This window comes from Georgenia soli (assembly GCF_002563695.1).
Lineage (GTDB): Bacteria > Actinomycetota > Actinomycetes > Actinomycetales > Actinomycetaceae > Georgenia > Georgenia soli.
Genome location: NZ_PDJI01000004.1, coordinates 856,579 through 1,087,264, shown reverse-complemented (window position 1 = coordinate 1,087,264; position 230,686 = coordinate 856,579). Strand labels below are relative to the sequence as shown.

191 protein-coding genes, 2 tRNA genes, 1 other RNA gene and 1 pseudogene (2 of these 195 running past the window's edge) are annotated in these 230,686 nt (G+C 72.7%); 129 read left to right on the top strand and 66 right to left on the bottom strand.

Annotation, left to right across the window (positions count from 1 at the left end; genetic code table 11):
• The 3 genes in view from ATJ97_RS06220 to ATJ97_RS06210 are tightly spaced (at most 30 nt apart) and all read left to right on the top strand, a layout consistent with a single transcriptional unit that may run on beyond the window.
• Nucleotides 1-61, top strand: partial view of a carbohydrate ABC transporter permease gene (locus tag ATJ97_RS06220; RefSeq protein ID WP_098482994.1) — the 3' portion only. It extends 902 nt beyond the left edge of the window; 61 of the gene's 963 nt are visible here — the last part of the coding sequence; its start codon lies beyond the left edge, outside the window; its stop codon occupies nucleotides 59-61.
• Between the two features lies 1 nt (nucleotide 62).
• The gene (locus ATJ97_RS06215; RefSeq protein WP_098482993.1) at nucleotides 63-911 is read left to right on the top strand and encodes a carbohydrate ABC transporter permease; all 849 of its coding nucleotides are present in this window, start codon (nucleotides 63-65) and stop codon (nucleotides 909-911) included.
• A 30-nt stretch (nucleotides 912-941) separates the two neighbouring features.
• A complete protein-coding gene (locus ATJ97_RS06210; RefSeq protein WP_098482992.1) occupies nucleotides 942-2,213 on the top strand; it encodes an ABC transporter ATP-binding protein in 1,272 nt (423 codons plus the stop codon).
• A 78-nt stretch (nucleotides 2,214-2,291) separates the two neighbouring features.
• Here the strand turns inward: ATJ97_RS06210 and ATJ97_RS06205 are convergent, their stop codons facing one another.
• From ATJ97_RS06205 to ATJ97_RS06190, 4 genes are all read right to left on the bottom strand, one after another.
• Complete coding sequence (locus tag ATJ97_RS06205; RefSeq protein ID WP_098482991.1) at nucleotides 2,292-3,437, bottom strand: carbohydrate kinase family protein; 1,146 nt, start codon at nucleotides 3,435-3,437, stop codon at nucleotides 2,292-2,294.
• Nucleotides 3,434-3,766, bottom strand: a complete 333-nt coding sequence (locus tag ATJ97_RS06200; protein ID WP_483866843.1) for an exodeoxyribonuclease VII small subunit — start codon at nucleotides 3,764-3,766, stop codon at nucleotides 3,434-3,436. The genes ATJ97_RS06205 and ATJ97_RS06200 overlap by 4 nt, the downstream gene beginning before the upstream one ends.
• A gap of 282 nt (nucleotides 3,767-4,048) precedes the next feature.
• Nucleotides 4,049-5,320, bottom strand: coding sequence for an exodeoxyribonuclease VII large subunit (xseA, locus tag ATJ97_RS06195; protein ID WP_245862821.1), 1,272 nt, complete (start codon nucleotides 5,318-5,320; stop codon nucleotides 4,049-4,051).
• A gap of 14 nt (nucleotides 5,321-5,334) precedes the next feature.
• Nucleotides 5,335-5,754 carry a DUF3151 domain-containing protein gene (locus ATJ97_RS06190; RefSeq protein ID WP_098482988.1) on the bottom strand — a complete coding sequence of 140 codons (420 nt, stop codon included), beginning with the start codon at nucleotides 5,752-5,754 and terminating at the stop codon, nucleotides 5,335-5,337.
• Nucleotides 5,755-5,947: 193 nt separating this feature from the next.
• Between ATJ97_RS06190 and ATJ97_RS06185 the strand changes: the two genes are divergently transcribed.
• A complete protein-coding gene (locus tag ATJ97_RS06185) occupies nucleotides 5,948-6,979 on the top strand; it encodes a 4-hydroxy-3-methylbut-2-enyl diphosphate reductase (protein ID WP_098485272.1) in 1,032 nt (343 codons plus the stop codon).
• 122 nt (nucleotides 6,980-7,101) lie between these two features.
• Here ATJ97_RS06185 and ATJ97_RS06180 read toward each other — a convergent pair whose 3' ends face one another.
• Nucleotides 7,102-8,340: a DNA recombination protein RmuC gene (locus ATJ97_RS06180; protein ID WP_098482987.1), complete on the bottom strand. Its 1,239-nt coding sequence runs from the start codon at nucleotides 8,338-8,340 to the stop codon at nucleotides 7,102-7,104.
• A gap of 114 nt (nucleotides 8,341-8,454) precedes the next feature.
• Between ATJ97_RS06180 and ychF the strand changes: the two genes are divergently transcribed.
• The 3 genes from ychF to ATJ97_RS06165 all read left to right on the top strand — a co-directional run bounded on the left by ychF (nucleotide 8,455) and on the right by ATJ97_RS06165 (nucleotide 11,419).
• Nucleotides 8,455-9,540, top strand: a complete 1,086-nt coding sequence (gene ychF / locus ATJ97_RS06175; protein ID WP_098482986.1) for a redox-regulated ATPase YchF — start codon at nucleotides 8,455-8,457, stop codon at nucleotides 9,538-9,540.
• 87 nt (nucleotides 9,541-9,627) lie between these two features.
• Nucleotides 9,628-10,038 (top strand): VOC family protein, encoded by a 411-nt coding sequence (locus tag ATJ97_RS06170; RefSeq protein WP_098482985.1) that lies wholly within the window; start codon nucleotides 9,628-9,630, stop codon nucleotides 10,036-10,038.
• Nucleotides 10,039-10,285: 247 nt separating this feature from the next.
• Nucleotides 10,286-11,419, top strand: coding sequence for an LLM class flavin-dependent oxidoreductase (locus ATJ97_RS06165; protein WP_098482984.1), 1,134 nt, complete (start codon nucleotides 10,286-10,288; stop codon nucleotides 11,417-11,419).
• Between the two features lie 26 nt (nucleotides 11,420-11,445).
• On the opposite strand, the gene yidD is transcribed toward ATJ97_RS06165, so the two are convergent.
• Nucleotides 11,446-11,724 carry a membrane protein insertion efficiency factor YidD gene (gene yidD, locus ATJ97_RS06160; RefSeq protein ID WP_098482983.1) on the bottom strand — a complete coding sequence of 93 codons (279 nt, stop codon included), beginning with the start codon at nucleotides 11,722-11,724 and terminating at the stop codon, nucleotides 11,446-11,448.
• Between the two features lie 64 nt (nucleotides 11,725-11,788).
• Here yidD and ATJ97_RS06155 point away from each other — a divergent pair, with 64 nt between their 5' ends.
• Nucleotides 11,789-12,577 (top strand): carbon-nitrogen hydrolase family protein, encoded by a 789-nt coding sequence (locus ATJ97_RS06155; RefSeq protein ID WP_098482982.1) that lies wholly within the window; start codon nucleotides 11,789-11,791, stop codon nucleotides 12,575-12,577.
• Nucleotides 12,578-12,797: 220 nt separating this feature from the next.
• Here ATJ97_RS06155 and ATJ97_RS06150 read toward each other — a convergent pair whose 3' ends face one another.
• Nucleotides 12,798-13,085, bottom strand: coding sequence for a hypothetical protein (locus tag ATJ97_RS06150; protein ID WP_098482981.1), 288 nt, complete (start codon nucleotides 13,083-13,085; stop codon nucleotides 12,798-12,800).
• Nucleotides 13,086-13,387: 302 nt separating this feature from the next.
• On the opposite strand from ATJ97_RS06150, the gene ATJ97_RS06145 reads away from it, so the two are divergent.
• From ATJ97_RS06145 to ATJ97_RS06105, 9 genes are all read left to right on the top strand, one after another.
• Nucleotides 13,388-13,846: a hypothetical protein gene (locus ATJ97_RS06145; RefSeq protein WP_143426885.1), complete on the top strand. Its 459-nt coding sequence runs from the start codon at nucleotides 13,388-13,390 to the stop codon at nucleotides 13,844-13,846.
• 207 nt (nucleotides 13,847-14,053) lie between these two features.
• Entirely contained in the window at nucleotides 14,054-15,676 is a 1,623-nt protein-coding gene (locus ATJ97_RS06140; protein WP_098485271.1) for a peptide ABC transporter substrate-binding protein, read from the top strand.
• Nucleotides 15,677-15,864: 188 nt separating this feature from the next.
• Complete coding sequence (locus ATJ97_RS06135) at nucleotides 15,865-16,791, top strand: ABC transporter permease (RefSeq protein WP_098482979.1); 927 nt, start codon at nucleotides 15,865-15,867, stop codon at nucleotides 16,789-16,791.
• The gene (locus ATJ97_RS06130) at nucleotides 16,784-17,770 is read left to right on the top strand and encodes an ABC transporter permease (protein ID WP_098482978.1); all 987 of its coding nucleotides are present in this window, start codon (nucleotides 16,784-16,786) and stop codon (nucleotides 17,768-17,770) included. Before ATJ97_RS06135 ends, ATJ97_RS06130 begins: the two co-directional genes overlap by 8 nt.
• A complete protein-coding gene (locus ATJ97_RS06125) occupies nucleotides 17,767-19,518 on the top strand; it encodes a dipeptide ABC transporter ATP-binding protein (protein WP_098482977.1) in 1,752 nt (583 codons plus the stop codon). The genes ATJ97_RS06130 and ATJ97_RS06125 overlap by 4 nt, the downstream gene beginning before the upstream one ends.
• 260 nt (nucleotides 19,519-19,778) lie before the next feature.
• Nucleotides 19,779-20,762 (top strand): ABC transporter permease, encoded by a 984-nt coding sequence (locus tag ATJ97_RS06120; RefSeq protein WP_098482976.1) that lies wholly within the window; start codon nucleotides 19,779-19,781, stop codon nucleotides 20,760-20,762.
• 1 nt (nucleotide 20,763) lies between these two features.
• Entirely contained in the window at nucleotides 20,764-21,759 is a 996-nt protein-coding gene (locus ATJ97_RS06115) for an ABC transporter permease (RefSeq protein ID WP_098482975.1), read from the top strand.
• 2 nt (nucleotides 21,760-21,761) lie between these two features.
• Entirely contained in the window at nucleotides 21,762-23,900 is a 2,139-nt protein-coding gene (locus ATJ97_RS06110) for an ABC transporter ATP-binding protein (RefSeq protein ID WP_098485270.1), read from the top strand.
• Between the two features lie 236 nt (nucleotides 23,901-24,136).
• Nucleotides 24,137-25,867 (top strand): ABC transporter family substrate-binding protein, encoded by a 1,731-nt coding sequence (locus ATJ97_RS06105; RefSeq protein ID WP_170037153.1) that lies wholly within the window; start codon nucleotides 24,137-24,139, stop codon nucleotides 25,865-25,867.
• Between the two features lie 90 nt (nucleotides 25,868-25,957).
• On the opposite strand, the gene ATJ97_RS06100 is transcribed toward ATJ97_RS06105, so the two are convergent.
• Complete coding sequence (locus ATJ97_RS06100; protein WP_170037151.1) at nucleotides 25,958-26,548, bottom strand: PH domain-containing protein; 591 nt, start codon at nucleotides 26,546-26,548, stop codon at nucleotides 25,958-25,960.
• A gap of 220 nt (nucleotides 26,549-26,768) precedes the next feature.
• Between ATJ97_RS06100 and typA the strand changes: the two genes are divergently transcribed.
• From typA to ATJ97_RS06075, 5 genes are all read left to right on the top strand, one after another.
• Entirely contained in the window at nucleotides 26,769-28,685 is a 1,917-nt protein-coding gene (typA, locus tag ATJ97_RS06095) for a translational GTPase TypA (protein WP_098482972.1), read from the top strand.
• 106 nt (nucleotides 28,686-28,791) lie between these two features.
• Nucleotides 28,792-29,901: a PIG-L family deacetylase gene (locus ATJ97_RS06090; protein ID WP_245862203.1), complete on the top strand. Its 1,110-nt coding sequence runs from the start codon at nucleotides 28,792-28,794 to the stop codon at nucleotides 29,899-29,901.
• On the top strand, nucleotides 29,898-30,389 hold the full coding sequence (locus ATJ97_RS06085) for a DUF6113 family protein (protein ID WP_098482971.1): 492 nt from the start codon (nucleotides 29,898-29,900) through the stop codon (nucleotides 30,387-30,389). The genes ATJ97_RS06090 and ATJ97_RS06085 overlap by 4 nt, the downstream gene beginning before the upstream one ends.
• The gene (locus tag ATJ97_RS06080) at nucleotides 30,386-30,898 is read left to right on the top strand and encodes a flavin reductase family protein (RefSeq protein WP_245862199.1); all 513 of its coding nucleotides are present in this window, start codon (nucleotides 30,386-30,388) and stop codon (nucleotides 30,896-30,898) included. The genes ATJ97_RS06085 and ATJ97_RS06080 overlap by 4 nt, the downstream gene beginning before the upstream one ends.
• Before the next feature lie 149 nt (nucleotides 30,899-31,047).
• Complete coding sequence (locus tag ATJ97_RS06075) at nucleotides 31,048-33,111, top strand: VanW family protein (protein ID WP_143426884.1); 2,064 nt, start codon at nucleotides 31,048-31,050, stop codon at nucleotides 33,109-33,111.
• A gap of 87 nt (nucleotides 33,112-33,198) precedes the next feature.
• Here ATJ97_RS06075 and ATJ97_RS06070 read toward each other — a convergent pair whose 3' ends face one another.
• Nucleotides 33,199-33,417, bottom strand: coding sequence for a putative acetyltransferase (locus ATJ97_RS06070; protein ID WP_098482969.1), 219 nt, complete (start codon nucleotides 33,415-33,417; stop codon nucleotides 33,199-33,201).
• Between the two features lie 132 nt (nucleotides 33,418-33,549).
• Here ATJ97_RS06070 and fdxA point away from each other — a divergent pair, with 132 nt between their 5' ends.
• From fdxA to ATJ97_RS06055, 3 genes are all read left to right on the top strand, one after another.
• Nucleotides 33,550-33,867: a ferredoxin gene (gene fdxA / locus ATJ97_RS06065; protein ID WP_043502049.1), complete on the top strand. Its 318-nt coding sequence runs from the start codon at nucleotides 33,550-33,552 to the stop codon at nucleotides 33,865-33,867.
• A 1-nt stretch (nucleotide 33,868) separates the two neighbouring features.
• The gene (gene dapC, locus ATJ97_RS06060) at nucleotides 33,869-35,005 is read left to right on the top strand and encodes a succinyldiaminopimelate transaminase (RefSeq protein WP_098482968.1); all 1,137 of its coding nucleotides are present in this window, start codon (nucleotides 33,869-33,871) and stop codon (nucleotides 35,003-35,005) included.
• A 248-nt stretch (nucleotides 35,006-35,253) separates the two neighbouring features.
• On the top strand, nucleotides 35,254-36,552 hold the full coding sequence (locus ATJ97_RS06055; RefSeq protein ID WP_098482967.1) for a citrate synthase: 1,299 nt from the start codon (nucleotides 35,254-35,256) through the stop codon (nucleotides 36,550-36,552).
• Between the two features lie 120 nt (nucleotides 36,553-36,672).
• Here the strand turns inward: ATJ97_RS06055 and ATJ97_RS06050 are convergent, their stop codons facing one another.
• The 3 genes from ATJ97_RS06050 to ATJ97_RS06040 form a co-directional block, all read right to left on the bottom strand.
• Nucleotides 36,673-37,725 carry a hypothetical protein gene (locus ATJ97_RS06050; protein ID WP_098482966.1) on the bottom strand — a complete coding sequence of 351 codons (1,053 nt, stop codon included), beginning with the start codon at nucleotides 37,723-37,725 and terminating at the stop codon, nucleotides 36,673-36,675.
• Nucleotides 37,718-38,683 carry a 2,3,4,5-tetrahydropyridine-2,6-dicarboxylate N-succinyltransferase gene (dapD, locus tag ATJ97_RS06045; RefSeq protein ID WP_098482965.1) on the bottom strand — a complete coding sequence of 322 codons (966 nt, stop codon included), beginning with the start codon at nucleotides 38,681-38,683 and terminating at the stop codon, nucleotides 37,718-37,720. Before dapD ends, ATJ97_RS06050 begins: the two co-directional genes overlap by 8 nt.
• Nucleotides 38,684-38,824: 141 nt before the next feature.
• On the bottom strand, nucleotides 38,825-39,718 hold the full coding sequence (locus tag ATJ97_RS06040; RefSeq protein WP_098482964.1) for an NUDIX domain-containing protein: 894 nt from the start codon (nucleotides 39,716-39,718) through the stop codon (nucleotides 38,825-38,827).
• Nucleotides 39,719-40,086: 368 nt separating this feature from the next.
• Between ATJ97_RS06040 and betT the strand changes: the two genes are divergently transcribed.
• The 3 genes from betT to ATJ97_RS06025 are packed head-to-tail and all read left to right on the top strand — an operon-like array spanning nucleotide 40,087 to nucleotide 45,346.
• Nucleotides 40,087-42,264 (top strand): choline BCCT transporter BetT, encoded by a 2,178-nt coding sequence (gene betT, locus ATJ97_RS06035; RefSeq protein ID WP_098482963.1) that lies wholly within the window; start codon nucleotides 40,087-40,089, stop codon nucleotides 42,262-42,264.
• Nucleotides 42,264-43,739, top strand: a complete 1,476-nt coding sequence (locus ATJ97_RS06030; protein WP_098482962.1) for an aldehyde dehydrogenase family protein — start codon at nucleotides 42,264-42,266, stop codon at nucleotides 43,737-43,739. Before betT ends, ATJ97_RS06030 begins: the two co-directional genes overlap by 1 nt.
• 14 nt (nucleotides 43,740-43,753) lie before the next feature.
• On the top strand, nucleotides 43,754-45,346 hold the full coding sequence (locus ATJ97_RS06025) for a GMC family oxidoreductase (RefSeq protein WP_211287064.1): 1,593 nt from the start codon (nucleotides 43,754-43,756) through the stop codon (nucleotides 45,344-45,346).
• A 445-nt stretch (nucleotides 45,347-45,791) separates the two neighbouring features.
• Here the strand turns inward: ATJ97_RS06025 and ATJ97_RS06020 are convergent, their stop codons facing one another.
• Nucleotides 45,792-47,636: an acetyl/propionyl/methylcrotonyl-CoA carboxylase subunit alpha gene (locus ATJ97_RS06020; protein ID WP_098482960.1), complete on the bottom strand. Its 1,845-nt coding sequence runs from the start codon at nucleotides 47,634-47,636 to the stop codon at nucleotides 45,792-45,794.
• A gap of 228 nt (nucleotides 47,637-47,864) precedes the next feature.
• On the opposite strand from ATJ97_RS06020, the gene ATJ97_RS06015 reads away from it, so the two are divergent.
• The 3 genes from ATJ97_RS06015 (at nucleotide 47,865) to ATJ97_RS20270 (ending at nucleotide 49,217) form a co-directional block, all read left to right on the top strand.
• Nucleotides 47,865-48,710: a uracil-DNA glycosylase gene (locus tag ATJ97_RS06015; protein WP_098482959.1), complete on the top strand. Its 846-nt coding sequence runs from the start codon at nucleotides 47,865-47,867 to the stop codon at nucleotides 48,708-48,710.
• 82 nt (nucleotides 48,711-48,792) lie between these two features.
• Complete coding sequence (locus ATJ97_RS20275; RefSeq protein WP_245862196.1) at nucleotides 48,793-48,939, top strand: DUF6157 family protein; 147 nt, start codon at nucleotides 48,793-48,795, stop codon at nucleotides 48,937-48,939.
• Nucleotides 48,940-48,950: 11 nt separating this feature from the next.
• Nucleotides 48,951-49,217 (top strand): DUF6157 family protein, encoded by a 267-nt coding sequence (locus ATJ97_RS20270; protein WP_245862193.1) that lies wholly within the window; start codon nucleotides 48,951-48,953, stop codon nucleotides 49,215-49,217.
• A gap of 1 nt (nucleotide 49,218) precedes the next feature.
• Here ATJ97_RS20270 and ATJ97_RS06005 read toward each other — a convergent pair whose 3' ends face one another.
• Complete coding sequence (locus ATJ97_RS06005) at nucleotides 49,219-49,878, bottom strand: Maf family protein (protein ID WP_098482958.1); 660 nt, start codon at nucleotides 49,876-49,878, stop codon at nucleotides 49,219-49,221.
• A gap of 206 nt (nucleotides 49,879-50,084) precedes the next feature.
• Between ATJ97_RS06005 and ATJ97_RS06000 the strand changes: the two genes are divergently transcribed.
• The 5 genes from ATJ97_RS06000 to ATJ97_RS05980 all read left to right on the top strand — a co-directional run bounded on the left by ATJ97_RS06000 (nucleotide 50,085) and on the right by ATJ97_RS05980 (nucleotide 59,381).
• Complete coding sequence (locus ATJ97_RS06000) at nucleotides 50,085-52,151, top strand: Hsp70 family protein (protein WP_098482957.1); 2,067 nt, start codon at nucleotides 50,085-50,087, stop codon at nucleotides 52,149-52,151.
• Nucleotides 52,148-54,667, top strand: coding sequence for a LuxR C-terminal-related transcriptional regulator (locus ATJ97_RS05995; protein WP_098482956.1), 2,520 nt, complete (start codon nucleotides 52,148-52,150; stop codon nucleotides 54,665-54,667). The genes ATJ97_RS06000 and ATJ97_RS05995 overlap by 4 nt, the downstream gene beginning before the upstream one ends.
• Before the next feature lie 164 nt (nucleotides 54,668-54,831).
• Entirely contained in the window at nucleotides 54,832-55,917 is a 1,086-nt protein-coding gene (locus tag ATJ97_RS05990) for an IniB N-terminal domain-containing protein (RefSeq protein ID WP_098482955.1), read from the top strand.
• A gap of 90 nt (nucleotides 55,918-56,007) precedes the next feature.
• The gene (locus ATJ97_RS05985; RefSeq protein ID WP_245862190.1) at nucleotides 56,008-57,849 is read left to right on the top strand and encodes a dynamin family protein; all 1,842 of its coding nucleotides are present in this window, start codon (nucleotides 56,008-56,010) and stop codon (nucleotides 57,847-57,849) included.
• Entirely contained in the window at nucleotides 57,846-59,381 is a 1,536-nt protein-coding gene (locus ATJ97_RS05980; protein ID WP_098482954.1) for a dynamin family protein, read from the top strand. Before ATJ97_RS05985 ends, ATJ97_RS05980 begins: the two co-directional genes overlap by 4 nt.
• Here the strand turns inward: ATJ97_RS05980 and ATJ97_RS05975 are convergent.
• The 4 genes from ATJ97_RS05975 to ATJ97_RS05960 are packed head-to-tail and all read right to left on the bottom strand — an operon-like array spanning nucleotide 59,316 to nucleotide 63,584.
• Nucleotides 59,316-59,879: a hypothetical protein gene (locus ATJ97_RS05975; protein WP_143426883.1), complete on the bottom strand. Its 564-nt coding sequence runs from the start codon at nucleotides 59,877-59,879 to the stop codon at nucleotides 59,316-59,318. The genes ATJ97_RS05980 and ATJ97_RS05975 overlap by 66 nt on opposite strands.
• A 32-nt stretch (nucleotides 59,880-59,911) precedes the next feature.
• Nucleotides 59,912-61,642 carry a DUF885 domain-containing protein gene (locus tag ATJ97_RS05970; RefSeq protein ID WP_098482952.1) on the bottom strand — a complete coding sequence of 577 codons (1,731 nt, stop codon included), beginning with the start codon at nucleotides 61,640-61,642 and terminating at the stop codon, nucleotides 59,912-59,914.
• Nucleotides 61,643-61,677: 35 nt separating this feature from the next.
• Nucleotides 61,678-62,031 carry an acyl-CoA carboxylase subunit epsilon gene (locus ATJ97_RS20265; RefSeq protein WP_098482951.1) on the bottom strand — a complete coding sequence of 118 codons (354 nt, stop codon included), beginning with the start codon at nucleotides 62,029-62,031 and terminating at the stop codon, nucleotides 61,678-61,680.
• On the bottom strand, nucleotides 62,028-63,584 hold the full coding sequence (locus ATJ97_RS05960; RefSeq protein WP_098485266.1) for an acyl-CoA carboxylase subunit beta: 1,557 nt from the start codon (nucleotides 63,582-63,584) through the stop codon (nucleotides 62,028-62,030). The genes ATJ97_RS20265 and ATJ97_RS05960 overlap by 4 nt, the downstream gene beginning before the upstream one ends.
• Before the next feature lie 591 nt (nucleotides 63,585-64,175).
• On the opposite strand from ATJ97_RS05960, the gene ATJ97_RS05955 reads away from it, so the two are divergent.
• The 4 genes from ATJ97_RS05955 to ATJ97_RS05940 all read left to right on the top strand — a co-directional run bounded on the left by ATJ97_RS05955 (nucleotide 64,176) and on the right by ATJ97_RS05940 (nucleotide 68,433).
• The gene (locus ATJ97_RS05955) at nucleotides 64,176-65,027 is read left to right on the top strand and encodes a biotin--[acetyl-CoA-carboxylase] ligase (RefSeq protein ID WP_098482950.1); all 852 of its coding nucleotides are present in this window, start codon (nucleotides 64,176-64,178) and stop codon (nucleotides 65,025-65,027) included.
• 9 nt (nucleotides 65,028-65,036) lie between these two features.
• Nucleotides 65,037-66,167, top strand: coding sequence for an adenylate/guanylate cyclase domain-containing protein (locus ATJ97_RS05950; protein ID WP_098482949.1), 1,131 nt, complete (start codon nucleotides 65,037-65,039; stop codon nucleotides 66,165-66,167).
• A 247-nt stretch (nucleotides 66,168-66,414) separates the two neighbouring features.
• The gene (locus ATJ97_RS05945) at nucleotides 66,415-67,101 is read left to right on the top strand and encodes a response regulator transcription factor (RefSeq protein WP_098482948.1); all 687 of its coding nucleotides are present in this window, start codon (nucleotides 66,415-66,417) and stop codon (nucleotides 67,099-67,101) included.
• A 6-nt stretch (nucleotides 67,102-67,107) separates the two neighbouring features.
• Entirely contained in the window at nucleotides 67,108-68,433 is a 1,326-nt protein-coding gene (locus ATJ97_RS05940) for an ATP-binding protein (RefSeq protein ID WP_098482947.1), read from the top strand.
• Between the two features lie 29 nt (nucleotides 68,434-68,462).
• On the opposite strand, the gene ATJ97_RS05935 is transcribed toward ATJ97_RS05940, so the two are convergent.
• Nucleotides 68,463-68,999: a GtrA family protein gene (locus ATJ97_RS05935; RefSeq protein WP_342746866.1), complete on the bottom strand. Its 537-nt coding sequence runs from the start codon at nucleotides 68,997-68,999 to the stop codon at nucleotides 68,463-68,465.
• 34 nt (nucleotides 69,000-69,033) lie between these two features.
• Between ATJ97_RS05935 and ATJ97_RS05930 the strand changes: the two genes are divergently transcribed.
• The 5 genes from ATJ97_RS05930 to ATJ97_RS05910 all read left to right on the top strand — a co-directional run bounded on the left by ATJ97_RS05930 (nucleotide 69,034) and on the right by ATJ97_RS05910 (nucleotide 73,778).
• Nucleotides 69,034-70,251, top strand: coding sequence for a 5-(carboxyamino)imidazole ribonucleotide synthase (locus ATJ97_RS05930; protein ID WP_098482945.1), 1,218 nt, complete (start codon nucleotides 69,034-69,036; stop codon nucleotides 70,249-70,251).
• A 79-nt stretch (nucleotides 70,252-70,330) separates the two neighbouring features.
• The gene (purE, locus tag ATJ97_RS05925) at nucleotides 70,331-70,858 is read left to right on the top strand and encodes a 5-(carboxyamino)imidazole ribonucleotide mutase (protein ID WP_098482944.1); all 528 of its coding nucleotides are present in this window, start codon (nucleotides 70,331-70,333) and stop codon (nucleotides 70,856-70,858) included.
• Nucleotides 70,859-70,880: 22 nt separating this feature from the next.
• Entirely contained in the window at nucleotides 70,881-71,864 is a 984-nt protein-coding gene (gene galE / locus ATJ97_RS05920; protein ID WP_098482943.1) for a UDP-glucose 4-epimerase GalE, read from the top strand.
• Nucleotides 71,865-72,088: 224 nt separating this feature from the next.
• Nucleotides 72,089-72,439, top strand: coding sequence for a WhiB family transcriptional regulator (locus ATJ97_RS05915; RefSeq protein ID WP_245862187.1), 351 nt, complete (start codon nucleotides 72,089-72,091; stop codon nucleotides 72,437-72,439).
• Between the two features lie 175 nt (nucleotides 72,440-72,614).
• Nucleotides 72,615-73,778 (top strand): acyltransferase family protein, encoded by a 1,164-nt coding sequence (locus ATJ97_RS05910; protein ID WP_098482942.1) that lies wholly within the window; start codon nucleotides 72,615-72,617, stop codon nucleotides 73,776-73,778.
• 30 nt (nucleotides 73,779-73,808) lie between these two features.
• Here the strand turns inward: ATJ97_RS05910 and ATJ97_RS05905 are convergent, their stop codons facing one another.
• Complete coding sequence (locus ATJ97_RS05905) at nucleotides 73,809-74,228, bottom strand: CoA-binding protein (protein ID WP_098482941.1); 420 nt, start codon at nucleotides 74,226-74,228, stop codon at nucleotides 73,809-73,811.
• Between the two features lie 197 nt (nucleotides 74,229-74,425).
• Here ATJ97_RS05905 and ATJ97_RS05900 point away from each other — a divergent pair, with 197 nt between their 5' ends.
• Both ATJ97_RS05900 and ATJ97_RS05895 read left to right on the top strand, forming a co-directional pair.
• Entirely contained in the window at nucleotides 74,426-76,420 is a 1,995-nt protein-coding gene (locus ATJ97_RS05900) for a DUF6541 family protein (RefSeq protein WP_098482940.1), read from the top strand.
• A gap of 97 nt (nucleotides 76,421-76,517) precedes the next feature.
• Nucleotides 76,518-77,306 carry a CAP domain-containing protein gene (locus ATJ97_RS05895; RefSeq protein WP_098482939.1) on the top strand — a complete coding sequence of 263 codons (789 nt, stop codon included), beginning with the start codon at nucleotides 76,518-76,520 and terminating at the stop codon, nucleotides 77,304-77,306.
• 7 nt (nucleotides 77,307-77,313) lie between these two features.
• Here ATJ97_RS05895 and ATJ97_RS05890 read toward each other — a convergent pair whose 3' ends face one another.
• The 7 genes from ATJ97_RS05890 to ATJ97_RS05860 form a co-directional block, all read right to left on the bottom strand.
• Complete coding sequence (locus tag ATJ97_RS05890) at nucleotides 77,314-77,883, bottom strand: hypothetical protein (protein ID WP_098482938.1); 570 nt, start codon at nucleotides 77,881-77,883, stop codon at nucleotides 77,314-77,316.
• Complete coding sequence (locus ATJ97_RS05885; protein ID WP_143426882.1) at nucleotides 77,868-78,629, bottom strand: hypothetical protein; 762 nt, start codon at nucleotides 78,627-78,629, stop codon at nucleotides 77,868-77,870. The genes ATJ97_RS05890 and ATJ97_RS05885 overlap by 16 nt, the downstream gene beginning before the upstream one ends.
• Before the next feature lie 22 nt (nucleotides 78,630-78,651).
• Entirely contained in the window at nucleotides 78,652-80,040 is a 1,389-nt protein-coding gene (locus ATJ97_RS05880; RefSeq protein WP_098482936.1) for an FG-GAP-like repeat-containing protein, read from the bottom strand.
• Nucleotides 80,041-80,113: 73 nt separating this feature from the next.
• Nucleotides 80,114-81,016 (bottom strand): LCP family protein, encoded by a 903-nt coding sequence (locus tag ATJ97_RS05875; protein WP_245862184.1) that lies wholly within the window; start codon nucleotides 81,014-81,016, stop codon nucleotides 80,114-80,116.
• 499 nt (nucleotides 81,017-81,515) lie between these two features.
• A complete protein-coding gene (locus ATJ97_RS05870) occupies nucleotides 81,516-82,709 on the bottom strand; it encodes an LCP family protein (RefSeq protein WP_098482934.1) in 1,194 nt (397 codons plus the stop codon).
• 127 nt (nucleotides 82,710-82,836) lie between these two features.
• The gene (locus tag ATJ97_RS05865; RefSeq protein WP_098482933.1) at nucleotides 82,837-83,367 is read right to left on the bottom strand and encodes a DUF2304 domain-containing protein; all 531 of its coding nucleotides are present in this window, start codon (nucleotides 83,365-83,367) and stop codon (nucleotides 82,837-82,839) included.
• Nucleotides 83,368-83,378: 11 nt separating this feature from the next.
• On the bottom strand, nucleotides 83,379-84,062 hold the full coding sequence (locus ATJ97_RS05860) for a glycosyltransferase family 2 protein (protein ID WP_425432732.1): 684 nt from the start codon (nucleotides 84,060-84,062) through the stop codon (nucleotides 83,379-83,381).
• Between the two features lie 111 nt (nucleotides 84,063-84,173).
• Between ATJ97_RS05860 and ATJ97_RS05855 the strand changes: the two genes are divergently transcribed.
• From ATJ97_RS05855 to ATJ97_RS05845, 3 genes are read left to right on the top strand one after another with little or no spacing between them, the layout of a single operon-like run.
• Complete coding sequence (locus ATJ97_RS05855; protein ID WP_098482931.1) at nucleotides 84,174-84,770, top strand: acyltransferase; 597 nt, start codon at nucleotides 84,174-84,176, stop codon at nucleotides 84,768-84,770.
• On the top strand, nucleotides 84,770-85,885 hold the full coding sequence (locus ATJ97_RS05850) for a DegT/DnrJ/EryC1/StrS family aminotransferase (protein WP_098482930.1): 1,116 nt from the start codon (nucleotides 84,770-84,772) through the stop codon (nucleotides 85,883-85,885). The genes ATJ97_RS05855 and ATJ97_RS05850 overlap by 1 nt, the downstream gene beginning before the upstream one ends.
• Nucleotide 85,886: 1 nt before the next feature.
• On the top strand, nucleotides 85,887-86,909 hold the full coding sequence (locus tag ATJ97_RS05845) for a Gfo/Idh/MocA family protein (protein ID WP_098482929.1): 1,023 nt from the start codon (nucleotides 85,887-85,889) through the stop codon (nucleotides 86,907-86,909).
• 54 nt (nucleotides 86,910-86,963) lie between these two features.
• On the opposite strand, the gene ATJ97_RS05840 is transcribed toward ATJ97_RS05845, so the two are convergent.
• Entirely contained in the window at nucleotides 86,964-89,207 is a 2,244-nt protein-coding gene (locus ATJ97_RS05840; RefSeq protein WP_098482928.1) for a cell wall-binding repeat-containing protein, read from the bottom strand.
• A gap of 188 nt (nucleotides 89,208-89,395) precedes the next feature.
• On the opposite strand from ATJ97_RS05840, the gene ATJ97_RS05835 reads away from it, so the two are divergent.
• The 5 genes from ATJ97_RS05835 to ATJ97_RS19675 all read left to right on the top strand — a co-directional run bounded on the left by ATJ97_RS05835 (nucleotide 89,396) and on the right by ATJ97_RS19675 (nucleotide 97,283).
• Nucleotides 89,396-91,543: a cell wall-binding repeat-containing protein gene (locus ATJ97_RS05835; RefSeq protein ID WP_098482927.1), complete on the top strand. Its 2,148-nt coding sequence runs from the start codon at nucleotides 89,396-89,398 to the stop codon at nucleotides 91,541-91,543.
• The gene (locus ATJ97_RS05830) at nucleotides 91,543-92,700 is read left to right on the top strand and encodes a glycosyltransferase family 4 protein (protein WP_098482926.1); all 1,158 of its coding nucleotides are present in this window, start codon (nucleotides 91,543-91,545) and stop codon (nucleotides 92,698-92,700) included. Before ATJ97_RS05835 ends, ATJ97_RS05830 begins: the two co-directional genes overlap by 1 nt.
• 82 nt (nucleotides 92,701-92,782) lie before the next feature.
• On the top strand, nucleotides 92,783-94,441 hold the full coding sequence (locus tag ATJ97_RS05825; RefSeq protein ID WP_098482925.1) for a glycosyltransferase: 1,659 nt from the start codon (nucleotides 92,783-92,785) through the stop codon (nucleotides 94,439-94,441).
• Nucleotides 94,438-96,216 (top strand): ABC transporter ATP-binding protein, encoded by a 1,779-nt coding sequence (locus ATJ97_RS05820; RefSeq protein ID WP_098482924.1) that lies wholly within the window; start codon nucleotides 94,438-94,440, stop codon nucleotides 96,214-96,216. Before ATJ97_RS05825 ends, ATJ97_RS05820 begins: the two co-directional genes overlap by 4 nt.
• On the top strand, nucleotides 96,213-97,283 hold the full coding sequence (locus ATJ97_RS19675) for a glycosyltransferase (RefSeq protein WP_170037147.1): 1,071 nt from the start codon (nucleotides 96,213-96,215) through the stop codon (nucleotides 97,281-97,283). The genes ATJ97_RS05820 and ATJ97_RS19675 overlap by 4 nt, the downstream gene beginning before the upstream one ends.
• A 66-nt stretch (nucleotides 97,284-97,349) precedes the next feature.
• Here the strand turns inward: ATJ97_RS19675 and ATJ97_RS05810 are convergent, their stop codons facing one another.
• Nucleotides 97,350-98,339, bottom strand: a complete 990-nt coding sequence (locus ATJ97_RS05810) for a glycosyltransferase family protein (RefSeq protein WP_098482923.1) — start codon at nucleotides 98,337-98,339, stop codon at nucleotides 97,350-97,352.
• Nucleotides 98,340-98,392: 53 nt separating this feature from the next.
• On the opposite strand from ATJ97_RS05810, the gene ATJ97_RS05805 reads away from it, so the two are divergent.
• The 3 genes from ATJ97_RS05805 to ATJ97_RS05795 all read left to right on the top strand — a co-directional run bounded on the left by ATJ97_RS05805 (nucleotide 98,393) and on the right by ATJ97_RS05795 (nucleotide 103,780).
• Nucleotides 98,393-99,520 carry a glycosyltransferase gene (locus tag ATJ97_RS05805; protein WP_098485263.1) on the top strand — a complete coding sequence of 376 codons (1,128 nt, stop codon included), beginning with the start codon at nucleotides 98,393-98,395 and terminating at the stop codon, nucleotides 99,518-99,520.
• Complete coding sequence (locus ATJ97_RS05800) at nucleotides 99,517-100,653, top strand: glycosyltransferase family protein (RefSeq protein ID WP_098482922.1); 1,137 nt, start codon at nucleotides 99,517-99,519, stop codon at nucleotides 100,651-100,653. The genes ATJ97_RS05805 and ATJ97_RS05800 overlap by 4 nt, the downstream gene beginning before the upstream one ends.
• Before the next feature lie 91 nt (nucleotides 100,654-100,744).
• Nucleotides 100,745-103,780, top strand: a complete 3,036-nt coding sequence (locus ATJ97_RS05795) for a cell wall-binding repeat-containing protein (protein ID WP_143426881.1) — start codon at nucleotides 100,745-100,747, stop codon at nucleotides 103,778-103,780.
• Here the strand turns inward: ATJ97_RS05795 and wecB are convergent.
• Nucleotides 103,761-104,864: a non-hydrolyzing UDP-N-acetylglucosamine 2-epimerase gene (gene wecB, locus ATJ97_RS05790; RefSeq protein ID WP_098482920.1), complete on the bottom strand. Its 1,104-nt coding sequence runs from the start codon at nucleotides 104,862-104,864 to the stop codon at nucleotides 103,761-103,763. The genes ATJ97_RS05795 and wecB overlap by 20 nt on opposite strands.
• A 36-nt stretch (nucleotides 104,865-104,900) precedes the next feature.
• Here wecB and ATJ97_RS05785 point away from each other — a divergent pair, with 36 nt between their 5' ends.
• From ATJ97_RS05785 to ATJ97_RS05765, 5 genes are all read left to right on the top strand, one after another.
• Nucleotides 104,901-106,004 carry a glycosyltransferase gene (locus ATJ97_RS05785; RefSeq protein WP_211287063.1) on the top strand — a complete coding sequence of 368 codons (1,104 nt, stop codon included), beginning with the start codon at nucleotides 104,901-104,903 and terminating at the stop codon, nucleotides 106,002-106,004.
• Nucleotides 106,001-107,071 carry a glycosyltransferase family 2 protein gene (locus tag ATJ97_RS05780; RefSeq protein ID WP_098485262.1) on the top strand — a complete coding sequence of 357 codons (1,071 nt, stop codon included), beginning with the start codon at nucleotides 106,001-106,003 and terminating at the stop codon, nucleotides 107,069-107,071. The genes ATJ97_RS05785 and ATJ97_RS05780 overlap by 4 nt, the downstream gene beginning before the upstream one ends.
• A 95-nt stretch (nucleotides 107,072-107,166) precedes the next feature.
• On the top strand, nucleotides 107,167-108,462 hold the full coding sequence (locus ATJ97_RS05775) for a nucleotide sugar dehydrogenase (RefSeq protein ID WP_098482919.1): 1,296 nt from the start codon (nucleotides 107,167-107,169) through the stop codon (nucleotides 108,460-108,462).
• Nucleotides 108,463-108,478: 16 nt separating this feature from the next.
• Nucleotides 108,479-109,330, top strand: coding sequence for a glycosyltransferase family 2 protein (locus ATJ97_RS05770; RefSeq protein ID WP_211287061.1), 852 nt, complete (start codon nucleotides 108,479-108,481; stop codon nucleotides 109,328-109,330).
• Nucleotides 109,331-109,355: 25 nt separating this feature from the next.
• Nucleotides 109,356-110,936, top strand: coding sequence for a DUF2142 domain-containing protein (locus ATJ97_RS05765; RefSeq protein ID WP_170037145.1), 1,581 nt, complete (start codon nucleotides 109,356-109,358; stop codon nucleotides 110,934-110,936).
• A gap of 64 nt (nucleotides 110,937-111,000) precedes the next feature.
• Here the strand turns inward: ATJ97_RS05765 and rfbB are convergent, their stop codons facing one another.
• Both rfbB and ATJ97_RS05755 read right to left on the bottom strand, forming a co-directional pair.
• Nucleotides 111,001-111,996, bottom strand: a complete 996-nt coding sequence (gene rfbB / locus ATJ97_RS05760; protein ID WP_098482916.1) for a dTDP-glucose 4,6-dehydratase — start codon at nucleotides 111,994-111,996, stop codon at nucleotides 111,001-111,003.
• A gap of 68 nt (nucleotides 111,997-112,064) precedes the next feature.
• The gene (locus ATJ97_RS05755; RefSeq protein ID WP_098482915.1) at nucleotides 112,065-113,387 is read right to left on the bottom strand and encodes a UDP-glucose dehydrogenase family protein; all 1,323 of its coding nucleotides are present in this window, start codon (nucleotides 113,385-113,387) and stop codon (nucleotides 112,065-112,067) included.
• Nucleotides 113,388-113,635: 248 nt separating this feature from the next.
• On the opposite strand from ATJ97_RS05755, the gene ATJ97_RS05750 reads away from it, so the two are divergent.
• The 3 genes from ATJ97_RS05750 to ATJ97_RS05740 are packed head-to-tail and all read left to right on the top strand — an operon-like array spanning nucleotide 113,636 to nucleotide 117,032.
• Complete coding sequence (locus ATJ97_RS05750; RefSeq protein ID WP_098482914.1) at nucleotides 113,636-114,469, top strand: ABC transporter permease; 834 nt, start codon at nucleotides 113,636-113,638, stop codon at nucleotides 114,467-114,469.
• 17 nt (nucleotides 114,470-114,486) lie between these two features.
• Nucleotides 114,487-115,677 (top strand): ABC transporter ATP-binding protein, encoded by a 1,191-nt coding sequence (locus ATJ97_RS05745; RefSeq protein WP_245862182.1) that lies wholly within the window; start codon nucleotides 114,487-114,489, stop codon nucleotides 115,675-115,677.
• A gap of 32 nt (nucleotides 115,678-115,709) precedes the next feature.
• Nucleotides 115,710-117,032 (top strand): glycosyltransferase family 4 protein, encoded by a 1,323-nt coding sequence (locus ATJ97_RS05740; RefSeq protein WP_245862179.1) that lies wholly within the window; start codon nucleotides 115,710-115,712, stop codon nucleotides 117,030-117,032.
• 29 nt (nucleotides 117,033-117,061) lie between these two features.
• Here the strand turns inward: ATJ97_RS05740 and ATJ97_RS05735 are convergent, their stop codons facing one another.
• Together ATJ97_RS05735 and ATJ97_RS19405 are read right to left on the bottom strand one after the other, a co-directional pair.
• Nucleotides 117,062-118,531 carry a glycosyltransferase family 2 protein gene (locus tag ATJ97_RS05735; protein WP_143426880.1) on the bottom strand — a complete coding sequence of 490 codons (1,470 nt, stop codon included), beginning with the start codon at nucleotides 118,529-118,531 and terminating at the stop codon, nucleotides 117,062-117,064.
• A complete protein-coding gene (locus ATJ97_RS19405; RefSeq protein ID WP_143426879.1) occupies nucleotides 118,531-118,926 on the bottom strand; it encodes a hypothetical protein in 396 nt (131 codons plus the stop codon). The genes ATJ97_RS05735 and ATJ97_RS19405 overlap by 1 nt, the downstream gene beginning before the upstream one ends.
• 215 nt (nucleotides 118,927-119,141) lie before the next feature.
• On the opposite strand from ATJ97_RS19405, the gene ATJ97_RS05730 reads away from it, so the two are divergent.
• The 5 genes from ATJ97_RS05730 (at nucleotide 119,142) to ATJ97_RS05710 (ending at nucleotide 126,882) form a co-directional block, all read left to right on the top strand.
• The gene (locus ATJ97_RS05730; protein WP_098482911.1) at nucleotides 119,142-121,709 is read left to right on the top strand and encodes a glycosyltransferase; all 2,568 of its coding nucleotides are present in this window, start codon (nucleotides 119,142-119,144) and stop codon (nucleotides 121,707-121,709) included.
• Nucleotides 121,710-121,945: 236 nt separating this feature from the next.
• Entirely contained in the window at nucleotides 121,946-123,466 is a 1,521-nt protein-coding gene (locus ATJ97_RS05725) for a DUF2142 domain-containing protein (RefSeq protein ID WP_170037143.1), read from the top strand.
• A gap of 253 nt (nucleotides 123,467-123,719) precedes the next feature.
• A complete protein-coding gene (locus ATJ97_RS05720; protein WP_098482909.1) occupies nucleotides 123,720-124,841 on the top strand; it encodes a glycosyltransferase family 2 protein in 1,122 nt (373 codons plus the stop codon).
• Nucleotides 124,838-125,941 (top strand): glycosyltransferase, encoded by a 1,104-nt coding sequence (locus tag ATJ97_RS05715; RefSeq protein WP_245862178.1) that lies wholly within the window; start codon nucleotides 124,838-124,840, stop codon nucleotides 125,939-125,941. The genes ATJ97_RS05720 and ATJ97_RS05715 overlap by 4 nt, the downstream gene beginning before the upstream one ends.
• Nucleotides 125,938-126,882: a lysylphosphatidylglycerol synthase domain-containing protein gene (locus ATJ97_RS05710; RefSeq protein WP_098482907.1), complete on the top strand. Its 945-nt coding sequence runs from the start codon at nucleotides 125,938-125,940 to the stop codon at nucleotides 126,880-126,882. Before ATJ97_RS05715 ends, ATJ97_RS05710 begins: the two co-directional genes overlap by 4 nt.
• Nucleotides 126,883-126,910: 28 nt before the next feature.
• Here the strand turns inward: ATJ97_RS05710 and ATJ97_RS05705 are convergent, their stop codons facing one another.
• Both ATJ97_RS05705 and ATJ97_RS05700 read right to left on the bottom strand, forming a co-directional pair.
• Nucleotides 126,911-127,828 carry a glycosyltransferase family 2 protein gene (locus tag ATJ97_RS05705; protein ID WP_098482906.1) on the bottom strand — a complete coding sequence of 306 codons (918 nt, stop codon included), beginning with the start codon at nucleotides 127,826-127,828 and terminating at the stop codon, nucleotides 126,911-126,913.
• The gene (locus tag ATJ97_RS05700; protein ID WP_098482905.1) at nucleotides 127,828-128,445 is read right to left on the bottom strand and encodes a dTDP-4-dehydrorhamnose 3,5-epimerase family protein; all 618 of its coding nucleotides are present in this window, start codon (nucleotides 128,443-128,445) and stop codon (nucleotides 127,828-127,830) included. Before ATJ97_RS05700 ends, ATJ97_RS05705 begins: the two co-directional genes overlap by 1 nt.
• Before the next feature lie 150 nt (nucleotides 128,446-128,595).
• On the opposite strand from ATJ97_RS05700, the gene rfbD reads away from it, so the two are divergent.
• Complete coding sequence (gene rfbD, locus ATJ97_RS05695; protein WP_098482904.1) at nucleotides 128,596-129,441, top strand: dTDP-4-dehydrorhamnose reductase; 846 nt, start codon at nucleotides 128,596-128,598, stop codon at nucleotides 129,439-129,441.
• 182 nt (nucleotides 129,442-129,623) lie between these two features.
• The gene (locus ATJ97_RS19400) at nucleotides 129,624-131,606 is read left to right on the top strand and encodes a TolB-like translocation protein (protein ID WP_170037141.1); all 1,983 of its coding nucleotides are present in this window, start codon (nucleotides 129,624-129,626) and stop codon (nucleotides 131,604-131,606) included.
• Nucleotides 131,607-131,680: 74 nt separating this feature from the next.
• Here the strand turns inward: ATJ97_RS19400 and rfbA are convergent, their stop codons facing one another.
• Nucleotides 131,681-132,550, bottom strand: coding sequence for a glucose-1-phosphate thymidylyltransferase RfbA (gene rfbA, locus ATJ97_RS05690; protein WP_098482903.1), 870 nt, complete (start codon nucleotides 132,548-132,550; stop codon nucleotides 131,681-131,683).
• A gap of 134 nt (nucleotides 132,551-132,684) precedes the next feature.
• Between rfbA and ATJ97_RS05685 the strand changes: the two genes are divergently transcribed.
• Nucleotides 132,685-134,295 (top strand): FG-GAP-like repeat-containing protein, encoded by a 1,611-nt coding sequence (locus ATJ97_RS05685; protein ID WP_098482902.1) that lies wholly within the window; start codon nucleotides 132,685-132,687, stop codon nucleotides 134,293-134,295.
• Nucleotides 134,296-134,413: 118 nt separating this feature from the next.
• Nucleotides 134,414-136,582: a cell wall-binding repeat-containing protein gene (locus tag ATJ97_RS05680; protein WP_098482901.1), complete on the top strand. Its 2,169-nt coding sequence runs from the start codon at nucleotides 134,414-134,416 to the stop codon at nucleotides 136,580-136,582.
• A gap of 69 nt (nucleotides 136,583-136,651) precedes the next feature.
• On the opposite strand, the gene ATJ97_RS05675 is transcribed toward ATJ97_RS05680, so the two are convergent.
• Entirely contained in the window at nucleotides 136,652-137,647 is a 996-nt protein-coding gene (locus tag ATJ97_RS05675) for a cell wall-binding repeat-containing protein (RefSeq protein ID WP_098482900.1), read from the bottom strand.
• 300 nt (nucleotides 137,648-137,947) lie between these two features.
• Here ATJ97_RS05675 and ATJ97_RS05670 point away from each other — a divergent pair, with 300 nt between their 5' ends.
• Complete coding sequence (locus ATJ97_RS05670) at nucleotides 137,948-140,578, top strand: cell wall-binding repeat-containing protein (protein WP_098482899.1); 2,631 nt, start codon at nucleotides 137,948-137,950, stop codon at nucleotides 140,576-140,578.
• A 235-nt stretch (nucleotides 140,579-140,813) separates the two neighbouring features.
• Here the strand turns inward: ATJ97_RS05670 and ATJ97_RS05665 are convergent, their stop codons facing one another.
• From ATJ97_RS05665 to ATJ97_RS05650, 4 genes are all read right to left on the bottom strand, one after another.
• Entirely contained in the window at nucleotides 140,814-142,208 is a 1,395-nt protein-coding gene (locus ATJ97_RS05665) for a cell wall-binding repeat-containing protein (RefSeq protein ID WP_170037139.1), read from the bottom strand.
• Between the two features lie 248 nt (nucleotides 142,209-142,456).
• Complete coding sequence (locus ATJ97_RS05660) at nucleotides 142,457-143,923, bottom strand: cell wall-binding repeat-containing protein (protein WP_098482897.1); 1,467 nt, start codon at nucleotides 143,921-143,923, stop codon at nucleotides 142,457-142,459.
• Between the two features lie 158 nt (nucleotides 143,924-144,081).
• On the bottom strand, nucleotides 144,082-144,849 hold the full coding sequence (locus ATJ97_RS05655) for a TIGR03089 family protein (RefSeq protein ID WP_098482896.1): 768 nt from the start codon (nucleotides 144,847-144,849) through the stop codon (nucleotides 144,082-144,084).
• Between the two features lie 89 nt (nucleotides 144,850-144,938).
• Nucleotides 144,939-145,763, bottom strand: a complete 825-nt coding sequence (locus ATJ97_RS05650) for an inositol monophosphatase family protein (protein WP_245862815.1) — start codon at nucleotides 145,761-145,763, stop codon at nucleotides 144,939-144,941.
• Between the two features lie 256 nt (nucleotides 145,764-146,019).
• On the opposite strand from ATJ97_RS05650, the gene ATJ97_RS05645 reads away from it, so the two are divergent.
• Genes ATJ97_RS05645 through ATJ97_RS05635 form a run of 3 tightly spaced genes read left to right on the top strand, consistent with a single transcriptional unit; the run spans nucleotide 146,020 to nucleotide 151,746 of the window.
• Complete coding sequence (locus ATJ97_RS05645) at nucleotides 146,020-146,349, top strand: WhiB family transcriptional regulator (protein WP_098482894.1); 330 nt, start codon at nucleotides 146,020-146,022, stop codon at nucleotides 146,347-146,349.
• A 13-nt stretch (nucleotides 146,350-146,362) separates the two neighbouring features.
• Nucleotides 146,363-149,932 (top strand): glycosyltransferase, encoded by a 3,570-nt coding sequence (locus ATJ97_RS05640; protein ID WP_098482893.1) that lies wholly within the window; start codon nucleotides 146,363-146,365, stop codon nucleotides 149,930-149,932.
• The gene (locus ATJ97_RS05635; protein WP_098482892.1) at nucleotides 149,932-151,746 is read left to right on the top strand and encodes a DUF5719 family protein; all 1,815 of its coding nucleotides are present in this window, start codon (nucleotides 149,932-149,934) and stop codon (nucleotides 151,744-151,746) included. The genes ATJ97_RS05640 and ATJ97_RS05635 overlap by 1 nt, the downstream gene beginning before the upstream one ends.
• Before the next feature lie 59 nt (nucleotides 151,747-151,805).
• Here the strand turns inward: ATJ97_RS05635 and ATJ97_RS05630 are convergent, their stop codons facing one another.
• On the bottom strand, nucleotides 151,806-152,267 hold the full coding sequence (locus ATJ97_RS05630) for a metallopeptidase family protein (RefSeq protein WP_098482891.1): 462 nt from the start codon (nucleotides 152,265-152,267) through the stop codon (nucleotides 151,806-151,808).
• A gap of 72 nt (nucleotides 152,268-152,339) precedes the next feature.
• Between ATJ97_RS05630 and ATJ97_RS05625 the strand changes: the two genes are divergently transcribed.
• From ATJ97_RS05625 to ATJ97_RS05615, 3 genes are all read left to right on the top strand, one after another.
• On the top strand, nucleotides 152,340-152,753 hold the full coding sequence (locus ATJ97_RS05625) for a DUF3499 domain-containing protein (RefSeq protein ID WP_098482890.1): 414 nt from the start codon (nucleotides 152,340-152,342) through the stop codon (nucleotides 152,751-152,753).
• A gap of 52 nt (nucleotides 152,754-152,805) precedes the next feature.
• On the top strand, nucleotides 152,806-153,033 hold the full coding sequence (locus ATJ97_RS05620) for a Trm112 family protein (RefSeq protein WP_098482889.1): 228 nt from the start codon (nucleotides 152,806-152,808) through the stop codon (nucleotides 153,031-153,033).
• A 215-nt stretch (nucleotides 153,034-153,248) separates the two neighbouring features.
• Nucleotides 153,249-154,226 carry a cation diffusion facilitator family transporter gene (locus tag ATJ97_RS05615; RefSeq protein WP_098482888.1) on the top strand — a complete coding sequence of 326 codons (978 nt, stop codon included), beginning with the start codon at nucleotides 153,249-153,251 and terminating at the stop codon, nucleotides 154,224-154,226.
• A gap of 121 nt (nucleotides 154,227-154,347) precedes the next feature.
• Here the strand turns inward: ATJ97_RS05615 and ATJ97_RS05610 are convergent, their stop codons facing one another.
• The 3 genes from ATJ97_RS05610 to ATJ97_RS05600 all read right to left on the bottom strand — a co-directional run bounded on the left by ATJ97_RS05610 (nucleotide 154,348) and on the right by ATJ97_RS05600 (nucleotide 157,587).
• Complete coding sequence (locus ATJ97_RS05610; RefSeq protein ID WP_098482887.1) at nucleotides 154,348-155,262, bottom strand: glycine betaine ABC transporter substrate-binding protein; 915 nt, start codon at nucleotides 155,260-155,262, stop codon at nucleotides 154,348-154,350.
• Between the two features lie 97 nt (nucleotides 155,263-155,359).
• Nucleotides 155,360-156,232, bottom strand: coding sequence for an ABC transporter permease (locus ATJ97_RS05605; RefSeq protein WP_098482886.1), 873 nt, complete (start codon nucleotides 156,230-156,232; stop codon nucleotides 155,360-155,362).
• Nucleotides 156,229-157,587 carry a quaternary amine ABC transporter ATP-binding protein gene (locus ATJ97_RS05600; RefSeq protein ID WP_211287059.1) on the bottom strand — a complete coding sequence of 453 codons (1,359 nt, stop codon included), beginning with the start codon at nucleotides 157,585-157,587 and terminating at the stop codon, nucleotides 156,229-156,231. Before ATJ97_RS05600 ends, ATJ97_RS05605 begins: the two co-directional genes overlap by 4 nt.
• 426 nt (nucleotides 157,588-158,013) lie before the next feature.
• Between ATJ97_RS05600 and ATJ97_RS05595 the strand changes: the two genes are divergently transcribed.
• From ATJ97_RS05595 to ATJ97_RS05565, 7 genes are all read left to right on the top strand, one after another.
• Nucleotides 158,014-159,969 (top strand): glycoside hydrolase family 2 protein, encoded by a 1,956-nt coding sequence (locus ATJ97_RS05595; protein ID WP_098482884.1) that lies wholly within the window; start codon nucleotides 158,014-158,016, stop codon nucleotides 159,967-159,969.
• A gap of 129 nt (nucleotides 159,970-160,098) precedes the next feature.
• Nucleotides 160,099-161,427, top strand: coding sequence for an ABC transporter substrate-binding protein (locus ATJ97_RS05590; RefSeq protein WP_098482883.1), 1,329 nt, complete (start codon nucleotides 160,099-160,101; stop codon nucleotides 161,425-161,427).
• Entirely contained in the window at nucleotides 161,424-162,446 is a 1,023-nt protein-coding gene (locus ATJ97_RS05585; protein ID WP_098482882.1) for a carbohydrate ABC transporter permease, read from the top strand. The genes ATJ97_RS05590 and ATJ97_RS05585 overlap by 4 nt, the downstream gene beginning before the upstream one ends.
• On the top strand, nucleotides 162,443-163,387 hold the full coding sequence (locus tag ATJ97_RS05580; protein WP_098482881.1) for a carbohydrate ABC transporter permease: 945 nt from the start codon (nucleotides 162,443-162,445) through the stop codon (nucleotides 163,385-163,387). Before ATJ97_RS05585 ends, ATJ97_RS05580 begins: the two co-directional genes overlap by 4 nt.
• Before the next feature lie 183 nt (nucleotides 163,388-163,570).
• Nucleotides 163,571-164,392, top strand: a complete 822-nt coding sequence (locus tag ATJ97_RS05575) for a helix-turn-helix transcriptional regulator (RefSeq protein ID WP_170037134.1) — start codon at nucleotides 163,571-163,573, stop codon at nucleotides 164,390-164,392.
• Nucleotides 164,393-164,397: 5 nt separating this feature from the next.
• Nucleotides 164,398-165,636 (top strand): hypothetical protein, encoded by a 1,239-nt coding sequence (locus tag ATJ97_RS05570; RefSeq protein WP_245862175.1) that lies wholly within the window; start codon nucleotides 164,398-164,400, stop codon nucleotides 165,634-165,636.
• Nucleotides 165,633-168,500, top strand: coding sequence for a multicopper oxidase domain-containing protein (locus ATJ97_RS05565; RefSeq protein WP_245862172.1), 2,868 nt, complete (start codon nucleotides 165,633-165,635; stop codon nucleotides 168,498-168,500). The genes ATJ97_RS05570 and ATJ97_RS05565 overlap by 4 nt, the downstream gene beginning before the upstream one ends.
• 579 nt (nucleotides 168,501-169,079) lie before the next feature.
• On the opposite strand, the gene ATJ97_RS05560 is transcribed toward ATJ97_RS05565, so the two are convergent.
• Nucleotides 169,080-170,528 carry a helix-turn-helix transcriptional regulator gene (locus tag ATJ97_RS05560; RefSeq protein ID WP_098482879.1) on the bottom strand — a complete coding sequence of 483 codons (1,449 nt, stop codon included), beginning with the start codon at nucleotides 170,526-170,528 and terminating at the stop codon, nucleotides 169,080-169,082.
• A gap of 116 nt (nucleotides 170,529-170,644) precedes the next feature.
• Between ATJ97_RS05560 and aceA the strand changes: the two genes are divergently transcribed.
• From aceA to ATJ97_RS05530, 6 genes and pseudogenes are all read left to right on the top strand, one after another.
• Nucleotides 170,645-171,964, top strand: coding sequence for an isocitrate lyase (gene aceA, locus ATJ97_RS05555; RefSeq protein ID WP_098482878.1), 1,320 nt, complete (start codon nucleotides 170,645-170,647; stop codon nucleotides 171,962-171,964).
• Nucleotides 171,965-172,146: 182 nt separating this feature from the next.
• Nucleotides 172,147-173,749: pseudogene (gene aceB, locus ATJ97_RS05550) on the top strand (malate synthase A).
• Between the two features lie 283 nt (nucleotides 173,750-174,032).
• Nucleotides 174,033-175,421: a sensor histidine kinase gene (locus ATJ97_RS05545; RefSeq protein WP_098482877.1), complete on the top strand. Its 1,389-nt coding sequence runs from the start codon at nucleotides 174,033-174,035 to the stop codon at nucleotides 175,419-175,421.
• Nucleotides 175,422-175,452: 31 nt separating this feature from the next.
• Nucleotides 175,453-176,268 carry a response regulator transcription factor gene (locus tag ATJ97_RS05540; RefSeq protein WP_098482876.1) on the top strand — a complete coding sequence of 272 codons (816 nt, stop codon included), beginning with the start codon at nucleotides 175,453-175,455 and terminating at the stop codon, nucleotides 176,266-176,268.
• Nucleotides 176,269-176,442: 174 nt separating this feature from the next.
• Complete coding sequence (locus ATJ97_RS05535; RefSeq protein ID WP_098482875.1) at nucleotides 176,443-177,339, top strand: ABC transporter ATP-binding protein; 897 nt, start codon at nucleotides 176,443-176,445, stop codon at nucleotides 177,337-177,339.
• The gene (locus ATJ97_RS05530) at nucleotides 177,336-178,562 is read left to right on the top strand and encodes an ABC transporter permease (RefSeq protein ID WP_098482874.1); all 1,227 of its coding nucleotides are present in this window, start codon (nucleotides 177,336-177,338) and stop codon (nucleotides 178,560-178,562) included. The genes ATJ97_RS05535 and ATJ97_RS05530 overlap by 4 nt, the downstream gene beginning before the upstream one ends.
• Here ATJ97_RS05530 and ATJ97_RS05525 read toward each other — a convergent pair.
• Nucleotides 178,559-179,134 carry a CGNR zinc finger domain-containing protein gene (locus ATJ97_RS05525; protein WP_098482873.1) on the bottom strand — a complete coding sequence of 192 codons (576 nt, stop codon included), beginning with the start codon at nucleotides 179,132-179,134 and terminating at the stop codon, nucleotides 178,559-178,561. The two genes, ATJ97_RS05530 and ATJ97_RS05525, sit on opposite strands and share 4 nt — an antisense overlap.
• 120 nt (nucleotides 179,135-179,254) lie before the next feature.
• On the opposite strand from ATJ97_RS05525, the gene ATJ97_RS05520 reads away from it, so the two are divergent.
• Nucleotides 179,255-180,214 carry an EamA family transporter gene (locus ATJ97_RS05520; protein ID WP_098482872.1) on the top strand — a complete coding sequence of 320 codons (960 nt, stop codon included), beginning with the start codon at nucleotides 179,255-179,257 and terminating at the stop codon, nucleotides 180,212-180,214.
• A 79-nt stretch (nucleotides 180,215-180,293) separates the two neighbouring features.
• Here the strand turns inward: ATJ97_RS05520 and ATJ97_RS05515 are convergent, their stop codons facing one another.
• On the bottom strand, nucleotides 180,294-181,133 hold the full coding sequence (locus ATJ97_RS05515) for a carbohydrate deacetylase (protein WP_098482871.1): 840 nt from the start codon (nucleotides 181,131-181,133) through the stop codon (nucleotides 180,294-180,296).
• Nucleotides 181,134-181,227: 94 nt separating this feature from the next.
• Nucleotides 181,228-182,100, bottom strand: coding sequence for an RDD family protein (locus tag ATJ97_RS05510; RefSeq protein ID WP_245862169.1), 873 nt, complete (start codon nucleotides 182,098-182,100; stop codon nucleotides 181,228-181,230).
• 18 nt (nucleotides 182,101-182,118) lie between these two features.
• Here ATJ97_RS05510 and ATJ97_RS05505 point away from each other — a divergent pair, with 18 nt between their 5' ends.
• The 3 genes from ATJ97_RS05505 (at nucleotide 182,119) to ATJ97_RS05495 (ending at nucleotide 184,307) form a co-directional block, all read left to right on the top strand.
• On the top strand, nucleotides 182,119-183,114 hold the full coding sequence (locus ATJ97_RS05505) for a stage II sporulation protein M (RefSeq protein WP_098482870.1): 996 nt from the start codon (nucleotides 182,119-182,121) through the stop codon (nucleotides 183,112-183,114).
• A gap of 147 nt (nucleotides 183,115-183,261) precedes the next feature.
• A complete protein-coding gene (gene smpB / locus ATJ97_RS05500) occupies nucleotides 183,262-183,789 on the top strand; it encodes an SsrA-binding protein SmpB (protein ID WP_098482869.1) in 528 nt (175 codons plus the stop codon).
• An 80-nt stretch (nucleotides 183,790-183,869) separates the two neighbouring features.
• On the top strand, nucleotides 183,870-184,307 hold the full coding sequence (locus tag ATJ97_RS05495; protein ID WP_098485257.1) for a DoxX family membrane protein: 438 nt from the start codon (nucleotides 183,870-183,872) through the stop codon (nucleotides 184,305-184,307).
• A gap of 89 nt (nucleotides 184,308-184,396) precedes the next feature.
• Here ATJ97_RS05495 and ATJ97_RS05490 read toward each other — a convergent pair whose 3' ends face one another.
• Entirely contained in the window at nucleotides 184,397-185,917 is a 1,521-nt protein-coding gene (locus ATJ97_RS05490) for a CYTH and CHAD domain-containing protein (RefSeq protein WP_098482868.1), read from the bottom strand.
• Nucleotides 185,918-186,070: 153 nt separating this feature from the next.
• On the opposite strand from ATJ97_RS05490, the gene ATJ97_RS05485 reads away from it, so the two are divergent.
• The 5 genes from ATJ97_RS05485 to ATJ97_RS05470 all read left to right on the top strand — a co-directional run bounded on the left by ATJ97_RS05485 (nucleotide 186,071) and on the right by ATJ97_RS05470 (nucleotide 190,520).
• Nucleotides 186,071-187,114: an LLM class flavin-dependent oxidoreductase gene (locus ATJ97_RS05485; protein WP_098482867.1), complete on the top strand. Its 1,044-nt coding sequence runs from the start codon at nucleotides 186,071-186,073 to the stop codon at nucleotides 187,112-187,114.
• A gap of 139 nt (nucleotides 187,115-187,253) precedes the next feature.
• Nucleotides 187,254-187,620: a transfer-messenger RNA gene (gene ssrA / locus ATJ97_RS05480) on the top strand.
• Between the two features lie 152 nt (nucleotides 187,621-187,772).
• Complete coding sequence (locus ATJ97_RS05475; protein ID WP_098482866.1) at nucleotides 187,773-188,804, top strand: threonine aldolase family protein; 1,032 nt, start codon at nucleotides 187,773-187,775, stop codon at nucleotides 188,802-188,804.
• A gap of 142 nt (nucleotides 188,805-188,946) precedes the next feature.
• Nucleotides 188,947-189,087 (top strand): hypothetical protein, encoded by a 141-nt coding sequence (locus ATJ97_RS19670; RefSeq protein ID WP_170037130.1) that lies wholly within the window; start codon nucleotides 188,947-188,949, stop codon nucleotides 189,085-189,087.
• A 26-nt stretch (nucleotides 189,088-189,113) separates the two neighbouring features.
• Entirely contained in the window at nucleotides 189,114-190,520 is a 1,407-nt protein-coding gene (locus tag ATJ97_RS05470) for a CoA transferase (protein WP_098482865.1), read from the top strand.
• Between the two features lie 130 nt (nucleotides 190,521-190,650).
• Here ATJ97_RS05470 and ATJ97_RS05465 read toward each other — a convergent pair whose 3' ends face one another.
• The 4 genes from ATJ97_RS05465 to ATJ97_RS05450 all read right to left on the bottom strand — a co-directional run bounded on the left by ATJ97_RS05465 (nucleotide 190,651) and on the right by ATJ97_RS05450 (nucleotide 195,628).
• Nucleotides 190,651-192,594: a discoidin domain-containing protein gene (locus ATJ97_RS05465; protein ID WP_098482864.1), complete on the bottom strand. Its 1,944-nt coding sequence runs from the start codon at nucleotides 192,592-192,594 to the stop codon at nucleotides 190,651-190,653.
• Nucleotides 192,595-192,717: 123 nt separating this feature from the next.
• Complete coding sequence (locus tag ATJ97_RS05460) at nucleotides 192,718-193,803, bottom strand: Gfo/Idh/MocA family protein (RefSeq protein WP_098482863.1); 1,086 nt, start codon at nucleotides 193,801-193,803, stop codon at nucleotides 192,718-192,720.
• Nucleotides 193,800-194,852, bottom strand: a complete 1,053-nt coding sequence (locus ATJ97_RS05455) for a Gfo/Idh/MocA family protein (RefSeq protein ID WP_098482862.1) — start codon at nucleotides 194,850-194,852, stop codon at nucleotides 193,800-193,802. Before ATJ97_RS05455 ends, ATJ97_RS05460 begins: the two co-directional genes overlap by 4 nt.
• The gene (locus ATJ97_RS05450; RefSeq protein WP_098482861.1) at nucleotides 194,849-195,628 is read right to left on the bottom strand and encodes a GntR family transcriptional regulator; all 780 of its coding nucleotides are present in this window, start codon (nucleotides 195,626-195,628) and stop codon (nucleotides 194,849-194,851) included. Before ATJ97_RS05450 ends, ATJ97_RS05455 begins: the two co-directional genes overlap by 4 nt.
• Nucleotides 195,629-195,711: 83 nt before the next feature.
• On the opposite strand from ATJ97_RS05450, the gene ATJ97_RS05445 reads away from it, so the two are divergent.
• The 7 genes from ATJ97_RS05445 to ATJ97_RS05415 all read left to right on the top strand — a co-directional run bounded on the left by ATJ97_RS05445 (nucleotide 195,712) and on the right by ATJ97_RS05415 (nucleotide 203,952).
• Nucleotides 195,712-197,319 (top strand): ABC transporter substrate-binding protein, encoded by a 1,608-nt coding sequence (locus tag ATJ97_RS05445; protein WP_098482860.1) that lies wholly within the window; start codon nucleotides 195,712-195,714, stop codon nucleotides 197,317-197,319.
• 127 nt (nucleotides 197,320-197,446) lie between these two features.
• Complete coding sequence (locus tag ATJ97_RS05440; RefSeq protein ID WP_098482859.1) at nucleotides 197,447-198,403, top strand: ABC transporter permease; 957 nt, start codon at nucleotides 197,447-197,449, stop codon at nucleotides 198,401-198,403.
• Nucleotide 198,404: 1 nt separating this feature from the next.
• Nucleotides 198,405-200,399, top strand: a complete 1,995-nt coding sequence (locus ATJ97_RS05435) for a dipeptide/oligopeptide/nickel ABC transporter permease/ATP-binding protein (RefSeq protein WP_098482858.1) — start codon at nucleotides 198,405-198,407, stop codon at nucleotides 200,397-200,399.
• Nucleotides 200,396-201,238, top strand: coding sequence for an ATP-binding cassette domain-containing protein (locus tag ATJ97_RS05430; protein WP_098482857.1), 843 nt, complete (start codon nucleotides 200,396-200,398; stop codon nucleotides 201,236-201,238). The genes ATJ97_RS05435 and ATJ97_RS05430 overlap by 4 nt, the downstream gene beginning before the upstream one ends.
• 64 nt (nucleotides 201,239-201,302) lie before the next feature.
• Nucleotides 201,303-202,253, top strand: coding sequence for a dihydrodipicolinate synthase family protein (locus ATJ97_RS05425; RefSeq protein WP_098482856.1), 951 nt, complete (start codon nucleotides 201,303-201,305; stop codon nucleotides 202,251-202,253).
• The gene (locus ATJ97_RS05420; RefSeq protein ID WP_098482855.1) at nucleotides 202,250-203,284 is read left to right on the top strand and encodes an ROK family protein; all 1,035 of its coding nucleotides are present in this window, start codon (nucleotides 202,250-202,252) and stop codon (nucleotides 203,282-203,284) included. The genes ATJ97_RS05425 and ATJ97_RS05420 overlap by 4 nt, the downstream gene beginning before the upstream one ends.
• Before the next feature lie 8 nt (nucleotides 203,285-203,292).
• Entirely contained in the window at nucleotides 203,293-203,952 is a 660-nt protein-coding gene (locus tag ATJ97_RS05415; RefSeq protein WP_098485256.1) for an N-acetylmannosamine-6-phosphate 2-epimerase, read from the top strand.
• 33 nt (nucleotides 203,953-203,985) lie between these two features.
• Here the strand turns inward: ATJ97_RS05415 and ATJ97_RS05410 are convergent, their stop codons facing one another.
• Nucleotides 203,986-204,981: an aldo/keto reductase gene (locus tag ATJ97_RS05410; protein ID WP_098482854.1), complete on the bottom strand. Its 996-nt coding sequence runs from the start codon at nucleotides 204,979-204,981 to the stop codon at nucleotides 203,986-203,988.
• 245 nt (nucleotides 204,982-205,226) lie between these two features.
• Here ATJ97_RS05410 and ATJ97_RS05405 point away from each other — a divergent pair, with 245 nt between their 5' ends.
• The 5 genes from ATJ97_RS05405 (at nucleotide 205,227) to ATJ97_RS19665 (ending at nucleotide 208,986) form a co-directional block, all read left to right on the top strand.
• On the top strand, nucleotides 205,227-205,511 hold the full coding sequence (locus ATJ97_RS05405; protein ID WP_043497136.1) for an HU family DNA-binding protein: 285 nt from the start codon (nucleotides 205,227-205,229) through the stop codon (nucleotides 205,509-205,511).
• Nucleotides 205,512-205,679: 168 nt separating this feature from the next.
• Nucleotides 205,680-206,465 carry a glucosamine-6-phosphate deaminase gene (gene nagB / locus ATJ97_RS05400; protein WP_098482853.1) on the top strand — a complete coding sequence of 262 codons (786 nt, stop codon included), beginning with the start codon at nucleotides 205,680-205,682 and terminating at the stop codon, nucleotides 206,463-206,465.
• A gap of 49 nt (nucleotides 206,466-206,514) precedes the next feature.
• Nucleotides 206,515-206,874, top strand: a complete 360-nt coding sequence (locus tag ATJ97_RS05395) for a DUF3039 domain-containing protein (protein ID WP_098482852.1) — start codon at nucleotides 206,515-206,517, stop codon at nucleotides 206,872-206,874.
• Nucleotides 206,871-208,703 (top strand): DEAD/DEAH box helicase, encoded by a 1,833-nt coding sequence (locus ATJ97_RS05390; RefSeq protein ID WP_245862163.1) that lies wholly within the window; start codon nucleotides 206,871-206,873, stop codon nucleotides 208,701-208,703. The genes ATJ97_RS05395 and ATJ97_RS05390 overlap by 4 nt, the downstream gene beginning before the upstream one ends.
• A 127-nt stretch (nucleotides 208,704-208,830) precedes the next feature.
• On the top strand, nucleotides 208,831-208,986 hold the full coding sequence (locus tag ATJ97_RS19665) for a hypothetical protein (protein ID WP_170037128.1): 156 nt from the start codon (nucleotides 208,831-208,833) through the stop codon (nucleotides 208,984-208,986).
• A gap of 216 nt (nucleotides 208,987-209,202) precedes the next feature.
• On the opposite strand, the gene ATJ97_RS05385 is transcribed toward ATJ97_RS19665, so the two are convergent.
• Nucleotides 209,203-210,582 carry a nicotinate phosphoribosyltransferase gene (locus tag ATJ97_RS05385; RefSeq protein ID WP_098482851.1) on the bottom strand — a complete coding sequence of 460 codons (1,380 nt, stop codon included), beginning with the start codon at nucleotides 210,580-210,582 and terminating at the stop codon, nucleotides 209,203-209,205.
• A 92-nt stretch (nucleotides 210,583-210,674) separates the two neighbouring features.
• Here ATJ97_RS05385 and clpS point away from each other — a divergent pair, with 92 nt between their 5' ends.
• From clpS to adhP, 8 genes are all read left to right on the top strand, one after another.
• Nucleotides 210,675-210,983 (top strand): ATP-dependent Clp protease adapter ClpS, encoded by a 309-nt coding sequence (clpS, locus tag ATJ97_RS05380; protein ID WP_425432731.1) that lies wholly within the window; start codon nucleotides 210,675-210,677, stop codon nucleotides 210,981-210,983.
• Entirely contained in the window at nucleotides 210,984-211,631 is a 648-nt protein-coding gene (locus ATJ97_RS05375) for a DUF2017 domain-containing protein (protein WP_098482850.1), read from the top strand.
• Between the two features lie 11 nt (nucleotides 211,632-211,642).
• The gene (gene murI, locus ATJ97_RS05370; protein ID WP_098482849.1) at nucleotides 211,643-212,467 is read left to right on the top strand and encodes a glutamate racemase; all 825 of its coding nucleotides are present in this window, start codon (nucleotides 211,643-211,645) and stop codon (nucleotides 212,465-212,467) included.
• The gene (locus ATJ97_RS05365; RefSeq protein ID WP_098482848.1) at nucleotides 212,464-213,264 is read left to right on the top strand and encodes an MBL fold metallo-hydrolase; all 801 of its coding nucleotides are present in this window, start codon (nucleotides 212,464-212,466) and stop codon (nucleotides 213,262-213,264) included. The genes murI and ATJ97_RS05365 overlap by 4 nt, the downstream gene beginning before the upstream one ends.
• Before the next feature lie 289 nt (nucleotides 213,265-213,553).
• On the top strand, nucleotides 213,554-216,253 hold the full coding sequence (locus ATJ97_RS05360; protein ID WP_098482847.1) for a phosphoenolpyruvate carboxylase: 2,700 nt from the start codon (nucleotides 213,554-213,556) through the stop codon (nucleotides 216,251-216,253).
• A 58-nt stretch (nucleotides 216,254-216,311) separates the two neighbouring features.
• A complete protein-coding gene (gene rph, locus ATJ97_RS05355; RefSeq protein ID WP_098482846.1) occupies nucleotides 216,312-217,085 on the top strand; it encodes a ribonuclease PH in 774 nt (257 codons plus the stop codon).
• Nucleotides 217,082-217,720, top strand: a complete 639-nt coding sequence (rdgB, locus tag ATJ97_RS05350; protein WP_098482845.1) for an RdgB/HAM1 family non-canonical purine NTP pyrophosphatase — start codon at nucleotides 217,082-217,084, stop codon at nucleotides 217,718-217,720. Before rph ends, rdgB begins: the two co-directional genes overlap by 4 nt.
• A 204-nt stretch (nucleotides 217,721-217,924) precedes the next feature.
• The gene (adhP, locus tag ATJ97_RS05345) at nucleotides 217,925-218,992 is read left to right on the top strand and encodes a zinc-dependent alcohol dehydrogenase (RefSeq protein WP_483866833.1); all 1,068 of its coding nucleotides are present in this window, start codon (nucleotides 217,925-217,927) and stop codon (nucleotides 218,990-218,992) included.
• Nucleotides 218,993-219,063: 71 nt separating this feature from the next.
• Here the strand turns inward: adhP and ATJ97_RS05340 are convergent, their stop codons facing one another.
• The 7 genes from ATJ97_RS05340 to ATJ97_RS05310 form a co-directional block, all read right to left on the bottom strand.
• On the bottom strand, nucleotides 219,064-219,468 hold the full coding sequence (locus ATJ97_RS05340; protein WP_098482844.1) for a DUF3054 domain-containing protein: 405 nt from the start codon (nucleotides 219,466-219,468) through the stop codon (nucleotides 219,064-219,066).
• The gene (locus tag ATJ97_RS05335) at nucleotides 219,468-220,004 is read right to left on the bottom strand and encodes an NUDIX hydrolase family protein (protein WP_098482843.1); all 537 of its coding nucleotides are present in this window, start codon (nucleotides 220,002-220,004) and stop codon (nucleotides 219,468-219,470) included. The genes ATJ97_RS05340 and ATJ97_RS05335 overlap by 1 nt, the downstream gene beginning before the upstream one ends.
• Before the next feature lie 139 nt (nucleotides 220,005-220,143).
• Nucleotides 220,144-220,225: transfer RNA gene (locus tag ATJ97_RS05330), tRNA-Leu, on the bottom strand.
• A 175-nt stretch (nucleotides 220,226-220,400) separates the two neighbouring features.
• Nucleotides 220,401-220,877: a thioredoxin-dependent thiol peroxidase gene (bcp, locus tag ATJ97_RS05325; RefSeq protein WP_098482842.1), complete on the bottom strand. Its 477-nt coding sequence runs from the start codon at nucleotides 220,875-220,877 to the stop codon at nucleotides 220,401-220,403.
• Between the two features lie 119 nt (nucleotides 220,878-220,996).
• Nucleotides 220,997-221,449 (bottom strand): DUF6098 family protein, encoded by a 453-nt coding sequence (locus ATJ97_RS05320; RefSeq protein ID WP_098482841.1) that lies wholly within the window; start codon nucleotides 221,447-221,449, stop codon nucleotides 220,997-220,999.
• A gap of 164 nt (nucleotides 221,450-221,613) precedes the next feature.
• Entirely contained in the window at nucleotides 221,614-222,312 is a 699-nt protein-coding gene (locus ATJ97_RS05315) for a GAF and ANTAR domain-containing protein (RefSeq protein WP_170037126.1), read from the bottom strand.
• 92 nt (nucleotides 222,313-222,404) lie between these two features.
• Entirely contained in the window at nucleotides 222,405-223,037 is a 633-nt protein-coding gene (locus tag ATJ97_RS05310) for a hypothetical protein (protein ID WP_098482839.1), read from the bottom strand.
• A 201-nt stretch (nucleotides 223,038-223,238) separates the two neighbouring features.
• Between ATJ97_RS05310 and ATJ97_RS05305 the strand changes: the two genes are divergently transcribed.
• The 5 genes from ATJ97_RS05305 (at nucleotide 223,239) to ATJ97_RS05285 (ending at nucleotide 225,806) form a co-directional block, all read left to right on the top strand.
• Nucleotides 223,239-223,311 (top strand) — tRNA-Lys (locus tag ATJ97_RS05305).
• Between the two features lie 108 nt (nucleotides 223,312-223,419).
• Nucleotides 223,420-223,977 (top strand): hypothetical protein, encoded by a 558-nt coding sequence (locus ATJ97_RS05300; RefSeq protein WP_143426877.1) that lies wholly within the window; start codon nucleotides 223,420-223,422, stop codon nucleotides 223,975-223,977.
• An 8-nt stretch (nucleotides 223,978-223,985) separates the two neighbouring features.
• Nucleotides 223,986-224,474, top strand: coding sequence for an FMN-binding protein (locus ATJ97_RS05295; protein WP_098485252.1), 489 nt, complete (start codon nucleotides 223,986-223,988; stop codon nucleotides 224,472-224,474).
• Nucleotides 224,471-225,292: an FAD:protein FMN transferase gene (locus ATJ97_RS05290; RefSeq protein ID WP_245862160.1), complete on the top strand. Its 822-nt coding sequence runs from the start codon at nucleotides 224,471-224,473 to the stop codon at nucleotides 225,290-225,292. Before ATJ97_RS05295 ends, ATJ97_RS05290 begins: the two co-directional genes overlap by 4 nt.
• Before the next feature lie 31 nt (nucleotides 225,293-225,323).
• Nucleotides 225,324-225,806: a DUF2231 domain-containing protein gene (locus tag ATJ97_RS05285; protein ID WP_098482837.1), complete on the top strand. Its 483-nt coding sequence runs from the start codon at nucleotides 225,324-225,326 to the stop codon at nucleotides 225,804-225,806.
• Nucleotides 225,807-225,867: 61 nt separating this feature from the next.
• Here the strand turns inward: ATJ97_RS05285 and ATJ97_RS05280 are convergent, their stop codons facing one another.
• Together ATJ97_RS05280 and mgtA are read right to left on the bottom strand one after the other, a co-directional pair.
• Nucleotides 225,868-228,270, bottom strand: coding sequence for a lysylphosphatidylglycerol synthase transmembrane domain-containing protein (locus ATJ97_RS05280; protein ID WP_143426876.1), 2,403 nt, complete (start codon nucleotides 228,268-228,270; stop codon nucleotides 225,868-225,870).
• A protein-coding gene (mgtA, locus tag ATJ97_RS05275) for a magnesium-translocating P-type ATPase (protein WP_098482835.1) crosses the window boundary here: on the bottom strand, nucleotides 228,263-230,686 show its 3' portion. Its footprint extends 186 nt past the window's final position; 2,424 of the gene's 2,610 nt are visible here — the last part of the coding sequence; the start codon falls outside the window, past its right edge — the gene reads right to left on this strand; the stop codon is at nucleotides 228,263-228,265. The genes ATJ97_RS05280 and mgtA overlap by 8 nt, the downstream gene beginning before the upstream one ends.

Genomic DNA, 230,686 nt, shown 5'->3' with positions numbered 1-230,686 from the left:
CATCTGCTTCGCGGCGATCAAGCTGTTCAAGGTCGATCTCACGAGCGCGAGGGGGGAGTGACATGGGCCGGCTGACCGGACGTCAGAAGCTGGGCTGGGCGGTTATCGCGGTGCTCGTCTTCGTGTACGCGCTCTTCCCGGTGCTGTCCATCTTCATGACGTCGCTGAAGTCCACGAGCGACATCCGTTCGGGGACGTTCCTGCCTCCCAAGGTCTCCTGGGAGAACTACCAGCAGATCCTCACGGCCGAGGGTGGGGCGCGGGACCTGTTCCTCCCGGCGCTGCGGAACTCGATCGGGATCTCGCTCATCGCGACCGCGATCGCGGTGGTGCTGGCGACGCTGGCCGCCTACGGCATCGCCCGCCTGGACTTCCGGGGCAAGAAGCTCATCCTGACGACGGCGCTGGGCGTGTCGATCTTCCCCGTGATCTCGATCGTGACGCCGCTGTTCAACCTCTGGCGCAACATCGGCCTGTACGACACCTGGCCGGGCCTGATCATCCCGTACCTGTCGCTGACGCTCCCCATCTCCATCTGGACCCTGGCGGCGTTCTTCCGCCAGATCCCGTGGGAGCTCGAGCAGGCGGCGCAGGTGGACGGGGCGACGCCGTGGCAGGCGTTCCGCAAGGCCATCGTGCCGCTCGCCGCACCCGGGGTGTTTACCACCGCGCTGATCGCGTTCTTCATCGCCTGGAACGACTTCGTCTACGGCATCTCGCTCACCTCGACCAGCGCGGCCCGCCCGGTGCCGGCGGCGCTGGCCTTCTTCACCGGCGCCTCGTACTTCGAGCTCCCCGTGGGAGCGATCTCCGCGGCGTCGATCATCGTGACGATCCCGGTGGTCGTGCTCGTCGTGCTGTTCCAGCGCCAGATCGTTTCCGGACTCACCCAGGGAGCGGTGAAGGGCTGACCGGCCCTGCCGCAAGGAGGAGAACCTCAAATGGCATCCATCACGATGGAGAACATCGTCAAGCAGTACGGCGACGGGTTCCCGGCCGTCAACGACGTCTCCCTCGACATCGAGGACGGCGAGTTCGTCATCCTGGTCGGCCCCTCCGGCTGCGGGAAGTCCACCTTGCTGCGGATGATCGTCGGTCTCGAGGACATCACCTCCGGCGAGCTGCGCATCGGGGACGAGGTGGTCAACGACAAGGCGCCGCGCGACCGGGACCTGGCGATGGTGTTCCAGAACTACGCCCTGTACCCGCACCTGACGGTGTACGAGAACATCGCCTTCCCGCTGCGCCTGCAGAAGGGGCAGTTCTCCTCGGAGGAGGTCGACCGGCGGGTGCGGCACGCGTCGAGCCTGCTCGAGCTCGACGAGCACCTCGACCGCAAGCCCGCGAACCTCTCCGGCGGCCAGCGCCAGCGCGTCGCGATGGGGCGGGCGATCGTGCGGGAGGCCCGCGCGTTCCTCTTCGACGAGCCGCTGTCCAACCTCGACGCGAAGCTGCGCGGGCAGATGCGCACCGAGATCGCCCGGCTGCAGCGCAACCTCGGCATCACCACGGTCTACGTCACGCACGACCAGACGGAGGCCATGACGCTCGGCGACCGGGTGGCGGTGCTGCGGCGCGGGATCCTGCAGCAGGTGGCCAGCCCACGCGGGCTGTACGACCAGCCGGTGAACCTCTTCGTGGCCGGCTTCATCGGGTCGCCGCCGATGAACTTCCTGGCCGGCGCGGTCGAGGGCGACGTCCTGCGGCTGCCGATCGCGGACGTGCCGCTGGACGACCGGCTGCGCAAGGCTGTCGGCAACCGCAAGACCGTCATCGTCGGCATCCGCCCCGACGACTTCGAGGACGCCGACCTCATCACCGGCGACCGGCGCGGGGCCGGTGTGGTCTTCGACGCCAACGTCGACGTCACCGAGTGGCTCGGCGAGGTGCTGTACGCCTACATCCCCTACGAGCTGGACGAGAGCGTGCGCAAGCAGCTCGACGAGCTCGACCGTGAGCTCGAGGGCGAGGGGATGCGCTCCCAGCTGGTCGTGGCGCTCGACGCCATGAGCCCCATCCGCGACGGCGACACCGCGCAGCTGTGGATCGACCCCGCGAAGATCCACCTGTTCGACCCCGAGAGCGGCGACAACCTCACCCGCGACGAGGAACGCGCCGCCAAGCTCGAGGAGGACGCCAGGGAGCAGCGCCGGCGTGCCCTCGAGCGGGCCAAGCGCCGGGCGGAGCGGGAGGGGGCTCCCGCCAAGGCGTGACCGGACGAGAGATCCCCCGCCGGGCAACCCGGCGGGGGATCTTCCTGCGCGTCGACCGGCGGGCGGTCCCGCGACGTGTCAGCCGGCCGTGAGCTCCGCGCGGGTGGGCGGGTTCGCGCCCGCCCGGGACACCGTGATCGCGGCGATCCGGGCCGCGTGGTCGAGGACCCGCTGGACCGTCGCGGGGTCGACCGCGCGCAGCGCGCCGCGCCGGTCACCGCCGAGCAGCCCGGCGGCCCACAGGCCGTCGAGCAGGCCCGCGGTGAAGGAGTCACCGGCCCCGACGGTGTCGACGACGTCGGCCGGGTGCGGGGCGGAGACGAGCTCGTCACCCGCGGCGGTGACGGCCCAGGCGCCGTCCGCCCCCCGCGTGACGGCGACGACGGCGGGTCCGCTCGCGAGCCACCGTCGGGCCACGGCGAACGGGTCCTCCTGCGGGTACAGCCAGGCCAGGTCCTCGTCCGACGCCTTGACCACGTCCGACTGGCTCACCAGTTGCTCGACCGCCGCGCGCGTGGCGTCCCGGTCCGGCATGAGATCGGGGCGGATGTTGGGGTCGTAGCTGATGGTCGCCCGCGCGCGGTGGCGGGCGACGGTCTCCGCGACCGTGCGCGCCCCCGGTTCCAGCACGGCGGCGATCGACCCGGTGTGGAGCACGAGCGGCTCGAGGGCCGGGTCCGGCTCCGGCGGTGCCCACTCGAGGTCGAAGACGTACGTGGCGGCGCCCGACCCGTCGAGGCGGGCCCGCGCGGTCGAGGTGCGCGAGGCCCGTGCCGAGGCGGCCGAGAGACGCACCTCCTCGAGCTCGAGGTGCGAACGCAGCAGCGCCCCGTGCGCGTCGGTGCCGAACCAGGAGACGAGCTCCACGTCGCGCCCGAGCCGGGAGAGGCCGACCGCCACGTTGGCGGGGGAGCCACCGGGGTGCGCGGAGGGCTCGTCCCCGGGCCGCTCGACGATGTCCACCAGGGCCTCGCCGACCACGAGGGCGAAGCCGGTCGCGTCGTCGTGCGGCAGGCCGGCCGGTGCACCGGGGCCGTACGCGGCCGTGGTGGGTGCCTTCGGGCCCTGGGAGAGCTCGGGGTCGCCCTCGGGCCGGAACGGGTCGCGCTCCGCCGGTGCCTTGGCCGAGCGCTCCGTCGGGCTGCCGTCGCCACCGGGTGCGTTGCCCGCACGCGCGGGCGGCGTCGCCCCCTCCGGGTCCGGGGTGCTGTGCACGTCGCTCATCGGGTCTCCTCCTCGGGCAGGGCGGCTGCCGCGTCGTCGAGCGCGGCCTCGCGCTCCGGCGCCGGGTCCTTGCTGGGGCTTCCTGCGGGCTGCGGGCGCCCGTCCGACGCGCCGTGGGCGGCGTCCAGGCGTGCGCGGGCGTTGTCGAGCCAGGACTGGCACCGTGCGGCGAGCGCCTCCCCGCGCTCCCACAGCGCGAGAGCGTCCTCCAGGGAGGTCGAGCCCGCCTCGAGACGGCGCACCACCTCGATCAGCTCGTCCCTGGCCTGCTCGTAGCTCAGGGTGGACACGTCGGGCAGCTCGGACACGTTCTGGCTCACGGCCGACAGTCTTTCATCGGCCGCCGACTCCCGCAGACCCGGCCTCGTCCGCCGTCGGCGGACGAGGCCGGGTCGTGTGTCGCCGGACGCGGGATGGTCGTGGGTCGCCGGACGCGGGATGGTCGTGTGTCGCCGGACGCGGGATGGTCGTGGGTCGCCGGACGCGGGATGGTCGTGGGTCGCCGGACGCGGGATGGTCGTGGGTCGCCGGACGCGGGATGGTCGTGGGTCGCCGGACGCGGGATGGTCGTGGGTGGCCGCACGCGCCCCGGACCGCCGCGGGGCTGCGCGCTACTCGTCCGCCTCGTCGCCGTAGCCGACCTCGAGGACGAGCCGGCCACGTGCCAGCAGCGCCTCCAGCTGGTCGCCGGGCTCCACCTGGTCCGGGTCGCGCACGACCTCGCCGTCGTGAGTGCGCAGGACGGCGTACCCACGGGCGAGGGTCGCGGCGGGGGAGAGCGCCCGCAGGCTGCCGACGAGCCCACCGAGCTCCCCGGCCGCCCGGTCGGTGCGCCAGGCGAAGGCCCGGGTGGCGGCGGTGCGGGCGTGGCGGACCTCCTCCTCGCGTCGCTCGACCACGGCGTGCGGGTCCGCCATCACCGGCCGGGAGCGCAGCGCGGCGAGACCCTGCTGCTCCCCGTGCAGCCGGGCGCGGACGGCGTGCCGGATGCGCTGACGGGCGTGCGTGAGCCCGCGCCGCTCCTCGGCGACGTCCGGGACGACGTGCTTGGCGGCGTCGGTGGGGGTGGACGCCCGGTAGTCGGCGACGAGGTCCAGCAGCGGGGCGTCCGTCTCGTGCCCGATCGCGGAGACGAGCGGGGTGCGGCACGCGGCGGCCGCGCGGACGAGGGACTCGTTGGAGAAGGGCAGCAGATCCTCGACGGCGCCACCGCCCCTGGCGACCACGATCACCTCGACGGCCGGGTCGGCGTCGAGCTCGGCGAGCGCCTGGCACACCTCGGCGACGGCCCGGGAGCCCTGGACGGCCACCTCGCGGATCTCGAAACGGACGGACGGCCAGCGGGTCCGTGCGTTGACCACGACGTCATGCTCCGCCTTCGACTCCCGCCCGCAGATGAGCCCCACGGTGGCCGGCAGGAACGGCAGCGGGACCTTGCGATCGGCGTCGAACAGCCCCTCGGCGGCCAGCACGCGCTTGAGGTGCTCGATGCGCGCGAGCAGCTCGCCGACCCCCACCGGGCGCAGCGCGTCGGCCTGGAGCTGCAGGGTGCCCCGCTTGGGCCAGAAGACGGGCTTGGCGTGGACCACCACGTGCGAGCCCTCCTGCAGCGGCGCCTCGACGGCCGCCAGCACGCGTGCGTGCACGCTGACGGGCAGGGACATGTCGGCGTCCGTGTCCCGCAGCGTCAGGAAGGCAAGATTCGCGCCGGGACGCCGGTTGAGCTGAACCACCTGGCCCTCGACCCAGAGCGGCGCCATCTTGCTGACGTACTCGGTGATCTTGGAGGAGAGGAGGCGGACCGGCCACGGGTTCTCCGCCGTCGTCTCCAGCGCCCGCGCGGCGAGACGGCGCGGGGCGGGCGTGTGGTGGTCGGACGTCACGGTGCCCACGGGCGTCACCGTCCCCCGAGCACCTCGACGGCCCGCGGGTCGGAGTCGGCGAGGAGCTGCATGCAGCGGGCGTGCTCCTCCTCCTCGCCGATCGCCGCGGCGGCGTCGGCCAGGGCGAGGACCGAGAGGAGGAACCCCTGGTTGGGCAGGTGCGCGGCGGGAACCGGTCCGGCGCCGCGCCACCCGGCGCGCCGCAGGGCGTCCAGCCCCCGGTGGTACCCGGTGCGGGCGAAGGCGTAGGCCGCGACCGCGTCGCCGGCCTCCAGCGACTGACGGGCCAGCCGCGCCCACGCGAGGCTCGCGGCCGGGTGCCGGGCGGCGACCGCGCGAAGGTCCTCGCCGGCCTCCAGCGCCGCGCGCGCGGCCACGTCGGGGTGGTCCTGAGGGAGCAGGACGGGGTCGGGCTCGAGCAGGTTCCGGTTCATGGGCCCATGGTCGCACCCGCCCGTGACACCGGCCCACCGCCTGTGCTTTCGGACACCACGATGGCCCCGCCCGAGGCTTCCCACGTACCCTGGCCGGGTGACCACGCCCACGACTTCATCCGCGTCCTCCGGATCCGCCCCGAGGGTCAGCTCCCTCGCCGGCGCCTCCGCGTTCCCCGGCACGGTCGAGAGCATCCCGGCGCCCGACGGCAAGCGCATCCTGCTCGCGGCTCCGCGCGGCTACTGCGCCGGCGTCGACCGCGCCGTCGACGCCGTCGAGAAGGCGCTGGAGCTCTACGGTGCGCCGGTCTACGTGCGCAAGGAGATCGTCCACAACAAGTTCGTCGTCGAGACGCTCTCCCAGCGTGGCGCGATCTTCGTCGAGGAGACCGACGAGGTGCCCGAGGGGGCCCGCGTCGTGTTCTCCGCCCACGGCGTCTCGCCGGCCGTGCACGCGCAGGCCGCCGCCCGCAACCTCGCCACCATCGACGCCACCTGCCCGCTGGTGACGAAGGTCCACAAGGAGGCCGTCCGCTTCGCCAACGAGGACCTCGACATCCTCCTCATCGGCCACGAGGGCCACGAGGAGGTCGAGGGCACCCAGGGGGAGGCGCCCGACCACATCCAGGTGGTCAACGGCCCGCACGAGGTCGACCAGGTGCAGGTCCGCGACCCGGAGAAGGTCATCTGGCTCTCCCAGACCACCCTCTCGGTCGACGAGACGATGGAGACCGTGAAGCTGCTCCGCGAGCGCTTCCCCCATCTGCAGGACCCGCCCAGCGACGACATCTGCTACGCCACCCAGAACCGTCAGGTCGCGGTGAAGAAGCTCGCGCCGGACGCCGACGTCGTCATCGTCGTCGGCTCCGCGAACTCCTCCAACTCTGTCCGGCTCGTGGAGGTGGCGCTCGAGGCGGGCGCCGGCTCTGCGTACCGGGTGGACAAGGCCGACGAGATCGACCCGGCCTGGCTGGAGGGCGCCACCACCGTCGGACTGACCTCCGGGGCGTCCGTCCCTGAGATCCTCGTGCGTGACGTGATCGACCGTCTCCGGTCGCTCGGCTACAGCGGGCTGGAAGAGGTCCGCACGGCGACCGAGGACATCATGTTCTCGCTGCCGAAGAACCTGCGCGGTGACCTGAAGGCCGCAGGCGAGCAGCCCGACCGCCCGCACCGCGCCCGTCGCGCGCGCAACGCCGCCGCACCCGCCGCCCCGCGGGCCTGAGTCGCTGTCCCCGCACCGGACCGCGCGGGCACGGCGCGGTCCGGAGCGAGCGTGGGGCTCTCGATAACAGGCAGGCCCCTCCGCCCAGGGACCCGCAGAGCAGCCCGCCGTGGGGTCCGCCCCTACCCGGCGCGGCCGGCGAGCATCGTGCTGCCGGCGTCGTCGTCCGTCACGAGCTCCGGTGCCGTGAACGTGCGCACCTGCGCGTCGTCCGCGGAGATCGGTTCCACATCCAGGTCACGTCCGCCGATCGACTCGAGGTCGCGGGCGGTGACGAGCAGGCGCTGCTCGATCGAGGCCACCGCCTTGTTGTAGTGCTGCACGCTCGAGCGCAGCGAGCGTCCCAGGCCCCCGAGGTGCGACGCGACGACGCCGAGGCGGTCGTACAGGGTGCGGCCCAGCTCCAGCAGCTCCTTGGCCTCGGCGCTCACCTTCTCGGCGGACCACACGGAGGCGACCGTGCGCAGGAGAGCCAGGAGCGAGGAGGGCGACGTGGGGGCGACGCCCTGGCGCAGGGCGTGCTCGAGCAGCGTGGGGTCCGCCTCCAGGGCGGCGGCCAGCAGCCCCTCCGAGGGGACGAACATGACGACGAGCTCGGGCGAGCCCGGCAGGTGCTCGTGGTACGCGCGCTTCACCAGCGCGTCGACGTGCCCGCGCAGCGCGCGGGCGTGGGCGGCGAGCAGGCGCTCGCGTCGTTCCGCGTCCTCCCCCGTCGGGCGCTCGCCGAGCGCGCTCGCCTCGAGGTAGGCGTCCATCGGGACCTTGGCGTCGATCGCCAGGTACTTCTCCCCGGGCAGGTGCACGACGACGTCGGGCCGGCCGCCCCCGCCGCGGGACCTGCCCGGTGACCCGGCCGTGCCCAGCGCGCGCTGCTCGGTGAAGTCGACGTGCCGCAGCATCCCCGACGCCTCCAGGACCCGACGCAGCTCGACCTCCCCCCACTGGCCACGGGCCGAGGTGGACCGGAGCGCCGACTCCAGCTGCGCCGTCGTGCGCTGGAGCTCGGCGTCCGTGCGCCGGGCGTGGTGGAGCTGCTCGGTGAGCACGGTGAACTGCTCGGTGCGTTCGCGCTCGAGCAGCGCGACGTGCTCGCCCACCTGGGCCAGGGCCGACTGCACCGGCGCCAGGGCCCGCAGGACGTCCTGGTCCTGCCGGGCGCGCTCGTGCAGCTGCTCGACCTCCTCCGTGAGCCGGTCGGCGCGCGCCTGGGCGGCCGCCGCCCGGGCCCGGAGCTCTCCGACCTCCGCGGCCGTGGCGCCGTCACCGCGCAGCGCCGCCCCCCGCGCGACGGCCACGGCATAGCCGAGCGCCGCCCCGACGGCGAGAGTCAGCACGAGCAGCACAACGGTGGTCATCTCCATGCCGGGAACGATGCCAGCAGCCACTGACACGGCGTTCCCACGCCGCGCCGTCGTCCCTCGCGCGCGCCCGCCGCCGGGCGCCGGCGGTCGGCGGGGCACGTAGACTCGACCCACGTGGCCCTCACTATCGGTATCGCCGGACTCCCCAATGTCGGCAAGTCGACCCTGTTCAACGCCCTGACGCGGGCGACGGTGCTCGCGGCGAACTACCCGTTCGCGACGATCGAGCCGAACATCGGCGTCGTCCCCCTGCCCGACCCGCGCCTGGGGAAGCTCGCGGAGATCTTCGGCTCCGAGCGGCTCGTCCCCGCCACCGTCTCGTTCGTCGACATCGCCGGCATCGTCAAGGGCGCCTCCGAGGGGGAGGGGCTGGGCAACCAGTTCCTCGCGAACATCCGTGAGGCGGACGCCATCTGCCAGGTCACCCGCGTCTTCCAGGACGGCGACGTCGTCCATGTCGAGGGGAAGGTCGACCCGAAGGACGACATCGAGACCATCTCGACCGAGCTGATCCTCGCCGACCTCCAGACCCTTGAGAAGGCGATCCCGCGGCTGGAGAAGGAGGTTCGCGGGAAGAAGACCGACGCGGAGGTCCTCGAGACCGCGAAGGGCGCGATGGCGCTCCTCGAGGAGGGCACGCTGCTCTCCGCCGGTGCGCAGAAGGCCGGCCTCGACCCCGAGATCCTGGCCACGTTCCAGCTCATGACGGCCAAGCCGTTCATCTACGTCTTCAACACCGACGACGCCGGGCTCGCGGACAAGGCCATGCAGGACGAGCTGCGCGAGCTCGTCGCCCCCGCCGACGCCATCTTCCTCGACGCCAAGTTCGAGTCCGAGCTCGTCGAGCTCGAGCCGGACGAGGCCGCGGAGATGCTCGCGGAGTCCGGGCAGGAGGAGGCCGGGCTGGACCAGCTCGCCCGCGTCGGTTTCCACACCCTCGGGCTGCAGACCTACCTCACCGCCGGTCCGAAGGAGGCCCGCGCGTGGACGATCCACCAGGGCTGGACGGCGCCGCAGGCGGCCGGCGTCATCCACACCGACTTCGAGCGCGGCTTCATCAAGGCGGAGGTCATCTCCTTCGACGACCTCGTCGAGCTCGGCTCGGTGGCCGAGGCTCGCGCGCACGGCAAGGTGCGCATCGAGGGCAAGGACTACGTCATGCGCGACGGCGACGTGGTGGAGTTCCGCTTCAACGTGTGACCCCGGCCCGGTGACCGCCTGCCATCGGGAGCGCGGCCGGCTCGGCCCTGTCGCGCGCACGCCCGGTTGCCCCTAGCGTCGCTCCTCGTGACTGCGCCGACGCCGTACCTGCACCTGCCCGGGACTGCCCGTGAGGTCCTCACGTTCTACGGAGACGTCTTCGGCTGCGGGGTCCAGCTCCATACCCTGGAGGAGTTCAACCGCACCGACGGACCGCCGGACGCCGTCGCGCACGGCTACCTCGTGGACGGCCCGGTCACGCTCTTCGCGTCCGACGCGACCGGTGACGAGCCGTCGTTCCGATGCGAGGGCCTGATGCTCTCGCTGCTGGGTACGTCCACCCCCTCGACGCTGCGCGAGTGGTTCTCCCGCCTCTCCGAGGGCGGCCACGTCGTGGACGCCCTGCAGGCCAGGCCCTGGGGCGCACGGGACGGGCAGGTCGTCGACCGTCACGGCCTGCACTGGCTCATCGGCTTCGAGGACGTCGAGACCGACTGACGCCGCGGCCGTTCGTCGCACGGGTGAGGTCGCCGCGCCCGCCGCGCCTGCGCGCGGACGGCGCCGTCGGCCCCGGCCGGCGGGGACCTAGGTCTCTGGTGCGGCGGCCGCCGTCGGACGACGGTGGACCGTGAGCCGGCGTCGGCGCTGGTGGACCGGGAGGTGGGGTCGTGCCCGAGCGTCTCTCCACGCCAGCAGGTCCCGTCCCCGACTGGCCGGCCATCGCCCTCCGGAGGGAGCGGTTCCGATGAACGGCCGCGTGAAGGTGGGACTCCAGCTGGGCACGCAGCCGCCACTGGGTGCGGTCCGCGCCTACCTGCTGGCCGCCCGTGCGATGCGGCTGGACTCCGTGATGGTGATCGACCACCTCCAGAACGTCTTCCCCTCCGCGCTCTGGGACGCCGACCTCACCTGGCTGGCCAGGCGCAAGCCCACTCCCCACGACCACCTCGACTTCCAGGCCGTCATGGGCTGGGCCGCCACCCGGGTCGGCAGGATGCAGCTCGGTGTCGGTGTCACGGACCCGATCCGCCGGCATCCCGTCGTCATCGCCCAGGCACTGCTGACGGTGGCCCACATGACCCGCAGACCCCCTGTGCTCGGCATCGGCGTGGGGGAGCGGCTCAACATCACCCCGTACGGCCTGGACTACGCGGGGCGCACCAGCCGGCTCGAGGAGGCGCTGCAGATCATCCGGCTCTGCCTGGACGCCGACGCCCCCGGTCCCGTGGACTTCGACGGCCGCTACTTCCGGCTCGACGGCGCACGGGTCGACCTGCGCGCCCCCGCGGGCCGCACACCCTTGATGTGGGTGGCCGCGCACGGTCCCCGGTCCCTCGAGCTGGCCGGACGGTACGGCGACGGCTGGTACCCGACGACGATCACGAGCCCCGGGCAGTACGCGACCGATCTCGCGGTGGTACGTGACGCTGCCGCACGGGCGGGACGGAACCCGTCGTCCGTCACGCCGGCGCTGCACCGGTTCACCGTCATCGGCCGCACCGAGGCCGAGGCGCGGGCCATGCTGGCGACGCGCGCGCTCCGGAGCCTCGCACTGGTCATGTCCGCCGCCGAGTGGCGCGCGGCCGGCGCCCGCCACCCGTTCGGGGACGACTTCACCGGACTCGGCCAGTTTCTGCCCGAGCAGGCGGACCGGGCCACGCTCGAACGAGCCGTCGACCTCGTGCCGCCGGAGCTGCTGCTGCACGGACCGCTCCTGTGGGGGACCGTGGAGCAGGCGGCGGACCGGCTGCGCGAGTACCGGGCGGCAGGCCTCGAGCACGTGATCCTGTCACCCGTCTCCGGGTTGGTGTCGCCCCGTGCGGCCCTGCGGGGTCTGTCCGCGACCGGTGCGATCGCCCGCGAGCTGCGCCGCGGCTGAACGGCGCGCGCCGGCCGTGGGTGCACTCAGAACCGGAACGGGATGGGGATGCCGCCGCAGCAGCAGACGCCCTGCACGTCCGTCCGCGCGAGCAGCGCCGCCGCCTGGTAGCAGGCGAAGAGGCGCACCGCCGTCGGGACCGCACCGCCCAGCACCCCGCGCGCGGCGATGATCCTGCGGACCTCTGCCGAGCAGGACCGCCCGCCGTGCGCGACCAGGTGGGCGCAGTTCCAGCCCTTCCGCGGCGACAGGTACCGCTGGTAGCCGCGGATCGTGGCGTCGGCGACGCGGGTGAGGGGTCCCATGACGACAACGCTAACCAGGCTGGGGTGGACCGCCACCCGAGCCCGTTCCCGCTACCGTCGAGATATGCGTATGGCCATCGCCCAGCTCGCGGCGACGACGGACAAGACGGCGAACCTGCAGGTCGCCTCGGACCTGGTGGCGCGGGCCGCTGCCGACGGCGCCGCGCTCGTCGTGCTGCCCGAGTACACGATGTCCTGGGAGCCCCGCGCGGAGGCCAGTCGCATCCGGGAGGCCGCCGAGCCGCTGGACGGGCCGTTCGTCGCATCGCTCGCCGGCGCTGCCCGCGCCAACGCGGTGACCGTGCTCGCCGGAATGACCGAGGCGACCGCCGACCGTCCCGCCAACACCGTCGTGGCGCTCGCGCCGGACGGCACGCTCGCCGGGGTGTACCGGAAGGTCCACCTCTACGACGCCTTCGGGGACCGGGAGTCCGACCGCCTCGCCGCGGCCGCGCCGGAGCCGCTCGTGCTGCCCGTGGGTGATCTTCGGGTGGGTGTGATGACCTGCTACGACCTGCGCTTCCCCGAGATGGCGAGATTCCTCGTCGACGCCGGAGCGGACGTTCTCGCGGTCCCGTCCACCTGGATGGCCGGCCCGGGCAAGGCCGCTCACTGGGAGGTCCTCGCCCGGGCCCGTGCCATCGAGAACACGTCCTACGTGCTGGCGAGCGGGCAGTGCGGGCGGCACCGGACGGGTCGCTCGCTCGCCGTCGACCCGTCCGGGGACGTGCTCGCAGAGCTGGGCGAGGAGCCGGGCGTCGCGGTCGTGGACGTCTCGGCGGACAAGGTGGCGGCCGTCCGGGAGCGGAACCCCTCCCTGGTGAACCGGCGATTCGCCGTCGTCCCGCGCTGAGTCCTGCGGCCGCGCAACAGCCTGGTCGTGCCGCAACCGCCCGGACGAACCGACGGCCCACCCCGAGGTCATGCCTCGCGGTGGGCCGTCGGTTCTCCGTGAGAAGGCGACTTCTCACGGAGGACTTGACGTTTCACGGAGGACTTGACGTCTCACGGAGAAGTTGACGACTCGCGGAGAAGTTGACGAGTCGTGCAGGAAGTTGCGACTCGCCTGAGGGTCAGGCGTCGGGGCCCTGAGCCTGCAGGCTGAAGCCGATGCCCTCGGGCGTCTGCGCGGCGTCGAGCGTGTGCCCGGACAGGACGGGGGAGGTCTCCTCGGAGACGAAGACCCTTGCGTCGTCCTCACCGACCGCGTGGTCGCTCGGGAGCGGCTCGGCCACGAGGCTCATCTCCAGCTGGGTCTGGTCCTCGGTGAGCGCGATGCGGACACCGCCGCTCTCGAGCAGGCCGGCCTCGGTCGTCAGGCCACGGACGGCGGCCTGGGCGTTCTCGGTGAGGGTGAGCATGGTTCTCCTGTCGTCGGTGCGGGGAGCCGGCCGGTCGGCCGGCGGCGACGCCTACGACCACCTGATGGGGCGGGTCCGCACGCGCCTCGGACCCCTCCACCGTGGCGGCGGGCGGGGCGGCGTGCAAGATCTCCGTCCCCGTGCCCGGGCGGGTCGACGGCCCTGTCCCGCACCGACGTGCGGCTTCGGCCGTCGGAAGGGGCGAGCCGGCCCGGGCGTGTCGCTAGCCTGGGCCCGACCCGGCCGGCGCGTCTTGTCGTCCGCCGCCGCAGTCCCCGCCCCACGTCGACCCGGAGGACATCATGCACGTTCGAGGCAGTGCGCCCGCGGAGCAGATCATGGAGGTCGTCCGGGCGGCCCGGGACATCCTGACGGTGCGCCGCGTGTTCGGCGAGGCCTACGTCAGCGGCGAGACCACGGTCATCCCCGTCGCCAAGGTGACGGGTGGGTCCGGGATGGGGTACGGAGGGTCGCAGCAGGAGGCGGGCGACGACGGCGGCAGCGAAGGTGCCGTGCGCGACGGCGGCAGCGAAGGTGCCGTGCGCCAGGCTGCCGGTTCCGGGTCGGGCGGGGGATTCGAGGGCGAGGGCGGCGGCGGTGGCCTCGGAGTGCGGGTGGAGCCGCTGGGCGTGTACGTCGTGCGTGGCGGCGACGTGCAGTGGCAGCCGGCGCTCGACGTCAACCGGCTCGCGATCGGCGGGCAGATGCTCGTGGCCGTCGCCCTCCTGGCGTGGGCGTTCCACCGTCGCGGGCGGGGGTAAGGCACGGCTCCGTCCCGACGACGGAAGTCTCACCATGCGGTCACGATCGGGTAACGATCCGGCCAGGGATTTCAGTGCGACTCCGGCGCCGACATATCGTTCCCTAATCTCGCCGACGAGGGCCGTCCGGCCTGTGCCTGGACCCGGGCACCATCGGCGGGCGAGCGTTCCGCTCACTCATCAGGAGGAACATTGAAGACCAAGCGCATGGCGGGCGTTGCCGCCTCGATCCTGGCGGGCTCCCTCGTGCTCGCAGCGTGCGGCTCGTCCGGTGACGGCAGTGAGACCGCCACCGGGGGCGCTGCGACCGGTGGCGCTGCCAGCGGCGGCATCATCACCGCGAACTCGAACGAGCCGCAGAACCCGCTGATCCCCACCAACACCAACGAGGTGGGCGGCGGCAAGATCCTCGACCTCGTCTTCGAGGGCCTCGTGTACTACGACGCCGAGGGCGCCGTGCACAACGGGGTCGCCGAGTCGATCGAGACCGACGACAGCCAGACCTACACGATCAAGATCAAGGAGGGCCTGACGTTCACCGACGGGACGCCGGTGACCTCCTCGAGCTTCGTGGACGCGTGGAACCAGGGCGCCCTGCTCAGCAACGGGCACCTGTCGAGCTACTTCTTCGAGCCGATCGAGGGCTTCTCGTACGACGAGGACTCCGAGCTGACCGGTCTCGAGGTCGTCGACGACACCACCTTCACGGTCAAGCTCAAGCAGCCGGAGGCGGACTTCCCGCTGCGGCTGGGCTACTCGGCGTTCTTCCCGCTGCCCGAGGCGGCGTTCGAGGACCCCGACGCCTTCGGTGAGAACCCGATCGGCAACGGCCCCTACAAGCTCGACGGCGAGGGCGCCTGGGAGCACAACGTCGGCATCGACCTCGTGCCCAACGAGGACTACCAGGGTGACCGCACGCCGCAGAACGGCGGGATCTCGCTGAAGTTCTACGAGACGCAGGACGCCGCCTACAGCGACCTGCTCGCCGGCAACCTGGACGTCATCGACGCCATCCCGGACTCCGCCTTCGGCTCGTTCGAGGACGAGCTCGGTGACCGTGCGATCAACCAGCCCTCCGCGGTCTTCCAGTCCTTCACCATCCACACGGAGCTGGAGCACTTCGCGGGCGAGGAGGGGCAGCTGCGCCGCCAGGCCATCTCCCACGCGATCAACCGCGAGGAGATCACGGACGCGATCTTCCAGGGCACCCGCACGCCGGCGCAGGACTTCACCTCACCGGTGATCGACGGCTGGTCGGGTGACATCCCCGGCAACGAGGTCCTCCAGTACGACCCTGAGAAGGCCAAGGAGCTGTGGGCCGAGGCGGACGCCATCTCCCCGTGGGACGGCACCTTCACGCTGGCCTACAACACCGACGGCGGGCACCAGGCCTGGGTCGACGCCACGATGAACTCCATCCGCAACACGCTGGGCATCGAGGCCGAGGGCAACCCCTACGCGCTCTTCGCCGACCTGCGCAAGGACGTCACCGACCGCAAGATGACCGGCGCCTTCCGCACCGGCTGGCAGGCCGACTACCCGGGCCTGGGCAACTTCCTCGGCCCGCTCTACGGCACGGGTGCCGGCTCGAACGACGGCGACTACTCGAACCCCGAGTTCGACGCGCTGCTCGCCGAGGCCGCGACGGCGGACTCCGTCGAGGCGTCGAGTGAGATCTACAACAAGGCGCAGGAGATCCTCTTCAAGGACCTCCCGGCCATCCCGCTGTGGTACTCCAACGTGACCGGCGGCAGCGCCGACACGGTCGACAACGTGGAGTTCGGCTGGAACTCCGTGCCGATCTACCACGAGATCACCAAGGCGGAGTGATTCCCTCCGCCCCGGCGAGCGACAGTTCACCGGGGCGGAGCGACCTCTCCACCAGCACCGCGGGCGCCGGGGGCAGGACCGATCGGTCCCGCCCCCGGCTTCGTGCGTGCGGGGACGACGACGTATCGTCACCCAGGGTCGGGGAGCCCCCGAACCGCAAAACGACTTTTCGCTGAGGAGGCGACCTGATGGTCCGATACATCGGGCGCAGGATCCTGCAGGTGATCCCGGTGTTCCTGGGAGCCACACTGCTCATCTACTTCATGGTCTTCGCGATGCCCGGTGACCCCGTCGCCGCGCTGGGCGGCGAACGAGGGCTCCCGGAGGCGGTCCAGGAGCAGATCCGAGCCCGCTACAACCTGGACCAGCCGTTCATCGTGCAGTACCTGCTCTACCTCCAGGGCATCTTCACGCTGGACTTCGGCATCACCTTCTCGGGCCGCGAGGTCATCGACGTGATCGCCGAGGCCTTCCCCGTCACGCTCAAGCTCGCCGTGATGGCACTCGTCTTCGAGGCCGTCTTCGGCGTCGCCGTCGGGCTGATCGCCGGCCTGCGCCGGGGCGGGCTCTTCGACGCCACCGCCCTGGTGTCGTCGCTGTTCGTCATCGCGGTGCCCACGTTCGTCATCGGCTTCGTGCTGCAGTTCGTCGTGGGGGTCAAGCTCGGCTGGTTGCCCACCACGGCGAGCAGCGAGGGGACGTTCCGGGACCTGCTGATGCCCGCGATCGTCCTCGGGGCGGTGTCCTTCGCGTACGTCCTGCGGCTGACCCGCACCTCCGTCGCCGAGAACCTCACGGCCGACTACGTGCGCACGGCCAGGGCGAAGGGCCTCTCGCGCGGGCGGGTCATCAACGTGCACGTGCTGCGCAACTCGCTCATCCCCGTCGTGACGTTCCTCGGTGCCGACCTGGGCGCGCTCATGGGCGGCGCCATCGTCACCGAGGGCATCTTCAACATCAAGGGCGTCGGCGGGACCCTCTACCGGGCGATCCTCCAGGGGGAGTCGGCCACGGTCGTGTCGCTGACGACCGTGCTCGTCATGGTCTACATCGTCGCCAATCTCGTCGTCGACCTTCTCTACGCCGCCCTGGACCCGAGGATTCGTTATGCCTGACATCTCGCACTCCGGGCTGGGCCACCTGCCCGAGCCTGTGGCCGTCCGCCGTCATCAGGAGCACTTCTTCGCCGAGCTGGACGAGACGGGCCTCGGCGCCGTCGACGCGGTCGACGACTCAGGCGCCCCGTCGAGCCTCTGGTCGGAGGCCTGGAAGAAGCTGCGCCGTCGCCCGATCTTCTGGGCCTCGGCGGTCATCATCGTGCTCGTCTGCGTGGTCGCGGCCTTCCCGACCCTCTTCACCTCCCAGGACCCGCGGTTCTGCGAGCTCGGGAACCAGTACGGGCCGCCCTCGGCGGAGCATCCCTTCGGCTTCGACCGGCAGGGCTGCGACATCTACGCCCGCACCGTCTACGGTGCCCGCGCGTCCGTGACGGTCGGCGTGCTCGCCACGCTCGTGGTCGTCATCATCGGGACCGTCATCGGCGCGATCGCCGGCTTCTTCGGCGGCTGGTTCGACACGATCCTCTCGCGGGTCACCGACATCTTCTTCGCCATCCCGCTGGTCCTCGCGGCGATCGTCGTCATGCAGGTCTTCAGCGACTCCCGCTCGACCATCACCGTGGTCGCCGTCCTCGCGGCCTTCGGCTGGACCCAGATCGCCCGGATCACGCGGGGGTCGGTGATGGCCGTGAAGAACAACGACTACGTCACGGCCGCGAAGTCGCTCGGCGTGAGCCGTCTCGCGGTGCTCGCCCGGCACATCCTGCCCAACGCGGCCGCGCCGATCATCGTCTACGCCACCGTCGCCCTGGGCACCTTCATCGTCGCCGAGGCCACGCTGAGCTTCCTCGGCATCGGCCTGCCGTCGAACATCGTCTCGTGGGGCGGGGACATCTCCGCCGCCCAGGCGTCCCTGCGGTCCAACGCGTCGGTGCTGTTCTACCCCGCAGGCGCCCTGGCCCTCACGGTTCTCGGCTTCATCATGATGGGCGACGCGGTGCGCGACGCCCTGGACCCGAAGGTGCGCACCCGATGACGGACAACCTCACCGCGACGGCGACGATGGTCGCCGAGACCGTGGACCCGAACACCCCGCTGCTCGAGATCCGTGACCTGGAGGTCGCCTTCCAGTCCTCGACGGGCATGGTGCCCGCCGTGCGCGGCGCGAACCTGACCGTGTACCCGGGGCAGGCGGTGGCGATCGTCGGCGAGTCCGGGTCCGGCAAGTCCACCACCGCGCACGCGATCATCGATCTGCTTCCCGGCACCGGCCGCGTGACCGGCGGCTCCATCAAGTTCGCCGGCCGCGAGCTCGTCGGTGCCTCCCGCAGCGAGATCGAGGACCTGCGCGGACGTGAGATCGGGCTGGTCCCGCAGGACCCGATGTCGAACCTGAACCCCGTCTGGAAGATCGGCTTCCAGGTCAAGGAGGCGTTGATCGCCAACGGCGTGGCCAAGGGCAAGGAGGCCGACGCCGAGGTGGAGAAGGTGCTCGCCGCCGCCGGTCTCCCGGACGCCGGGCGCCGGGCCAAGCAGTACCCGCACGAGTTCTCCGGCGGCATGCGCCAGCGCGCGCTCATCGGCATCGGTCTCGCCGGGCAGCCTCGGCTGCTGATCGCGGACGAGCCGACCTCCGCCCTGGACGTCACCGTCCAGCGCCAGATCCTCGACCACCTCGAGCACCTCACGCAGGAGCGGCACGTCGCGGTCCTGTTCATCACCCACGACCTCGGGCTCGCGGCCGAGCGGGCCGAGCACCTCGTGGTCATGCACCGCGGCCGGGTGGTGGAGTCCGGGCCGGCGCGGCAGATCCTCGCCGACCCGCGCCACCCCTACACGCAGCGCCTGGTGTCCTCCGCGCCGTCGCTGGCGTCGCGGCGCATCCAGAGCGCCAAGGAGCAGGGGGTCGAGACCGAGGAGCTCCTCGCCGCCGGCGAGGGCAGCGCGGTGCGGGCGAAGAACATCGTCGAGGTGGAGAACCTGAGCAAGGTGTTCCACCTGCGCGGCGCCGTGCCGGGCGCCGGGCGTGAGTTCAAGGCCGTCGACGACGTCTCCTTCGCCATCCCGCGCGGTTCGACGATGGCGCTGGTGGGGGAGTCCGGTTCCGGGAAGTCCACCGTCGCCAACATCATGCTCAACCTGCTCGAGCCCACCGAGGGGCGGGTGATCTTCGAGGGCACGGAGGTCGGGACCCTCGGCAAGAAGCAGCTCTTCGACTTCCGGCGCCAGGTCCAGCCGATCTTCCAGAACCCCTACGGCTCGCTGGACCCGATGTACTCCATCTTCCGGACCATCGAGGAACCGCTGCGCGTGCACGGCATCGGCGACAAGAAGTCCCGAGCCGCGCGGGTCGCCGAGCTGCTCGAGATGGTCGCGCTGCCGCGGTCGACCATGCGCCGGTACCCGAACGAGCTCTCGGGCGGTCAGCGCCAGCGCGTCGCGATCGCCCGCGCGCTCGCGCTGGAGCCGTCGCTGATCGTCTGCGACGAGGCCGTCTCCGCCCTCGACGTGCTGGTCCAGGCGCAGGTGCTGACCCTGCTCAACGACCTCCAGAAGGAGCTCGGTCTCACCTACCTGTTCATCACGCACGACCTGGCCGTGGTGCGGCAGATCGCCGACCAGGTGGCGGTGATGGAGAAGGGCCGGATCGTCGAGCAGGCGACCACGGACGAGGTGTTCGAGAACCCTCGCCAGCAGTACACCCGCGAGCTGCTCGCGGCGATCCCCGGCGCGAGCCTCGAGCTCGGCCCCGAGGTGCCGGAGGCTCCGCCGCTCGACGCCTGACACCTCTCGGCCGGCCGCCCGCCCTCGTGCCCTGCACGACGGCGGGCGGTCGTCGTCGGGCGGCTCGTTCCGTGGCCGGACCGTGATCTTCCGGCGGCCCGGAGGGGCCGGGCGGTATTGGACGACGATGTACTCTGTCGGAACGCCGCATGAGCCGGATCACATCCGGACGCCTGCGGCGTCGTCCGTCAGGTCAGATCTCGGTGAGTCCCCGACGGGGGCTCGTCACCCCGGTCCGGCCGCGCCCCGAAAGTCAGAGCATGCTTCCGTACCTCTCGCGCAGGTTGCTGAACTACCTGCTCCTGCTCTTCCTCGCCGTGAGCCTGACGTACCTGCTCGCGGCGACCCAGCTCGACCCCCGGTCGCTGTACGAGCTGCGCAACCCGCCGATCGACCCCGCGTCGATCGACGCCTCGCTCACGGCGTACAACCTCAACGACAAGACGCCGGTGCTCGAGCGGTACTGGACCTGGCTGACCGGCGTCGTCACCGCGTGGGACTGGGGTCAGACGCCGTTCGGCAAGAGCGTGAACGACGAGATCGGCACCCGGGTGTGGGTGTCGCTGCGGCTGGTGACGATCGGGTCGGTCCTCGGCATCACGCTCGGCGTGGCGCTCGGCGCCTGGACGGCGACGCGGCAGTACCGCGTCAGCGACCGGGCGATCACGTTGATCTCCCTGATCATCATCTCGACGCCGACGCTGGTGATCGCCGTCGTGCTGCAGATCCTCGCGATCCAGTTCAACCAGGCGACCGGGACGCAGTTCTTCGAGTTCCTCGGCGAGACCGGCCGGCACGGGGACGGGCCGCTCGCGCCGCTGTTCGACCGGCTCCAGCACCTGCTCCTGCCGACGATCACGCTGTCCCTCAGCGGCATCGCGTCCTACAGCCGCATCCAGCGCAACCTCATGCTGGACACCCTGGGCGCCGACTACGTGCGCACCGCACGGGCGAAGGGGCTGCGCAAGGGCCGGGCGCTGCGCCGCCACGCCCTGCGCACCGCGCTGATCCCCACCGGCACCTACTTCGCGTTCACCATCGCCACGCTGGTGCTCGGGGCCACGTTCACGGAGCTGATCTACGGCTGGCACGGCATGGGGATCTACGGCGTGCAGGCGATCACGGCGCAGGACGTCAACGGGTCGGTCGCGGTGGCGGCGTTCGGCGGTGTGTGCGTCCTCGTGGGTGCCATGCTCTCCGACGTCCTCGTCGCCGCCCTCGACCCGCGAGTGAGGGTGAGCTGAGATGACGACGACGAACGGCCGCGCGAGCGGCCCGGCCGGGATCCCGCTCGACTACGAGCCGGGCGACAAGAACGCACCGCTGACGACGGAGCTGCCGGAGGTGGCGACCGGCGGGACGCCCACCCCCACCCGGCGGCTCTCCCGCCGTCGGATCATCCTGCGGCGTTTCCTGCGCAACAAGACCGCCGTCGTGGGGCTGGTCGGCTACCTCCTGCTGGCCGCCTTCGCCCTCGTGGGGCCGTACCTGTCACCGTGGACGTACACCCAGATCGACCAGACGGCGTTCCTCAAGCCGCCGAGCGGGGAGCACTGGCTGGGCACGACGCAGGCGGGCAGGGACGTCTTCGCCCTCACCGCCGAGGGCCTGCGCAAGTCGATGATGATCGGCCTGGGCGTCGCCCTCGTCCAGACCTTCGTCGCGGCGACGATCGGTTCCTTCGCCGCCTACTACGGCCGCTGGTTCGACAAGGTGGCCCTGTGGGTCATCGACCTGCTGCTCGTGGTGCCGAGCTTCTTCATCATCGCGATCATCTCGGTCCAGACCGGCGAGAGTCGCGGCTCCGTCCTCATGCTGATCCTCCTGCTGGCGGGGCTGGGCTGGATGCTCTCCGCCCGCGTCGTGCGCTCCATGACCCTGGGCATCAAGGGCCTGGAGTACGTCACCGCGGCGAAGTACATGTCCGTCTCGACCCCGAAGATCATCTTCCGGCACGTCATCCCGAACATCTCGTCGCTGCTGATCATCGACGCCACGCTCGCCGTCGCCACCGCGGTGCTCGCGGAGACCTCCCTGTCCTTCTTCGGGTTCGGCGTGCAGGCGCCCGAGACGTCGCTGGGCACGCTCATCGCCGAGGGGCAGCGGATGGCGTCCACCTACCCGTGGATCTTCCTCGCCCCGGCGACGGTGCTGACCCTGATGCTCATCTTCATCAACTTCGTCGGCGACGGGCTCCGCGACGCCCTCGACCCCTCGTCCAAGTCCGGAGGACGCGCGTGAACATCCTCAGCCGCAGCAGGAACCGGGGCGGCGCGACCGCGAGCGCGCTCGACGCCCGTGAGCCCGGACGCGTCAGCGGGGCACCGGTGCTCGAGGTGCAGGACCTCACCGTCGACTTCCCCTCGGAGGACGGCGTGGTCCACGCCGTCCGGGGCGTGAGCTTCTCGGTCAAAGCGGGCGAGGTGCTGGGCATCGTCGGCGAGTCCGGCTCGGGCAAGTCGGTCACCTCGATGTCGGTGATGGGGCTGCTGCCCGAGACGGCCCGGGTCGCCGGGTCCGTGCGCCTGCACGGGGAGGAGCTCCTCGGCCGCTCGGACGCCCACATGTCCCGCATCCGCGGCCGGCAGATGGGCATGGTGTTCCAGGACCCGCTGTCCGCCCTCACGCCCGTCTACACGGTCGGCGACCAGATCGTCGAGGCGCTCCAGACCCACCGCGACCTGGACGCCGCCGCGGCGCAGCGGCGTGCCGTGGAGCTTCTGGACCTGGTCGGCATCCCCAACCCGCAGGTCAGGGCGAAGTCGTTCCCGCACGAGTTCTCCGGCGGCATGCGCCAGCGCGCCATGATCGCCATGGCCATCGCGAACGACCCCGACCTGATCATCGCCGACGAGCCGACCACGGCGCTGGACGTGACGATCCAGGCGCAGATCCTCGACGTGCTCAAGACGGCCCAGCGGGAGACCGGGGCCGCCGTCGTCATGATCACCCACGACCTGGGGGTCGTGGCCGGACTGGCCGACAAGGTCGCCGTGATGTACGCGGGCCGCGTCGTCGAGAGCGGCCCGGTGGACGACATCTACTACCGCTCCACGATGCCGTACACGATCGGGCTGCTCGGCTCGCTGCCGCGCCCGGACGAGGGGGAGAAGCGCGCGCTCGCGCCCGTCGAGGGCAACCCGCCCTCCCTGCTCGACCTCCCGACCGGGTGCCCGTTCGCGCCGCGGTGCCCCATGGCGGTCGACGTCTGCCGGGAGGTGGAGCCGGCCCTCGAGCCGACCCGGGGGCTCGGGCACGCCTCCGCATGCCACCGGTCGGGCGAGATCACCGAGCACGACCTCACCTTCAAGGAGATCTACCCCCTGCCACGGCTCGTCGAGCGCCCGCTGGCCGAGGTGCCGCGCCACGAACGTGAGGAGGTGCTGCGCGTCACCGATCTGCAGCGGTACTTCCCCCTCATGAAGGGCTCCGTGTTCAAGCGCCGTGTCGGGACGGTGCACGCGGTCGACGGCGTCAGCTTCGACATCCGTGCGGGCGAGACCCTCGGGCTGGTCGGGGAGTCGGGCTGCGGCAAGACGACCACCCTGCTGGAGATCCTCAACCTCAGAGCGCCCTCCGACGGCACGGTCGTCGTCCTGGGCAACGACGTCTCCACGCTCCGCGGGCGCCAGGCACGCAAGAGCGTGCGGCGCGACCTGCAGGTGGTCTTCCAGGACCCGATGGCCTCCCTGGACCCGCGGCTGCCGGTCTTCGACATCATCGCCGAGCCGCTCGAGGCGAACGGGGTACGCGGCAAGAAGGCCGAGGAGCGGGTGCGCGAGCTCATGCGCCTCGTGGGCCTGGAGCCCTCGCACGCCAACCGCTACCCCCAGCACTTCTCCGGGGGCCAGCGCCAGCGCATCGGCATCGCTCGTGCGCTCGCGCTGGAGCCGAAGCTGCTGGTGCTGGACGAGCCGGTCTCCGCCCTCGACGTGTCGATCCAGGCCGGTGTCATCAACCTGCTCGACGAGCTGCGCGGCAAGCTCGGGCTCAGCTATCTGTTCGTGGCCCACGACCTGTCCGTGGTCCGTCACATCGCCGACCGCGTCGCCGTGATGTACCTCGGAAAGATCGTCGAGGTCGGCGAGGTGGACCGCGTGTTCGAGCGCCCGACGCACCCGTACACCCAGGCGCTGCTCTCGGCGATCCCGGTGCCGGACCCGGAGATCGAGCGCAAGCGGGAGCGGATCATCCTCTCGGGCGACCTGCCGTCGCCGGCGAACCCTCCCTCGGGCTGCCGGTTCCGCACGAGGTGCCAGAAGTTCCTCACCCTCTCCGACGACGAGCGGTCCCGCTGCATCTCCGAGGAGCCGGCGCTGCGGCCGACGGCGGAGGACCAGCGTGCGGCGTGCCACTACGCGGAGGCCGTCGAGGTGTTCTGACACCGCCGTCGCCGCCGACGCCGGGCCCTGCCGGCGTCGGCGGTCGCGCGCGTCAGAGCTGACCGGCATCCGGACGGGTCGGTCTCAATTGGGTCACAACTCCGGCTGTTCTCGTGACGGCGTGCTGAACGTCACAGCGGCCGTGGTTCAGTACTCACCACGAACGTGTCCGCAGACCGATGTCTGTGCCCCGCGGATACCCGCGCGCGTTCGTCGGAAACGATGGAGGTTCAAGAGTGCGCACGAAGAAGGGTGCAGCAGTCCTCGCGACCGGCGCAGCGTTTGCGCTGGTCCTCGGGGCCTGCAGCGGAGGCGGCGAGACTGACGGCGGCTCCGGCAACGAGACCGCGGCCGGCGGCGAGGCAGGCGCCGGCGTCAACACCGACGGCGAGGGCGACCTGTTCCAGGTCAACGCGACCCCGCGCGACCAGCTCGAGAAGGGCGGGACGCTGCGGCGCGCCGTCGCCGAGCTTCCCCCGCAGTGGAACCCGATGCACGTCAACGGGAACAACGCCGACTACACGGACATCCGTGACGCCATCAGCGTGCGGAACTTCGACTACGACGGCGAGGGCCTGCCCCAGCCGAACGAGAACTACCTCGTCGACTTCACCGACGAGATGGAGGGGGAGAAGCAGGTCATCACGCTGACCCTCAACCCCGACGCCAAGTGGAACAGCGGCGAGCCCATCACGTGGGAGGACTACGAGGCGTCCCTCACGGTGTGCGACGCGTCGGACCCCGACGTCCTGTGCGTCCAGACGGAGCCGTACGAGCAGATCGAGTCGGTCGAGCAGGGTGAGGACGAGTTCCAGGTCGTCATCACGTTCAAGGCCACCTACCCCGACTGGAGCTCCATCGTCTCCGAGGTCTACCCGGCCGAGGGCCTGGCGGACGCTGCCACCTTCAACGAGGGCTGGCTGGAGTTCCCGGACGAGTGGTTCACCGGTCCGTACAAGGTCGAGAACATCGACGACGCCCAGCAGGTCCTGACCCTCGTCCCGAACGAGAACTGGTGGGGCCCCGAGGCCATGCTGGACGAGATCCAGTTCCGGGTCGTCGCGTCCGACGCCACGGGGACCGCGTTCCAGAACAACGAGATCGACGTCTTCGACATCGGGCCCGACCCGAACGCCTACCAGCTGGCCCAGACCGTCGCCAACGCGGAGACCCGCCAGGCCAAGGGCCCGAACTGGCGTCACTTCACCTTCAACTCCACCGCCGGGCTGCTCCAGGACCAGGCGATCCGGCAGGCGATCTCCCGCTCCATCGACCGCCAGGCCATCGCCGAGTCCGACCTGGCCGGCATGCCGGAGGACCTCATCGCCCCCCTGGGCAACCACTTCTTCATGGAGGGCCAGGCCGGCTACGAGGACAACGCGGGCGAGTTCGACTACGACCCGGAGCGTGCCGCCAAGGACCTCGAGGAGGCCGGCTGGGTGCTCAACGAGTCCACCGGTATCCGTGAGAAGGACGGCCAGCCGCTGACGGTGAAGTTCTCCGTCCTCACCGGTGTGCCCGTCTCGGAGAACGAGGGCCAGCTCGCACAGGCGCAGCTCAAGGAGGTCGGCATCAACCTCGAGCTCGTGCAGACGCCGGTCGACGAGTTCGGCCCGGCTCTCGAGGCCGGCGACTTCGAGATCATGGCCTTCTCCTGGATCGGCACGCCGTACCCGATGGCCAACATCGGCCAGATCTACGGCGACCCGTCGACCAACACGTCGAACTACGCCAAGCTCAACAACCCCGAGCTGAACGAGCTGATCGACCAGATCGCCGTCGAGACCGACAACGACAAGCGGATCGAGCTGACCAACCAGGCCGACAAGCTGATCTGGGAGTCGGTGCACACCCTCCCGCTGTACCAGCGCCCCGACCTCGTGGCCACGGTCAGCAACCTCGCGAACTTCGGCGCCGAGGGCTTCAGCACCACGCGCCCGGAGAACTGGGGCTTCGTCGCCGGCTGATGCTTCGCTGACGACTCCCGAGCAGGAACGGCACAGGGCCGGTGGGCGACCACCGGCCCTGTGCCGTTGTCCTGCTCGCACGCGCCGGCCTCAGCCGAGCGTCGTGGCGGCCACGACGGCGAGCGAGAGTCCCCCGAGCACGGCCACCACGGCGGGCACGTTCGTCCAGGTCCGCACTCCCGACCAGGCACCGGCGGGGCGGCCGGGGCCGGCGCCGGTCGCCGCCCGGAGCTCGATCACGCGCCCGACGAGAACGGAGTCGCCGCTCGCGCTGAAGGTCCCCGTCCCGTCCGTGTCGAAGAGCTCGGACTGCTCGTCCGGGCGGCGACGTCCGGCGAAGAGGCCGCCCCTCGCGGGGGCGCCCCAGCCCGAGAGCTTGCCGGCCGGCGTCCACAGGCTCAGGCCCCACCTCGTCTCGACGCGCTCGACCGCGTCCCAGCCGACCTCGTGGGTGCGGAACACGTTGGCCAGCGTCACGCCCCGCGGCTCGACCCGCACGAAGGGGTTCCAGAACACCGCCCAGCCCAGCGCGGCGAGCGCCAGGGCGACCGGCCCGTACTGCAGCACCTCGGCCAGCCCGCCGTTGGAGGCGAACGCGAGGAGCATCGCGGCGGCCACCACCCAGCACATCGCCGCGTAGACCCTCGCGGACGTCGGGCGGAAGGTCAGAGTCGGTCCCATGGCGTCATCATCCCTGCTCGGCACCGCGGCCTCTCCCGCACGTGACCGCGCGCACAACGCTCCGGGGTGACGGGATCCACGCCTGCCGACGTAGAATTGGCGGTCGGCACCCGTGACCGGATGCCGCCTGCCCACCGCCGTCGGACGTCCTGCGTACCGCCGGGGCCCCTCAGGGCCGTGCGAAGCGGGCACCACGATGAGATGAAATGAGATTCCGCGTATGCCTTTGCGCTCCGACCTGCGCAACGTCGCGATCGTCGCCCACGTCGACCACGGCAAGACCACGCTCGTCGACGCCATGCTGTGGCAGTCCGGCGCCTTCGGCGAGCACCAGCACGTCGACGAGCGCGCCATGGACTCCGGCGACCTCGAGCGTGAGAAGGGCATCACGATCCTCGCGAAGAACACCGCGGTGCACTACCGCGGCCCGGCGGCGCAGCGCGCCGGCCTCGAGGACGGCCTCACGATCAACGTCATCGACACCCCCGGGCACGCCGACTTCGGTGGCGAGGTGGAGCGGGGCCTGAGCATGGTCGACGGCGTCGTCCTGCTCGTCGACGCCTCCGAGGGCCCGCTGCCGCAGACGCGGTTCGTCCTGCGCAAGGCGCTGGCCGCCAAGCTGCCCGTCGTGCTGGTCGTCAACAAGGTCGACCGCCCGGACTCCCGCATCGCCGAGGTCGTCTCCGAGGCGCAGGACCTCCTTCTCGGGCTCGCCTCCGACCTCGCCGACGAGGTGGAGGACCTCGACCTCGACGCGATCCTCGACGTGCCCGTGGTCTACGCCTCGGCCAAGGCCCGCCGAGCCAGCCTCACCCAGCCCGCCGACGGCACGCTGCCGGACAGCGAGAACCTCGAGCCGCTGTTCGAGACCATCATCGAGAAGATCCCCGCCCCGTCCTACGACGAGGGGGCGCCGCTCCAGGCGCACGTCACCAACCTCGACGCCTCACCGTTCCTGGGCCGCCTGGCGCTCCTGCGCATCCACAACGGCGAGCTGCGCAAGGGGCAGAGCGTCCTGTGGGCGCGGGCGGACGGCACCACCAAGAACGTGCGCATCTCCGAGCTGCTGCGCACCGAGGCGCTGGACCGCGTGCCGGCCGAGTCCGCGTTCGCCGGTGACATCGTCGCCGTGGCGGGCATCGAGGACATCACCATCGGCGAGTCCCTCGTGGACCCCGAGGACCCCCGCCCGTTGCCGCTGATCACGGTCGACGACCCGGCGATCTCCATGACGGTCGGGATCAACACCTCCCCGCTCGCGGGCCGCGTCAAGGGTGCCAAGGTCACGGCGCGCCAGGTCAAGGACCGCCTCGACCGGGAGCTGATCGGCAACGTCTCCCTCAAGGTGCTGCCGACGTCGCGGCCGGACGCCTGGGAGGTCCAGGGCCGCGGCGAGCTGGCCCTGGCGATCCTCGTCGAGCAGATGCGGCGCGAGGGCTTCGAGCTGACCGTCGGCAAGCCGCAGGTGGTGACCAAGGAGATCCACGGCAAGCGCCACGAGCCGATGGAGCGCATGACCATCGACGTCCCCGAGGAGTACCTCGGCACCGTCACCCAGCTGATGGCTGCCCGCAAGGGCCGCATGGAGACGATGTCCAACCACGGCACCGGCTGGGTGCGCATGGAGTTCGTCGTCCCCGCCCGCGGGCTCATCGGCTTCCGCACCCGGTTCCTCACCGAGACCCGCGGCACCGGTATCGCCTCCTCGATCGCCGAGGGGTACGAGCCGTGGCAGGGGCCGATCGAGCTGCGCAGCACCGGTTCGCTCGTCGCCGACCGCGCCGGGTCCGTGACGCCGTTCGCGATGATCAACCTGCAGGAGCGCGGCTCGTTCTTCGTCGAGCCCACCTCGGAGGTGTACGAGGGCCAGGTCGTCGGGGAGAACTCCCGCAACGAGGACATGGACGTCAACATCACCAAGGAGAAGAAGCTCACCAACATGCGCTCCTCCACGGCGGACAACTTCGAGAACCTCGTGCCGCCGCGCCGCCTCACCCTCGAGGAGTCGCTGGAGTTCGCGGCCGAGGACGAGTGCGTCGAGGTCACCCCGGAGGCCGTGCGCATCCGCAAGGTCATCCTCGACTCCCAGGAGCGGTTCCGGACGGCCTCGCGCAACAAGCGGGCCGCCGCGGTCTGACCCCGCGCCCGCCGACGGGCGGCTCTCGACCGGTTTCCGGTCGGAGCCGCCCGCTCTGTCTCCCGTGGCGCCTGCGCCCCGGGGGTGAGGGGGCCATGATGGGGGCATGACGGACCTCCACGCGATCTCCCGGGCACCGATGGTCACCGGCGGCGTCCTCGGGGTGTTCGCCCACCCCGACGACGAGACCCTCGGCGCCGGCGGCCTGCTCGCCAGCGCCGCGTCGGCCGGCGTGGGCGTCGGCGTCGTGACCGCGACCCGCGGCGAGCTCGGCGAGGTCCTGCCGCCCGACATCGCGACCCTCGCCGACGACCGCCCCGCGCTCGCCCACGAGCGCGAGCACGAGCTCTCCCGCGCCCTGGCCGCCCTCGGCGTCCGCGCGCACCGCTTCCTCGACACGGAGCCCGGGCTCGCCGAGCGGCGGCCACCGCGGTTCACCGACTCCGGCATGGGGTGGGTGCGTCCCGGCCTGGCCGGCCCCGGCACGGAGGCCGGCCCCGACGCGCTCGTCGCGGTCCCCGTGGAGGTCGCGGCCCGGCTGCTCGCCGCGGTCGTCCGCCGGGCGCGACCGCAGGTCGTCCTCACCGAGGAGCCCCACGGCAGCTACGGTCACCCCGACCACATCCAGGTGCACCAGATCACCATGCGTGCCGTCGAGCTCGCCGCCGACGCCGCCCCGCGCGACGAGGCAGACGACCCCCTCACCGGCACCGAACCGTGGGACGTCCCCGTCGTCGGCTGGATCGTCGAGCCGGAGGACCGCTTCCGCGCCGCCCTCCGCTGGCTCGAGACCATGGTCGACCGCCGGCCGCAGTTCGGCGTGCGCGGCGACGCCCTCGGCACCATCTCCCCGGACCGCGAGCTGCCCTCCCTGGTGGTGCCGCCCGACCAGGTCGACCTCACCATCGACGTCAAAGCGGTGCTTCCGGCCGTCATCACCGCGATGAAGGCGCACCGCAGCCAGGTCCAGGCCGTGCACCTGCTGGACCTGACGCTGCAGGAGAACCGCGGCCTCCCGGTGTGCGGCTGGTTCGCGGTGAGCAACGGGCTGCTGCAGCCGTTGCTCGGCACGGCCAGCCTGAGGCTCGCCCCGGGCAGGGACCGCGTCGACGAGCTGAGCGACCCCCGCACCGTCGACGGCCTCACCCGCGACAGGCTCGCCGGTACCCGCGGCACCGATCGTCTCGCGGCGTTCCTCGGCGGGACGGTCGCATGAGCGCCCGCACGGAGGCCGAGGGCCGCGAAGCCGGCCGCGGCGCGGGCCGTGGCGACGGCCGGGACGCGGCAGACGGGCGGGACCGCGCAGACCGCCGGGACCGGGGCGACCGGGCCGGCCACGTCGTCGCCGCCGTCGTCGCGGTGGTCGCCGGCGTCGTCGTCGGAGCCGCGGGGACCCTGGTCCACCGCTGGACCGTCGACGGGCTCCCGGTCGGCGTCGTGACCGCCCTCGTCGTCGTGCTCCTCGGCGGCGTCTTCGCGCGTTCCGCGGCCGACGGCGTGGGGGTCTTCCTCCTCGGTCTCGCGGGCGTTCTCACCACGCTGACGATGACGTTCGTCAGCCCGAACGGGGACGTCCTCGTCACCGACCAGCCGCTCAGCTTCGTCTGGCTGCTCGGGATGCCGCTCGTGGCCGGGCTGGCGATGCTGACGCCCCGCGGGTGGTACTCCGACGAGCCGGTGCCGCGCCGGCGGGCGGCACGGTGAGTGCCTCCGCCGCCGACGGCGGGGAGGAGCTGGTCGAGCGGTACCGGGCCACCATGGGGCGCCTTCCCGGTGGGATCACCGTGGTCTCCGTGCGCCACGGCACCCTCGACCTGGCCATGACGGCGACGGCGGTGGCGTCGGTGTCCCTGCGGCCGCCGATGGTCCTGTTCTGCGTCTACAGCGACGCCCGCCTGCGTGAGGTGCTCGATGAGGTCGACACCTGGGCGGTCAGCATCCTCGACGGCACGGCGGCGGTGGCGGCGGAGCGGCTCGCGATGCCGGGCCGCCCCGCGTTCGGGCAGCTGATCGGGGTGGCGCACCATCGTGGGGAGCACTCCGGGGCCGCGCTCGTCGACGCCGCCCAGGGATGGGTGGAGTGTCGCACGGCGTGGATCAGGAACGCCGGCGACCACGACGTGGTCGTGGGGGAGGTGCTCGACGCCCGCACGGGCACAACCGGCGCCGGGGCCCTGGTGCACCACCTCGGCCGGGTGCGCCCCCTGACGTGACCGTGGGGGCCCCGGGCAGGTTGCGCCGCGCAGCTCGTGCGGTCCGTAACGATGTGGTGACGTTGGGCACGCCCCGTCGTCGCAGGTGTGCCCTCGCCTTACCATTCTTGGGGTCGCACGAGCGGCACAGGGGGAAGTAAGGACACTGCGTGACTGACCATCGAGCACCTGGACGGGGAGCCGTCGACCACACCGACGGCGCCGACGCCACCCCGCAGGAGGATACCCCGTCCGGCATGTCGGACCTCAACTCCGTCCTGGCCCGCCGCCAGGGCGAGCCGGACGCGACGGCGGTTCACCCCGCCCGTGCCGGCAGCGCGCCCGAGCCGGACGCGACGGCGGTTCACCCCGCTCGTGCCGGCAGCGCGCCCGACCCGGACGCGACGGCGGTTCACCCCGCCCGTGCCGGCAGCGCGCCCGACCCGGACGCGACGGCGGTCCACCCGGCACCGTCCGCGGCCGCCCCCCAGACGTCCGAGCCCAAGGATCCGCCGATGCCCTCGCCGCTTGACCAGTTCGATGTCGAGGAACCGCGCCGCGGCCGCCGCGGGCTGGTGATCGGCCTCGTCGTCGTCGCCCTGCTCGTCGTCGCCTACGGGCTGGGCGCGTGGTTCCTCGGTGACCGCACCCCCACCGGCACCACGGTCGCCGGCGTCCCGGTCGGCGGGCTGTCGAAGGCCGACGCGCGGGCGCGCCTGGAGAGCGAGCTGTCGACGCTGGCCGCCGAGCAGGTGCCCGTCTCCGTCGGTGAGGCGACGTCCAGCATCGACCCGGCCTCCGTCAAGCTGACCTTCGACGCCGACGCGACCCTCGAGGACCTCACCGGTTTCACCCTCGACCCGCGCGTGCTCTGGGGCCGGATCTTCGGACTCGGCGCCGTCGAGCCCCGTTCCACCGTGGACGAGGACGCCCTGCGCGACGCTCTCGAGACGGCCGCCACCGAGCTCGACGTCGCCCCGGTCGAGGGGGCCATCACCTTCGCCGGCGCCACGCCGGAGGTCACCGAGCCCGCCCCGGGCACCGCCGTCGACATCGACGCCGCCGTGGACGCCGTCACCCGCACCTGGCTCACCGCCGAGCGCCCGCTCGAGCTGCCCACGAAGGAGCTGTCACCGACCGTCGGTGCCGAGGCGGTCGACGAGGCCCTCACCACGCTCGCCCAGCCCCTGGTCTCCGCGCCGCTGACGGTCAACGTGGACGGCGCGCTCGCCGAGCTCAGCCCCGAGCAGCTCGCCGCGAACGCCACCTTCGTCGCCCAGGGCGACGCGCTCGAGCTCGAGCTCGACGGCGAGGGCCTCGCCGACGCCGTCGCCGAGGTCAACCCGGCGATCGAGGTCGCCGGCAAGGACGCCCAGATCGTCCTCCAGGGCGGCCGCCCCACGATCATCCCCTCGACGACCGGCAAGGGCCTCGACCCCGACCAGCTCGCCGAGGCCGTGCGCACGGCCGGCACCTCCACCGACCGCACGGCCGAGGTGGCTCTCGTCGTCGCGGAGCCGGAGTTCACCACGGCGGACGCGGAGGCGCTCGGCGTCAAGGAGGTCATCGCGGACTTCTCCACCCCGATGCCCTACGACCCGGTCCGCACCACCAACCTCAAGGTCGGCGCCCAGAAGGTCACCGGCGTCCTCGTGATGCCGGGCGAGGAGTTCTCCCTCCTCGACACCATCGGGCCCATCTCCGCCGCGAACGGGTACGTCTCCTCCGGCGTCGTGGAGGACGGTTTCGTCTCCACCGCTGTCGGCGGCGGCCTCTCCCAGCTCTCGACCAACATGTTCAACGTCGGCTTCCTGGCCGGCATGGACGACGTCACCCACACCCCGCACAGCCGCTGGTTCGAGCGGTACCCGCCTGGGCGCGAGGCCACCCTCTGGGAGCCGAGCACCGACATGGTCTGGCGCAACAACACCGACTACGGCGTGCTGGTCCAGTCCTGGGTCACCGGCGACCGCGTCCACTCGCGGCTGTGGGGCACGAAGGTGTGGGACGTGAAGACCTCCACGTCCGAGAAGTACAACATCGTCCAGCCGAAGACCGTCTACAACCCCTCGCCCGAGTGCACGCCCGAGAGCGGCGGCAACCCCGGGTTCACCGTGACGGTGGACCGGCAGCGGTACAAGGACGGTGCCCTGCACGACGACGAGAAGTGGACGTGGACCTACACGCCCTGGAACAAGGTCGAGTGCGGGGAGCCGCCCTCGGACGAGGGGTGAGCCCCCGCGTCGCCGACCCGTTCGGCGACGCCGTCACGACCGACCCCGTCGCCCGCGCCGTCACGACCGACCCGGTTGCCCCCGCCGTCACGACGGCGGGGGCGGGACCCTCTTGCCCGTGACCATGGCGGCCGCCGGCACCCGCACGTCACCGCGCCGGGTCCGCACGACGACGGCGTCCCGGCCGACCTCGAGCAGGTCGCCGAGCGCGTCGTGGAGGCCGTCCGCCTCCCGGTAGCGGACGACGACGCGTTCGCCCACGTGCCAGCTCGTCCAGGGCAGCTGGGGCGGGTGCTCGGTGGTCATGCCCCCATCCTGCCCGTCGGCGGCGACCTGCCCACGACCTGGCGCCTGGTCGTGCCCGCGGACCGGCTGGGCAATACTAGGTGGGCGGGCGCCCGACCGGCGTCGCGTCATCTGCGAGGAAAGGAAGCTCTCGTGACCTACGTCATCGCCCAGCCCTGCGTGGACGTCAAGGACCGGGCGTGCGTCGACGAATGTCCGGTCGACTGCATCTACGAGGGCAAGCGGATGCTGTACATCCACCCTGACGAGTGCGTCGACTGCGGCGCCTGCGAGCCGGTGTGCCCCGTGGAGGCGATCTTCTACGAGGACGACACCCCCGCGATCTGGTCCGACTACTACCGCGCGAACGTCGAGTTCTTCAACGACCTGGGTTCGCCCGGCGGTGCCGCGAAGATGGGCGTCATCGACAAGGACGACCCGATGATCGCGGCCCTGCCGCCGCAGGCCTGAGGTGCCGCTGCACGGCAGCGCGCTGCCCGACTTTCCCTGGGACTCGCTCGCGCCGGCCAAGGCCCGCGCCGCCGCGCACCCCCGCGGCATCGTCGACCTCTCCGTCGGCACCCCCGTCGACCCCACCCCGGCCGTCGCCCAGGACGCGCTGCGCGCCGCCGCGGACGCCCCGGGCTACCCGCAGACGGTCGGCACCCTGGACCTCCGCGAGGCGGTCACCGCCTGGTTCGCCCGGCGGCGCGGCGTGCCCGGGCTGGGCACCGACGCGGTGCTCCCCACGATCGGCTCCAAGGAGACCGTCGCCCTGCTGCCCGCCCTCCTCGGGCTGGGCGAGGGCGACGTCGTCCTCCACCCCCGCACCGCCTACCCCACGTACGACGTCGGGGCCCGCCTGGCCGGCGCGACCCCGGTCCCCGTGGACCCCGACCCGGCGTCCTGGCCCGACGCCCGGCTCGTCTGGCTGAACTCGCCTGGCAACCCGGACGGGCACGTCCTGTCCGTCGACGACCTCGCCGCCGTCGTGGCCTGGGCGCGCGAGCGTGGCGCGGTCGTCGCCTCGGACGAGTGCTACGCCGAGCTCGCCTGGACCGGGCCGGCGGCCGCCGACGGCGTGCCCAGCCTCCTCGGCCCGCGCGTGTGCGGCGGGGACCACACGAACCTGCTGGTGCTGTACTCGCTGAGCAAGCAGTCGAACATGGCGGGCTACCGGGCGGCGCTGCTGGCCGGGGACCGGGCGCTGGTCGGCCGGCTCACCGAGATCCGCAAGCACGCCGGGATGATGATGCCCGGGCCGGTCCAGGCGGCGATGGCGGCGGCGCTCGCCGACGACGAGCACGTGGCCGAGCAGCGGGAGCGCTACCGCGCGCGGCGCGACGTCCTGCTCGAGGCGGTGACCGCCGCCGGGCTCGAGCACGACCCGCACTCCGTGGCCGGCCTGTACCTCTGGGTGCGGGCGGCCGGGCGGCCGGCGTCGTCGTGGGAGCTCGTCGACGCGCTCTCGCACCGCGGCATCCTGGTCGCCCCGGGCACGTTCTACGGCCCGCACGGCGACGGCTACGTGCGCATCGCGCTCACCGCGACCGACGAGCGGATCGCCGAGGCGGCCCGCCGCCTGCGTGAGGGCGGCCGGCTGACCTGAGCGGGCGGTCTCCCCGGGCGGGCGCCGTCGGCGGCCGAGGGATCGGGTGGGCCGCCGTCGGGCGAGCGGTTGCTCGGCACGGGGCCACCGCTCGGTCACGTGTTGCCCTCGGTCCCGGGCCCAATTTCCGGGTTCCGGGCGTCGATGGCATATCTTTGTTGACCGGATCACCTTTCCGGGGCCTGCGTCGCCCCGGTTCCACGCAACGAGGCACTCGTCCTGAGAGCCACAACGAGGAGGAACCACAGATGTCGAATGCTGAGCTCAGCCCGGCGACGTTCGAGGTAGACGGGAAGACGCTCCAGTTCGACCGCGTGCCCGCCGTCGAGGGGAACGACGGGGTGAACATCTCCTCGCTGCTCAAGGAGACGGGGCTGGTCACGCTCGACCCCGGGTTCACCAACACCGCGTCGACCACGTCCGCGATCACCTACATCGACGGTGCGGCCGGCATCCTGCGGTACCGCGGGTACCCGATCGACCAGCTGGCCAAGGGGTCCAACTTCCTCGAGGTCGCCTACCTGCTCATCTACGGCGAGCTGCCGGACGCGCAGACGCTCGAGGCGGTGGAGCGCCGCATCAAGCGGCACACCATCCTGCACGAGGACTTCAAGGCGTTCTTCACCGCCTTCCCGCACAACGGGCACCCGATGGCCATCCTGCAGGCCGGCATCGCCGCCCTCGCCACCTACTACCAGCACACGCTGGACCCGCACGACCCCTACCAGCGCGAGCTGTCCACCGTGCTGCTCATGGCCAAGGTGCCGACGATGATCGCCTCGATCGCCAAGCGCGCCAACGGGCTGCCGCTGCTGTACCCGGACGCCTCGAAGGGCTACGTCGAGGACTTCATCCGGATGACGTTCGGCCTGCCCTACCAGCGCCACGACGTCGACCCGGCCATCGTCAAGGCCCTCGACATGCTGCTCATCCTGCACGCGGACCACGAGCAGAACTGCTCCACCTCCACGGTGCGCATGGTGGGCTCCTCGCACGCCAACATCTACGCCTCCGTCGCGGCCGGCGTGGGCGCGCTCTCCGGTCCGCTGCACGGTGGGGCGAACGAGGCGGTGCTGGAGATGCTCACCAAGATCCAGGCCGCCGGCGGCGACGCCACCGACTTCATGAAGAAGGTCAAGAACAAGGAGGACGGCGTCCGCCTGATGGGCTTCGGCCACCGGGTCTACAAGAACTACGACCCGCGCGCCGCCATCGTCAAGGAGGCCGCGCACGACGTGCTGGCCCGCCTCGGCAAGGACGACGAGCTGCTCGACATCGCCATGGGCCTGGAGGAGATCGCCCTCCACGACGACTACTTCATCGAGCGCAAGCTCTACCCGAACGTGGACTTCTACACGGGCCTGATCTACAAGGCGATGGGCTTCCCCACGCAGATGTTCACCCCGCTGTTCGCGCTCGGCCGCCTGCCCGGCTGGATCGCCCAGTACCGCGAGATGATCGCCGACCCGACCACGAAGATCGGCCGCCCGCGCCAGGTGTACACCGGCGAGGCCGAGCGCGACTTCGTGCCCGTCGAGCAGCGCTGACGCACCGCTGTCGACGAACGCCCCGACCACCCGGTCGGGGCGTTCGCCGTTCCCGGTCGCAGTGCCAGTCCCAGTCCCAGCGCCTGTTCCAGGGCCCGGGCGCTCCACATAGCGCCGCCCTCAGCCGATGACGACGGCGCCCGGACCAGCCTCGGCAGCGGTCTCCGCGACGGTGGCGGGCAGGCCGGCGTCGGCGAGCGGCACCCAGGCGGCGTCGTCGCCGTCGGCACGCACCCACGCCATGCCGTCCGTCGCCACCACGCGGGCGTCGGTCGCGCTTGCCGTCGCCACCGCCCACTGCGCCACCGCCCAGCCGCGGCGTGCGGGGGCGGGGTCCAGGCCGGCCGGCAAGGACGCGCCGTCCACGAGGAGGACCCCGCCGGGCGCGACCTCGGTGTCGACCTCGCCGAAGTCCCGCGCGAGCCGGTCCTGCACCGCGGCCAGGCGCTGCGGGGCGGTCGGCGAGGCTGTGGTGCCGGACCCGGCGCCGACGGCGGAGCCGGACTCCGCCGGGACGTCGTCGAGGTGACAGGTCAGCGCCGCGGGGGAGTAGCCGGTCAGCGCGGAGGCGAAGGCACGCCCGCGGCCCTCGTGCTGGGCGTACGCGTCCGGGAAGGCGGAGCGCTGGACGTCCTGGGCCGCCTCGGTCACCGCCTTGGACTCCCAGCCCTGGACGGTGACCAGGACGTCGTAGAACGCGTTCGTCGAGTACACGGGGTCCATGATCTGCTCGACGGTGCCCCAGCCCTGGGAGGGCCGCTGCTGGAAGAGCCCCACCGAGTCGCGGTCCCCGTAGTCGATGTTGCGGAGCTTGGACTCCTGCAGCGCCGTGGCCACCGCGACGGTCACCCCGCGCGCGGGCAGCTCGCGCCGCACCGCGATCGCGGCCATGAGTGCGGCGTTGTCGGCCTGGTCGGCGTCGAGGGCGGCGCGGGTGCCGTCGTCGAGCGTCGCCACGCACGTGCCCGAGGCACCGCCGCCGGTGAAGACGTTGAGCGCCAGCACGACAGCGCCCACGCTCAGCCCGAGGGCCCCGAGCGCCGTCAGGGCGCCGGTGCCGCAGCCGCGTGCCCTGCGGCGCGGACCGGTGGTGCGGACAGGGCCACGACGCCGGCTGGCCGGCGAGCCGCCTCGCGCCGCGGCGGCCCGGGCCCGGTTCGGACCGTCAGGCATGCAGGGCGGCGTTGAGCTCCACGCCGGTCCCGCTGCGGGGCAGCGCCTCGACCGCGCCGGAGAGGGAGTTGCGCCGGAAGAGCAGGTTGTCCCGGCCCGAGAGCGAACGGGCGGCGACCACCGGCGGCTCGGTGAGCTGGCCGCCGTCGGGCCGGGTACCGCCGCCGGCCAGGACGGACACCTTGGTGCCGGCCGTCAGGTAGAGCCCCGCCTCGACGACGCAGTCCGCGCCGAGGGAGATCCCGAGACCGGCGTTGGCGCCGAGCAGCGAGCGCGGCCCCACGGAGATCACGTGCTCACCGCCGCCGGAGAGGGTGCCCATGATCGAGGCGCCGCCGCCGATGTCCGCGCCGTCGTGGACGACGACGCCCTGGGAGACGCGGCCCTCCACCATCGACCGGCCCAGCGTGCCGGCGTTGAAGTTGACGAACCCCTCGTGCATCACGGTGGTGCCCGAGGCGAGGTGAGCCCCGAGCCGGACGCGGTCCGCGTCGGCGATGCGCACGCCCACGGGCACGACGTAGTCCACCATGCGCGGGAACTTGTCGACGCCGTGGACGGTGAAGGGGCCGTGCGTGACACGCAGCCGGGCGCGGGTGATCTCGAAGCCCTCGACGGCACAGGGACCCAGCGACGTCCACACCACGGTCGGCAGCTGGCCGAAGATGCCGTCCAGGTTGAGGGTGTTCGGAGCGACGAGCGTGTGGGAGAGCAGGTGCAGGCGCAGGTAGGCGTCGGCGGTGGAGCTGGGCGCGGCGTCGAGGTCGATCTCGGTCCGGACGATCTCCGTGCGGACCCGGCGGTCGGCGTCGGCGCGTTCGAGAGCGGTGAGGGCCGCGGGGGCGGCGGCGTCGTGAGGAGCGGGCCCCAACGCGGGGGTGGGGTACCAGACGTCCAGGACGTCGCCGGAGTCGGTGCGGGTGGCCAGTCCGAAGGCCCAGGCGCTGCGGTCGCTCATGGTTCCCAGCCTAGGTGCCCGGGCCGACGTCCAGCGTTCGGCTCGCGCGTTCCGGACGGGTGCTGGCACGGTCGGGCGACGGCCCGCTCGGGCGAGGGCGGGGCCACCTTGTCCGGGTTGCCGGCCGGGCGCCGCGGCCGGTCAGTGCCGGACGACCCGAGGGCCGACGGCGCGGGCGCCCAGGTCCTCGACGCGGGCGACGAGTTCCCGGTCCGCCGTCGTGACGACGACGTCGTTCGCCGGGTCACCCATCAGGCGCCGGACCACCGTCACGAGCGCGTCGTCCCCGCTGCCGTCCGCGCTGACGACGCTCACGCCGTCGACGGCCGGGACACCGCGGGCCGCGCCCTCGGTGACGAGGACGACGTCCGGGAGCCAGCTCGTCCCGGGCAGTCCGACGGCGGAGGCGGCGACCCCCTCGCGGGCGAGGTGGGCGAGGTGGTCGCGCAGCCGCGCGGTGGCGCCGCGCCGGTCCCTCCACCAGCCGTCCGGGCGTGACCCGACGACGTTCGCGGCGTCGACGACGAGGACGAGCCGGCGCAGCATGGTGCGCAGCTCGGGGAGGGCGTCCGCGAAGGCGGGCAGCAGTTCCAGGTGGTCGAGCTCCTCCAGCCCGGCCCACCGCACCTCGAGGGACTCCGGGTCGGTGACGGCGGGCTGCACAGGGGCGACGGCCTCGGCGAGCACGGTCGTGTAGCTCCAGTCCGGGTGGACCAGGGTCCGGTCGGCGCGCAGGCGCACGGCGGCCGTCGGGAGCCCCGCCTCCTCCGCGGCCTCACGCACCGCCCCCGCACGCGGGCTCTCGCCGTCGGTGATCGCCCCGCCGGGCAGGCCCCAGGTGCCGCCGTGGTGGGACCACAGCGCGCGGTGCTGCAGCACGATCTCCGTCCCCGCGGGGCCGGACCGCCACAGCAGCAGGCCCGCCGCTCCGTTCAGCCCCCAGTGCCGGTGCCCGCACGCGCACTCCACCCAGCCGTCGCCGGGCTGGCGATGGACGCGGACGTCCGGCGGGGGCCGGTGGGCGGGCGTGGTCATCGAGCCAGCCTCGCACAGAGGCCCGTCAGGCGACGCGCCCCTGACGCCCGCCACCACGGCTGGTCCGCGTGAAGCTTCCGCGCCAGAACCGTGCCGGTTCCCGAACCTGGAGGTGTGACGTGTCACGAAATGTGCGGTTGCCGGTCACGACTCGGTAATGTGGTCGGCCGTGTGCAGGCCCGGGTAGCGAACCGCAACTCGGACGCATGCCGACGACCGGCACGTGCGCCGGCCCCGACGGGCCGCCTCGCGTCGCCGTCTCACGAGGACGGCCACGTCCCCTTGCGACGTCACACCGCAGCTCGACACGACGTCAGCGCGCCCGCACGGAACCGGAACCACACGAAACCAAGGACAACATGACACAGATGAACCAGCCCGCGCACGAGGTGGCGGGCGGCATCGGGGCCGGTGCCGCGGCGAGGGCACCGGAGCCCGTCGCGACCTCCCAGCCGCCGTCGGCCGGGAGCCCGGTCTCCGCCAAGGAGACTCCACGGGTCAACCTGAGGGTCTTCGTCCCGTCTGCCATCGGGATCCTGGCCATCGCGTTCTGGGCCATGCTCGCCCCCGGGCACGCCGAGTCGGTCATCGGTTCGATGGTGTCCTGGGTCTCGAAGAACCTGGGCTGGTACTACATCCTCACCGCGACGATCGTCGTCGTCTTCGTCATCTTCGTCGCGGCCTCGCGGGTGGGGAAGACGAAGCTCGGCCCGGACCACTCCAAGCCGCAGTACTCGATGTTCTCGTGGACCGCGATGCTCTTCGCCGCGGGCATCGGCATCGATCTGATGTTCTTCTCGGTGGCGGAGCCCGTGACCCAGTACTACGGGCCGCCGGCAGGCCAGGGGGAGACCCTCGAGGCCGCCCGCCAGGCGGTCGTGTGGACGCTCTTCCACTACGGCGTCACAGGCTGGGCCATGTACGCGCTCATGGGCATGGCGTTCGGCTACTTCGCCTACCGCTTCAACATGCCGCTGTCCATCCGCTCCGCGCTGTACCCGATCATCGGGAAGCGGGTGCACGGGGTCGCCGGGGACGCCGTCGACACCGCCGCCATGCTGGGCACGATCTTCGGCATCGCCACGTCGCTGGGCATCGGGGTCGTGCAGCTCAACTTCGGTCTGAAGGTGCTCTTCGGTGTCGAGGAGGGGCTGGCCGCCCAGATCGCGCTCATCGTGCTCGCCGTGCTCATGGCGACCGTCTCCGCCGTGGTGGGGATCGACAAGGGCATCCGGCGACTGTCGGAGCTGAACGTCTTCCTGGCTATCGCGCTGATGCTGTACATCACCGTGACCGGTCGGACGGCGTTCCTCCTCGATGCCCTCGTCCTGAACATCGGCGACTACCTCAGCGGGTTCGCCGGCATGACGCTGAACACGTTCGCGTTCGACCGCCCGGACGAGTGGATGAACGGCTGGACCCTGTTCTTCTGGGCCTGGTGGATCGCCTGGGCGCCGTTCGTGGGGCTCTTCCTCGCGCGGATCTCCCGTGGCCGCACGATCCGGCAGTTCGTGGCCGCGACCCTGACCGTGCCGTTCCTCTTCATCCTGGTCTGGCTCGCGATCTTCGGGAACAGCGCCCTCGACGTGGTGCTCGGCGGCAACGACGCGTTCGGCCAGGTGGCGATGAACCAGCCGGAACGTGCCTTCTACTCTCTGCTCGAGCAGTACCCGGGCGCCCCGCTGCTCATGGCCGTGGCCACCTTCACCGGCCTGCTGTTCTACGTCACCAGCGCCGACTCCGGCTCCCTCGTCATGTCGACCTTCACGTCGCGGATCAAGGACCCGAGCAAGGACGGGCCGCACTGGCTGCGCATCTTCTGGTCCGTCGCCACCGGTGCCCTCACGCTCGGGATGCTCATGGTCGGCGGCGTCGCCACGCTCCAGTCGGCGACCATCATCATGGGCCTGCCGTTCTCCGTGGTGATGTACCTGATCATGTTCGGGCTCTACAAGTCCTTGCGGGTGGAAGCGGCGCTGACCGACAGCCTGCGTACCTCGCTCCCGGGCGCTCTCGCGGGCGCCACCGGGCCCCATCGCAGCTGGCGCCAGCGCCTCGCCCGCTCCATGAGCTACCCCGGGGCGCCGCAGGCCCAGCGGTACCTGGACCAGGTCGCGGTACCCGCCGTGGAGGAGGTCGCCGCCGAGCTGCGCGCCCAGGGGGCGGCCGTCGAGCTGAGCACCGGCCCGATCGACGGCGTGGCCTGCAGCCAGGTCACCCTCACGGTCGCGCTGGCCGACGAGCCGGACTTCCGCTACCAGATCTACCCGGTCGAGCACGTCCTGCCCACGTACGCGCCACGCGCCCAGGGCAAGGCCGACAAGTACTACCGGCTCGAGGTCTTCTCCATGACCGGCAGCCACGGGTACGACCTGCTCGGCTACACCAAGGACCAGGTCATCGCAGATGTCCTGGACCAGTACGAGCGCCACCTCGAGTTCCTCCACCTCCAGCGTGACTTCACCGGCGCCTCGGCCATGGCCGAGCAGGCCGACGCGCCCGAGGACTGGAACGTGGACTTCGCAACCAAGGAGAGCAAGAACTGATGTCGAACACCCTGTTCATCGACGGCCGGTGGGTCGCCGCCCGCGGCGGCGAGACCCGCGAGATCCGCAACCCGGCCGACGGCGAGCTCGTCGGCGTCGTCGCCGAGGCCTCCGCGGAGGACACCGAGGCCGCCATCGCGGCCGCCCGGGCCTCCTTCGACGGGGGGGCCTGGCGTGACGTGCCCGCCCCGGAGCGCGGCGGCCTCCTCCTGCGCGTCGCGGACCGTCTCCGCGAGCGGAAGGACGAGTTCGCCCGCGCCGAGTCCCTCGACACCGGCAAGCGCCTGGTCGAGAGCGAGATCGACATGGACGACATCGCCGCCTGCTTCACCTACTACGGCAAGCTGTCCGGCTCGGAGGCCGGCCGCCTCGTCGACGCCGGCGACCCCGACGTCGTCTCCCGGATCGTCTACGAGCCCGTCGGCGTGTGCGGGCTCATCACCCCGTGGAACTACCCGCTGCTCCAGGCGGCCTGGAAGATCGCGCCGGCGCTCGCGGCGGGCAACTCCTTCGTCCTCAAGCCGAGCGAGCTGACCCCGCACACGGCCATCCTCATGATGCAGGTGCTCGACGAGGTCGGGCTGCCCGCCGGCGTCGCCAACCTCGTGCTCGGGGCCGGTGCCACCGCGGGGGCGCCGCTCTCCCAGCACCCCGACGTCGACATGGTCTCCTTCACCGGCGGTCTCGAGACCGGCAAGGTCATCGCCGCCTCCGCGGCGGCGACGGTGAAGAAGGTCGCGCTCGAGCTGGGCGGGAAGAACCCGAACGTCATCTTCGCCGACGCCGACTTCGACGCCGCCGTGGACAACGCCCTCAACGGCGCCTTCGTCCACTCGGGGCAGGTCTGCTCCGCCGGCGCCCGCATCGTCGTGCAGGACACCATCGCCGAGCGGTTCGTCGACGAGCTCGTGCGCCGAGCGCAGGACATCCGCCTCGGCGGCCCGTTCGACGAGGCGGCCGAGTCCGGCCCGCTCATCTCCGCGGAGCACCGGGACAAGGTGACCGCCTACGTCGAGCGGGCGGTCGAGGAGGGCGCGCGCGTGCGCTGCGGCGGCACCTGGGGCGAGGGCGAGCTCGAGAAGGGCTACTACTACCTGCCCACGGTGATCGACAACGTGCGTCGCGGGATGTCCGCCGTGCGCGACGAGGCCTTCGGCCCGGTCGTGACGGTCGAGACGTTCACCGACGAGGACGAGGCCGTCGCCACCGCCAACGACACGCACTACGGGCTCGCGGGCGCCGTCTGGACCCAGGACGCCGGACGCGCGCAGCGCGTCGCCGGGCGCCTGCGCCACGGCACCGTCTGGATCAACGACTTCCACCCCTACCTCCCCCAGGCCGAGTGGGGCGGCTTCGGTCAGTCCGGCGTCGGCCGCGAGCTCGGGCCGACCGGCCTGGCCGAGTACCAGGAGGCCAAGCACATCTACCAGAACACCCGGCCGCAGGTCACCGGCTGGTTCGAGGACCGCAAGTGAAGGGAAACGTCCACGTGAACGAGAAGACGTACGACTACGTGGTGGTCGGCGGGGGCTCCGCCGGCGCCGTCGTCGCCGCCCGCCTGAGCGAGGACCCCGGGGTCCAGGTCGCGCTGCTCGAGGCCGGCCCGACCGACGTCGGTGTCGACGTCGTCCTCCAGCTCGACCGGTGGATGGAGCTGCTCGAGTCCGGCTACGACTGGGACTACCAGATCGAGCCGCAGGAGAACGGCAACTCCTTCATGCGGCACTCCCGCGCGAAGGTCCTCGGCGGCTGCTCCTCGCACAACTCCTGCATCGCCTTCTGGCCCCCGCGCGAGGACCTCGACGAGTGGGAGACCAGGCACGGCGCCACCGGCTGGGGCTCCGAGCACACCCTCCCGCTGGTGACCAAGCTCGAGAACAACGAGGACGACGGCCCCCTCCACGGCCACGACGGTCCCGTCCGCCTCATGAACGTCCCGCCGACCGACCCGTGCGGCGTGGCGCTCCTGGACGCGTGCGAGCAGGCCGGCATCCCCCGCGCGAAGTTCAACACCGGTGAGACCGTGGTCAACGGCGCGAACTTCTTCCAGATCAACCGCCGGCCCGACGGCACTCGCTCCTCCTCGTCGGTGTCCTACATCCACCCGGTCCTGGACCGGGAGAACCTCCACGTCCTGACGGACACCTGGGCCAAGAAGCTCGTGCTCGACGAGAACAACCGGTGCACCGGCGTCGAGGTCACCGACAACGCCTTCGGGCGCACGAAGGTCGTGTCGGCACGCCGCGAGGTGATCGTCTCCACCGGCGCCATCGACACACCCAAGCTCCTCATGCTCTCCGGCATCGGCCCGGCCGAGCACCTGCGCGAGGTCGGCGTCGAGGTCGTCGTGGACGCCCCCGGTGTGGGGGAGAACCTCCAGGACCACCCCGAGGGCGTCATCCAGTGGGAGGCGAAGCAGCCCATGCCGACCACCTCGACCCAGTGGTGGGAGATCGGGGTCTTCGCCCCCACCGAGGAGGGCCTCGACCGCCCGGACCTGATGATGCACTACGGGTCCGTGCCCTTCGACATGCACACCCTGCGCCAGGGCTACCCGACGACGGAGAACGGCTTCTGCCTGACCCCGAACGTCACCCACGCCCGCTCCCGCGGCACCGTCCGGCTGCGCAGCAGGGACTTCCGTGACAAGCCGATGGTGGACCCGCGCTACTTCACCGACCCGCACGACATGCGCGTCATGATCGCCGGCATCCGCAAGGCCCGGGAGATTGTCGCGCAGCCCGCGATGGCCGAGTGGGCGGGGGAGGAGCTCTACCCCGGCAAGGACGTCCAGACCGACGAGCAGATCGCCGACTACATCCGCCGCACGCACAACACCGTCTACCACCCGGTGGGGACGGTTCGCATGGGCGCTCCAGAGGACCCCATGTCCCCGCTCGACCCCGAGCTGCGCGTCAAGGGCGTCACGGGCCTGCGGGTGGCTGACGCCTCGATCATGCCCGAGCACATGACCGTCAACCCGAACATCACCGTGATGATGATCGGCGAGAAGTGCGCGGAGATGGTCAAGGCGGCCGCGCAGGAGCAGGCCGGGGAGCCGGTCAGCGCCGCGGCCCGGTAGACCCGCTGCGCCGTCGTCGGCACCGTCCGACCGGCTCGACAGAACCGCCCGGAGGACCCCAGGGTTCTCCGGGCGGTTCGTGCTGCGTGGGCGGTTCTGTCCTACCGGCGCGCCGCTCCGTCAGTGGGTCTGCGCTGAGTAAGTCCGCCTTGGCGGACTTACTCAGCGCAGGAGCGCTTACGGGCGGCGCAGGCGGACTCGCAGGCGGCGGTACGGGGCGGTCGCACAGGCGGCGGTACGGGGCGGTCGCGCAGGCGCGGGACGGTCGGGCGCGCGGGTGCGGGACGTCGGGCGCGCGGGTGATCGGCACGGGCACGGGTGGTGACGACGCATTCACCAGCTCCGCCGTCTCGCCCGCTCCGCCGTCTCACCGCTCAACGAGACGTCATGAATTCTTGACGTCTCGGCGAGAAGTTGACGAGTCGTGCGCTGGGGTGGGCCAGCCTCAGTTCGCCGAGGCGTCTTCCATGGGGTCGATCTGGCAGATGACCGCACCGGTGGCCACGTTCTGCCCGACGGCGGCCGCCATGCCGTGCACCCGCCCCGCGCGGTGCGCCACCAGCGGCTGCTCCATCTTCATGGCCTCGAGGACGACGACGAGGTCGCCGGCCGCGACGATCTCGCCGTCGGCCACGGCCACCTTCACGATCGTGCCCTGCATGGGGGAGGTCAGCGCCGCGCCGTTGGTGCCGGCGGAGGCCGCCGTGCGCCCGGAAGAGCGGCGCACGGGCCGCCGGGAGGACCCGCGCAGACCGCCGGAGATCCCGAGACCGGCCGGCAGGACGACCTCGAGGCGCTTGCCGCCCACCTCGACGACGACGCGCTCGGTGGGTTCCGGGTCGGTGGGCTCCGGGGTGGGCGGGAGCGCCTCCGGCCGGGAGGAGGGCAGCGCCCGCAGGCGTTCGGCGTAGTCGTTCTCGATCCAGGTGGTGTGCACCCGGAAGGTCTCCGCGCCGCCGTCGGCGACGAAGTCGGGCTCGGTGAGCACCGACCGGTGGAACGGCAGGACGGTGGGCAGCCCGACGATCTCGGTCTCGCGCAGCGCGCGGCGTGCCCGCTCGATCGCCTGGGTGCGCGTGGCGCCGGTGACGATGATCTTGGCGAGCATCGAGTCGAACGCGCCGGAGACGGAGTCGCCGCCGACGACGCCCGAGTCGACGCGCACCCCCGGGCCGGAGGGCCACGTCAGGGAGGTGATGGTCCCGGGCGCCGGCATGAAGCCGGAGGCGGGGTCCTCGCCGTTGATGCGCAGCTCGATGGAGTGCCCGCGTGCCGGGACGGAGTCGTTGCCGAGCTCCTCGCCGGCGGCGAGGCGCAGCTGCTCGCGCACGAGGTCGATGCCGGTGATCTCCTCGCTGACGGGGTGCTCGACCTGGAGGCGCGTGTTGACCTCGAGGAAGGAGATCGTCCCGTCGACGCCGACGAGGAACTCGCACGTGCCGGCGCCGACGTACCCGGCGGCCTTCAGGATCGCCTTCGACGCCTCGACGAGCTGGTGCTCCTGCTCGGCGGAGAGGAAGGGTGCCGGGGCCTCCTCGACCAGCTTCTGGTGCCGGCGCTGCAGCGAGCAGTCACGGGTGGAGACGACGACGACGTTGCCGGCGACGTCGGCCAGGCACTGCGTCTCGACGTGGCGGGGCCGGTCGAGGAACCGCTCGACGAAGCACTCCCCGCGCCCGAACGCCGCGGTGGCCTCCCGGACGGCGGAGTCGAACAGGTCCGGGATCTCCTCCCGGGTGCGCGCGACCTTCAGGCCGCGCCCGCCGCCGCCGTAGGCCGCCTTGATGGCCACCGGCAGGCCGAACTCGTCGGCGAAGGCGAGGACCTCGTCCGCGCCGGCCACGGGGTCGGCGGTCCCGGGCACCAGCGGCGCACCGACCTGCTGGGCGATGTGGCGGGCGGTGACCTTGTCGCCGAGGGCCTCGATGGCCGCCGGGGGCGGACCGATCCACACCAGGCCCGCGTCGATCACCGCGCGCGCGAAGTCGGCGTTCTCGGAGAGGAAGCCGTAGCCGGGGTGGACGGCGTCGGCGCCGGAGCGGCGCGCGACGTCGAGGATCTTGCCGGAGTCGAGGTACGTCTCCGCGGCGCGCATGCCGCCCAGCGCGAACGCCTCGTCGCACAGCTTGACGTGCAGGGCGTCGCGGTCCGGGTCCGCGTACACCCCGACCGTGGCCACGCCGGCGTCGGCGCAGGCCCGGGCCACCCGGACGGCGATCTCGCCGCGGTTGGCGATGAGCACCTTCCGGAGCGGGCGAAGCTGGCCCGGCTGGGTGGAGGTGCTCGGCATGGGCGCTCCCGTGATGAGGGGTGGAGGACTGACCGCACCACGTTAGCCGCGCGCCACCGCTCCATCACACTTCGACCCGACGGCGGCGGGCAAGTCTGTCCATCCCTGCAAGCGCGTCCGACGGCGTTTGTGCGCTTCCCACAATCTGTGCCGGTGTGACGTGGATCATGTCCGGTCCCGTTGTAGCAGGGGTACAAAGACGGGCGTCGCCCGGGCGGTGACGGGAGGATGACGGGCGTGCCCGACCTCGCTGCGCCCCTGCCCCACCCCGTCACCGGCCGGCTCTTCGCCTCGCCCGTGCCCCCGGGGACCGGCTGGCCCGGCGATCCAGCCTCACCGACGACGGCGGTCGCGACCTCCGCGGAGGAGGTCGCCGTGCTCGCCGCGGCCGCGCGGGACGTGGCCGACGTCGACGCGCTCGTCTCCGTCTGCCGGGCGTGCCCGCGGCTCGTCGCCTGGCGCGAGAGCGTCGCGACCACGGGGCGCCGGGCCTCCTTCGCGAACCAGCCCTACTGGGGCCGGCCCGGGCCGGGGTTCGGCGACCGGCGGCCCCGGGTGCTCGTCGTCGGCCTCGCCCCTGCCGCCAACGGCACGAACCGCACGGGCCGGCTGTTCACCGGGGACCGGAGCGGGGACTGGATCTACGCGGCGCTGCACCGCGCCGGTTACGCGAGCCAGGCCACGTCGGTCGCCGCCGGGGACGGCCTGGAGCTGACCGGCCTGCGGATCGTCTCCGCCGTCCGGTGCGCGCCGCCCGCGAACCGGCCCACGCCCGAGGAGCGGCGCACCTGCGGCACCTGGCTCGACCGGGAGCTGGACCTCGTCACGCCCGGCCTGGAGTCGATGCTGGCGCTGGGCGCCATCGGGTGGGACGCCGCACTGGCCGCCGCGAGGCGGCTCGGCTGGGAGGTGCCGCGCCCCAGGCCGCGGTTCGGGCACGGGGCGGAGACGGTCCTGCGCACGCGCGACGGGCGTCCGGTGCGCCTGCTGGGCAGCTACCACGTCAGCCAGCAGAACACCTTCACGGGGAAGCTCACCGAGGAGATGCTGGACGCCGTCATCGCCCGGCTGTGACGGTCTTCGGCCCGGCTCTGACGATCCCGGTCCGGGTGTCGGCGCCGGCCGCTACCGTGCGAGCACACCGGCTGGAGGCGCCATGGGAACGACGAACTACAAGGACACGTTCATCGCCGTCGCGGAGGACAGCACCGCCGTCGCGAGCGAGGAACCACCCGCCCGGGCACGGCCCACCGTCGCGTCGCTCACGTACGAGCTGCTCCGTGGGGCGCCGCCGTACACTTAACCTCCGACGACGTGCTGTTCACCGTGCACGCGCTGCGGGAGGGCATCGCCGAGCCGGAGCGCGTGCGGGCGAGGGAGGAGTTCTTCGCCCGCCCGCAGGCGTGCCTGCGCTCCTCGCCGCTCGGCAAGACCTACGGCTGGGGGACGCACCACGACGCCGAGGGGCGGGTGGCGCTCGTCGGCGTGGAGACCGAGCGCTACCGGCTCCTCGCGGCGGGCCGCGACGAGGCGGACCGTCCCCTCACGGTCGTCAGGGCCATGCGCCGCTCCCGGCGCTGACTCACGCCCGCACGGTGGCGTCCCACAGGTCGGGGACCGTCAGGCCCACGCGGGCGAGCAGGTCCCGCAGCAGCGGCAGGCTCAGGCCCACGACTCCGTGGTGGTCGCCCTCGATGCCGGTGACGAACGGCCCGCCGAGGCCGTCGACGGTGAAGGCGCCGGCGACGCGCAGCGGCTCACCGGTGGCGACGTAGGCGTCGATCTCGGCGTCGGAGAGGTCCGCGAAGTGCACGAGCGTCGTGGAGGTCGCACCCACCTGATGCGCACCGCGCACCAGCCAGTGCCCGGTGTGGAGCCGGCCGGAGCGGCCGCGCATCGAGCGCCACCGGGCCACCGCGTCCGCGGCGTCGACAGGCCTGCCCACCACCTCCACGCCGGCGCCGCCGTCGAGCTCGAGCATGGAGTCGCAGCCCAGCACCAGGTCCGCCTGCGCGGCCGCGGGCGCGGAGGCGACCACGTCCCGTGCCTTCGCCCGCGCCAGCAGCAGCACCTGCTCGGCGGCCGGGAGCGTGCCGAGCCCGGCGGCAGCGGCCTCCTCGGCCGCCCGGGCCAGCACGGCGGGCTCGTCGACGGACGAGACCGCGACCAGCGGCTCGATGCCGGCGGAGCGCAGGGTGGCCAGTCGGGCGGGTGAGGCGGAGGCGAGCAGAAGCGTGGTCACGGCGACCCACAGTAGACACCGGTCCTCGCCCGTGCCCCGGCCCGTGGCCGGGCGCAAGGAGCATGGACGGTGGTCCCGCCGCATATTGGAGCCGAAAAGTCCCTTTCCTGTTTCCCCCTTCAAGGGGTGTGCAGGGGTCGTGGTGGTCTCGTAGCCTGGCTGCATCCGGGGGGCCACATTGATGATGAGTGCCGTCTGGGGAAGACATGCCGTACGTGCTGGGCATCGACATCGGTACGACCTCCACGGTGGCCGCTTCCGCGCGCCCGGACGGCGACCCCTCGCCCCAGCTGCTCTGGCTCGGGACGCGCGGCCCCGCCGTCCCGTCCGTGGTGTACCTCGACGAGGCCGGCCAGGCCCTGGTCGGTGAGGCGGCCGAGCGCCGGACCGTCTCCCACCCGGAGCGCGTGGTCCGCGAGGTGAAGCGGCGGGTCGGGGACACGGTCCCGGTCTCGGTCGGCGACATCGCCGTGACCCCCGAGGACCTCTACGCGGCGCAGGCACGCTGGGTGCTCGACCGCGCCGAGGAGCAGGAGGGGGAGCCGCCCGACGCCGTCGCCGTGGCCGTCCCGGCCACGTGGGGCTCCTACCGTGCCGGCATCGTCCGCGACGCCCTGGCGGACGCCGGCCTGCCGGACGTGACTCTCGTGAGCGAGCCGCGCGCCGCGGCCCGGCACTACCTCGCCCAGCCGCGGGTGGCCGACGGCGCGACCGTCGCGGTCTACGACTTCGGCGGCGGGACCTTCGACGCGGCGGTCGTGCGCCGGTCCGGCCCCGACGGCTGCGAGATCATCGGTCGGCCGGAGGGGCTCGAACGACTGGGGGGCGCCGACCTCGACGAGCTGGTGCTCGCCCACGTGGCGGCCGCCGTCGGCGACGCCCTGACTGACCTCTCCCCGCAGGCGCCGGGCGCGCTCGCGGCCCTGGCCCGGCTCCGCCGCGAGTGCACCGAGGCGAAGGAGGCGCTCTCCGCCGACGCCGAGACCACGGTCCCGGTGCTCCTGCCCGGGCTGCAGACGCAGGTGCGGATCGTGCGGGCCGAGCTCGAGGAGCTGATCGCCCCGGCGGTCGAGCAGACGCTCGACGTGCTCGCGACCGCGCTCCACAGCGCCGAGGTGGCGCCGGAGGACCTGGAGGCGATCCTCCTCGTGGGCGGTTCGTCCCGCATCCCGCTCGTCGCCGAGCTGCTCTCGGCACGGTTCGGCCGCCCCGTCGCCGTCGACACCGACCCGCAGGCCTCCGTCGCGCTCGGGGCCGCCCGGGCGGCGGCCGAGTCGCTCGCGGTCGCGACGGCGGGGTCCGCGGCACCGGCCCTGGCGGCCGTCGGGGCGTTCCCGCGGGGGTGGACCGTCGCGGCCGGCTCCATCTCGGAGCCGACGGCGTTCGAGGACGCGGTGCCGGGCACGACCGCGGAGACCCCCGACGAGGCTCCGGCGCGCCTGGTCGCCGCGGGCGGTTCCTTCGTCCCGAGGCAGGATCCCGCACGCAGGCGGCACGTGACGGGCGTCCGGGTGCTGGCCGTCTCCGCCGCCGTCCTCGGCATCACCGTGGTGACCTCGATGGCGGGGCAGACGCCGGCGGTGATCGAGGCCGGGCGCAGCACGCTCTCCTCCGTCGTCGCCAAGCTGGGCGACTCGGTGCAGCCGGACACGCCGGCCGCCGCCGCGGCCGAGGTGGACGCCCGGGCAGGTGGGGCCGGGGCACCGATGGCCACCGACGCCAGCGTCTTCGCCGGGCGACGGGCGCACGCCCAGGCCATCGCCACCACGACGCCGCAGGAGACCCGACCCGCCCGGTCCACCGACGGCGCGAAGAGCTCCGACCCGCGCACCCCGGCGGTCGTCGAGGGGCCCGGGAAGGGCAGCCCCGCCCCGTCGCCGAGGCCGTCGGGCACCACAGGAGGTGGCACGGGGACGAAGGCGCCGTCGTCGCCGAGCCCGACCTCCCCCGGCACCGCCACGCCCGGCACGGGCACGCCCAGCACCCCCGTGCCGACCACGAACCCGACGACCCCTCCGCCCACGCAGGTGCCGACGACGCCGCCGCCGACGACCCCGCCCGTCACGCCGGAGCCGACCGAGCCGCCCACCACGAACCCGACGACGCCGCCGACGACGCAGGAGCCGACCGAGCCGCCCACCACGGACCCGACGACGCCGCCGACGACGCAGGAGCCGACGACGCCGGCGGCGACACCCACGGCCGCGCCGAGCGAGGCCTCCTTCCCGACGACCGACCCGGCGCCCCCGAGTCCCTCGGCCGGTGGAGGATGACGAGCACCCGGCCGGCCGTCCTCCGGGAGGCCCGCGGCACCGCGGCGGCCGCCCTCTACGAGGAGATCACCACGGGCCCACCGGCCCGCCGGGCGGCCACTCTCGTTGGGGTCGGCGGGTCCGGGAAGTCGGCACTGCTGGCAGACCTCGCCGACGCCTACCGCAGCGCGGGCGTCGAGACCCGGCTCGCGCGCTCAGAGCTCGACCTCAAGGACCTCTCCACCTTCGGGGCGGTCCTCATCGACGACGCCCACAGCCTGCCGGAACCGGCGTTCGAGCATGTGCTGCGCCACTGGGACCAGCACGACGGCGACCTCGTCGTCGCCTACCGGCCCTGGCCGGTCGCGCCGGGCCTGCGGCGGCTCGTCTCCGCCCTCGCCGAGCAGCGCCCCCCGGTCGTGCTGGGGCCGCTCGGCCCGCCGGAGGTGCTCGCCTACGTGGGCCGCAGCCTGCGCGGTCCGGTGCCTCCCGCCGAGGTCGACAGGATCCTCCACGAGACCGGCGGGATGCCGTGGCTGGTCAACCGCATGGTCTCCGCGATGCGCACCACCGGCCTCACCTCCGCCGACGTCGCGGCGTCCGTCGCGCTGCAGGTCGGCCACGAGCTCGAGCACCTCGACGCCGGCCTGCGGGACCTCCTGCTCGCCTCCGCCGTCGGCTTCGACCTCTCCGGCGAGGCCGTCCCGCCGGTGCTGACGCGGTCGCCCGCCGAGGGTGACGCCCTCGTCTCCGAGGCGGTCGCCGCCGGTCTCATGCTGCACGACGGCACGGTGGTGCCGCTGGTGCGCTCCGCGCTGCTCGCGGTCACCCCGGCCTACCGGGTCCGTCCGCTCCAGCGGGCGCTCGTCGACACGCTGCTGGCCGGCGGCCACTCCCTGAACGACGTCGCGCGCGAGCTCGCCCGGACCGGGCTGCGCCACCCCCACGTGGCCCGGGCGCTCGAGTCGACGGCGGACGGCGCGCTGGCGCAGGAGCCGCAGCTCGCCTCAGAGCTGTACGAGGAGGCGACGGCGGCCGGGGCCGACGCCGTGGCGACCGCCGCCCGGCGCGCCCAGTCGGCGGCGCAGGCCGGCGACCTCGACCGGGCGGGAGCGATCGTGGAGGAGCTGCTCGGCCACGACAACCCGCCCGACCTGGCCCGCGCCGTCGACGTGGGGGCCTCCGTGTGGGCGCAGCGCGGGATGCTGGCCCGCGCCGCTGACCTGTACCGCTGGGCGGGGGAGGAGCGGCTGGGCGCCTCGGCCCCCCTCGGCGCGGTCGCCATGCTCGGGACCGGTGACGTCGAGGAAGCCGAGCGCATGCTCGCCGCGGGGGCCAGGCTCGGCTCCCCGACCTCGCTCGCCGTCGCCTCGGCCCTCATGGCGCAGGGCCTGTGGGAGTCGGTCCGGGGCCAGCCGACGCGCTCGCTGTGGATGCTGGTCCGTGCCTCCGACACGCTCACCGCCAACGGCGCCGCCGTCCCGGTGCCGGAGCTGCCCGCCGTCCTCGCCGCCCTCGTGGCCCTGAACACCGGTGAGCTCGGCGTGGCGGAGTCCGTGGCCGAGGACGCGCTGCGCGGCCACCAGGGGGGCCCGGCGTCCGCCCCGCGCCTGCACCTCCTGCGCGGGTGGGTCGCCATGCTGCGCGACCGCCCCGAGGAGGCCCGTGCCGCGCTGCGCGAGGCCGACGGCGACCTCGTGCCGCGGGACGAGATGATCCGCATCGCGCTCGAGGTCGGGCTGGCACGGCGCACCGACGACGCCGCCGGCCTGGTCCGCGGCTGGGCGCGCGCCCGTGAGGCGCTCCTGCACTTCCCCGTCGACCTGTTCAGTCTCCTGCCGCTCGGCGAGCTGCTCCTGGCGGGGGCGCGCCTGCACGAGGAGCAGCGCCTCGAGCCGCACCTCGCCGACGCGTGGCAGCTGCTCCTGCGGCTCGGGGAACCGGCGGTGTGGGCGGCCCCGCTGCACTGGTGCGGGGTCCAGGCGGCCATTCTCACCGGCCAGCCGGACCGGCTCGCCCCGCACGCCCGCGGCCTGGTCACCGCCGCCGCCACCAGCTCCTACGCCGCCGTCCTGGCCACGGCAGGGCGGGCGTGGGTGCGGGTGCTCAGCGGCGACGTCGACGTCACCGCCGTCGAACGGGCCGCCACCGGCCTGGCCGCCGTCGGCCTGGCGTGGGACGGGGCGCGCCTGGCCGGCCACGCCGCCGCGCGGGCCCCCGAGCGGTCGGACATGACGAGGCTGCTCGCCTGCGCGCGGGACCTCCACCCCTCCGCCGCGGACGCGCGTCAGGACGACGGCGCACGCACCACCCCGACGGGGATCCCCGTGGGGGTGGTGGACGAGACCGGGCTCAGCGCCCGCGAGAAGGAGGTCGCCCGCCTGGTGCTGGCGGGCAAGACCTACCGGGAGATCGGCGAGACGATCTTCATCTCCCCGCGCACGGCCGAGCACCACATCGCCCGGATCCGCCGTCGCCTCGGCGTGGACACCCGCGCGGAGATGCTCACCCGGCTGCGGGCGCTGCTGGGGGAGTAGGGCCGGGGTTCCCCCCTCACCCCTGGCGGGAGCCCCCGCCGGATCCCCACCCGGTCACGCACGCGCAGGGGAGCCGCCCCCGATGCTCGCCCCCCACCGCGTTCGTACGTTCGAGACAGCCGGCCGGAGGTGGTCAGGCGGACCATCTCGACGAGGGAGACGCGATGACGACGATTGCCAACATGCTGCTCGAGTTCCTGATGAAGCTCCTGCGCGACCCGGAGGCCGCAGCCGCCTTCCGCAGCGACCCCGACAAGGCCCTCGAGGCGGCCGGCCTCGGCGGAGTCTGCACGGACGACGTCGAGGCCGTGATGCCGGTGATCTTCGACTACGCGCCCGTACGCGTCGACTCCTCCTTCGACCGTGACTACGGCACCGGCGGCAACGACGCGGCGATCGGCGGCAGCTTCCCCCGCCCCGGCCACGACCGCCCCGGCCACGACCGCCCCGACGTCCCGGGACACGACGACGCCGACCACCCCCGCTACGACGACGACCACGCCCACGCCGTGCAGCAGCTGAGCTACGTGGTCAACGACTACTCGTACACCTCGTGGGTCGACGACCGGGACACCGTCACCGACCAGTCCGTGAACCAGAACATCTGGGCGGACGGCGACGTGGTGCAGCTGTTCGACAACGACGCCGTCATCGCGTCCGGCGACCACGCCGTCGCGGCCGGGGACGACGCCCACGTCGACAACTCCCACGACGAGTCCACCAGGACCTGGGTGGACGCCGAGGACGGCGCGACCGTCGTGGTCGGTGACGACAACTTCTCCGACGAGATCGACAACTCCGGCAACTACGCCGACCGCGGCGGGTCCGTCGCCGACGACGACACCGACATCCACAACTCCGGCCAGCTCGCCGACCGGGGCGGCGAGATCCACGACGACGACGTGGACGTCGACCTGCACAACTCCGGCCAGATCGCCGGCGGCGACGCCGTCGACGCCGACCACGGCTCCACGGCGGGCGGAGGCGACGTCAGCGACAGCCACGACGACACGCACGTGGACGTCGATCTGGACAACTCCGGCGTGATCGCCGGCGGTGACGTCGTGCAGCACGAGACCGACGTCGACCTCGACAGCTCCGGCGTGATCGCGGGCGGTGACGTCGTGCAGCACGAGACGGACGTCGACATCGAGGACTCCTTCACCGTCGACGACTCCTTCACCAGCGACGACGACACCCTCGACGTCGACGTCGACCACTCCGTGAACGAAGGCGAGGTGGATCTCTGACCCGAGAACAGCACCGAAACCACAGAAATTGGGCCCGGCGGCTCCACGTCCCCCCGTCCGCCGCCGGGCCCTCTGTGGTGTCATTGAGAGGTGGACGGCAAGGGGGCCGACGTGGAGCTGGTGGAGCTGGTCGACGAGGGCATCGCCCTGACCGGTGAGGGACGCCCCGATCTTCGGCGGCGCCTGGAGCAGACACGCCGCCGGCTGCTCGACCCGGACGTGCGTGTGATGGTCGTCGGGGAGTTCAAGCAGGGCAAGAGCCTGCTGGTCAACGCACTCGTCAACGCACCGGTCTGCCCCGTGGACGACGACGTCGCCACCTCCGTCCCCACGGTGGTGCGTCACGGGGAGAGGCCGTCCGCCGTCGTCGTGGCACCCCCGGAAGGTCGACGGACGGCCGACGACGGACCACCGGCCCGCGTCCCCGTCCCGCTGGAGGAGCTGGCCGCCTACGTCTCCGAGCGGGGCAACCCCGGCAACGAGCGCCGGCTCCTCGCGGCCGAGGTGTCCCTGCCGCGGGCGATCCTGGCCGACGGCCTCACGGTCGTCGACTCCCCGGGGGTGGGCGGGCTGGAGTCCGCCCACTCGCTGACGACGCTGACAGCCCTGCCGAGCGCCGACGTCGTCCTCCTGGTCTCGGACGCCTCCCAGGAGTACACCGAGCCGGAGATGCGGTTCCTGCGCCAGGCGATGCGGGTCTGCCCCAACGTCGCGTGCGTGGTGACCAAGACGGACATCTACCCGGAGTGGCGGCGGATCGTCGACCTGGACCGTGCCCACCTGGCCGCGCTCGCCCCGGGCGTCCCCCTCTTCCCCGTCTCCTCGGTGCTGCGGCTCCACGCCGCCCGGGAGCAGGACCGCGAGCTGAACGAGGAGTCCGGGTTCCCGGCGCTGGTCCGCTTCCTGCGCCAGGACGTCCTCGGCCACGCCGAGCGCCTCACCCGCCGGTCCGTCGGGCACGACCTGGTCTCGACGGCGGACAACCTGCGGCTGTCCGTCGGCTCGGAGCTGCACGCGCTGCAGGACCCGGGGGCGACGGCGCAGCTGATCCTCGACCTGGAGGAGGCCCGGGCGAAGGCCGACGACCAGCGCCGCCGCAGCGCCCGCTGGCAGCTGACGCTCTCCGACGGCATGACGGACCTCATCGCCGACATGGAGCACGACCTGCGCGACCGGATGCGCTCGGTGCTGCGCGAGGCCGAGGAGGCCATCGACCGCGGGGACCCCGGGCCGGTCTGGGACCAGTTCTCGGACTGGTTCGAGCAGCGCACCGCCTCCGCCGTCTCCGACACGTTCGTGTGGACGGACGAGCGCTCGCAGTGGCTCGCACGCCGGGTGGCGGACCACTTCTCGCTCGAGGAGCTGCGTCTGCCCGACCTGCGCGTGGGGGACACCGAGGGGGTGCTCGACCCCGTCGAGCCGGTGCCCTTCCTCGACCCCGGGCACCTGGGCGCGGCCCAGCGGATCCTCGTGGGGATGCGCGGCTCCTACGGCGGCATCCTCATGTTCGGGCTGCTGACCGGGATGCTGGGCATGTCCCTGGTCAACCCGCTGTCCGTGGGCGCCGGGCTGCTCATCGGCACCAAGGCGTACCGCGAGGACCGGGAGACCCGCCTGAGGCGGCGTCAGGCCGAGGCGAAGACCATCGTGCGGCGCGCCACCGACGACGTGATCTTCCAGGTGGGCAAGCAGCTCAAGGACCGGCTCCGGCTGGTGCAGCGCGCCATCCGCGACCACTTCACCGAGCTCGCCGAGGAGCACCACCGCACCCTCACCGACTCCGTCCAGGCCGCCCAGAAGGCGGCGAGCACCTACGCGGCGGAGAGCGAGGCGCGGATCAGGGAGCTGCGCGCCGAGCTCGCGCGGGTGGAGAAGTTCCGCGCCCGGGCGGTGCAGGTGGGGCAGGAGCCGGCACCGGCGGGGCGGGCGTGACCGGCCGGCTCCCCGCCGAGGTGCGGGAGCTGCTCGTCGCCGCCGTCGACCTCTACCGCGACGACCCCGCCGCCGAGACCCTGCGCTCGTACCGACGACGCCTCGACGAACCGCTGCGCGTCGCCGTCGCCGGCATGGTCAAGGCCGGCAAGTCCACGCTGCTCAACGCGATCCTTGGCGAGGAGATCGCCCCCACGGACGCCGGGGAGTGCACCACCGTGGTGACCTGGTACCGGTACGGGACCACGCCCCGCGTGACGCTCCACCCGCTCGAGGGCGCACCCCGCCCGCTCCCGGTCCGCCGCGAGGACGGGCGGCTGCTTCTCACCCTCGACGGCGTCCCGGCCGAGCAGGTGGCACGGCTCGAGGTCGAGTGGCCGGTGCCGAGCCTGCGGCGGCTCACCCTCGTGGACACGCCCGGCATCGCCTCCCTGTCGGGGGACGTCTCGGCCCGCACGACCGACTTCCTCACCCCCCAGGACGCCCCCGCCCAGGCGGACGCCGTCGTGTACCTCATGCGCCACCTGCACGCCTCGGACATCGGCTTCCTCGAGTCCTTCCGGGACACCGAGGCGAGCCGGTCCGGGACCGTCAACGCCGTCGCCGTCCTCTCCCGGGCGGACGAGATCGGGGCCGGCCGCATCGACGCGATGATCTCCGCCGGCGTCGTCGCCGCCCGGTACCGGGAGGACCCGACGCTGCGTCCGCTGGCCCTGGGCGTCGTGCCCGTGGCGGGGCTGGTGGCCCAGAGCGCCCGCACCATGCGGCAGTGGGAGTTCGCGGCACTGTCCGCCCTGGCCGAGCTGGACCGGCCGGTCCGGGAGCGCATGCTCCTCTCCGCCGACCGCTTCGCCGCCCCCTCCGCCCCGGTCGACGTCGCGCCCGAGCGGCGCCGGGCCCTGCTGGAGCGGTTCGGCATCTTCGGGATCCGCCTCGGTGTGGCGCTCGTGCGCGGCGGCACCACCGACCCCACCGACCTGGCCCACGCGATGGTGCGCCGCAGCGGCCTCGACGAGCTCCTCGCCCTCCTGGACGCCCAGTTCCAGGCCCGCGCCGACCACCTCAAGGCCCGCTCGGCCCTCGTCGCCGTCGACCACCTGCTGCGGGAGCGGCCGCGGCCGGGCGCCGACGGCGTCGCCGCGGCCCTGGAGCGGGTGCGCGCCGGGGCGCACGAGCTGACCGAGCTCGGGCTGCTCGCGCAGGCACGCACCACCGGGCTGCCGCTGCGGGACGCGGACGACGCCGCGGAGGCGGAGGTGCTGCTCGGCGGCCGGGGCCCGGGCGCCCGGGAACGCCTCGGCCTGACCGGCCAGGCGTCCGACGCCGAGGTCCGCGCGGCGGCGACCGACCGGCTGCGGCGGTGGCGGACCCTCGCCGAGTCCCCGCTGACGGACCGGGCGGCGGCGCAGGTGTGCCGGGTGGTGGTGCGCAGCTGCGAGGGGGTGCTCGCCGAGATCGCCGCCGCCTCAGCGGGCGCGCAGCCACCGGCCGACGCTCGGCGCGAGGGCGAGCAGGTACGCCAGGGCGGCTAGGCCGACCCACCCCACGAGGACCGCGCGGTCACGCAGCCCGGCCGGGCCGGGGACGGTGAGGTAGGCCTCCGCCACCAGGGCCACGACGGCGTGCACGACGAGCAGCACCGTCAGACCGGCCCGGGCACCGCCCGCGCGCCGCAGCAGCCGACGGACCAGCAGGGCCTCCGCCGCGACGACGAGCACGACCGCGGCGACCGTGCCGGCCAGCACCACCGCCGCGGCGGTGTCGACGGTGCCGGCGGCCCGGCCGGGGGCCAGCTCCCGCACCTGCTCGGCGATGCGGTCCAGGTGCTCGTCGCGGCGGAGGTACGCGAGGACCGCCGCCGTCAGACCCGCGAGGAAGCTGAGCAGCCACAGCGTGCGGGAGCGGCTGAGGGCGCGCGGCGGTGTCGGCTCCTGGGGCACCGGTGCGGGCGTGCGGTCCGACATCGCCGGGCGTGGCGGCGGGGCCGCCCGGTCCGGGGAGCCGCCCGTCGGGCCGGGCTGCCTGGCCATGCGTTCACGGTAGCCGCGTGACCCGAGGGGCGTCAGTGGGTCAGCGCGTCCCGCAGCACGTCGAGCCCGACCGAGCCGATGTCGAGGGCGCGACGGTGGAACGCCCTGAGGTCGAAGTCCTCGCCGCGCTCCTGCGCCGCCCGCCCGGCCGCGACGCGGGTCTCCTCCCACAGCCGCTGACCGATCTTGTAGCTCGGCGCCTGGCCCGGCCACCCGAGGTAGCGGTCCAGCTCGAAGGCGAGGAACTCCTCGGCCATGTTGGCGTTGGCCTTGAGGAACTCCCATGCCTTGGCCGCGTCCCACGTGCCGCCGCCCCACTCCGCCGGGGCCGGCTTGCCCAGGTGCACGCCGATGTCGAGCACCACCCGGGCCGCGCGCAGCCGCTGCCCGTCGAGCATGCCCATGCGGTCGCCCGGGTCGTCGAGGAAGCCGAGGTCCGCCATCAGCCGTTCGGCGTACAGCGCCCAGCCCTCGCCGTGCCCGCTCACCCACGACGCCATCCGGCGCCAGAGGTTGAGCAGCTCGGCCCGGTAGACGGTCTGCCCGATCTGCAGGTGATGGCCGGGGACGCCCTCGTGGTAGACCGTGGTCTTCTCGCGCCACGTGGCGAAGTCCGTGACGCCCTCGGGCACGGACCACCACATGCGCCCCGGACGGGAGAAGTCGGCGCTCGGGCCGGTGTAGTAGATCCCGCCGGTGTGGGTGGGCGCGATGAGGCACTCGAGGCGCTGGACCGGCTCCGGGATGTCGAACTGCGTGCCGCCCAGCGCGGCGACCGCCTCGTCCGAGGTGGCCTGCATCCACGCCCGCAGCGCCTCGGTCCCGTGCAGCATGCGCACCGGGTCCTTGTCCAGCCGCGCCATCGCCTCGGTGATGTCCGTGCCGGGCCCGTAGAGCCGGTCGGCCACCTCCTGCTGCTCGGCGACGATCCGGGCCAGCTCCTCCAGCCCCCACTCGTACGTCTCGTCGAGGTCGACGACGGCACCCAGGAAGTACCGCGACCACAGCGCGTAGCGCTCGCGGCCGACGGCGTCCTCCCGCGGTGCGTCCGGCGCGATCTCCTCGCCGAGCATACGAGCCAGGTCGGCGTAGGCCTGGCGGGCGTCGGCGGCCCCCTTCTCGAGCGCCGCGGCGAGCGCGCCGGTCGGCGCCTCGCCGTCGGGCTGGGCGGAGGCGACGAACGTGGTGAAGAAGGAGGAGTCGGCGTCGGCCAGCTCGTCCGACTGCCGCAGGCAGGCCTCGACCTGCCGCAGCGCCGCGACGTTCCCCGCGGCGAGGGCCGCCCGCAGAGACTCCTGGTAGCCCTCCAGCGCGGCCGGCACGGCCGAGAGGCGGGCGGCGATCGTCTCCCAGTCCTGCGCCGTCGCCGTCGGCATGAGGTCGAAGACCTCGCGGACCGACTGGACGGGGGAGGCGATGACGTTGAGGTCGCGCTCGAGCTCGCCGTCCTCGGCGAGCTCCACCTGCAGGCCGAGGCGCTCGCGCATGGCGGCGTGCGTGACGCGGTCGACCTCGTCCACCGGCTCGACGGCGGCCAGCTCGGCAAGCGTCGCGCGGTCGAGCATCGTGCGCTCGGCGATGCCCGCGGGGGAGAGGTCCGGCATGGCGTGGTCGTGGCCCGGCAGCCCGAGGCTGGTGGCGGTCAGCGGGTCCAGGGCGACGAGGCGGTGGACGTAGGCGTCCGCGATGGCGTCGGTCGGCGTGGCTCGGCGGGCGGGGGCTTCGGTGGGGGCGGCGGGGCCGCCGGCGGTGCTCTCGGTCACACGGGCAGCCTAGACGGCGCGCCCCGGGCCGCCGCTCAGGGGTGCAGCGACCAGCGCCACGCCCCCGCGCCGGGCGTGGGCGCAGCCCCGAGGACGCGCGCGCGGTCCGTCCATCGGGTGCGGACGGTCTCGGCGGCGTCGTCGGGCAGGCCGCCCAGCTCGTCGACCCGGCCCCGGGCGGCGACGATCCCGGCCACCAGCGCGGCCAGCTCGAGGTCGTCCGGGCGGCCGTGGACGACCCGGACGGCCGGGGACGTCATGAGCGGCGGACCGCCGTCCGCCGTCGTCCCGAGGGAGCCGAGCGCGGAGGCGACGACGTAGTCGTTCCCGCCGCCGGACCACTCGGCCGGCGACGGGGCGGAGGCCAGGGAGTCGTCGACCGTGGTCACAGCGGGATGTTCCCGTGCTTCTTGGCCGGCAGCGAGGCGCGCTTGGTGCGCAGCGCCCGCAGCGCCCGCACCACCTGGACCCGTGTCTCGGCCGGGGCGATGACGGCGTCGACGAAGCCTCGCTCGGCGGCCTCCCACGGGTTGACCAGCGCCTCCTCGTACTCGGCGACCAGGCGGGCCCGCTCGGCCTCGACGTCGCCGCCCTCCTCGGCGACCTTCTTCAGCGCCCCGCGCTGGAGGATGTTCACCGCGCCGCCGGAGCCCATCACGGCGATCTGCGCCGTCGGCCAGGCGAGGTTGACGTCCGCGCCGAGCTTCTTCGAGCCCATGACGATGTAGGCGCCGCCGTAGGCCTTGCGGGTGATGAGGGTGACCAGCGGGACGGTCGCCTCCGCGTACGCGTAGATCAGCTTGGCGCCGCGGCGGATGATGCCGTTCCACTCCTGGTCCGTGCCGGGCAGGAAGCCGGGCACGTCCACGAAGGTCAGGACGGGCAGGTTGAACGCGTCGCAGGTGCGCACGAACCGGGCGGCCTTCTCCGAGGCGCTGATGTCCAGGGTGCCGGCCATCTGCAGCGGCTGGTTCGCCACGATGCCGACCGGCCGGCCCTCCACGTGCCCGAACGCCGTGATCATGTTGGGGGCGTACCCGGGCTGGACCTCCAGCAGCTCGCCCTCGTCCACCACGTGCTCGATCACGGTGCGCATGTCGTAGGGCTGGTTGTCGGAGTCGGGCACGAGCGTGTCGAGCTCGAGGTCGGCGTCGGTGACCTCGAGCGCGGCGCTCGCCTCCGCCTCGGAGGTCGGCCACGACGGCGGGTCCGAGAGGTTGTTCGACGGCAGGTAGGACAGCAGGGCGCGGACGTAGTCGATCGCGTCGTCCTCGTCGGCCGCCTGGTAGTGGGCGACGCCGGAGCGCTGGTTGTGCGTGGCCGCGCCGCCGAGCTCCTCGAAGCCGACCTCCTCGCCGGTGACGGCCTTGATGACGTCCGGGCCGGTGATGAACATGTTCGAGGTGCCCTCGGCCATGACGATGAAGTCCGTCAGCGCGGGGGAGTAGACGGCGCCCCCGGCACTGGGGCCGAGGATGAGGGAGATCTGCGGGATCACCCCGGAGGCCGCGACGTTGCGCCGGAAGATCTCCGCGAACTGGGTCAGCGCCGCGACGCCCTCCTGGATGCGGGCGCCGCCGCCGTCGGAGATGCCGATGAGCGGCACGCCGGTGCGCAGCGCCAGGTCCATGACCTTGGTGATCTTCTGGCCGTGCATCTCGCCGAGCGAGCCGCCGAAGACGGTGAAGTCCTGGGAGTACACGCACACCTGGCGCCCGTCCACGGTGCCGAACCCGGTGACGACCCCGTCGCCCGGGATGCGCTTCTTCTCCAGACCGAAGTTGGTGGAGCGGTGGGTGGCGAAGGCGTCCAGCTCGGTGAACGAGCCCGGGTCGAGGAGGGCCTCGAGCCGCTCGCGGGCCGACTTCTTCCCGCGCTTCCCCTGCTTCTCGACGGCGGCCGCGGCAGGTGCGGTGATGCCGCGCTCCGTCCGGGCCGCCAGGTCGGCGAGCTTCTCCGCGGTGGTCGACGTCGGGGCCGGGCCCGCGGCGGGCCTCGGCGCCTCCGTGCTCGTCGACCCGGCGGGGGTGGCCGTCGGGGTCGCTGCCGGCGCAGAGGCCGCGGCCGCCGGCGAGAGCGTCGCCGGGGACGCCTGCGCGGACGTGGTCTCGGTGGGGGCCGGCGCCGCGGAGTCTTCGGGGGCCGTCGGCTGGTCGGGGCGCACGCGGGATTCGGTCACGTCGGCCAGAGTAGTTGTCGCATCCCCACCGCTCGCTGCGGGAGTGATGCGTGTTCGACGGGGTGGCCTTGTCGGAACTCCACAACTGGGTCGGGCTGCGGCGCACGCGATCCGCCGTCGGCGCCCGTTCCGTCAGTGGTTCTGCGCTCCGTCAGTGGTTCTGCGCTCCGTCAGTGGTTCTGCGCAGATGAAGTGTGCGTGGGACGACTGAACGTCCGCAGAAGCACTTACAGGTGCAAGGCGGGCGGGCGCGTCGGTTGCCGGGGCGGGCTGCGCGCGCCGCGCAGTCTGCAGGAGCGGGCATCCCGCCGGGCGGTGGGCGGGCGGCCGGGTGAACGGTGGTTGGCTTGTCCCGTGACCGACAGCCCCACCTTCACCCGCGTCGTCCGTGTGCCCCGCACCGGCTCGACGAACGCCGACCTGCGGGACGCTGCCGCGGCGGACCCCGACGCCTGGCCGCACCTGTCGGTCCTCGTGGCCGACCACCAGGACGCGGGACGCGGGCGCGCCGGCCGCTCGTGGGAGACGCCGCCCGGTCAGGCGCTGACCGCTTCCGTGCTGCTGCGCACAGCGGTCCCGGCCGACCGGCTCGGCTGGGTCCCGCTGCTCGCCGGTCTCGCCGTGCAGCGCGCGTGCGGGCGCCTGCTGCCTGCGGGGGTCCGCACGGGCGTGAAGTGGCCGAACGACGTCCTCGCCGTCGACGCCGGGGCGGCCGACGTCGAGGGGTGGGGGCGTGATCGCAAGGTCGCCGGGATCCTCGCCGAGGTGGTGCCCGGCGGCAGCTGGCCGAGCGCCGCGGGGGACGCGTCCGGCCACGCGGCGACCGCCGTGGTCCTCGGCATCGGGCTCAACGTCGCCCAGCGCGAGCTGCCCGTGCCCTGGGCGGCGTCGCTGCGCCTGCTCGGGGCCGACGTGGACCCGGCGACGGCGCTCGACCTCGTCGGTGAGGAGCTGGTCCCGCTCGTGCACGCGTGGGAGGCGGCGGGCGGGGACGCGGACGCCGCGGGGCTGCGGGACCAGGTCCGCGCGGTGTGCGCGACCCTCGGGCTGCCGGTGCGGGCGGAGCTCCCGGGCGGCGCCGAGCGGCACGGACGCGCCGTCGACCTCGACGCCGACGGCCGCCTCCTGATCGACACCGGCGTCGGCGTCGAGGCCGTCGCCGCGGGGGACGTCCGGCACATCCGGACCCCGCCGACGGCCCGTTAGGCTCGGGGGGTGAGCGAGGACACACGCGGTGCCGCCCCCCAGGCCAAGGGGATCGACGCGCTCCGCACCGACCCGATCGGCCTGCCGGACGGGCCACGTGCTGACGACATCGGCGAGGCGTCGGGCGGCGAGGTCTACTCCTCCACGGTCCGCGCGTCGGTCGAGCAGCTCCTCGGCGGGTCGGAGCGGTACACGGTCCGCGAGCTGGCCGAGCTGGCCGGGGTGAGCGTCGACTTCGCCCGCACGTTCTGGAAGGCGATGGGCTTCCCCAACGTCACCGACGACGCGGTGCTGTTCGGCGACAGCGACGTCAACGCGCTGCGCGTCATGGGTCAGCTCATCGACGCCGGCCGCATCGACACCAACACGGCCATCTCGCTGCTGCGGGCCCAGTCCCACACCACGGACCGCCTCGTGCTCTGGCAGACGGAGGCGCTCGCCGAGGGGGCGGCCCGCAACATGGCGCTGGACGACGTCTCCGCGCGGCTGGTGGTGCTCGACAAGCTGCCCGGCATCGTCGACGTCCTGCAGGCCCAGCTCGACTACTCGTGGCGCCGGCAGCTCGCCGCGCTCATGGTGCGCACCGAGGCGGAGGTGGCCGACAGCCGCCGCCCGGACGTGGACCCGTTCCGCATGCCGCTGCAGCGCGCGGTGGGGTTCATCGACATGGTCGCCTACACCCGCCGCTCCACCGAGCTGGGCTCGCGTGCGCTGGCCGAGCTGGTGCAGACGTTCGAGTACACCTCACGCGACGTCATCACCAGCCACGGCGCCCGCGTGGTCAAGACGATCGGCGACGCCATCCTGTACGTCGCGGACGACCTGCCGACGGGTGCGGAGGTCACCGTCCGCCTCCTCGCCGAGCTCCAGGCGCGGGAGAACATGCTGCCCGTGCGGGCCTCGGTCGTCTGGGGCGGGGTGATCTCGCGCAACGGGGACATCTTCGGCCCGACGGTGAACCTCGCGTCGCGCCTGGTCGACGTCGCACCCGCCGGCACCATCCTCCTGGACCGCTCGACGGCGGACACCTTCGCGACCCTCCCGGCGGCGGCGATGTACACGATGGTGCCGCGCGCCGTCGCCGAGCTGCAGGGACTGGGCGAGGTGACGCCGATCGAGCTCCGGCGTCGGCCCGGCTGAGGGCCGCGGGAGGCGCCCGCGGGAGGCGCCCGCGGGACCGGACCTGCAGCCCGGCCGAGTGGACGCGGACGCCTGACGGGAGCGTGCCGGCAGCCCGTCCGAGCAGCGGGGGCCCGGCCGCCGAACGGGACGAAAGGCCCGCCGGTCCGGCCGCAGGGCGTGCGCCGTCGACCCCTTGACCTGCGACGTCGTTCACAGGTGAGGGTTACTTGACCAGTTCTTGGCAATCTGCCCTACGATGACGAGCGTGACCAACGTACTGCTCGTCGAGGACGACCCCGCCATCGCTGAACCGCTCGCCCGCGCCCTCGGGCGTGAGGGCTACGAGGTCCGTCCGCACGGGACAGGACAGGCCGCGATCGACGACCTCGCGAACGGCGTGGACCTCGTCGTTCTCGACCTCGGCCTGCCCGACATGGACGGTCTGGACGTCGCGCGGCACATCCGCAACCAGGGGCTGACCCTCCCGATCCTGGTGCTCACGGCGCGCGCGGACGAGGTCGATCTGGTCGTCGGCCTCGACGCGGGCGCGGACGACTACGTCACCAAGCCGTTCCGCCTCGCCGAGCTGCTCGCGCGTGTCCGTGCGCTGCTGCGCCGGGCCGGCGGGGACATCACCGAGGAGGACGAGCTCGTCGCGCAGGACGTGCGCGTCGACGTCGCCGCGCACCGCGCGTTCCGCGGCACCCGCGAGATGCACCTGACGGCGAAGGAGTTCGAGCTCCTCCGGGTCCTGGTGCGGGAGGCGGGCTCCGTCGTCGGGCGCGAGACCCTCATGCGCGAGGTGTGGGGGACCGACCCCACCGGGTCCACGAAGACGCTCGACATGCACGTGTCCTGGCTGCGCCGCAAGCTCGGCGACGACGCCAACGACCCGAAGTACATCACCACCGTGCGGGGCATGGGCTTCCGCTTCGAGACCGCCGGGAACTAGGTTTCAGTGCGCCGTCGCGCCATCCAGATGATCGTCGTCGCCGTGACGGTGGCGGTGCTCATCCTCGGTGTCCCGATGGCCGTCTTCGGCGGGATCTTCGTCTGGGAGGCCGAGCGGGCGACCCTGGACCTGCGGGTCTCCTCGCTCGGGCGGTCCGTCGAGCGGCGGATCAACCTCGGGGAGAAGCTCGACGACTCGATGCTCGAGCCGTGGGTGGGCGGCAACGTCCAGCACGAGGCCTCGATCCTGGTGCGCGGGCCCGACGGCGGGGAGTACCGCGCCGGGCCCCCCATGGAGGGGCGCGTGCTGCAGTCGCTCCAGATCACCCCGTCCGGGGCGACGATCCGCATGTACGTCGACGCCGCCGACGTGCAGTGGCAGGTGGCCCGGGTGGTGGTGCTCATCGTCGCCGGCGCGCTGGCCGCCGAGGCCGTCGGGGTGATCGTCGCCCGGAGACAGGCGCGGAAGCTCTCCGCGCCGCTCATCTACCTCGCCGCGTCCGCCGAGCAGCTCGGCTCCGGCCAGGTGCGCCCGCGCATGAAGCCCTCGGGGGTCGAGGAGATCGACCTCGTCGCCGCCGAGCTCGCGCGCTCCTCGGACCGGATGGCCGGCCGGCTCGCCGCCGAGCGCCAGTTCGCCGCGGACGCCTCCCACCAGCTGCGCACCCCGCTGACCGCGCTGTCGATGCGGCTGGAGGAGATCCTCGCCGTCTCCGAGCAGGAGGAGGTCCGCGAGGAGGCACGTGTCTCGCTCGAGCAGCTGGAGCGCCTCACCGGCGTGGTGGAGGACCTGCTCAAGACCTCCCGGTCCTCCTCCGGCGGCACCACCGAGGCCCTCCACCTGGACGAGGTGTTCGCCCAGCAGCAGGAGGAGTGGGGTCCCAGCTTCGAGCAGGCGGGTCGCGAGCTCCTCTTCGACGACGAAGCCGGGGTCGCGGTCCTCGCCTCGCCCGGGTCCCTGGCCCAGGTGCTCGCCACGCTGATCGAGAACTCGCTGAAGTACGGCGCGGGGACGACGACGGTGCGCACGCGCGCCGCCTCCGGCACGGGCAAGGGCGTGTTCATCGACGTCGCGGACGAGGGCCCGGGCGTCAGCGACGAGCTCGCCCCGGACATCTTCACCAAGCACGTCTCCGGCGGTTCCGGCACCGGGCTCGGCCTGGCGCTCGCCAAGGACCTCGTCGCGGCCGACGGCGGTCGCCTCGAGCTGCGGCAGCGTCGCCCTCCGATCTTCACCGTCTTCCTGAACTCCCTGCCCGCGGCCCTGGACCCGGACGTGGTCCTGCCCCAGGGGGCGCTCGTCACCGTGGGGCGGCGGCGCCGGCGCAGGTAGGCAGGCAACCAGCCGCCGGCGGGCCGGGGTCAGTGCCGGTCGGCCGGCTCCGGGCGCTCCGCCGTGAAGACGAGGTACCGGTAGCAGACGTACCGGAACGCCGTGCCGAGGACGAGGCCGACCCCGTTGGCGGCGATGTTGTCCGCGAGCGGTGACGTGAACCCGAGCACGTAGTGGCTGACCGCCAGGCACCCGACCGCGATGGCCATGCCGCCGAGGTTGACCAGCACGAACATCGTCAGCTCGCGGCGCCGGGACTCTCGCCGCGTCGCCGAGAAGGTCCAGTACCGGTTGCCCAGCCAGGCCACCAGCACCGAGACAGTCACCGAGACGACCTTGGCCGTCAGCGGCTTCTCGCCCAGAACCTCACCGGGCCCGAACCGCAGGAGGTTGAACAGGCCGACGTCGACGACGAAGGCGAGGCCACCGACGGCGCAGAAGCGGACCACCTCGAGCAGCCAGGCGCCGAGGCTCTGCCCCTTGAGGAACCGCCTCACGAGGCCCGGCGCAAGGTCGGCGCCCGGGGTGTCGTGCTCCGTGGCGTTCTCGATGCCGGACCTGGTCACCGTCCCAGCGTATCCGCGGCTAGGCTCGACGATCGTGGATGCACCGGTCGTGGCAGTCGTGGGCGGGGGCCAGCTGGCCCGGATGATGCAGCAGCAGGCCATCGCGCTGGGCGTGCACCTGCGGGTGCTGGTGGAGTCACCGACGGTCGCCACCGCCCAGGTGGTCCCGGACGCCCCGGTGGGGGCCGCCTCGGACGCCTCGGCCGTGCGTGCGCTCGTCGACGGCGCGCAGGTGCTCACGTTCGAGCACGAGCACGTCCCGAACGACCTCCTGCGCGAGCTCGAGGCCGACGGCGTCCCCGTCCGCCCGGGCCCCGACGCCCTGGTCCACGCCCAGGACAAGATCGTCATGCGCACCCGGCTCACCGAGGTCGGCGCCCCCTGCCCCGCGTGGGCCGCCGTCCGCACCGAGGCCGGGCTGGCCGCCTTCGGTGACGCCACCGGCTGGCCCGTCGTCGTCAAGACGGCCCGGGGCGGCTACGACGGCAAGGGGGTGCGGGTCGTGCGCTCCGCCGTCGAGGCGGCGGACTGGCTCGAGGCGCTGGCGCCCGGCGACGCGCTGCTCGCGGAGGAGAAGGTGCCGTTCACCCGGGAGCTCGCGGTGCTCGTGGCACGCCGGCCCACGGGCGGTCCCGACGGTGCGGGCGAGGTGCGGTCCTGGCCGGTCGTCCAGACCGTGCAGCAGGACGGCGTCTGCTTCGAGGTGCTCGCCCCCGCTCCTGACCTCGACGAGGCGACGGCCGCCCGGGCCCGGGAGGTCGGCGAGCGGATCGCCGTCGGGCTCGGGGTCACCGGGGTCCTCGCCGTCGAGATGTTCGAGGTGCACCACGACGACGGCAGCTCGCGCCTCGTGGTCAACGAGCTCGCCATGCGGCCTCACAACTCGGGGCACTGGACCATCGACGGGGCCGTGACGAGCCAGTTCGAGCAGCACCTGCGCGCCGTCCTGGACTGGCCGCTCGGCGGGACCGGGGCGAGCGCGGAGCACTCCGTCATGGTGAACCTGCTCGGCTCCGCCCTGCAGGACCCGCGCACGGCCTACCCGGAGCTCATGGCCCGCTACCCCGAGGCGAAGGTGCACCTGTACGGCAAGGAGGTGCGTCCCGGCCGCAAGCTCGGGCACGTGACCGTGACAGGGCCGGACCTGGCCGAGGCACGCCGGGTTGCCCACGGTGCGGTGGCGCTGCTGCGTGGCGACGGCCTCGAGGTCGAGAGCATCACCGAGGACGACTCCGACCACGTGGACCGCTGAGGCGGTACGCACGGCGGCGCCGGTGGGAGACTGACGGCCGGGAGCCGGCGCAGGCCGGTCACGACTACAGGAGGCAGCGATGGGTGCAGCGGTCGGGATCGTCATGGGTTCGGACTCCGACTGGCCGGTCATGAAGGACGCCGCCGACGTCCTCGGCGAGTTCGACGTGGAGGTCGAGGTCGACGTCGTCTCGGCGCACCGCATGCCCACCGAGATGATCGACTACGGCCGCGAGGCGGCCGGGCGCGGGCTGCGCGTCATCGTCGCCGGCGCCGGGGGAGCGGCGCACCTGCCGGGCATGCTCGCCGCCGTCACCCCGCTGCCGGTGATCGGCGTCCCCGTCCCACTGCAGCACCTCGACGGGATGGACTCGCTCCTCTCGATCGTCCAGATGCCCGCCGGCGTGCCCGTCGCGACGGTCTCGATCGGCGGCGCCCGTAACGCCGGCCTGCTCGCCGCCCGCATCCTCGCCTCCGGCACGGACGACGACGCCGCCCGCCTGCGCGAGCAGATGGTCACCTTCCAGGAGGGGCTGCGCCAGGTCGCGAGGGAGAAGGGCGCTCGCCTGCGGGCGCAGCGTTCGAGCCGGGTGGGGTTCGGCGCCTGAGCAGCCCGTTAGGGTTGCGGCCATGAGCACCCTCGTCATCGGCGGCGCCGGCTACATCGGCGCGCACGTGGTCCGACTCCTGCTCCACCGCGGCGAGGACGTCGTCGTCGTCGACGACCTGTCCACGGGTGCGGCGGACCGGGTGGGGGAGGCCACGCTGGTCGAGCTCGACGTGGCCGCGCCGGACGCCCAGGAGAGCCTGGAGCTGGTGATGCGCGAGCGCGCGGTCACCTCGGTGATCCACTTCGCCGCCAAGAAGCAGGTGGGGGAGTCGGTGGCGCGGCCCACCTGGTACTACCGGCAGAACGTCGGTGGTCTCGCCAACGTGCTCGGCGCCATGGAGGGCACCGGGGTGGCGAACATGATCTTCTCCTCCTCCGCGGCCGTGTACGGCATGCCGCCCGTCGAGGTGGTCACGGAGACGACGGAGTGCCGCCCGATCAACCCCTACGGCGAGACCAAGCTCGTCGGCGAGTGGATGCTCGCCGACTGCGAGCGGGCCTGGGGTCTGCGCTGGGCCGGGCTGCGGTACTTCAACGTCGCAGGGGCCGGCTGGCCCGAGCTCGGCGACCCCGCCGTGCTCAACCTCGTACCCATGGTGCTCGACCGCCTCGCGAAGGGGGAGCGGCCCAAGATCTTCGGCGACGACTACCCGACGCCGGACGGTACGTGCATCCGCGACTACATCCACGTCCTCGACCTCGCCCACGCCCACCTGGCGGCCATGGACCACCTGACCTCCGACGTCCCGCTGAACGACCGCGTCCTCAACGTCGGCACCGGGACCGGGGCGTCCGTCCGTCAGGTCGTCGAGGAGATCGGCGCCGTCTCGGGCCTGGACGTCACGGCCGACGTCGAGCCACGGCGCCCGGGTGACCCGCCGCAGCTCATCGCCTCGCCGGACCTCATCCGCGACGTGCTGTCCTGGAAGGCCGAGCACGGTCTCACGGACATCATCCGCAGCGCCTGGGAGGCCTGGCAGGCGGGTCCCCGGCGCATCGGCTGACCGGACGCTCCGGAGCTGTAACCCCTCGGAACCCCGCCTCACCCTCAGGGTGGGGCGTCCGATTTCACCCGCGCCTCGCCCAGCCGACCGGGTTACGGGCGTCCGGTTTTCCGTGTGTGCTTGAGCCATGCCGTTCGGCCCGTCGTGGCAACGACGCTGACGAGCCGGCGCACCAGCTCACGGTTCGGCCGCTGACCCGGCCGGCGTGCACGAGGAGGACCAGCGTGATCGATGACCGGACGTGGGCGGGTTCCGCTGCCTGTGCGCAGACCTCACCCGACACCCTGTTCGTGCGTGGTGCCGCGCAGCGCACCGCGCGGGAGCTCTGCTTCTCCTGCCCGGTGCGCATGGCGTGCCTGGTCGAGGCACTCTCCAGCGCCACCGAGTTCGGCGTGTGGGGCGGGATGACAGAGCGGGAACGGCGCGCCCTGCTCAAGCGGTATCCCGAGGTGACCGACTGGGCCAGCTGGCTCGCCGAGCACGGGCACGAGGTCGAGACACCCTCGATGGCGGCCTCCCGTCGGCGCGTCGCGGCCATGGGCGCGCGCCGGACGGCCGAGGTACGCGCGAGCTGACGTCCAGCCGGAGCGGACGTCGGGGCGTCGACCGGTCGCAGTGTGCGCAACACCACCTCGGCACTCGCGGACCGGCCGGAGGGCGCGGGAAGGAACGGCGCGGCCGCTCCGTCGTCGTGACCAGATCGTGACCTCGGGGATGCGGAGGCACTAGGTCGCTCCTACGGTGGGGGCGATGGTCGCCACGTCAACGCCTGCCGCCCCGGCCGGGCGGAGGTCCCCGGAATCCCTCGCGCCCGAGGGTGGCACGGCACGGCCGCGCCTGTACGCCATCGACGGTCTGCGGTTCCTCGCGGCGCTCGCCGTCGTCGTGTACCACTTCGCCGCCCGGTGGTCGCAGGTGTGGGGCGCCGAGCCGGGCGAGGTCTTCCCCGAGATCGGTCCGGTCATCATCTACGGCGTGCTCGGCCCCGAGCTGTTCTTCGTCATCTCGGGGTTCGCGATCCTCATGACCGCCTGGGGGCGGGACGTCCCGCACGTCATCGCCTCCCGCGTGGCGCGCCTGTACCCGTCGTACTGGATCGCGGTCATCGCGACCTCGGTGCTGCTGCTGTGGATCTGGCCGGCCGGCAAGGACATCAGCGTGGGGGAGGCGCTGGTGAACCTCACCATGTTCCAGGAGGCCTTCGGCGTCCGGCACGTCGACGGCGTCTACTGGACGCTGTGGACCGAGCTGCGGTTCTACGGGCTCATGGTGCTGTTCGTCGCCTGGGGCATCACCCGACGGCGCCTGCTCTGGGCGTGCGCGCTCTGGCCGCTCGCCGCGCACGTGGTGTTCGAGCTGCAGGTGCCCTGGCTGCGGGTGGCGCTCATCGAGCAGTACGCCCCGTTCTTCGCGGGCGGGATGCTGATCTACCTCATGCACCGCCAGGGGCAGTCGCTGGTTCCCTGGCTCCTGGTGGCCATGAACGCCGGGCTCGCCGTGCGCAACACCGTGCCGTGGCAGATGCACTCGGTGAGCACGAACACCGTCTTCACCCCGAACCCGTGGGTGCTCGGCGTGCTGACCGTCGGCTGCTTCGCCGTCGTGGCGGTCCTGACCCTCACCCGGGTTCAACGCCTGCCGTGGGCCTGGCTCCTGCCGGTCGGCGCCCTGACCTACCCGCTCTACCTCATCCACGAGTTCTGGGGCTGGTGGGTGATCGACAACCTTGCCGGGCACGCGAACCGGTGGGTCGTCCTCGGGGCCGCCGTCGCGGTCTCGATGGTCCTCGCCTGGCTCGTCCACCAGGTGGAGAAGCGCACCGGGCCGCCGTTCCGCCGCTGGATCGACCGGACGCTGCGGCGTCGTCCCGCCCCCGTCGCCGTGGCACGCCGGAGGGCGCCGGCGACGGCCTGACCGGCCGGGCTGCGCTCCGCCGCCGTCGCGTCAGCCGATGCCCAGCGCAGGAGCCTCCATGGCGGGGCAGGTGTCCATGACGACGTCGAGGCCGGCGGTGCGGGCCCGTTCCGCCGCGGCCTCGTCCACGACCCCGAGCTGCAGCCACACCGCTCCGGCGCCGACGGCGATGGCCTCGTCGACGACGGCTCCGGCCAGCTCGGACCGCACGAAGACGTCGACGACGTCGATGCGGCCGGGCACCTCGGCCAGGGTGGCGTAGCCGGTCGCGCCGTGGACGGTCTCCGCCTTCGGGTGGACCGGCACGATCTCCATGCCGAGGTCGTCCTGGAGATACCTCGCGATGCTGTAGGCGGTACGGGCGCGGTTCTCGGACAGGCCGACGACGGCCCATCGTCCGGGCGTGGTCAGCAGGCGGCGGATGACGTCGGGCTCGTTCACGTGGGCCATGCCCTCCAGCGAACCATGCCGGGTGACGCCGCGCCGGGCCCCGCGCCAGGGCGCGCGTGGCGCGCCTGCGAGCGGAACGCCGTCTCCCGGTGCCCGCGCTGATACGTTCCATCCGTGCAGCAGACGGCTGGGACGGGAGCCGCGCCCGGACCTGCCGTTGATCGTCGGCCCCTGCCGCGGGGCGACCGGAGGTCGGCATGACCTGGGCCGGCGTGGCGCCGCCGGGCCTGCTGCTGTGGGCGGGTCTGCTCCTTCCCGGGTGGGCGTTCCTGCGTCCGCTCGGCGTCAGAGGCCTCGTGGCCCTGGGGGCCGCACCGGCGGTGAGCACGGCGCTCGCAGGCGTCCTGGGGCTGGTCTACCCGCTGGTCGGGGTCCGCTGGAACCTTCTCACGGCGGCGGCGGGCGTGTGCGGCGGGATCCTGCTCGCCGTCGCTGCGGGTCTGGTCCTCGGCACGGCGCAGCGCCGGAGCACCGACGAGCGTCACGCCCTGTGGCTCCCGCCTCCGCTGCCCTACCGCTCGGCGTGGCCGCTCCTCGGGTCGACGCTCGTCGCGTGCGTCCTGGTCGGCGGGCCGATGGCAGCGGCCATGACCACGCCGGAGTCCCCGGCACAGGCCTGGGACGCGGTGTTCCACCTCAACGCGATCGCGTCGATCCAGGACACCGGCAACGCCTCGGTCCTCGGCGGGCTCGCCCCGCTCTACGGCGGCAGGCCCACCTACTACCCGTCGGTCTGGCACGCGCTGGTCGCGGTGGCCCCCGGGTTCACATCGGTCGTCCCCGCGGCCAACACGGCGGCGCTCGTGGTGGGAGCACCGGTCTGGCTGGTCGGGATGGCCGCGTTCACCCGCGTCATGGTGCACCAGCGCGATCTTCCCGTCCTCGTGGCGCCGGTGCTGGCGGCGACCTTCGTCGCCTTTCCGGTGGTCGTGCTGACGGTCCTGGCGCAGGAGCCCATGGGGCTGAGCATGGCGCTGCTGCCGGGCGCGCTCACGGTCCTCGTCGTCGCCCTCCGCACCCGCTGGTTCTGGCCGGCGAAGGCCTCCGCGGCGCTCGCCCTGCTCGCCGCCGGTGCGGGCGTGGCACTGGCTCACGGATCCGGAGCCTTCTCGATGCTCGCCCTCGGCGGGCTTCCCGTCGCGGTGGTCCTCGCCCGGCAGGCCCGTCAGGGATGGGCTGCCGGACGCCCCCTGGCGGTGGTCGCCGGGATCACGGCGGCGGCAGGTGTCCTCGCGACCGTCGTCGTGCTGCTCGCCGCGTTCCCGGCCTTCCTCGCCACCCTGTCCTACGAGCGCGCCGGGTCGTCCAGCTACCTGCCCATCCTTGCCAAGCTCATCACGGACACCCCGCAGGTCTACTGGTACGGGATGGGGTTCGGCAACGTCGTCGTCATGGCACTGGCCCTCGCCGGGGCCGTGCTCGCCTTCCGCCACCGCCGGGGCCGCCGCCTCGTCGCCGTGCTCCTCGTCGCCGTCGCCCTGGTGCTGCTCGCGGCGGGCCCCCCGGAGAACCCGCTGCGCACGGTCACCGGGGTCTGGTACACGCAGGCCGCACGCATCGCGCCCCTCGCGGTCGTCCCCGCCGTGGTCCTCGCGTCCGGGGCGTTCGGGATGGTCGCGGACCGGCTCACCCGGCAGGTGCCGGGACGGTACCGCAAACCCGCGGCGAGGGCGGTGCCTGTTGCGCTGCTGGTGCTGGTCGTCGTCCTCACCGGTGGGGCGCGATGGGACCTGAAGTCCCGGATCACGGCGTCGGTCCACGAGCCCGGCGCGATCGCATGGGGAACGATGCTCACCAGAGGGGAGCTCGCGATGATCGAACGGCTCCCTGACCGGCTGCCCCCGGACGCCGTCGTCCTGGGCGATCCGTTCAACGGGTCCGCGTACCTGCCGGCTCTGGCGGGCGTCGACGTCGTCCTCCCGCAGCTCGGACCCGTCCCGGGTGCGGAGAGGCGACTCCTGGAGGCCTCCTTCCGGGACCTCCACGACGACCCCGCCGTGTGCGGGGCCGCTCGGGCGCTGGGTGTCACCCACGTCTACACGGACACGGCCGACGCGGAGTCCGGTGCGAAGGTCTCCGACCGGACCGCCGGGCTCCGGGACATCGACACCTCGAGCGGCTTCACCCTCGTCGACAGCGGGGGCACCGCCGCGGTCTGGCAGCTGACGGCCTGCTCCGTTACCGGACTGTGACCTTCGCCTCGCTCGGCCTGAGCGGCTTTATCGGACGGCTCGAGGCTCTCTAGCCTCGGCTGTGGTCCGATACACCGACGCGAGGAGCAGCGGACAGATGATCAAGCGAGCGGCCCTGGCCGCAGCTGGGCTGGCCGTCGGGGTCGGCGTGGCGGCCGGCGTCTCCGAGGCGGCGATCGGTCCGGTCTCGCAGATGAGCACCGCTCACGTGGTGAAGGCGGAGCCGGTGCCGACCCCGACCGAGAACCTCGCGACGGCGACCCCCGCGCCGGGGCGGGCCGGCCCGGCCCCGGCCCCGACGCCGGACGAGGTCCCGACCGCTGAGGCCACTCCCGGGCCGGCGCCCACCGCGGCGGCGGAGCCCTCCCCGGAGCCCGCCGCGGCTCCGTCCCCCGAGGCGACGACGGCGGAGCCCTCGGACGAGACCCCGGCACCTGCTCCCGCCGCACCGCCCGCCGAGGAGGAGGCGGGCAGCACGGGCGGTCTGTCCGCCGGCGCCCAGGACTCCTTCGACCAGCAGATGGTGGCGCTCATCAACGCCGAGCGCCAGGCGGCCGGCGTGGCACCGCTCCAGCTGTGGGGCGGCCTGCGTGCGGGTGCCCTCCAGCACTCCGTGTGGATGGACGGCAACGACTTCCAGCACGCTGCGGACGCCACCCTCGACGCCGACACGGCCGCCGCCGGGTGCTCCGGTGGCTGGGCCGAGAACATCTACTGGTCGTCCGACGCGGCCAGCTCGCCGGAGGCTGCGATGCGCTCGTACATGAGCTCGCCCGGGCACCGGGAGAACATCCTGAGCCCGGACGTGAGGTTCGTCGCCACCGGCACGGTCGTCACCGACGGCGGTCTGTTCAACACGCAGCGGTTCAGCGTCAGCTGCGGCTGAGGTCGGGTCAGTACGCCCAGACCAGGGTCTCCTCGCCGGCCGGGTAGCGGACCTGGCCGTGCGGGGAGGCCGCGTCCAGGACGACCTTCCCCGTCACTGTCTGGCCGGCCGGCACGAACGCCGGCAGGAGCTCCGCGTCCTCGAAGCACGACCACGACGCGTCCGTGGTCGAGACCCGCTGGAGCGCTCCGCTGGTGTCGGCGAGGTGGAACGCTCCCGGGGGAAGGTGGACCGGTTCCTCCGTGCCGTCCGAGCTGACCGTGACGTCCAGGACGACGAAGTGCCCCAGCTCCGGCTCCGCGGTGGGAACTCCCCGTCCCGGGCAGCTCTCGACAACGTCGATGTCCTGAACCGTCAGCGTGAGGGTGCCCTCCGTCCCGGACGGCAGCGAGGCGGACTCGCCCGTAGCGAGCGGCCGCTCACCCAGAGGGGCCGAAGGCGTCGGGACCGGGCCCGGAGAGCCTGATCCGGTGGGCGTGGGCGCGGGCGCGGGGCCGGCGGAGCAGCCGGCCACGAGCGCGGCGACCGTGGCGACGGCCGCGACGGTCCCGCGGACCGTCGTCAGCCGAACGGCCATTCCCAGCCGCCCGTCCCGTCCGGGTCGTAGACGACCGTGCCGCTGGCGGTGCGTGAGTCGAGCACGACCTTCCCGGCCACCGACTCGCCCGGTTCCACGAACGGTGGTGCCAGTGCGTCGTCGTCGAAGCACGCCCATGCCGAGCCGGAGACGACCGTGTCCTGCACCGTGCCGTCGGGGCCGACGATCTGGAACGCCTCCGGCATGAGCGGCAGGAAGGTGTCGGTGCCGGGAGGGACCTCGTGGGCCATCTGTGCGGCCATGTGCGCGCGGAGGTCGACCGTCACGAAGTGGCCGTGCTCCGGCACAGGGGTCACGCCGCGACCAGGGCACGTGCGTGAGACGTCCACGTCGAGCACGGTGAGCTCGAACAGCGTGGCCGCCGACCCTGCGGCGCTCAGCTCAGCCCCGTCACCGATCTCCTTGACCACGTGCCCTCGCTCGGAGAGCTCCTCCGGGGCGCCGGAAGCCGCCGTTGCGGGTGCCGGGGGCGCCGGCGAGGTCGCCGCTGCCGTCGGAGCGGCGTCGTCGCCCGGGCTCGTCGCCAGATCGGGCGACGGTGCGGTGGCGTCCGGCGTCGGAGCCGCGGTCTCCGGCGTGGTGGCGCCGGACGCCGTGGTCGCCGCCGGGTCCACGACCGCGTCGCCGGCGCCGTCGCGTACGGTTTGCGCGCTCGCGAGAGTGCCGGCTCCCGCGCCGAGCGCGACCAACGTCGCGGCGGTGAGGGCAGCTGCCCTGGTGCGCATCATCTCTCCTTCTCCGCTGGGATCATCGCCGGAGGAAGTCGCCGGAGGAGATGATCGTCCCGTTCGACCGCAGGTAGCTCGACATCCTGGGCGACGTCACGTAGACCCACGACGACACGCCGTCGCGGTCTGTCATGAGGGTCCGGACGTACGTCTGCGAGTCCGCAGGCTGTGCCGGGTCGTAGCGCTCGTACCTGTCGAGGCGCGCGATGGTGTCGTTGTAGAGGTCCGCACGCAGGTGCATGCGTTCACCCAGGATGCCGGTCGCGTTCGCCGCGTTCGGTACCGCGTACGGGTAGGAGGTCCCGCGGACCATGTACAGGTCGAGCCGAGGGGTGCGGGTGTACGCCTCGGCGACCGTTCGGCCCGTGAGGAGGTAGTGCCCGGACTGCCCGCTGCGCAGCGTCCCGTAGACGAACACCGACGGTTTCGTGACGGGCACGGACGACCCCGGCGAGGACGAGGCCCGACCGCCCGGCAGCCCGACGATGGTGTCGACGGCGCCCCAGTTCCACCCGATCTGGGTCGAGCCGCTGTGGAAGCCGCCGCGGCCGTTGCCGCGGTAGAGGTAGAGGGTGTTGGTGGCGGCGTGGCGGGCGATGAGGTCGGGGACGCCGTCGCCGGTGAAGTCGCCGGGGGAGATGATGGTGTCGACGGCGCCCCAGTTCCACCCGATCTGGGTGGAGCTGGTCTGGAAGCCGCCGCGGCCGTTGCCGCGGTAGAGGTAGAGGGTGTTGGTGGCGGCGTGGCGGGCGATGAGGTCGGGGACGCCGTCGCCGGTGAAGTCGCCGGGGGAGATGATGGTGTCGACGGCGCCCCAGTTCCACCCGATCTGGGTGGAGCTGGTCTGGAAGCCGCCGCGGCCGTTGCCGCGGTAGAGGTAGAGGGTGTTGGTGGCGGCGTGGCGGGCGATGAGGTCGGGGACGCCGTCGCCGGTGAAGTCGCCGGGGGAGATGATGGTGTCGACGGCGCCCCAGTTCCACCCGATCTGGGTGGAGCTGGTCTGGAAGCCGCCGCGGCCGTTGCCCCGGTAGAGGTAGAGGGTCTTGCTCGTGCCGTGGCGGGCGATGAGGTCGGGGACGCCGTCGCCGCTGAAGTCACCGGGGGAGACGATGGTGTCGACGGCGCCCCAGTTCCACCCGATCTGGGTGGAGCCGGTCTGGAAGCCGCCGCGGCCGTTGCCCCGGTAGAGGTAGAGGGACTTGCTCGTGCCGTGGCGGGCGACGACGTCCGGCAGACCGTCGCCGGAGAAGTCCTGCGACGTGCTCACCGCCCCTGCGCGGACCGACGTCGACGGCAGCGGACCGGGGCCGGACGGTGCGGCGGCGCCCGGGGCTGCGGTCAGCGCCGACAGCGCCGTCGCCAGGGCGGCGGCCAGGGCCCACCGTCGGGCCTGCGGTCTGGCTGACACGGCGAAAACATCCCGCGCCGGGCCGAAAAGGTCAACGACCCGACCCGGCGTGGCGTGCCCGGGGACCGGGGACCTAACGCGGTGCAGTCTCCACGTCCGACGGCGTCAGCTCGCCGTCCCGCAGCTTCTGGAAGAACTGGGGGGCCCGCTGCTCGTCGAGCAGGACGGTCGAGCCGATGCCGCCGGGCCGGTAGTCGTAGTCGGCGACCGGCGGCGCGCCCATCACACCGTCCGGGCCTGTGGCACTGCGGAAGGCGAGTGCGAGCCGGGCCAGGTCGACGATCCCGGTGTCCGTGTCGGTGACCAGAGCACCCGTCCCCGCCTCGACGAGCTGGACGTGGTCGACCGGGTTGAGGACGGTGCCAGGCGTGGCGATCTCCTTCATCACCGCACCGATCACCTGCCGCTGCCGCTCCGCGCGCCCGAGGTCGCCGTTGGGGTCCGAGTAGCGCATCCGGGCGAAGGCCAGGGCGGTAGGGCCGTCGGCCGTGTGGCACCCGGCGGTCCAGCGCAGCCCGCTGAACTGGTCGTCCACGTCGTAGTCGAGGCACAGCTCCACCCCGCCCACCGCGTCGACGACGTTCTGCACACCGCCCATCCCGATCTCGACGTAGTGGTCGACCGTCAGGCCGGTGAGCTGCTCGACCGTCTCGGTGAGCAGGGTCGGACCGCCGATGGAGTAGGAGGCGTTGAGCTTGTCCATGCCGTGACCGGGGATGTCCACAAGGGTGTCGCGCGGCAGGGACACCAGTGCGGCGGGACCTGAGCTGGGTACCTGCAGCACCATGATCGTGTCCGAGCGCTGGCCCTCGGTCGCGTCTGCGACGGTGCCGTCTGCCCGCGAGTCCGAGCCCGCGAGGAGGTAGGTCGTTCCCGGGGTGTTCGGTGCGCCCGTCAGCGCCTCGGTGTGCTGGATCTTCGTGTCCGCCCAGATCAGCAGGCCGATGGGCCACGCGAGGAGCAGAACCGCCAGCACGGCCACCGCGGTCAGGCCGGGGCGGCGCCGCCGCCGGCGGGCGACCGGGGCGGTGGGGGCAGCGCGTCGCGGAGCAGGAGCGGTCCGCGGGCCCGGCGGTCTCGCAGGGCCGCCCGCAGTGGCTGGACGCCGCTGCTCGGGCCCTCCGCCGGGCGGGTACGACGGCGGGGCCGACCCGGGCGGCGGCGCGGCGGCGGACGACGGCTGCGGGCGCACCGATCTGCGCCGCACCGGTTCTGGAGCCGGGGCGGGCCGGTCGCGCTGCGGCCGGACGCTGCGTCGGGGATGGACCGGTTCGGACGCCGACTGGCCAGCACCGACCGGGCGTGCGCTGCGCGGGTCGGGCCGCCGGCCGCCGGAGACCGGACGGAAGCTGGGTGGCGGCTTCCTCGGCTCGTCCTCGCTCATGCCTCTCCGTGCTCCGCTCGTCCGGTCGCGGCGATCCGCTGTCACCCGCGCGGACGCCAGCGTAGCCCTGGACGTCGAGCGCGGGGTGCCGTCACTTGGTGCACACCGGAACGGTGGGTTCGGGGGAGGGTGCCGCCGTGACCACGCCGTCGTCGGTGGCGTCCTCGCTCGGCGTGGGCGTGGGCGTGGGCGTGGACGTCGGCCCGTCCGAGGGCTTCGCCGTGGGCGCCTCACCCGTTCCGGTCAGCGTGGCGTCGATGGGCCGGTCAGCCTTGAGGTTCTCCCACATCTTCTCGGCGGCCGGCGAGGGGACGACGCGGGCGCCGGCCGGCTCGAACGGCATGGTCGCGAAGCTGATCGCTCCCGGTTCGAGGCCGCGCAAGGAGTTCGCGAGCCCCGCCATGGTGGGCAGGCCTCCGATGTAGGGGCCGGTGGTGAGGGTCGACGTGGCGGCGTCGAGGAACCGGTAGAGCGCGGGCAGGTCCGTGAGGAGGTTCTTGCTCAGCGCCTCACGGGCGATGGCGGCCACTAGCTGCTGCTGCCGGCCGATGCGCGAGATGTCCGAGCCGTCGTCGACCGTCTTGCGCGCCCGGGCGTACCCGAGGGCCTCCTGACCGTCGAGGACCTGGCAGCCCGCGGCGAGCTTGAGCTGGGCGTACGGGTCGTCGATCTGCTTGTCGATGTAGAGCGGTACGCCGTCGAGCGCCTGGACGACGTTCTTGAAGCCCGCGAAGTCCACGACGACGAAGTCGTCGATGTAGACGCCGGTCAGGTCCTCGACGGTCCGGATGGTGCAGGCCGCCGCAGCACCCACGTCGCCGGTCTGGCCGCCGGTCTGGAACGCCGAGTTGAACATGACGTCGTTCTGGGGCGACGTCGTCCTGCCGTCGGGAAGCTTGCACGCCGGTACGTCGACCAGGGTGTCCCGCGGGATCGAGACCACCTCGACCCGGGACCGGTCGGCGGAGACGTGGGCGATCATCGTGGTGTCCGAACGCATGCCGGCCACCTCGCCGGCCGCCCCCGCGCCGTCCACGTCGCTCTCTCCCTCCCGGATGTCGGACCCCATCACGAGGAGGTTGATCGGCTGTCCGGCCTTGGAGTCGATGGGCTCGGGCGATGCGACGGTGGAGGGGCGGTCGTCGCCGAGAAGGTTGTCGATGTCGTGCCGGCCGATGTTCCCCTGGAGCTCGCTGTACGCGAACGTGACGCCGGAGCCGAGGAAGAGCATGGCCGCCAGGGCTCCCGCACCGGCACGGCGGCGCACGCGGTGGCTGTCCAGCACCCTGGCGTGCCGAGGCGACCTGAGCGGTTCCTCCGTCACGGCCCGCGTCAGGGACGCCCGTGGCCCGCGCGTGTTGGCATGTCTCGGCACGATCACCGATCCTACGGGGCGACCGGCATTGTCCGCGTCAGGGCGCCACGGTGCCAGACGAGCCGGTCGTGGCGTTCCGGCCGGTGCCCAGCTCGCGGCGAGTCTGACGGTCCGGGGCAGGGCCGGCCTCGCGGGCGCTGCCGGCGTCGGGCCGGGGCGCGGCACCGTCGGCGGCGGGCGCCGGGCGGGCTGCCGCGGGCGCCGAGGGGTCGTCGAGCGTCGAGGTGCGGTCCTCCTGGACGGCCAGGGCCGCCTCCGCGAGGGCCACCTTGCGGGCGAGCACGGTGATCCGCCGGTTGAGCAGCGACGTCGTCCGGTACGTCGTCGCGAGGGAGCTGAGGAAGGCGATGACGAGCGCGTAGAGCAGCAGGTCTGCGCCGCGGCCGACGCCGAGGAGCCTGGCCAGCCACGTCAGCCAGCTCGGGAAGAGCACGGACAGCGCTGCGAGGACCACGAAGCCCACGAGGAGCAGGCGACGGACCGCCTGGTGACGTGCACCCGCGGTGGAGCGCGTCAGGAGCACGGTGATGACCGCGATCGCCACCAGCAGGATGATCTGGATCAGCACGATGCCCCCATCTAGTTGAACACCAGGTCCACGAGGATGTTCACGGAGTTCAGCAGCGACTGCCCCTTGCCCCGGGAGTAGTCCGTGTACAGCACGTGCACGGGGTACTCCGCCCACGGCAGACCCGTACGGCCGAGGTTCAGGACGATCTCGGTGGCGTGCGCCATCCGGTTCTGCTGCAGGTCGAGCTTCGACGCGGCGTCCCGGCGGATCACCCGCAGACCGTTGTGCGCGTCGGTCAGCCGTAGTCCGGTGGACTGGTTGGTGACCCACACCGCCGTCCTCAGCACCAGCCGCTTGAGCAGCCCGGGGCGGGTGCGCTCGTCGAGGAAGCGTGAGCCGAAGACGATGGCGAGGTCGTCCCGTCGAGCGACCTCGACCATCGCCGCGGCGTCCTCGACCTGGTGCTGGCCGTCGGCGTCGAAGGTCACGAGGTACTCGGCGTCCGTCTGCTCCAGCACGTAACGCATGCCGGTCTGGAGCGCGGCGCCCTGCCCCAGGTTGAACGGGTGGTGGACGACGACGGCGCCCGCGGCGGCCGCGGCTGCCGCCGAGCCGTCGGTCGAGCCGTCGTCGACGCAGACGACGTGCGGGAACCGGGTGCGGGCGGCGGCCACGACGTCGCCGATCACAGCGGCCTCGTTGTACAGGGGGACGACGAGCCACGCGTCGGTCACGGGGGACTCGGTGGTCATGGGCGTCATTCTCTCAGCCGTTCGTCCCGGGCTCGTCCGGCACGCCTGGGATACCGTTCCCCCGACCCGCCGCGGTACCGACGCGGCCCGAGAAAGAAGAAGGATGCCTTCATGGCAGCACGCATCGTGGAGAGTGCGGACGTCTCGCCGGACGCCGAGATCGGTGAGGGTTCGTCGGTGTGGCACCTGGCGCAGGTGCGCGAGGGCGCGGTCCTGGGTGAGGGCTGCGTCGTCGGCCGGGGGGCGTACATCGGCACGGGCGTGCGGATGGGACGGCACTGCAAGGTGCAGAACTATGCGTTGGTGTACGAGCCGGCCGTGCTCGGTGACGGGGTGTTCATCGGTCCGGCGGTGGTGCTGACCAACGACACTTTCCCGCGGGCGGTGAACCCGGACGGGTCGCTGAAGTCCGCGCAGGACTGGGAGCCGGTCGGCGTGACGGTCGAGGAGGGGGCGTCGATCGGGGCGCGGGCGGTCTGCGTCGCGCCGGTGACGATCGGGGCCTGGGCCACGGTCGCGGCCGGCGCCGTGGTGACCCGGGACGTCCCGGCGCACGCGCTGGTGGCCGGGGTGCCGGCCCGCCGGATCGGCTGGGTCGGTTCGGCCGGCGTGCCGCTGGTGCGCGAGGATGAGAAGTGGCGGTGCCCGGCCACGGGGGCCGTGTACGAGGAGTTCGAGGACACGATCAGAGAGGTACGGGGCGCCTGATGAGCCTGGAGATGATTCCCGCGGCGAGGCCGATCATCGGCGAGGACGAGCGGGTCGCGGTGGACCGGGTGCTCGCCTCCGGGATGGTGGCCCAGGGGCCGGAGGTGAAGGCCTTCGAGGCCGAGTTCGCCCAGCACCTGGTCCAGGGCCGGGAGTGCGTGGCGGTGAACTCGGGCACCTCGGGGCTGCACCTGGGGCTGCTCGCGGCCGGGATCGGCCCGGGCGACGAGGTCATCGTCCCCTCGTTCACGTTCGCCGCGACCGGGAACTCGGTGGCCCTGACGGGGGCCACGCCGGTGTTCGCGGACATCGAGCCGGACTTCTTCTGCCTGGACCCGGCCTCGGTGCGCGCGTCGGTGACCGAACGCACCAGGGCGATCATGCCGGTGCACCTGTACGGCCACCCGGCGAACATGCCCGCCCTGCAGGAGATCGCCGACGAGCACGATCTGATGGTCTTCGAGGACGCGGCCCAGGCCCACGGCGCCTCCCTGGGGGGTCAGATGGTGGGTTCGTTCGGCACGTTCGGGATGTTCTCGCTGTACCCGACGAAGAACATGACCTCCGGGGAGGGCGGGATGGTCTCCTGCGCCGACGGGGAGATCGCCCGGCGGGTGCGGCTGCTGCGCAACCAGGGCATGGAGCGCCAGTACGCGAATGAGCTGGTGGGGCTGAACAACCGGATGACGGACATCCACGCCGCGATCGGCCGGGTCCAGCTGACCAAGGTCGACGCCTGGACCAGGCAGCGGCAGGACAACGCCGCCTTCCTGAACGCCCACCTCGAGGGGGTCACGACGCCGCCGGTCGCCGAGGGCGCGGTGCACGTGTACCACCAGTACACGATCCGCATCCCCGGCGCGGCCGGGGCGGAGCGGGACCGGGTCGTCACGGCGCTGCGCGAGGAGCACGGCGTGGGGTCCGGGGTGTACTACCCGATCCCGAACCACCGCCTGGAGTCCCTGGCCCCCTACGCCCCGGGGCTGGAGCTGCCCGAGACGGAGCGGGCGGCCGCGGAGGTCATCTCCCTGCCCGTCCACCCCTCCCTCACCCCCGAGCACCTCGAGCGCATCGTCACCGCGGTCAACACCGTCGTGGTGAAGGCAGGAGCCTGACATGACCCAGAGCGAGAGCACGCCGCAGCGCCCGGCGCTGCGGATGGGGCTGATCGGGCTGGGGTCGATGGGCCGCCACCACGCCCGGGTGATCCGCGAGACCCCCGGCATGGACCTCGTCGCGGTCGCCGACCCGGGCGGGGACAAGTTCGGCGTGGCCCGTGACCTGCCCGTCCTGCCCGACGTGCACGCCCTCATCGACGCCGGCCTGGACGCGGCGATGGTCGCGGTGCCGACGATCTACCACGAGGACGTCGCCCTGGCCCTCGCAGAGGCGGGGGTGCACACCATGGTGGAGAAGCCCATCGCCCACACCGCCGAGGCCGGGCAGCGGGTCGCCGACGCCTTCGCGGCCGCCGGCCTGGTCGGCGCCGTCGGCTACGTCGAGCGGTGCAACCCGGCCCTGCTGGAGATGCGCCGCCGGATCGCCGACGGCGAGCTCGGCGAGGTCTACCAGATCGCCACCTCCCGCCAGGGCCCCTTCCCCGGCCGCATCAGCGACGTCGGAGTCGTCAAGGACCTCGCCACCCACGACGTGGACCTGACCGCCTGGCTCGCCCAGTCCCCCTACGAGTCCGTCTCCGCGCAGGTCACCCACCGCTCCGGGCGCGAGCACGAGGACATGGTCGTCGCCGTGGGCCGCCTGGCGAACGGGATCATCGTCAACCACATGGTCAACTGGCTCTCCCCCCGCAAGGAGCGCCAGACCGTCGTCACCGGCGAGAAGGGCGCCCTCGTCGCGGACACCGTCGCCGGGGACCTGACCTTCTACGCCAACGGCACCGTGGCGACCCAGTGGGACGCCGTCGCCACCTTCCGCGGCGTCTCCGAGGGCGACTCGATCCGCTACGCCATCAACAAGCGCGAACCCCTGCGCGTGGAGCAGGAGAACTTCCGCGACACCATCCACGGCACCAACACCCCCACCACCACCGCCGTGTCCATGGCCGAGGGCGTCCACACCCTCACCGTCGTCGAAGCCCTCCTCGACTCCGCGCGCGAGGCCAACGCCGTCCGGGTGTGACGTCGTCGGGCCCCAGCTGACGGCGCCGGTCCTCGGTGTGGCGTCCGGCGCAGGTCAGCCGGCGTAGCGGTCGAGCTGGTCGGCCACCCGCTCGCTCACCACGCCGGTCCCGCCGAGGACCACCACTCGCCCGGGGCTGAGGCGCCGCAGCTCCTGCGCGACGGCCGCTGGGATCGTGTCGCGGGTCACCAGCAGCACGGGAACCTCGTGCATGCCGGCCACCGGCGCGCCGGAGAGGGCGTCGGCGAAGGCCGTGCCGTTCGCGACATAGACCGCCGGGACGTCCGGCCGGTAGGACGCTGCGGAGATCCTGGCCGCGGTGGCGTAACGGTCGGCGCCGGCCAGGCGGCTCACCGAGGCGCCGGTGATCCTGCCGAGCTCGGACGCGGTGCGGGAGCTGACCACGCCCGTCCCGCCGAGGACGACCACGCGTTCGGGGCTGAGCCGGCGAAGCTCCTGCGCGATGACGGCCGGTACGTGGTCACGACCGACGAGCAGCATCGGGCCGCCGCTCGGGGACCCGGCCACGGGCGCTCCGGCGAGGGCGTCTGCGGTACCGGTCCCGGCGGCGACGTACGCCACGTCGACGTCCCGCCCGTAGGACGCGGCGGAGACTCTCGCCGAGGTGGCGTACCGGTCCTCGCCGGCGAGGCGGCTCACGGAGGCGCCGGTGATCCTGCCGAGCTCGGACGCCGTGCGGGAGCTGACCACGCCGGTGCCTCCGAGCACCACGACTCTCCCCGGTCGGAGACTGCGCAGCTCGCTGGCGACCGGGGCGGGCACGCTGTCCGGACGGACGAGCAGCAGCGGGGCGCCGGCGCGGGCGGCCACCGGCGCTCCGGACAGCGAGTCCGCGAAGGCCGTCCCGCTCGCCACGTAGACCACGGGCGCCGGGCGGGCGTACGACGCGGCGGAGACGGCTGCCGAGGTGCCGTAGCGGTCGGCGCCGGCCAGACGCTCACCGTCGGTGGGAAGCAGCACCTCGGGCTCCTCCGCGGGAGGCGGGTCCGTGTCGTCCGCTGCGTACAGGAGCGCGTCGGGGGATCCCGCCGGGGCGAAGTCGACTGTCGTGACGGAGCCGGAGACTGCCGCGGCCACGTCCTCCGGCGTGCTCCTCGGTGCCGACTCCAGGATCCGGGCGGCCACCCCGGCGACGTGCGGCGCAGCCATCGACGTACCGCTCGCATAGGCCCCCACGGTGTCGGACGTGTGGAAGGCGGAGAGGATGCCCTCGCCGGGTGCGTACAGATCCAGGCAGCTCCCGTAGTTGGAGAAGTCGGCGGCGGTGTCGGTCTGCGTCGAGGCGCCGACGGTGATCACCTCGTCCACGCGGGCGGGACTCGTGGTGCACGCGTCCTGGGAGTCGTTGCCCGCCGCGGCGACCACGGTGACGCCGTCCTCGACCAGCGCGCGGACCGCGGTGTCGAGCGCCTCGCTCGCCGGGCCGCCGACGCTGAGGTTCACCACGGCCGGGTCGCCCGCCTGGTGGTGAGTGACGATCCAGCTGAGGCCCTCCACCACCGCGGACGTGGCCCCGGCGCCGTCGCAGCCCAGCACCCTCACCGGGACGAGACGGACGGTCTTGGCGGCACCCGAGAAGGCGCCGCCGACGGTGCCGGCCACGTGTGTGCCGTGCCCGTTGCAGTCCTCGGTGCCGTACCCGTCCGCGACGGCCGAGAACCCCCCGGTCACGCGCCGCTCGAAGTCCTTGTGACTGGCGCGAACACCCGTGTCGACGACGTAGACGTCGACGCCCGCGCCGGTGGTGCCGTAGCGGTACTGCTCGTCCAGCCCCGTGCGCTGGTCGATGCGGTCCAGTCCCCACGGCGGGGCGTACTGCACGGCGGCGGCCGCGACGTCCCCGTCGCCCCTGCCGGCCAGCTCGCCCGCGGCGGCGACAGCAGGGTCGGGGACGGAGACGGGGTGGTCCGGCTCCGCCCACCGCACCAGCGGGGAGGATGCCAACCGGTCCGCGATGTCCTGGGCCTCGGCTGCGCTCACCGGCTCGTCGAGCACAAGGGTGCGCAGACCGAGACCTGGGGAGCCCGCGTCCTCCAGCGCGACGTCGGGCACCTGCGACGCGGCGGTGACCTGTCCGTGGGACCGCGTCGCAGCCACTCCGGGCTCGTACGAGACGATCAGGCCACGGACCTGCCCCGGCGGGGCGGCCTGCGCCGCCGGTCCCGGGAGCGCGACGGCGGTGGAGGCGACGGCGATCGAGGCAGCGAACGCGGCGGCGCCGCGGCCTCTCCACCTCGCCCCTCGGCTGGTGCGCGTACGGCTGCGCTGATCTCTCATCGCCGGTCCTTCCCCGACGGACGTTCCTGGCGCGGACCGTCCCATACACGAATGATTCTCCCCGGACGAGCGGCGCGGCAACCGGTGGCGGAGGACACACCGGAATGCGGACGGTGGGTGCTTGGCCGGTTCCGGACGCTGTGCGACGCTGAGGAGGCGTTCACAGCCCCAAGCGCAAAGGCACCACCGTGAAGATCTCGTCCCGTTCTCTGCGCGTCTCGCTCGGCGCCGTTCTGGCGTTGCCGGGGCTGGTGCTCGTCCCGCCCGCGGCGGCCACGGCCGCGCGGGGGGAGGACCCGGGCGCCACGTCGGCCGACGCCGGGGCGCCCGCTCCGGACGTCCGCCCGGGCGCGGTTGTCCCGGCGAGCGAGAACCCCACCGTCGAGGGCGCCGTGCCGGTGAAGGCCGAGACCGAGGTCGTCGAGATGGACGAGCCGGTTGCCGCGGGTGCGGGTGCCGAGGAGGTCGTCGTGACGGCCGAGGGGGGAGACCTCCGCGTCGTGGGCGTCACCTGGGCAGAGCTGGACGCGGGAGACGACCTGTCGGTGCGCCTCCGCAGCCACGACGGTCAGGCATGGTCCGACTGGTCGGACATGGAGATAACCCGGGCCGTCACGGCCGCCGAGGCGCCCGAGGGCAGCCGCGGAGGGACCGAGCCGATCGTCGTCACGGACGCCGAGACGATCGAGGTGTCGCTGTCGGCGCCGGCGGGTGAGCTGCCCACCGACCCCCAGCTCGACGTCATCGATCCCGGGCAGAGCCCTGCCGACGGCGCCGCACCCGTCGGGCAGGACGTGGTCGGGGACGGCGCCGGCGCCGGCCAGTTCGCCGTCCCGGCCGCCGTCGTCCCCGGAACCCCCTCGATCTACTCCCGGGCCGACTGGGGTGCCGACGAGACGGTCCGGCAGTGGAAGCCCCAGCTCGGTGAGGTGACCGGCGTGGTGGTCCACCACAGCGCCAGCAGCAACAGCTACTCCGCCGGACAGGTTCCCGGGATCATCCGTGGCTTCTACCAGTACCACGCCGTCACCCGCGGCTGGGGCGACATCGGCTACAACGTCATCGTGGACAAGTTCGGACGCGCCTGGGAGGGACGCTACGGCGGCCTCGCCAACCCGATCATCGGCGCCCACGCCTCAGGCGTGAACGACACCACCTTCGGGATCTCGGTGATCGGGAACTACGACCAGGTCCAGGTCCCGAAGGCCGCGTTCGACAAGGTCGCCCAGGTCACCGCGTGGAAGTTCGCCATCAGCGGCATCACGACGTCCGGCACCGCCAAAGGCATCGGCAACGCGCCGATGAAGCGTGTCGTCGGCCACCGGGACGTGGGCCAGACGGCGTGCCCGGGCCGGTACTTCTACAGCCGGCTGGGCGAGCTGACGAACCTGATCGCCGGCAAGCAGTCCGGGATGACGACGGTGAGGTACCCCGGATACGACAGCGTGCGTCTCTCCGGCTCGAACCGGTACGCCACGAGCGTGGCGGCGTCCAGCTGGTCCAACAGCTGGTCGGACACGGTCTTCGTCGCCACAGGGCAGGACTACGCCGACGCCCTCGCCGGCGGCCCAGCTGCCACCGTGGCCGACGGTCCGGTCCTGCTCACCCAGCCCGGTGGTCTCCCGAGCTCGGTGGCCGTCGAGCTCAAGCGGTTGACGCCGAAGAAGATCTACGTCCTCGGCGGGCGGGGCGCGATCAGCGACACGGTGGTCCGTCAGCTCGGGGCGCACGCCCCCGTCGAGCGGCTGCAGGGCTCCGACCGGTACGAGACGGCCGCCTCGGTCGGCCGGAAGATGTGGACCGACCCGAGCAAGGTCTCGACCGTCTACCTCGCCTCCGGCCAGGTCTTCGCCGACGCCCTGTCCGGGGGCGCCGCGGCAGCGAAGCAGCGCGCGCCGATGTACCTCACCCAGCCCGGCGGCCTGCCGACCGCGACTCGCCTGGAGCTCCAGCGGCTGAACCCGGCCAAGGTGGTCGTCCTAGGAGGCACCGGCGCCGTCGGCTCGAAGGTTGTCGACGAGGTGAGGCGCGCCCTGCCGGCCGTCCAGGTCCAGCGACTCGCGGGGAAGGACCGGTACGCCACGTCGGCGGCGATCGCCGACGCGGTGTGGCCGGACGGCGCCTCGGACGCGTACTTCGCCACCGGCGCGGCCTACGCCGACGCGCTGAGCGGCGTACCGTCCGCGGGTGACGACAGCGCTCCGATGCTGCTCGTGCGACGAACCTGCACCGACGAGGTCGTGCGCGGCACGATCGGTCGCCTCGGTGCGGACGCCCGCGTCACCCTCGGGGGGACGGGCGCTATCGCCGACGGCGCGGTGGGCCGGCGCTGCTGATGGCTGACGGACGTCGCGGCCGCCCGCGCGTGGTGCTGGCCACCCGGATCTTCGCGCCGGAGGTGGCGGCGGCCTCCTTCCGCCTGCGGGCGCTGTGCGAGGCGCTCGCCCGCGGCGGTGCCGACGTCACCGTCCTCACCGTCCGCGCTCCCGGACCGGACGCCGGGCCCCCTGGAGTACGGGTGAGGCGCTGGCCCGTCCTGCGCGACCGGTCCGGCTACGTGCGCGGGTACCTGCAGTACCTCAGCTTCGACGTGCCGCTGCTGCTCCGCCTGCTGCTGGCGCCCCGGCCCGACGTCGTGGTGTGCGAGCCGCCCCCGACCACCGGTGCCGTCGTGCGTGCCGTCTGCGCGCTGCGGCGGGTGCCCTACGTCTACTACGCAGCGGACCTGTGGGCCGACGCCGCCGAGGCGGCCCGGATGCCGGCCCCCGCGGTGCGGGTGCTGCGGGTGGTCGAGCAGCTCGCCCTGCACGGTGCCCGTCGTGTCATCGCCGTCTCCGACGGCGTCCGGGAACGGCTCGCCGCCCTGGGCGTGCACAACGCCACCACGGTGCGCAACGGGGTCGACACCTCGGTGTTCACGCCCGAGGGCCCGTCGGCCGCGGAGACGGAGCAGCCGACCATCGTCTACGCCGGCACCACCTCCGAGTGGCAGGGCGCCGACGTCTTCGTCCGGGCCATGCCCGCCGTCCTGGAACAGGTCCCGGACGCCCGGCTCGTCTTCCTCGGCCAGGGCAGCGCCTGGCCGGCGATCGCCGACCTCGCCGCGGCGCTCCCGCGCGGGGCGGTCGAGATGCGCGGGCTCGTCCCGCCGGCGGAGGCGGCACGCTGGCAGCGGGGGGCGGCGGCCGCAGCCGTGAGCATCGTGCCCGGCCAGGGCTACGACTTCGCCTACCCGACCAAGATCTACGCCGCGCTGGCGTGCGGGACCCCTGTGATCTTCGCCGGCACCGGACCCGCCGCCGACGACATCAGGGCCCACGACCTCGGCTGGGCCGTCGACCACGACGTCGAGGCCGTGGCAGCGGCCATGGTCTCCGCCCTGCGCGCCGAGCCGGCCGACGCCGGGCGGCTCGCCGCGTGGGTCGAGGAGCACGCCTCGGCCGCCGCCGCGGGACGTGCGGCGGCCGACGTCGTTCTCGCGGCGTCCGACTGAGCGCCGCGCATCGCCCGAGGGGAGGGGGCCCCGGCGACGGCCACGGCGGGGAACCGGGCGCACGGGCGGCATAATGACGACGATGAGCCTGACCGGAAAGACCCTCGATGCCGTCGTCGGCAACCCCGTGGGCCGGCGGCTCCTGACGACCGCCGTGCGCACCAGCATGCGGCTGCCGGCGCCCGACGGTTCCGCCGCGGCACGCGCCCGGTGGACGGGCCACCTGCTCCTCGGCCGGGGCCGGCCGGGGGAGGCGGCCGCCGTGCTCGCCACGGCCGAGCGCGCCGAGCGTGCGCCTGCCAGGCGGGCGGAGCTGGCGGCCGCCCGGGCGCTCGCCGAGCTCGCCGCGGGGCACGAGCCTGCCGACCTCGACGACTGCATCCGCGGTGCCCTCGCTCTCGCCGACGACGCGCTGGGCGCCGACGCGCTGGACGCCGACGCTCTCCGCGACAGTGGTCAGGCGGAGCACGCCGACCTCGACCGGGCGGCTCTCCGGCTCTTCGAGGCGCTCTCCCTGGCGTTCCACCCCTCCCGGCACTTCGGTGCCCGGCGATCCCCGCTGCTCGCCGCCCCGGACGACTTCATGGCGCCGTTCCGCGCGTCGCGGGCGTTCGCCCGGCTCGGCGCCAGCCCCGCGCCCAGGGCGCGGCGGCCCCGCACCCGGACACGCCGGCTGCTCGTCGTCGCCGCGGGCAACTTCACGTTCGTCCGCGACATCGTCGCCGACTACCGGGGCACGGACGGCCTCGAGGTGCGCACCCTGGACCTGGACGACGTCCGCGGGCTGGGGAACCAGCTCGACGTCAAGGAGCTGACGCGCGCCCGGCTCCGCCGGGGGACCACGGGGGAGCGGCTCCCCGTGCCGGAAAGCGTCGCAGAGACGCTCGACTGGGCGGACACGATCCTCGTGGAGTGGGGCCACCGCGCCCTCGCCTGGGTGTCGCTGCTGGAGGGCCTGGACGCCCGGATTGTCGCGCGGGTCCACCGCTACGAGGCGCTCACACCGCTGCCGATGCTCACCGACTGGTCCGCCGTCGACGACGCCGTCTTCATCTCCCCGGCCTTCCGTGACGTCGTCCGGCGGACGGCTCCCGCCGTCGAGGGAACCCGTCTCGCGGTGGTCCCGAACCGCGCGGACCTCGCCGCCTGCCGCCGGGAGAAGACGCCGGACGCCGCACGCACCGTCGCGCTCGTCGGCTGGGACCGCATGGTCAAGGACCCCGCCTGGGCCCTGGACGTGCTCGACCGGCTGCGCGCCCGTGACGAGAGGTGGCGGCTGCTGCTCATCGGCTCCGACACCCCGTCGGAGCCGTGGCCCGAGGCCCGCGAGTACTTCGCCCGCGTGCAGGAACGGATCGACGCCGCCGGCGGGGCCGTCGAGGTCCGTGGTCACACGGACGACGTGCCCGGCGCCCTGCGCGAGGTCGGTGTCATCCTCAGCACGAGCCTGCAGGAGTCCGCGCACGTGTCCCTCCTCCAGGGCGTCGCGAGCGGTGCGCTGCCCGTGGTCCGCGACTGGCCGGACCTCGCCGGCTGGGGAGGCCCCGCCGAGCTCTACCCGAGGGACTGGGTCGTCACGACACCGGACGAGGCTGCGGCCCGCGTGATCGCCGCGGGGGCCGAGCCGCACGCCGGCGACGCCGCGCGGACCGCGCAGGCCTGGGCCGTCGACAACCGCGACTGGGCCGCCGTGCGGCCCCGGTTCGACGCCGTCGTCCTCGGGGCGGAGGAAACGCCGTGAAACAGCTGTGGGCCACCCTGCGCCAGCTCATGCCGCTGCTGCCCCCGGGCGCCCAGCGGTTCCTCACCGTGTACACGGTGGCGAGCTCCGCGCTCGCGCTCCTGGACATCGCCGCGCTGGGCCTGATCGCCCTCACCCTCGCGCCGATGATCCAGCAGCGGCCGCTCACGCTGCCGCTCGTGGGCACGGTCGCCGACGACGCGTACGTCGCCGTGCTGCTGCTCGTGTGCGGCCTCATCGTCCTCAAGGGCGTGTTCGCGCTCGCGCTGCAGTGGGCGGCCACCCGCCGGTTCGCCGCGTACGAGCTCGTCATCGGCGACCGCCTCTTCGAGGCCTACATCGGCGCACCCTGGACGGAGCGGCTGCGGCGCAACTCCGCCGAGCTGGTCCGGCTGGCCGACGTCGGCATCGCCAACACGATCTCCGGCGTGCTGCTGCCGGCCGCCCAGCTGCCCGCCCAGGCCGCCACGTTCGTCGCCGTGCTCGTGGTGCTGGTCGTCGCCCAGCCGGTGACGGCGGGCGTGACCCTCGCCTACCTCGGTCTCGTGGCGGCGGTGCTCTACTTCGGGATCTCCCGGCAGGCGGTCACCGCCGGCAAGGTGAACCTGCGCTACTCGTTCCGCGTCGCGACGCTGATGACCGAGATGGTCTCGGCGCTGAAGGAGATCACGCTGCGCAACAAGCTCGGCGAGGTCGCCGGCGTCGTCCACGACGCCCGGGAACGGTCGACCCGGGCGCGCAGCAACATCAGGTTCCTCAACGCCGTGCCCAAGTACGTCGTCGAGGCCGCCCTCATCGGCGGGTTCGTCCTCGTGGGCGGGGTCGCCTACGTCGGCGGCGGGATGGAGGAGGCCCTCGGTGCGGTCGCCCTGTTCGGCATCGCCGGCTTCCGCATGATCCCGTCGGTCACGACGTTCCAGAACATCATGACCCAGACGTCCTCGAACATCCCGCACGTCGAGGCCGTCATCCGGGACATCGCCGCGGCCGAGCGCTACACCGCCTCGGCGGAGCACGTCGGCAAGGACCCGATCGTGGGCCACCCCCGCATGCTGACGCTGCGGGACGTGAGCTTCACCTACCCCAGCTCTGCGGAGCCCGCCCTGCGCGGCATCGACCTCGACGTGCCGCTGGGCAGCTCGCTCGCCTTCGTCGGCTCCTCCGGCGCGGGGAAGTCCACCCTCGTCGACATCCTCCTCGGGCTCCTCGTGCCCTCAGGCGGCAGCATCGAGCTGGACGGGGTCCCGCTCGAGTCCGTCCTCGGCGCCTGGCGCTCGAGGGTGGGGTACGTGCCGCAGGACGTCTCCCTCTTCGACGCCTCCATCGCCCAGAACGTCGCGCTGACCTGGGGCGAGGAGATCGACGAGGAGCGGGTGCGCACGGCCCTCGAGCGGGCGCAGCTCCTCGACGTCGTCGCCGGTCGCGCGGGCGGCATCCACGCGAGGATCGGCGAGCGCGGCATCGCGCTCTCCGGCGGGCAGCGGCAGCGGCTCGGCATCGCACGCGCGCTGTACGTCGACCCGCTGGTGCTCGTCATGGACGAGGCCACGAGCGCGCTCGACACCGCCACGGAGGAGGCCGTCACGACGGCGATCCGCGGCCTGCACGGCGACGTCACCGTCATCTCGGTGGCCCACCGGCTCTCGACCATCCGGCACAGCGACCAGGTCTGCTTCATGCGCGACGCCACCATCGTCAACCGGGGCACCTTCGACGAGCTCGTGGCCGCGGAGCCCGAGTTCGCCCTCCAGGCCCGGCTGGCGGGCCTGTCGTGACCGCGCCCGACGTCGATCTCGTCATCGCCGTCCACGACCCCAGCCGGCCGGTGGCACGCGCGGCCGCCTCCGCCCTCGCCGGTGACACCGACGCCGTACGGGTCACGATCGCCTGCCACGGGATCCCTGCGGCCGACGTCGCGGCGAGCCTGCCCGACGACGTCCGCGGCCGGGTCCGGATGCTCGAGGTGCGCGACGGCCTCGGCAGCCCGTCGGGGCCCTTCAACGCCGGTCTCGACGCGGCGACCGCCCGGTACGTGGCCATCATGGGTTCCGACGACTACGTCGAGCCTGGCGCCCTGCGAGCCTGGGCCGACGCCGCGGACGCCGCCCGCGCCGACGTCATGCTGGCACCCATGCGTCACCAGAGCGGAGAGCGGATCCCTACCCCGCGGGTGCGCCCGGGCCGGCACCGGCGCCTCGACCGCGTCAAGGACCGCCTGGCGTACCGCACCGCACCGCTGGGGCTGATGCGCCGCGAGGTGCTCGAGCGGCACGGCCTCCGTCTCACGCCCGGCATGCGCTCGGGGGGCGACGTCGCGTTCACCGTGCGGCTCTGGTCCCTGCCTGTGCGGGTCGATCTCGCGGCCCGCGCACCCCGGTACGTCGTGGGTGCCGACGCCGTCAGCCGGGTCACGACGGCGGTGCGGCCTGTGACCCAGGAGCTGGAGGCGTGGGAGCACCTGCTCGCGCAGGACTGGTTCACGAAGCTGGACCCCGCCTGGCGGCGGGCGGTCGCCGTCAAGGCAGTGCGCATCCACCTCCTCGGGGCCGTCCGGCGCCGCCCCCGCGCGGAGTTGTGGCACGCCGGCGAGGCCGCGTGGCTGGGGGAGCTCACCCGCGGCTGGGTGGGCGCCGCACCGCTGGTGGCGCGGCCCCAGGCCCGGGCCGACCGGGACCTGATCGACGTCATGCTCGCGCCGACGACGGAGGAGGCACTGGCGGCCGCCTCGGCCCGCCGCGCGGTGGCCGGCCGGTGGGACCAGGCACTGACCCGTGAGCTCGTCGCCAACCTGGAGCGCGAGTCGGTGCTGCGCCACTACGTCGGTCTGCGCCTGCGTCACTGACGCCGGGCCCGGCCCCGTCGTGACCCGGCGGCACCCCAACCCGGTCGCTGCGGCGCCTCGCCGCGGTCAGACGGCCGCGGCGTAGCGTCGTTGGAGCTCGTCGACGTAGCGTTCCGCGACGAAGTTCGCCCGGGCCCAGTCCCGGCCGCCCAGCCTCACGGCGGCGGCCACCGGATCGGCGAGGACCCCGCGGGCCTGCTCGGCCACCTCGGCGGGGCTGCCCGCGACGACCGGTGGTGCGGCACCGTCGGGATAGCGCCACGGGGTCCCCGGCATGGCCAACGGCGCCCCGATCGCCAGCGCCTCCAGCTCGCTGACCCCGAGCAGACCCGTCGCCTGGCCCACCACGAGGTCGGCACCCGCGAGCAGCTCGAGGTAGCCGTCGTGGGGGAGGGGGCCCACCAGCTCGACGCCGGCCGCGCGCGCCTGCGCCGCCAGCGGTCCCCAGTCGAGCCCGACGAGCCGGACGGCGGGGACGGCCGCGCGCAGCGCACCCGCGACGTCGATCATGCGCTCGGCTCCCTTCTCCGGGCCCCACCGGGAGGCGAAGACCACCGTGGGCGCGGCCCTCGTGCCCGGCCGCCACGCCGGCAGGTTCGCGACGTCGACGAAGGCGGGCATGAACTCGGCGTCCGCGCGTGCGGCCGTGGCGTTCTCCGCGGTGTCGAGGTTCGTGTAATAGACGCCCATGGCGCCGTCGACGGCCCGTCGCACGAGGTCGCGGGTCGCCGGCGCGGACCACTGCTCGCGGATGTCCGTGCCGTGCAGGTGCAGGAAGTACGGCCGGCGGGGCATCGACCCGGCCGTGACCAGGGGCACCGACGTGGCGTAGTGCACGTGCGCCACCTGGGCGCGTGTCAGCTCGGCCCGGCGGCGCAGGACGTACGGCAGCCACCGCACGCGGCCGATCCCGGACGGGGTCGGGCCGGACGGGCGGACCGCGGCAGGGGGCAGGTGCCGCCACCGGTACCCCCGGGAACGGGCGGCCGTCACGAGGTTGTGCGCCACGCGGGCGCAGTCGTTGACGTGCAGCACCCTGGGCCCGGGGTCGGTCATGGGCCGAGGGTACCTGCGCAGTCCGGACGGGCGCCGATGGCATGATGGCGACCATGCCCCGGCCCCGGATGCTCGTCCTCTCGTTCTCCCCGATCGCCGCGGACGCCCGGGTTCTCAAGCAGGTCAGGTACTTCGTCGAGCACTACGACGTCGTCACCTGCGGCTACGGGCCGGCGCCCGAGGGGGTGGTGCGCCACCTGCAGCTGCCGGACGGGGTGCCGAACAAGCTCGACGGCCGGCTGATCACGGCTCGCGCCTACCGGGCGGTGTACTGGCGTCAGGCTGCGGTGAGCGCCGCACGGGAGCTGCTCCGGGGTGTCGAGGCAGACGTCGTGCTCGCCAACGACCTCGACGCGCTGCCGCTGGCGCTGGCGCTGCGCCCGCGCCTCGGTGTCCATTCCGACCTCCACGAGTACTTCCCCCGCCTGCACGAGGAGAACGAGAAGTGGCGGCGCCGTATCGGCCCGTACATGGCGTGGCTCTGCCGCCGGTACCTGCCGCGCGCCGCGTCGGTCAGCACGGTCAGCGGGGGCCTCGCCCGCGAGTACGAGCACCAGTTCGGCGTGCCCGTGCAGGTGGTGACGAACGCCGCCCCGTACGCCGATCTCGAGCCCACCCCGGTGGCCGACCCGGTGCGGCTGGTGCACTCGGGCGCGTGCCTGCGCAGCCGGAACATCCACCTCATGGTCGAGGCGATGGCGCCTCTCGCCGGGAGGTACGCCCTCGACCTGTACCTCACGCCGAACCACCCCGACTATCTCGCCGAGCTGCGCTCCCGCGCGGCCGAGCTGCCCAACGTCGTGGTCCACGACCCGGTGCCCTACAGCCGGCTCATCCGCACGCTCAACGACTACGACCTCGGGGTCTTCGTCCTCCCGCCCGTGTCCTTCAGCTACGCCCACGCCCTGCCCAACAAGGTCTACGACTTCGCCCAGGCCCGGCTCGGGATCGTCGTCGGGCCCTCGCCGGAGATGGTGGACCTCGTGGAGACCGCCCGGAACGGGGTCGTCACCGCCGGCTTCACCGCCGAGGACCTGGTTGCGGCGCTGGAGGCCCTCACCCCTGCGCACGTCGCGGACCTGAAACGGGCCTCGCACACGCGCGCCCACGAGCTGTCCGCCGAGGCCGAGGTGGAGAAGTGGGGCCGCGCCGTCGCCCGCATCCTGGAGCCGGTCGCGTGAGCGCCCGGCCTCGCCTGCTGATCCTGTCCTTCTCCGACATCCGGTCCGACGCCCGGGTGCTCCGGCAGGTGCGCCTGTTGCGTGACGACTACGAGCTGACGACGTGCGGGTACGGGGAGGCCCCGGAGGGCGTCGCCGCCCACGTGCGGATCCCCGACGAGCTGGTCCACTGGCACAAGGACCGCCTGTTGCTGCTCCAGCGCCGCTACGCCGCGGTGTACCGGAGCAACGCGGTCGTCGCCCACCTGGGCGAGCGGCTGCCGCGGGACCACTTCGACATCGTCCTCGCCGACGACGCCGACACCGTGCCGCTCGCGCTCTCGCTCCGCCCGCGCCTGGGGGTGCACGCGGACCTCCACGAGTACGCGCCGCGCCAGAACGAGGAGTCCCGGCGCTGGCGGTGGTTCGTCGCCCCGTACTACCGGTGGCTCGTCCGGACCTTCGTCACCCGGGCGGCGTCGGTGAGCACGGTGGGCGCTGGCCTGGCGGCGGAGTACCGCCGCGAGTTCGGGGTCGAGGCGCGTGTGGTGGTCAACGCCGCCCCGTTCCGGGACGCGGAGCCGGGTGCCGTGGCCGACCCCGTGCGGCTGGTCCACAGCGGCCTTGCCCGCCGCAACCGCCAGCTCGAGGTGATGACCGAGGCGGTCGAGCGCACGACGGCGGACGTCACGCTCGACCTCTACCTCATGCCCAACGACCCCGCCTACCTCGACGAGCTGAAGGAACGGACCGCGGGAAGCGCCCGCGTCACTGTCCGGGACCCCGTGCCCCACGACGAGCTCGCGACGACGCTCGCCGCCTACGACGTCGGCGTCTTCGTGCTCCCGCCGCTGACCTTCAACTACCGGTGGACCCTGCCGAACAAGTTCTTCGACTTCGTCCAGGCGCGGCTGGGCATCCTCGTCGGCCCGTCGCCGGAGATGGCCGGCCTCGTGCGGGAGCACGGGCTCGGTGCCGTCACCGACGGTTTCGCGACGGAGGACCTGGTCCGCGCGCTCGACCGTCTCGACCGCGAGGAGGTGGCCGCGTGGAAGAGGGCGAGCCACGCCGTCGCGAGCGAGCTCTCCGCCGAGGAGCAGGTGCAGGGCTGGGCGCGGGCGCTCGAGGAGATCGCCGCACGGCGCCAGGACTGACCGGCGGCTCTGCGCGCGGGCGCGGCGGCGTGCTCGGCATCACCCGTCCGAAAGAGCCCGCACCCCCGGAGCGTGGTGCGACCATGTCCGGGTGATTCCTCCCGCTCGCGTCGTATTCTCCCGTCACGGACTGACGGCGGTGCTGGCGGCGCTGCTCGGCGGGATCCTCGTGCTGGGCGCCCCGGCACAGTTCGCAGCCGCCGCCCCGGCACCGCAGGACGACCCGGCCGGCGGGCCCGTCGACCCGGGGGACGTCGCCGAGACCGTGCCCGGTCTGCCGGTCGAGCCGCCGCCGTCGTCGTCGCTGAGCGGGGGTCTCGGCACGGCCTGGAACCTCGGGCTGGCGGCGGAGTCGGCGGCGATCACCGGGGCCGCGTTCGACGACGCCGGAGCCTGGGCCGTCACCCGCTCGAAGGTTCCCGCCGCGCTCTATCGCTGGGACGACGAGACCGGGGACGTCGTCACCGTCCGCGACCTGCCGATCGGTGCCGGCTCCTGGGCCATCCTCGCCCTGGGTGACGACGCCCTCACCGGTGACCTGCTCGTGGGCACCTACGCCCCGGCTGCGCTGGTGACCTACTCCCCGGCGGACGGGACGTTCGGCCGGGTGGTCCGGCTCGGCGCGGACGAGACCGTCATGGCGATGGCCCTGCGCGCCGACGGCACCGTCGCCGTGGGCACCTACAACCCCGACGGCGCCCGCCTGCTCTCCTACGACCCGGCCACCGGCGCCGTCACGACGCTCGCACGCTGGCCGGAGTCCCGGTACGTCCGCTCGTTGGCGGTGGTCGGTGACGCGGTCTATGCCGGGCTCGGCACCCCGGCCGCGCTCTGGCGCTGGCAGGGCGGCAGCACCACCCGGATCCAGACGCCGGGCCTGGAGAGCGAGTCGATGGTCTACGCGCTCACGACCGACGGGAGCAGCGTCTACGGCGGAACGGAGCCCGGCGGGCAGGTCTTCACCGTCGACGCCGGCACCGGGTTCCGCCTGCTGGCGGACACCGCTGCCCGCACGGTCGACGCGCTGGCGGTGGACGACGGCGACCTGTACTACACCGTCCGGCCCACCGGTGCGCTGCACCGGATTCACGTCGGTGCTCCCGGCACGCCCCAGAGCCCGGCGGACCTCGGGGGCCAGGGCGCGGGCACGACGGCGGAGCCGGACGGGACGCCGGTCGAGCTCGCCACCCCTGCGCCCGGGTCGGAGACCCGGCAGCTCTTTCCCACCGCCGACGGCGTGCTCGGGATGAGCGGGACCGCCGACCTGTGGCGGGTGGGGGACACCGTCGAGGTCACCGCGCTGACCCAGCACGGGGCGCCGACCGGGCCGGAGGGCTCCCCGCAGGGCGTGGACCTTCTCGGCACGGACATCGTGGTCGGCGGCCACTGGCGCTTCCACCAGCACTCCCCCGACGGCGCCATGGACAAGGTCGTACCGGTCTCGGGCGAGCCGAAGGCCACCGTGGCCCACGGCGGCGAGCTGTACGCCGCGACCTACCCGGGCGCGGAGATCCACCGCCTCACCAAGGACGGGACGGGCAACGAGCTCGTCGCGAAGATCCCCGGCGAGCAGATGCGGCCGCGCGCCATGATTTGGTACGGGCGGACCGGCCAGCTGCTCGTCTCGACCAGGCCCGCCTACGGACGCTTCGGCGGCGACCTCACGATGGTCGACCCCGGCACCGGCCGGCTGACCAGCTACGTCCGCCCCTTCGGCGACCACACCGTCACGGCGATGCAGGACTGGGGCGGCGACGTCGTCGTCGGGACCGAGACGTACGGTGAGGCCGAGGGGACCGCCCCGGGGGCCGGGGCGGCGTACGTGGCCCGGTGGAACCCGAACGGTGCGGTGCGCTGGAAGCGGTCCGTCGACAACGCGCCCATGGTCGCCTCGGTCACCCAGGTGCGGATCGGCGTGACGCCGTACGTGCTCGCCAGCACCAACCTCGGCACCGTCGCGCTGCTCGACGCCGGCACGGGGAAGATCCTGTGGCGCACGGACATCGGCAACATCGTCGACCAGCTCACCACGGTCGGGGACCGAACCGTCGGGCGGGTGGACGGGCGCCTGCACGAGTTCCACGTCACGCTCCAGGGCCTGCGGACCGTGCGGCTGATGAACGACGCCGTCCGGTGGGTCGCCCTCGACCCGGACGACAAGAACGGGTTCGTCGCCGTCGCCCCCACCGCCGACGGCTCCCCGGTCCTCTGGCGGGCCCGTCTCAAGGCCGCTCCACGGCCGGAACGGATCGGCGGCGCGAACCGGTTCGAGACAGCCGCGCAGATGTCGCGGGCGAGGTTCGGCAGCGCCGGGACGGTGGTCCTCGTGCGCTACGACGACTTCGCGGACACCCTGGCCGCGGCCCCGCTCGCCAGTCGGCTGGACGCACCGATCCTGTACACGACGCCGTCGGCGCTGCCGTCCCAGACGGAAGCCGAGATCAAGCGCCTCGGCGCACGCAAGGTCGTGATCGTGGGGGGAACAGGCGCCGTCTCCTCCGGGGTCGAGAGTGCGCTGCGCTCGCGCGGCCTCGGCGTCTCGCGACTCGGCGGCGCGGACCGCTACGCGACGGCGGCCGCGGTGGCCACCCGCGTCGCCTCGGTCGACGGGAGGAACGGCCAGCCGGTCTTCCTGGTGACGGGGCTCGACTTCCCCGACGGCCTCAGCGCCGCGCCACCCGCCACGTTCACCGGCGGTGTCGTCCTGCTCACCCAGGGGACGGGCATGCCCGCCGCCACCCGGCAGCAGATCTCGCGGACCCGTCCCTCGGCCGTCTACACGGTCGGCGGCCCGGCTCAGAAGGCGGCCACGGCGGCCGGCGTGCGCCCGCGTGCGGCGTTCACCGGGGACGACAGGTACGAGACGGCCGTGCTCGTCGCCGACCGGTGGTTCGGCTCGCCCGAGAACGCCTACCTCGCCAACGGGCTGACCTTCGCGGACGCCCTCGTCGCCGCCCCGGCGGCCGGGCGGGAGCGGGCGCCGATCGTCCTGACGCGCACGGACCCGCTGGACCCCACCACCCACGGCTACCTGCGCCGCGCGCGGCCCGGCTCGGTGCAGCTCGCCGGCGGCCCCGGGGTGGTCAGCGACCGGGTGTGGGACCAGCTCAGGAGGACCTACTACTGACCACGCCGTCCGTGCGGGGGACGGCGCCGGAGGCCAGCGCGTCCAGCACCCGGGCCGCCGCCGCGCCGTCCCCGTACGGCGCTGCGTCCGTGTCCGCCGGTCGCGGCCGCCGGGCCGCCGCGACGAGGTCCGGGCCGGGCTCCGCGAGAACGTTCCACCCGAGCTCGACCGTCTCCACCCACTCGGTCTCGGTGCGCACCGTGGTGCACGGTGTGCGCAGCAGGAACGCCTCCTTCTGCAGACCGCCCGAGTCGGTCACCACCCCGCGCGCCTCGAGCACCGCCGCGACGAGCTCGGGGTAGGGGAGCGGTGCGTGCGGGCGCAGCGTGCCCTGCTCGAGCGAGATCCCGGCGTCGCGCGCCTTGGCCACCAGCCGCGGGTGGGCGAGGAGCACCGTGGGCGCGTCGAGCCGGGCGAGCGACTCCACGACGGCCGCCAGGCGGTGAGGGTCGTCGGTGGTCTCCGCGCGGTGGATCGTGGCCAGGTAGTAGCCGCCGGGTTCGAGGGACTCCTCGGCCAGCAGCGGCGAGACCGTGCCGGCCACCTGGTCACGGACCTGGAGCAGCACGTCCGTCATCACGTCGCCCACCAGCACCGAGCGGGCGGCCAGGCCCTCGGCGGCGAGGTGCTCCATCGCGCCCTGCGTGGGCGCCAGGAGAAGGTCCGCGGCATGGTCGGTGAGGACGCGGTTGTGCTCCTCCGGCATGCGGCGGTTGAACGAGCGCAGACCCGCCTCGAGGTGCGCGACGGGCACGTGCTGCTTCACCGCGGCCAGCGCCGCGGCGAGGGTGGAGTTGGTGTCCCCGTAGACGAGGACCCAGTCGGGCACGTGGCTCTCCAGCACGTCGTCGAGGGCGGCGAGCATCTGGCCGGTCTGGCGCCCGTGCGTCCCCGAGCCGACCCCGAGGTGCACCGCGGGTGCCGGGATCTGCAGGTCCTGGAAGAAGACGTCGGAGAGCATCGGGTCGTAGTGCTGGCCGGTGTGCACGATCGTGTGGTCCACACCGCGGCGCGCCGCCTCGTGCGCGATCGGGGCGAGCTTGACGAACTGGGGACGGGCGCCGACGACGGAGAGGACCTTCACGCGGGGGAGTCTACGGGCGCTGGTAGTTTCGCCGGTGTGCGCATTCTTGCTGTGACGACCTGGTTCCCGACCGCTGTCGCCCCCAGCAGCGGCGCCTTCGTCGTCCGGGACGTCCACGCGATCGCCTCCCGCGGGCACGACGTCGACGTGGTGCACCTCGTCCCGCCCCACCAGGACGACGGCACGCGGCGCACGGTGCACGAGGGGATCCGCGTGGTCCGCGTCCCCATGAGCACGACGCGTCCGGACCAGATCGCCGCCGCGGCACGGGCCCTGGCGCCGCTGCTGGAGGGCGCCGACGTCGTGCACTCCATGGCGTTCTCCTCCCTCCTGCCGCTGTCGCTGCGCCGTCCCCGCGCGCCGTGGGTGCACACCGAGCACTGGTCCGGGCTGACCTCCCCGGAGAACCTGCCGCGGAGCTGGCGGGTCCTGCTGCCGGTGCTGCGCCGGCTGCTGGCCCGGCCCGACGTCGCCACCGCGGTCTGCGAGTTCCTCGCCACCCCGCTGCGCGAGGTCCGCGCCACGCGCGAGACCGTCGTCGTCCCCTGCATCGTGCCGGTCCCCGAACCCGTGCCGGCCCGGCCGGAGCGCGGGCCGCGGCTCCGGCTGGTCGACGTCGGCGGGCTGATCGACCGCAAGGACCCGCTGCTCGCCGTGGAGACGGTGGCCGAGCTCGACCGGCGCGGCGTGCCCGCCGAGCTGGCCCTGGTGGGGGAGGGCGAGCTCCGTGACCAGGTGACGGCGCGGGTCGCCGAGCTGGGGCTCACGAACCGCGTCCGGCTCACCGGTTCGCTCCACGCTGCCGGCGTGCTCGACGAGCTCGCCCGGGCCGACCTGTTCCTCGGCCCCACCCGCGGCGACAACTTCTTCGTGTCCGCCGCCGAGGCGCTGGTCGCCGGGCGCCCCGTGGTCGTCGGTGCCACCGGGGGACAGGGCGAGTACATCCGTCCCGAGGTCGGGGAACTGGTCGACGTCCAGGACGCCGGTGCCTACGCCGACGCCGTCCTCCGGGTCGACGCCGCGACCGCCGGCCTGAGCGCCCAGGAGATCAGCGACACGGTCGGGCAGCGTTTCTCCGTCGCCGCCGTCGCCGCCGGCTACGACGACGCCTACGACCGCGCCCGGCGGGTCCGCCGGTGAGCGCCCCGGTCGACGTCGTCATCGCCGTCCACACCCCCACCCGTCCGGTGGGCCGGGCCGTCGCCTCGGTGCTGGAGGGCAACGCCGAGCACACCCGTACCACCGTCGTGTGCCACAACGTGCCCGCCGAGGAGATCGCCGCGGTCCTCGCGCCCGAGCACCGGGACCGGGTGCACTACCTCGAGCACCAGGACCCCCGGCCGTCCGCCTCCGGTCCCTTCAACGCGGGGATGGCCGCCGCAGAGGGGGAGTTCGTCTCCATCATGGGCTCCGACGACCGCCTGGAGCCCGGTGCTGTCTCCTCGTGGCTGGACCTGGCCCGCACCACCGGCGCCGAAACCGTCATGACGCGCCTCGCCCTCGGGCGGCCGGGCCGGGCCGTGCACACCCCGCCCGCCCGGCCGTGGCTGCGCGGCGTTGCCGACCCGGTACGTGACCGGCTCAGCTACCGCAGCGCCCCTCTCGGGCTGGTGTCCCGGGCGGCGCGAGCCCGCCTCGGAGCCGATCTGGTCGAGGGCATGGTCGTCGGTGGTGACGTGCCGTACGTCACCCGGCTCTGGTTCGAGACCCGCGTGGCGGTCGACCGGCGCGGACCCGCGTACGTCATCGGCGAGGACGCCACCGACCGGGTCACGTACGTGCCGCGCCCGATCGAGCAGGAGCTGGCCTTCCTCGCCCACCTCCTCCGGCAGGACTGGTTCCGCGGGTACTCCGCCGACGCGCGCCGCGCGATCGTGACCAAGCTGACCCGCATCCACCTCTTCGGCGCCGTGCACAACCGCCCCGACCCGTTGTGGTGGACGGACGAGGAGCGGGCCGCGCTCGCCGGGGTGGCCCGCGCCCTGCTCGACGCCGCGCCCGGCTTCGAGGAGGTCCTCTCCCTGTCGGACCGCGATCTCCTCGACGCGATCCGGCTGCGCCGGGCCACCGCGGAGCAGATGATCGCGGCGGCGCAGGCGCGTCGCCGGCACGGCCGGCCACGCACGGTTCTCACCCGCAACCCCCTGCGTGTCCTCGCCCGGGAGGCTCCGGGGCGGCTCATGGCGGCGTCGCTGCTCACCCGGTGAGCCCGTCCAGGGACCTCCGCTGCGCGACGGCCGGTCCCGGCTCGATATCGTGACCCCTGGCGTGGCGGCACGCGCGCGCCGGAACGAGGAGTGACATGCGTATCGCTGTGGTTGCCCTGGGGAAGATCGGTCTTCCGCTCGCCGTGCAGTTCGCCGACGCCGGCCACGAGGTGGTCGGTGTGGACGTGCAGAGATCAGTTGTCGATCTGGTGAACGCGGCCACGGAGCCGTTCCCGGGGGAGGCGCACCTGCAGGACAAGCTGTCCGAGCTGGTGCCGGCGGGTCGGCTGCGGGCGACCACCGAGTACGCCGACGCGATCCCCAGCGCCGACGCGGTGGTCGTGGTGGTGCCGCTGTTCGTCGACGACGAGACCTGGGCCCCGGACTTTGCGTGGATGGACGCCGCGACCCGGTCGCTGGCCGAGCACCTCACCGCCGGCACGCTGGTCTCCTACGAGACCACCCTGCCGGTGGGGACCACGCGGGGCCGGTGGAAGCCGCTGATCGAGGAGCTCTCCGGGCTGAGGGAGGGGGAGGACTTCCACCTGGTGTTCTCCCCGGAGCGGGTGCTGACCGGCCGGGTGTTCGAGGACCTGCGCCGCTACCCCAAGCTCGTCGGTGGCCTCACTGCCGAGGGCACGGCGCGGGCGGTGGAGTTCTACGAGGCGGTGCTCTCCTTCGACGAGCGCCCGGACCTGGCCCGCCCGAACGGGGTGTGGGACATGGGCACCGCGGAGGCCGCGGAGATGGCCAAGCTCGCCGAGACCACCTACCGCGACGTCAACATCGGGCTGGCGAACCAGTTCGCGCTGTTCGCGGACAAGGCCGGGATCGACGTGTACAAGGTCATCGAGGCGTGCAACTCCCAGCCGTACTCCCACATCCACCGCCCGGGGATCGCGGTGGGCGGGCACTGCATCCCGGTCTACCCGCGCCTGTACCTGTCCACCGACCCGGACGCGTCCATCGTGCGCACCGCGCGGCAGTCCAACGCCGCGATGCCCGAGCACGTGGTCGCCCGGGCCGCGGAGGTTCTCGGTGACCTGTCCGGGCTGCGCGCCGTGGTGCTGGGCGCCTCCTACCGGGGGAAGGTCAAAGAGACGGCGTTCTCCGGGGTCTTCGCCACCGTCGACGCCCTGCGCGAGCGGGGGGCGCGGGTGGCGGTGCACGACCCGATGTACACCGACGACGAGCTGGCCGGGTTCGGGTGGGAGCCGTACCACCTCGGTGAGGAGGTCGACCTGGCGATCGTCCAGGCCGACCACCCCGAGTACGCCGACCTGGCCCCTGCCGACCTGCCCGGACTGCGCCTCCTCTTCGACGGCCGCCGCGTCACCGACCCCGCCGCCTGGAACGGCACCCCCCGTCTGGTGATCGGCGGCGGCGCATGAGCGCGGGCGTCCGCCCGTGAGCCAACCGCCCCGGGTGCGGGTGGTCACCGTCGCCTTCAACCCCGGCGACGAGCTCGAGCACTTCGCCGAGTCCCTCCGGTCGGCGTCGTCCGCGCCGGTGACGCTGGTGATCGTCGACAACGGCACCGAGACCGCCGTCGTCGACGACGTCGCCGCCCGCCACGGCGCCGAGGTGGTGCGGCCGGGGACGAACCTCGGCTACGGGGCCGCCGCGAACATCGGGGCGAGGCGTGGCGAGGAGCCGTGGGTCGTCGTCGCCAACCCGGACATCGTCTGGCACCCCGGCTCCCTGGACGAGCTGCTTGCGGCGGGCGACCGGAACCCGCGGGCGGGCTCGCTCGGACCCAGGATCCTCAACACGGACGGCACCGTCTATCCCTCCGCCCGCGCCGTGCCGTCGCTGACGCAGGGGGCGGGGCACGCCCTCTTCGTCAAGATCTGGCCGGGCAACCCGTGGACGAGGGCGTACCGCCAGGGGCAGGAGGAGATGCTTCTCACCGAGCACGCGGTGGGGTGGCTCTCCGGCGCGTGCCTGCTGCTCCGCCGGGAGGCGCTCGCGCCGCTCGGCGGGTTCGACGAGCGGTACTTCATGTTCTTCGAGGACGTCGACCTCGGCGACCGCCTCGGCCGGGCGGGCTGGCGCAACGTGTACGTCCCGACGGCCCAGGTGGTGCACGACCAGGGGGCGAGCTGGCGGCACCGGCCCGCGCCGATGGTCCGGGCGCACCACCAGAGCGCGGAGACGTACCTCCTCCGGCGCTACAGCGCGTGGTACCTCGCGCCGCTGAGGTGGCTGATCTCTCTCGGACTGCGGGCGCGGGCGTGGGTGGAGATCCGCAGGGGCTGAGACGCGCCACGTTAGGGTGGCGGGCGTGCCCCGCTGGAAACGACTGCTCAACCCCGCACGCCGGTACTCCATCTTCCTGGCACCCGTGCTGCTCCTCGTCACGCTCCTGGCCTGGAGCGTCGCCTCCCCGGTGGGCTCCAGCCCGGACGAGGACTTCCACCTCGCCAGCATCTGGTGCGGCCAGGGCGAGCGCGAAGGGGTCTGCGAGCCAGGAGCCACCGCCGTCGAGCAGTCGGTGCCGGCGCCCGTGGCCGGCGGCATCTGCTACGCGCTGGAGTCATCGCTCAGCGCCGAGTGCTACGAGGAGCGGATGGACGCGCCCGTGGAACAGATGGTCTCCACCGGGCGCGGAAACTTCACGAGCATCTACCCGGCAGGCTTCTACTGGGTCAACAGCCTGCTCGTCGGGGAGAACGTCGAGACGTCGGTGCTCGCCATGCGCGCGCTCAACGCGATCCTCGTCGTCGGGGTGCTGACCGCCCTCTACGCGCTGCTGCCCCGCAGCCGCCGCAACGCAGTCGCACTCGCCGTCACGATCACGCTCATCCCGCTGGGTGCGTTCCTCGTCGCGTCGATCAACCCGAGCGGCTGGGCGATCTTCGCGGCGCTGGCGGTCTTCGTCGGACTCTCCGGCTTCTTCGAGAGCGAGGGACGACGGCGATATGCGCTGGGCGGGGTCACCCTGGTTGCCGCCTTCATGGGGACCGGTTCACGAGCCGACTCAGCGGCCTACGTCGTCGTGGCGGCCTTCTCCGCGATCTTCCTCCACTGGTGGCGGCCTGGGACGGCCAGCTGGTGGCGCCCCGTACGACTGCGGTGGAGCGATCTCGTCGCGCCGGCGCTCGTCCTCACCATGGCTGCCGCCTTCTTCTTCGCGTCACGGCAGTCCCGCGCCCTCAGCTCGGGCAACACCATCAGCGCCGCCATGGAGGACCCGACGGCCGACACGCCCGGGAAGCTGGGCATGGGGCAGCTGCTGTGGGACAACGGCATGAACGTCCCGAGCCTCTGGGCCGGCGTGTTCGGGTCCTGGGACCTCGGTTGGCTCGACACCGAGATGCCCGCCTTCGTCGCTGTGGGGGGTCTCGTCGTCTTCGGTGCGATCGTCTTCACGGCGCTGCCGCACGTGACCCGCCGGGACGGCCTCGTGCTTGCGGGGATACTCGGGTTGCTGTGGCTGCTGCCGATGGTCCTCATGTTCCGTGCCAACGCCCCGGTCGGCGGCGCCGTGCAGCCGCGGTACATCATGCCGCTGATGGTGCTGCTCGCCGGGGTTGCGCTGTGGCGCTCCGCCGTCGGTGGGCGGCTCTCCCGAGGGCAGCTCGGACTGATGGTGGCCACGCTGGCTCTGGCGAACTCCTTCGCGATGCACAACAACATCCGGCGGTACGTGACCGGTGACGACGTCACGGGCTTCAACCTCAACGCTCTGCCGGAGTGGTGGTGGGACAGCGCCGTCTCGCCGATGGTCGTGTGGCTCGTGGGTTCGGCGGCGTTCGCCGGGTTCCTTCTTGCGATCGTCAGCCGGATGGGTGCCTGGGATAGGACGCCTGGTGCCGGGACGCGTGCGGCTGTGCCAGGGGACGAGCCTCTGACCGTCTCCTGAGCGTGGACGGGAGCGGCCCGGCCGAGACCAAGTCTCGACCGGGCCGCGCCGCTGGGTGCAGGAGCTACTGCCCCTGGGCGGCGTACTTCGCCTCCACGGCGGCCTTCTGCGGCCGCCACCAGTCCTCGTTGTCGCGGTACCAGGCGATGGTGTCCTCGAGACCGGAGCGGAAGTCCTTGAACTCCGGATCCCAGCCGAGCTCCTCACGCAAGCGCGTGTTGTCGATGGCGTAGCGCAGGTCGTGGCCGGGCCGATCAGCGACGTGCTCGTAGTCCTGCGGGTCGCGGCCCATGAGCTCGAGGATGAGCTCGACGACGTCCTTGTTGTTCTTCTCGCCGTCGGCGCCGATGAGGTACGTCTCGCCGATCTTGCCCTGCTCGATGATGCGCCAGACCGCGGTGTTGTGGTCGCGCACGTGGATCCAGTCACGGACGTTCTGGCCAGCGCCGTAGAGCTTGGGCCTCACACCGTCGATGAGGTTGGTGATCTGGCGGGGGATGAACTTCTCGATGTGCTGGTACGGCCCGTAGTTGTTCGAGCAGTTCGAGAGGGTCGCCGCGACGCCGAACGAGCGGACCCACGCGCGCACGAGCAGGTCAGAGCCGGCCTTCGTGGAGGAGTACGGGGAGGAGGGGTTGTACGGGGTGTGCTCGGTGAACTTCGCCGGGTCGTCCAGCTCGAGGTCGCCGTACACCTCGTCGGTGGAGATGTGGTGGAAGCGCACGCCGTGCCGGCGGACCGCCTCGAGCAGGGTGAAGGTGCCGATGAGGTTCGTCGTGACGAAGGGCGACGGGTCGTTGAGGGAGTTGTCGTTGTGGGACTCCGCAGCGAAGTGGACCACCAGGTCGGCGTCCTTGACCAACGCGTCCACGACCTCGGCGTCGGCGACGTCGCCCTCGACCACGGTGATCCGGTCCGACACGCCCGCCAGCGAGGCGGGGTTGCCCGCGTAGGTGAGCTTGTCGAGGACGGTCACCTGGGCGTCGGGGTAGTCCTCGACGGTCTGGTGGACGAAGTTGGCGCCGATGAAGCCGGCACCTCCGGTGATGAGCACGCGCAAAGGGGGCCTCCTCGGCCTGGGTCGGGTCTGCTGGTCGCCAGTATGAAGGATCGCCGGTGCGGGATCGACTACGGGCGGCCGATGCCGTTGTAGGTCCAGCCGGCCTCGCGCCAGGTGGTGGGGTCGAGGGCGTTGCGGCCGTCGATGATCCAGGGGTTGCGCACGACGTCCTTGAGGCGTGCCGGGTCGAGGTCCTTGAACTGCTTCCACTCGGTGAGGAGCAGGACGACGTCGGCGCCGGTGGCGGCGGCGTAGGCGTCCTCGGCCACGTTCATGTCGGGGCGGCGGCGGGCGAGCACGGGGCCGGCGGCGGGGTCGGTGACGGTGACGGTGGCGCCCTCGCCGGCGATGCTGTTGGCGATGTCGAGGGCGGGGGAGTTGCGCATGTCGTCGCTGTCGGGCTTGAACGCCGCTCCGAGGACGGCGACGCGCCGGCCGGTGAAGGTGCCGCCGACGGCGACGCGGGCGAGGTTGATGGCGTGCTCACGGCGGCGGTCGTTGATGGAGTCGACCTCGCGCAGGAAGGTCAGGGCCTGGTCGACGCCGAGCTCGCCGGCCCTTGCCATGAAGGCGCGGATGTCCTTGGGCAGGCAGCCGCCGCCGAAGCCGATGCCGGCGCGCAGGAACTTCTTCCCGATGCGGTCGTCGTGGCCGATGGCCTCGGCGAGCTGGGTGACGTCGGCGCCGGTGGCCTCGCACAGCTCGGCCATGGCGTTGATGAAGGAGATCTTGGTGGCGAGGAAGGAGTTGGCGGCGACCTTGACGAGCTCGGCGGTGGCGTAGTCGGTGGTCAGACGGGGGATGTCGGCGGCGATGAGCTGCTTGTAGACGTCGTCGAGGACGCTCTTCGCGGACTCGGCCTGGTCCGCGTCCCGGGGCAGGCCGTAGACGATGCGGTCGGGGGAGATGGTGTCCTGGACGGCGAAGCCCTCGCGCAGGAACTCGGGGTTCCACACCAGCAGCGCCCCGGTGGGGGCGAGCTTGTCGGCGATCTCGGCGGCGGTGCCGACCGGGACGGTGGACTTGCCCACCACCAGGGTGGGCCCGTTCGTGTGGTGGTTCAGGTGGGGGAGGAGGGACTCCACGGCGGCGTTGAGGTAGGTCAGGTCGGCGGCGTAGCCGCCCTGGACCTGAGGGGTGCCGACGCCGATGAAGTGGACCTGGGCCTCGGCCAGGTCGGCGAAGTCGGTGGAGAAGCGCAGCCGGCCCGAGTCGACGTTCCGCTTGAGGAGCTCGTCGAAGCCCGGCTCGTGGAACGGCGCCACCCCCTTCGACAGGGACTCCACCTTGGCGGCGTCGACGTCGATGCCCACCACGTCGTGGCCCAGCTCCGCCATGCACGCCGCGTGCACCGCACCCAGATACCCGCAACCAATCACCGAAATCTGCATGGGAGCACGGTACCCGCGTGCGTGATACACGGGCGAAATCTAAGGTCCTGGTGCGTGGCCAGCGAGCCAGACGATGCGCAGTTGACATCGGCATGCTTCACAGGTCTGGGCGTCCCGGCGTACCGCGAAACGGCGCCTCCGCCAGAGCGACAAATGCACGAGGCGGAGGGAACCTCTGTCGCCGCGTACAGTGTCGGTGCCCCGGCGGAGCACCGCTGCGCGGCGGGAGTACCACGAGGGGAGACCAGGTGAGCATCGTCGAGGACCTTCGCGGCTCTCGTGAACTCCTGCTCAATCTCACGCGGCGGGAGATCAAAGGCAAGTACAAGAGGACCGCACTGGGCCAGTTGTGGTCCCTTGCGAACCCTCTTGCAGCGATGGCGATCTACACCGTCGTCTTTGCGCTCATCATTCGGGTCGAGCCAGAGCCGGGTGATCCTAGCGGTCTAGATATCTTCGCGCTCTGGCTGCTGTGCGGGCTGCTGCCCTGGAGCTTCTTCACGAACGTCGTCAACGGGGGCATGGGGGCTCTTGTTGGCAACGAGAACCTCATCAAGAAGGTGCATTTTCCGCGGATCGCGCTGCTGGTCGCCAACTCGTTCTCATGGATCTTCAGCTGGTCCATCGAGATGGTGGTCCTCCTGGTGGCGCTGTTGCTCGTCGGGGCGAATGCGCTGCCGTGGGTGCCGTTGGTTGTGCTATTCATGGCGCTGATGTCCCTCTTCGCCACCGGCGTTGCTCTCATGCTCTCGGTGGCGAACGTCTATTTCAGGGACACCCAGCATTTCGTAGGAATCCTTTTCCAGGTATGGTTCTACCTCACTCCGATCCTGTACCCGGTCTCGCTCGTAGCGGGCCTATCGGATGACGTGGGTCCACTGATCGGATCTGTCACTCTTCTCGACCTCTACATGCTCAACCCTGTGGGGGAGTTCGTCGAGGCGTTCCGAAACCTTATGTATGACAACCGATGGCCCGAGCTGTCCACCACGTTGAGCTGCGTGGCGTGGGCGGTGGCTGTCTTCTTCGTCGGGTACTCGATCTTCAAGCGCCACGAGAAGGGACTGGCTGAAGCCCTGTGACAACGACAGCCGTAGCGGTGGAGCACGTCTCCAAGAAGTTCCGCGTCTATCACGAAAGAAACCAGACGCTTAAGAGCGCCATCATGCGACGACGACGATCCGTGCATGAGGATTTCTGGGCGCTCGACGACGTCACTTTCGATATACCCGAAGGATCCACCTTTGCGCTGGTGGGAGATAACGGCTCTGGCAAGTCCACACTTTTGAAGTGCATGGCAAAAATTCTCTACCCGAACAAGGGGTCCATCGCCGCCAATGGCAAGGTTGCGGCGCTCCTCGAGGTTGGCTCAGGGTTCCACCCGGAGTTGTCGGGGCGTGACAACGTCTATCTCAACGGTTCGATTCTGGGCATGACTAGACCTGAGATCGACCGGAAGTTCGATGAGATCGTCGACTTCTCCGGCGTCGAGGAGTTCATCGATCAGCCTGTGAAGAACTACTCCTCCGGGATGTACGTGCGCCTCGGCTTCTCCGTAGCTATCAACGTCGATCCGGAGATACTCCTGGTCGACGAGGTGCTCGCGGTGGGAGATGCCGCTTTCCAGGACAAGTGTGCCGAGAAGTTCGCACAGTTCCGCCGCGAGGGCCGGACCGTTGTTGTGGTCTCGCACTCGATGCCCCAGCTTCGAGCGATGGCCGACCAGGCGGCGTGGCTGCAGCACGGGAAGCTTATGGAGGTAGGCGAGGCTGGCGGTGTCCTGGAACGCTACCTCGACTCAACCCGTGGTAGCACGCGTCTAGACGAGCAGGGACGATCACACTGGGGCTCGGCAGAAATGGTTGTCGAAGACGTCGAGGTCATGAGCTCCGAGGGCCCCACGCGGCCTATTCGATCGGGAGAGGACTTGACCATACGCGTGCATTACAGGGTCGAGAAGCCGGTTACGGATCCCGTCATCGGTGTCGGGATCGAGAGCACAGACGGCACATACTTGTGGGCGTCCAACACATTCGATCACGGCCCAAAACTCGGGACTGTACGGGGTAGGGGCTACGTAGACTGCCACGCTCCTGAGGTCGCGTTCGCACCCGGGAACTACGTCGTGATCACCACACTGACCGACAGCACCACGCAGCACGTCTACGACCAGGTCCGGGACAGCGCCCGGTTCGCCGTCGAGAGCGGAAAGCAGCGTTGGTGGGGCGGGTACATCCACACCGAGTCGAGGTGGCAGGCGCCCCGCCATGTTGAAGTGGGGCCAGCCTGATGGCGCGCGTGCTTGTCGTCACTCTCGACACCTTGGCCGAGCGCATGGCTGGACCGGCGATCAGGGCGTGGGAGATATCGTCAGCGTTGTCGGACGAGCATCAAGTCCGTCTCGTGACGTTCGGAACTTGTGATCGCGTTGGCGAAGGTTTCACCACGCGCCATGTCACGGTGTCCGACTTCCGTGGCGAGGTAGACCGTTCCGACATCGTGATCATTCAAGGTTTCGTCATGCAGACGTTCCCATGGCTGCAGCAGGCTGAGCAGGTAATAGTCCTGGACCTCTACGACCCGTTCCATCTGGAGTCGCTTGAGGTGGAACGATACAAGCCCACTGAGCAGCGGCACGCCTCGCTCGCCAACGCGCTGCGTGAGCTCAGTGCCCAGACTGCGCGAGGCGACTTCTTCCTATGTGCCTCAGAGAAGCAACGAGACCTTTGGCTCGGTCACCTGGCGGCCTCCGGCCGAGTCAACCCGGAGACCTACGACGCCGACCCGTCGATGCGCACTCTCATCACAGTCGTGCCTTTCGGTACGGCTTCCTCGGCCCCGCAACGGAGAGCGCCGGCAATCAAGGGTGTTGTGCCGGGCATCAGCGCGGAGGACAGAGTCGTGCTTTGGGGGGGCGGCGTTTACAACTGGTTCGACCCGGTGACGGTGGTGAAGGCCATCAACCAGGTCCGCCAGAGCGTTCCTGAGGTGCGTCTCTATTTCATGGGTATGAAACACCCCAATCCGGACGTGCCTGAGATGGCCATGGCGACAAGGACACGCCACCTCTCCGACAAGCTTGGCCTCACCGGGACACACGTCTTCTTCAATGAAGACTGGGTTCCTTACGCACGCAGAGCCGACTATCTACTTGACGCGGATGTAGGCGTTAGTGCTCACTTCGAGCACATCGAGACGGCGTTCAGCTTTCGCACTCGCATTCTCGACTACCTCTGGGCGAACCTGCCGATCGTCACCAGTGCGGGCGACACCTTCGGTGATCTTGTCGCTGCAGAGAGCCTGGGCGCAACGGTGCCGCCGGCTGACGTCGACGCTATGGCGCAAGCCCTCACGCACTTGCTGACGAACGACTCTGCGCGGGAGGCGGCACGTGTAAACGTAGCGAGGGTCGCGGAGCAGTACACCTGGCCCGTAGTGCTCGAGCCGCTGCTGAAGTTCTGCCGAGACCCGCAGCGCGCGAAGGACTCCCAACGCCTGGGCGGAACAGCCGTCGACTTCATGTCCTTGCCGCTGACGACTCGAGTCCGACTGGACGCCACGGCAACGTGGCGTTATCTCCGGAGCTCAGGCCCTCGCGCGGTGATCGACAAGATCCATTGGCGCCTGGCGAAGCGTCGTGTCTGACTAGTCGCGTCGGCCCCCGCACGTTGACGTCATGTCAGTCCCCGCACGTTGACGTATGGATCCAGCATCTTGCGTGGGTTCCACCACGCAAGAGCAGAACGCTCGTAGTCCTCGATCCGAGCCACTCGGCTGCTTGACTCGAAATGGTGCAGCCGTGCAAAGGGGGTGCAGACGACCCGGCGCCCCGTGGCCCCCACCTTCAGGCAGAAATCAACGTCGTTGTAGTTCAATGGCAAAGATTCGTTGAATCCGCCTACCTCGGCGAAAACGTCACGAGCCACCAACATGCAGGCCCCGGTGACCGCGAGGAAATCGAGGTCCACCACCTTCGAGCCGAAGTAGCCCGCATCGTCTTGTTCGAAGATGTGCAGGTGCATCGCCTCGCCGTCGTTCCCGAAGGTGACACCCGTGTGCTGGATGGTGCCGTCGTCGAAAAGCAACTTGGCGCCCACGACGCCCACGCCATTCTCGCTTGCTACGGCGATCATTCGGTCAAGCCAGCGTGGCTCCAGCACCTCGGTATCATCATTGAGGAGTACCACGAACTCACCAGCGGCCGCGCCGACGCCCACGTTGACGGAGCGCGAGAAATTAAACGTCCCGCGTACCGAAGCAATTCGTAGGCGGTCACCGAGAAGGCTGGCGCACTCATCGAGCACCTCCTTCGGTGTGTGCTCGCTCGGGACCAGGACGACTTCCCACTTCGGATAAGCCGTTCGATCGAGAATCGACTGCAGTGCGTTGGTGACGAGCAGCGTCTCTGAGCCTCGGAGTTCACGCCGGCTACCTGCCGTGGGCACCACGATCGAGACGAGCGGAATGTCGCTGGGTTGACGCCAAACGCGCACAAACCCAGGCTCGGCGCTGTCTCCGTGCCCTGTGGACTCCACCACGACTGGGACCCCGAGCCTCTGGTAGCGGGCGCTCACCGCACGGCGCCCCGCTTCCACCGCGACCTCGTCCATGATTGGGGCCGTCGCACGTGTGAGTCCCACCACAGGGACGTGGCGCACCTCATGGGCGACTTCAGTCGCCCGGAGGGCGAGATCCCACTCGCGCACGGGTGCGAAATCCTCGCGTAGTCCGCCTATGCGGTCCCAGACGTCGCGGCGCACCAGGCAGAGGCGCCCGAGATAGGGGTACGCGTCGAGGTACCGGGGTACCCAGCGCGGCTTCGCGAATACGCCCGCGCCTTCGTCCGCGGCCCACTGTTCATCTGTGTAGACAACGTCGGGCTCGTCGTCCGGTGCCAACACGCTGACGACCGCCTCTAGCGCTCCGGGCTCGAGCCGGTCACCGGCGGCTATGACGGCCACATATCTGCCCGTTGTCCGCCCGACAGCGACATCAACCGACTGCGAAACGGTCGTCCCTTCTGGTGCGACGACCAACTCCCACGGGCCTGCACCCTGCGCAGCGAAGGACTGTTCCGTGGCCGACCTCGCGGTCACGTCGTGTTGCTCGTCGATGACTACGAGACTGAGGAGCGGCTTGATCATCACTGCATGCGCCGGGTAAGAACTCGTCGACCGCCTGCTGCGACGTTCGCGGGCAGATTCCACAAGCGCCACCGCCGCGACGTGACCACCGCTTCGTATGCTTCTTCTGCTGCTCCGGCTCGCTCAGCTGCCGCCGCAGCCGCAGCTCGGGCCACACTGAGCGCCTCCTCCTTCTCCGAGAGCGCCGCAGCTTGATCCTTTAGCAGTTCGTGGCGCACGACGATCGCAGCCCGTGCTTGGGTAAGGGCCGCGGTCAACTCGGCACAGTGCGTACGGAGACCTTCGAGCTCAAGTTGCAGCGTCCGGTCTGCCTCACCGAGATGGGTCGCCCGGTCACGCTCGACCAGCATGCTTCGCCAGTATGCCTCGAACTCGTTGTCTGGGCTGTAGGGCATGGGCATACGTTAGGGGACGTCCCACTGCGCCGGCGCCCCGCCGCGTAGTTCACCCGCGGCTAGGCTGTCTTGGGATGCTCAGTGCGCGTGAAGGAGCAGCGGTGGCTCGTAACTACGGGACGGCTGCGACCGTGCTAGGCATCGTGACCCAAGATGAGTGACGGGAAGGGAGAGGGGCGCAGGTTGCCTGCCGAACCTGCGAACCGAGTCTGTTTATGCGCGTCGTCCAAGTCTCTGCCCACTTCCCTCCCAACTTCGTAAGTGGCGGCACACTTGTGCCGCACCGAATCGCCGACGCTGTAGCGAAGGCGGGTCACGAAAGTTATGTCTACGCTGGTCACTTGGATGACTCTCGAACTCCGCTCGAGACCTGGACCGACGTCTTGGAGTCAGGTGTCACAGTCCGCTGGATCGTCACCACGCCTTGGACCGCGTGGAGCGACCCTCGTAACAGTCTCAATCCCGACGTTGAGGCGGACTTCCGGAACTGGCTTGCTGATACCCGACCGGATGTGGTTCACCTCCATTCGTTGCAGACGCTCGGCGGCTCACTTGTCCGTGCGGCGAAGGAGTCCGGTGCTCAGGTAGTTGTCACCATGCACGATTTCTGGTGGTTCTGCGCCAGACAATTTCTAGCTACCTCGGACTATCGGCCATGTTCGCTGGTCGTGGACTGCGGAACGTGCGCCTGTGCGGTCGACCACAGTTGGCTGCGTGCCCGCAACGACAACCTCATGCCGTTCCTTCAGTACGCCGACGCCATACTCGCGCCATCCGCTAGTGCGGCCAGAGTCTTCATCGCCAATGGCGTCCCCGCGGAGAAGGTGAGAGTCGACGAGAACGGACTCCCGGACGAAGTGGCCCGGAGGGCTGACCCGGCCGGCGTCCCCGAGGCGGCTGACGGTCCGCTGAGACTGATGTTCGCGGGCGGAGCGGACCCGATGAAGGGGTTCGACGTCCTCGCGGAGGCCGTCGGCGATCTCACAGGCATACCGGGATGGCGTCTTGACGTTTACGGGGTAGACCGCCGTCCTCCCGGGCTGCCGCCGCAGGTGAGGCTGCAACCGGCCTACCGCCCTGAGGAACTGAGCGACGTGCTCTCGGAGCACGAAATTCTCGTCCTGCCGTCGATCATGCGAGAGTCGCACTCCATTCTGACTCGGGAGGCGCTCGACGCTGGCCTGGCGGTCGTCTGCTCCGACACGCTAGGACCTGAGGAGGCCGTCGACCACGGACGCAACGGACTGGTGGTGCCGGCAGGCGACGCCGAAGCGCTGGCCGCGGCGCTACGGCTGCTCGTATCCGAGCCGACGGCTGCGCGCATGCTCACGAATCAGGGATCCGCGACCCCCATCCGCCCCTTCGCGGACCAAGCAAGAGGACTGGTCGACCTCTACGCTGAGCTTGCCCTGCCGGCAGGAGACGTCGAGCCCGAGGCCGACGACTCGCTGCTCCGGTCGGCCGAGCTGCAAATCATGCGCCGGGTTGTGTTTGTCGTCGGGATCCAGGGAGCCCCTCTGCGGTACCGCGCGCATCTGCCCGCCGAGGCCCTGCGGATGCTTGGTCTCGAAGTCGAGGTGCGCCACTACCGCGACCCTGAGCTCGTTACGCTCGTGCAGCGTGCGGACGCCGTGGTGTTCTACCGCGTGCCCGCGACGTTCCAGGTGCTCGACCTCATCGACGCCATCCGACGGCGCGAGCGCCGGATACCCGTGCTCTATGACGTCGATGACCTGATCTTCGACCCGAACCTCAAGAACGAGGTCCATGGGCTCGCATCGCTCCCGCAGGCTGAGGTGGATCTGTGGTGGCACGGCGTGGCGCGCTACCGCACCACCATGGAGGCCACGGACATGTTCATCGGCTCCACGGCGGAGCTGTGCCGCCACGCGACCGCAACCACGGGGTTGCCCGCCCGTCGTTTCAACAACGGCGTCGGCACACTCCTCGCCCAGGCGAGCGACGACGCGCTGCGGCGGACGCGGGCGGAGGGTCCGTTGCGTATCGGATACTTCTCCGGCACGACGACGCACGACGCGGACTGGGCAGCAGTGGAACCGTCGGTCCTGCGCGTCATGCGCGAAAGACCGGACATCGAACTGTGGCTCGGTGGCCATCTCCAGCCCACGCCGGCTCTTGAACTGGTGGCTGACCGCGTCAAACGGCTCCCGTTCACGCCTTGGCTCGAGCTGCCGGGTCTTCTCCGCGACGTCGACGTGTGCCTGGCACCGCTGACTCAGGACAGCCGGTTCAACGAGGCGAAGTCCGCGATCAAGTGGCTGGAGGCAGCCCTCGTCGAGACCCCGGTCGTTGCGTCTTCGACTGAACCGTTCCGCGAGGCTATCGATTCTGGTCGGACGGGCATTCTGGCGAAGACTGGCGACGACTGGGCGGCGGCTCTTTTCGCGCTGCTCGACGATGCTGCGCTCCGTCGTCGCATGGGCACCCAGGCGCGGCGCGAGGCACTCCTGCGCTGGTCCCCGCACGTGCAGGGCCCGGTCTACCTGGCGAACCTTCTCGCAGCTGCGGAGCACGTGCGCCTGCACGGCTCCCGGCGGAGGTCCACTGAGTGGACGGAGGTGGCGGACGACGAGCCGCTGTCCGCCGCGGAGGCGTTTGTTGAGCCGTACGCTGTCCCGGGGGCAACATCGCGCCTGCCAGGCTCGTTGCTTCGCCACCCCTTAATGGTGAAGGCCGCGACGGCGCACCGCGTTTACCGAGCGGGGGGAACTCGCGCGGTTCTAGACAAGACCGTGAAGACGGTGCGAAAGCGGTTCGGCTGAGCCGAAGTGCTGCCTCCTGGCGTGCGGGTTTCTCCCGTAGGTGGCGTGCCCACCTAATGGGTTCTTCACCGCGCATGCAGGTAGCGAGGTAGTCGGCGGGCACGGCACGGGATGTAGACTCCACGGCGTCGATGACTGCTGTGTGTTCTGTTCCCGCGTAACCGGGACGCTTCCTGCGACCGTTTGGTCGACAATCAAAATTTCTAAAAAGGGTTGTATAGCGGATGAAAGCTTCAGTGATCGCACTACTCGGTGCTCTGGGTGTCGCGTTCGCGTGGGCTACCGCCTCTCCGGTCGGGGCCAGCCCTGATGAATCGGCGCACATTGTGTACGCGTGGGGCACGGCCACGGGGCAGACGCTCCCCGGACGTGAGTCGACCATCGTTGATGATAACGGAGTCACACTTGTCAAAGTAACCGTGCCAGCTGATCTCTATCATTATCCGAAAGAAGACTGCTACGCGAGAAACCTAAGTGCGACGCCGACTTGTGGGATGGTGATCGAGCCTAGTGCGGACGCTTCTTCTGTTGACGACGTCAGTTACATGACTCGCTACCCCCCGCTGTACTATGCCGCCGTTGGTGGCGTCATGCGGACCGCTCTGTCTCTCGATCTGTCGGGCTTCTCGGCCTTATATCTTGCTCGTATCTTCTCGGGGTTCGCCTCTATGGCAATGGTTGTTGGTGCTTTCGCACTGCTAAGGCGATCGTTCGGTATTGGCGCCGCTATCTTGCCCCTGGTGGCGGCTGCAACGCCTACCGCACTCTCACTCTTCTCAGCGGTTAATCCGAACGGGTTTGAGATCGCTGGATCGATACTGGCTGCTGCTGCATGCGCAACTGTGGGTGACCACGTTCGACGGGGCGTTCGTGTTCCTGCGTACATCCAGGGCGTGCTCATTGTGTCGATGGTGGCCCTCACATGGACAAGGCCGCTGAGCGTCGCTTGGGCAGGGCTCCTCTCGATGGTTCTGCTGGTGCCGGTCGGAGCGCGGGCAATACCATTCCGCGCTCTCAGCGGACTCACGCAAGCAGTGCTCGTCCTAAATTTAGTCGCCGCACTAGGTTGGCTTTACTACTCGCTTCAGACTCGGCGGATCGGTGAAGAGGATCCCAACGTTGACTGGGGGTCCCTGCCGCTACTCGTCAAAGTTGTCCTCATCGTGATGAAATTCGGGCCTCTGCTCACCCAGATGGTGGGTTGGATGGGGTGGGACGTCACGCTCCCGCCTTTGCTGACCGCTATCTGGATCTCGACAGTGGCTGCTCTGGTAATTCTCGCAATTGCAGTCAGGGAAAAACGGCGAGGCGTTTGGGTGGCTCCAGCGCTCCTCTGTGGTTCAGTGTTGGTTGTGGGCGCCTACAGCATGCTGACTGGTTTCGGATGGCAGGGACGATATTGGCTCCCAGCGGTTGCTATGTTCATCGTTCTTCTGACGCCGTACTTCCAGTTTGACAATCTGCCGGACGCGTCGAGGCGGCGACTTGTGCGCGTGTCGGTAATCGTGTTCGGCGCGGTGAATACCGTCTCGCTCACCTGGTATATGTGGCGATACGTCTACGGTGCGGAAGCGTGGTTTGCTCGTTTCGACCGAGCGCCGCTTCCCTTCGATGGGGTTGAGTGGATCCCGGTGCCGTTTGGAGATGGCTTTGTCGTGCTTAGCTGGCTGGTGTCCGTCGTCCTTCTCGGGGTCGCTGTCGTCTTCACCAAACCAACCGCGGGGGCGAGATATGGCCAGCCTCTATTGAGGGATTAGATCTCCGAGAGTATGATCGAGGAGGCAAGTCGATCGGAATTTCCATCGCTCCGTTGTTCCATCCGCAGCACGAGCCAGGCCGCGGTTTGGTGGAATTCTTGAGTGAGTGAGCCACGTCTCGAAGCAGCTCTCAACGGTGACTTCGCTGGCAAGGCGGGGTAGTCTCGCTTGCTTGGGTGAGCAAGTCGCGTTCCCGCCACACGTGGACGGTCTTGGTCCACGGGAACTGAAGGCCCCACTCCTAAGGAAAGCAATGAAGTTGTTCGTTCAGGTCCCTTGCCTCAACGAGGAAGAGACGCTGCCTCTCGTTCTTCGCTCCATCCCGCGCGAGATCCCCGGGGTTGACTCGGTGGAGATCCTCGTCGTTGACGACGGTTCGACCGATCGGACGATCGAGGTGGCACGTGAGCACGGAGTGACCCACTTCGTGCGGCACGCGCGCAACATGGGCCTCGCCCGGTCGTTCCGCGACGGCGTCGACTACGCGCTAGCGCACGGCGCGGACATCGTGGTGAACACCGACGGGGATAACCAGTACCCGCAGGCGAGGATCACGGATCTTGTTCAGCCCATCGTCCGCGGCGAGGCAGACGTCGTCATCGCAGACAGGCAGACGTCGAAGATCGAGCACTTCTCTCCGTTCAAGAAGGCGATGCAGAAGGTTGGGTCCGAGGTCGTCAACGTCGCGGCGGGGACAGACCTCCCTGACGCCGCGAGCGGCTTCCGCGCCTACTCCAAGGCGGCGCTAATCCGGCTGAATGTCGTCACGCAGTTCAGTTACTGCATGGAGACGATCATCCAGGCCGGCAACAAGCGCCTGCGCATCGAGTCGCTCCCGATCACCACCAACGCGAAGACCCGTGAATCGCGTCTGTTCAAGAACATCTGGCAGCACATGTTCAAGTCCGGCACGGCGATCACCCGGTCCTACCTCATGTTCAAGCCGCACATCGTGCTCGGCGGACTGGGGACGATCATGCTCGTCGCCGCCCTGATCCCGTTCGTACGCTTCCTGGTGTTCTGGCTCATGGGCACCGCGAGTGGCCACGTGCAGTCGCTGATCTTCGGCACCGCGATGCTGGTCGGTGCGCTGCTGAGCTTCGCGCTCCTCGTCATCGCCGACCTGCTGCGCACGAACCGGGTCCTCCTCGAGGAGTCGCTGGAGCGGCTCAAGGAGATGCAGTACCGGCCGCCTACGGAGGTCGCCCGCTTCCCGGCCGGTGACGGGCAGGCACGCGAGCCGTACCTCCTCCCCGACAGGCCCGGGGCGCGGCTCTTTGCCCCGGCGGACGCGGTCCCCGGCGCTCGCCCGGCGACGACGGCGACCGGCGAGACCGTCGTGCCCCTGGACGGCGAGACGGTCCCGCAGCGGTGAGGGTGCTGGCCTTCGGGACGTACGACGTCAAGGCGCACCCCAGGGTCCAGGTACTGATCGACGGCCTGCGTGAGCACGGACTGCCGGTCAGCGAGATCGTCGAGCCGCTGGGACTGTCGACGGCGCAGCGGGTCTCGTTCCTGCAGAACCCCGCGTCGCTGCCCCGGTTCGTCGGCAGGCTTCTGCGTCGGTGGAGCGTGCTGGCGCTCCGGGCGGTCAGGCTTCGCGGCGCACAGCGCCCCACGCACGTTCTCGTCGGATACCTCGGGCACTTCGACGTGCTCCTGGCGCGGCTGCTTTTCCCCCGGGCGCAGATCGTGCTGGACCACCTGATCTTCGCGGCCGGCACGGCACGCGACCGCGGTGCCGGCGACGGTCTCCGTACCCGTCTGCTTGGCCTGCTGGACAGCCTGGCGCTCGGCGCGGCCGACGTGATCGTCGTCGACACCCCGGAGCATCGCGAGCTGGTGCCCGCGCGCCGGCGGGACTCCACGGTCGTCGTGCCGGTCGGCGCCACTAGCAGTTGGTTCGAGGCCCCTGGGGCGCCCGAGCGGGAAGGCGTGAACCCGCTCTCCGTGGTCTTCTTCGGCCTGTTCACCCCTCTCCAGGGAACCCGGGTCGTCGGCGAGGCGCTGCGCATTCTCCATGACCGCGGGGTCCACGTCCGCGCCACCCTCGTAGGCGCCGGGCAGGACTCCGACGCCGTGCACGCCCAGGTCGACGGGCTGCCCAGCGTCACCTGGCAGGGCTGGGTCGACGGCGCTGAGCTGCCCGCCCTCGTGGCGTCCCACGACGTGTGCCTCGGCATTTTCGGCACTACCGCCAAGGCGCTCAATGTGGTGCCCAACAAGGTCTACCAAGGGGCCGCGGCGGGGTGCGTCGTGGTCACGAGCGACACGGAGCCGCAGCGACGCGCCCTCGGGGACGACGCTGTGCTCGTCCCGCCGGGCGACGCCGAGGCGCTCGCGAACGCGCTCGCGGCTCTCGCCGGTGACCCGGCGACGCTCGCCGACGTGCGCCGGGCTGGCGCCCGCCGCGCGCGGGAGCGCTTCACCGCGCGGGCAGTGACCGAGCCGCTGGTCGAGGTGCTCACCCGATGAGCCGGGTCCTTCAGTTGCTGCGGTCCCCGTGGGTTCGCAAGGGCTTCGTCGCCGTCGCGCTGGGCGCGGCGGTTTGGGCTGTGGTCGGCCAGTGGGAGCAGGTCAGCGCGGCGCTGGCATCCATCCCGCCGACGACGGTCGCTTTCAGCCTCGCCGTCGGCGTCGGCTACGTCTTCGTCACCATGATGTCCTGGCGCGCAGTCCTGCACGACATGGGCTCGGCGCTCACCGTCCGCGAGGCCTCCGGGCTGTTCTTCGTCTCGCAGCTGGGGAAGTACCTTCCCGGCGGCGTGTGGAACTTCCTGGCCGCGGCCGAGATGGGCACGGACCTGCGGATCCCGCGGAGACGGTCGATCTCGGTCATGATGGTTGCCATCCTCGTCTCCATCGTGACGGCGATGATACTGGCGGCCGCTGCCCTCGCCGTCGGACCGGCCGAGCTCGCCGGCGAGTACGGCTGGGTCGCGTGGTTCCTCCCTGTTCTCGTGCTGCTGCTCGTGCCGCCGGTGCTGAATAGGCTGCTGTCGGTCGCGCTGCGGCTGACGCGCCGTCCGCCGCTCGAGAAGCCGGTGAGCGTCCGGGGTGTCGCCGCTTCCGCGCTCTGGGCCCTGCTCGGGTGGGTGCTCGCGGGCGTGCAGGTGTGGCTCGTGATCTCGGCGCTGGGTGCCCCGAGGTCGCTCGAGACCTTCGCCCTGGCCGCGGGCGGCTACGCGCTGGCCTGGACCATCGGCTTTGTCGTCGTGGTCGTCCCCGCGGGCGTCGGGGTGCGGGAGGCCGTTCTCGCCGTCGCGCTCGCCGGGCACCTCGGCGCAGGCTCCGTCGTCGTCACCGTCCTGCTCTCCCGCGTCCTTCTGACCGCGGCCGACTTTCTGCTCGGCCTTGTCGCCTCCGCCGACGTGCGGCACCGCTCGCGGCGGCTCGGACGGGCCACCGCCTCCTGAGGGCGACCCCTAACCGGCTGACCGCTCCCTATCTGAGGGGGCCGGTGCGGCCGAGTAGACCGTCGCGCAGGCCACGGGTCATGAGAGTCGCCCGCCGCACGCGCTCCGCGGGGACGACGACGTTGAACGCGACGTATTTCATGAGCCACACGACGTAGCCCACGCTCCAGCGCCAGCCCATCAGGCCGGACCGGACGAGGAGCACCGTGTTTCGGGAGATGAAGTACGTCCGGACGGGAGAGTGGACGTGCACCTCCTGGGCCCGGCCCGGGATCTTCGCGAGCCGGTCGCCGAGCTCGTGGTCGAGCCGGGCGCCGGTGACCGCGAACAGCGCGTAGCCCGCCCGACGGGCGCGAAGGCCCCACTCGAGGTCGACATGGTCGATGAACCACTCCTCGTTCATCGGGCCGACGTCCCGCAGCGCCGCCGTCGTGACCAGGCAGCCGGAGGCGATGAGGAAGGCCGCCTCGACGAGCCCGTCCCGGCTCTCCTCCGGCCGCGCCCGCCGCGGGCCCCACGTGCGGGAGACATAGACCATCTGCTCCGTCGCCGAGCGGGTGTCGGTGGACACCGGGCCGACGGCGGCCACCGCACGTCCGCGCGCCGTCGCCCTGTCGAGGCCGTCCAGGAGCCGCTCCACCATGTCCGTGGCCGGCAGCGAGTCCTGGTCCGAGAGCAGCACCGCGTCAGCGCCGCCGTCGAGCGCGCGGGCGATCCCAATGTTCTGGGCCCGGGCGATGCCCTCGTTGCGACCCAGCTCGACCAGCTCGGCGCCGGCGGCCGCGCACGCCGCCCGCAGCCGCTCCCCGCGGCTCGGCTCCGAGCCGTTGTCCACGACGAGGACATCGGCGCACTGGTCGGCCAGGGCGAGCAGCAACGGCGCGGTCAGCGTGACGTCCGGCTGGTACGTCACGACGACGGCGACGACTCGGGGCGTCCCGGGCATCAGCGGCGCAGCGTGGCGATGTACTCCTGGACGGCGTCATAGCGGGGCAGCAACCCCTGCTCCTCGGCCTCCCTGAGCCCCGGTGCGGCGCTGTCCTTGTCCGACAGCAGCAGCTCCAGCGGTCGGCCGGCCCGGTCCTCGGACGGCCACGCGATGCCGACCGCCTCGTCGAGCGGGTCGATGCCATGCTCGCGGCCGGGGGCGTAGGGCGCCGAGCACAGGTAGACGACGGTCGAGTCGTCCTCCAGGGCGCAGAAGGCGTGGCCGAGGCCCTCGGAGATGTAGATGGCGCGGCGGTCGGTGTCGTCGAGCAGGACCGTGTCCCACTGCCCGAAGGTCGGGGAGCCGACCCGGATGTCGACGACCACGTCGAGGACGGCGCCGCGCGGGCACATGACGTACTTGGCCTGCGAGGGCGGCACGTCGGCGAAGTGGATGCCGCGCACCACGCCTGCGGCGGAGACCGACGAGTTCGCCTGCCGAAGGTCAAGCGCGTGGCCGACCGACTCGACGAAGGGGCCCTCCTTGAAGGCTTCCAGGAAAACCCCGCGGGAGTCGCCGAACTGTTTCGGCGTGATCTCCCACGCGCCAGGGACCTTCAGCTCTCGGAACTCCACGGAGCAACTCCTTCTTCGCGTTCGGATGTGCTCGGCAACCCTAGCCGGGCCCACCGCGCGGCGCCGAGGGCGACCACGACGCCCGGTGCGGGGTCCGTCGGGCCCGGCGCTAGGCTCGCGGGAGCGAACGGGAACGACGGAGGTAGACGCATGAGGTGGATCGTCACAGGAGCGGCGGGGATGCTCGGCACGGACCTGGTGAAACGGCTGGCGGGGGATGGGCAGCAGGTGCGGGCGCTCGGGCGCTCCGACCTGGACGTCACGGACGCCGGCGCGGTGGCCCGGGAAGTGCGGGACGTGGACGTGGTCGTCAACTGCGCGGCCTGGACCGCCGTGGACGACGCCGAGGCGCAGGAGGCCGCCGCCTTCGACCTCAACGCCGTGGCGCCGCAGCTGCTCGCCCGGGCCGCCCGGGAGGCGGGGGCGCGCATGGTCCAGATCTCGACCGACTACGTGTTCGACGGGCAGGCCGACGAGCCGTACGCCGAGGACGCGGCGCTAGCGCCGCGCTCCGCGTACGGCCGCACCAAGGTGGCCGGGGAATGGGCCGTGCGCGCCGAGAACCCTGACCATCTCGTCGTTCGCACCGCATGGCTGTACGGCGCCCACGGCGGGTGCTTCCCCAAGACGATGGCACGGCTGGCGGGCGAGCGGCCCGAGCTCCAGGTCGTCTCCGACCAGTTGGGGCAGCCCACCTGGACCGCGGACGTCGCCGACCTCGTTGTCCGCCTGGTCGACGCGCAGGTGCCGGCCGGGACGTACCACGCCACGTCGTCGGGGCAGGTCTCCTGGCACGGTTTCACCCGGGCGATCGTCGAGGCGCTTGGGAAGGACCCTGAGATGGTGAGGGAGACGACGTCTCACGCCTTCGTTCGACCGGCCCCCCGGCCTAGTTACTCCGTGCTCGGACATGCAGCCCTCGATCGGGCTGGGATCAAGCCGATTGGGCACTGGGCTCAGCGCTGGCACGCTGCTGCTCCGGCGGTTCTCGGATAGGCAGCACTCCATACCTGGAAGACAGATACGGTCGAATTCCGCTCTCAAAGGGTTCCAGTTGGTTCTAACCTGAGGCGTTATCTGAAAGCTCGACGGGAAGATCCACCATGCTTCGTGCGCTCTCGCCGTATCGACTCAAACCTGCGGTCATGGCGGCGGTTGGTATGGCCACGCTTAGTGTCTTGATTGCGACCGTCGGAACGACCTCCGTACATGGGGCTGAGGCCACGACGCGCGTCGGGCTACGATCATTGGGCGCAACAGCGTCGACGTCAGAGCTCGAGTCTGTCGTTTATCTCGCCGACCAACTTGGTGGCCCGGCCGCTCTCACGTATAGGTACGCGACCCCAACCGATCATATCTTCGCGGGGGTGTGGAAGCGGAGTGCGTCTGGGATGCCATCACGGGACACGTTGGCGCTCCGCAGGGGAAGCAACATCGCCCTCAGTTATCGCCACGCCGGAACTCAGGACTTCTCCTTCACTTTCGGCCGAGCTGGCGATGTTGTTCTCAGCGGCGACTGGGACGGGGACGGCGTTGACACATTTGCCGTACGCAGGGGGAACGCGTACCACCTCCGGAACACCAACACGTCGGGGCCCGCTGACAAGATCATCATCTATGGCAAGGCGAACGACGAGGTGTTCGTGGGGGACTGGGACGGGAATGGCACCGATACCCTGGCGGTCCGCCGTGGGAGTGTCTTCTACGTTCGGAATTCCATCTCATCAGGAATTGCCGATCGGGTCTTCGTGTACGGCCGATCGAGCGACGAAGTGCTCGTCGGTTCGTGGCGATCCGGAGGACGTGACAGCTTCGCCGTCCGCCGCGGCAACGTTTACCACGTCAAGTACGAGATCGGTTCTGGTTCGGCGGACCGCGTCTTCTCCTTTGGCAGAGCGACTGATCAGGCACTCGTCGGCAACTGGGACGGGCAAGGCGGACAGACTATCGGTGTTCGCCGTATTCAAGGCACTGCGCCGCCTCCGAGGGTTGGGACGGGCAGGGTCGATCGCGTATCGCTGAAAGTCGACGGTGGGCAGGCCGCGTGGGATTCCCAACGGCCGGTGATCGCTGGGGACGGCAGACATGTCGCCTTCTACTCCTATGCCTCAGGCCTGGCAGATGGTGTGACTGCTTTGGGCTACCCATTCGCATACGTTCGCGACCTGCAGACGGGGCACACCCAATGTCTGAGGGAAGATGCGCGATGCCTCGACCTCACCTACGCCGGTCCCATATCGCTCTCAGACGATGGTTCGCGCCTTGCTGTGGAGAAGCAGGGCACGGTGATTCTATGGAACGACACGGACCCGGACCAGGTCCGGCGGCTGGAGGGAAGTCAGCCCTCACTGTCCCCAGACGGACGGTGGCTCGTCTATCGCGCCTCGAGGGAGAGTGGTCCCGGGGCGCCGCCCTCCAGTCTTGTGGTCCGCGACCTCGTCACCGAAGAGGAGGAGTTCCTGGCCGAGCCGGTCGCTGCGGATGGACCGGCAGCGGCACGCCATTCGCCTCTGTTGTCGGCCGACGGGGGATACGTCGCGTTTGTCTCTACAGCACCGGAGATCCCGGGGGACACCAACGAGGCTCCCGACATTTTCGTTCTCGATCGGGGAACAGGTGCCGTCAAGCGGGCTACCGTCGCGCACGACGGAACTCAGATTTCGGGGCAAGCGGATCATTTGAGTCTGGCGGGTATTAGCGCTGACGGTCGGTTCGTCCTCTTCGTGTCCACTCTCCAACTCGATCCGATGGATACGAACGGTTACGAGGATGCTTACCTTTTCGACGCTCGTTCAGGAAGGAGCGCTCGGGTCTCCGTCGGTCCTGCCGGACAACAGTCCGTGAATCCGGCGCGGGAAGCCGATCTCTCTGCTGACGGCCGGTTCGTTGTTTTCACCAACCAGGGGCATGCTTACTTCCCACAGGAGTCATCCGCCATGAAGGACGTCTTTGTGCGAGACACCGTCGCGGGCCGGACCACTCGTGCTTCTGCGGCGCTGGACGGGACACCTGGGAACGGCTACTCGAGTTCGCCGACGATCTCGAACGACGGTCGTCTCGTGGCCTTCTCGTCCGTGGCAGATAACTTGGTGCCGGCCGACACAAACAACGTGGCGGACATCTTTATCAAAGATCTCGGCTCCTGGCCCAGTGCGGGCTGACGCCCTGCGGAGCTCAGGCTGATCAGCGAGAGATGTACCGGGCCAGGACGGCCCGGCACATCCATGACGAACCGCTACAGACGGTCCACGAGGAGGTTGATGAGGTACTCGCCGTAGCCGGACTTGCGCAGCGGCTCGGCGCGCTCGACCAGCTCGTCGTCGGACAGCCAGCCCTTGCGCCAGGCAACTTCCTCCGGGCAGCCGATCTTCAGGCCCTGCCGGGCCTCAACGGTCCGGACGAAAGCGGTCGCGTCGGCGAGGGAGTCGAACGTGCCGGTGTCGAGCCACGCGGTGCCCCGGGGGAGGACCTCGACCTTGAGACGGCCCTGCTCGAGGTACGCCTTGTTGACATCGGTGATCTCGTACTCGCCCCGCGCCGAGGGCTCGAGGTTCTTGGCGATCTCCACGACGTCGTTGTCGTAGAAGTACAGGCCGGGCACGGCGTAGGAGCTCTTGGGCTCGGCCGGCTTCTCCTCCAGGGACAGCGCCCTGAAGTCCTTGTCGAACTCGACCACGCCGTAGGCCGTCGGGTCCGAGACGTGGTAGGCGAAGACGGCTCCGCCGTCGATGTCCTCGAACCGGGAGAGCGTCTTGCCCATGCCGGGGCCGGAGAAGATGTTGTCGCCCAGCACGAGCGCGGCAGAGTCGTCACCGACGAACTCCTCGCCCAGCACAAAGGCCTGCGCCAGCCCGTTGGGCACCTCCTGCACGGTGTAGGAGATCGAGATGCCGAACTGAGAGCCGTCACCGAGCAGGCGGCGGAAGGACTCCGCGTCGTGCGGGGTGGTGATCACCAGGACGTCACGGATACCCGCGAGCATGAGCGTGGTCAGCGGGTAGTAGACCATCGGCTTGTCGTACACGGGAACGAGCTGCTTGCTGACGCCCTGCGTGATCGGGTGCAGACGGGTGCCGGACCCGCCGGCCAGAATGATTCCTCGCATCGGGCCATTCTTACGCATCCGTAGGCGGCCGGTAACTCGGAGTGTCCGTCCCGTCGAATCTGCCGCCCCCAGCCGTTCCCCAGGAGGACACTGGACATGTCCGGTGGGAGCGACAGCCGGTGACGCTAAGGGGAATGACGATGCTGCAGCGTTGCGGTGTCTCTGTCGGTCGGCGTGCGACTGGGTGGCTCGCCGCAGTCGCACTGGCTCTCCTCGGCCTGACCCCGTTGCTGCCGGCGGCGCCCGCGGCGGCGGCCACCCAGTACGGCCACGACATCTCCTGGCCGCAGTGTCCCGCCCCCGACGGCTTCGGGCTCCCGATGCCGCCGGCGTCCAGCCAGTTCGTCGTCGTCGGCCTGACCAAGGGCCTGGCCTTCACCGAGAACCTCTGCCTCGCGGACCAGGTGGCGTGGGTACGGTCCAACGGCAAACCCGCCCACGCGTACGCCATGTCCACGTTCCCGACGACGGCGCAGCTCGCCACCTACCGCAACGCCGGACCGTGGCGCGGAACCACCCGGGCGGCTCAGCTGAGCAACGTCGGCTACGCGGAGGCGACGGCAGCCGTCGCCTCGCTGAACGGCGTCGGCTGGCGCCCGCCGGTGGTGTGGATCGACGTCGAGCCGCGTCCGGCGCAGCCCTGGCCGACCGCGACGGCGCAGCAGCGGCTCGAGAACAGGTACGTCGTCGAGGGGCTCATGCGCGGGCTGCGCGAAGCCGGCTTCTCCTACGGGGTGTACTCCTACACCTCCGGGTGGCAGGACATCACGGGTGGCTGGCGGCTCCCCGCGGTTCCCGTCTGGGCGACGGCCGGCCGCCTGGACTACCCGACAGAGGCCGCGGACCGCTGCACACAGCCAAGCTTCTCCGGCGGACGCGTCTACCTCTCGCAGTGGTACGACGACACACGGGACTACGACCGGACCTGCGGCGCCTACGCCTTCACGCCGCTGGCTGTCCCGCCGTCGTCGATGACGGGATCGTCGAGCGACCTCGACGGCGACTGGCGCAACGACGTCCTCGCCCGCTCCGGAGACGGCAGGCTCTGGCTCTACCGCGGCAACGGCAGCAGCGGCTGGCTCCCGCGCGTGCAGATTGGCAGCGGCTGGAACGGGATGGACGTCATCGACAGGGTCGGCGACTTCGACGGCGACGGTCGCCCGGACGTCCTCGCGCGGGAGAAGGCGACCGGCTATCTGTGGCTCTATCGCGGCAACGGCACTGGAGGCTGGCTGCCGCGCGCGCGGGTGGGCAGCGGCTGGAACGGCATGAACGCGGTCTTCTCACCGGGCGACTTCAACGGTGACGGCCGCGTGGACGTCCTGGCCCGTGAACGGACCACCGGGTACCTGTGGCTCTATCCCGGCAACGGGCGTGGCGGCTGGTTGCCGCGGGTGCGCGTGGGCACCGGCTGGAACGGGTTCAACGCCCTCGTCGGCCCGGGTGACCTCACCGGCGATGGCGCCACGGACGTCCTCGCCCGCGAGGCCGGCACCGGTCGTCTTGTGCTCTACCCGGGGAACGGCCGTGGAGGCTGGAAGCCGCGGGTCGCGTACGGCACCGGCTGGAACGCCATGAACGCCTTCGTGGGCCCGGGCGACTTCACCGGAGACCGCGTGCCGGACCTTCTGGCCCGCGAGGCGGCGACCGGCTACCTGTGGCTCTACCCCGGGAACGGCACCGGCGGGTGGCAGCCGCGCGTGCGGGTGGGCTCCGGGTGGCAGTCGATGACCGCGCTGAGCTGACCGGCCTGCAGGCAAGTTCACAGGTCAAACTGGTCGACACCTGCTCCGCGGGCCTGGAAACTGGACGCCAGAGGTCCGTACGACTGCCGTCCGGCCAGTCGCTTCTCGGGGGAGAGCCATGTCTTTGCGAAACGTCGCCGTGCGGCTGTTCAGCGTGCTGAGCCTCATGGCTCTCGGTCTGGTGGCGGTGCCGGGAGCGGCACAGGCCGCCGAGGAGCGCTATCCCGCCCCGGCGGACGGCGCGTGGGAGGTGGACGGTCGCGGCTGGGGCCACGGCATCGGCATGTCGCAGTGGGGCGCGCAGGGTGCTGCTCTGAAAGGGCTCACGGCCGGCCAGATCCTCGGCTTCTACTACCCGGGCACCACGAGCGGCACGGTTGGCAACGGCACCGTGGAAGTTGCGCTGTCGGCGCTCGCCCTGGTGCCCACCAGCACCGTGACGCTGTGGGCGCCGGCCGGGCAGAGCGGCTTCACCGTCTCGGTGGTCGGCGGCGGGACCCGCTCGGTCTCCGGTGGCCGGCTGACCGTCACGCGGTCCGGCGACAAGTACGCCTTCGAGCGGCGCACCTCACGAACCGGGGACGTCGTGGAACGCTTCTCCATGACTGGCACGCAGGTCCGGGTCGTGACCGGCGACGGCGTCGTCGTCGCAAGGAGCAGCTCCGCCACCACCGGGACGTGGTACCGCGGTAGCATCCGCCTGGCCCCGAGCTCGGCGGCCACGGCCTTCGACGTCGTCAACGACGTCAAGCTCGAGGACTACCTGCGCGGCGTCGTACCGCGCGAGGTGCCTCCTTCGTGGCACATGCAGGCCCTGCGGGCCCAGGCCGTCGCCGCACGCAGCTACGTACTGGCCGAGGGACGGAAGTCCACCTACTTCGAGACATGCGACACGGTGCAGTGCCAGGTCTATGGCGGCCGCGCCACGGTCGATGCTGCGGGCAACGTCACGGCGCCCAAGGAGCACTCGCGCACCGAGGAAGCCGTCTCCTCCACCGCGGGGATCGTCCGGATGGCGGGTTCGTCTCCCGCCTTCACCCAGTTCTCCTCGACCAACGGCGGCCACAGCCGCGCGACCAGCAACCTGGCACGGCACCCGTACCTCGTGGCCCAGCCCGACCCGTACACGGGCACCGCACCGGGGGACAGCCGGACGAGGTGGACCAGCAGCCTTCCCGTGTCGACAGTCGCGAAGCAGTGCCCGGACGGCGGCAAGCTCAACGCGATGGTGGTGGTTGAGCGTGACGGCAACGGCGAGCTCGGCGGACGCATCACCCGGCTCCGTCTTGAGTGCACGACGAAGGACATCGAGCTGACGAGCACCAGCGCCATCGCGTTCGGTATGTACTCCCACTGGTGGAAGCCCAGACCCGAGCCGGTCACCACGCCGGTCGAGCGCATCTCCGGCTCCGACCGGTACGAGGTCTCCGCCGCCACCTCACGAGCACACTTCGAGCCCGAGGTGCGGGTCGCCTACATCGCCAACGGACTGACCTCGGTCGACGCGCTCTCCGGCGCACCGGTCGCCGGCATGAACGACGCCCCGGTGCTCCTCACGCAGGCCGGCGCCCTGCCGACCAGCGTCGCGACGGAGCTGGCCCGGCTGAAGCCTGAGCGCATCGTGATTCTCGGCGGTACAGGGGCAGTGAGCGGCGCGGTGCAGCGACAGCTCAGCACCTACACGTCCGGCCCGGTCGAGCGGTTGTCCGGCTCCGACCGCTACGCCGTCTCCGCCGCGGTGTCCCGGGCAAGCTTCGACAGCGGTGTCGACGTCGCCTACGTCGCCAACGGGCTCACGTCCGTCGACGCGCTCTCGGCGGCCCCAGTGGCCGGTAAGAACAACGCACCGGTGCTCCTGACGCAGACCGGCGCCCTGCCCTCGACCGTGGCCGCCGAGCTCGACCGCCTGAACCCGAAGAAGATCGTGATCCTGGGCGGGACGGGAGCGGTCAGCTCTGCCGTGCAGAATCAGCTCGGCCGGTACACGACGTCGGTGGAACGCTGGTCCGGCGCCGACCGGTACGCCGTCTCGGCCACCGTCTCCCGCGCCACCTTCGGGGCCGGCGCCCCGGTGGTCTACATCGCCAACGGGCTCACGTCGGTCGACGCGCTGTCGGGCGCTCCGGTGGCCGGTATGCAGGGGGCCCCGGTCCTGCTCACGCAGGCTGGCGCGCTACCGACGTCCGTCGTCACCGAGCTGAGGCGGCTCGATCCCGGCAAGGTCGTCATCCTCGGCGGTGGTGGTGCCGTGAGCGCCGCGGTGCAGGACCAGCTCTCGCGGCTCTGACCCGCAGCACGGGCCAGACACGAAGCGGCGGGCGCGTTCCCGCGCCCGCCGCTCGACCAGGTGTGTGTGCTAGCAGGCCCTCAGCTTCGCAGCGTTGTTGCTGACCACGCCGGTGCCGCCGAGCACCACGACATTGGTGGCGCCGAGGCGGGTGATCTCCGCCTTGGTCGCCGCCGGCACGCACTCCTTGCGGGTGAGGAGGAGCGGCGCGCCCTCGAGTGCGGCCACGGGGGCACCGGCGAGCGCGTCGGGGTAGTCGGCGCCGGAGGCGAGGTACACGGTGTCAGCACCCTGCGGGTACGTCTTGCGTGAGATCGCCGCCGTCGTCTCGTAACGGTCGCTGCCCGCCCACCGCTCAACCTTGGCGCCCGGCACGATGCGCTGGATCTCGCGGACGACGGATGTGTCGACCACGCCCGTACCGCCCAGGACGACCACCTTCGCCGGCTGCCCGTACTCGAGCAGCAACGCCGTGTCTGCGGGCAGGGCGGTGCGCCGCGTGAGCATCAGGCTGCCGCCCAGCCGGCCGGCTGCTGCCGAGCCGCCGAGGGCGTCCGGGAACGATGAGCCGGTGGCGATGAAGACCGTGGTGTCGAAAGCTCCCGTCTCGACCGCAAGATCGACAGCGGTCTCGTACCGGTCCTTTCCGTACAGGCGGTAGACCTCTTCGTAGTCCTTCAGCTGGCTCTCCATGAGGCTGCTGACCGCTCCGGCGCCACCGGCGATGTTGATCCACAGCGGCCCCAGACGGGAGAGTTCGCCTCTCACCGTCGACGGCAGCGCGCCATCCCTGGGCACGAGGAGCAACGGCCCTCCTTCGGCCGCAGCCAGGGGACCCGCCGCGAGCGCGTCAGGGAAGTCGGCGCCAGACGCCACGGTGACGGGGTAGTCGTCGCCCGGGAACTGGGGCACGAAGGCGTACTTCGAGATCGCGACGGCGGTCTCGTACCGGTTCGCCCCGGCCAGCCGGATGTGGGTGGTGTCGCCGTCGGCGGCCGCGGCCGGCGCGGCGAGACCGAACGTTGCGGCCAGGCCGCAGATCGCAGCAACGATCTTGATGCGCATCTAGTGCTCCTGATGACAGGTGAGGGGGGCGCCGTCGGCACCGACGGCGACGACGCTGCGGTCGTGCCCCTATTCAAGCGGTGGACGGCCGATTTCAATGCCGGAATCGGGACGCGATCTGTACGGATCATTGCGGACGCCCCGTCACCCCGCATTCACCCCAGGAGTAGACCCCCTTCACCCGGCACAGCCCCGTACGGGATACCTCTAGGTGAGGAAACTCGACACGGTTAGCGGCCGTCGGCCGCACATTACCGGGGCCGCAACGTTGCGGTCGGGGCGAGCGGGAGGAACGGGGCGATGGAGCACAGAGGACTGCTGAAGGGGCAAGGCATCGTCGCAAGAGGCTGGCGGGTCGGTGTGGTGACGGCCGCGGCCGTCACCCTCGCGCTCGGGCCGGCCGGTGCGGCGTCCGGCCTGCCGCCGACGGCGAACGAGCCCCCCAGTCCGGCAGCGCCTGTGCCCGGCGCGGACGTCAGTGACGCGCTGACGGTGGAGGGAGCCTCCGGCGCCGTGGTGGAGCCCAACTTCTCCGCCACAGACGGTCCGGAGGCACCCGAAGAGGTCGCGCCGACCCTGTGGTGGCGCTGGACGGCACCGTCCAGCGGGACGTACGACTTCCACACCCACGGCAGCGAGGTCGACACGGTCCTCACCGTCAGCCAGGAAGCCACGAACGGGCTGACGGCAGTCGCCTCGAACGACAACGCCGGAAGTGTCGTCACGTCCGAGGTCAGCTTCCAGGCGGAGGCGGGCGCGTCGTACGTCATGGAGGTCGAGGCCAAGGACGGTGACGCGGGGCTCGTCACGCTGGGCTGGACCGGCGACGAGGCAGCTCTCTCCTCGACCCAGGCGGAAGCTCCTGCCTCAGCCCAGCTCGTGGCACCCAGCAGCATCCCCGTCACGATGAACACCGGGGAGAAGCCTCAGTCGAAGCTCTGGAGCTACGACGGGCGGTGGTGGGCGGTCCTTCCCTCGACCGCTGACTCTCAGCCCGGCACCTGGTTGTGGCGCTACGACGCGACGGCGAAGGCGTGGACGAACGTCCTTCGCCTGGCTGAGACGACGACTGCTCAGGCGGACACCAAGCGTGTCGGCGCCGTCACGCACGTCCTCCTGCACGGGACCTCTCCGGTGCTGATCTCCCTCGAGTACGACTCCGTCAAGAAGACGTACAAGCCGTGGTCCGGCCGTCCGAACCCCACCTCGATCAACCTGCCGGCCAGCGAGACCGCGACCATCGACATCGACTCCACCGGCCGCATGTGGGTCGCCTACGACAACGGGACCAACGTCGAGGTGCGAAGCGCACCGAAGCCCTATTCGACCTTCTCCGGGCCCGAGGTCCTCGCCAGGGACATCGACCCGGACGACATCGCCGTCGTCACCGCCATGCCGAAGCTCAACCGCATCGGGGTCTTCTGGTCGAACCAGGCGACAAAGCGGTTCGTGTTCCGCACCCACGCCGACGGCGCCGCCGCCGGCACGTGGACGGCGGCTGAGTATCCCGGGAGCGCGGCGGCCAAGGACACGGTCGGCCACGGGCTGGCCGACGATCACCTCAACGTGGCCGTGGCGAGCAACGGGACCCTGTACGCCGCCGTCAAGACGGGTTACGACACCGTGGGCGAGCCGGTGATCGGTCTGTTCGTGAGGCGTCCGACCGGCTCGTGGGACAACCTTCGCCAGGTCGACGGCATCGGGACCCGAGGCATCGTCCAGCTCGACGAGACTGCCGGGAAGGTTCGCGTCATCTACACGGCAGCGAACGACGGCGCGGACATCCTCTACAAGGAGGCCAGCACGAGCGATCTGTCGTTCGCCGGTTCCGCACGAACCTTGATCGCCGGCAACTACAACAACGCGACCAGCACCAAGGAGAACGTCAACGGTGCGCTGATGGTCATGGCGGCCTCCGGCACCGGGGTCTCGCCGATGGTGGCCCGGTGGGGATCCATCGGCACGGTGCTCGCGCCCCAGCCGGACCCACAGCCGCAGCCGGAGCCGCAGACGAAGACGGTTGACCGGTGGGCGGGTGCTGATCGGTACGCGGTGTCGGCGAACGTCTCGGCGCGCAACTTCAAACCCGGCGTGGCGGTGGCCTACGTCGCGAACGGGCTGACCTCTGCCGACGCCCTGTCCGGGGCCCCGGTGGCGGGCGCTGACAAGGCGCCGGTACTGCTGACGCGTGCCGGGTCGCTGCCCGCCGAGGTGGCTGCCGAGCTCGGTCGTCTGAAGCCGCAGCGGATCGTCATCCTCGGCGGTCCCGGCGCGGTCAGCTCGGGCGTCGCGCAGCAGCTCGACCGCTACACCACCGGCGCGGTGCAGCGCTGGGCCGGCAGCGACCGGTTCGAGACCTCCGCCGCCATCGCGCGAGCCAACTACAAGGAGCCCGGGATCGACGTCGCCTACGTGGCGAACGGGCTCACCTCGGTCGACGCCCTGTCGGCCGCACCCGTGGCGGGCATGAAGGACGCACCGGTGCTCCTGACACGCTCGGACACCCTCCCGCGCGCCGTCGCCGCGGAGCTCGACCGGCTCAACCCGAAGAAGATCGTCATCCTGGGAGGGACCGGCGCCGTCAGCTCCAGCGTCCAGCGTCAGCTGGACGGGTACACCGGCCCGGTGGAGCGCTGGTCCGGGGCCGACCGGTACGCGGTCTCGGTCTCCGTCTCCAGGACGAACTTCCCGAACGGCTCACCCGTCGTCTACGTCGCCAACGGACTGACCTCGGTCGACGCCCTGTCGGCCGCACCGGTGGCCGGCATGAAGAAGGGCCCCGTCCTGCTCACCCAGGCCGGTGCCCTGCCCACCGCCGTGCAGGCCGAGCTCAAACGGCTCAACCCCAGCCAGGTGGTCATCCTCGGCGGCACCGGAGCCGTCAGCACGACTGTCCAGAATCAGATCAGAACCACGATCGGTGCGCGATAGCCGCACGCCACCGCACGGCGGAACAGCCGTGACACAGCAGATGCCCTTCGTCCGGGCCCGAGACCTGCAGGTCGGTCTCCCCGGGCGGAGGGCATCCGCGTGTCTGCGTCGTGGCCGACCCTTCCGTCCGCGGTCACCCGGGGGCGTGGCGATCTTCTCGGGAACCGTCGACGTCGGCTGACCGCTGTGCAGACACCGCGCCGGAGGAGGAGGAATGAGAGCGGGGCCCTGGCCGTCAACGCGTGATGCTGGCGACCTGGTTCTGCACGGTTGCGCTGACGGCGCCCGTGCCACCGAGGACGACGACGCGGTCGGGGTCGAGGCGCTTCAGCTCTGCCTGCACGGCGGCGGGCATGGAGCCCGCCTGGGTGAGCAGGACCGGTGCGCGGTTCTTGCCGGCCACAGGCGCCGCGGAGAGGGCGTCGGCGGACGTGAGGCCGTTGGCCACGTACACCACGCCGGCCCCGTTCGGGAAGGCCGCCCTGGAGACCGTGACCGAGACGGCGTAGCGGTCGGTACCGGACCAGCGGGTTGTCGAGGCGGTGTACCTGTCCAGCTGGCGCTGCACGCCGGGGCTGACCGCACCGGTCCCCCCGAGGATGACGATCTTCTTCGGGTCGAGCCGGTCGAGCTCCGCGGCGACCGCGCCGGGCAGGGAGTCCGGCCGGGTCAGCAGCACAGGGGCGTCCTGCATGCCGGCGACGGGGGCGGCGGAGAGGGCGTCGACCGAGGTGAGTCCGTTCGCCACGTAGGCGACGTCGACACCCGGCTTCGGGTAGTTCGCCCGGGAGATGACGGCGGAGGTCTCGAAGCGGTCCCCGCCGGCCCATCGCTCCACGGGGCCGGACGTGTACGCGCCCAGCTTGTTCTGCACGGCGGAGCTGACGGAGCCGGTGCCACCGAGAATGACGATCTTCGCTGGTCGGAGACGCGCGAGCTCGTTCGCCACCTCGCCCGGCAGGGAGCCCACGTGCGTCAGCAGCACCGGGGCCTTGTCCGCGGCCGCCACTGGGGCCCCCGAGAGGGCATCGGCCGAGGTCAGGCCGTTCGCGATGTAGGCCACGCCGACACCGGGGGCGAAGTTTCGCTCCGAGACCTCCGCCGAGACGGCGTACCGATCCGCACCGGACCACCGGTCAACCGTGCTGCTGGCCACGGACGGCGACGTGGGCGTCAGGACCGTCGACGAGGGGTACTGCGCGAAGTTCTGGGTCGCGAAGGTGAGGCCGTTCCTCGTGGCGACGCCGATGCCCACGTGGGTGAGGCCGGGCCGCAGCATGTTCTCCCGGTGTCCCTGCGAGTTCATCCACATGCTGTTGAACTTGTCGCCCGTGGCGATGGACTGGGACGCGTAGGCGACGTTCTCCGCCGCGAGCCGCCAGCCCGCTGGGTACTGCCTCGAGTAGTCGGGGTTGTGGGACATCCGCCCGACGCGGGCCTGGTTCTCGCTCCACGCCTGGGCGACCGAGTCCAGCTCGACGACCCGCTGCAGGGGCGCTAGCCCGGCCTTCGCCCGCTCCTGGTTCAGCAGCGTGAAGATCCGGTCCGCGACGGACGCGTCCGACGCGCTCGCCGGCGCGGCAGCACCCGTGACGGACAACGTCACCGCCATGACGGCGGTGAGCAGCACGGTCAGCAGTCGAGCCGTGGTCGGCGGCAGGCTTCCCGAGCTTCTGTCCGTCGGTGCGGTCGCACTGCCGTGCGCAGGCGTGCCGGAAGTTGGCTGGTCCATGGCAAGTTCCCCCAGTCTTGCGACCGCCGCGTCCTCTCGTTCCTGACCGAGACATCACGGCGTTAACGGTCCGTGAAAAAGCGTAACTCCCGACGGTTTCCGCGGCCTGCGATTCGGCTACGACGTCGGAGCGTGACTCCCGGCCGTCACATCACTCGTCCGCCGAACGGCAGCAGGTTGCCGTTCCAGATCGCTACCTCCTCGACGAACTTGCCGGTCGAGGGGGCGTGGAGTCGCATGCCGTTGCCGGTGAAGATCGCGACGTGGTAGATCCCCGTCGGCTGGCCGTTGTTGGACCAGAACAGGAGATCGCCGGGGCGCAGGTCGTCGAGCGAGACGCGGGTGGTGGCGTTCCACTGGTCGCGGGTGACCCGGGGGAGCTGCCGTCCTGCCTTCTCGAACGCGCGCATGACCAGGCCGGAGCAGTCGTAGCTGTCCGGTCCGGCGCCGCCCCAGGCGTAGTCCTTGCCGAGCTGGGTGCGCGCCCAGGTGATCGCGGTCGTGCCGGTCCTGCTGGTGCCCGGTGTGCGGTAGGCCGCGGCGATCTTCGCCATCTCGTCCGTGTAGACGGGCGTCGTGGTCACCGGCTTGTCGTCCAGCACCGGGTCCTCGACCCGGCCGGCCGCCTGGTTGAGCACCGCGTCGCTGACGACGCCCGGGCCTCCGAGGGCGACCACACGGCTCGCGCCGAGCCGTGCGAGCTCGAGAGCCACGGTCGGGTCGATGCTGCCCGGGCGGACGAGGAGCACGGGACCGCGCTCGCGGCCGGCGAGCGGCGCCGCGGAGAGGGCGTCGGGGAAGTCGTAGCCGTTGGCCAGGTACACCACGTCCGAGCCGTCGGGGTAGACGGCGGCGGAGATGGCGGCGGAGGTCGAGAACCGGTCGTTGCCGCCGAGGCGGGTGACGGAGCCGGACGTGTAGGTACGGAGCTCGGCGGCGATCGACTCGCTCACGGCACCTGCGCCGCCGAGGATGACGATCCGCTGCGGCCGGAGGGTCCGCAGGGCGCCGGCCACCGAGGTGTCCAGCCGGTCGCCGCGGACGAGCAGCACGGGGTCCTTGCCGGAACCGGCCACCGGGGCCCCGGCGAGGGCGTCGGGGTACGTCAGCCCGGAGGCGACATAGGCGACGCCGACCCCGCTGCCGAAGGTCGCCGCGACCGCCGCCGCCGTCGCGTACCGGTCCGCGCCCGAGAGCCGGGTGACCGACCCGCCGGTGTAGGCCCGCAGCTGTGTGGCGACGGCGTCGCTCACCACGCCGGGCCCGCCGAGGATGACGATCCGGCCCGGCCGCAGCCTGTTCAGCTCCGTCTTCACCACGGCCGGGAGCGCGGTCTGCTGGACCAGCAGGATGGGGGAGCCGTCCGCCGCTGCGCGCGGGGCGCCCGCCAGCGCGTCCGGGTAGTCGAGCCCGTTGGCGACGTAGACCGACGCGACACCCGCGGCGAAGTTGTCGCGCGAGACGGCGGCCGCGGTGGCGTACCGGTCGTCGCCGGACAGCCGGTCGACCGTCGCAGGCGCGGCGAGCGCGGGCGGTGCGAGCAGGGCGAGGAGCACTGCGAGGGCGGCAGCCAGCAGCACGCTGACGCTTCGGGTGGCGGCGGAGGCGGTCACGAATGCTCATTTCCAACGGCGGACAACTTGACCCGCCGCTGGATGAGACGTGCGACACGCCGCTACCAATACGGACGCTGGGTCCTCACCGATGGTAACGGAGTGATCAGTGTGCCGGGTGTGACTTGCACCCGGATTCTGCCGCTGCTCGCGACGCGCTACCAGCGCAGATCCACCCGCTCCTCCGCGGCGATCCGCTCCAGCGTCTGCGCGTCCGTCCCGGGCTCCGCGAGCACGAGCGAACCGCCCGCCCGCCACACGGCGAGCGCCTGCTCCAGGAGCCCGGCCAGGTCGCGGGGCGAGACGAGCGCCCGCACCGGCTTGGGGTCGTCCTCCTCGGCCTCGCCGTGGTTGGGGCGGCCCAGCTCGAGGGTCCCGCGGGCCCAGTCGGCGAGCTCGCCGAACGTGGCCTCCAGCCCCGCGCCGACGAGCGCGACGTCGTCGTCCTCCGGCTCCGAGACGTAGCCGAGCTGGTCGCCGTAGCTCATCAGCTCGGCCGCGGCGTCGACGACCTCGCCCGGCAGCTCCGGGCCGTCCCAGGACATCGCCAGCGCCGGCAGGGCGACGGCGAGCACGAGATCCGCGTCGTCCGCCCCCGGCGCATTCTCCGGGTCGGTGGTCACGACGACGTCGACGTCCTCCACCTCCTCCTCGGGCAGCACGACGCGCGCTCCCGTGGTCCAGGAGGCCAGGGCCCACACCAGGGTCCGCCAGTGGACGGGCAGGTCCAGCACCACGGTGGTGCCCGGCTCGGCGTCGGCCTCCTCGACGAGGAGGTTCGCGGCCTTGGTCACCCAGTTCGCGAGCACGCGCCCGGAGAGCTCGGTGCGTTCGCCGTCGGATCCGTACCAGGTCAGCCTCGGCGAGGCGCCGTCGTGACCGAACGCGTCGAGGAGGCGGCCGGGGAGAGTGTCGGGATGCGTCATGGTGCTGAGACTACGGGCGCCCCCAGGGTCCGTCGCCTCGCTCCTGGGGGTCGCGCTCGCGTCAGGGAGCGGCTGCTCGCGCGTGCGGACTACTCGATCGGGTGGTCGTGGTCGCGCACGATCTCGGTGATCTGCGGGTACTCGGCGTCCCCCGCGAAGGCGGCGTAGTGCGGGGCCTCCCACACCGAGGTCGTCAGCTCCGCGCCGTCGCGGTAGCCGTGGAACGACCCGCCCGCCTGTCGCACGAGCAGGGCGCCGGCGGCGATGTCCCACGGGTGGGTGGAGGTGCCGAAGGTGCAGTCGACCCAGCCGGCCGCCACGTGCGCCAGCCCCAGCGCGCCGGAGCCGCCGCGGCGGACGGAGCGGAACTCGTCCACCAGCATCGCGAAGCGCTCGCCCGCCGCGGGGCCGGCGGCGACGTCACGGGCCGCGGGGTAGTCGGTCAGCACGGTGGCCGCCGACGCCTCGGCGGCGCCCGCGCAGCGCAGCGGCCGACCGTCGAGCCACGCGCCGGTCAGGTCCGCGGTGAAGAGGTTCTCGGCCATGGGGTCGTAGATGACGCCGGCCGTCAGCTCGCCGTCGACGGCCGCCGCGATCGAGACGCAGAACTGGGCGATGCCGCGAGCGAAGTTGGACGTGCCGTCGATGGGGTCCACGAGCCACAGCACGGCTCCGTCGCCGACCGTGCCGCCCTCCTCGCCGAGGATCCGCGAGTCGGGGTGGGCACGCAGGATCGAGGCGCGGATCGACTCCTCGCTGGCGGTGTCGTACTCGGTGACCAGGTCGTGGTGGTCGCGCTTGAACGCCACCTCCACCTCCGCCCGGAACGCGTCGCGAAGCATCGGGCCGACGGCGGTCGCGGCCTCGACGGCGACCTCGCGCAGGCTGGTGGAGAGGGCGGTGAGGTCGGTCACGGGCAAGGGAAGCCTCCGTCGTCGGTACCAGGCCATCCTGCCAGCAGGCGACGCGCGGGCATCCCGGCCGAGGATCGCGCGGTTTACGACGACGAGGCCCGCTAACCCACGGGAGCGCCGACACGCCGCACGACACGCCGGAACGAACCACACTCGTGAGATTTTCCGGGCCGATATAGCACCGTTCCGCTTGACGAACGAGGATGACACGCGTGTAATTCAGGGGTCTGGTCCGCTGAAGGAAAGGGGAAGTGCCGTGTGGAACATTCTCGGTGATGGTCCGCTGACCTTCAGCATGCCGTCGGCGACGCCGCAGGGTGGCGCCGACGTCCTGCACCTGGTGGGCACGGACGGCCCCGACGAGGGGGCCCTCGCCTGGCAGGACCGGGCACTGTGCGCGCAGACCGACCCCGAGGCGTTCTTCCCCGAAAAGGGCGGTTCCACCCGCGAGGCCAAGCGGGTCTGCACCTCCTGCGAGGTGCGCTCCGAGTGCCTCGAGTACGCGCTGGAGAACGACGAGCGGTTCGGCATCTGGGGCGGCCTGTCCGAGCGCGAGCGTCGCAAGCTCAAGCGCCGCGCCGTCTGACGCTGCCGCTTGGATGGCGGCCACGACCCCCACCCCCGTCAGACCCTCCACGCTCGCCGTGGTGGTCAGCGCCGGCGTCTCCGTCTACCTCCCGCGGACGCTCGCCGCGCTCGCCGCCCAGACGCACCTGCCCGACGTGGTGGTCGTCGTCGACGTCGGAGCGCCCGGCAGGGACCTCGGCACCGGCGTGCCCGTCCACGACGCCGTCGCCGGGGCGGGCCTCGACGAGGTCACCCGGGTCCGCGTCGTCCGCGCCCCGGAGGCCACCACCTTCGGCGAGGCCGTGCGCCAGGGCCTGACCGAGTACCGCGCGCTGGTCGAGCGCGCCGCCGAGCGGGCCCGCAAGCGTGAACGGGCCACCGGTTCGCTGAGCGGGTCGTGGTCGCGGGTCACGGGTGAGCTCACCCCGGTGACCACGGGGGAGTTCCGCGCCGTCGGCGTCCTGGGCCGGGCCCCGGACGCAGGCGCCCAGCCGGACTGGCTCTGGCTCCTCCACGACGACTCCGCCCCCGCGCCCGCCGCCCTGGACCAGCTCCTCCACGCCGCGGAGTCCGGGCGCTCGGTCGCGATCCTGGGCGCCAAACAACGCGACTGGACCGAGCCGGACCGGCTCCTCGAGGTGGGCGTGCGCGCCACCCGCACCGGCCGCCGCGTCTCCGACATCGAGCCCGGCGAGATCGACCAGGGCCAGCACGACCACCGCGAGGACGTCCTCGCCGTCGGCACGGCCGGCGCCCTCGTGCGCGCGAGCGTGTGGGAGGAGCTCGGGGGCACGGACCCCGCTCTCGGTCCCTTCGGTGACGGCCTCGAGCTCTCGCGCCGCGCCCGCCTCGCCGGCCACCGCGTGGTGGTCGTGCCGACCGCCGTCGTCCACCACGCCCGCGCGTCCCTCCTCGGGCTGCGGGCCGGGCCGACGACACACACCCAGGACCCGGCCGCCGCGGTGCCGGACGCCCGCCGCTCCTTCCTCGCGCGTCGCCGGGCGCAGCTCTACAACGCGTTCGTCGCCGCGCCAGCGGCGCTCGTCCCGCTGCTGACCGTCGGGTTCGTCCTCCTCGCGCCGCTGCGCGCACTGTGGCGCGTGGCCACCAAGGAGATCGGCCTGGCCGGCGCCGAGATCGCCGCCGTGCTGGCCGTGCTCGCCCAGCCCGGCGCCGTGTGGCGCGCCCGACGTCGCACCGGCAGCGTCCGCCGCATCCCCGCCCGGGCCCTGGTGCCGCTGCAGGCCACCGGCACCGAGATCCGCCGCGCCAAGCGGGACGTCCGGCGCACGGCGGCCGCCGCGCGCCGCGCCGCCCAGGCGCCCAGCGAGCTCGAGATCGCCGAGCGCGCGGCGCTGGCGAGACGACGGCGCACGGCCGCCACGCTGACGGCGCTCGCCCTGACCGCCGTCGCCCTCGCGGCGTTCGCGCCGCTCGTCCTGGCGGGCCCCCTCACCGGTGGCGCCCTCCTGCCGGCCGACGCCACCCTCGCCGAGCTGTGGCGCGCCGCCCGCTCCGGCTGGGTCGCGGCCGGCGACGGCCACCCCGGCCCGGCGGACCCGTTCCTGCAGGCGCTCGCGGTGCCGATGCTCCTCCTCGCGCCGTTCGGGGCCTCCACCAACGTGCTGGTCACCGCACTCGTGGTCCTGGCGGTCCCGCTGGCCGGGATCGGGGCTTGGTTCGCCGCCGGCGCCGCCACCCGGTCGGTGTGGCTGCGCGCCTGGGCGGCGGTGGTGTGGGCCCTCGCCCCGAGCCTGCTGCTCGCGACCGGCCAGGGCCGGCTCGGCGCCCTCCTCGCCCACCTGCTGCTGCCGTGGGTGGCGCTCGGGGTCGCGCGCGCCGTGGCCGTGGACCGGCGTGATGTGGTGCTCTCCGGCATGGTGGGCGCGCGACGCACGGCCCGTGCCCGCACCCTCGAGGCTCTCCGGGGGCCGACCGGGCCGGAGGGTGCGCACGACCTGGAGGCCACCTCCGCACCAGGGGGCACCGTCGCCACCCGGCGCACGCGCGCCGGCTCGATCGCCGCCGGCGCGGGCGCCGCTCTGGCCCTGGCCGGTGCGGCCGCGGGAGCCCCCGTGCTGCTGCCCGCCTCCGTCGTGGCCGTCCTGCTGCTCACCCTGGCGGTACCCCGACGGCGGCGCGTGCTGCTCGTCGTCCCGGTGCCCGCGCTCGTGCTGCTCGGCCCGCTCGTCGTCGCCGCTCTGGGCGACCTCGAGGCGGGGAGCTGGCGGCTTCTCCTCGCCGACCCGGGGGTGGCCTACGCCTCCGACGCCGGCCCCTCGTGGCTGGCGGCGCTCGGCTGGCCCGTGGAACCTCCGGCTCTCCCCGGCCTCGACGGCGAGGGCGCGGCCACCCTCGTCGCCCGCTGGGGCATGGTGCTGGGCGGTGCGACGCTCGCGCTCGGTGCCGTGCTCGCCCTGCTGCGCGGCACCGGCCGGGCACGGGCCGTTCGCGGGGGCTGGCTCCTCGCGCTCGTCGGCCTGGTGACCGCGCTCCTGGCGGCCCGGACGGACGTCGCCGTCGGCACCGGTCTGGACGGCGCGAGCCAGGTGGTGCGCGGCTGGGCCGGGGCCGGCACCTCGCTCGTGGTGCTGGGACTGCTGATCGCCGTCGTCTCCGCGGGCGACGGGTTGCGCGACGCGCTGGGCACGCGCAGCTTCGGCGTCGGCCAGATCGTCGTCGCGGTGCTCACCCCGCTGCTCGTGCTCGGGCCGCTGGTCACGGCGGCCGGCTGGCTGGTCTCGGTGCACCAGGCCGGCGACGACGCCCCCACCGAGCTTCTCGCCGTCCACGGCCGCGACACCGCACCCGTGCCCGCCGTCGCCGCCGAGATGCAGTCCTCCGGCAGCCGCTCGCGCGTCCTCGCCCTCACCCCGGCCGACGGCACCGTGCGCGCCGAGATCTGGCGGGACGCCGGACCGCAGCTCACCGAGACCTCCGCCGCCGAGTCCGCACGTGAGCTCGTCGGGGCGGGCCCGGACGCCGCGGAGGCCGAGGTCGCCGAGGTGGTCGCCGCGATGGCCGTCGGTGCGGCCGACGACGTCGGCGCCGTCCTCGGACGGCACGCCGTCGGGATCGTGCTCGTCCGGCCGGAGCCCAGCTACGTGCCCGCCGGCACCGAACCCACCACCGCCGAGCGTGCCGCCCTGGTCGAGCAGCTCGACGCCACCGCCGGGCTGGAGCGCGTGACCGAGAACGAGTCCGGTGCGATCTGGCGCGTCTCCCGGGAGGCGGGTCAGCCGGGCACGGCGGACTCCGTGGCCCGCGCCCGGGTGGTGGACGCCGACGGTGCCTGGGTCCAGGACGTCGACGCGGGCCAGATCCGGATCGGCACGGAGCTGCCGTCGGGGCCGGAGGGACGCACCCTGGTGCTCGCCGAGCGGGCGGACACCGGCTGGCGCGCCTGGTACGACGGTCGCCCGCTGCGTGCGACCACCGACGGCTGGCGCCAGGCCTTCGAGCTGCCCGCCCACACCGGGACCCTCACCGTCGGCCACGAGGCGCCCGGCGGTACCGCCTGGGCCTGGGCGCAGGGCGTCGTCATCGGCCTGACGGTCCTGCTGGCCCTGCCGATCCGCCGACGCCGGACGGAGGTGGAGTGATGAGCGAGAACAAGACCCCGCAGGACGTCCCCGACGAGACCCCGCAGGACGCGGACGAAGCGCGCGCGCCGGAGGAGGCACGCGCGCCGGAGGAGGCACGCGCCCCGGGGGAGCGGCCAGCGACGGACGACGCGGCCCACAAGACGGACGAGACCGGCGCCGAGCCGGACGACGCCGCCTCCGAGGTGGGCGACGCAGCCTCCGCGCCGAGCGACGATCCCGGCCGCCCCGACGGGGACGGCACGGCCGACGTCGCCGAGTCACCTGCACCGCGTCCGTCCCGCGGGCGCTCGGTGGCCCGTGGCATCGGGCTGACCGTCTCCGGCCTCGCGCTGCTCGCCGCGGCCGGCGGCGCCGTCGTCGCGGCGGCGGCCTGGCCTGCCGGGACCGCCGAACGGGTCGCCCCCGATGCCGTGGAGGTCCCCGCCGGTCCGGTCACCACGGTGTGCGCCGGGCCGCCCGCTCTCGCCACCGGTGAGGGCATGTCCGTCGACCCCGAGCTCGACGCGGCGGACGTCACGCCGTCCTCGCTCACCCAGCTGCTCACGCTGCCGCGCGAGAACGGGGGAGCGGCGGAGGCCACCTACACGCCGATCGAGGGCGACGCCCAGGACCTCGCCCGCACCGGCCAGGTCCGCGCCCTCCAGGTCGTCCCCGACAGCACCGGCATCCTCCGGGCGGAACCGGCCGGGGACGTCGCCGCCCTCCCCGCCGGGGCGACGCTCACCCGCACCGACGCCGGCGACCTGCGCGGGCTCGCCGCCGCTCCCTGCCTGGCTCCGCAGAGCACCTCGTGGCTGGTCGGCGGCGGGACGGACCTGGGCCAGAGCGCCCAGCTCGTGCTCACCAACACCGGCGACACCCCGGCCACCGTCACCGCGACCATGTGGACCACCATCGGTGTGGCCGACGCGGCGCGGCTGGCGGAGATCGTCGTCGCGCCGCGCAGCGAGACCGCGGTGCTGCTCGAGGGCGTCGCCACCGGTGACCCGGCCCTCGCCCTGCGGGTGGACGCCAGCGGCGGGCAGGTGGCCGCGCGCGTCCAGGACACCCAGCTCGACGGGCTCGTCCCGGCGGGCGTCGACGTCGTCACCCCCGCCGCCCCGCCCGCGCTGACGGTCACCGTGCCGGGGGTCGTGCTCGCGGAGTCCAGCATGGACGACCCGGCCTCCTCCGCCGTCCGGCTCGTCAACCCCGGTGAGGAGACGGCCACGGCCACCGTGAGGCTCCTGGGGCCCGACGGCGAGGTCGACGTGCCCGGCGCCGAGGACGTCGTGCTCGATCCCGGAGCCGTCCTCGACCTCACGCTCGCGGGCGTCGAACCGGGTGCGTACGCCGTCGAGATCACCGCGGACCGGCCGGTCACCGGTGCGGTGGTGCTGGCCCGGGTCGGCGAACCGGGCGAGATCGACCCCGACGTGGCGCCGGTCGAGCGGGCGTGGACGCCGTCGGCCGCGCCGGCCACCTCCGGGGTGCTGGTCACCCCGGGCCTCGGGGAGCTCGTCGACACCGCCACCCTCACCCTGACCAACCCGGGCGAGGAGGACGCCGCGGCCGAGCTCGTCCCCGTCGGCGACGGCGGAGCGCTCGGGGAGCCGGTCACCGTCACCGTGCCCGGCCGCAGCACCGTCACCTCTGACGCGGCGAAGCTGGCCGCGGGCGCCGTCGCCGTCCAGGCGAGCACCGAGGCCCCGGCCGGGCTCCTGGCCGCGACCGTGCTCACCGCGAAGGCCGCCGACGGCGAGCTGGTCAGCGTGCTCCCGCTCTCGCCCGACCCGCACACCGCGCGGTCGGTGCGCGTCGACGTGCGCTGACGCTCGCTGCGCGCGACGTGAGTCGCCCAGCGCTGCGGGTCGACGGGCGCCGCGGGACCTCAGTCACCCAGGTACTCCGGGTCGATGTCCTCGGGCGAGCGCCCGAGCATCCCGGCGACCTGCTCGACCAGGACGATGCGCACCAGCATCTCGGTCTCCTCCGCGTCCTCGACCCGCGCGAGCACCGGGCGGCGGTAGACGACGATGCGGTGCGTCAGTCCGGCGGGCGGGTCGGCGGGGAAGTAGCGCCCCAGCGCCACGGTGCGGTGCTCCCAGGGCGCCGGGTCCGACGGCGGCACCTCCTCGACGGCGAACTCCACGCCGGCGAGCTCCTTCGGCCAGCGCTTCTCGAGGCGCCGCACGCAGCGCAGGACCGTGTCGTCGAACTTGTCGGCGCGGGTGCGCCAGGCGGGCAGCGTCGGCGGGACGAGCGGGCCGCGAAGGCCACGCCCCCGACGGTCCCGGCGCCGGGCCCCCCTGCGTCGGGGGAGCGCCGGGACCGGCAGCTCGGACTCGCTCATGGCTTCGAGGGTAACGGGGACCACGGCGTGGAAGCGCCGCCGTGTCGGCGGGAGGGGGTAGCGTCAGTCGGCGTGAGAGCCGTCCGTCAGTGCACCAGGTCCGCCTGCGACCGCGCAGCCGTCGCCACGCTCACGTACGTGTACGCGGACTCCACCGCCGTGCTCGGGCCGCTGTCCTCCAGCGCCGAGCCGCACGCCTACGACCTGTGCGACGTCCACGCGGAGCGCCTCACCGTGCCCCGCGGCTGGGACGTGGTCCGCCTGGCGACGGAGTTCGTCCCGGCCGCCCCGTCCGACGACGACCTCGTCGCGCTCGCCAACGCGGTCCGCGAGGCGTCGCGGGCGACGCCGCGGACCGCCGTGCCCGCCCAGCGTCCGGGTTCCGCCGTGCCCGCTCCCGTCACGCACCGGCTTCCCGAGCCCGCCGCCGACGGCGAGATCACCCGGCGAGGTCATCTCCGGGTCCTGCAGGGCGACGCCGACTGAACCGCCCGATCTGCCGACCGACGAGTCGGCAGACCTACCGAGGAGCACTTTCATGAGCCAGCACCCGCAGCCGCCGCGATCCGCCCAGATCGTGGGGATCGACCCCTGGGTCCGGCACGTGCTGCGCTGCCCCGTCACCGGCGCCGACCTCGTGGACGGGACGGGGCCCGACGGTCAGCCGGAGCTCGTCTCGACGAGCGAGGTCAACAAGCTCGCCTATCCCGTGCGTGACGGCGTGCCGATCCTCCTCGAGTCGGAGGCCCGGCGCCTGGACGCCTGACTCCCGCTCGGGCGTCGAACCGGTCGCCCGGACGCCGGCTCCTGAGCTGGGAGCCCGTCGCCCGGCTCCTGAGCTGGGAGCCCGTCGCCCGGACGCCTGACGGCGCGGCGGCACGCCTGCCTGTCCGGCAGCGGTCCTCCCGCGAGGCGGGCCCGCGGGGCATGGCCTAGTGTTTCCCCGCCGGACGAGCCGGCGCCGTCGGGAGGGATGAAGTCATGGCATCGGGTGGGGGCACCAAGGCGGTCATCACCGCGCTGGCCGCGAACATCGGGATCGCGGTCGCGAAGTTCATCGGCTACCTGCTCACGGGGTCCAGCTCCATGCTGGCGGAGTCGGTCCACTCGGTCGCGGACTCCTCCAACCAGTTCCTCCTGCTGATCGCGGGCAAGCGCTCGAAGCGGAAAGCCTCCGAGATCCACCAGTTCGGCTACGGGCGGGTGCGGTACGTCGCGGCGTTCGTCGTCTCCATCGTCCTGTTCACCCTCGGTGGCCTGTTCGCGCTCTACGAGGCCTGGCACAAGTTCAGCGACCCGCACCCCATCGACTCGTGGCAGTGGGTCCCGGTGGCGGTGCTCCTCGCCGCGATGGCGATGGAGGGCTTCGCGCTGCGCACGGCGCTGAAGGAGGCTGAGCACGCCCGGGGCAAGATGTCGCTGATGCAGTACATCAAGGCGTCCCGCTCTCCCGAGATCCCCACCATCGTGCTCGAGGACACCGGCGCTCTGCTCGGTCTGGTCTTCGGTCTGTTCGGCGTCGGCATGACCCTCGCCACCGGTGACGGGCGCTGGGACGCCGTCGGCTCCGCCGCCATCGGCGTGCTCCTCGTGATCATCGCGATCTTCCTCGCCCGCGAGGTGACGTCGATGCTCATCGGCGAGTCGGCGATGCCGCAGCACCACGACGCGATCGAGCGCGCGATCCCCGGCGCCGGCGTGGAGCGGGTCATCCACATGCGCACCATGCACCTGGGGCCGGACGAGGTCCTCGTGGCGGCCAAGATCGGCGTCTCGGCGGGCAGCACCGCCGGCCAGGTGGCCGACGCCATCGACGCGGCCGAGCAGCGCATCCGTGCGGCGGTGCCGCTCCGGACCCAGATCTATCTCGAGCCTGACCTGTACGAGGTCGCGCGCCACGAGGCCCGGACGGTCCCCGCGGGCGACGACGTCGCCGGCACGGAGGGCGCGCACCAGTAGCCGACGCAAGCGGCCGGGGCGAGACCGCGGAGAAAAGTCAGGCCGGGTGGTCCGTACGTGATGTACGGACCACCCGGCCTCGGGCCGGCCGCCCGTCAGCTCGTCGAGCCGACCGCCGGTCTCACTCGATGCCGATGCCGCTCAGGAAGTCGGGGTTCTCCTCGAGCCAGGCGTCGACCGACGCGGCCGGGTCGTCGCCGCCGTCCTGGTTGAACATGAGGTTCTCCAGCGAGTGCAGGTCGTCGCTGGACATCGCGAAGCCCTTGATCATCTCGGCGACCTCGGGGTAGGCGCCGGAGAAGTCCTTGTGGGCGTAGGTGTGGATGGACTCCGCGTCACCGAGGCTGCCCTCGGGGTCCTCGAGGTCCTTGATGGGGTACTCGTCGTAGGCCCAGTGCGGGCGCCACAGCGTCACGGCGATGTTCTCGCCGGCCGACGTCGCGGCGTCCAGCTCGGCGAGCATGGCCGGCGTGGAGGAGATGAGGTAGTCCATGCCCTCCAGGCCGTACGTCGGGATGACCGCCTCCTGGGTGGTCTTCGTCAGGCCGGCGCCCGACTCGATGCCCACCAGGCGGTTGCCGAAGAGGTCGGCGTTCTCGGCCAGCTCCTCGAGCGAGTCGACGGGCGCGTCCTCGTTCACCGCGATGGTGAGGGCGGCCTCCTCGTTCCAGGTGCCGAGGTCCTCGAGGTCGTCGCCGTACTTCTCCATGTACGAGGCGTGCGTCAGCGGCAGCCAGGTGTCGAAGTTGAGGTGGTAGTCGCCCTCGGCGAGGGCGGTGAAGACGACGCCGGCGTCGGCGGTCTCCATGTTCACCTCGTACCCGGCCTCGGTGAGGATGTGCTCCCACAGGTACGAGACCGCGATGCCCTCGTCCCACCCGGAGTGGATGCCGATGTTGATCGGCCCGGCGTCGCCGGAGCCGCCGGCCGTGCCGCCGTCGGTGGTCTCGCCGTCGGCGGAGCCGCACGCGGCGAGCGTCAGCGCGAGGGCCGTGGTGGTCGCGAGGACGGCCCCGCGACGCTTCAGATTCTGCATTCCGTTTTCCTTCCGTGAGCGCAGGCGCGCTCTGGTTGTTGGCCGGTTCGGCAGGTTCGTGCCGGGCCCGCCCCCGGCGGGCCCGTGGTCGGGCAGGTCAGGCGTCGGCGGCCCGCAGCTTCAGCGCGCGGGAGACGGGGGAGCGGTCGCCGAGCGCGGCGGTGACCCGGTCGAGGTACATCGCGAGGATGACGACGGCGAGCCCCGCCTCGACGCCCAGGCCGATGTTCACGCTCTGCAACGCCTGCACCACGGGCTGCCCCAGCCCCGGCGCGCCGACCATGCCGGAGATGACCACCATGGAGAGCGCGAGCATGATGACCTGGTTGATCCCCGCCATGATCGTGGGCATCGCCAGCGGCAGCTGGATCTGGCGCAGGATCCGTCCGGGGGTGGCGCCGAACGCGTGCCCCGCCTCGACGACCTCCTTGTCCACCTGCCGGATGCCCAGCTCGGTGAACCGCACCCCGGGTGCCATGGAGAAGATGATCGTGGCGACGATGCCCGGCACCACGCCCACCCGGAACAGGATGACGGCGGGGAGCAGGTACACGAACGCGGGCATCGTCTGCATGAAGTCGAGGACCGGCCGCAGCGACGTGGACACGGTGGCGTTCCGGGCCGCCCAGATCCCGAGCGGGACCCCGATGACGATCGCGAAGACGCTGGCGACGATGACGAGGGCGAGGGTGGACATCGCGGCGTCCCACTGGTCCACGCCGTAGATGACCGCCAGGCCGAGGAGGGACGCGACGGCGAGCCGCCAGCCCTTCGCCGCGAGGGCGAGGCCGGCGAGCACCAGCGCGACGATCCAGAACGGGGGCGCGCCGACGGCGGTGGCCAGCAGGTCGAAGACCGCGCTCAGGGCGCTGCCGATGCCGTCGAACAGCGCGTCGAAGGTGTCGGTGAGCCAGTCGACGAAGGTGTCGATCCAGGCGCCGAGCGGGATGCGGAAGAGCGGGTCGTTCATCGCAGCCCTCCTTCCGTCGAGACCCGGACGTCGTCGGTGCGGCCCTCCGTGGGCACGGCCGAGGCGCCGTGGGCCACCGGGTGGTCCCCGCCGGCCTGAGACGCGGCCTCGTCGGCGGAGCCGTCGGTGCCGGCGTCGGCGCCCTCCGCGGGGTCGGGGCTCGCCGGGGAGGCGGGGCTCGGTGTGCTGGGAGCCATCGCCTCGAGCAGCGCGACGCGCGGGACGACGCCGAGCAGGCGACCGCCGTCGTCGACCACGGCGAGCGGCAGGCGCGACTCGGCCGCGGGGGCGAACATCTCCGACAGCGGGGTGTCGGGGCCGACGGCGGAGTGGTCGGGGTGGACCAGGCCGTCCAGGGTGTCGGTGCCCTGGCGCTGGGCGGCGACGAGCTCGTCGTCGTGGACGGACCCGTGCAGCACCCGCCGCCTGTCGACGACGTACGCCGCGGAGACCTGGGCGGCACGCATCTCCCGCAGCGCGACCGCGGGGCCGGCGTTGCGCGGCACCGTGACGACAGGACGGCTCATGAACGAGCCGGCGGTGAGCACGCGGGACCGGTCGACGTCGGCGACGAACCTGGCGACGTAGTCGTCGGCGGGCTCGGAGAGGATCTTCTCGGCGGTGTCGACCTGCACGATCCGCCCGTCGCGCATCACGGCGATCCGGTCGCCGAGGTGCATCGCCTCGTTGAGGTCGTGCGTGATGAAGACGATCGTCTTGCCGAGGTTCGCCTGCAGCTCGACGAGCTGGTCCTGCATCTCCCGGCGGATCAGCGGGTCCAGCGCGGAGAACGCCTCGTCCATCAGCAGGACGTCGGTGTCCGCGGCGAGCGCGCGGGCCAGGCCGACGCGCTGCCGCATGCCGCCGGAGAGCTGGGACGGCAGGTGGTCCTCCCAGCCCGCGAGCCCGGTCATGGTCAGTGCCTCGGCGGCGCGGGCACGACGTTCCTCGCGCGCCACACCCTGGATCTCGAGCGGGTAGGCGGCGTTGTCGAGCACGCTGCGGTGGGGGAGCAGCGCGAAGTGCTGGAAGACCATCGACACCTTCGAGCGTCGGATCTCCCGCAGCTGGGCGGGGGACACGTCGGAGATGTCGGTCCCGTCGATCGCGATGCTGCCGGCGGTGGGCTGCAGCAGGCCGTTGAGCATCCGGATCAGCGTGGACTTGCCGGAGCCGGACAGGCCCATGACGACGAACGTCTCGCCCTTCTCCACCTCGAAGGAGGCGTCGATGACGGCGGCGGTGCCGAGGGGCTTGACCTCGTCACGGCTCTGGCCGCTTTGCAGTCGCTTGACCGCCTCCTGGGATCGACGGCCGAACACTTTGTAGACGTGCTGGGCGCTGATGGCGCTCACGATCACCTCACGATTGTCGAGGGCACGGTGGCCGGGCGCTCGGGGAGCGACCGTCCTCGTGTCGCGTCCGGCCGCGTCTGGGGGGACGATGGCCGTCGGCGGAGCCGGCGTGACGCTGCCGGAACGGCTCGTTCCGGCGCGCGCGGCCCCTTAGGGCATGGTTCGGACACGTCACCATGGCATCGATCCGTCGAGGGGGACACCCCCCGGGAAGTGGCGGATCGCGCCAGTTTCGGGCAGGCCCGTGCGGAAAGGTCGCGGTTCCCGGCGACGGCGGATCGTTACCATCTTGTGATCATCCATGGTCATTTCTTGCCCAGAACGAGAGATGGCACACAACAAGCGGGCTCCTGCCGATGACGGCATCATGAGCCGGAGTCGCCCGTCCGCCGGCAGCGGACGATGACGGATGGAGGGGCTGGGACGATGACGCCACCGCGCACCCGGATCACCCGGGCGAGCCGGCAGGACGGCCGCTATCCGCGGCCGCAGCTGGTGCGGCCGGACTGGGTGGACCTCTGCGGGCCGTGGGACTTCGCATCCGGACCGGTCACCGCGCTCGACGACCGCCCCCCGTTCGACCGTCGCATCGAGGCGCCGTACCCGCCCGAGTCTCCGGCGTCAGGCGTGGGGGACACCGGGTACCAGCCCGTGGTCTGGTACCGCCGCACGCTCACGGCGGCGGAGGTCGAGGCGGCAGGCGGCCGGGGGGACGGCCGCCGCGTGCTGCTGCACCTCGGCGCCGTCGACCACGAGGCGGACGTCTGGCTCGACGGCCACCACGTCGGCCACCACGTCGGCGGGCAGACGCCGTTCACCTGCGACCTCACGGCGGTGCTCGGCGACGGCGACGCCGAGCTCGTGGTCCGCGCCCAGGACGACCCGCACGACGTGTCCCAGCCGCGGGGCAAGCAGGACTGGCGCGAAGAGCCGCACGTGATCTGGTACCACCGGACCACCGGCATCTGGCAGCCGGTGTGGCTCGAGACCGTCCGGGCGGACCACGTCGAGGAGCTGGCGATCGTCCCGGACGTCCCGGCTGGCGCCGTCGACGTCGAGGTGCGACTCTCGGCCGGGGCCGGGGCCGGGACGCCCGCCGCGGCCGACGTCGGTCCGGAGGCGGACGACGCCCTCCGGCTCCGGCTCCGGGTCCGCGCCGAGCACGAGGACGAGCTCCTGGCCGAGCAGACGGTGCGGGTGCTCGGGCGGGACGTGCGCCTCCGCCTGGACCTGCCCCGACAGCACAACGGCCAGCAGTACGAGGAGCTGCTGTGGTCCCCGGAGAGTCCCCGGCTGGTGGACGTGACCGTGCAGGTGCTCCGCGGCGACGACGTGACCGACACCGTGCTCAGCTACACGGGGCTGCGCAGCGTGGCCGCCGCCGGTCGCCGCTTCCTGCTCAACGACCGTCCCTACTTCGTCCGCTCCGTCCTCGAGCAGGGCTACTGGCCGGAGAGCCATCTCGCCGCGCCGGGCGCCGAGGCGCTGCGGCGCGAGGTCGAGCTGATCAAGGAGCTCGGTTTCAACGCGGCACGGGTGCACCAGAAGGCCGAGGACCCCCGCTTCCTGTACTGGGCGGACCGGCTGGGGCTGCTCGTGTGGGGCGAGACCGCGAACGCCTACGCGTTCGACGCGCGCGCCGTCTCCCTCCTCACCGCCGAGTGGACCGAGCTCGTCCGCCGGCGGCGCTCGCACCCGAGCATCGTGACCTGGGTGCCGCTCAACGAGAGCTGGGGCGTCCAGCACGGCTCGCACGTCGCCGCCCAGCGGCACTACGGGCTCGCCCTCGCACATCTGACCCGGGCGCTCGACCCCACCCGGCCGGTGGTCTCCAACGACGGCTGGGAGCACACCGACTCCGACATCTGGACGATCCACGACTACAGCCCGCACGGCACGGAGCTGCGCGCCCGCTACGGCACGGCCGACGCCGTCGCCGCGCTGCTGGACGGCATCGGCCCGGCGGGCCGGCGGATGCGGCTGACGGAGGAGCCGGACCGCGGGCAGCCGGTCATGCTCACCGAGTTCGGGGGCGTCAGCCTCGCCCCCGCCGGCGACCCGCAGGCGTGGGGGTACTCCACGGCCCGGGACGCCGCCGACTTCGCCGCCCGGCTCGCCGAGATCCTCGACGCCGTCAACGCCTGCGAACCGCTCGCCGGGTTCTGCTACACCCAGCTCACCGACACCGGGCAGGAGACCAACGGTCTGCTCACCGCGACCAGGGAGCCGAAGCTGCCCGTGGCCGAGCTGCGCGCCGTCATCACCGGTTGCCGGGACGACGGGACGGCGGAGCCCGACGAGCGTCGGGGCCAGGTAGACGATCCAGCACCGGGTGCCCACGCCCCCCACCCGGACGACGACGGGGCGTCGCCGCAGGTGTGAGGACGCCGGCGGATGTGCTGCCAGCAGGCGTAGCACCCGCCCGCCTGCCTGTGCCGTCGACGGGCGCAACCGTCGACGAGAGGCTACGGTGACGCCCATCACGTCGACGACGACGGCGAGGCGGTGCGTATGAGCGACCTTCGGATCTCCAGACGCGGGGTCCTGGCCCTCGCGGCGGCCGCGGGCGCCGGGGCCGTCCTGTCCGCGTGCGGCAGCCCGACGCCCCTGACGGACACAGGTCCGGCCCCGGCGGCGGGCGGGTACAGCGGGCGGCCCGTGACCATCGAGTACTGGAACGGGTTCACCGGCGGCGACGGGCCCGCCATGCGCAAGCTCGTCGAGGACTTCAACGCCAGCCAAGAGCTCATCACGGTCCGCATGAACGTGGTCCAGTGGGCGCAGTACTACCAGCGCGTCATCGCCGCCGTGCACGCCGGCCAGGGGCCCGACGTCGGCGCCATGCACGTCGAGCAGCTCGCCACCCAGGCCGCCCGCCGCGCGATCAGCCCGCTCGACGACGTCGTCGCCGAGCTCGGCCTCACGGAGCAGCAGTACCCCGAGCAGGTGTGGCAGGCCGGCACGTACCAGGACCGGCGCTACGGCATCCCGCTCGACGTCCACTCGCTCGGCACCTACGCCAACACGGACCTGCTGGCGCGCGCCGGCCTCGACGCGGTGCCCGCCACCGGGCAGGAGTACGAGGCGGCGCTCCAGGCGCTCCTCGACGCCGGCGTGCCCACCCCGTTCTGGATGCCGAACCGGTGGCCGGCCCACCTGATGTTCCTCTCCCTGCTCTGGCAGTTCGGCGGCGAGCCCTACGCCGAGGACGGCTCCGCCGCGACCTTCGACAGCGACGCCGGCGTCCAGGCGCTGCGGTGGATGACGAGCCAGATCGAGAAGGGCTTCAGCCCGCCCGACGTGGCCGTCGACTCCCAGTACACCGCGTTCAAGAACGGCGAGGGCGCCTTCACCTGGGACGGGATCTGGCAGATCAACGACCTCGACACCACGGCGCCGGACCTGCCCTGGCGCCTCGGCCGGGTGCCCACGGTCGGGACGCAGTCCGCGGTCTGGGCCAACTCCCACCAGCTGGTGATGTTCCGGACCCGGCGCCCCGACGACGACAAGCTGCTCGCGAGCAAGGAGTTCCTGAACTACCTGATCAAGAACTCCGCCGCCTGGGCGGACGCCGGCATGATCCCCGCGCGGACGGACGCCCGCGAGGAGAAGGGCTTCGCCGAGCGGCCGCAGGCCGCCGTCGCGGAGATGATCCCCGACATGCGCTTCCTGCCGGCCATCGCCGGTGTCGGCGAGGTGCAGAGCCAGACCCTCGAGACCGCCGTCGCCGACGCGGTCCTGGGCCGGCAGGACCCGCAGGCGGCCCTCAGCGCCGCCGCCGCGCGCGCCAGCGCCCTGATGAAGGAGAACCTGCGCAAGTTCGAGAGGGGGAACCCATGAGCCACACCGAACCGGACGCGGTGGTGGACGTGCCGTCGCGGGCGCGGCGGCGCGCGGGAGGCGCCGTCCGGCCCGCCGGTCCCACGACCACGCCCGCCGGAGCCCGGACCGCGTCCCGTGCCCGCGACAACCGGGACGGCTGGCTCTTCCTCGCGCCGTACCTGGTGCTGTTCACCGTCTTCGTCATCGTGCCGACGGTGCTGGGGATCTGGATCAGCCTTCACGACTACGACTACACGCTGGCCGAGAAACCGTGGGTGGGCCTGGACAACTACACCGGCCTCCTCACCGGCGACTCCCCGTTCGCCGCGCCGTTCTGGCAGGGCATGCAGGCGACGGCGATCTTCACCGTCGGATCCGTCCCGCTGCTCCTGGTGGTCCCCCTGGTGGTCGCGCTGGTGCTGAACCTGAAGTTCCGGGGCCGGAACTTCTTCCGCGCCATGTACTTCGCGCCGTACGTGCTGGGCGTCGCCGTGGTGGCGGTGCTGTGGCGCTACCTGCTGGACACCAACATCGGCCTGGTCAACCACTACCTCGGCGCCGTCGGCCTCTCCGGCGCCACGCCGTGGCTGACGCAGCTGCCGTGGGCTTGGATCTCCCTCATCGGGGTGACGCTGTGGTGGACGCTGGGGTTCAACACGGTCATCTACCTCGCCGCGCTGCAGGACATCTCGCCCGAGCTCTACGAGGCGGCCAAGATGGACGGCGCCGGCGCCTGGCAACGGTTCCGCAACGTCACCCTCCCAGGCCTGCGCCCGGTGCTGCTGTTCATCACCAGCGTGACGATCATCGCCTCGGTGAACATGTTCGGGCAGTCCTACCTCATGACGCAGGGCGGGCCCGGGCAGGAGACGCGCACCGCGATCTACCAGATCGCCGAGACGGGTCTGACGAGCTTCAACTCCGGCGTCGCCTCCGCGATGTCGATGGTCTTCTCCTTCTTCCTCGCGGTGGTCAGCGTGATCGTCTTCCTCCTGTTCCGTGAACGCACGCCGCGCAACGCAGGGGGGCCGTCATGAGCGCGCCCGTCCGGCCAGTGGGCGAGGGGGCGCCGGTCGAGCCGGAGGGCGGGCGCCCCTCGTCCGAGCGGGGCCGGGCGGACCGGCGTGCGGCCGGCGGGGGCACCCCCGGCGGGCGCGGCGGTGCCGGTCGTGGCCTGCTCTACGCCCTGCTGGGGATCCTGACGCTGATCTTCGTCTCGCCGCTGATCTACATGATCTCGACGTCCTTCAAGACGACCGGCGACGCCGCGGCGCCCACGCCGCAGTGGGTGCCCCGTTCCCCGACCGTGCAGGCCTACGAGTCGATCTTCACCACCGACGGCACCCCGGTGGTGCGGTGGCTGGTCAACAGCCTCCTCGCCGCGACGGCGCAGACGCTGATCATCCTGGTCACCGCCTCGATGGCGGCGTACGCGCTCGCGCGCATCGACTTCCGTGGCAGGAACGTCGTCTTCGGCGTCATCATCGCGACCCTGTTCATCCCGCCCGTGATCCTGCTGATCCCCAACTACCTCGTGGTCGGCCGGCTCGGCTGGCTCGACACCCTGCTGGCCGTGATCCTCCCCGGCGCCGCAGGGGCGTTCGGGGTGTTCTTCCTCCGGCAGTTCTTCCTGGGGCTCCCGATCGAGCTCGAGGAGGCGGCACGTCTCGACGGCGCCTCCCGCTGGCGCACGTTCCGGCAGGTCATCCTGCCGCTGTCCCGGCCCGCGCTGGTGACGCTGGCGCTGCTGTCCTTCCTCACCAACTGGAACGACTTCCTCTGGCCGGTGTACGTGCTGTTCTCCCCGGAGAACCAGACCCTGCCGGCCGGGCTCTCCACGCTGCAGAACGCCAACGCCGTGCGCTACGACCTGCTCATGGCCGGCGCCGTGATCGCCAGCGCACCGGTGCTGCTGATGTACTTCGTCGCGCAGCGCTACATCGTGGAGGGGGTCGGCCGGGCCGGCCTGAAGGGCTGAGGCGACCTCCGGCGCCCCGCACCGACGGCCTCGGCGCCAGGCGCCGTGATGCCGAGCGTCTGGTCGGCGGCGCCCCGACGCCCGAGCGCACGGTCGGTGCCCGAAAGCCGAGTGCGACCGGTCGCCGCCGGCAAGTGACCTTGGTCCTGGCACGGCGGACCCTCAATAAGTACGGTATGTCGTGTGTTAAAACTTGGACCGCGCCCCTCCCGCGCCGACGCCCGGGCGCACCTGTCCACCCCGCGCCGGGCCGTGCTCGAGCTGCTCGTCGAGGAGCAGGAGCCGCTGACCGTCGCGCAGGTCGCGCAGACCCTGGACCAGCACCCCAACACCGTCCGCGAGCATCTGGAGGCGCTCGCCCGCTCCGGCCTCGCGAAGCGCGACCAGCTCGCCCCGGTCGGCCGCGGACGGCCCGCATCGGTGTACACCTACGCGCCCGAGGCCTCGTTCACGAGCCCGGAGTACGCCGTCCTCGCGCAGGTCATCATCGGCTACCTCACCCACGTCGTGCCGGACGGGCCGGAGCTGCGCCGGCACGCCCGCGAGATGGGTCGGCACTGGGGCAGGGCGATCCTCGAGCGGGCCGGGGGCGAGCCCGCGCCCACCACCAGGACCGCCGGGGCGGCCGTCGCCTACCTGCGCCGGATGCTCGACCGCACCGGGTTCGCCCCGGAGATGCAGCGCGAGGGCGCCGACCAGACCCTCCGGCTGCCGCGCTGCCCCGTGCTCGAGCTCGCCAAGGACCGCCCCGAGGTGGTGTGCAGCGCGCACCTGGGGATGGCGCGGGAGATCCTCGCGAGCACGGGCGGGATCGAGCCCGACCGGGTCTCGCTGGAGGCCTTCACCCAGCCAGGTGCCTGCCTGCTGCACGTGCGGTCTGTCGCGCACCCGGGTGAGGACCTGGTCGTCGGCCCGGTGGAGAACGCGCCGGCACCCGCCAGGCCCGACGAGGTGGTCCCGGCGCGCCCGGTCGCAAATCCGGGCACTGCCTCGCGCGGGGCGTGAGCACCGTGAGCAGCCCGACGGCGCACCCGCGCCCCGGTGCCCCCGCCTCGCCGGCCCGCACGGCACCGACCGGCTCCGGCACCTCCGCCGGCACCCCGGGCGTGCGTCCGCTGCGGACCCGCACCGGGTTCCGCCTCACCTTTCTTGTCCCGGGTGCCGTCGCGCTGCTCCTCGGGCTCGACGCTGCCCTGGGTCTGCTCGGTCTCCCGCAGCTCCTGGGCCCGTTCCTCGGCCTCGATCGCCTGCCCGAGGTGCACGGCCCGCTCATGGTGCTCGGCTTCGTCGGCACGCTCATCGCCCTCGAGCGCGCCGTCGCCCTCGGTCTGCCGTGGGGCTACGCCTCCCCGGCCGTCTCCGGCCTGGCCGCGCTCGCGATCGTCGCCCCGCTTCCCCTCGCCGCCGGTCAGGGGCTGCTCGTGCTCGCCCAGGTTCTCGCCCTGCTGGTCTACCGCCAGCTCCTCGCCCGTCAGCCGGCGGCGGCGGTGACCGTCCAGGCGCTCGGCGCCGTGGCCGCGCTCGGCGCGGCGGTCCTCTGGGCCGGCGGCGTGCCGGTGCCGGCCCTGATCCCTTGGCTGGTGACGTTCCTCGTGCTGACGATCTTCGGCGAGCGGCTCGAGCTCGCCCGCACCGAGGTGCTCTCGCCCGCCGCCTCCCGCGCGGCGCTCGGCATCGCGCTCGCCCTGCTCGGCTCCGCCGTCGTCTCCCTGCTCGCCCCGGAACCCGGGTTCACCCTGACGGGGCTGAGCCTGCTCGCCGTCGCGGGCTGGCTCGCCGCCAAGGACGTCGCCCGCCGGACGGTGCGCGCCGGCGGCCTGCCCCGGTTCATCGCCGCCTGCCTGCTCGCCGGGTACGCCTGGCTCGCCGTCGGCGGGGCGGTCTGGGCGCTCGGCGGTGCGGTGACCTCCGGCCGTGGCTACGACGCCGTGCTGCACGCCGTCATGCTCGGCTTCGTCATCTCCATGATCATGGCCCACGCCCCGGTGATCTTCCCCGCCGTGCTGCGCCGCCCGCTGCCGTACCGCCCCGTCATGTACGCCCCCGCCGCGCTCCTGCACGCCTCCCTGCTGCTGCGCGTCGCCGTGGGCGACGCCCGTGACCTCGAGGGCGTCGTCCAGGTCGGCGGGGTCCTCAACATCGTCGCGGTGCTCGCCTTCGTGGCCGTCGCCGCGTGGTCGGTCCTCACCGCACCGCGTGCGCGTCGCGTCCGGGGCACCGCACCCGCCACCGCAGGAGCCCGCCCGTGACCATCCCCGTCGGCCCCCCGAACGCCCGTCCCGACGGCGGAGCCGCCCCCGCAGGCGCGTCAGTTCCTGGCACGCACGCGGGACCCGTCGGCCCGGCCCACGGCGGGCGTGCGAGCGGATCCTGGTCCGGCCCACCGCGACGACCCGGGCTCGACCGGCGCACGTGGCACGTGCGCGCCAACGCGGTGGTCGTCGCCTGGTTCGTGGCGACGTTCGCCGTCGCGGTCGCGCACCGGTGGGTGCCGGAGTACGGCTGGCTGCTGGTCCACCTGACCCTGCTGGGCGCGGTGACCTCCGCGATCCTCATCTGGTCCAGCCACTTCGCCGACACCCTGCTCGGCCGGCCCGCACCCGGCGGGCAGCCGTTCATGGTCGCGCGCCTCGCCGCGCACAACCTCGGTGCCGTCGTCGTCATCGCCGGCATCCTCACGGCCACCGATGCCGTGACCGTCGCAGGCGGTGCCCTCGTCGGCCTCGTCGGACTCGTGCACGGCGGCGTCATCCTGCGTCAGCGGCGCGGCGCACTCATGGCCCGGTTCGGCAAGCTTTCCCTGTTCTACGTCGCCGCCGTCGCCTTCCTGGCGCTGGGGGCGGGCTTCGGCGTGCTGCTGGCGCGCGCGTCGGCCGACGCCGTCGCCCAGGCCCACCTGTACGTCGGGCACGTCGGCACGATGCTCCTCGGCTTCGTCGGACTGACCGTGCTCGGCACCCTCGTCGTGCTGTGGCCCACCATGCTGCGCACCAAGATGGTGCCCGGGGCCCCGCTCGCCGCCGGCCGCGCGCTGTGGGTGCTCGTCGGGGGTGTCCTCGCCGTCGCCGCGGGCGCGCTCGCCGGCCTGGCGCCGCTCGTCTCCGCCGGTGCGCTCGCGTACCTGGTCGGCATGGCTCTGCTGGTCCGGCCGATGGTGACCATCGCGCGCAGCAGGCCGCCGCGCTCGTTCGCCACGCTCTCCGCGGCCTGCGCGGTCGGCTGGGCCGCGTTCTGTGTCGCGGCGCTGGGCATCGTCGTGCTGTCCGCGCCCGCCTGGCCCGACGCCGTGGAGAGCCTCGGCCTGCTCGCCGCCCCGTTCGCCGCCGGGTTCGCCGCGCAGGTGCTCCTCGGGGCGCTGAGCTACCTCGCCCCCGTCATGCTCGGCGGTGGGCCGTCCGTGGTGCGCGCCGTCAACGAGGAGATGGACCGCGGCGCGGTCGCCCGCGTGGTGACCCTCAACCTTTGCCTCGTCCTTTTCGTCCTCCCGGTGCCCTCGCTCGTCCGCGTGACGACGTCGATGCTCGGCCTCGCCGCCATGGCGACCTTCCTCCTCCTGCTGGCCCGGGCCCTGCTGGCGCGGCGCCGCCTCGGCCGTCGCGGCGACGGCGACCTGCTCGCCACCGGCATCCCGACCGGCCCGCCGCCCGCGCGCCGCCGTCTCGGCGGGGCGTGGGGCGTCGGCGCCGTGGCGCTCGCGGTGGTGCTCGGCGTGGCCGGCGACCCGGCCGCCGCGGGCCTCGGCGCCGGCTCCGCCGCCGGCGAGGTCGCCGCCACCGGCGGGACGACCACGGTGCAGGTGACGGTCGAGGGCATGCGGTTCACGCCGTCGGTCATCGAGGTCCCCGCGGGCAACGAGCTCGTCATCGAGCTGACCAACACCGGGACCGACGTCCACGACCTCGTCCTCGAGACCGGTGCCACCACCGGCCGGCTCAGCGTGGGGGAGACCCGCACCCTGGACGCCGGCGTCATCGGCCGCGACGTCGACGGCTGGTGCTCCGTGGCCGGCCACCGGCAGATGGGGATGACGCTGCAGATCGTCGCCGTCGGTCCGGACGACGGCGGACCGGCCGACGGCGGCTCCTCCGGATCGACCGGCTCCTCCGGATCGACCGGCTCGGCGACCGCCGGTGGCCACGCCAGTACAGATGCCGGTGCCGCGGGCGACGACGCACGTGGGGTCACCGGGTCCGACGCCGCCGCGGACGGTGCGGGCGCCGCCGGCCTGCTCGACCTGATGGCCGACCCCGGCGAGGGCTTCGAGGCGCACGACGCGACCCTTCCGCCCGCTCCCGGCGCCTCCGTGCACGAGCTCACCCTGACCGTGAGCGAGGTGCAGGCCGAGGTGGCGCCCGGCGTGACCCAGGAGCGGTGGACCTTCAACGGCTCGGCGCCCGGCCCGACGCTGCGCGGCAAGGTCGGCGACGTCTTCGACATCACCCTCGTCAACGACGGCACCATCGGGCACTCGATCGACTTCCACGCCGGCGCCCTCGCACCCGACCGGCCCATGCGCACCATCGCGCCGGGGGAGTCGCTGACCTACCGGTTCACCGCCACCCGCAGCGGCATCTGGATGTACCACTGCTCGACGATGCCGATGTCCATGCACATCGCAAACGGCATGTTCGGCGCCGTGATCATCGACCCGCCGAACCTGCAGCCCGTCGACCACGAGTACGTGCTGGTGCAGTCCGAGATGTACCTCGGTGCGGTCGGCGGACCCGCCGACGCGGACAAGATCGCCGCAGAGGAACCCGATCTGGTGGTCTTCAACGGCTACGCCAACCAGTACGACCACGACCGCCTGCCGGCCCGCGTGGGGGAGACGGTGCGTGTGTGGGTCCTCGACGCCGGTCCCTCCCGCGGCAGCTCCTTCCACGTGGTCGGCGGTCAGTTCGACACCGTCTACAGCGAGGGCGCGTACCAGCTCGGCGGGCCCGACGGCGTGGGCGGGGACCCGACCGGCGGGGCTCAGGTCCTGCCGCTCACCGCGGCGCAGGGCGGGTTCGTCGAGCTGACGTTCCCGGAGGCCGGGAACTACCCCTTCGTCTCCCACGCGATGGTCGACGCCGAGCGTGGCGCGCACGGCTACTTCACCGTGACGGACTGAGGACGCCGCCTGTCTGGTGCCGGGGCCCATGGCCAAGCGCGCGACGAGGGTCCGGGCCATGGCGCGGCGCCGCGGTAGGGCTGGCGGGATGGCTGGGCGCCCGAGGGAGGGCCGGGTAATGGCGGGGCGCCCGAGGGAGGGCCGGGTGATGGCGCCACGCCTGCGGATCATGCCGCGGCGATGCGGCTTCGCTCTGGTTCGTCTGTGCCGGACCGCCCGAGCGTCCGGGCGACGTGATGCTTTCCGGCGTTTCCAGCGTCGCGCGACTGACGCGAGCTTTGCTCGCACCGGTGCACCTACGCGTGAACGCGCGCGCCTGGCTGGCACGGTGCGCGCGTAGCTGGCACGGGGCCAGCGGTGGTGGCCGGTGCGAGCGGGGCGGGATCGGTGCCAGCCTGGGTGGCACGGGGCCAGCGGTGATGGCCGGTGTGAGCGGGGCGGGATCGGTGCCAGCCGAGATGGCACTGATCAAGCTCAGGTGGAACTGCCAGAAAGAGTCATGTCGGCCCGCGACGTCAGGTCGCCCGGCGGATGTTGGTTTGGCGGGGTCGTCGCGGCCGGCGTCGTCGCCCCTCGCCCTCATTCCGCGGCCGAGTGCCGCTCGAGGAACTGGTACACCTCCGTGTCGTCCACGCCGGGAAACGTGCCCGGCGGGAGCGCCGCCAGGAGGTGCGAGTGGGCCCGGGCGCTGGGCCAGGCCTGGGACCCCCAGCGGGCGGCGAGGTCGGCCGGGGGACGGCGGCAGCAGGACGGGTCCGGGCAGGAGGATCGTGCCCGGACGGTCGTCTCACGGCCCTGGAACCACTTCACGTGCGCGAAGGGCACGCCGACGTCGATGGCGAAATCGCCGTCGGCCGTGCGCTCCACGTGGGTGGTGCACCAGTACGTGCCGCGTCCCATGTCCGTGTACTGGTAGTGGGTGGCGTACCGGTCGGGGTTGGCGAAGACGCGGCGCGACGCCCAGTTCCGGCACACGATCTGCCCCTCGATGGCGCCGGTGACGTCGGTGGGGAAGGTGACGTCGTCGTTCTCGTACGCCTTGTAGATCACGCCGTCCTCGCCCACGCGCATGAAGTGCACCGGCAGGTCGAGGTGCTCCGTGGCCAGGTTGGTGAACCGGTGCGCGGCTGTCTCGTAGGAGACGGCGAAGATGTCGCGCAGGTCGTCGATGGCGAGCGACTTGGCCGCCTTGGCCTCCTTGAGGAACTCGACAGCCGGCTTCTCCGGCATGAGCAGGGCAGCGGCGAAGTAGTTGGCCTCGACCCGCTGGCGGAGGAAGTCGGCGTAGCTGGTGGGGTCGGAGTGGCCGAGCGCGAAGTGCCCGAGCGTCTGCAGGACGATGGTGCGCGGGTCGTGCCCGCCGCGGTCGGTCACCGGCAGGTAGATGCGCCGGTTGCGCAGGTCCGAGATCGACCGGGTGGAGCGCGGCAGGTCCGGCACCCGGTGCAGCGTGAAGCCGAGGTGCCCGGTCACCGCGCCGACGCCGCGCTCGGTCAGCGGTCCGGCGGTGTGCCCGGCCGCCGCGGAGATCCGCGAGGCGAGCCGCTCGATCTCGGCGAAGTAGTTGTTGCGGGAGCGCATCTCCTCGCGCAGCGCGGCGTTGGCGCGCCTGGCCTCCTCCGGCGTCGCAGCCTGGATGGTGGCCCTCCTGGTGAGTTCCTCGTGCAGGCCCACCAGCGACTCGAGCACCTCCGTCGGCACCTTCGCGCCGGGACGCACCAACGGCAGGCCGAGCGCCGCGTACTGCGGGCGCGACTGGGCCTGCTCCAGCGCGATCTCCAGCGCGGCCCGGTGCGACGGCGGCTCGTCCTTCATCAGGTCCGTCACCGAGACGCCGAGCTCGTGGGCGATGGCGCTGAGCAGGGCCAGGCGCGGCTCGCGCCGCCCGTTCTCGATCGAGGAGAGCAGGGACGGCGCCCGCCCCACCCGTGCCGCCAGCTCGGCCAGGGTCAGCCCCGCGCTCTGACGGGCGTGCCGCACGCGGCGGCCGAGGGTGGCCAGGTCGACCGGAGACGCTGTCGTCGTCACTTCTTCTCCCAGCGTGAAGATCGAAAGAACTTCACCCAGATTAGCAGTAGTTGTGAACTGGAACACAGCGCCAGAGTGGTGGCACGACGAAGTTTCACCCCTCACGAGGAGAAATCATGACCGCCACGCTCGAGCCCACCACCGCCACCACCCCGGAGGAGCGCATCCGCGCCGAGGCCGCGGAGCTGGAGCAGGAGTGGGCCACGAACCCGCGGTGGGCCGGCGTCAGCCGGACCTACAGCGCCGAGGACGTCGCCCGCCTGCGCGGTTCCGTCCGGGAGGACCACACGATCGCCCGCCGCGGCGCGGAGCGCCTCTGGCACCTGCTGACCTCCACCGACTACGTCCACGCGCTCGGCGCCATCACCGGGAACCAGGCCGTGCAGATGGTGCGGGCCGGCCTGAAGGCCATCTACCTCTCCGGCTGGCAGGTGGCCGGTGACGGCAACACCTCCGGCGAGACCTACCCCGACCAGTCGCTCTACCCCGTCAACTCCGTCCCGACCGTCGTGCGCCGCATCAACAACGCGCTGCGCCGCGCCGACCAGATCACGTACTCCGAGGGCAAGGACCCGGGCTTCGACTGGTTCGCCCCGATCGTCGCGGACGCCGAGGCCGGGTTCGGCGGCCAGCTCAACGCCTACGAGCTCGCCCGGGCGATGATCTCCGCCGGCGCCTCCGGCATCCACTACGAGGACCAGCTGGCCGCCGAGAAGAAGTGCGGCCACCTCGGCGGCAAGGTGCTCGTCCCCACCAGCCAGCACGTCCGCACCCTCAACGCCGCCCGCCTCGCCGCCGACGTCATGGGCGTCCCGACGATCATCGTCGCCCGCACCGACTCCCTCGCCGCGAACCTCATCACCTCCGACGTCGACCCGGTCGACCAGCCCTTCCTCACCGGCGAGCGCACCCCCGAGGGCTTCTACCGCACCAACCCTGGCCCGGAGCCCGTCATCGCCCGCGCCCTGGCGTACGCGCCGTACGCGGACCTGATCTGGGTCGAGACCGGCACCCCGGACATCGGCCTCGCCCGCCAGGTGGCCGAGGCGGTGCACGAGAAGTTCCCCGGCAAGATGCTCGCCTACAACTGCTCGCCGTCCTTCAACTGGAAGGCCAACCTCTCCGACGAGCAGATCGCCACGTTCCAGCGCGAGCTCGGCGAGCTGGGCTACAAGTTCCAGTTCATCACCCTGGCCGGCTTCCACCAGCTCAACTACGGCATGTTCGAGCTGGCCCGCGGGTACGCCCAGAACGGCATGACGTCCTACGTCGAGCTCCAGGAGAAGGAGTTCGCCGCTGAGGCCCACGGCTACACCGCCACCAAGCACCAGCGCGAGGTGGGCGCCGGCTACTTCGACCTCATCGCCGCCGCCATCAACCCCGACTCGGAGACCCTCGCCCTGCGCGGGTCCACCGAGGAGCAGCAGTTCCACTAGGCCGCGCCGCCCCGGAAAGGACCAGCCAGATGACCACCACCGCCCCGCACCCCCGCCCGCTCGTCGTCGCCGCCCCCCAGCGGGCCGCGGCCAGGCCCCTGCGGGTGGTCTCGCCCAGCGCAGCCAGCGCACCCAGCGCCGCGACGCCGGCCGCGGCGGCGGTGGTGGCCGGGTCCGTCCCGGTGACGTCGCCGTCGGGCACCTCGACGGTCCGGGTCGACGGGCCCGACGTCGCCGGCGCCCGGGAGATCCTCACCCCCGAGGCGCTGACCTTCCTCGCCGAGCTGCACGACCGCTTCGCCGGCCGCCGCGCCGAGCTCCTCGCCGCGCGGCACGAGCGCCGACGGCGACTGGCCAACGGGCAGCTGCCGGACTTCCTGCCCGAGACGAAGCACATCCGTGACGACCGCAGCTGGCGGGTGGCCCCGCCCGCCCCCGGCCTGGTCGACCGGCGGGTCGAGATCACCGGCCCGACCGACCGGAAGATGACCGTCAACGCCCTCAACTCCGGCGCGAAGGTGTGGCTGGCCGACCTCGAGGACGCCAACACCCCGCACCTGGTCAACGTGGTCGACGGGCAGGTCAACCTGCGTGACGCCGTCCGCCGCACCATCTCGCTGACCACGCCGGAGGGGAAGCACTACGCCCTGGGCGAGGAGACCGCCACGATCGTCGTCCGCCCGCGCGGCTGGCACCTGGTGGAGAAGCACGTCACGGTCGACGGCGAGCCGATGGTCGGCGCCCTGGTGGACTTCGGCCTGTACCTCTTCCACAACGCCGCCGAGCTGCTCGCCCGCGGCTCCGGGCCGTACTTCTACCTGCCGAAGCTGGAGAACCACCTCGAGGCACGCCTGTGGCACGACGTCTTCGCCTTCGCCGAGGAGGCGTTGGGCATCGCCCGCGGGACCATCCGCGCCACCGTCCTCATCGAGACCATCATGGCGGCGTTCGAGATGGAGGAGATCCTCTACGAGCTGCGGGAGTACTCGGCCGGCCTGAACGCCGGCCGCTGGGACTACCTCTTCTCCGTCATCAAGAAGTTCCGCGACTCCGGACCGGCCTACGTCCTGCCCGACCGCGCGGACGTGACCATGGCCGCGCCCTTCATGCGGGCCTACACCGAGCTGCTCGTGCGCACGTGCCACAAGCGCGGCGCGCACGCCATCGGCGGGATGTCGGCCTTCATCCCCTCGAAGGACCCGGTGCGGAACGCCGAGGTCGAGGCCAAGGTCCGGGCCGACAAGCAGCGCGAGGCCGACGCCGGCTTCGACGGGTCCTGGGTCGCCCACCCGGGGATGGTCGGCTACGTGCGGGACGTCTTCGACGGCGTGCTCGGCACCTGCCCCAACCAGGTGTGGCGCACCCGGGAGGACGTCCACGTCACCGTTCGCCAGCTCCTGGACGTCGCCGCCACGCCGGGCCGCGTCACGGAGGCCGGGGTGCGCACCAACGTCGCGGTGGCCCTGCGCTACCTCGAGGCCTGGCTGGGCGGACGCGGCGCCGTCGCGATCTTCGGGCTGATGGAGGACGCGGCGACGGCGGAGATCTCGCGCTCGCAGATCTGGCAGTGGATCCGCAACGCCACCCGGCTCGACGACGGTCGCCCCGTCACTCACGAGCTGGATCCTGGACGAGGAGACGGCGGACCTGCTGACCCAGGCCGGTGACGACGGCGAACGCCGCGCCCGCATCACCGAGGCCGCCGACCTCTTCGCCGAGGTGGCTCTGGGGCAGGAGTTCCCCACGTTCCTCACCGTGCCCGCGTACGCCTGCCGGGTGGAGTAGACCGCCGCCCTGGTCGTGCGCCGCGGGACAGTCGCCGCGCCGATTGTGCCCGGAGCTGCAGCCCCTCGGCCGACCACGCCCTAACTGCGCGTTCAGCACGACGGACGCGCAGTCAGGGCGTTCTCGGCGGTGGGAGCGGCGGCGGCGGTCGGCGGCGGCGGGAGCGGTCGGCGGCGGCGGTCGGCGGGCGGCGGGGCAGCGGCGGCGCGCGCCCGCCGTCCTCCTGCGGTACTCCGTCCCCGGACGGACAAAGTGTCCCGCCGTCCTCCGTAAACTCACGGCCATGGCACCCGGGCGCACCGACACCGCGGGCCGGCTCGACGCCTGGCTCAACGACCCCGTCGACCCGCTCTGGGAGCGTCCCGGCCCGGACGCGAGCCAGGTGCGGCGCGACATCGTCGGCGCCGGGGTCTTCCTCCTGGTCTCGCTCGCCATGGTGCTGCTGACCAAGAACATGGGGATGCGGATCGAGGGGGAGGAGTCCTGGCGCGCCTACACGGCGGTGGGCCTGATGATCCTCCCGCTGGCGCTGCGGCGCCGGTTCCCCCTGGCCGTCGCGCTGGTGGCGAGCGCCCTGTTCGTGGGGCTCTCCTACCTCAGCCCCGAGGCCTCCATGCAGCTGAGCTTCCAGGCCGCCTACTTCGCGGCGCTCTACGCCGCGGTGGCGTGGGCGCGGGACCGGCGGCTCCTGTGGTTCGTTATGGCGCTGGTGCTGCTGGCCATGGTGCTGTGGCTCGTCATCGGCTACACGACGACGTCGATGATCGAGTCCCTCTTCGAGGGGTACGAGTCCCCCGAGGGGCCGCTCGGCCAGCTCACCGCCGCCGTGCTCTACACCTCCGTGGTCAACCTCGCGTACTTCGGCGGTGCGATCGCCGTCGGCCGGACCGCCTGGCGGGCGGCGCTGCAGCGCCAGCGCCTCGCCGAGCAGGCCGGGCAGATCCGCGAGCAGTCCGGCGAGCTGGCGCGACGGGCGGTCGTGGACGAGCGGCTGCGCATCGCCCGCGAGCTGCACGACGTCGTCGCCCACCACGTCGCCGTCATCGGCATCCAGGCCGGGGCGGCGCGTCGGGTGCTGGGCAAGAACCCCGACGCCGCCACCGAGGCGCTGCGGACCATCGAGGGCTCCAGCCGCGACGCCGTGGCGGAGATGCGCTCTCTGCTCGGCGTGCTGAGGACCGAGACGGATCTCCGGCCGGGCTCCGACCGGGCGCCCGAGCCCGACCTCGCGGACCTCCACGAGCTGGTCGCGGGGCACGCCGCCGCGGGCCTCGACGTCGAGCTGCGCTGCGTCGAGGACCGTCCGGGCGACCTCGAGCACGTGCCCGACCCGCTGGCGCTGTCCATCTACCGCACGGTCCAGGAGTCGCTGGCCAACGTGGTCCGCCACTCCACCGCCACCCGGGCGCTCGTCACGCTGCGTGCCGGTGGCGCTGCGGAGGACGGTGCGCGCCCCGCCGGCGACGAGCCCCGCTGGGTCGAGGTCGAGATCGTCGACGACGGACGCCCGCGCGTCGGCACCAACGGCTCCGGCTTCGGCCTGCGCGGCATCCGCGAGCGGGTGGCCCTGCACGGCGGCGACGCCGAGATCGGGCCCCGCCGTACCGGCACCGGCTGGCGGGTCAGGGCGAGGTTCGCTCTGCGGGTGCGTGACGGTGCCCTGACGTCGTGACCGAGCCACGAACCACCGAACGAGGAGACAGATGACCACCCCCGTGCGCGTCCTCATCGCCGACGACCAGGCGCTCGTGCGCTCGGGCTTCGCCATGGTGCTCTCCGTCGAGGAGGACATCGAGGTCGTGGGCCAGGCCGCCAACGGCGCCGAGGCGCTGGACCTGCTGGCCACCACCGGCGCCGACGTCGTCCTCATGGACGTGCAGATGCCGGTGATGGACGGCATCGCCGCGACCCAACGGGTCGTCGAGCAGGACCTGGCGAAGGTCATCATCCTGACCACCTTCGACCGCGAGGACTACCTCTTCGACGCGCTCGCCGCGGGGGCCAGCGGGTTCCTGCTGAAGAACGCTGACCCGGACGACCTCGTCGACGCCATCCGCGCCGTCGCCGAGGGCCACGCCCTCCTCGCGCCCGAGGTCACCGTCAAGGTCATCTCCCGCCTCGTGGGTCGGGGCTCCGGCCCGACGGCGGCGACCGCCGCGTCCGTCGGTGGCCCTGCCGGCACGGTCGGGCCAGCAGGGACCGTCCGCGCCGAGCCCGGCGGCCCGTTCGGGGCCCGCACTGGTGCCCCGTCGGGTCTACGGACCGCCCCGGGCGCCGCACCGGCCGCCGGGGCCGACGCCGCGGTCTCACGCGCCGTCGCGAGCCTGACCGCCCGCGAGCTGGAGGTCCTCGGCCTCATGGCGGAGGGCCTGTCGAACAGCGAGATCGCCGGTCGGCTCTTCCTCGGCGAGTCCACGGTCAAGACCCACGTCTCGCACATCCTCACCAAGACGGACTCCCGCGACCGGGTGCAGGCCGTCGTGCTGGCGCACCGCGCCGGGCTCGTCGGCACGGCCTGAGCGGGGCCCAGCTGATCGGTCCGGCGGTGCGGTCCGCCCGCCGACGGTGACGCCCGGCACCACCTGCTCTCCGCCTGCGGACGGAGACGACGGCGCCGCGCGGGTTCACCCTGGCGGCGGATGTGGCGGCCCCCGGCGGTTTCCTACGCTCGTACCGGACGAAAGGACACCGCAATGAGCCAGTCACCACCCGCCCTGGAGGTCATCGACCTCACCCGCCGCTTCGGCGACAACACCGCCGTCGACGCGGTCTCCTTCGTCGTCGAGCCCGGCCGCATGACCGGCTTCGTCGGCGCCAACGGCGCCGGGAAGACGACGACGATGCGCATGATCATGGGCGTCCTGGCCATCCACGGCGGCGAGGTCCGGTGGGACGGCCGCCCCATCACCGCCGCGGACCGCTCCCGCTTCGGGTACATGCCCGAGGAGCGGGGCCTGTACCCCAAGCAGCAGGTGCTCGACCAGCTCGTCTACCTCGGCCAGCTCCGCGGCATGACGCGTCGCGACGCCGCCGCCGAGGCGACCCGCCTGCTCGAGCGCTTCGGCCTGGGCGGGCGGACCAGGGACAAGCTCGAGTCGCTCTCGCTGGGCAACCAGCAGCGCGTGCAGGTGGCCGCCTCGCTGCTGCACGGGCCGGCGGCGCTGATCCTCGACGAGCCCTTCTCGGGCCTCGACCCGGTCGCCGTCGACTCGATGGTGGACCTCCTGCGCGAGCGCACCCGCCACGGCGTGCCGGTGCTCTTCTCCAGCCACCAGCTCGACCTCGTCGACCGCCTCTGCGACTCCCTCGTCATCCTCTCCGGCGGCCGGGTCCGCGCCGCCGGCACCGGCGACGACCTGCGCGCCGCCGGTCCCCGCCGCTTCCGCCTGTCCACCGAGCCCGACGCCGGCTGGGTACGCGGGGAGCCGGGCGTCGACGTCGTCGACGTCGAGGGCACCACCGCGGTCCTGCAGATCGAGGACGACGCCGCCCGCGACCGCCTGGTCCGCCGGGCCGCCGAGCGCGGGCTGACCGAGTTCACCCCGCTCGTCCCCACCCTGTCCGACATCTACCGAGAGGCCGTGCGATGACCACCACCGCCCCCAGGACCGAGACGCCGACCCCCGTCGCCGAGCGGCCCGGCGCCGTCCAGCGCCCCTGGCTCGTGGTCGCCGTCCGCGAGGTCATGGTGAAGCTGCGGGACCGCAACTTCCTCATCTCGACGCTCGTCACCGTGGCGATGATCGCCGCCGGCATCGGGATCTCCGGCTACTTCGGCTCCCGCACCACGGAGCACACCGTCGCCGTCGTCGACGCCACCGGCGGCCAGATCGCCGCTGCCGCGCACGAGCTCGTCTCCGCCGACGACTCCGGCGACAGCGTGGAGGCCACCGACTACGACGACGACGCCGCGGCCCGGGAGGCCGTGGCGGCCGGGGACGTCGACGCCGCCCTCCTGGGCACCGGCGACGGGTGGACGATCGTCGGGGACACGGAGGTCGACGAGGGGCTCGGGCGCGCGCTCACCGAGGCGGTGGGCGCCACCGTCCTCGAGGCCAACGCCCAGGCTGCCGGGACGACGACGGCGGAGCTGACCGCCGGCTCGACCGTCACCACCGAGCTGCTCGAGGGCGACGCCGACCGGGCCACGATGCAGCGGGTCGTCGGTTTCGTCTTCGCCTTCCTCTTCTACATGGCCGCCATCGTGTTCGGCATGGCGATCGCCCAGTCCGTCCTGGAGGAGAAGCAGAACCGCGTGGTGGAGATCCTGGCGACGGCGATCCCGATCCGCCAGCTGCTGTACGGCAAGGTCGTCGGCAACTCGGTGCTCGCGCTCGCCCAGATCGCGCTCTACGCCGTGGTCGGCCTCATCGGGCTCAACGTCGCGGGCACGGCGGGGGACATCGGCTGGATCCTGGGCGCCTCCGGGTGGTTCATCGTCTTCTTCGTCGTCGGGTTCGTGGCGCTGGCGGCGGTGTTCGCGGTGCTCGGCTCGCTGGCCAGCCGCACGGAGGACCTGCAGTCAAACACCGGCCCCATCATGGGCGTGATCATGGTGGCGACCTTCGCCGGCATCTTCGCCACCGGCACCCTGCTGACGGTGGCCTCGTACGTGCCGGTGGTCTCCTCCGTGGCGATGCCCGTGCGCATGCTCAGCGAGGACGTGCCGGCGTGGGAGCCGGCGGTGTCGCTGGCGCTGACCGCCGTCACCGCGTACCTGCTGGTGCGGCTGGGGGAGCGGGTCTACCAGCGCGCCGTCCTGCAGGGCGGCACGGCGCTCACCTGGCGCCAGGCGCTCAGGCTCGAGGTCTAGTCACCGCGTCGCGCGCCCGCCCCGTGGCCCCACCCGCCCGCCTGCCGGGCGCGGTAGGCGGCCACGTGGGCGCGGTTGGCGCAGCCGCCCTCGCAGAACCGGCGCGAGCGGTTGCGCGACAGGTCCACCACCAGGTCCTCGCAGTCCTCGCCCGCGCACACCCGCAGCCGCCCCAGCTCGCCCGCCCGCACGACGTCGGCCAGCGCCATCGCCGCCTCGACGGCCATGCGGGTGGCCAGCGGGGCCTCGGGCACCGTGGCGTGCAGGTGCCAGTCCCAGTCGTCGTGCCGGACGAGCTGGGGCAGCGCCCGGGCGTCGGCGAGCAGGGCGTTGACCCCCTGGGCCACGGTGTCGCTGCTGCCGGCCGTCCACAGCCGGCGCAGCTCCGGGCGCAGGTCCCGGACCGCCCGCAGCTCGGCGTCGTCGTGGGTGCGGGAGCCGGTGAACCGCCACCGCTCCACGAACGCGTCGAGGTCGGCAGGGGTGAGGAGGCGGTCCTCGCGCAGCCCCAGCGTGTTCACGAGCGCCGCGGCCGTGCTGAGAGCGACCTCCGTGTCGTGGGTGAGGACCATCTTGACCCCCGTCCTGGGCGAACCTACTGTAACGAGCGTAACGAACTTTGGTCCTGACAGTGGCGACGGTGCCCGAACCCGGGGTCGGCCGGTGCAGGTGACGCGGAAGGCGGTGCGCCCGTGGACGAGCTGACCGCGCGGCGCGCCACCGGCCTGTGGCTCGCCCTCGTCTCCGCCGCCGCCTTCGGCACCTCCGGGTCGCTGGCCAAGTCGCTGCTCGAGACCGGCTGGACTCCCGGCGCCGCCGTCCTCACGCGCATCGGCGGGGCGGCGCTCCTCCTCGCCGTCCCGGCGGTCCTCGCGCTGCGCGGGCGCTGGCACCTGCTGCGCCGGCACGCGGGCACGATCGCCGCGTACGGGCTCGTGGCCATGGCCGCCTGCCAGCTCTTCTACTTCAACGCCGTCACGACCCTCTCGGTCGGCGTGGCCCTCCTGCTGGAGTACCTCGGGCCGGTGCTCGTCGTCGGGTGGCTGTGGCTGCGGCACGGCCGCCGGCCCCGGCGCTTCACGCTGCTGGGCATCGTGCTCTCCCTCGCCGGGCTGGTGCTCGTCCTCGACGTCACCGGCGGCATGCGCGTGGACCCGGCCGGCGCGATGTGGGGCCTCGGCGCCGCCGTCGGCCTCGCCGTCTACTTCGTCCTCTCCGCCCACGAGACGTCCGGCCTGCCGCCGATCGTCATGGCCGCGGGCGGGATGGTCGTGGCGACGGCGGCCCTCGCCCTGGCGGGTCTGGCCGGGGTCATGCCGCTGACCTGGTCGACGGCGGACGTGCGCCTGGCCGGCACCGCGCTGCCCTGGTTCGTGCCCGTTGTGCTGCTGGTCGTCGTCGCCGCGGCACTCGCCTACGCGCTGGGGATCGCCGGCACCCGCCGGCTCGGCTCGACCGTCGCGGCGTTCGTGGGCCTGTCGGAGGTGCTCTTCTCCGTGCTGTTCGCGTGGCTGCTGCTCGGCGAGCTGCCCCTGCCCGTCCAGCTCCTGGGTGGGGTGCTCATCGTCGGCGGCGTCGTCGCGGTCCGGTACGACGAGCTGCGCCGCGCCTCCCTGCCGGCCCTCGGCGTCCCGGCCCCCGAGACGGTGTGAGCTCCGGCCAGCGCGCAGGCCCGGTCAGGCGAGGCGTCCGGGCGGACAAGATCCCCGCGACGGTAGGAGGGCCGCGCCGTCACCAGGAGGGGACGAGCCGGACGCCCTCGCTGCGGAGGGTCCGCAGGAAGAGCGGGTCCTGCAGCAGCCGCAGCTCCCACATCCGCTTGCGGCCCTCGGCCCGGTCGAGCAGCGCGGCGGCCGCCGCCGGCGCGGGGTGCACGATCAGCTCGGAGATGCCGTCGGGCAGCGAGCGCAGCTGGCTCAGCACGTTCCAGCGCAGCTGCGCGTAGCTGGTGAGCAGCCGGCCGGGCAGCCACGCACCGATGATCGACTCGGGCAGGCGCACCCCGTAGGCGCCGGCGGCGGCCACGGCCTCGTCGTAGCGCCGACGCAGCCGCCCCCGGACCGTCAGGTCCAGCAGTCGGGGCAGGCGGCGCGGGAGGCGGAAGCCGAGGGACCGCTCGGCGCAGAAGCGCAGCGCGGTGTCCATCAGCGGGCCGCCCCGGTGGCTGTACAGGACGCCCGAGTGGGAGTCGAGGGCGTCGGGGCGCAGCCTGGCGCCGGTCATCCAGGACAGCTGCGCCTCCATCTCGCGGCCGACGTCCTGCGGGCTCGCCCCCTCCTGGGAGCTCGCGAGGTCCACGTGGAAGAGGCCGTGACCGTCGGTCAGGGACGGCACGTCGGCGGCGAGCGGGCGCCACGGCCGCAGCTCGCGCGGGCTCGTCAGGGTGACGTGCAGGCGGGGGTCCGGCACGCCCGCGGCGTGGACGCGCTCGACCGCGTCGCGGGCGCCGGGCGCGACCGCCATGAGTGTCGAGGAGGTGACCGTGCCGCGCGCCATGAGATCCACGATCGCCTCGTTGGTGGCCGGGCCGAGGCCGAGGTCGTCGGCGGTCACCACGAGCTGTCGGGTCATACCAGGATGCTCCGTCCGAAGGTGATGATCGACGGTAGCCCCACGCGCCCCCCGGTGCGAACAGGACGGAGGAAAGCGTGATCCGTTCCACCGCTCAGCGGGAGTCGGGCACCCCGTAGGGCAGCCGGGCGATGCGGGCCGCCTCCGTCTCGTCGCGCTGGCGCGCGCGCAGCCCGACGGCGTACTCGCGGTCGCGCCGCGAGACCAGCACGGCGGCGAGGAACCGTTCCGGGTGCGTGCCCCACGGCGGGGGCGGGGCGACGAACGGCTCCACCTGCGCCGCCAGGGCGGTGCCCATCCGGGCCCGGGACTGAGGCGTCATCGTGCCGGTGCGGCCGAGGAAGCGCCGCGCCGCCAGGCCGACCCCGTCGGGCAGCGCACGGATGTCGGCGGACGCCGCCCAGGCCGCCAGCTCCGGCGGCATCACCAGCGGCGGCTCCCGGCGCTCGCCGCCACGGACCCGGACGGCGTAGGTGCCGGCGAGCAGGTCGCCGAGCCGCTTGCCGCGGCGGTTCACCGCCGTCGAGGTGATCGCGACGGCGCCCGCGGTCAGCCACAGCTCGCCGATGCCCACCAGCGCCCGCACCAGCGCGTGCCGCAGCCGCACGGGGCCGCCGTCGTCGCGGACCACGCGGATGCCGGTGGCGAGCTTGCCCAGGGACCGCCCGCGGGTGAGGGTCTCCACGGTGGTGGGGGCGAGCACCATGACGGCGGCCAGCACGCTGACCTGCAGCACGCCCAGCTGGGCGGAGTTGAGGCCCATGAGCAGCTCGGACGCCGCCATCACGAGGAGCCCCGCACCCATGGCGTAGACCGCGGCGTCGAGGACGGCGCCGAGCACCCGCACCCCCACGGAGGCGGGCCGGATCTCCAGCGCGACCGCCTCGCCCGTGACGATGAGGTCCTCCTGCAGGCGGGCGCGCGCCAGGGCCGCCTCGGGGCCGGACCTGCGGGCCGTGGTGCTCACCTGTGGCAGGGTACCGGTGTGGACGTCGACGCCTTCGCCGCGGTGCACGAGCCGGAGTGGCGGCGGCTCGAGCAGCTCAGCAGGCAGCGGCGGCTGAGCGGTCCCGAGGTCGACGAGCTCGTCCGGCTGTACCAGACCACCGCCGGGCACCTCTCCGCGGTGCGCACCTCCGCCCCCGACCCTCACCTCGTCGGCAGGCTCTCGACCGTGCTCGGCCAGGCCCGTGGGCGCGTGGCCGGCGCGCACGAGCTGCGACTCGCCGACGTCTCCCGCTTCTTCGTCCTCACGCTCCCGGCAGCGTTCTACCGGGTCCGGTGGTGGACGGTCGGCGTGATGGTCGCCTGGGTGGCGCTGGCCGTCGGCGTCGGCGTGCACGCGGCGAGCACCCCGGCGGTCCTGGCGGGGCTCGGCTCCCCGAGCCAGCTCGAGAGCTACGCGCAGGAGGCGTTCGAGGCCTACTACTCCGACTACCCGGCGCCCGACTTCGCCGCCCAGGTCTGGACGAACAACGCCTGGATCGCGGCGCAGTGCATCGGGCTCGGGATCACCGGTGTCTTCCCGGTGTACGTGCTCTTCGCCAACGCCGTCGGGGTGGGCCAGGCCGGGGCGATCATGTCCGTGTACGGCGACCTCGGGGTCTTCTTCGGCCTGATCCTCCCGCACGGTCTGATGGAGCTGACGGCCATCTTCATCGCCGGCGGCACCGGGCTGAAGCTGTTCTGGACGGCGGTGGCGCCGGGCGGACGTACCCGGGCGAGCGCGCTCGCCCAGGAGGGCCGCTCGCTCGTCACGGTCGCCGTCGGGCTGGTGCTCGTGCTCGCCGTCTCCGGGCTCGTCGAGGGGTTCGTCACCCCCTCGGTGCTGCCCGGCTGGCTCAAGCTCGTCATCGGCGCGCTCGTGCTCGCGGGGTACTGGACGTACACGATCGTGCTGGGCCGTCGTGCCGTCGCCGCCGGCGAGACCGGTGACCTGGAGGAGGACCTCGCCGGCCACACCCTGGCCCAGGCCGGCTGAGCGGGACCGGGCGGGGCGGCGTCCGCCATCGGCATATCCGGTCGATCCCGACGGCGGCGCTGGCATAGTCTTGAGGGTCGGCCCCGGCAGGACGGGGCCGCGCGCCGGAGGGCGCGGAGAAGGGCAGCGACAGGAGAGGGGTCCACGGTGGCCGGCACGAAGGCACCCGGGGCGAAGAAGCCCACAGCGGCGCAGCGGGCCAAGGCCGAGGCGGACGCCAAGAAGGTCGTCGCGCGCAACAAGAAGGCGCGCCACGACTACCACATCGACGAGACGTTCGAGGCGGGCCTGTCGCTGACCGGCACCGAGGTCAAGGCGCTGCGCATGGGCCGCGCGTCCCTCGTGGACGGCTGGATCGAGATCGACCGGTACGGCGAGGCGTGGCTGCACAACGTCCACATCCCCGAGTACGCCCAGGGGTCGTGGACCAACCACGGCCCGCGCCGCAAGCGCAAGCTCCTCCTGCACAAGGAGGAGATCGAGAAGCTGGCCGTGAAGACCCGGGAGAAGGGACACACGATCGTGCCCCTCGAGCTGTACTTCACCAAGGGGCGCGCCAAGGTCGAGATCGCCCTGGCGCGCGGCAAGCAGGAGTGGGACAAGCGCCAGACCCTGCGGGAGAAGCAGGACGAGCGTGAGGCTCAGCGGGCGATGAGCCTGCGCCTGCACCGCTGACCCCGCGTAACGCCCTCGTGCGCCGCCCCCGTGGCGGGGCTACCGTGGCCATGTCCGTGCACCCGGTCTGGAGGTCCGTCATGGGTCTGCCGATCAAGCTCCGTCACGTCCCCTCCCGCGTCGCCGCGGGGGCGTTCATCCTCAACTCCGGCCTGGGGAAGCGCCATCTTCCCGACGACGCGGCGGCCGGTCTGCAGGGCATGGCGGCCAACGCCTTCCCGCAGCTGAAGCAGATGTCCCCGAAGGACTTCGGCAAGCTCGTCTCCGCCGGGGAGATCACGCTCGGGGCCGCGCTGCTCGTCCCGCTGGTGCCCACCTGGCTCGCGGCCCTGGGCCTTGCCGGGTTCTCCGGCTCGCTGCTGTACATGTACACCCGCACGCCAGGGCTCACGGAGGAGGGCTCGCGCATCAAGCCGTCCCAGGAAGGCACGGGCATCGCCAAGGACGTGTTCATGCTCGGCATCGCCGGCTCGCTGCTCGTCGACGAGCTGACGTCGCGCCAGAGCGGCGGCGACTGACACCCTTCCGGCGCCTCGCATGCCGCGTGCCTCGCTCATCCTGAGCGCCTCGCCCAACCCGGGCGTCCCGCTCACCCCCGGCGTCCCGCTCATGTCGCCCAGGCGCGCAGCTTCTTCCTGGACCCCGCTCGCCACGCCTCGGCGTAGCCGGCCGCGGCGGCGGTGGCGCCGGCCTCCTCGAGGCCGACGACCCGCCCCAGCGCGAAGGTGTCCTCGCCCGCCTCCCGCGCCCGGGCGACGGTGCCCGCGAGGATCTCCTGCGTCACGATGCTGTCCCGGTGCTCGCCCAGGACGTCCTGGATCTCCTCCATGGCGCCGGCGAACCGCCGGGCCCGCTTGCCCGCGACCGGCGCGACGGCCTCCGCGGCGTAGCGCGCGCGCTTGGCCGCCTTGCGCACCTCGTGCAGCGCCAGCTCTCGCTCCCTCCCCGGCGACGCAGCCTCCGCGAGGTCGTGACAGCGCCGGACGTCGCGGTAGGCGCTGCGCACCCGGCGGGGCAGCTCCTTGCGGGCGGGCCGGCCTGCGCGGGAGGTCAGGTGAGGGTCCGCCAGCAGGGCGTCGAGGTCGTCCAGGACGCGGAAGTACCTGGCTCCGTCCAGCTCCGTCCGGGCGGCGCCGAGCGCCCTCCCGTGACGCTCGCCGAGCTCGTGGTCGACCCGGCGCACGGTGACGACGCGGGCCTCGTCGTCGGGTCCGGCCAGGAGCAGGGTGCGCACGCGGGCGTGCATGACCTCCGTGTCGCGGGCGCCCCCGAGCACGTGGGCGAGCCAGCGCAGCTCCGCGCGCAGCGGGTCCGTCCGCCCCCGGTCGAGGACGTCGCGGAACGTCTTCAGGGCGGAGCGCAGCCGCCTGGAGGCGACGCGCATCTGGTGCACCGCGTCCGGGGTGTTCAGCCGCACCCCCGGGTCGGCGTCCGTCAGCGCCCGGACCTGTGCGGTGACGTAGGCGAGCACCACGTCGGCCGCCGTGGACCGCCTGCCGATCTCGGGCACGGCCGCCGGGTGCGGGACGCGGTCACCCAGAGCCCGGAGCAGCTTCGACGGCCCGGGCGCGGGCTCGGCGCCGGCGGCCCGCAGCGACTGCTCCACCCGGTCGAGCAGGTCGGCCCCGCCGTCGGCCAGCTCGACCTCGAGCTCGCGCCAGGTGGTCACGGTCATCTCCTCGCCGAGCGACTCGGCGGTGACCCGGTCGTCGACCAGCTCGGCGAGCACCGGCGCGTCGGGGGAGCCGTCCGTGATCCGGTAGACCGCCCGCCGGGTCCGGAGCCTGGCCACCGGCAGCAGCCGGCCGTCGCGCACGTGCACGGCCACGAGGTGCCGCAGCCGCTCGGGCGGCGTCGTCCCCTCCGGCCCCGGCGGCTCGTGGACCTCCGTGCGCCCGTCCGGTCCCGCCGGAAGTTTCAGGTGCCACCCGTCGTCCACGCCCCCGGTCCGGCGCCGCAGCGTGACGCCGCGTGCGGCGAGCCTCAGGTCGGGGGTGTCCACGTACGTGCTGCGCAGGTCCAGCTCGTCGGCAGCGGCGAGCACCAGTCCGTCGGCCAGGGGCACACGGTCCGGCCGGAAGCCGTCGTCCACGGTGAACTTCCGCTCCACCTCGAGCTGGGTTCGCATGGCCTCGTCCCTGCCGTCCGGCCGCCTCTGCCGCCGAATCTACAAGGAAGGGGCCCGGCCGCCAGCCGACCGGGCAGGTGGACCCATCCCACCGGGCACGCGGGATCCGGACGGCAGGGGAACAGCAGCGGGGTCAGCGGTGTTCGCCCGGACATGGAGCTCGGCATCTACACCTTCGGCGACCTCGACACGCGACCCGGACGGCCTGAGGTGACGCCCGGGCAGCGCATCCGGGAGATCCTCGACCGCGCCGTGCTCGCCGAGGAGGTGGGCCTGGCCCACGTCGGCATCGGCGAGCACCACCGCCCCGACTACGCGGTCTCGGCGCCGTCGACGGTGATCTCGGCGGTGCTGGCGCGCACCAGCCGGATCCACGTCGGGTCCGCCGTCACCGTCCTGTCCACCGAGGACCCGGTGCGCGTCTATCAGGAGTTCGCCACCATGGACCAGTTCTCCGAGGGCCGCGTGGAGCTGCTCGCCGGGCGCGGTTCCTTCATCGAGTCCTTCCCCCTGTTCGGGGCCCGCCTGGAGGACTACGACGAGCTCTTCGAGGAGAAGCTCGACCTGCTGCTGCAGATCGACGCCGGAAACCCCGTCACCTGGTCCGGGCGGTTCCGGCCGCCGCTAAGAGACGCCCACATCCTTCCCCGGCCGACCACCAAGCCGGGGCTGGGGGAGCACCTGCGCATCGCCGTCGCCACCGGCGGGTCCCCGGCCTCCTCCGTGCGGGCCGGCCGGCTCGGCCTGCCCGTCAACTACGCGATCATCGGCGGCGAGCCGCGCCGGTTCGCGCCGCTCGTGGAGCTCTACCGCCGCGCGCACCAGGAGTCGGGGCACCCGGCCGAGCGGCGCTCCGTCTCGGTCTCCGTGCACGGCTTCGTCGCCGACACCGACCAGGAGGCGATGGAGCTCTTCTACCCCTACCAGCTCGACGCGGGCACCAAGCTCGCACGCGAGCGCGGCTTCGCCGTCCCGAACCGGATCTCCTACGAGGCCCAGTCGGGGCCCCACGGGGCCTTCGTGATCGGCTCGCCGCAGACGGTGGCGGAGAAGATCGTCCGGCTCCACGGCTACCTCGGGCACGACCGGCAGAACTTCCAGATGGACGTCTCCGGCGTGCCGCAGCGGGAGTCCCTCCGGGCGATCGAGCTGCTCGGGAAGGTGAAGGAGCTCGTCGACGCCGAGCTCGGCGCGTGAGCAGCGCCGCGCCCGGAAGCGGGTGATCCGCGTCGCACCGCACCGGTCGGGAATGAACGTGCCCCGGTCCGGGTTCACCTACTAGCATGGAGGTGCCGGACGGGTCCGCGAGGGCACGGCCGGATTGACAACTCAACATGGGGATGATCGGTTTCGACGACGGTCGTCGTTCCAGGAGAAGCGGGTCGAGGATGCAGAGTCATCTCGTCAACGATCTCTGCAAACCAATAGGTGCCGATTCCAAGCGCACCGAGTTCGCCCTCGCCGCCTGAGCGAGTAGCGACTCCGTCAGCCCGGGCTAGCTCTCGTCCCGGTTCCTGGCGTCAGCTAGAGAGCCACTGCTCGTAGTCCACGTCACCGGGGCTGCGGGAACACTTAGGTGACTGGGCCTGTCAGCGACTTGTCTGCGTGATCGCTGGGGCCGAGAAAATCAGCAGCAGACTGCACCCGGAGAAGCCCTGGTTCTTCGCCGTCGGACGCGGGTTCGATTCCCGCCATCTCCACTGTCAGCGAGGCCCGGACCCACGTGTGGGTCCGGGCTTCGTCGTTCCCGGCGGCGTCTGCACGTCCGGGGCGCACCGCGCGCCGGCGCAGATGAGTTCTGGGGCGCACCTCCGTCGTGAGCACTCGTCGTGAGCACGGTCCGGGGCGGTCCAGAATGGTCCCCGTGACGCTCACCCGCGGATTCCTCTCCGACAACGCCTCCGGCGTGCACCCGAAGGTCCTCGCCGCCATCGCGGCGGCCAACGAGGGACACGTCCCCTCCTACGGCGCCGACCCGCTCACCGCGGCGCTGCAGGAACGCGTGACGGACGTCTTCGGCCCGGACGCGACGATCTACCCGGTCTTCAACGGCACCGGCGCCAACGTCGTCGCCGTCCAGGCGCTGCTGCAGCGCTGGGACGCCGTCGTCGCCACCGTCGAGTCGCACATGGTCAACGACGAGTCCACGGCGCCCCAGCTGGTCGGCGGCACCCGCATCACCACGGTCGCGTCACAGGACGGCAAGGCGACGCCGGAGCTGCTCGCCCCGGCCTTCGACGCCTACGACGGCACCGTCCACCACGCCCGGCCCGCCGCGATCACCCTCGCGCAGAGCACCGAGCTGGGCACCACCTACAGCCTCGACGAGCTGGCCGCGCTGACCGGCTTCGCCCGGGAGCGGGGCGCCCGCGTCCACGTCGACGGCGCCCGCATCGCCAACGCCGCCGCCCGCCTCGGCACGGGGCTGGGCGAGCTGACGTCCGGCGTCGACGTCCTGTCCTTCGGCGGCACGAAGAACGGCCTGCTCCTCGGCGACGCCGTCGTCGTGCTCGACCCGGCGCTCGCCGAGCCCGTGGACCGGCTGCGAAAGGCCTCCACCCAGCTCGCGTCGAAGCTGCGGTTCGTCTCCGCCCAGCTCCTCGCCCTGCTCGAGGACGACCTGTGGCGCGAGAACGCGGCGCACGCCAACGCCGCCGCGGACCTGCTCGTCGAGCGGCTCGCCGCCCTCGGCGTGGCCCCGCGCTACCCCGTCCAGGCCAACGCCGTCTTCGTCCCGGTGCCGCCCGAGGTGCTGCCGCGCGTGGTCACGGAGGCGCCGGTGCTGGCCTGGGACGCCGGCACGGTCCGCGCCGTGGCCTCCTTCGACACCACCGAGGACGACGTGGACGCCCTGGTGGCGCGGCTCGCGCCCTTCCTGCGCGGCTGAGCCGGCCCCGGCCCGGCGTGTTCCGGCGTCGTGGGGTGCGGCGGGCCGTTAGCATCCGGCCAGGTCAGGACGTCTCGCCGAGTCCGTGACACGCCGGCTCGCCGGCGCGTGAGCCTGCAACGTTCCGAGCATGGGGGCACGGATGAGTCAGCTGGCGATCGAGACGACGGCGCTGCGCCGCACCTACCGCGGCTCGGCCGCCTGCCTGCTCGTCCGCACCGACGTGGTGACGCTCGCCGGCGCGCTCGTGCTCCGCCGTCGGGACGCGGTTCGACGCCCGTGAGCGCCACAGGCGTGGGACCGTGGAGCATGGGTGACCAGGAGGTGCCCTGGCCCGCTCTGTGGGGCGGCTTCGGGGGAGGCGAGGCGCGGGACGACGACGTTCCGCGCGTGTCGGGGCCGCGCCGGTGGTGGGCCGGTCCCCTGGACGTCGAGGGCCTGGCGGTCGGCGCCGTCGTCGCCTGCGGCCGGGCGGCCACGGCGCTGGGCCGGGCCCGCGGGCGTGTCCCGTGCGTCATGGTGGACAGCGCCGACGTCGCCGCGGCGTTCGACTCCTTCCGGCACCTGCGGGTGGACGGGCGCGAGGTGGTCGGCTTCGCCCCGCTGTCCCGGTTCTACGCGACGGCGGACAGCTGGGTGCGCTTCCACGCCAACTACGCCCACCACCGCCGGGCGCTGCTCGCCGCGCTGGACGTCGACCCCGGCCTCGACGACGACACCGCCTCGGTCATGGTCGGCGCCGCCGCCCGCCGCGAGCGCGCCGAGGACCTCGAGACCCGGGTGCGCGGCGCCGGCGGGGTGGCCGCCGCGCTGCGCACGCCGCAGGAGTGGCTCGCGCACGAGCAGGGGGCGGCCGTGGCGTCCGCCCCGCTCGTGGAGGAGCGGGGCGGGGAACGACCCGACGGGCCTGTCGCCCCGGGAGGCGGGGGTCGGGCGCTGCCGGACGCCGGGGACGGGCCGATGTCGGGCCTGCGGGTGCTCGACCTGACGCGGGTCATCGCGGGGCCGACCGCCACCCGGACGCTCGCCGCCCTGGGGGCGGACGTGTTGCGCGTCGACCCGCCCGGCAGGCCCGAGCTCCTCGACCAGCACCTCGACACGGGGTTCGGCAAGAGGTCGGCCGAGGCCGACCTGGCGGATCCCGCCGTCCGCAGCCGGCTCGAGGAGCTCCTCGAGCACGCCGACGTCCTCGTCTCCGGCTACCGTCCCGGCGCGCTGGCCGGCGTCGGTCTCGGCGCCGAGGAGGTGCTGGGACGGCACCCGCACCTCGTCGTGGCCGAGCTCTCCGCCTGGGGGTGGCGCGGCCCGTGGGCGCACGAGCGCGGCTTCGACTCGATCGTCCAGGTCGCGTCCGGGATCGCCCACCGCTACGCCACCTCGGGCCCGGGTGGTCTGCGGCCCGGCGCGCTGCCCGTGCAGGCGCTCGACCACGCTGCCGGCTACCTTCTCGCGGCGGCCGTCATGCAGGCGCTGGCGCATCGCGCCGAGCACGGCGGCCGCGCCGTCCGGGTGAGCCTCGCCCGGGTGGCGCACGAGCTCCGGGGTCTGCCGGTGCCCGACGGCGGGGCGAGGACCCTCGCCGTCACCACCGCGACCGTGGTCTCGGCCTACGGCCCGCTCGTCCACGTGCCGCCGCCTCTCGCCGTCGACGGCGAGAGGCTGGGCTACCCGGGCCCGCCGCGCCCGTACGGTGCCGACGACCTGATCTGGCGCTGACCCGGAGCGCGTCCCGCCCGCAGGCATGGCAGGGCCCCGGCCGCCCACGGCGGCCGGGGCCCTACCCACGACGAGATCGTCCGGTGGTCCGTCCGGCTCTCCGGACCTCCCGCGTCTCACGCTCGGGTCGTCAGCGCACGCCCTCGACGTTCAGCTCGGCCGCCGACGCCCACCGGTCGCCGCCGATCGAGCTGGTCGCGACGAGGCGCACGTATCTCGCGCCGGTCGCGTCGAACGGGATGCGCTGGGTCGCGGCGCCCGGGGCGAACGTCCCGGTGGCCGCCTGGGCCCAGCTGCTGGCGTCCGTGCTCGTCCAGATCTCGTAGCCACCGATCCGGCCGTTGCTGCCGTTCTGACGCGGCGTGTAGTGCAGCGCCCAGATCTCGTGCTCGGCCCCCAGGTCAAGCGTGAGGTGGTGCGGGTAGCCGGGGGCGGGGGAGACCGACCACGCGGAGTGCCAGTGCGTGCCGGCGTTGCCGTCGATCGCCTGGGCCGCGCCCTCGCCCGAGCCGGGGTTCTCGCTCGAGACGTCGGCGACCGAGAACGCCGCCTGGTCCAGCATGCTGACGTCGACGCCGAAGGTCGTGGACGTCGAGACCTCGCCGGAGCGGAGGCCGGCCGTGAGGCGGTAGGCGCCGCCGACCGCGTCCGCCGGGACGCTCACCGTGGCGGTCGCGGTGGCGGTGGCCCCGGGCAGCAGGTGGGGGACCTCCGTGGACTCCAGGACCCAGCCCTCGGGCAGGTCGATGTCGAGCTGGACGTCGGGCAGCGCCCGGCCGCTCTGGTTCTGGATCGTCACCTCGGTGGTGAACGTCTCCCCCCGGTCGGCCACGACGTCCGCCACCGTGAGCGGTGCCGCCAGGCCCTCGAGCCAGGCGAGGTTGGACTGGGCGAAGCGGATGCCGCCGTAGCCGCTGTCGGGCTCGTAGAGCAGGCCGACGTTGCCGTTGGGCAGGGTGGCGAGGGTGGAGTAGGCCATCCCGCCGGGCTGGAACACCTTGCTGACGGGCCAGGTCTCGCCGTCGTCGAAGCTCATGCGGACGACGCCGTTGGCGCGCTGGCTGGTCGAGCCGGCGTTGGAGAAGAGGAGCACCTTGGCCCGGGCCGAGCCCTCCGGCGCGTTCGGGTACGCCCGCACGATCGAGGCGTTGTTCGTCGGGTCGGGCAGCTCGCGGTCGATCGTGACCTCGCCGTAGGTGACCCCGCCGTCCTCGGAGATGGCGACCTTGCGGTAGCCGGAGCGGTGGGAGTCGCGCGAGTTGAGCATGACGCGCCCGTCGGAGAGCTCGACGGTCTTGTTCTCGTCCATGCCGACGCCGACCGGCTCGCCGACCTGCCACGTCTCGCCGTGGTCGTCGGAGTACACGGAGACGGCCTGGAAGTCGCCCGCGGCGTTGATGATCGTGAACTGCTGGATGAGCCGGCCGGCGTGCTCGCCGTACTTGAGCTGGATGCCCTGGCCCGAGGCCGCGAAGCGGGAGCGCCAGCCGAGGTCGGCGGTGACGTCCGCGGTGATGACCTCGTGCTCCCAGGTCACGCCGTCGTCCCTGGAGACGCTGACCTCGGCCTGGATGACGTTGCGGTCCTCGGGGTCCACGCCGGGACGGGAGTTGCCGAAGCCGCGGTCGAAGGACTTCACGTGGAAGTTGAAGATGTCGCCGGTGTGCCGGTCGACGATGTAGCTCGGGTCGGAGTAGCCCTCGATGGGCGCCTCGACCTTGCCCTCGTGGATGAACGTCTGCTCCTGCCAGGTCGCGCCGCCGTCGGTGGAACGGCGCTGCAGGATCGAGTTCGGCCCCGGGGAGTCCGCCGCGGTCGGGCGGCCGTCGTACGAGGCGAGGATGTCGCCGTCGTTCGTCACGGCCAGCGCCGGGATGCGGTAGTTCGGGAACCCGCCCTCGCCGTTCGTGGCGAGCTGCTGCTCGGTGTAGAACGGCTCGCCGGCCTGCGGGGGCCGGGCGTCGAAGTCGGGTGCCGGGGCCGTCTCCGCCTGCGCGGCCAGGGGCGCGACGCCCACCAGACCGACCGCGAGGGCGAAGGAGGCCGACAGGCGCCTCGAACGCGTGAGAGACATCGATGTCCTTTCGTTCCTGGCCCACGGGAGATCCGCCGGCCGTGACGAGCGTATGACGTCAGATGTCTGATGTGAAGCCCTGGCGTCCGTATCTCGCTGCACGGACCGCTGGCCCGCCCTCTCTCAGGGCAGAGTGACGACGTCACCCGTCGCGAGCGACCGGTAGGCGGCGTCGATGACGGCCATCGCGTCCCGGGCGTGCGCGACCGTGTAGTCGGGCTGCGCGCCGGTGAGCAGGGCGTCCACGACGTGCCCCACGTAGGCCGAGACCGCGACCTGTCCCGCGTCGGCGGCCAGGGTCGCGCGGCCGGAGCCGTCGAAACGGGAGACGGCGGGGACGTCGTCGTCGGCCACGGCGTGCCCGTGCGAGCCGAGGACGCGCACGGAGGACGTCGTCGGCGTCCCGCCGGGTGCGTGGGGCACGCGGCCGAGGGTGACCGTCGCGGTCACGCCTCGCTCCAGCCCCAGGGTGACGACGGCGGTGTCCTCCACGCCGGCGTCGCTGTGGGCCGGGGAGAACAGGGCACCGGCCATGGCGTGGACCTCCCGCGTCCGCAGCCCGGTGAGGTAGTGGGCGGCGTCGGCGCAGTACCCGAGGAAGTTCATGATCTCCCCGCCGCCCGACAGGGCGGTGTCGACGACGAGCTGCGGCCGCTCCACCGACGTGGCGAAGTGCGCGCCGGAGGCGAAGAACTCCAGGTCGAGGTGGAGCGGCAGCCCGACGTGGCCCGCGTCGATCCAGCCGCGAGCCCGGCGCAGCGCGGGCGTGTGGGTCCGGTTCACGACGGCGCACACGCGCCCCGTGCGCGCGGCGGCGGCGAGCACCGCCTCGGCGTCGGCGAGCGAGGTCGCCACAGGCTTGTCCACCAGCACGTCGACGCCTGCCTCGAGGGCCTGCACGGCCAGGCGGGCGTGCCGGGTCGGCTCGGAGCAGACGACCACCAGGTCGGTGACCGTCGGGTCGAGGGCGCCGGGGACGTCCTCGGTGTACCCGGCCCCCGCGCGCTCGGCGACGCGCCGGGAGTCGGCTCGTACCCATCCCGGCGCGTCGGGCTCCTCCGCCACCACGACGAGCTCGACGCGCGGGTCGGCGCCCAGGACGCGCAGGTAGTCGGCGGCATGGCGAACGCCGGAGAGAAGGCTGACGCGCAGCGGGGCGCTGCGGGGGAGAGGGGCGGAGCCCGTGGGGGAACTGGTGCGGTCCGTCATGCCTGGGTTCCTTCTTCTGCGGCGGTGCTCGCGACTGCGCCTGCCCGGTCGTGGCCCGGGATCTCGTCGACGTGGACACGCCGGCCGGTGACGAGCGAGCGCTGGGCCGCGAGGGCTCCCGCGAGCGCGGCGCGCACCTCGTCCGTGCGCACGACGGGCGCAGTGCGCCCCCGCACCACGTCGACCCAGTGCGCAAGCTGCGCGCCCAGCGCACCCTCGACCGAGACGGGGCCGGGGCGGGCGGCGTCGGAGACGAGTCCCGGCTCGTCCTCGGTGGAGTGACGCAACGTGCCGCCGGTGCCCACGAGCACGACGCGGCGCAGCATGTCGTCGCGCTCGCGCAGCGCGTAGCAGAGCTCGAGCGTCGCGAGCGACCCGTCCGCGGTGCGGAGCTGGACGTGGAAGCTGTCCGGGGAGTCCATGCCGGGGGAGAACGTGCGGAAGCCGCGGGTGAAGACCTCCTGCGGCGCCGAGCCGAGCAGCCAGGTGGCCGCGTCGATGATGTGGGTGCCGTTGTGCACGGGGTGCCCGCCGGAGAGCGCCGGGTCGAGCTGCCAGCTGCGCCAGCCGCCCGGCCAGGCGTGGCCGGTGTACCACGTGATGTGGACCAGCCGGGGGGCGCCGATCTCGCCGGCCCGCGCCGCGGCCGCCAGCGTGCGCACGGCGGGCTGGAACCGCACCGTCTGCCCGACCATGAGCGTCAGGCCGCGCCCCTCCGTCGCTGCCACCATCGCGTCGAGGTCGGGCAGCGACAGGGCGGCCGGCTTGTCGACGTGGACGTGCTTGCCCGCCTCGCCGGCGGCGATCGTCCACGGGGCGTGCCCCGGCGTGGCGTTGACGACGTCCACCGCCTCCACCCCGGGGTCCGCCACGGCGGCGGCGATGTCCGTCGTGCCCCGGGCGCCCGGGACGAGGCGCGCCAGCTCCTCGGCGCGGCCGAGGTCCTGGCCGGCCACCCAGCGCACCTCGACCTCGGCCAGGCCGGCCAGGGCGAGCAGGTGCTCGCGCGCGAACGCGCCCGTGCCGACGACGGTGACCGCCAGGGTCATCGGCCTGCTCCCCGTGCGTCCTCCCGCGGCGGTCGGGCCTCGTCCAGCATGCGCTGCAGCGGGGCGTAGTGGTCGACCACGGCCGTGCGGAACGCGTCGACGTCCCCGGCCTCGGCCGCCTCGAGCATGTCGCGGTGCGCGCGGGCGGTCTGGTCGAGGTCAGCGGGGAGGGTGAGTCCGAGCCGCGGGAGCACCGCGGTGTGCACGTCCCAGAACGCGGTGACGAGCTGGCCCACCAGGGAGTTGTCGATGTGCCCGAGCAGCTCCGTGTGGAAGAGGCGGTCCTGCGGGGCGAACGTCTCCCCGGCGGTGGCGCTCGCCACCATCTGGTCGACGAGGTCGTGGAGGCTGGGGTTCGCGGTGCCGCGCAGGGCGGCGACGATCCGTTCCGCCATCGACAGGTCGAGCGCCTGCCGGATCTCGAGCACCTCGCGCAGCGCCTGGAGGTCGTCGCCCGGGCTCAGGACCCCGCGGAAGACGAGCGCCTCGACGAGGGCGTCGAGCGACATCCGCCCCACGAAGGTCCCGCGCCCGTGGCGCACCTCCACGATGTCGAGGGTGGACAGCGTCTGGATCGCCTCCCGGACGCTCGACCGCGAGACGCCGAGACGTTCGCACAGCTCGGACTCGGTGGGGAGATGGTCACCGGGGTGCAGGCCCTGGGTGAGGATGTAGTCCTTGATCTGGTCCGCGGTGCTGGCGCGGCGCGACGGCATGGGCGTCCGCCCCGTGACCGTAGGGTGTCCTCCGGCCCCCGGCGCTGTGTTCGTCGTCATGTTTGACCCCTTCGGCTTCGACGTTCTACTGTCATCGTAATACGTCAGACATCAGACGTCAGTCCCCCAATGGAGGGTAGGCAATGCACCGATCACAGACAGGGCTCCCCGGCGCGCGGCGCGGGTGGAAGGTTGCCGCCGTCGGCACGACCGCGGCGCTGGCGCTCGCGGCCTGCGGCGGCGGAGGCGCGTCCGAGGGCGCGGCCGAGGCCGGCTCGGCCGCGAGCGGCGAGGTCAACCCGGACGCCATCATCGAGGCGGGCATCTCCTACTCGCTCAGCGGCGGGTTCGACCCGATGGTGACCACCGGTGCGGTCACCGTCGCAGCCAACTGGCACACGCTGGAGGGTCTCACCGAGCTCGACCCGGTCACGCGGGAGGTGTACCCCGCGCTCGGCGCCGAGCTGCCCGAGCAGGTGGACGAGACCCGCTGGGAGGTCGACCTGCGCGAGGGAGCCGTCTTCCACGACGGCGACCCGGTGACCGTCGACGACGTCGTGTTCAGCTTCGAGCGGGTCCTCGACCCGGCGAGCGAGTCGCTCTACGCCGGGTTCATCGACTTCGTCGAGTCGGTCGAGGCGGTCGACGAGGACACCGTCGCCGTCAACCTCAAGTACCCGTTCTCGCTCGTGCCCGAGCGGCTCTCGGTCGTCAAGGTCGTCCCCCAGGACCTCGTCGAGAGCGACTACGAGGCCTTCAACGCCCTGCCCGTCGGCACCGGCCCGTACAAGCTCACCTCCGCCACCCCGGACGACAAGATCACGTTCGAGCGCTTCGACGACTACACCGGGACCCGCCCGGCGCAGGCCGCCGGCATGAACTGGAACCTGCTCTCCGACCCGGCCGCCCGCGTCACCGCCCTGAGCTCGGGCACCGTGCACGCGATCGAGGACGTCCCCTACATCGACGTGCCGTCCCTCGAGAACCAGGTGGACGTCGAGTCCGTGCAGTCCTTCGGGCTGCTCTTCATGATGTTCAACACGGACAAGAAGCCGTTCGACGACCCGCGCGTGCGCCAGGCGTTCTTCTACGCGCTGGACATGGACAAGATCATCGAGACCGGCCTGCTCGGCAACGCCGCACCGGCCACGGGCTTCCTCCCGGAGGACCACCCGAACTACCACGAGGCGTCGACCGTCTACTCCTACGACCCGGAGAAGGCCAAGGAGCTGCTCGCCGAGGCGGGCGTCGAGGACCTCTCGATCAACCTCATGACCACCGACACCGGCTGGGTCTCCGACGTCGCGCCGCTGATCAAGGAGGACCTCGACGCGATCGGCGTCGCCACCACCCTGGACATCGGCCAGTCCGGCGGCCAGTACACCAAGGTCGACGCCGGTGACATGGACGTCATGGTCGCCCCCGGTGACCCCTCGGTCTTCGGCAACGACCCCGACCTGCTCATGCGCTGGTGGTACGGCGACAACGTGTGGTCCCAGAGCCGCTACCGCTGGAACGACAGCGAGCAGTTCGCCGAGCTCAGCGGCCTGCTCGACCAGGCGGTCCAGGCCGAGGGCGAGGAGCAGCAGGAGCTGTGGAACCAGGCCTTCGACCTCATCTCGGAGGAGGTGCCGCTCTACCCGCTGCTGCACCGTCAGCTGCCCACCGCGTGGAGCTCCGAGAGCCTGTCCGGCTTCCGGCCGGTGCCGCTGACCGGTCTGTCCTTCCTGGACGTCGGCGTCACCGAGTGACGCCAGGTGGCGGGGCCTGCGGGCCCCGCCACCTCCGCCCGGCGGTTCCCCGCCACCCTCGCCCAGCGGTTCCCCGCCGCCCGCCCCCAACGCGGCACCTGCCGTCCCCGAACGAAGGAGTCCGAGCGTGACCGCACTCCTGCGGCTGACCGGCCGACGCCTGCTCCAGCTGCCCGTCATGATCCTGGGGATCAGCCTGCTGGTCTTCGTGGTGATGTCCTTCTCGAAGGTCGACCCGGCCATCACCGCCCTCGGCGAGGGCGCGTCGATGGAGGCCCGCGAGGCCTACCGCGCCGCGCACGGCCTCGACGATCCCCTGCTCCTGCGGTACTGGAACTTCCTCGTCGGGCTGGTCCAGCTCGACCTGGGCACCTTCAGCGCCCGCCGCATGCCCGTGGTGGACGAGGTCGCACGCGCGTTCCCGATCACCCTCCAGCTGACCCTGCTGGGCCTGCTCATCGCCGTCGTCGGCGCGCTCGTCCTCGGCATCGTGGCAGCCCTCTACCGCGACCGGTGGCCGGACAAGGCGATCCGGGTGGTCTCCGTCGGCTCCCTCGCCACGCCGTCCTTCTGGCTGGCGGTCCTGCTGATCCAGGCGTTCACCCTCGGCCTCGGCGTCCTGCCCGCCTCGGGCAAGCTGCCACCCTTCACCGAGGACCCGGGCGCCTACCTCGCCCGCATGGCGCTGCCCGCCTTCGCGCTCGGCGTGCCGGTCATCGGCCAGCTCACCCGCGTGATCCGTACCGCCGTCGTGGAGGAGCTCGACAAGGACTACGTGCGCACGGCGCTCGGCGCCGGCGTCCCGCGCGCCGTCGTGGTCGGACGCAACGTCCTGCGCAACGCGCTGATCACCCCGATCACCGTGCTCGGCCTGCGCGTCGGCTACCTCCTGGGCGGCGCCGTCGTCATCGAGATCATCTTCGCGCTGCCGGGCATGGGCACGCTGATCCTCAACGGCGTGACCAACAACGAGCCCAACCTCGTCCAGGGCGTGACGCTGACGGTCGCCATGGCCTTCGTCGTCATCAACATCGTGGTCGACCTGCTCTACGTGCTGGTCAACCCCCGCATCAGGACGGTCTGACATGCGACGCAAGCTCACCGAACGTCTCTCCGCCCCGGGCCTGCGCCTGCGGGCGCTGCCCGCCGGGTCCAAGGTGGCCCTGGCCTTCGTCACCCTCGTGGCGCTCGTGGCCGTGCTCGCGCCGCTGGTCTCCGCCCACGACCCGCTCGCCACCGGCACCCCCGTGCAGCCGCCCAGCGGCGAGCACTGGTTCGGCACGGACCGCCAGGGCCGCGACATCTTCGCGCGCGTCGCCTTCGGCGCCCGCTACTCCCTGGTCATCGGCCTCGGGGCGACGGCGATCGCGCTCGCCGTGGCGGCCGTCCTCGGTTCCGTCGCCGCCACGGCCCGGAAGTGGCTCGCCGAGTCCCTCATGCGGATTCTCGACGTCGTCATGTCCTTCCCGGGCATCGCGCTCGCGGCCGTCTTCGTCACCGTGTTCGGCCGGTCGCTGCCGGTCCTGGTCCTCACCATCGCCTTCCTCTACGTCCCGCAGCTCACCCGTGTGGTCCGCGCCAACGTGCTGGACCAGTACGGCGAGGACTACGTGGCGGCGTCCAAGGTCATGGGCGCCCGCACCGCGTGGGTGCTCGTCAAGCACGTCGCCCGCAACTGCCTCGCCCCCGTGATGGTCTTCGCCACCGTGCTCGTGGCGGACGCGATCGTCTTCGAGGCGTCGCTGTCCTTCATCCAGGCCGGCGTGCCGGACCCCGAGCCGTCGTGGGGCAACGTCATCGCCGCCGGCCGGGACCTGGTCATGGCCGGGTACTGGTGGGCGACGTTCTTCCCCGGCCTGGCGATCATGCTCACGGTCCTGTGCCTGAACGTGCTCTCGGAGGGCATGACCGACGCGATGGTCGCTCCGCGCGGGAAGAAGATCGTCGAGACCCGCGCCGAGGCCGCCCTGGCGGCCGCCGCCGGCGAGGAGGTCGTCGTCGCGGAGGAGCCCGCCGTCGAGGCGGCCACCGCCGAGGTCCCGCTCGAGGAGCGCCTCGCCGAGCTGCGGGCCGTCGAGGCCACGCGCACCGACCGCCTCGAGTACGCGGGGGACGCCCAGCCGCTGCTGGAGGTCGAGGACCTCTGCATCCGCTTCCCCCAGCGGCACGGCGACGTCGACGTCGTCGACCACGTCTCCTTCTCCGTCCGCCCCGGCGAGACCATGGCCCTGGTGGGGGAGTCCGGCTGCGGCAAGTCGATCACCTCCCTGGCGATCATGGGGCTGCTCGACCGCAGCGCCGAGGTCCGCGGGACGGTCCGCTACGGCGGGAAGAACCTGCTCGAGCTCCCCCCGCGCGAGCGTGCCGGGCTGCGCGGGCACGACCTGGCGATGATCTACCAGGACGCGCTCTCCTCGTTGAACCCCTCGATGCTCATCTCCGCGCAGATGAAGCAGCTCACCCGCCGCGGCGGCACCCGCACCGCCGAGGAGCTCCTCGAGCTCGTCGGCCTGGACCCGGCACGCACCCTGAAGAGCTACCCGCACGAGCTCTCCGGCGGCCAGCGCCAGCGCGTGCTCATCGCCATGGCGCTGACCCGTGACCCGAAGCTCGTCATCGCCGACGAGCCCACCACCGCGCTGGACGTCACGGTGCAGAAGCAGGTCATCGACCTGCTGAACGACCTGCGCGAGAAGCTGGGCTTCGCCATGGTGTTCGTCAGCCACGACCTGGCGCTCGTGGCCAAGGTCGCCCACCGCGTCACCGTGATGTACGCCGGCCAGGTGGTGGAGCAGGCCCCGACCGCCGAGCTGCTCACCAACCCGCTCCACGAGTACACCCGCGGTCTGCTCGGCTCGGTGCTGTCCATCGAGTCCGGGGCCGACCGCCTGCACCAGGTGGCCGGCACGGTCCCCTCGCCGAGCGAGTTCCCCGCCGGCGACCGGTTCGCGCCCCGTTCCTCGCGCCCCGACGTGGGGCTGGACGAGCGCCCCGTCATGCGGGAGCTGCCCGGCCGCGACCACCGCTGGGCCGCCCACGCCGGCGACCCGGAGCCCGTTCTCTCCGGAGGTGTCCGATGACCGCCACGACCGAGGCCGCCACCCGTCCCGCGCCGGGGGAGGGCGTGCCGATCGTCGCCGTGCGTGACGTGCACGTGACCTACCGGAGCCGGCTCGGCGGCCTGTTCTCCGCCCAGCGGGTCCACGCCGTCAACGGGGTCTCGTTCGAGGTCCGCCGCGGCGAGACCCTCGGGATCGTCGGCGAGTCCGGGTGCGGCAAGTCCACCACCGCCCGGGTCCTCACCGGGCTGGAGGAGCCGACGTCCGGCCAGGTGTTCTTCCGCGGCGAGCCGGTCGTCCGGCGCACGGCCGCGGACCGGAAGAGGTTCGGCCGCGTCGTCTCCGTCGTCTTCCAGGACCCGGCCACCGCGCTGAACGCCCGGATGCTCGTGCGCGACACCCTGCGGGACCCCCTGGACGTGCACCGGGTGGGCTCGCCGGCCCAGCGTGAGGCGCGCGTGCGGGAGCTCGTGGCCATGGTCGGGCTGCCCGCCTCCGCGCTGGACGCCCTGCCCAGCCAGCTCTCCGGGGGCCAGCGCCAGCGCGTGGCGATCGCCCGCGCGCTGGCCCTCGAGCCGGAGATCGTCGTCGCGGACGAGCCCACCTCCGCGCTCGACGTGTCGGTGCGCGCGCAGATCCTCAACCTGCTCTCCGACCTCAAGAACGAGCTCGGGCTGTCGATGGTCTTCATCTCCCACGACATCCAGACGGTCCGCTACGTCTCGGACCGGATCCTCGTGATGAACGCCGGCCGCATCGTCGAGGAGGGGAGCGCGGAGCACATCTTCGAGCAGGCCGACGACCCCTACACCCGCACGCTCATGGCCGCCGCACCCTCGCTGCTGCACCCCAGCCGCTGACCCGTCGCCAACCGGCGCCCGCCCACCGTCCGAGCCTCCCGGCTCGCGAGAAATTGGAGTGATTGTGACCCTCGCACGTCTTCGCGGCATCGTCCCGCCCGTCGTGACCCCCTTCACCAGCGAGGGCGACGTCGACGTGCCCTCCCTCGAGCGCGTGACCGACCACCTGGTTGCCTCCGGCGTGCACGGCGTGTTCGTCCTCGGGTCGACCGGCGAGGTCGCCTACCTCACCGACGACCAGCGCGACCTCGTCGTGCGGACCGTGGTGCGCACCGTCGCGGGCCGGGTCCCGGTGCTCGCGGGCGCGATCGACCTCACCTCGGCACGGGTGGTGGAGCAGGTGCGCCGCGCGGTGGCGGCCGGCGTGGACGCCGTCGTGGCCACCGCCCCGGTGTACGCCATCAACGACGCCGCCGAGATCGAGGACCACTTCCGCGCCGTCGCCGCGGCGTCCGAGGTGCCGGTGTTCGCGTACGACATCCCGGTGCGGGTCAAGGTCAAGCTCGGTGCCGACCTGCTCGTGCGGCTCGGCACCGAGGGTGTCCTCGCGGGCGTGAAGGACTCCTCCGGCGACGACGTGGGGTTCCGGCGGCTGGTGGCCGCCAACGCCGCGGCGGGCTCGCCGCTGACGCTCTTCACCGGTCACGAGGTCGTCGTGGACGGCATGCTCCTCCTCGGCGCCGACGGCGTGGTCCCCGGCCTGGCGAACGTCGACGCCGCCGGCTACGCCCGCCTGTGGGAGCGGGCCGAGGCGGGGGACTGGGAGGGTGCCCGCGCCGAGCAGGACCGTCTCGCAGCGCTCTTCGAGATCGTGTTCCAGGCCGCCGGTCGCTCCGGTGACGCGGCGGGCGTCGGCGCCTTCAAGGTCGCCATGCAGCGGCAGGGGCTCATCGACGGCGCGACCATGGCGTTCCCCGTGCGCGCGCTGGAGGGGGAGGTCGCCGAACGGATCGAGGCGATCACCCGCGCCGCCGGGCTGCTCGGCGCGGCCGAGGCGGCCGCCGCCGTCCTGTGAGCGGGACGACCGGCCGCGGAGCTCCGGCGCCGGCGGGCGCGGGGGACCAGGCCGCCCTGGTCGTCGGCGTCGACCTCGGTGGCACCAAGACGGCGGCGGCGACCGTCTCGCGCGACGGCCTTCCCGGGCCGCTGCGGACGGTGCCGACCCCCGCGCAGGACGGCCCGTCCGCCATCCTCGACGCCGTCGCGGACCTCGTCCGCGACGTCGCCGCGGACGCGCCCGGGCCGGTGCTCGGGGTGGGCGTCGGCACGGCCGGCGTCGTCGACGTCACGACGGGCACGATCGTCTCCGCCACCGACGCGATCCCCGGCTGGACCGGCACCGACGTCGCGGGCGGACTCCGCGCCCGGCTCGCCGACCTGGCCGTCGGGGAGGTCCACGTCGAGAACGACGTCGACGCCCACGCCGCCGGGGAGGCCTGGCGCGGCGCGGGGGCCGGCCTGGCGAGCCTGTTCATGGTCGCCGTCGGGACGGGCGTCGGGGGCGCCGTCGTCCTCGACGGGCGACCCCTGCGCGGCGCCCACCACGTCGCCGGGGAGATGGGGCACCTGCCCACGCCCGGGGCAGAGGGGATGCGGTGCACCTGCGGGCGGCCCGGGCACCTCGAGGCGCTCGGCGCCGGCCCGGCCCTCCACCGTCGCTACCTCGCCCTGGGCGGGGACCCGGCCAGCCCGGACACCCGCGACGTCGTCGCGCGCGCCGGGGCGGGCGAGACGACGGCGGTCCGGGCCGTGCGCGACTCGGCCGCCGCCGTCGGACGGGCGACCGCCGCCGTGGTGACCGTGCTCGACCCGGCGGCCGTCGTCGTCGGCGGCGGCATGGCAGGGGCAGGACCCCTCTGGTGGGAGGCGATGGAGTCCGCCCTGCGCTCCGAGCTCATCGAGCCGCTCGCCGGCCTGCCCGTGATCCCGGCCGCCCTCGGCGCCTCGGCCGCCGTGGTCGGGGCGGCCCGCGGGGCGTGGGACCTGGTGGCACGAACTGACCCGGCCGCGGTGCCGGGAGCGGAAGGACGAGAGTGGACCCCCTGATCGAGAGCATGCGAGGCGGGCTGGTCGTCTCGTGCCAGGCCTACCCGGGCGAGCCGATGCGCGACCCGCGCACCATGGCGCAGGTGGCGGCCGCCGTCGTGGAGGGCGGGGCCGCCGCCGTGCGCGCCCAGGGCCTGCAGGACGTGCGCGAGGTCGTCGCCGCCGTCGACGTGCCCGTCATCGGGCTGTGGAAGGACGGGGACGACGGCGTCTACATCACCCCGACCCTCGAGCACGCGCTGGCCGTGGCCGACGCCGGCGCGCAGATCGTCGCGCTCGACGGCACCCGGCGCCCGCGCCCGGACGGGCGCACCCTCGCCGCGACCGTGGCCGAGCTGCGCGAGCGGACCGACGTCCTGGTCATGGCGGACTGCGGGTCGCTCGAGGACGCTCTCGAGGCGGAGCGGGCGGGCGTCGACATCCTCGGCACCACGCTCGCCGGGTACAGCGGCGAGCGTCCCCGCACCCCCGGCCCGGACTACGAGCTCGTCGACGAGATGGTCGGGGCCTGCCGGCTGCCGGTCATGGTCGAGGGCCGCGTCCACAGCCCCGCGCAGGCGGCCGAGGCGCTCGCCCGCGGGGCCTTCGCCGTGTGCGTCGGCACCGCGATCACCCACCCGACCACGATCACGGGGTGGTTCGCCGAGGCGGTGGCGGGCGCCCGCTGAGCTGGGCCGCAGACGCCCGCCGACCGCCCGGGGCTACCAGCGGTGGTGGACCTGGGCCCGGACCCGCTCGTCGTACAGCGCCGCGACGGCGGCGAGCAGCTCCTCGGACAGCGGCTCGAGCTCCGCGGCCGCCGCGTTCGCCCGGGCCTGCTCGGCGTTGCGCGCGCCCGGGATCACCGTGGTGACGCCCTCCTGCTGGACCACCCACCGCAGGGCCACCTGGGCGGGCGTGGCGCCGTCGGGTCCGAGCTCGGCCACCAGCCGGGTGAACTCCTGCGCCGCGTCGACGCCCGTGGCGAAGTCGACGCCCGAGAACGTCTCGCCGACGTCGAACTCCTCCCCGTGGCGGTTGTAGGTGCGGTGGTCCGTGGGGGCGAACGTGGTGTCCGCCGTGTAGCGGCCCGAGAGCAGGCCGGAGGCGAGCGGCACGCGCGCGATGATCCCCACACCCTCCTCGACGGCGCGGGGGAGCACCTGCTCCAGCGGCTTGCGGCGGAAGGCGTTGAGGATGATCTGCACGCTCACCGGGTGCAGCGTCTCGATGGCCGCCAGCGCCTCGTCGCACGTCTCCACGCTCACGCCGTACGCGGCGATGCGCTCCTCGGCGACGAGCGTCTCCAGCGCCTCGAGCACGGCGCCCGAGGTCAGCACCTCCGAGGGCGGGCAGTGCAGCTGCACGAGGTCCAGCCGCTCCACGCCGAGGTTGGTGCGTGAGCGGTCGGTCCACTCCCGGAACGCGTCCAGGTGGTACGCCTCCGGGACCTGCGCGACGCGCCGGCCCATCTTGGTGGCGACCGTGAGGTCCACCCCCGGGTTCTCGCGAAGGAACGCGCCGATGAGGCGCTCGCTGCGCCCGTCCCCGTAGACGTCGGCGGTGTCGAGGAACGTCACGCCCGCGTCGACGGCGGCCTCGAGGACCCCGCGGGCCTGCTGCTCGTCGACGGCCCCCCATTCCGTGCCCAGCTGCCAGGTGCCCAGGCCGACCACCGAGACCTCGCGGCCCGATCCGCCCAGAGTGCGCTGCTCCATGCCTTGTCTCCTTCTCGTAGCGTCCTGCCCATCCTGCCGTGAACCCGGTCACGCCACCGCCGCCGGTGACGGATGTGACGGATGTGACAACTGAGGACGACGGTCGGCGTCCAGATCGCGGCAGATCCGCACGGACACGCGAAAAATCGGCGCGTTAGAAGCGACAACGGCGCCGACGTGTGCGTAGTGTCGGCGCAGCGGCACCAGCAACGGGTGCCCAAGAGCCGAACGATGAGAGGGATTTCATGTCCGTCAACCGCACCGAACTCGTCGCCGCTGTCGCCGAGCGTTCCTCGCTGACCAAGACCCAGGCCGACGCCGCGCTCTCCGCGCTGCAGGAGGTCCTCGTGGACTCCCTCGGCAAGGGCGAGGCCGTCAAGGTCACCGGTCTGCTGAGCGTGGAGCGCGTCGAGCGCGCCGCTCGCACGGGCCGCAACCCCCGCACGGGCGAGGAGATCCAGATCCCCGCCGGCTACGGCGTCAAGATCTCCGCCGGTTCGGCCCTGAAGAAGGCCGTCGCCGCCAAGTGACCTCGCGCTGACAGCGCACCCGGAGCGGGCAGGACCGAGGCTGGTCCTGCCCGCTTCTGCACGCCCCGGCACGACCGCGCGGGGAGACATCAGATGTCTCTGGCCGGGGCCGGTAGGGTGGTCGTGCCGGTGATCGTCCGGTACCGCTCGAGAAAAAAGGGGTAACCCGTGCAGGTGGTCATCCAGCCGGACGCCGAGGCCATCGCCTCGCTCGTCGCCGACGAGATCGAGCGGTTGCTGAGCCGCAAGCCCGACGCCGTGCTCGGCCTGGCCACCGGGTCCAGCCCGCTCGCGATCTACGACGAGCTCGTCCGCCGCCACGAGGCCGGGCGCGTCTCCTTCGCCGGCGCCCGGGCGTTCATGCTCGACGAGTACGTCGGCCTGCCCGAGGACCACCCCGAGCGCTACCGCAACGTCATCGAGCGCGAGATCGCCGGCCGCGTGGACTTCGCCCCCGGTGCGGTGCAGGGGCCGGACGGCAACGCCGAGGACATCCCGGCCGCCTGCGCGGCCTACGAGGCGGCCATCGCCGACGCCGGGGGCGTCGACCTGCAGATCCTCGGGATCGGCACCGACGGCCACATCGCCTTCAACGAGCCGGGCTCGTCGCTGGCGTCCCGCACGCGCATCAAGACGCTCACCTCGCAGACGCGCCGGGACAACGCCCGCTTCTTCGGCGGCGACGTCGAGGCCGTCCCGCGGCACTGCGTCACCCAGGGGCTCGCCACGATCATGTCGGCCCACCACCTCGTGCTCGTGGCCACCGGCCCGGGGAAGGCGGAGGCGGTCCACCACCTCGTCGAGGGGGCCGTCAGCGCCATGTGGCCCGCCACGGTCATGCAGCACCACCCGCGCGCCACCGTGCTCGTCGACCCCGCCGCGGCGTCCCGCCTGCAGCTGGGCGACTACTACCGCGAGGTGTTCGAGCACCGGCCCGCGTGGCAGAAGCTGTGACGGCCCGGGCACCCGGTGCCCGCCGCCGGGGCGTGCTTAGACTGTCCGCATGAGCTCGACGACCCCCTCCTCCCCGTCCGGTCCGCAGCAACCCGCAGCGCCGTCCGCCCCGGCCGGCGGCACGGGGGTGCTCGAGCGGGAGGAGCTCCGCGAGCAGGTCTCGCCGGGCGACGACGAGCGCTACGCGCACTACGTGCGCAAGGACAAGATCACCGCCTCGGCGGTCTCCGGCCAGCCCGTGATCGCGCTGTGCGGAAAGGTCTGGACCCCTGGCCGTGACCCCCGCAAGTACCCCGTGTGCCCCACCTGCAAGGCCATCTACGAGGGCATGAACGACGGCGCCGGCTCCGGCAAGGGCCGCGGCTGGCCGTTCGGCCGCAAGGGCGGCTCCTCGGGAAGCGGGGAGTGACCGCCCCGCACCAGCGCAGGTCGACGCCGATCCCCCCAGCCGGACCCGCTGCCGTCTCCACGGCAGCGGCCGAGCATCTGCCGCCCGCCTACCCGGCGCGCGCGGCGTGGGGGACGGCGTCACGCCTGCGCGCGTGGCAGGCCGAGGCGCTCCAGCTCTACCTCGAGAAGCAGCCGCAGGACTTCCTCGCCGTCGCCACCCCCGGCGCCGGCAAGACCACGTTCGCGCTGCGGATCGCCACCGAGCTGCTCGCCGGCGGCGTCGTGCGCCGGATCACCGTGGTTTGCCCCACGGAGCACCTCAAGACCCAGTGGGCCGACGCCGCCGCCCGGGTGGGCGTGCAGCTCGACCCGAACTTCAAGAACGCCCAGGGCCGGCACGGTGCCAGCTTCGACGGCGTGGCCCTGACCTACGCCCAGGTCGCGGCCAACGCCGCGCTGCACCGGGCCCGCACCAGCGCCGAGCCCACGCTCGTCATCCTCGACGAGATCCACCACGGCGGTGACGCGCTGAGCTGGGGCGACGCGGTGCGGGAGGCGTTCGAGCCGGCCCGCCGGCGCCTGGCGCTGACCGGGACGCCGTTCCGCTCCGACACCGCCGCGATCCCGTTCGTCGAGTACGCACCCGACCGGGACGGGATCCGCCGCTCGAAGGCGGACTACTCCTACAACTACGGCGACGCCCTTCGCGACGGCGTGGTCCGCCCGGTCATCTTCCTGAGCTACTCCGGGCAGATGCGCTGGCGGACCAAGGCCGGTGACGAGGTCTCCGCCACGCTCGGCGAGCCGCTCACGAAGGACATGACCGCCCAGGCCTGGCGCACTGCGCTCGACCCCAAGGGCGAATGGATCCCCGCCGTGCTGCAGGCGGCCGACCAACGGCTGACGGAGGTCCGCCGCAGCGTCCCGGACGCCGGCGGCCTGGTTATCGCGACCGACCAGACGGCGGCCCGGGCCTACGCCAGGATCATCCACAGCATCACCGGCGAGCCGGCCGTCACGGTGCTCTCCGACGACGACGGCGCCAACCAGCGCATCGAGGACTTCGCCGCCGGCGACCAGCGCTGGATGGTCGCGGTGCGCATGGTGTCCGAGGGCGTCGACGTGCCCCGGCTGGCGGTCGGCGTCTACGCCACCGCCACCTCCACCCCGCTGTTCTTCGCCCAGGCCGTGGGGCGCTTCGTGCGCGCGCGGCGCCGCGGCGAGACCGCGTCGGTGTTCCTCCCGTCCGTCCAGCACCTGCTCGGCCTCGCGAACGAGCTCGAGATCGAGCGCGACCACGCCCTCGACCGCGTGCTGACCGCCGAGGAGAAGGGCACGTTCTACAACCCGGAGGACGCCCTGGTCGCCGCGGCGAACCGCGAGGAGAAGGCGAGCGACGGCCTGCTCCCCGGCTTCGAGGCGCTGGAGGCGCAGGCGTCGTTCGACAAGGTGCTCTTCGACGGCGGCGAGTTCGGCACGGGCGCGGAGGTGGGCTCCGTGGAGGAGCAGGAGTACCTCGGCCTGCCCGGTCTGCTCGAGCCGGAACAGGTGTCGGCCCTGCTGCGGGCCCGCCAGGCGGAGCAGATCAGGACGCAGAAGCGCAACGCCAAGGCCGACGCCGCGCGCCGGACCAACGCGGGCGTGGACGACCACCGGCGTCGCCAGGCCGCCCGCAAGGAGCTCTCCAGTCTCGTCTCCGCGTGGTCCCGGCGCTCCGGCAAGCCCCACGGTGTCGTGCACACCGAGCTGCGGAGCCGCTGCGGCGGCCCGGAGGTGGCGCTCGCCCGCACGGAGGAGATCGAGGAGCGGATCGCGCTGCTGAGGAAGTGGTTCGTCGGACGCGGCTGAGGCCGCGTCCACAAATCGGATCGCGTCACAACCGTTTCAAGATGCGTTCAGGGTCGGGTGCTGGAACTCTTGACGCATCGTGCAGGCGGGACTGCCGGTCCTGCCCCTCAACAGAAAGGGACGTGCCGTGAACATCTGGCTCATCCTCATCATCGTCGGCGTCGTCATGCTCATCCTGGGGGTCGCCGTCGAGGCAGCGAAGGTGCTCCTCTGGATCGGTATCGCCGTGCTGGTGATCTCGCTGATCATGTCCTTCGTCTCCCGGGGCAGGACCAGGGTCTGACCGACCCGCGAGCGGTCCCGCCAGCGGTCCAGACCGCGCAGCCCCACCGCCCGCACAACGCAGGAGGCCGTCCCCGCGAGGGGGACGGCCTCCTGCGTGTCTGTGGGCGGACGGCCCCTGCGGGGGCGTCGCCCAGGTCCTGGCCGAGGGCGACCCTGACGAGGGCCGCCCTGACGAGGACCGTCCGCGAGGACCGCCGGCCAGGGCGCACCTGGCTCAGATGACGGCCGCCGGGTCGGCGTCGTCGGCGGGGTAGATGTCCAGGTGCCGGGTGGGGATCGCCGGCTCGCCCTCGCTCAGCCGCCAGCCGGCGTAGGGCAGCTCGGCCCGGGACTGCAGGTGCCGCTGCGCCGCCGCCGCGAGCGCCCCCTCGCCCCGGTGCTCCTCGACGATCTCGCCGTCCCGCACGAGCTCCACCTGCAGCGGCCGGGCGCCGGCCCTGCCCAGCTCCGCGAGGCCGTCGGCGAACCGTTCGCACGAGACCACCAGCTCCTCGGCCGCGCGACCGTCCTCGTCGGGCACCCGGCCGGCCACCTTCAGCCCGCCCACGGACACCTTGGAGGTGGAGGCCTTCGCCACCTCGTGCATGCGGCCGTCGGTGCCCTCCCGGGCGACCAGCTTGTAGACGAGCTCGGCCGTGGGGTGCCCGGAGCCGGTCACCAGCTTGGTGCCCACGCCGTAGGAGTCCACCGGGGCGGCGTTGAGGGCGGCGATCGCGTACTCGTCGAGGTCGGAGGTGACCGTGATCCGCGTCGTCGTCGCCCCGAGGTCGTCCAGCTGCTTGCGCACCGTGAAGGCCTGCGCGACCAGGTCGCCGGAGTCCAGGCGCACCGCCCCCAGCTCGCCGCCGGCGGCGCGCGCCGCCGCCACGGCGCGCTCGACGCCGCGGGTGACGTCGTAGGTGTCCACCAGCAGGGTGGTGCCCGGCCCCATCGTGGCCACCTGGGCGGCGAAGGCGGCCTCCTCGTCGTCGTGGACGAGGGTGAAGGAGTGCGCGGCCGTCCCGATCGCGCGGATGCCGAACGACCGGCCCGCCTCGAGGACCGAGGTGCCCGCGAACCCGCCGACGACGGCGGCGCGGGCCGCCGCGACGGCCGCCTCCTCGTGGGTGCGCCGCGCGCCCATCTCCAGGCACGGACGGCCGTGGGCCGCCGTCGTCATCCGGGAGGCCGCCGCGGCGACGGCACAGTCGTGGTTGAGGATCGACAGGATCACCGTCTCCAGCACGACGGCGTCGGCGAACGTGCCCTCGACCGTCATGACCGGCGAGCCGGGGAAGAAGCACTCGCCCTCGCCGTAGCCCCAGACGGAGCCGCGGAAGCGGTAGTCCCGGAGGAAGTCGAGCGTCTCGTCGCCCACGATCCCCGCGCGGGAGAGGTAGTCGATCTCCTCGGGGCCGAAACGGAAGGCCTCGATCGCGTCCAGCACCCGCGCGGTGCCGGCGACGACGCCGTACCGGCGGCGCTCGGGCAGGCGTCTGGTGAAGACCTCGAAGACGCTGCGCCGCTGGGCGGTGCCCGAGCGCATCGCGCCCTCGATCATCGTGAGCTCGTACATGTCGGTGAGCAGCGCCGTGCTGGTGGTGGTCCTCCGCATGGGGTCACGGTAGCGGTGGTGCCCGCGCCCCGCCGTGGCGGGGGCGGTGGACGACAGCGGTGACGGCGCGGGCCACCTCGTAGGCTGGGCGCGTGAGCGTCACCCACCTGGAGTCTGCCCCCGCCGAGCAGGAGTCGACGGCCCCGGAGCACGAGGTGGCGCCGGACAGGGTCTGGAGGACGATCGTCTGGGACGACCCCGTCAACCTCATGTCCTACGTGACGTACGTCTTCCAGAGCTACTTCGGCTACGACGAGCCGACGGCGACCCGGCTGATGATGCAGGTCCACACCCGCGGCCGGGCCGTCGTCTCCACGGGGCACCGCGAGCAGATGGAGGTGGACCTGCAGGCCATGCACGGGTTCGGGCTGTGGGCGACCCTCGACCAGGAGGGGGAGTAGGTGCAGGCCTTCCTCCCGGTGCCCGGCGGGTTCGCGTCACGGGTCGAGGACGTCGAGCGGACCATCCTCGCCCGTCTCTTCCGCGACACCGCGGAGCTCCTCGGCACGCGACTCGACGACGGCGGAAGTGGTCCCGTCGGGGCGGGCCCCGGCCACCCCGTGGGCGAGGAGGCGCTCCTGGCCGCCCTCGACTTCGAGCCGTCGCACGACCGTGCGCCGGACGCGCCGTCGGACCCGGCCCTGGCACGCCTGCTGCCCCCGATGAGCCACGACGACGCCGGCCTCTCCGCCGAGCTGCGCGCCCTGACCGAGGACTCGGTCCGCGCCGGCAAGGTGTCCCGGCTCGAGGTGGTCTGGCGGGAGCTCGCCGCCCCGGGGACCCGGGCGGACGCCGTCGTGGTGCCGGAGGGGAAGGAAGCAGCCTGGCTGGCGGCGCTGACCGACGTCCGGCTCGTGCTGGCCACCCGCCTCGGCATCTCCGACGACGCGGACGCGGAGGCGGTCTACGAACGGGCCCAGGGGGCGGGGCCCGAGCCCGGGGACGAGCACGACGAGGTCACCGACGCGCTCGCCACGATGTACGCCGCCCTGACGTGGTGGCAGGAGTCACTGCTGGAGGCCATGTCCCGGACACGCCGTGGCCGTTAGGCTCCTGGGTCGTGGACGACGCACCCATCGGCATCTTCGACTCCGGCGTGGGCGGCCTGACCGTGGCACGCGCGGTGATCGACCAGCTGCCGGGTGAGTCTGTCCTCTACATCGGGGACACCGCCAACAGCCCGTACGGCCCCAAGCCGATCGCCCAGGTGCGGGCGCTGGCGCTGGAGGTCATGGACCGGCTGGTCCTCTCCGGCGTGAAGATGCTCGTCATCGCGTGCAACTCCGCCTCCTCCGCCGTCCTGCGCGACGCCCGCGAGCGGTACGCCATCGACGCCGGCGTGCCCGTGGTCGAGGTCATCCAGCCGGCCGTGCGCCGTGCGGTCGCCGCCACGCGCACCGGCCGGGTGGGCGTCATCGGCACCCGCGCCACCATCGACTCCGGCGCGTACCGCGACGCGTTCGCCGCGGCGCCCCAGCTGAGGCTGACCATGGCCGCGGCGCCGAAGTTCGTCGAGTTCGTCGAGCGAGGCATCACCTCGGGGCCCGAGGTGCTCGCGGCCGCCGAGGAGTACCTCGCCCCGGTGCGTGCCGCCGACGTCGACACCCTCGTCCTCGGGTGCACCCACTACCCGCTGCTCACTGGTGTCATCTCCTACGTGATGGGGGAGCAGGTGACCCTGGTGTCCTCCGCCGAGGAGACCGCCAAGGACGTCTACCGCACCCTCGTCGCCCACGACCTCCTGCGCGACCCCGAGGCGTCACGGCCGGCGCACCGGTTCCTCGCCACCGGCGAACCCGCGTCCTTCGCCCGGCTCGCCCGCCGGTTCCTGGGTCCCGAGGTCTCCGAGGTCCGGGCGGTCGACGAGCTGGCGGGGTCGCGATGAGGCTGACCGTCGTCGGGTGCTCGGGCTCGATGTCCGGGCCGGCGTCCCCGGCCTCCTGCTACCTCCTCCAGGTGCAGGGCCCCGACGACGCGGGCGACGAGCGGACCTGGTCGGTCGTGCTCGACCTCGGCTCGGGCGCGATGGGCGCCATGCTCAACTACGTCGACCCGGCCACGCTCGACCTCGCCGTCCTCTCCCACCTCCACGCCGACCACATGGTCGACATGATCGGCATGCAGGTCTACCGCCGCTGGCACCCCGACGGCCCGCTCGCGCCGCTGGAGGTGCTCGCCCCGGCGGGCGCGCTCGAGCGCGTGCGGGGGGTGGGCGGTGACGAGGAGTCCGAGACTTACGGGGGCGAGTTCACCTTCCGCGAGCACGTGCCGGGCACCGCGGTGCGGGTCGGGCCGCTGACGGTGGAGTCCTTCCCCGTCAACCACCCCGTGCCGGCGTACGGCGTGCGGATCACGGGGCCGAGCTCCCGGGCCGGGGGACCGGAGCGCGTGACCCTCGCCTACACCGGCGACACCGACTTCTGCGACGGCCTGGTGCCGTTGGCGGCCGAGGTGGACCTCCTGCTCAGCGAGGCCGCGTTCCAGGAGGGCCGGGACACGGTGCGCGGCGTGCACCTGACCGGCCGGCGCGCCGGCCAGCTGGCGGCGGCCGCACAGGTCCGCCGGCTGGTGCTGACGCACCTCCAGCCGTGGACGGACCCCGAGGTCGTGCGCGCCGAGGCCCACGCCGTCTACGACGGCCCGGTGGACGTGGCCGCGCCCGGCGCCACCTGGGTGCTGTAGGCCTGAGCGGTCTCGCGCGGGCGCAGTGTGCTCCTCGTGCCTGGCGCTGTGAGCCGGCGACCGGCCCGTCGCAGGACCGGCCGGTCCTCCGCACGTCCGTGACGTTCAGCACGCCGCGGAGCCGGAGCGGCTCCCGCGCCCGTGCGACGAACCGGACAAACCACCCACGAACGGTGCGGCTCAGAGGCCCACGGCGCGGCTCGCAGACGCGTGGACGCCGGTGCCTGCGCCGTCTCACGGCCCGCCCCTGCCGGACGGCCGGGACCGCGCCCTCTGTAGCCTTTCGGGTATGAGCGACGCCTCCCGACGCGACACCCTTCCCGCCGACCGCCACACCCGCGGCGCTGCGAAGCACGAGATACCGGAGGCGATGCGCAACGACGTGCGCATGCTCGGCGGTCTCCTGGGGCAGGTGCTCACCGAGTACGGCAGCGCCGGGCTCTTCGAGGACGTCGAGGCGCTGCGCGAGCTCGCCATCGCCGCGCTCGAGGACCCGGGCAGCGACGCGCTCAGCAGGGCCGAGGAGCTCGTCGACTCCTTCTCCGCCGAGCGGGCCGAGGAGGTGGCGCGTGCCTTCACGTGCTACTTCCACCTCACCAACCTCGCCGAGGAGCAGCACCGCGTCCGGACGCTCCGGGCCCGCGACGGCGACGTCCCGCTGGCCGAGCAGCGCCCCTCCGACTCGGTGGCCGCCGCCTTCTCGCACCTGGCCGAGGAGGTCGGCCGGGAGGAGGCCGAGCGGCGCCTCGCCCGGCTGGAGTTCCACCCCGTGCTCACCGCCCACCCGACGGAGGCGCGCCGCAACGCCGTCGCCGCCTCGGTGCGGCGCCTCGGCATCCTCCTCGACCAGCGCGACGACCCCCGCCTGGGGCGCGGCGCGCTGGAGGAGAACCGGCGCGAGCTGCTCGGAGAGGTGGACAACCTGTGGCGCACCGCCCAGCTGCGCCCGGCCAACCCCTCGCCGCTGGACGAGGTCCGCACCTCCCTGGCGGTGTTCGACTCCTCGCTCGTGGATGTCTTCGTGGCCTCCTACCGCCGCCTCGACGACTGGCTGCAGGGGGAGGAACGCGGGCTGCGCACCCCGAAGGCGCCCGCGTTCGTCCGGCTCGGCACGTGGATCGGCGGCGACCGGGACGGCAACCCGAACGTGACGGCGTCGGTGACGCGTCAGGCGGCCGCGCAGTCGGCCGACCGGATCCTCGCGGCACTGGAGGACGCCGCCCGCCGCGCGGGGCTCGCCCTCACGCTGGACGACCGCTTCGCGGAGCCGAGCCCCGCGCTCAAGGCGCTCTGGGCGCGCCAGCGCCAGCTCGACCAGGAGCTCACCGAGCAGGTGGCCGCCCACTCCCCGGGCGAGAGCCACCGCCGGGTGCTCCTCTTCGTCACCGAGCGCATCGCGGCCACCCGCCGGCGCGACGCCGACCTCGCCTATCCCGACGCCGCGGCCCTGCGGGCCGATCTCGCCGTCGTCCAGGAGTCGCTGGTCCAGGCGGGCGCCGCCCGCGCCGCGCACGGCGACCTGCAGGACCTCATCTGGCTGGTGGAGACCTTCGGCTTCCACCTCTCGGAGATGGAGGTGCGCCAGCACTCCAAGGTGCACGCGCAGACGCTGGCCTGGCTCGAGGACCCCGAGTCGGTGCCCTCCCCGGCCGTGCCGCCGGAGGAGGTCCTGGAGACGTTCCGCGCCATCGCCGCGGTCCAGGAGCGTCACGGTGTCGACGCGTGCCGCCGCTACATCGTCTCCTTCACCCAGTCCGCGCAGAACCTGGCCGACGTCTACGCCCTCGCCGAGCGTGCCCTGGGGTCGGCGGAGGCCGCCCCGGTGCTCGACGTCATCCCCCTGTTCGAGACCTTCGACGACCTGCAGGCGGCGCCCCGCATCCTCGAGGAGATGCTCGCCCTCGAGCCGGTCAGGCGGCGGCTGGAGCAGACCGGCCGCCGGGTGGAGGTCATGCTCGGCTACTCCGACTCCGCCAAGGACGTCGGCCCCGTCTCGGCGACGCTCGCCCTGTACGAGGCGCAGGCCCGGATCGCCGCCTGGGCGCAGGAGAACGACATCGTCCTGACGCAGTTCCACGGCCGCGGCGGGGCGCTCGGCCGTGGTGGCGGCCCCGCCAACCGCGCCATCCTCGCCCAGCCGCCCCACTCGGTGGACCTGCGCTTCAAGGTGACCGAGCAGGGCGAGGTCATCTCCGCCCGGTACGGCAACCCGGCCATCGCCGTGCGCCACATCGAGCAGGTCGCGGCCGCCACGCTCATGGCGTCGGCGCCCTCGACCGAGCGCCGCAACGCCCAGGCCGCGGAGCGGTACGCGGACCTGGCGTCCCGCCTCGACGCCGTCTCCCGGGAGCGCTTCTTCGAGCTCATCCGGGCCGACGGGTTCGCCCCCTGGTTCGCCGAGGTGACGCCTCAGGAGGAAATCGGGCTGCTCGCCATCGGCTCCCGGCCCTCCCGCCGCGGGCTGAGCGTGGAGTCGCTGGAGGACCTCCGGGCGATCCCGTGGAACTTCGCGTGGACCCAGGCGCGGATCAACCTCACCGGCTGGTTCGGGCTCGGGACGGCCCTGGAGGCCGTCGGCGACCTGGAGCTGCTGCGGCGGGCGTACGCCGAGTGGCCGCTGTTCGCCACCATGATCGACAACGTGGAGATGTCGCTGGCCAAGACGGACCGGCGCATCGCCGTGCGCTACCTCGAGCTGGGGGAGCGGACGGACCTGGCCGAGAAGGTCGTCACCGAGCTCGACCTCACCACCCGCTGGGTCCTCGACATCACGGGGCACGAGCGGCTGCTCGAGGGGCACCGGGTGCTCGGGCGCGCCGTGCAGCTGCGCAACCCCTACGTCGACGCCCTGTCGCTGATCCAGCTGCGTGCGCTGCGGACCCTGCGCGACAGCTCGCGCGAGCTCGACGCGCAGGAGGTGGAGGACCAGCAGCGCCTGCTGCTGCTCACCCTCAAGGGCGTGGCGGCCGGCCTCCAGAACACCGGGTGAGCCCTCGGTGCCCCGGCCCGGGCGCAGCCGTGTCACCGCCGGACGGTAACCTCGACGCATGACTTCTCCGGACCTTTCCACGACCCTGCGCGCCGACGGACGGCGCCCCGACGAGCTGCGCGAGGTCCGCATCACCCGCGGCTGGCTCGACGCCGCCGAGGGCAGCGTGCTCGTGGAGTTCGGCCGCACCCGGGTCCTCTGCGCGGCCTCCTTCACCGAGGGTGTGCCGCGCTGGCGCCAGGGCTCCGGCGAGGGCTGGGTCACGGCGGAGTACGCGATGCTGCCGCGGGCGACCAACACCCGGAGCCAGCGTGAGTCGATCAAGGGCCGCGTCGGCGGCCGCACCCACGAGATCTCCCGCCTGATCGGCCGCTCGCTGCGGGCGGTCATCGACGTCGCCGCCCTGGGGGAGAACACCGTCGTCCTGGACTGCGATGTCCTCCAGGCCGACGGCGGCACCCGCACCGCCGCGATCACCGGCGCGTACGTGGCGCTCGCCGACGCGGTCGCGTGGGGCACGGCGGCCGGGCACGTCCAGCCGCGGCGCAGCAGGCCGGTGCTGAAGGACTCCGTCGCCGCCGTCTCCGTCGGGATCATCGACGGCCGGCCCGTCCTCGACCTGCCGTACACCGAGGACGTGCGCGCCGAGACCGACATGAACGTCGTCGTCACCGGCTCCGGGGACTTCGTCGAGGTCCAGGGCACCGCGGAGGGCGTGCCCTTCAAGCGGGCCGAGCTCGACGCCCTGCTCGACCTCGCCGTCGCCGGCACCGCGCGGCTGCGCGACATCCAGGCCGAGGCGCTCGCCCGCCCGCTCGAGCACCTGCCGTGAGCGAGACGGTCCCGGCCGCCGGCGCGGCGCCCCGCCTGGTCCTCGCGACCCACAACGCGCACAAGGTCCGCGAGCTGCGGGAGATCCTGCGGCCGCTGCTGCCGGGCCTGCACGCCTCCGACGTCGTCGGCGCCGGCGACGTCGGGGCGGAGCCCCCGGTGGAGGACGGCGTCACCTTCGCGGAGAACGCCCTCATCAAGGCGCGGGCCCTCGCGGCGGCGACGGGACTGCCCGCCGTCGCGGACGACTCCGGCCTGTGCGTCGACGTGCTCGGCGGCGCCCCGGGAGTCTTCTCCGCGCGGTGGTCCGGCCGGCACGGCGACGACCTCGCCAACCTCGAGCTCCTCCTCGCCCAGCTCGCAGAGGTCCCCGCGCAGCACCGCGCTGCCCACTTCGCGTGCGCGGCCGCGCTCGTGACGCCGTCGGGCACGGAGATCGTCGAGGAGGGCACCATGCCGGGCGTGCTGCTGACCGCGCCGCGCGGGGACGGCGGTTTCGGCTACGACCCGATCCTGCAGCCGGCCGGGGAGAACCGGTCCGCCGCCGAGCTCACCGCGGAGGAGAAGAACGCCATCAGCCACCGTGGCAAGGCGTTCCGGGCTCTCGCCCCGCACATCGTCGCGGCGCTGCGGTAACCGTCCCGAGGCAGCCGCCCCTCCTCACGCTCGGCCGTCCGGCCGGGTGTGGTGCGCGTCACCGCCGGGGCGTGCCCCTCGGGACGAGCGTCCCGCGTCGCGGGCGTCGTCGTTTGGTGGACTGGTCGTGGGCGCCGCAGAGGGCGTCCTCAGCGGGCGACGCGACCCGTCGCCGCCGAACGAGACGAAGAGGTGCACGACACCATGACCGACACCATGCCGTCGACCACGGCAGTCACCGTCCCCACCACCATGCACGCGGCCGTCGTCCACGAGCTGGGCCGGCCGCTGTCCGTCGAGGACCGGCCCGTGCCGCAGCCGGGTCCCTTCCAGGCGCTCGTCCGCGTCGAGTACACGGGCGTGTGCCACACCGATCTGCACGCCGCCCACGGCGACTGGCCGGTCCCGCCCACGCCGCCGTTCGTCCCCGGCCACGAGGGTGCCGGGACCGTCGTCGCCGTCGGCGCCGGGGTCACCCGCGTGAAGGTGGGCGACCGGGTCGGCAACGCGTGGCTCGCCAGCGCCTGCGGCGAGTGCGAGTACTGCGAGACCGGCTGGGAGACGCTGTGCGAGGCCCAGCAGAACAGCGGGTACTCCGTGGACGGCTCCTTCGGCGAGTACATGCTGGTGGACTCCCGCTACTGCGCGCTCATCCCCGACGGCGTCGACCTGGCCGCCGCCGCACCGGTGCTGTGCGCCGGGGTCACCGTGTACAAGGGCCTGAAGGTCACGGACACCCGGCCGGGCGAGTGGGTGCTGATCTCGGGCATCGGCGGTCTCGGGCACATCGCCGTCCAGTACGCGGTCGCGATGGGCCTGCGGGTGGCCGCGGTCGACGTCGACGACGCCAAGCTCGAGCTCGCCCGGCGCCACGGCGCCGAGGTGACCGTCAACGCCCGCACGACACCCGACCCTGCGGCGGCGATCAAGGAGCAGACCGGCGGCGTGCACGGCGCGCTCGTCACGGCCGTCAACGCGCACGCCTTCCCGCAGGCCGTGGGCACTCTCCGGCGCGGTGGCACCGTCTCGCTGGTGGGGCTGCCTCCCGAGAAGTTTCCCCTCGACATCTTCACCACGGTGCTGTTCGGCCTGACGGTCCGCGGCTCGATCGTCGGCACCCGCAAGGACATGTCCGAGGCGCTCGACTTCTTCGCCCGCGGCAAGATCGCCCCGACGTTCACCGTCCGTCACCTCGGGGAGATCAACGACATCTTCACCGAGATGGAGGAGGGCCGCATCGAGGGCAGGGTCGTCATGGACCTCCGGGCCTGACCCGCACCCGAGCGGCACGGGCCTGCGGCCCGGCCGGTCGCCGCCGGCCGGGCCGCAGGCCCGTGCGGATGTCAGAGGTAGCGCGCCTGCTTCTCGTGGCGGCGTTCCTGGAGCTCCGGGATCACCCGCCAGCCGACGATGAGGAGGGCGAGGACGCCGGCGGTGACGAACGGGAACGCTCCCGAGACCCCGCCGCCGGTGATGGCGCGCAGCGCCAGCCCGATCACCGTGGTCCCGGCCCAGACGATGACCCCGGTGGGCCAGATCAGGAGCGGCAGCGACCGCACGCCGGGGAGCGCCCAGGCGATGGCTAGGCCGAGCAGGAACGGCCACACCGTCTGCAGGAACTCCCCGGCGGGCGTGCCGTGGGACGCCATGCCGATGACGGTGAACACCAGGACGCAGGCCAGGTCGATCGCGAACCACTTCAGCGGGTTCCTCGACCCCGGCACGATCGGTTCGGGCTGGGTCTCCATCAGCGCAACCTCCCCAGGTGGGCCAGGGCCTGCTTGAGCAGGATGGCGTGCCCCTCCACCATGTCGTTGAGGATCTCCGGCGTCACGGCCTCCGCGGGTGTCAGCCACGTCAGCTCGAGCGTGTCGTTGGCCGGGTGGCAGTCACCGACCACCGGGACCACGTACGCGAGGGAGACGGCGTGCTGGCGCGGGTCGTGGAACGGGCTGCCCGGCGTCGGGAAGTACTCGCCGACGGCGAACGGCACCAGCGACTGCGGCAGCCGCGGCAGCGCCATCGGCCCGAGGTCCTTGTCCAGGTGCCGTTCGAGGGCCTCCCGGATGGTCTCGTGGTAGAGCACCCGCCCCGAGACGAGCGCGCGGGAGATGGTGCCCTCCGACGTCGCCCGTAGCAGGAGACCGACTGACTCGACCTCCCCGTGCCGGTCCAGGCGGGCCGGGACCGCGTCGATGTAGAGGATGGGAACCTTTCGGCGCACCAGGTCCAGGTCCTCGGGGGAGAGCCATGGACCGAGGTCGCCGCTCGCGATGTCACTCACCCTCTGTTTCTATCGCGCCCGGCGGTCCGGCGCGACAAGGCTGGCCGGGCGACCGGCGTCGTCACGCCCGGCCGGTCCGGTGCGGCGAGAGGGGCCGCCTCCTCAGCCGAGCCACCGGCACATCCACTGCTGCGGGGAGTGCGCGAGAGGGGACTCGAACCCCTACGCCCGAAGGCACCAGGACCTAAACCTGGCGCGGCTGCCAGTTACGCCACTCGCGCTCGCGGGACAGCCTATCGGCCGACGGCCTCCCGCCGGGCGCACGAGCAGCGCGCCCGTCCTTCCGGACGGTCGACCCTGTCGCCCCGCGTGGTCGGGCAGGAGCGGTGGTCCAGCCGGTCGGCCGGCCGCGGTGGTGGGCCAGAACGACGGCACCACCGCGACACCGGGAGCGGCTCAGTCGACGCCGAGCAGCTTGCGCAGCCGCGCGACGTGCCCGGTGGCCCGCACGTTGTACTGCGCGAGCTCGACCGTGCCGTCCTTCCCGACGACGACGGTCGAGCGGATCACGCCGACGTACGTCTTCCCGTAGTTCTTCTTCTCGCCCCAGGCCCCGTAGGCGTCCAGGACCTCGTGGTCCGCGTCGGAGGCGAGCGGGAAGGTCAGCCCCTCAGCCTCGGCGAACCGTGCCAGCTTCTCGACGCCGTCCGGGGAGATCCCGACGACGGCGTAGCCAGCCCCCTGCAGGGAGGCCAGGGAGTCGCGGAAGTCGCAGGCCTCCTTCGTGCACCCCGGCGTCCCGGCCGCCGGGTAGAAGTAGACGACGACGCCCTTCCGGGCGTCCTCACGCAGGGCGGCCAGCGATACCTGGCCACCGTCGGCCGTGGGGAGCGTGAAGTCCGGTGCGGTCTGGGTGGGCTCGAGGCGGGGCATGTCACTTCCAGGGAGAGAGAGGCGAACTGGCGGCGCCATCCTCTCATCGCGCGGGACCTGCGGGCCGTCCCCCCGGCTCACTCGCGGCGGCTGCTTCAGCGCACGGCGCGGCGGCTCCCTCAGCGCACGTCGCGGCAGCGCCACGCGGCGTAGACGCTCTCCGCCTCCAGGAACGCGCCGTGCCCGACGAGCGCGACGGGGTTCGCGGGCGCCACGAGCGGCTCGCCGTCGGCGCCCCGGCCGACGACCGGGCCCGTCAGCACCCAGGCCTGGGCGCGCTCGGAGAGCAGGTAGGAGTGGCTGACGAGCTGGCGGGCGATCCACGTCGACGTGCCGGCGGGCCACCACGGTTCCGGGACCAGCGGCCAGCAGGCGAGCCCGGGGAGCGGGTACCCGCTCTCGGGGTGACGGCTCCCGGTGTGGACGTCGTCCGGGCCGCGGCTGACGCGGAGGTACAGGTCGCCCTTGCGCTGCTGGGCCTGCACCAGGTCGCTGACCGCGTCGACTGTCGCCAGGTCGTGGTGCAGCGGGCGGTCGTAGGTGGGGATCTCGATGACGTCGGCGTACCGCATTGTGCGCTCCAGGGGTCGGTGCTCGCGAGGCACGAGCACGGGCCACCGAGGTCCGGAGCGGCCGTGGTCCCGCCGGGGGCTGGGGCGGCGGTGCCCGCCGGACGTACTGGGGCGGGCCGTTATGAAACCGTAACGTCGGTCACAAAAAGGTGGCAACCGGTCCGTTAGAGACGCAGCCCCATCCGCACGATCGCCTCCGAGACGTCGCGGACCTTGACGCTGTGGCTCCTGGCGTGGGAACGGATGCGCTCGAAAGCGGTCTCGACAGTCTCCCCGTGCGCCTCGGCGAGAATCCCCTTGGCCTGCTCGATGACGATCCGCGACTCCAGCGCGTGGGTGAGCTGGCTGTTGAGCTGCTGCTGCTGCTGGTGCACCGACTCGTGGACGAGGTAGGCGGTCGCCATCCCGCCGAACAACGAGGCGGCGGCCAGGTCCGGCTCCGGCCACTCACGGCTCTCGGCGTACATGGTCAGCGTGCCGAAGGTCCTGCCGCTGAGCGCGAGAGGGAGGGCGGCGACGGCGTGGGTGCCGCACTCGATCGCGAGCGCGGCGTAACCGGGCCAGCGTGCGCGCAGCTCGTCCGCGTCCGACACGACGACCGCCCGGCTCTCGCGGAAGGCGTCGACGGACGGCCCGGTCTGGTGCTCCTCCTGGTAGTTCTCCAGGAGGACGAGGTGAGGCGGGATGACCGTGGCCATCCGGATCCGGCCGTCCTCGGCGAGCGAGACGCCCGCGCCGGTCAGGTGCAGCGTCTCCCGGACGCTCGCGGCCAGGTCATCGAGCACGGTGTCGGTGTCGTAGGGCTCGACCAGGGTGCGCACGAAGTCGGACAGCGTGCTGACGAACAGGTCGTGGTCGTACAAGGGCTCCTGGCCTCCTCTCCTCGCAGCGGTGGTTGCGACTCCCAGGTCCGACGACCGTAGTCCGCCCCACCCGCGGCGGCACGCGGATCGTGCTAGGCCTCGGCTCCCGCTCGCCGGTCCCCGCCCCGGGCCGCCACGCCCCATCGCTCGGTCTCGAGCGCGGCCAGGGCCGCCGTCGTCGCGTCGTCGCCGGCGCGCCACGCCGCCGCGGCGGCGGGTCCGACGACGGCCAGCGAGCGCTCCGGACGCAGCGTCAGCGCGCGCAGCGCGAGGAGGTCCGCCCCGCCCGGCTCGTCCTGCAGGCGCCGGACGCCCCCGGCTCGGGCCGCGTACCGCAGCCTCGTCCCGAGCCAGGGGAGCACGACGAGAAGGGCCAGCAGGAGCGCGAGGAGGATGCCGACCAGCACGGCCAGCGCCTCGACGCGCTCCGCGCCCGCCACGCCCGCGTCGCGGAGCTGACCACCGGCTGAGGCGACCGCCTCGAACGGCCGGCTGAGCTGCTCGCCGAGGAGAGGCACCCGGCCGGCGCCGCGGCCCGCGTCGCCCATGCCGTCCTCGATGCCGCTGCCGACCTGGGCCGCGCTGCGCAGCGGCTCGGCCGCGGAGGCGAGGAGGTCGTGGACCGACCGGCCGAGCAGGACGCACACCACCACCCACGCCGCCACCAGGGCGTCGCCCGCCACCTGTCGCGCCCGGCGTGCGGGCAGGTCCGCGTAGAACTTCATACGGCGGTTCTACCGGGCGGGGCCCGGGCCCGCACGGCCCGCCGCCCGCCCCCGGCGACCCGGACCCGATGCGCGGAGGGGGAACCTCCGTGCACGCGGCCTCGGGGCTCGACGACCCGGTGTGCCGGACATCACCCGTCCGACGGCCGTCCCGGGTTGGAGGGGTCCGGCGCTGTGCAGTAAAGTCACTTTTCGCACCGAGCACCGCTAGCTCAATTGGCAGAGCAACTGACTCTTAATCAGTGGGTTCTGGGTTCGAGTCCCAGGCGGTGTACTTCCCAAGGTCCTCGCCCCGCTCAAAGGGGCGGGGACCTTGCGTCATCCCAGGGAATTCTCTGTCCACGCCCTGCTGGCTCCCAGGCAGGCGGCGCACGCTCGGCCCATGACCTCGGCGGCCGCCGCACCCGGAACCCGTACCCGAATCCTCAGGGCGTGGGTCCCGACGTGGTGGCGTGACCTCGCGGGGCTGCTCGCCTGGGGCTCGATGCTGGCCGTGCTCGCACTGTGGGTGCACGGCGGCGGGCTGACCGACCTGCTCGCCGGCGGATCCGCGGCCCTGACGACGGCGGGGCGGCTCACGGGGCTCGTCGCCGCGGACCTCATGCTCGTCCAGGTCGCCCTCATGGCGCGGGTGCCGTTCTACCGGGCCAGCTCGGAGGACGACCTCGTGCTGCGCGGGGAGATCAGGGCGATCGCCCACCGGCGCGGTGCCGACGTCGTCGAGCTCCCCGGACGCCGCGTGCCCGGACGCCCCTCGTGGCTGCCTGTGCAGGCCGCCGACTGGGACGACGCCGAGGCGCTCGTCTCGATCGTCCCGGACGTGGCCGAGCGCGACGTCTACATCTGCGGCCCGGACCTCTGGATGGAGCACGCGCGGGCCGCCGCGCTGAGAGCCGGCGTCCCCACGGACCAGATCCACCTCGAACGATTCACGATGTGAGGGCCGCCATGAGAAGGATCGTCGTCGCCGGTGCCATGACCGCCAGCGGGCTCGTCCTGCTGCTGTCCTACCCCACCTCCACCGGACAGGGCCTCGCCGGCGCCGCCCCCACCGGGACCTCCTCCGCCGGAGGCGGCAGCGCGTCCGCCTCCGGCGGAGGGGCGGGCGGGGCGGCGCCGTCGCAGGGGCGGTCCTCGGCCGGAGCGTCGAAGGCGCCGTCGGGCACGTACACGGGTGCCGCCGTCGGGACCCAGTGGGGCAACGTGCAGGTGGAGATCACCGTCCGGGACGGCCACGTCGTCGACGCCACGGCGGTGCAGGTGCCGCACGAGAACTCCATGGACGCGCAGATCAACTCCTACGCCGTGCCCATGCTGCAGCAGGAGACGGTCCAGGCCGGCAGTGCCAGGATCGACGCCGTCACCGGGGCCACCGTCACGAGCACCGGGTACATCCAGTCGCTGCAGTCGGCGCTCGACGAGGCGGGCCTGCGGTGACCGCCCTGGCCGCGCCCGAGGCCGGTGCCCTCCGCACGCGCGCCTGGCACCGGACGGTGATGGGCATGCCCGTCAGCATCCACCTGCGGGCCCCCGACCTGCCGGCAGGGGCGGAGCGGTCCGTCGCCGCCGTCTACGCGGAGCTGCGGCGTCTTGACGGCATGTTCAGCACCTACCGACCCGACTCGGCGGTCAGCCTCCTCGCCGACGGCGTGCTGACGCCCGAGCAGTGCCCGCCGGAGGTGAGCGAGGTGCTCGACCTGTGCGAGCTCGCCCGGGAGCTCACCGCAGGGGCGATCGACGCCCGCCGACCGCTGCCGGACGGCGGGTCACGGGTCGACCCGACCGGACTGGTCAAGGGCTGGGCGGTCGAGCGCGCCGCCGCGCCCCTCCACGACCTGCCCGGCACCGACTTCTACGTCAACGCGGGCGGCGACCTGCTGTGCCACGTGGCGGACGAGGGCCGTCCGGCGTGGCGCGTCGGGATCGAGGACCCGCAGCGCCCGGACCGGCTCAGGGCCGTCATCACGATGCGCGACGGCGGCGTCGCCACCTCCGGGGCGGCCCGCCGGGGCCACCACATCTGGGACCCGCGAGCGGGCGGCGCTGCCGACGGGCCGGCGTCGGTGACCGTCTCCGGCCCCACCCTGCTGTGGGCCGACGTCCTCGCCACGGCCACCTACGTCTCCGGCGCCGGGTCGGCGCGGTGGGCGGCGACCGCCGGGTACCAGGTCGACGTCGTCGCCCACGACGGCGGCCTTCTCCGCACCTGCCCGGTGCTCGGACCGACCGACGGTCGGACCCCGCCCGGGCTCTGACCTCGCCCGACCAAACCCGAAGGATGGTGCCATGTTCGATCTCATCGGTGGACTGCCCCTGCACCCGCTCGTGGTGCACGCGGTGGTCGTCCTGATCCCGCTCGCCGTGCTCGGCGCGATCGCCACGATCCTGGTGCCGCGCTGGCGGCGGTACCTGCCCGTCGTGGCGGTCGTCGCCACGCTGGCCGCCCTGGCGCTGCCGGTGGCCACGCAGTCCGGCGAGGCGCTCGAGAGGCGGGTGGGTGAGCCCGGTGTGCACGCGGCGCTGGGTGGCCAGCTCCTGTGGCTCGGGCTCGCGCTGGCCGCGGTGCTGTGGGTCCTCGTCCTGGTCGACCGCTACCGCCGGCGGGCGGGGCGCCGTGGGCGCGGCGTCGCCGCGACGGCGGTCGCGGCGCTCACGGTCGTGCTCGCGCTGGCGACCGGGGTGCAGGTGTACCGCGTGGGTGACACGGGAGCGAGGGCCGTGTGGGCGGACCAGGTGGGCTCCTCGGCCGTCCACGGCGACGGCGACTGAGCCGCGGGGCGGCGCGTCCACGCGGGTGGCGGTGCTCGTCGCCGACGTCGGTGGCGGCGGGTCAGACGGCGTTGCGGCGCATCAGGTGCCGCAGCGCCACCCAGCCGAGCGGGATCTGCACCCAGAACGTCACGACGCGGAAGACGACGGTGGCGGACACCGCCACGCCCGGGCCCACCCCGACCGCCGTCAGGCCGGCGATCATGGCCACGTCGATCGAGCCGATCCCGCCCGGTGTCGGGACCACCGACCCGGCGGCGTTCCCCGCGAAGTAGACCAGCGCCACCTGGATGGCGCTGAGGTGCGTGCCGAAGGCCGCGAGGGAGCAGTACAGCGCGAGGATCCAGCCGAGGCTCGTCACCACGTTGCCGAGCACGGTGAGGGCGAGCCGGCGCGGGTGGCTGACGAGCGTCACCACGAGCGGCCAGGTCTGGCGGACGACCGGCAGCACCTTGCGTGCCAGCCACTCCCGCAGGGGCCGCACCAGGAGGGCGGCGCCGGCCGCGCCCACCACCGCGGCCAGGGTCAGCAGCGTGGCCGGGCTGGTGGTGGGGATCGGGGCCGTCGAGGCGCCGGAGAGCACCGCGAGGACCACGAGCAGCAGCACGGTGACCACGAACTGCGAGACCTGCACGAGCCCGACCGCGGCCAGGGCGCGGGCGGTGTCGATCCCCTGGCGGGTGAACATCCGGACGTTGATCCCGGCGTGGCCGACCAGGGCGGGCGCGGCGAGCGCCACGAACGAGGCCGCGACCTGGACGAGAACGGCCCTGCCGAAGGGCACGGGCTTCGGGGCGAGCGCCACGTACGTCGCCGCGACCCCCGCGAAGGTCGTGAGCCCGAGCAGGAAGGCGGCGACGCTCCAGCGCCAGTCGCCCGCGGTGAGCGCGGCGGAGATGTCGTCGAGGTTGACGGTGGTCAGCACGACCACGACGGCCACCGTCGCCGCGGTCGCCGTGAACGCCTGACGGCCGCCGAGACGCACCAGCTGGACCGGCTCCGCGGCGGCGGCGTCCCCGCCGGGCCCGACGACGGCGGACCGGAGCTCGGCCAGCAGCTCGCGCCGGCCCCGCAGCTCCTCCCGCGTCGCGCGCGGCAGCGCCACGGGCTGCAGGAGCGGCACCAGCCCGGCCAGCTCGTCCGGCGTGAGCGACTCGCGGGCGGAGCGGAGGGCGCGGTCGGTGCCGACCCGCACGGCGAGCAGCGTGAGCATCTGGGCGAGGTCGGCGCGCCGGACCAGCTCCGAGGCGGCGATCGACCCGGACTCCCACCGGGTGAACCACACCCCGGGGTCCGGGCCGGTCAGCTCCACCAGCACCGACCCGGAGCTGAGGCGTCGGTGGGCGACGCCGCACCGGTGGACCCGTCGCAGCTCCTGCCAGACGAGGCGCAGCACCTCGTCGGTGATCTGCACCGGGGCGAGCTGGGAGAGCTGGGCAGCGCCGCCGGGGCGGTCCTGGACGAGCACCGTCGAGTCTCGGGCGACCGTGACGGCGCGCACGGCCGGCATCCGGGCGCCGGCCTCCCGGACCAGGGCCGTCAGGGCCACGAGGTGCTCGGCGGTCTCCCGGGCGGAGAGCGGCGGCGCGCCGACCTCCCGGACCCGCACCGCCTCCCACAGGCGGGAGAGCAGCGCGGCCACCTGGCGGTCGCTGTCGAGGACGGTCATCTCGAGCTCTCGTCCGTCCTCGGTGGTGAGCGCGTACCGGCGGTGCCCCGCACCCGGGCACCGGGTGATGCGGACCGGCCGGAACCCGGCCCGGCGGAGGGCGCCCACGAGCTCCTCGCCGTACGCGCGCCCGGTCGGCACGCCGACGACGTACCGCACCGCCAGCCCGACCCCACGTCCCAGCAGGAGGGCGAGCGCGGCACCGAGCAGCGCGGCCTGCGCGGTCACGAGCAGGATGCCCACGGTCACCCACACCGCGCGCCACGACCACGCGACGCTGCGCCGTCGGCTCCGCGGCCCGGCGGCGGTGAGCAGGGCGGCGACCATCGCCAGGGAGACGGGCACGGACAGCTCCGGCGAGCCGTCGCGGACCACGGAGAGGCCCAGCACCAGGTCCGCGGGTCCTGCGCGGCGCAGGAGGGCGACCACCGCTGAGCACACGACGACCCCGAGCACCCCGGCCACCAGGCTGGAGACGGCCTGCCGGGTCTCGCGCCGCACGACGAGCTCGGCGAGCACGGCGAGGGGGAGGACGAGCGCGACGACCCGCTCGAGGATGGCCGCCGGGACGATGACGAACTGCCGCAGCACCCCCTCGAGGCCCTTCACGTCCTGCGCGAGGCCGGTGGTGGTGCCGTGCGCGAACGACGCCAGGAGCAGCGTCAGCGTCACGCCCAGGACGGCGAGGACGATGCCGACCGCGTCGGAGAACTCCCGCACCGTCTCCGGCACCGGGTCGTCGACGACCGTGACGGCAGGCTCCACGGCGCCGGCCCCGCCGGTGGGCCTAGCCACGGGCGGCCGTGGACGACGGCGCCCGGGGCGGCCGCCGTCGTCGACGCAGCAGCGAGCGGGCCGGGGGAGGAGCCTGCCGCGGGCGTGGCGCGAGGGCGCGCTTGGCGAGCTCGTTCATGAGAACGTACAGCGCCAGCAGGACGGCCAGCGTGGCGAGCAGCGCGGCAGGCAGCGGGACCAGGCCGAGCGGGGCCGCCAGGGGCGTGAACGGCAGCGCGACCACCACGACGGCGACGACGCCGCTCGTGAGCCGCAGGCCCACGCCGGGGCGGCTGCGGTAGAAGGGCCGGCCGGTGCGCAGCACGAGCATGACCGCCAGCTCGGTGAGCGTGGACTCCACGAACCAGCCGCTGCGGAACAACGGCGCGTCGGCGCGGAACACCTGCCGCAGCACGAGGAAGGTCAGCAGGTCGAAGGCGGTGCTGATGAGCCCGAACGTCACCATGAACCGGCGGATCGACCGGGTGTCCCACGCGGGGGCACGGGCGACCTGCTCCGGGTCGACGGAGTCGCCGGCGATCGTGGTCCCGGGGATGTCGGAGAGGAAGTTCAGCACGAGGATCTGGCGGGGCAGCATGGGCAGGAAGGGCAGGAACGCCGCCGCGGCCGCCATCGAGAGCATGTTGCCGAAGTTCGCCGAGACGGTGACCCGGACGTACTTCAGCGTGTTGGCGAAGGTGGACCGGCCCAGCACGACCCCGTCCGCGACCACCCCGAGGCTCTTGTCCAGCAGGACGACGTCGGCCGCCTGCTTGGCCACGTCGACGGCGGTGTCGACGGAGAGCCCCACGTCGGCGGCGTGCAGCGCGGGCGCGTCGTTGATGCCGTCGCCCAGGAAGCCGACGACCTCGCCGCGGCGTCGCAGCTGGCGGACCACTCGTTCCTTCTCGAGCGGGTCGACCTCCGCCACGACCTCCGCCGCCGAGAGGCGTGCCGCGAGGGCCCGGTCGTCGAGCGCCGCCAGGTCGCGCCCGGTGAGCATGCCGGCGGGGGAGAGCCCCACCGCCGCGGCGACGACGCGGGCGGCGGCCGCGCTGTCGCCCGTCACCAGGCGGACGCCGACGCCGACCTCCCGCAGCCGGGCGACCGAGGCCACGGCGTCGGCCCGCGGCGGGTCCTCGAAGGCCAGCAGACCGCGCAGCGTCATGCCCCGTTCGTCGGCCGCGCTCACCTGAACGCCGGTCGGCAGCTGCCGCGTCGCCAGCGCGAGCACCCGCAGCCCCTCGGCGGCGAGGGAGTCCTGCGCGTCCCAGACGGAGCGCAGCGCCGCGTCGTCCAGAGCGGAGACCCGCCCGTCCAGCTCCACCCGGTCGCAGACGGCGACCGTCTCCGCGAACGCCCCCTTGGTGACCAGGAGCGGGGGTCCGTCGGCGTCCGCCCCGACCAGCACGGAGAGCCGGCGACGGCTGAAGTCGTACGGCACCTCGCCGAGAGCACGCCCCGGGGGGACCTCCTGCACGCCGTCGAGCACGGCGCGGTCCAGGGGGTTCGCGAACCCGCGCTGGAGCCCGGCGTTGAGGCGCGCGAGCCGCAGCACCTCGTCGTCGGCCACGCCGTCCGGTGCCAGGGCCGCCCGGAGGCGCACGTCGCCCGAGGTGAGGGTCCCCGTCTTGTCCGTGCAGAGCACGGTCATGCCGCCGAGGTCCTCGATGGCGTCGAGCCGCTTCACCACCACCTTCTCGGCCGCCATGCGGCGGGCGCCGGCCGAGAGGCTGATCGCCACGATGGCCGGCATCATCTGAGGGGTCAGGCCGACGGCCAGCGCCAGCGAGAAGAGCAGGGAGTCCACGAGCGGCCGGCCGAGCAGCAGGTCGATGACGAAGATCGCCGACACCAGCACCGCCATGGCGCGCACCAGCAGCAGGCCGAAGTCGGTCAGCCCCCGCTCGAACGCCGTCGTGACGTCACGGCTCTGCAGGTCCGCCGCCACCTGCCCGAACTCGGTGGCGCGGCCGACGGCCACGACGACGGCCTCGCCGGCGCCGCTGACGACGTGCGAGCCGAGGTACAGGGCAGTGGTGCGCTCCGGCACGGGTGCGTCGGCGGCTGCCGGGGGCCCGGCGGTCTTCTCGACGGGGAACGACTCGCCCGTCAGGGCCGCCTGGTCCACCAGCAGGTTCCGGCTGCCCAGCACGCGGCAGTCCGCGGGCACGAGATCTCCTGCGCGCAGGACGACGACGTCGCCCAGGACGATCTCGTCCGGGCGCACCACGGTCTCGGCCCCGTCGCGCAGCACCGTGCTCGTGACGTGCACCCGGGCCAGGAGGGCGGCCATCGTCCGGTCGGCGCCGCGCTCCTGCCAGTACCCCAGCAGCCCGCTCGCCAGGACGATCGTGAGGATGACCGCACCGTCCACGGTGTCCCCGAGCACCAGGGCGATGACGGCCGCGACGAGCAGGAGCAGGACGACGGGCCC

Coding starts and splice junctions, on each gene's coding strand:
- ATJ97_RS06085 (WP_098482971.1), top strand. CDS start 29,898: ATGAGCGCCCGCACGGAGGCCGAGGGCCGCGAAGCCGGCCGCGGCGCG.
- ATJ97_RS06120 (WP_098482976.1), top strand. CDS start 19,779: ATGCTTCCGTACCTCTCGCGCAGGTTGCTGAACTACCTGCTCCTGCTC.
- ATJ97_RS05490 (WP_098482868.1), bottom strand. CDS start 185,917: ATGCGAACCCAGCTCGAGGTGGAGCGGAAGTTCACCGTGGACGACGGC.
- rfbD (WP_098482904.1), top strand. CDS start 128,596: ATGAGGTGGATCGTCACAGGAGCGGCGGGGATGCTCGGCACGGACCTG.
- ATJ97_RS05860 (WP_425432732.1), bottom strand. CDS start 84,062: ATGACCACCGAGTCCCCCGTGACCGACGCGTGGCTCGTCGTCCCCCTG.
- ATJ97_RS05590 (WP_098482883.1), top strand. CDS start 160,099: ATGAGCGACCTTCGGATCTCCAGACGCGGGGTCCTGGCCCTCGCGGCG.
- ATJ97_RS05685 (WP_098482902.1), top strand. CDS start 132,685: ATGACGATGCTGCAGCGTTGCGGTGTCTCTGTCGGTCGGCGTGCGACT.
- ATJ97_RS06165 (WP_098482984.1), top strand. CDS start 10,286: ATGAACGGCCGCGTGAAGGTGGGACTCCAGCTGGGCACGCAGCCGCCA.
- ATJ97_RS05535 (WP_098482875.1), top strand. CDS start 176,443: ATGAGCCAGTCACCACCCGCCCTGGAGGTCATCGACCTCACCCGCCGC.
- ATJ97_RS05465 (WP_098482864.1), bottom strand. CDS start 192,594: ATGTCTCTCACGCGTTCGAGGCGCCTGTCGGCCTCCTTCGCCCTCGCG.
- ATJ97_RS05730 (WP_098482911.1), top strand. CDS start 119,142: ATGCGCGTCGTCCAAGTCTCTGCCCACTTCCCTCCCAACTTCGTAAGT.
- ATJ97_RS19405 (WP_143426879.1), bottom strand. CDS start 118,926: ATGCCCTACAGCCCAGACAACGAGTTCGAGGCATACTGGCGAAGCATG.
- ATJ97_RS05680 (WP_098482901.1), top strand. CDS start 134,414: ATGTCTTTGCGAAACGTCGCCGTGCGGCTGTTCAGCGTGCTGAGCCTC.
- ATJ97_RS05585 (WP_098482882.1), top strand. CDS start 161,424: ATGAGCCACACCGAACCGGACGCGGTGGTGGACGTGCCGTCGCGGGCG.
- ATJ97_RS05605 (WP_098482886.1), bottom strand. CDS start 156,232: ATGAACGACCCGCTCTTCCGCATCCCGCTCGGCGCCTGGATCGACACC.
- ATJ97_RS05485 (WP_098482867.1), top strand. CDS start 186,071: ATGGAGCTCGGCATCTACACCTTCGGCGACCTCGACACGCGACCCGGA.
- ATJ97_RS05360 (WP_098482847.1), top strand. CDS start 213,554: ATGAGCGACGCCTCCCGACGCGACACCCTTCCCGCCGACCGCCACACC.
- adhP (WP_483866833.1), top strand. CDS start 217,925: ATGACCGACACCATGCCGTCGACCACGGCAGTCACCGTCCCCACCACC.
- ATJ97_RS05845 (WP_098482929.1), top strand. CDS start 85,887: ATGACCCAGAGCGAGAGCACGCCGCAGCGCCCGGCGCTGCGGATGGGG.
- ATJ97_RS06140 (WP_098485271.1), top strand. CDS start 14,054: ATGGCGGGCGTTGCCGCCTCGATCCTGGCGGGCTCCCTCGTGCTCGCA.
- ATJ97_RS19670 (WP_170037130.1), top strand. CDS start 188,947: ATGAGTCAGCTGGCGATCGAGACGACGGCGCTGCGCCGCACCTACCGC.
- ATJ97_RS05810 (WP_098482923.1), bottom strand. CDS start 98,339: ATGACCGACCCCGGGCCCAGGGTGCTGCACGTCAACGACTGCGCCCGC.
- ATJ97_RS05895 (WP_098482939.1), top strand. CDS start 76,518: ATGATCAAGCGAGCGGCCCTGGCCGCAGCTGGGCTGGCCGTCGGGGTC.
- ATJ97_RS05825 (WP_098482925.1), top strand. CDS start 92,783: ATGAGCCTGACCGGAAAGACCCTCGATGCCGTCGTCGGCAACCCCGTG.
- ATJ97_RS06055 (WP_098482967.1), top strand. CDS start 35,254: ATGTCGAATGCTGAGCTCAGCCCGGCGACGTTCGAGGTAGACGGGAAG.
- bcp (WP_098482842.1), bottom strand. CDS start 220,877: ATGCCCCGCCTCGAGCCCACCCAGACCGCACCGGACTTCACGCTCCCC.
- ATJ97_RS06125 (WP_098482977.1), top strand. CDS start 17,767: ATGACGGACAACCTCACCGCGACGGCGACGATGGTCGCCGAGACCGTG.
- ATJ97_RS20275 (WP_245862196.1), top strand. CDS start 48,793: ATGGGAACGACGAACTACAAGGACACGTTCATCGCCGTCGCGGAGGAC.
- ATJ97_RS05655 (WP_098482896.1), bottom strand. CDS start 144,849: ATGACGCATCCCGACACTCTCCCCGGCCGCCTCCTCGACGCGTTCGGT.
- ATJ97_RS05840 (WP_098482928.1), bottom strand. CDS start 89,207: ATGAGAGATCAGCGCAGCCGTACGCGCACCAGCCGAGGGGCGAGGTGG.
- ATJ97_RS06215 (WP_098482993.1), top strand. CDS start 63: ATGGGCCGGCTGACCGGACGTCAGAAGCTGGGCTGGGCGGTTATCGCG.
- ATJ97_RS05595 (WP_098482884.1), top strand. CDS start 158,014: ATGACGCCACCGCGCACCCGGATCACCCGGGCGAGCCGGCAGGACGGC.
- ATJ97_RS05675 (WP_098482900.1), bottom strand. CDS start 137,647: ATGCGCATCAAGATCGTTGCTGCGATCTGCGGCCTGGCCGCAACGTTC.
- ATJ97_RS06135 (WP_098482979.1), top strand. CDS start 15,865: ATGGTCCGATACATCGGGCGCAGGATCCTGCAGGTGATCCCGGTGTTC.
- ATJ97_RS05975 (WP_143426883.1), bottom strand. CDS start 59,879: ATGGCCAGGCAGCCCGGCCCGACGGGCGGCTCCCCGGACCGGGCGGCC.
- ATJ97_RS06100 (WP_170037151.1), bottom strand. CDS start 26,548: ATGGGACCGACTCTGACCTTCCGCCCGACGTCCGCGAGGGTCTACGCG.
- ATJ97_RS05635 (WP_098482892.1), top strand. CDS start 149,932: ATGAGCGAGAACAAGACCCCGCAGGACGTCCCCGACGAGACCCCGCAG.
- ATJ97_RS05495 (WP_098485257.1), top strand. CDS start 183,870: ATGGGTCTGCCGATCAAGCTCCGTCACGTCCCCTCCCGCGTCGCCGCG.
- ATJ97_RS05890 (WP_098482938.1), bottom strand. CDS start 77,883: ATGGCCGTTCGGCTGACGACGGTCCGCGGGACCGTCGCGGCCGTCGCC.
- ATJ97_RS05580 (WP_098482881.1), top strand. CDS start 162,443: ATGAGCGCGCCCGTCCGGCCAGTGGGCGAGGGGGCGCCGGTCGAGCCG.
- ATJ97_RS05455 (WP_098482862.1), bottom strand. CDS start 194,852: ATGACCCTGGCGGTCACCGTCGTCGGCACGGGCGCGTTCGCGCGCGAG.
- ATJ97_RS05340 (WP_098482844.1), bottom strand. CDS start 219,468: ATGGAGACCCAGCCCGAACCGATCGTGCCGGGGTCGAGGAACCCGCTG.
- ATJ97_RS05855 (WP_098482931.1), top strand. CDS start 84,174: ATGGCAGCACGCATCGTGGAGAGTGCGGACGTCTCGCCGGACGCCGAG.
- ATJ97_RS05450 (WP_098482861.1), bottom strand. CDS start 195,628: ATGACGACGAACACAGCGCCGGGGGCCGGAGGACACCCTACGGTCACG.
- ATJ97_RS05615 (WP_098482888.1), top strand. CDS start 153,249: ATGGCATCGGGTGGGGGCACCAAGGCGGTCATCACCGCGCTGGCCGCG.
- rph (WP_098482846.1), top strand. CDS start 216,312: ATGACTTCTCCGGACCTTTCCACGACCCTGCGCGCCGACGGACGGCGC.
- ATJ97_RS05710 (WP_098482907.1), top strand. CDS start 125,938: ATGAGCCGGGTCCTTCAGTTGCTGCGGTCCCCGTGGGTTCGCAAGGGC.
- galE (WP_098482943.1), top strand. CDS start 70,881: ATGAGCACCCTCGTCATCGGCGGCGCCGGCTACATCGGCGCGCACGTG.
- ATJ97_RS06145 (WP_143426885.1), top strand. CDS start 13,388: ATGCACGTTCGAGGCAGTGCGCCCGCGGAGCAGATCATGGAGGTCGTC.
- ATJ97_RS05395 (WP_098482852.1), top strand. CDS start 206,515: ATGAGCTCGACGACCCCCTCCTCCCCGTCCGGTCCGCAGCAACCCGCA.
- ATJ97_RS05755 (WP_098482915.1), bottom strand. CDS start 113,387: ATGCAGATTTCGGTGATTGGTTGCGGGTATCTGGGTGCGGTGCACGCG.
- ATJ97_RS06210 (WP_098482992.1), top strand. CDS start 942: ATGGCATCCATCACGATGGAGAACATCGTCAAGCAGTACGGCGACGGG.
- ATJ97_RS05405 (WP_043497136.1), top strand. CDS start 205,227: ATGTCCGTCAACCGCACCGAACTCGTCGCCGCTGTCGCCGAGCGTTCC.
- ATJ97_RS06130 (WP_098482978.1), top strand. CDS start 16,784: ATGCCTGACATCTCGCACTCCGGGCTGGGCCACCTGCCCGAGCCTGTG.
- ATJ97_RS05630 (WP_098482891.1), bottom strand. CDS start 152,267: ATGAGCGAGTCCGAGCTGCCGGTCCCGGCGCTCCCCCGACGCAGGGGG.
- ATJ97_RS05720 (WP_098482909.1), top strand. CDS start 123,720: ATGAAGTTGTTCGTTCAGGTCCCTTGCCTCAACGAGGAAGAGACGCTG.
- ATJ97_RS05285 (WP_098482837.1), top strand. CDS start 225,324: ATGTTCGATCTCATCGGTGGACTGCCCCTGCACCCGCTCGTGGTGCAC.
- ATJ97_RS05460 (WP_098482863.1), bottom strand. CDS start 193,803: ATGACGGACCGCACCAGTTCCCCCACGGGCTCCGCCCCTCTCCCCCGC.
- ATJ97_RS06090 (WP_245862203.1), top strand. CDS start 28,792: ATGACGGACCTCCACGCGATCTCCCGGGCACCGATGGTCACCGGCGGC.
- ATJ97_RS06040 (WP_098482964.1), bottom strand. CDS start 39,718: ATGACCACGCCCGCCCACCGGCCCCCGCCGGACGTCCGCGTCCATCGC.
- ATJ97_RS06155 (WP_098482982.1), top strand. CDS start 11,789: ATGCGTATGGCCATCGCCCAGCTCGCGGCGACGACGGACAAGACGGCG.
- ATJ97_RS05410 (WP_098482854.1), bottom strand. CDS start 204,981: ATGGAGCAGCGCACTCTGGGCGGATCGGGCCGCGAGGTCTCGGTGGTC.
- ATJ97_RS05640 (WP_098482893.1), top strand. CDS start 146,363: ATGGCGGCCACGACCCCCACCCCCGTCAGACCCTCCACGCTCGCCGTG.
- ATJ97_RS05545 (WP_098482877.1), top strand. CDS start 174,033: ATGGCACCCGGGCGCACCGACACCGCGGGCCGGCTCGACGCCTGGCTC.
- ATJ97_RS05470 (WP_098482865.1), top strand. CDS start 189,114: ATGGGTGACCAGGAGGTGCCCTGGCCCGCTCTGTGGGGCGGCTTCGGG.
- dapD (WP_098482965.1), bottom strand. CDS start 38,683: ATGAGCGACCGCAGCGCCTGGGCCTTCGGACTGGCCACCCGCACCGAC.
- ATJ97_RS06020 (WP_098482960.1), bottom strand. CDS start 47,636: ATGCCGAGCACCTCCACCCAGCCGGGCCAGCTTCGCCCGCTCCGGAAG.
- ATJ97_RS05620 (WP_098482889.1), top strand. CDS start 152,806: ATGAGCCAGCACCCGCAGCCGCCGCGATCCGCCCAGATCGTGGGGATC.
- ATJ97_RS06205 (WP_098482991.1), bottom strand. CDS start 3,437: ATGAGCGACGTGCACAGCACCCCGGACCCGGAGGGGGCGACGCCGCCC.
- ATJ97_RS06115 (WP_098482975.1), top strand. CDS start 20,764: ATGACGACGACGAACGGCCGCGCGAGCGGCCCGGCCGGGATCCCGCTC.
- ATJ97_RS06190 (WP_098482988.1), bottom strand. CDS start 5,754: ATGAACCGGAACCTGCTCGAGCCCGACCCCGTCCTGCTCCCTCAGGAC.
- ATJ97_RS06000 (WP_098482957.1), top strand. CDS start 50,085: ATGCCGTACGTGCTGGGCATCGACATCGGTACGACCTCCACGGTGGCC.
- ATJ97_RS05540 (WP_098482876.1), top strand. CDS start 175,453: ATGACCACCCCCGTGCGCGTCCTCATCGCCGACGACCAGGCGCTCGTG.
- ATJ97_RS05670 (WP_098482899.1), top strand. CDS start 137,948: ATGGAGCACAGAGGACTGCTGAAGGGGCAAGGCATCGTCGCAAGAGGC.
- ATJ97_RS05885 (WP_143426882.1), bottom strand. CDS start 78,629: ATGCGCACCAGGGCAGCTGCCCTCACCGCCGCGACGTTGGTCGCGCTC.
- ATJ97_RS06070 (WP_098482969.1), bottom strand. CDS start 33,417: ATGACCACCGAGCACCCGCCCCAGCTGCCCTGGACGAGCTGGCACGTG.
- ATJ97_RS05300 (WP_143426877.1), top strand. CDS start 223,420: ATGACCTCGGCGGCCGCCGCACCCGGAACCCGTACCCGAATCCTCAGG.
- ATJ97_RS05530 (WP_098482874.1), top strand. CDS start 177,336: ATGACCACCACCGCCCCCAGGACCGAGACGCCGACCCCCGTCGCCGAG.
- purE (WP_098482944.1), top strand. CDS start 70,331: ATGGGTGCAGCGGTCGGGATCGTCATGGGTTCGGACTCCGACTGGCCG.
- ATJ97_RS06050 (WP_098482966.1), bottom strand. CDS start 37,725: ATGCCTGACGGTCCGAACCGGGCCCGGGCCGCCGCGGCGCGAGGCGGC.
- ATJ97_RS05610 (WP_098482887.1), bottom strand. CDS start 155,262: ATGCAGAATCTGAAGCGTCGCGGGGCCGTCCTCGCGACCACCACGGCC.
- ATJ97_RS05735 (WP_143426880.1), bottom strand. CDS start 118,531: ATGATCAAGCCGCTCCTCAGTCTCGTAGTCATCGACGAGCAACACGAC.
- ATJ97_RS05830 (WP_098482926.1), top strand. CDS start 91,543: ATGGCTGACGGACGTCGCGGCCGCCCGCGCGTGGTGCTGGCCACCCGG.
- ATJ97_RS05430 (WP_098482857.1), top strand. CDS start 200,396: ATGACCGCCACGACCGAGGCCGCCACCCGTCCCGCGCCGGGGGAGGGC.
- ATJ97_RS06015 (WP_098482959.1), top strand. CDS start 47,865: ATGACGGGCGTGCCCGACCTCGCTGCGCCCCTGCCCCACCCCGTCACC.
- ATJ97_RS05385 (WP_098482851.1), bottom strand. CDS start 210,582: ATGCGGAGGACCACCACCAGCACGGCGCTGCTCACCGACATGTACGAG.
- yidD (WP_098482983.1), bottom strand. CDS start 11,724: ATGGGACCCCTCACCCGCGTCGCCGACGCCACGATCCGCGGCTACCAG.
- ATJ97_RS05320 (WP_098482841.1), bottom strand. CDS start 221,449: ATGCGGTACGCCGACGTCATCGAGATCCCCACCTACGACCGCCCGCTG.
- ATJ97_RS05850 (WP_098482930.1), top strand. CDS start 84,770: ATGAGCCTGGAGATGATTCCCGCGGCGAGGCCGATCATCGGCGAGGAC.
- ATJ97_RS05310 (WP_098482839.1), bottom strand. CDS start 223,037: ATGAAGTTCTACGCGGACCTGCCCGCACGCCGGGCGCGACAGGTGGCG.
- ATJ97_RS05525 (WP_098482873.1), bottom strand. CDS start 179,134: ATGGTCCTCACCCACGACACGGAGGTCGCTCTCAGCACGGCCGCGGCG.
- ATJ97_RS05805 (WP_098485263.1), top strand. CDS start 98,393: ATGCCCCGGCCCCGGATGCTCGTCCTCTCGTTCTCCCCGATCGCCGCG.
- ATJ97_RS05990 (WP_098482955.1), top strand. CDS start 54,832: ATGACGACGATTGCCAACATGCTGCTCGAGTTCCTGATGAAGCTCCTG.
- ATJ97_RS05705 (WP_098482906.1), bottom strand. CDS start 127,828: ATGCCCGGGACGCCCCGAGTCGTCGCCGTCGTCGTGACGTACCAGCCG.
- ATJ97_RS06180 (WP_098482987.1), bottom strand. CDS start 8,340: ATGGAGATGACCACCGTTGTGCTGCTCGTGCTGACTCTCGCCGTCGGG.
- ATJ97_RS05445 (WP_098482860.1), top strand. CDS start 195,712: ATGCACCGATCACAGACAGGGCTCCCCGGCGCGCGGCGCGGGTGGAAG.
- aceA (WP_098482878.1), top strand. CDS start 170,645: ATGACCGCCACGCTCGAGCCCACCACCGCCACCACCCCGGAGGAGCGC.
- typA (WP_098482972.1), top strand. CDS start 26,769: ATGCCTTTGCGCTCCGACCTGCGCAACGTCGCGATCGTCGCCCACGTC.
- ATJ97_RS06030 (WP_098482962.1), top strand. CDS start 42,264: ATGTCGAACACCCTGTTCATCGACGGCCGGTGGGTCGCCGCCCGCGGC.
- ATJ97_RS05475 (WP_098482866.1), top strand. CDS start 187,773: ATGGTCCCCGTGACGCTCACCCGCGGATTCCTCTCCGACAACGCCTCC.
- ATJ97_RS05910 (WP_098482942.1), top strand. CDS start 72,615: ATGGTCGCCACGTCAACGCCTGCCGCCCCGGCCGGGCGGAGGTCCCCG.
- rfbA (WP_098482903.1), bottom strand. CDS start 132,550: ATGCGAGGAATCATTCTGGCCGGCGGGTCCGGCACCCGTCTGCACCCG.
- ATJ97_RS05900 (WP_098482940.1), top strand. CDS start 74,426: ATGACCTGGGCCGGCGTGGCGCCGCCGGGCCTGCTGCTGTGGGCGGGT.
- ATJ97_RS05435 (WP_098482858.1), top strand. CDS start 198,405: ATGCGACGCAAGCTCACCGAACGTCTCTCCGCCCCGGGCCTGCGCCTG.
- ATJ97_RS05515 (WP_098482871.1), bottom strand. CDS start 181,133: ATGACCCGACAGCTCGTGGTGACCGCCGACGACCTCGGCCTCGGCCCG.
- ATJ97_RS05995 (WP_098482956.1), top strand. CDS start 52,148: ATGACGAGCACCCGGCCGGCCGTCCTCCGGGAGGCCCGCGGCACCGCG.
- ATJ97_RS06150 (WP_098482981.1), bottom strand. CDS start 13,085: ATGCTCACCCTCACCGAGAACGCCCAGGCCGCCGTCCGTGGCCTGACG.
- ATJ97_RS05295 (WP_098485252.1), top strand. CDS start 223,986: ATGAGAAGGATCGTCGTCGCCGGTGCCATGACCGCCAGCGGGCTCGTC.
- ATJ97_RS05365 (WP_098482848.1), top strand. CDS start 212,464: ATGAGGCTGACCGTCGTCGGGTGCTCGGGCTCGATGTCCGGGCCGGCG.
- ATJ97_RS05775 (WP_098482919.1), top strand. CDS start 107,167: ATGCGTATCGCTGTGGTTGCCCTGGGGAAGATCGGTCTTCCGCTCGCC.
- ATJ97_RS05415 (WP_098485256.1), top strand. CDS start 203,293: ATGCGAGGCGGGCTGGTCGTCTCGTGCCAGGCCTACCCGGGCGAGCCG.
- ATJ97_RS05905 (WP_098482941.1), bottom strand. CDS start 74,228: ATGGCCCACGTGAACGAGCCCGACGTCATCCGCCGCCTGCTGACCACG.
- betT (WP_098482963.1), top strand. CDS start 40,087: ATGAACCAGCCCGCGCACGAGGTGGCGGGCGGCATCGGGGCCGGTGCC.